The organism is Chryseobacterium arthrosphaerae (assembly GCF_001684965.1).
GTDB lineage: Bacteria > Bacteroidota > Bacteroidia > Flavobacteriales > Weeksellaceae > Chryseobacterium > Chryseobacterium arthrosphaerae.
The window spans coordinates 1-230,686 of the sequence record NZ_MAYG01000031.1 but is presented as its reverse complement, the minus strand read 5'-3'; the positions used below and the strand labels follow the sequence as shown (position 1 = coordinate 230,686).

Genomic DNA, 230,686 nt, shown 5'->3' with positions numbered 1-230,686 from the left:
ATCAAGTCTAGATACTGATTTTAAATACCAGGAAAGCATCAATGATCAGGAAAATTATTTTCCAAGTCCGGCCGTGTTTGTTTACACTTTACCCAATATCTGTGTAGGGGAAATCAGCATCAGACACAAAATGCAGACGGAAAATGCTTTTTTCGTTCTGGACGAATTTGATGAAAAATTTTTAAACGATTATTCCGGGCAGCTCCTTCAGTCCGGGAAAGCAGATAAAGTATTGTGTGGCTGGGTTGAATTATATCAGGAAAATTATAAAGCTTTTGTATATTTGCTAACCTTATAAAAATAGAGCAATCTGGAAATGTAACAATGAAAATCATTAACACATTGGCAAACTGTCAGATTGGTACATTGTTAAATTAAAACTTTTTATGGAAAACTTAAAAACAGAATTGAAACACAAAATTATTGAAGTACTTAATCTTGAAGATGTTTCTGTAGAAGAGATCAAAGATACTGACCCATTATTTGGTGGTGGATTAGGACTTGATTCTATCGATGCATTGGAGCTTATCGTTCTTCTTGATAAAGACTACGGAATAAAATTAGCCGATCCTAAAAAAGGAAAGGAAATCTTCCAGTCTATCGACACTATGGCTAAATTCATCGAAGACAACAGAACAAAATAAAATTAAACGATCCAACGGCGTATCAACATATTGATAATAAATCAATTGCCAGACTGACACCCTGTTGGATTACCGAATACCATGAGTCAGAAAATTGCCATAACAGGAATGGGCATCATTTCCTCCATCGGAAACAATGTGGAGGAAAATTTTATTTCATTACAATCCGGTAAGCACGGAATTTCAGATATTCAGATGTTTGAAACCCGCCATGCCGGAGCCATTAAAACGGGTGAAATAAAGCTAACCAATGAAGAGCTTGTGCAAAAGCTTCAGCTTGCTGAAGACAATAATGTGACGAGAACATCTCTATTGGGAATGGTTGCCGCAAAAGAAGCTGTAGAAAGTGCCGGAATTTCAGATATCAACAGGTACAGAACCGGCCTGATCTCTTCTACCAGCGTGGGAGGAATGGATATTACTGAAAAATATTTCTATTCCTACGAAAACTTTCCTGAAAAGCAAAAATATATTGACGCTCATGATGCCGGTAATTCCTCTTTGGAAATTGCCGCCCATCTGGGATTGAGAGGAATGGTTTCTACCATCAGCACAGCCTGCTCGTCTGCAGCCAATGCAATTATGATGGGAGCCAAACTGATCAAAAACGGTATTCTTGACCGTGTGATTGTGGGAGGAACAGATTCTCTTTCAAAGTTTACCCTGAACGGATTCAATACCCTGATGATCCTTACAGACTCTTACAATACCCCTTTTGATAATGACAGAAAAGGATTGAACCTGGGCGAAGCTGCTGCTTTTTTAGTTCTTGAATCTGAAGAAGTGGTAAAAAAGGAAAACAAACCTGTTCTGGCTTATCTTGCAGGCTATGGAAATGCCAATGATGCCCATCATCAGACAGCATCCTCAGAAAACGGACAGGGCGCTTTTCTAGCCATGCAGCAAGCTTTGAAGATCTCCGGTCTGGCAAAGGAAGATATAGACTATATCAACGTTCATGGTACGGCTACTCCTAATAATGATTTATCCGAAGGAATTGCCATGATCAGGATTTTCGGAGAAAACAATGTCCCTGAATTCAGCTCTACAAAGGCATTTACAGGACACACATTAGCAGCAGCGGCCGGCATTGAAGCTGTATTTTCCATTTTGGCCATGCAGCATGGGCTTATTTTCCCGAACCTGAATTTCAAAACGAAAATGGCAGAGTTTGACCTCACGCCTGTTACCGGATTGAAGAAAAAGGATATCAGCCATGTCCTTTCCAATTCATTTGGATTCGGAGGGAACTGTTCAACCTTAATTTTCTCAAAATTATGAGTGCAGTATACATCAACAGTGCATCCTGTATCTCTGTACAGGATACTTTAAACGAAAATATCCTTCAGAATCTCAGTCCTGAAACTTCAGTACAGATCATCAAAGCCATAGAGCCCAATTATAAAGAATTTATTCCGCCGGCCATGATCCGGAGGATGTCTAAGACCGTAAAAATGAGCTCCGTAGCTTCCCACAATGCATTGAAGGAAGCCGGAATAGAAAAGCCGGACGCCATCATTGTAGGAACGGGAATGGGCTGCTCTCAGGATTCTGAAAAGTTTCTGAAAAATGTGATTGATAATCATGAAGAATTTCTGACGCCTACATTCTTTATTCAGTCTACCCATAATACTGTGGCAGGACAGATTGCACTGGGGCTGCAATGTCATGCTTATAATTTCACCTATGTGAATACCTCTTCATCGCTTGAGTTTTCTTTTCTGGATGCAAAACTCCAGATCAATGACGGGGAAGCCGGAAATGTTCTTGTAGGTTCTACCGATGAGCAGACAGACAGGACCATGGAACTTTATCAACTCAATAATACCATCAAAAAGGAGGAAAATCTTCCTGTAAATTACCTGAACTCTGATACAAAAGGGGTCATTTGGGGGGAAGGAGCCAGTTTCTTTGTTGTAGGAAAGGAAAAAACAGAAAGCTCTTACGCCAAACTTACGGACATTAAGATAACCAATCAATTGGATCTGAATGAAACTCCAGGATTTATTCAGGATTTTTTAACGCAAAACAACCTGTCTGCACAGGATATTGATGCTGTGATTCTTGGTTTCAGCGGAGATGCAGATTCCGATGTATATTATAAGAAAGCTACGTATCTGTTTTCAGATTCATCGTTGTTGTACTATAAGCACCTGAGCGGAGAGTTTAATACAGCCAGTGGTTTTTCAACGTTTATGGCCTGCCATATCCTCAAAGAACAGCATATTCCTGAAGTGATGATGATCAACGCTGAGAAAAAAGAAGAAGTGAAAAATATACTTCTTTACAATCATCTGGCAGGTCATGATCATAGTCTGGTATTATTGGAAAGAGCTTAATCTTTGCAAATTCGCTCAATAAGGCAAATCACAGCGTCTTTTTGTCATTCAGAGCACTGATAAGGTCTGCGAACAAGGTTCTGAAGTGAAGCCTGGAATCTAAACAAAATAAGTTAAATTAACTGTATTTATCCAGACTCCTGCGGATTGATAATGGTATACAGTAAATATTACGACCATGAAACTTATACTGACCAGTTCAAAATAAAAAAAGTAATCAGCAATGAAACACTATTCATTCATACTATTTTATCTTTTCTGTAACGTATTTATCTATGCGTTTCATGGAAGTTTCTGGGTGTACCTGGCTTGTTTTGTGGCTTTTTCTGCAGTCGTAGTCTGGGGATCTTTTGCCATTGAACTGGGGTATTTTGTCAACAGTATTACTCATAAACGAACCAGGACCAAAGAGGTGGCCTTAACGTTTGATGACGGTCCTACAGAATTCACACCGAGGTTTTTAGACCTGCTTAAAGAACACCAGATAAAAGCAACCTTTTTCTGTATCGGAAAACAGATTGAAAAATACCCGGAAACTTTTCAGAGGATTATAGATGAAGGCCATACCATTGGAAATCATACGTTCTCCCATTCTAACTCAACAGGTTTTTTATCCGCTTCTTCAATGCTCAAAGAGATTGAAAGCTGTGACGAAGTGATGAAAAACGTTGGAAATATCAAAACCGATCTGTACAGGCCTCCTTTCGGGGTGACCAATCCGAATATTGCAAAAGCGATCAAAAGAACCCGTAAGATAAGCATCGGATGGAACGTCCGCTCCCTGGATACCATCACTGACGACGAAAATAAAATCTACAAAAGAATTACCAGAACCCTGAAAAAAGGGAGCATTATTCTTCTTCACGACACCTCCGAAAAAACATATCGTGTGCTGGTAGATTTATTAGTATTTTTGGAGGATAAAAAGTATTCGACTTTTACGGTTGATTCAATTACAAATTCAAAGAAAAAATGATTAAAAATATTGCTTTCGGAGCATTTTTACTGGTTTCCGGTTTCTTTTCTGCCCAGAATACCGCCATGTCGGGAGCGGAAGCTAAAGCATTCGTAGCTAAGGTTTCATCGGATACCCGGGAGATCAAAACATTACAGAGCGATTTTACCCAGACTAAAAAAATGGACTTTCTGGATAAGAGTATTGTTACCTACGGAAAAATGTCATTACAGACGCCTAATCTGCTGAGCTGGAAATATACCAAGCCTTACCAGTACAGTATTGTTTTCAAAAGCAACAAGATCTACATCAATGATCAGGGGAAAAAATCTTCTGTAGATGCCAAAAGCAAGACTTTTGAGAAGATCAATAAACTCATTGTGGGAAGTTCCAACGGAACGATGTTCAATGATCCTGAGTTTACGGTAACCTATTTCAAAAACGGAAATTATAACGGGGCTAAGTTCATTCCGAAGACTTCTCAGCTATTGAAATACATCAGACAGATCGAATTGTATTTCCCAAAGAACCAATCTACGGTTTCCCAGGTGAATATGACAGAAGCTTCCGGAGATACCACTACTATTGTTTTCAAAAACACCAAAATCAATGCTTCGATTCCTGCGTCAGAATTTACTTTGTAGCCTGATCCTGGTTCTGGCGGTGTCATGCAAAAGCTTTCAGCTTACAGGTGCAAAACCTGTTTCAACAACAGAAAAAAAAGTTGAAAACCTCTATTTTTCCTCTTCTGAAGACTATGTCTATAAATGTCAGATGGATATTTATACCAATCATGTAAGCGGAATTCTGATCATTAAAAAAATAAGTGAAACAACTCACCGTGTGGCTTTAACCTCCGATTTCGGGAATAAGCTGATTGATTTTGAAGTTTCAGACCATGATTTTAAACTCAACTACGTTCTTCCGGATTTGGATAAAAAAATTGTCATCAATTTTCTGAAAAATGATTTTCAGCAACTTTTAAAAAGACAGTATCCCGTCACTGAAAGTTTTGAGAATGAAAACTCAAAAATATATCTTTCCAAAATTGATAACAAAGGGTATTATCTGTTTTTCAACAAAGAAAACAACCTGCTGAAACAGATCATTTACACGAAAAACAGCAAAGAAAAGATCGATTTTACTTTTGATGCAAAAAAGTCTATCTTCGCAGACAGTTTAAACCTGCAGCACAAGGATTTTAAGATCAATATAAAACTATTTCAAATAACCGAAACGGAATAATCTCCTACAGGGAACAATATATTGCTTACTTTTTGCTACACTTTTAATCTTAAAAAAATAAGATATGCAGACTATTCTTACAGATTTTTATACACTTACATCATACGAAAAGGCAGAAGACGGAAAGTTTACTGCTCATATCCACCTGAACAAAGACCACGATATCTTCAAAGGGCACTTCCCGGGAAATCCTGTGACACCAGGGGTTTGCATGATGCAGATCATCAAAGAACTTACTGAAGAATTTACAGGCTCAAAATTATTTTTAAAAACAGCTTCAAATGTAAAATTCATGGCAATCATCAATCCTTTTGAGACACCTGATCTGGTGCTTCAGCTTGATATCAATGAAGACGGAGAAGATGTTAAAGTAAAAAATACCACTTCTTTTGGCGAGACTATTGCATTGAAACTGTCAGTAAGCTATAAAAAAATATCATCATGAAACTTATTCTATCCTTCGTAGCAGCATTTATTTTTTTCTTTCAGTCTGATTTAGAAACACTGAGAAACAGCTATGCCAAAGCCAATGAGTCTAATGCCAATACGCAGAGTTTCATAGAAGCAGCAGAAAAGCAATCCGGATCCGATGCCGTTACCTCAGGTTACAAAGCAGCAGCAAAGATCATGGAAGCAAAGGTTACTAAGAACAACAGGAAAGCATTGGTAAAATCAGGTGCTACAAGCCTGGAGAGCATCATCAAAAGCAATCCGAATAATGCGGAGCTTCGTCTGATCAGATTAAGCGTTCAGGAAAATATTCCGAAAATCGTAGGATACCGTGGCAGTATGAAAGATGATAAAGCATTTTTGCTGAACAATTACAGCAAGCAGAATGCAGCGTTAAAAAACTATATCAAAAGGTTTGCTATGCAATCCAAAACCATTACAGAAGCCGAAAGAGCTACTTTAAAATAAAACCATGTCCCTTGCTGAAGTACAGAATGCCATTTCTGAAAAGAAGATCTGCATTCTTATACCTACCTACAATAATGAGAAAACCCTGAAAAGGGTTATTGACGGTGTGCTGGATTATACCGGAAGTATTATTGTGGTCAACGACGGTTCCACCGATTCCACACCGCAAATTCTCGCCCAATATCCGCTGATCAAGGTAATCACCCTGTCTGAGAATCAGGGAAAAGGAAACGCGCTGAAAACGGGCTTCAGAAAGGCAAAAGAAATGGGGTATGATTATGCCATCACCATTGATTCTGACGGACAACATTATCCAGACGATATTCCGGTATTTGTAGAGGCGCTTCTTCAGGAAAAAGAAGACATGCTTCTGATCGGAAACAGAAATATGTCTCAGGATGGCATACCAAAGAAAAGCAGTTTCGGGAACAGGTTTTCCAATTTCTGGTTCTGGTTTGAAACCGGGATCAGACTGGAAGATACCCAATCCGGTTACAGACTTTATCCTCTGCATAAAATTCCAAAGAAATACTTTACTCCAAAATTTGAGTTTGAAATTGAGATCATTGTAAGAACTGCTTGGAAGCACGTTCCGGTAAAGAATGTCCCGATAAAGGTACTTTATGATCCGGCAGAACGGGTTTCACATTTCAGACCCTTCAAGGATTTCACAAGGATCAGTATTCTGAACACAATCCTGGTAACGATCACCTTATTATACATTATTCCGAGAAACTTTGTGAATAATTTCAAAAAAAAAAGCTTTAAAAGGTTCATAAAGGAGGATGTGCTGGAAAGTGACGGGAGCAACCGTACAAAAGCATTTTCCATCGCATTGGGAGTCTTCATCGGGCTGTCTCCTTTCTGGGGTTTTCAAACTCTTCTTGTTATCAGCCTGTCTGTTCTTTTCAAGCTGAATAAAGTTCTGTCTTTTGTTGCATCAAACGTAAGTCTTCCACCTTTCATCCCTTTTATCATTGCCGCCTCTTTATTTTTAGGTGCTCCATTTGTGCAGGGTGACAGTAATATCCTGAGCCAGGACCTCAACTTTGAGCTCATCAAGAACAATCTCCTACAATATGTCATCGGGAGTTTTATTTTGAGTACCACAGTATCTGCTCTTTCAGGAGTGGCTACATTTCTGTTTCTGAATAAACTAAGTCCGGAAAACGACTGAATCAAAGATTTATATAAAGAAAACCCCGGGAAATGTATTATTTCCCGGGATTTTTATACTCATGATCTTTACTTTTTATTTAGAAACAATAATTTTCTGTGTATAATCGATCGAATTATTGTTAACCTTTACAACATAGGCTCCATTGATCAGCTTTTCAGCATTGATCGTATTCTGCTTATTAAGGTTAATGCTTTCTTTAGATATAAGCTTACCTGTAAAATCAAAGATAGAAACAGTTGTAATTCCGGACAGATTTATATCTGAAGGAGTCTGTATAGTAAACTCGTTTCTTACAGGATTCGGATAGATGGCGATTCCTTTAGAGTTTTTCACTTCATTTACAGCCAATACTCCACATTCCTCAGGAACAGTAAAGTCTTCAACCTGGTCACTCATTTCCGGTAAAGGCTGGTTGGCCCCGAATGCAAGACCATTAAGCTGCCCTGCTGAAGCATTCACCCCTAACCCTCTTTTAGCAAAAGTTTTCCAGATCATACATTTATTTTCTCCGTTTGTAGAGGCCTGATCAGCAGCAAGGATCGCATTTCTTCCGTCTATGAAGCTTGGGTTACATGGCTGTAATTTCAGTGCATCCATTACCAATTGTAATACTCTTGCGCTACCACTGTTAGGATCTGCTAAAACATTACTGTTATAACCGTATTTTTCTACATATTTCCAGTTAAGATCCCAAAGCATTGAAGCCCAGATAAAGCCAATACTGTGAGAATCAGGCACTGTGATAGGACCTAGTACAGAATTGGTACTAATCTTCATTCCGTTGGTTCTTCCATAAGTATAGTTATTGATCAGGAAATCCGGCGTGTATTTAGCCGGTCTGATTCCTCCGCCTGTCGTTGGCTCGCCTGATGCAAAAGTACCTATTCCCCTGGCAACAGAAGCATTGTCTCCAGGTTTGGTAGTGATCATCAATGCAAAGAAATCAGACCACCCTTCACCCATTTGCTCATTGGATGAAATGAAAGACAGGCAATTACTTCCTGTTCCGGTAAGACGGTTGGAAATTCCATGGCCGTATTCATGGCTTATGATTCCGTTATCCAAACTGGCATCTTTAAAGACTGCATCAGTTCTTAGTGTAGCATTTCCAACAATCCCGTTATTCAGATCATTTACCAGAAACTGACCTTCTGATAAACCTACCATAATCGTAGGAATGGTAATGGTATTGTCTGCCCCTCCCATTCCGACAGGGGTATTCAGAGTTGGGTGATATTGGATCACTCCTACAGCTCCTGCATTCTGAAGATTTTTTGTTTTAACAGCAAAGCCACATCCTGCAGCACTTACTACCGCAATTTTTCCTGTAAGGCTTCCTGCAGCAACTGCAGTACAGGCATCCGCCGGTGTTGAAAGAGCCAGATCACCTGTTACAGCAGGCCCACCTATAAGCTGGGGTCCGAAACTGGCTGTAGTGGCTGCCGGTGTTCTCGCTGTATAATTGGACGGCGCATTATAGTATAGGTATCTTACATTACCGGTAGGTGAAAAAAGGAACATCTGCATTCTTCCGCTGGTTCCATCAGCTCCGGGGTTGAAATTAGCATTACTAAGACCGCTTCCATCTCGGGATTCTGCCAGAACAGGATCATTCTCTACTCCACCATGTCCAAAGTTATTGGTCTGGTAGTTCCTTGCAGACTCCGTAAACCCGAATTTATAGAATACATCATGCATTTTATTGGTTGTATAGAATAAATTGGTCACCGCAGCAGAAGTATAAGTCGTATGCTGTGCTGTTACATCCAAAGGGAAATCAAATGTTCTGCTGGCACCGCCATCAGGAGAAAACTGGGGTAAATCAGTCTTATTCTCATCGGTATAAGCAAATGCGTTATTACCTCGTGTTATGGTATAATGATTGGTTCCGTCAGAATGCCAGCCTTCAGGAGAAGCTGTTAAATCCCATGGATTGGTTAGCAGTGTTCTGCTTCCAAAAGTAGGAGCCTCTACAGGAAATGCAAATACGTTATAAGAAGCGTTGTCCGGAGCTAAAAGAAAATTTGTATTCTTTTTCAGTTCCGAAGCGCCAATAGCAGTTGGTAATGCAGATGGCAGTGCAGTTGTTTCTGATAAAGACTCACCCAAAGAATAATGGTGATCATACGCATCAGAGTGGAAACTGCAGGATAGTGTTGTATTTTCCTGATACAGGATAGAACCATTATCTGCGCTCACAATGACACTCCATACATTGCTTGTTTCTTTTTCTTTTGTATTGAACTGATATCCCAGTATCAGCTCGCCTCCTTTTGCAAAATAAACAAGGTTTGTGGTTATGGGCTCTTCTTTTCCTTCAATATTTTTTACGGTAAGAGACCCGTTTAATTTCTGAACGGCCTCCGCAACAAATGTATCTTTTCTGTTATTTTCCTTTCCCGTTACTGTTGCAGGATAGGCCTTGATAAAGGTATCTGCGAAGCTCAATACTTTCCCCTCCCTGATCAGAACATTGGCAGAACTTCCAAAAACAGGAATTCCATTAATGGTTTGCTGTATTCCTACAACATCACCTTTCAAACTTTTTGAAGCATCTACATTAATGATCTTAAATGACTTCAATTCCGGATTCACTCTTTGAAATCCCTGGCTGGAATTTACATAGTCTTTGATTGTTTGTTCGTATTTCTGAGCTGAGATTACCCCAACGCTGAAAAGTGAACAAAACAACAACAGCTTAACACTGAGTCGAATTTTTTTCATGAATTTACTTTTTAACAAAATTTAATAACTGTCAGTTAGTAGAGAAACAATTAATATTGTTACACATTTTCACAAAAAAAATCTAAAAAAAATCAAATCAGGCAAAAAATACTCCAGTTTAAAGAGAATTATCAAAAATTATTCACTTTCTTTAAATTCTTATTTCACAATGAATTGCAGTAAATCTTTCAGAAACTGATCATCAACATTTCCTTTTACTTCATAATCTTCAGGCGATGGTTTTCCAGAACCTGAAATGAATAAATGGCTTAAAGAAGGATAGAACTTAAATTCTGCTGCCTTATTGTTTTTCAAGGCATCTTTCCAGAGATTAAAATCCTTTTCGGTGACCTGATAGTCTCTACCGCCCTGGGCAAAAAACAGAGGAGCTTTGATTTTTTTTACCTCATTAAGCTGATTGTAATTTTTCAGGTAGCTCCAATAGGCCGCAGACTGTCCCAAAGGGAGTTCCGCAGCCGGTGTATTCAGATTAAATTTTGATGAATTGAGCAGAGCAACCTGTTTTTTCAGATCCTCTACAGCTTCTGCGGGAACTTTAGCAGGATCAAGATTATGAAGATATTCGTATTGCTCAACTAAAAGATTCTGTAATGGCCTGGCATTTCCAGCCATAAATATATATTTTGATACCTGTGCCTTCGCTGCAATTTCCGGCATCATATAAGCCCCCTGGCTGTGTCCCAGGATAATAATCTGATAGCCGGTATAATCTTTATTGTTTTTAAAATAATTGGCCGCATTCACTGCATCTTTTACAGTTTCATCTTCTACAGTAGACTGCCCGGTAAATGTTTCAGGATTGGAATAGGTCCTTTTATCATATCGGTAAGAAGCGATCCCATTACTGAAAAGGTATTCTGCAATGTCTCTGAAAGGTTTATTTTCTCCAATGGCCTCATCCCTGTTGCTTGCTCCCGAGCCATGAACAAAGATGACCAGTTTCTTTTTATTGCCGGAAGTGGGAATCAGTAATGTACCGTTCAGCTCTATGTCATCACTTTTTATTTTCAGTGAAGTTTTTTCATCCCATGTTTCAAAGGTCTTATGAGGTACTAAAAAGAAACCAAGCAGTTTATTGTTTTCATTAAAAGTAAGCTGTACATCCAGCTTAGATTTTCCAAATTCAGAATAATAATAGTAAATATTGCTTTCGTTATTTACTTCAAGGATATTTTTAAGCCCTCCCAGCTGTTCCTGAAGTTGTTCCGTAACAGCTTTAAGCTGTTCGACAGGGATTTGGGAAGCTACTGAAGGATCAAAAAAGGCATGGGCTTTTTCTATATTTTTATCAACAAATAATGTTTTGATAAATGTATTACCGATTTCTTTTTTGTCCTGGGAAAATGACAATAGTGAGCAGATAATACAAAAAACGGTTATAATTTTTTTCATGGTAATGCTATTGATAAACAACGTCTGCAAAAGATAACGGCCCCATAAGGATCGTAACAAATATAGCAAGAATGACCATCACCAACTGCGTAGTATAATAGGTCTTTTCCCTGTCTTCTTCCCTGATTTCAAAAGTAAAATTGATTTTATCAGGTCTGCTGATGATCCGCCAGATAAAAAAAAGAATGATCAGATTGAGGAGTATGGGCAAAAAGAGGAATATTTTATTCCCGTAACTTTCTTTACTATTTCCGAAACTGCGAACCGGTATGGTATCAGGAATTGAGCTGTATACCGTACACAGATACACTGAATAGCCGATGATGATTACAAAAGGAATAATGAACAGCAGTTTAACAGATTTCGGGATCATTTCAGTTTGTTTAAGGTTTTCTTCAGGTATTTCTGAATTTCTTTTCTGTCCGGAACTGTAGTAATTTCTTTCGTCATGGCCGTTTCAAATTCTGTTTTTGCCTTTGAATATTCTTTTTTGCAGAAATAATACTTCCCTGTCGTATAATATACTTTCCAGAAATCAGGATTCAGAGATTTATAATGAATCAGAAAGTCATCTGTAAGATTCTCTTTATTATCAGCAGCATTATTGACCTGCATACTTACCTTTCTGTATTCCTCATAGTTCATGAATTCTTTTGAATCAGCGAAAGGGTCTCTGGCAATATTCAGTTCCTGTTTTGAAAAATCATCGGGTTGTAATCCTTTGTCAGAAAATATCTCATTCAGGTCATAACATACGAATTCGCCCAGCTGGTAAGGATTTGAAGAAACCCAGACTAATCTTTTCTGTGGTGAAAATATTACACCATGATGAGCCAGCAGCTGATTTAATGCTTTTTCGTTACCGTAGCCAATCTTCTCATCCTGCAAACCGGATGTATTTCTTAAAATGGAAGCCATTTTTTCAGGATTCAGCTTTTCTTCTTCCTGCAGAAGTTCCTGAAGCTTCTCATAACGGTATTCCGAATGGCTTTCTTCAATATGTTTCAGGTTTCTTTTATCGTCTTTATAAGCATCAGACTGGAAATGGTTGGTACAAAGTACCCTGCTGCTGTTCTGCACCCTGTAAACTCCGAAGTTTTTAGGTGAAACCTCAATGATCACAGCATTTTTATCTGCAGCACTACCGACCAGAATAGATTCTGAAACGAACACTTTTCTTTTTTTAGCAATCGCAATGGCTTCTTCTATATTTTTAGCATACTGCAGAATTTCTCTTGTAACAAGCGAAATAGGCGTCTTTGCGGTAAGAGGAATCTTTGATTTTCCGGCATTGATTGTCACTGTAATTCCTTCTTTATTCATTCCGGAAACTACTCCTATCATTCCCGGCCAGCTCACCGACATGTAAGGGATCCCGTCTTCGGGGTCTACAAATTCTACCAGCTTATTTTGAGCAAAATCATCACCTACATAAAAATCGAAGTTTCTTCCTATGAGAAGGTCTCCGTCTTCCGTGTTCTCATTCCATACGGCAAGAGAACTGCATCCTACCATGGCAAGATCCTGCATGGCATGCCCAATATCGTGAGCTCCGTGCAGGTAAAGGTTTCTCAGATATTTTGGGGCTATAAAATCGTAACGGTCAGACGAGTACTGTGAGAGTCCGTACAGCTCGGCCTGATAATCTTCTCTTACGTTCAGGTACATTTTTCTGTTGTACCATTTCAAAAAGCCTCTCAAAAGTTTCTGCTTGAATTTTGACGGGACGAATCCCTCTACTTTTGAAAAGAAAATTCCTTCCTGCTTCTGCATAAGGTTCTGTGTCAGTGCTCCGTTATTATATCCAAGCTGCAGAGGATTTCCTTTGATATAAAGTTCCCAGAGCTGCTGTCTGTTTTTGGTAAGATAGTTCTGATTATAGCGGAACGTTGAATCGTTGATACGGGTAATTTTCGGAATCTCCAATGGATATTGACTGACTTGAGGAATATGATGAACAGATTTTGAAATTCCACAAGAAACAAGGTTGATGATAAGGAATAAACAAAACAGTGCTTTAATGGTCCGGAGCCTGTTATTCTGACAACAGAAAGAGCTATTGCTTATATGGCCTGCTTCATTCAAAATGGCAAACTTCCTGCTATTTCCCTTCATTATTAATCATTTGTATTAATCTTCCATCAATAATATCTTTTCCTAACATTTCAGCGCAGGTATTAAACGCACCGATGGTTACGCCCAAAATGCCATGCATGTTCACAGACTGGCCTGTCAGAAACAGGTTATCAATTTTTGTACGGGGAGAAACCATTGTTTTAAGAGGGTTTTCCGAGCTTTTCATATACCCGTACATATTGCCTTCAAAGTTCCCGATATAGTCTCTGTAAGACAACGGAGAGGAAGTGTATATTCTCCTGATCGCATGTCTCAATCCCGGAATTTTCTTTTCCAGGGCTTCAATCATTTTCTCCGTTTTTTCCAATTTAAATTTTTCGTAGGCCTCACCTCTTTCATGCTCATCAGCCACTGTATTGAATGTATTTTCCCATTCTTTCACTTCCTCAAAATCCATATAGGAAATAGCCGTAAGACTTTCTGCAAATTCCGGATGATGTTTTGAAGCCGTGGATGAAAGCATATAGGTTTCCGGCCATGTTTCTTTTCTGTATCGGAATGCATTCCACACCTGTTCTTCTGATGAGTAGTGGTAGATATTGTAATTGAAATTGGGAAGGCTTTGGGATTTTAAAACAATATACACGCTAAAGCATGATGAAACCGGCTTCCAGCTTAAAACCCTGTTCATAAAGGATTTCTTCAGCCTTTCTTCTCCAATCAGCTTCATGGTGGCCCGAATCTCGATATTTGAAATAAACTGTCTGGCACTATATTCCTTTCCTGCTTTTGTCTGTACCGATTTTAAAATATTATTCTCATCAAAAACAAATCCGGAAACTTCGGAATGTTTATGAACTTCAGCTCCGTATTCTCTCAGTTTTCGGATCAGCAGTTTAGAGATCTGGCTTCCGCCTTTCACACATTTATAAGCACTCTGAATATAGGAGTTTACCGTAAGGGCATGTACATAAAAAGGGACATTTTCGGAATCTCCTGCATATAAAAAGTTGGAACCCAGTAAAACCGACTGCAGTTTTTTGTTCTGGGTAACGGATTCTATAAATCTTTTGGTATTGAGATGCAGAATTTCCTCATTGTAATGATCTTTCCCAATCACATGATATCTGGGAAACTGGCTGCATACATACTGGATCTCCTCACAGTAATTTTCAAGATTTTCTTTTTCCTCCGGAAAATATCTGGAAAGCTGTTCAACAAAGTTCTGATAGCCCTGGGCATGAGGATACTGAACAGATTCATTGCCAAAGCTTATTCTGTCATAGCCATCTTCATCCATTTTCTGAAGCTCAAGCCCGTCCATAATTTCCAGATAGGAAAAAAAGCGGTTTAAATTCTGCCCTTCCGACAGCCCGCCGAGATAATGAACCCCGGTATCAAAGATAAGCTTATCTCTTGAAAAAGTCTGCAGGTTGCCTCCATACTGATTGTTTTTCTCCAGCACACAAACCTTCAGGCCTTCTTTCGCCAAAACAAGAGCCGAAACAAGACCTCCCAATCCGCTGCCGATTACAAGTATGTCATATTCTTTTTTCAAAAGTGAATGTGCTTTTAAATTAAGAGTCTGAGAAATTAAGAAATTCAGTTATTACTTTGGTATGTAATGCAAAGAAATACTATTTGGACAATGCTATTGAGTGATCTTAAATTCTCTGCAAATCTTAATGGTTTTGAGTTTTTTATTAGTTTTTAGGAGGTAAAAATAGAAAAATTAATCAACATCATCCCAAAAATCAAAATAATTAAACCATTGAAGCGGATATTTTTTCACCATGGTTTCAAGATTGTGAACATAAGACTGTAAAAGTCCCTGTGAATCACGATTTTTAATATTCTGTGCTACTCTTGCATACAGATGGTAATGAAGATTATTTTCTTTCATTACGTACACATATACAACCGGAACGCCCAGTCTTGAAGCAATAAGAAACGGGCCGGCAGGAAATTTTGCAGTTTTGCCTAACAGATCAGCCTCAAGGTACTTGGATCCTTCAAAATAACGGTCTCCCGTAAAGCAGATGAGCTCATTATTGGATAAGGCCTGATTGATCTCAAAAATATGAGACATATCGTCTTTTACGTAGATAAACTTGATGTTGCTCTTTTTCACGGCAACTGTTTCCAGATATTCCTTGATCACGGTTACTTCCTGGTCTGTAGTCACCAGATTGATCTGACAGTCGAAATCAATATCTGCAAAGAAATGTTCTGCAATTTCAAAATTTCCGATATGGGCACTGATCAGCACTCCTCCTTTTTTTGCAGCCAGAAGGTTTCTGAGGTTTTCAATACCATCAAATTCATAGGTATATTTTTCCCGAAGTCCTGCAGAAATAGCAGTTTTGTCGATAAGCACCTTTCCGAAAGTGAAATAGCTTTTAAATATAGAAGCTTTGGCTTTCCGGTATCCGTAGCCTAATCTTTCCCGGAAATAGTAGAGAATATATTGGTTGCTTTTCTTCTGAAACAGAGCGTAATAAGCGGCTACAAAGTAAAGCACACCGTATGAACTTCTGATCCCGATATTTCTAATACACCAGACGAATATCCTGTACCCCAGTACCGTCCCTTTAGATTTACCTTTCCATTTGTTCATAGCTATAATTTACCAATATAATAAGACTATACCAATGTAACAATATCTTTAGTGCAGCCGGGGCACCGTTACATTATTACATTGGTACTTTTTTATAGAATAAAGATTAACTCAGTAACTAAGCGTTTTTCTCAGCGATCTTATTTTCAATTGTTGTGTAGAAATCATCAAATGTCACCATTTTCTTGAAGTCGGCCTCTCCTAATTTCACTCCGAAATTAGATTCGATCACCACTACCATATCAATATAATCCAGACTGTCTAAGCCCAGTGTATTTTTAAGGTTGGCATCATTACTGATTTCATCTCCGTCTACCTCAAATTCATTTACCAGAAAATCATTAACGATGGCAACAATCTTTTCCCTTTCCATGTTTTTAATCAAATTTTTTAACTATTAGTGCAGAATTGGTTCCCCCAAACCCAAAAGAATTCGACAAAAATACATCAATTTTTTGATTTTTTGTTTTGGAGATTAAATTTATCTTCTGAGCTTCATTATCAGGGTTTTCCAGATTAATATTAGGCGCTACGAAATCATTCTGCATCATCAGAATAGAGTAAATAACTTCACTTGCACCCGCCATCCAGCACTCATGACCTGTCATGGATTTGGTAGAACTTACCGGAACTTCACTTCCGAAGATCTCATAAATAGCTTTGGCTTCATTAGCATCTCCTATAGGGGTAGAAGTAGCGTGAGCATTGATATAATCGATATCTGAAGCTTGTAAGCCCGATTGTTTTAAAGCCCTGTCCATCGCCAGAGCCGGTCCGTCTACATTAGGGGTAGAAATATGTCCTCCGTTGGAAGAAAAACCATAGCCTATGATCTCTGCAATGATCGGTACTCCTCTTCTCTGTGCCGATTCCAGGCTTTCAACGATCAATGTGGCAGCACCTCCGCTTGGGATCAAACCGTCTCTTCCGGCATCGAAAGGTCTTGAAGCCTTGGCAGGCTCCTCTTCTCTTGCTGAAAACACGCCTAGACCATCAAAGCTGGCCATAGAATATTTGTTTGTTTCCTGGGCTCCGCCACAGATAATCATATCCTGAAATCCGTTTTTGATCATCATATAAGCAAGTCCCAGAGAATGCGATCCGCTTGCGCACGCCGCACTGATGGTAAGATTGATTCCTTTCAGTTTAAAAATTGTGGAAAGGTTCATCGTTACTGTTGAATTCATTGATTTGAAGATCGCACCCGATCCCATCAATGTAGTATCTTTCTTTTCCCTTGCGATGTCTATAGATTCCACGACCGCCTGGGAAACACTGTCGTTTCCGTATAAGATCCCGACTTCATGGGAGTCCATAAACGTTTCATCCAGGTTGGCCTGCTTCAATGCATCAAGGGTAGCCAGATACGCATATTCGCTTTCTTCGCCCATACTGATACGCTGGCGTCTGTTCAGAAGGTTTTTAAGATCTGGTTTGGGAACAACGCCTGTAAGGCCTGATCTGAAACCGAACTCTTTTCTTTCCTGGTCTAAAACAATACCGGATTTTCCTTGATATAGGGATTCCCTGACCTCTTCTAAAGACGTCCCGATGCAGGAATAAATTCCCATTCCGGTAATCACAACCCTATTTTCCATGTTATGAATAAATTCCTCCGTTAATATTAATCACTTCTCCTGTGATGTATGAAGCTTTTCTGGATGCTAAAAATGCAACAAGATCAGCCACTTCTTCTGCTTCCCCGAATCTGTTGGCAGGAATCATCGCCTTCAGCTCATCTTCATTAAATTCCTGGGTCATATCTGTTCTGATAAAGCCCGGTGCGACTGCATTTACGGTAACGTTTCTCTTGGCAACTTCCTGGGCAAGGGCTTTTGTAGCGCCTACCAATGCTCCTTTCGCAGCGGAATAGTTGGTCTGCCCGGCAGTTCCTTTTACCCCTGAGACAGACACCATATTGATAATTCTCCCGTATTTGTTACGAAGCAGTTTCTGGATAAAGAAATTCGTCACATTGAAGAACCCGTCAAGACTGGTGTTGATCACATTATTCCAGTCTTCTTTCTGCATCCACATAAAAAGACCGTCTCTTGTGATACCGGCATTATTAACAATCACTTCTACCACAGCCTCAGGATTTTTCTCCTGCCACGCTGTCAAAACCTGCTGTGTTTCTTCGGTATTTCCTACATCAAATTTAAGAATTTCTCCTGTTGATCCCAATTCTTCCACTTTAGCCAGAGTTTCTTTAGCTGCTGCTTCATTGGAAGCATAGTTGATGAGGATGTGATAGCTTTTCTCTTCAGCCAGTTTTATACAGATAGCCCTCCCGATTCCTCTGGAGCCTCCTGTTACAATTGCACATTTCATGCGTTAGTGTTTATTTCGTTTTTAGTTTTTTTTAGTTAGCTTTTATACCTGCGTATATTTACAGACAATTCATGACAGCTAATAATTACATGTCCTTTAAATATTTCTTTACTTCCTCCAGATACGGATACATGACCATATCGTCTGAGAATGCAGGAATAATTTTTCTGATTTCATCATACAGCTCTTTGGTAGATGATGAAATTTTATCCTGGAAACCAAGATATTCAATCGCCTGAATAATGGTAATCGCTTCAATCGCCAGTACTTCAAAGGCATTTTCAATCACTTTTCTGCAGATTACCGCTGCATTGGTTCCCATGCTTACGATATCCTGATTGTCATTATTGTTGGGAATACTGTGTACATACATTGAATTCGACAGCATCTGGCTTTCTGCCGTAGTAGAAGTTGCCGTAAACTGCACACCCTGCATCCCGAAATTGAAACCTAATTTACCTAAATTTACAAAAGGAGGCAAAATTTCATTGATTTTAGCATTCAAAAGATAGTTCAGCTGTCGTTCTGCAAGCATCGTAAGTTTCGTTACAACGATCTTCAGCTTATCCATTTCAAGAGAGATATAATCCCCGTGGAAGTTTCCTCCGTGATAAACATGCTGATCTTCAACATTGATGATCGGGTTATCATTGGCAGAATTGATCTCATTTTCAAGAACCTTTTCCGTATATTCCAAGGTGTCCAGAACAGGGCCTAAAATCTGTGGAACACATCGTAAAGAATAGTATTCCTGTACTTTCTCCTTAAAGACTTTTTCCTGTTCTTCGAAATGGGTATAAAGGTGATCTTCTCTTTTTCTGATCAGTTTACTGTCTGCCAGGTGTGCCCGCATTCTTTTCGCCACTTCCTGCTGGCCGTAGTGTTTTTTGGTTCCGTTCAAAGCTTCTGATAAATGATCATCATACGCCTGAACAATCTCGTTGATGGCACAGGAAAGCCTGATCGAAATATCGGTAAGCTGATTGGCTTTATAAGCATTTACAATACCGATTCCTGACATTACGGAAGTTCCGTTCATCAAAGCAAGACCTTCACGGATCTCTACTTGTATCGGCTCCAGTCCTTCAGCGGCAAAAACTTCTTTTGTAGACTTTCTTTCTCCTTTATAAAAGACTTCTCCTTCTCCTATCAATACCAGAGCGAGATGTGCCAGCTGTACAAGGTCGCCACTTGCGCCTACTCCTCCGTGTTCAAAGATCAATGGAATAATATCTCTGTTAATCAGCTCCTGAAGAAGGTAAATAACAGACTGGTGTACTCCTGAATTTCCTAACGATAAGGTATTCAGCCTTGCCAGCATACAGGCTTTCACTTCCTGAGCAGGCAAAGGATTTCCGATTCCTGAAGAATGGCTTCTGATCAGGTTATACTGAAGCTGATGCGTATCTTCATCACTGATCTTGAACTGGGCCATGGGACCAAAACCGGTATTGACACCGTATATTACTTTATTTTTTGAAAACTCCTTTAAAAACTGAAAACTCGTATCTACTCTTGATAAAAGTGATTCATCCAGTTCTATTTTTTCATTCCCAATGATAATTTTTTGAAAGTCTTTCAGTTCTAAAAAGTTATTTATTTTCATCAATTAAAAGTAATAGTTGATAATTTTATAAAATATTAATTATTTGTCACTAATTTTGCGGCAAAGATAAAAGTTATTATTAAAATAAAAAATCAAAGATGAGCAAAGAATTTGTTGACGTTCTTGTAATCGGGGCTGGACCTTCCGGATGCGTGTCTTCTTCATACTTAAAGAAGAACAACGTCAACGTAAAAGTTGTCGAAAAGACAAAATTCCCCAGACTGGTAGTGGGTGAAAGCTTAATTCCGAGGGTAATGGACCACTTTGACGAGGCGGGTCTTTTCCCTGCATTAGACAAAATGGGCTTTGAAAAAAAGCTGGGAGCCCGTTTCCTTCGTGGAGATGAAGTCTGCATTTTTGATTTCAGCAACAAGTTTGGGGAAGGCTGGGACTGGACCTGGCAGGTTCCAAGGGCTGATTTTGATAATACCCTTGCTCAGGAAGTCATCAATAAAGGGATTGACCTTGAATTTGAAACTGAAGTGACAGCTATCAGGTTTGACGGAACAGATTCTGTGACTACGGTAAGAAATAAAGATGGAGAAACCAAAGAGATCCATGCTAAATTTGTTATTGATTCCAGCGGTTACGGAAGAGTACTGCCCCGTCTGCTGGATCTGGAAAAACCTTCGAGACTTTCTCCTCACTCTGCTATTTTCTCTCACGTCAACGATATCAACAGGGAACCGGGAGAGGAAGGCACTTTAATTTCTTTTGACATTATTGAGACGGAAGTATGGCTATGGGTGATTCCTTTTTCCAACGGAAATACAAGTTTGGGAATTGTAGGCCCTACCGAATATATTGACAGATTATCTGAAAACGGAGATGCAACAGAAGCGTTGAGAAAAGCCATTTCCCTTTCTGATTATTACGTAAAACGTTTTGGGGATGTAGAATTCCTTTTTGAACCAAGACATCTGAAAGACTATTCCTGTTCTGTAAAAAGTCTGTTCGGGGACGGATTTGCTTTAACAGGAAACGCTTCTGAATTCCTTGATCCTGTTTTCTCATCAGGAATGGCTTTTGCTACAGAGTCCGGAATGCTTGCAGCCAAACTGGCTTTAAGACAGCTCAACGGAGAGAAAATTGACTGGCAGACGGAATATTCAGATTATATTTTATACGGTGTAGATGTTTTCACCACGTATGTCAAAGAATGGTATACGGGAAATCTTCAGGAGTTATTTTTCCACCAGCCGGAAAATCCGGACGTAAAGAAAAAGATCTGCGCCGTTCTTGCAGGATATGTATGGAACAAAGACAATCCTTTTGTGAAGAAGCATGATACGGTAATAAAGAATCTTGCGAACCTCATCAAACTGGAAAAACAGGAACAGCAAAATCAACAATAAAAAAACGGTCTGAATATTCAGACCGTTTTTCGTTTTATTTTTTCAAAGCGTCTTTGATTTCTTTTCCCAGCTTCTTTCCTGTTACTTCATAGGCTGCAGCAATTCTGCCATATTCCCAGCCGAATTCCTTATTTCCCTTGTTTCCTTCTACTTTATCTGCATGTAGTTTCATCACTACTTTTGAAGGGTTATCTGTTTCTACAAATGTAAGATCTGCCGTTAATTTTCCAGGCTGAGATCCTATCATTCCGCCATACCATCCTGCATAGATCCATTTTGCATCAACAATCAGGGTATATTTTGTCTGAACATCTGTTTTGAAAGCCACTTTTTTTGATTTTTCATTCAGGCCTTTAAGGAAAAAGTCAGCATATCTCGAAGATTTGAATATCCCCCACTGAGAACTCCACTCAGCCCAGGTAGATGCTCCTTTTTTATTGGTAATGTCTTTTTGTCTGTTTTCCAGATACTGAGCTTCTGTAAGGTTTTTTTCGTGAAACGTGGCATTCTCAAATATGAACTGAACATTCACTTCGGTCTGATCTTTCAGAAAATCAAAATTTCCGGATTCAAAGTTAATTTGATTCTGTGCAAACGTTGCTGTTGCCATGGCCATAAACAACAACAGGAATAATTTTTTCATGGTTTGTTTTATTTAAATTTTACGGGGCAAATATAAACTAAAAGCAATTCAGCAGAAATAGTAAATATTATTTTATTTCATCGTTTAATAGAGGATTATTTTTTATGATAAAAGCAGGGAGTTCCTGCTTATCTTTTTAATTTTATCTTAAATCAATAAATGTAACCGGCTTTCTGCTGTTGGGATTGAAAACCGTTTTAGACAAAATATCAAAATCTATGATCTCAATTTTAGGACTTACTCTCAATTTTGCACGGAAGTGGTCTCTGACTTCGTTTACAAAACTTTCCTGTTCTGCTTCTGTACTCAATTTGATGATAATCTCGTCAAGACCTATCTCATTCGCCTGGATTACGATCTGATAGCATAAAATATTATTGAAATCATTCAGAATATCGTTCATAGCCGGAGGGTACAATGTTGTCCCTTTGTATTTGATCATCTGCTGCTTTCTTCCGACCACCGGTCCTAACCTCATGGTATTTCTTCCGCACTGGCATGGCTCATAATGGGCTTTTACAAGGTCTCCTGTCTTAAATCTCAATAAAGGAATGGCTTCCACTCCCAGTGTAGTAATGGTGAGTTCCCCGCTTTCTCCTTCCTTCACAGGGTTTCCGTCATCATCAAGGATCTCTGTAATGATCAGCTCAGGATGATGGTGCCCTCCAATCTGGAATTCACATTCTGTAAAGGCAGTGCTCATTTCGGTAGAAGCATAGGTGGAAAATAGTTTTATGTCCCATTTTTCTTTGATTTTCTGTGACAGGATATTATCTGTAAAATCCTGGTTTTTTATGCTTTCCCCGATACAAACGGCACCATACACACTCGCATTTTTATAATCCAGGCCATGTTTTTCAGCATAATCGATCATCTTCAGTAAAAATGACGGAACGGTAATGAGGTATTTGGGTTTGTACCTGAAGATTGAGTCCCACTGCAGCTCAGGAATTCCCGGCCCCATCCTCACAACGCTTGCGCCCATCTTTCTAAGTCCTAAAAAGTAAGCAAGTCCTGCCATAAAGCGTTTATCTATGGTGGTGATCATCTGGACGACATCTCCTTTCCGAATGCCTGCACAGGCAAAAGATATGGCTTCGTTGTAAGCCAGCCTTTCAAGATCGCTATCTGACAAACCAAAAGTGACAGGATCTCCTAAAGTTCCGGAAGTAGTACTGTAGTCTACGATTTTATCTGGTGTGATGCAGAAAAAATCATGGTTATGCTGCTGAAGATCATTCTTTGTAGTGGTTGGGATCTTATTAAGATCTTCCAAGGTACGGATATCCCCGATGCTGATATGATGTTCTCTGAACAACTTCTGATAAAAAGGGGAATGGTTTTCAAGATAGGTCAAAAGCTCACGAAGTTTTTCTTCCTGAAATAATTTGATTTCCTGAATCCCTGCTTTCTCGATTGACGGATGAAATTCCAATGATTTTAATTTTTAAAAGGCAAATTTATTTAATTAAAATGAAAAGATTTCAAGATGACCCAAGTATTAAAAGATTATTTACCTATTGAATGTAAAAGTTTGAGTATTCGCATTTCCTGCTGTATTGACTGTCGTTACTTTTAAAGTATGTGAACCGGAACCTTTCGGGCATTTTTCGTCAAAAATATAAACAAAATCATTTTTCACACGGGCAAATCTCAGCCATTTCCCATCAAGTTCAGCCCGGAAGGAAACAATATCACCTACTTTCGTACTACCTTTTAGCCGTAAAGAACTCCCGTTTACCATTGCCCCTTCTTTCCATCCTGAAGAAACGGATGGCCCATTGTTATCCACTATCAATTCTGCGGTTCCCAGCCTGTTGAACTGTGCTTCTGCCTGATCGCCGTTCCATTTTGTTTTTACGGCATCTTTATCACTTCCGTAATTAAATACAACTACTGCCCTCTCTTTCTCTTCTTTGGAAAGCTTTCTGTTGGGTTTTATCTTCAAAGTATAATAATCATGAACGGGAAGGTATGGATTCTGTAAAACAATGGTATTGGAAGCGGCATTTCCATCCGTGCTGGCTTTTTCATCCATATTAAAATTCATGGCATCATACACTGCATTTTTACTGAAGCTGATTTCTGCATTTTCAGTGGTAAGGGTTTTTCCTTCATCAGGTAAAATAGTCTTTCCTGAAGATGTTATCCCACTTCCCGTATTACTCAGCTGAACTTTAGTGGTTAGCCTGCTGGTGTTTCCTTTTACATCTTTTAAGACAATTTCGATATTGTGGATCTCTTCATCCTGAAGGTTGATGATTCCTGACAGATCAGGTACACTGTAGTTTTGCAGTTTCATCCCCGGTAATGAAGACAAGTGCTGAATTCCTGCTTTGTCCCTGATAAACCTGGTATAATCTATACAGCCATTCAGATAACGGGTATCATCATAGCTCACCTTATCTATACTGAAACCATATATCAGTTTTCCATCCATCAATATTTCAGCTTTATAAATACCCAGGTTAAATCCCTGATTGGCTTTGTCTGCGGCTTTAATTCCAAAGCTGATCATGGGAGAATGTACTCTGACCACATCAGCTGTGTAAGCATTTCCAGTTTTTTTAACTGCAATTCCGTTTGCTCCGGGCTCATAGGTACTGAATCTCCGGTCGTACCAATACAGTCCACTGATTATAGGCGCTACAGAATCCGGAATATTAAATCCAAATAGCAGAGGATTGAGACATTCTTCCGTTTTAGTATCCCGAATCTCAAAATGCAGATGGGGTCCTGCTGAACCTCCTGTATTTCCGCTCAAAGCAATCAGCTGTCCTTTTGTTACAGGAAATTGCCCTGGCTGAAAGGTGATATCCTGTTCCCATTTTTCGTCTTTATATTGCTTTTCTTTTACGTATTCATCCAGTGTATCAAAATATTTGTTCAGATGGGCATAAACAGTGGTATATCCATTGGGATGGGTAATATACACTGCATTTCCGAAACCGTACCGTTCCACTTTAATCCGGCTCACATAGCCATCTGCTGCTGCAACCACAGATAAGTTTTCCTTACTGTTGGTTCTCAGATCGAGTCCCATATGAAAGTGATTGGTTCTTACCGCTCCAAAATTGGCAGCAAGCTGCATGGGAATGTTCAAGGGGTTGCGGAAATAATTTTGTGGATAATTATTTTGAGCTTTTGTGATGGTACTATTGATAAAACAAATAATGATCATCAGTTGGGAAAAAACTTTCATACAGCATTTGGGTTTTAGTTCTACCTTAAGGATATAAGATTTCAAGCAATGATCGTGCTATATTACTCTTGTTGATGGAGAGTTTTTTATTTTTAACCCGCAGCTGACAAAAATTTTCACAGATGATTATGATGATCAGTCTGCGAAATCTGCATGAGAAATCAATTAGGTTTTGGCTAAAGCCTATGGAAGGATTTCTTATCATTTAAGCGGGCTAAAGCCCGCTTCTATTGAATAAATGAAAGGGAAAAATCACATTTTATCCATCGTTGTGATTCACTTCCCGGTCTTCTTTTCATTTATATTTCTGAAATTGAACTTTTTAATAGAAATTACCTAAATAAAACATATCTTATAAACCGACAAAATTCACTAAATTTGCAGACTTAATTAATCAACGAATATTGAGATATTTACAATGAGCCAATTTAAAGAATACAAAAACCTCAACCTTATTGACGTAGCAGAGAATGTAGCGGAATTTTGGAAACAAAATAAAACTTTCAATAAGAGTGTTGAGATTCGTCAGGGAAATCCTGAGTTTGTTTTTTATGAAGGTCCGCCTTCAGCAAACGGTATGCCTGGAATTCACCACGTAATGGCAAGAGCATTGAAGGATATTTTCTGCCGTTACCAGACTCAGAACGGGAAACAGGTTTTCCGTAAAGCAGGCTGGGATACGCATGGTCTTCCTGTGGAACTGGGTGTAGAAAAAGAATTAGGAATTACCAAAGAAGATATTGGCAAAAAAATCTCTATTGAAGATTATAATAAAGCTTGTCGTGAAGCTGTAATGCGTTATACCGATGTATGGAATAACCTTACAGAGAAAATCGGATATTGGGTAGACCTTGATGATCCGTACATTACGTACAAGTCAAAATATATGGAAACCGTTTGGTGGTTATTGAAGCAGTTATATGACAAAAGCTTGCTGTATAAAGGCTACACGATCCAGCCTTACTCTCCGAAAGCAGGAACAGGACTTTCTTCTCACGAGCTGAATCAGCCCGGGACATATCGTGATGTTTCAGATACTACGGTTGTGGCTCAGTTTAAGGTGAAAAAAGATTCTTCAGCGTTATTCAATGATGTTGACGGAGATGTACATATCCTTGCATGGACGACAACTCCATGGACGCTGCCTTCCAATACTGCTCTTACAGTAGGCAGAGATATCGAGTATGTTGTAGTTAAAACTTTCAATCAATATACTTTTGAGCCTGTAACGGTTGTTTTGTCAAGTGTTCTTTTACCTAAAGTTTTCGGTAAAAAATATGCAGAATGTTCTGATGAGGATTTTGCCAACTATACTCCTGAAACGAAAGTAATTCCTTTCAGAATTTTAAAAGAATTTACCGGGGAAAAACTTGTTGATACAAGATATGAGCAATTGGTACCATGGTTTACTCCAAATGATCATCCTGAGAATGCTTTCAGGGTAATCTTAGGGGATTTCGTAACCACTGAGGATGGTACAGGTATCGTACACACGGCTCCTACTTTCGGTGCTGATGATGCGAGAGTGGCTAAAATGGCTCAGCCTGAAATTCCACCGATGTTGGTAAAAGATGAGAACGACAACCTTGTACCATTGGTAGATTTACAGGGTAGATTTATCAAAGGAGAAAATGTTCCTGAGGTATTCTCCGGAAAATATATCAAGAATGAATATTATGATGAAGGAACTGCTCCTGAAAAATCATGGGATGTAGAACTTGCCATCCTGCTGAAAACAGAGAACAAAGCCTTCAAAGTAGAAAAATATGTCCACTCGTATCCACACTGCTGGAGAACAGACAAACCGGTATTGTATTATCCGCTGGATTCATGGTTTGTAAAGATGACGGCTGTGAAAGACAGACTGGTTAACCTGAACAAAGAAATCAACTGGAAGCCGAAAGCTACCGGAGAAGGACGTTTTGCCAACTGGTTAGAGAATGTGAACGACTGGAACCTTTCCCGCTCAAGATATTGGGGAATTCCATTGCCGATCTGGAGAACCGATGATCTGAAAGAAGAAAAGATCATCGGTTCCGTAGAAGAGCTTTACAACGAAATCGAGAAATCGATTGCTGCAGGATTGATGACTGAGAACCCGTTCAAAGGATTCATCATCGGAAATATGTCTGAGTCTAATTATGAGCTTGTGGATCTTCATAAGAATGTAGTGGATAAAGTAATTTTAGTTTCTGATTCAGGAAAAGCAATGAAGCGTGAAAGCGATCTGATCGACGTTTGGTTCGACTCTGGATCTATGCCTTATGCCCAGTTGCATTATCCTTTTGAAAACAAAGAATTAATTGACAATAATAAAGCGTTCCCTGCTGATTTCATTGCAGAAGGTGTAGACCAGACCCGTGGATGGTTCTATACGCTTCACGCAATCGGAACTGCTGTGTTTGACTCTGTAGCTTATAAAAATGTAATGAGTAACGGTCTTGTTCTGGATAAGAACGGGCAGAAGATGTCAAAACGTTTGGGAAATGCTGTAGATCCGTTCGAAACGCTTTCAGTATACGGACCGGACGCTACCCGTTGGTATATGATCTCCAATGCCAATCCTTGGGAAAACCTGAAGTTTGATATTGAAGGAATCGACGAAGTAAGAAGAAAGTTCTTCGGAACACTTTATAACACATATTCATTCTTTGCTTTATATGCGAATGTTGACGGATTCAGTTATTCGGAAAAAGAAGTGGAAAACCGTCCTGAAATCGACAGATGGATCCTTTCTGAACTGAACTTACTGATCAAGGACGTCAAAGCGTTCTACGAAGATTATGAACCGACAAGAGTGGCAAGAGCGATCAATACTTTCGTGAATGACAACCTGAGTAACTGGTATGTAAGATTATGCAGGAGACGTTTCTGGAAAGGAGATTATTCTGATGATAAAATCTCTGCTTACCAGACTTTATATACCTGTCTTGAAGTAGTGGCTAAATTATCTGCTCCTATTGCTCCGTTCTTTATGGATCAGTTGTATCAGGACCTGAATAAAGTAACAGGTAAGGAAAACTGTGAATCTGTACACCTTACAGACTTCCCGGTTGCTGATGAAAGTTTAATTGATCAGGATCTGGTTGAGAAAACCCATTTAGCTCAAACCATCACGAGTCTGGTATTGTCTATCAGACGTGCAGAAAGCTTAAAAGTAAGACAGCCGCTTCAAAGAGTATTGATTCCTATTTTAGATAAGAAGACTGAAGAGCAGATTCTTGCTGTGGCAGATCTGATCAAGCAGGAAGTAAACGTGAAAGAGCTGCAGCTGATCAATGCTGAAGAAGCTTCTCACTTAATTATAAAACAGATAAAGCCTAACTTCAAAGCTCTTGGTCCTAAACTGGGAAAAGACATGAAAGTAGTGGGTGCTGAAATCAGCAATCTTACCACAGAACAGATTGCCGCTCTTGAAAAAGAAGGAAAACTTGACGTTCAGGGCTATGAGATCACGGTGGATGATGTGGAAATTTCCACAAAAGATATCCCTGGATGGACGGTAACTTCTGATGGAAAAACAACTGTGGCATTAGATTTGACGTTAACCGATGAGTTAAAGTCTGAAGGTATCGCAAGAGAGTTCATCAACAGAATTCAAAACCTGCGAAAAGAGAAGAATTTTGAACTGACTGACAGGATCAATATCTCCATTGAAGAGAATTCTCCATTTATTGAAGATATTAAGAAAAATGAGGAATATATTTCTTCTGAAGTCTTGTCAAATAAAATAGAAATTGTATCTTCACTTTCAAATTTTAACGAAATCGAAATTGATGAGGTTAATTTTAAGATAAATATTGAAAAAAATTAACATGTAGTTATTGTATTTCAAATTCCATTTCATAATTTTATTAAAAAAGAGAAAGAATATGTCAGACGAAAGAGTTAGATACAGCGATGCTGATTTACAGGAATTTAGAGCGATCATTAAAGAAAAAATAGAAAAAGCAGAAAAAGATCTTCAGCTGATCAGAGAAAGTTTCATCAATGACCAGAATAACGGAACGGATGATACTTCACCTACCTTCAAAGCATTTGAAGAAGGAGCAGAAACGCTGAGCAAAGAGCAGAACTCTATTTTGGCAGGAAGACAGGAAAAATTCGTGCGTGATCTTAAGAATGCCTTAATCAGAATCGAAAACAAAACGTATGGTGTTTGCAGGGTAACAGGGAAGCTGATTCCTAAGGAAAGACTTTTAGCCGTTCCTCACGCTACGCTGAGCATCGAAGCGAAAAATATGCAGAAATAGCCGTAAGGTTTATTCAAATAATATTGGGTTTATATCGTATTCACGGATACTTTATAAACCTAATTTTTAATGTATACCCATGAGCGAAGTATTCATTTTAATCATCATTGTTGCAATAGCTTTGGCATTCTTCAACAGGGAATGGATCAGGAACAGGTTCTTTCCCAGGAAACATACCAACTACACCATCGATGATCAGTTTAATTCTGATAAACGTGAACGGGAGAAAGAAATAGACAGACTTTTGAGTAAGATGGGCAAAAACGGAATCAATGATCTGTCTGCAAAAGACAGAAAGCGACTTGACGAATTGTCCAAAATGTAATTATTAAATATAAGAAATGGAATCTATCATAGTACATCCTAAAAATTCTATGGAGCTTAGTGCACTGAAAAGTGTATTGAAAGAAATGAACATTAAATTTGAAAAGGCTCACGTTAAAAGTTCATACAACGGGCAGAAAGTAGTCAAGAAAGCCAGTGACACCAGAAATGTAAAGCCGGCTTCAAAACCGTCAAAACCTAAAGGACAGTAATGAAAAAGATCTTAGCTATAACCTTTTTGGTATTGTTGATAGACCAGGCTTCAAAAATTTATATTAAAACGCATTTTAACCTGGACGACAGTGTTTCTGTTTTTCCCGGTTTCAAACTTACTTTTGTAGAAAATCCGGGAATGGCCTACGGGTTCCACTTCGGGGGAATCATTGGAAAATATTTCCTTGTCATTCTAAGAATTTTCCTGATCGGAGGAATGGTCTACATGTTTAGAAAATGGTTAAAAGAGGGAGCTTCCAACTATCTTCTGATTCCGATGGCAGTTATTTTTGCCGGAGCAATCGGAAACCTGATAGACGGAATGTTCTATGGGATGATCTTCGACAGCGGAACCATTTATGATCCAAGTATTGACAGGTGGCTTGGTTACGGAGGAACTTCAAAGCTTGTGCCTTTCGGACACGGCTACTCTACCTTCATGAAGGGTTGCGTAGTAGATATGCTTCACTTCCCGCTGGTAGACTGGTATGTTCCTGAAAGCTGGCCTTTAATCGGTGGAAAGCATCTTGAATTCTTCAAGTATATTTTCAACGTTGCCGATTCTGCAATCACTGTAGGGGCTGCATTCTTATTAATATTCAGAAAAAAAGCTTTCCCTAACGGACTGGAGTTTTAAAAGATCTCTTTTCAGATGAAAAAAATAATTAAAAATATTTTTAAATTTTTCCTGCTTCTTCTGGTTGCAGGAATTATTTTTATTGCCTGGACCAACTACAGCATTAAAAAAGAAAGTGCTCCATTTGTATCCTATCATATTGCTGATATTCCGGAAGCCAAAACAGCTTTACTGCTCGGAACCGGCAAAGTACTGAGCAACGGTATGCCCAATGCTTATTTCGACAACAGGATCAGGGCCGCTACAGATTTATACAAAAGCGGAAAAATACAGTACATCATCGTAAGTGGTGACAACAGTACCAAAGACTATAATGAACCTGAAGATATGCAGACAGCATTAGTACAGCAGGGAATCCCAAAGGATAAGATCATTCTGGATCATGCCGGTTTCCGTACACTGGATTCTGTGATACGGGCAAAGGAGATTTTCGGGCAGACCCAGCTGGTTATTATCTCCCAGAAGTTCCATAATGAAAGAGCTGTATTTCTGGCCAGAAAAAAAGGAATGCAGGCCTTTGGCTATAATGCAGAAGATGTAAATAAATATGCAGGTTTAAAGACCAATATGAGAGAGTATCTGGCAAAAGCTAAGGTATATTGGGATCTTCTTTTTGGAGTAGAGCCAAAGTTCGGAGGAGAGAAAATTGTAATTCCATAATTGTTCGAGCTACAGATTTCACAGATTTGCACGAATGATCATGCTGGGAAATGGAACTGCAGCTACTGAATTTTAAATAGAGGGCATTTAATCTTTTGATCTTTTTCATTCATTATTCCCGTTAAACCTCGTAAATTTGCAATTCATTAATTTTTTAAAATAAATTTTAAACCAATGTCAAGAATTCTTACCGGCATTCAAGCCACCGGAACCCCCCATCTTGGAAATTTACTTGGGGCGATTATTCCTGCTATCGAACTATCCAAGCAGGAAGGAAATGAATCATTTTTATTTATTGCGAATCTTCATACGCTTACCCAGATCAAAGATGCGCAGACCTTAAGACAAAATACCTACGAGATTGCTGCGGCTTGGCTTGCTTGTGGGTTAGATACCGAAAAAACATTCTTCTACAGACAAAGTGATATCGCTGAAACCTGTGAACTATCTTGGCATTTATCATGTTTTTTCCCTTATCAAAGATTAACATTAGCGCACTCATTTAAGGATAAAGCTGACCGTCTTCAGGATGTGAATGCAGGGCTGTTTACTTATCCTATTCTGATGGCTGCAGATATTTTATTATACGATGCAGAGATTGTTCCTGTAGGAAAAGACCAGCTTCAGCACCTGGAGTTTGCCAGAGATGTCGCTTCAAGGTTCAATAACCAGATGGGTGAAATTCTGGTATTGCCTCAGTCTGAACTTCAGGAAGACACTAAATATGTTCCCGGAACAGACGGTCAGAAAATGTCAAAATCAAGAGGAAATATCATCAACATTTTCTTACCTGAAAAGGAACTGAAAAAACAGGTGATGAGCATTGAAACAGATTCCAAATCGCTGGAAGAACCTAAAGATCCTGAAACAGATAAAGTTTTTGCCATCTACCAACTGATCGCTACGCCAGAACAGACAGAAGAATTAAGAGCAAAATACCTTGCCGGAAACTTCGGATACGGACATGCTAAAAAGGAACTTCTGGATCTTATTTTGGTACGTTTTGAGAAAGAAAGAGAGATTTTCAATTATTATATGAATAATCTTGAAGAGTTGGAGGCGAAACTACAGCAGGGAGCTGAGAAAACAAGACCAATTGCTCTGGAAACACTTAAAAGAGTAAGAACAAGCTTAGGATTTTAATGCCGGGCTTTATACATAATAGGCGGCTATCTCATTTGAGGTAGCCGTTATTTTTTTGTTACAGATTTAGAATAGAAAATAATTCATGTATTTGGATTGTTTCCATTATACATTATATACGAATTTCTTTACTGATGCGCGTTCTTAGTAAGAATAAAATAATGCATCTGATCTTCAAATTCATAGCTGATTTCCCAGCCAGGATATTGTTTGATGATCGTTTGGATGATAGACAGTCCCAGGCCGGTAGAAGTATGATCCGAACCCTGTTTGTAGAAACGGTTAAAGATCCGGGCTTTATCTAAGGCCACAGACGTCCCGCTGTTCTGAAATGTAAGTCTGTCATTTTCAATCATAATATTTAAAATTCCAGCTTCATTGTTATATTTTACTGCATTTTTCAGAAGGTTAGAAAGCAGAATATCCGCAAGGTCCTGATTAAAATCCGCTATAAAATATCCTTTTTCTATGATGTTGACCTGTATTTTTTTAAACTCTATAAAGTCTTCAAAGTCCTGAACCAGCTTAGTAATCATCACATTGAAATCTACCCCGGAAGTTTTATTAAACTGACTGTTTTCTATTTTGGAAAGCATTAATAAAGACTTGTTCAGTCCTACCATTCTTCGCAGGTCATTTTTGATTTCAGAAAGTAAGTTCATATTCTTTTCATCAGGTTCTTCGTTTTGAATCTGCAGGTCTATCTTATTGATGACGATCGCCAGCGGAGTCTGAAGCTCGTGGGACGCATTTTCAATAAACTGTTTCTGCTGATAGAATACAAGCTCATTACGCTCAATCATTTCATTAATCTCCACGTTCAGTTCATCAAATTCTTTAATCAGATAATTCTGTTCCTGCTCACTGGCAGGGATTCCGAACTGATATTTTTTAAGCTTATCAAGAATTTTATAAAACGGACGCATCGCTTTGTTGAGAAGGTATCCGTTCACCACCACAATACTGATTACCAAAAGAAGATAAAGAACAATGAGTGCTGTGGTAAGGTCATAGATCAACTCATCTTCTTCTACGGTGGAAGTTCTGATGACAAGGCGCTGATGGTTTTTATACTGATCGATAAAATCGGCTTCAAGCACTCTGTAAGGCTGATCCTTATCATCATACTCCATATAATACATCTTATTGTAGAGCCTGCTTTTGTTTTGATATTCTGCAGCCCTGATCGGAATGATCTTAAATTCATTAAATCCGAATTCATTATTCTTCAGCAGCTGAGGATTGAGGTAAACTGCTTTAATGATCTGTATTTTCCGATCCCGTAAGCCGTCATCCACATTATCATGCACCTCATCCAGAATGTAGGCATAAAAGAGACCTGCCCATACTGCAATAATCAGCAGAAGGATCATGATCAGGTATTTGATGGTATAATATTTTAACGAAACTTTCATCAGACAAATTTATATCCTATTCCGTATACTGCCTGAAAGTCAGCTTCAGAATTCAGTGCTTTTAACTTTTTACGGAGGTTTTTGATCTGTGAATAAATAAAATCCAGGCTGTCGGCCTGATCAATATAATCACCCCAGATGGCCTCTGCCAGAGTTGTTTTCTGCAGTGTTTTTTCCGGATGGATCACGAAGTAGTACAGAAGATCATATTCTTTCCGGTTCAGGATCAGTTCTTCCTGTCCTACTTTCACGGTTCTGTTATCCGGATCAATGCTTATGTTTTTATAGGTAAGAATATTTTCCCCGTCCTGTTGATTTCTTCTGATCACAGATTTAATCCTGGCCATAAGCTCTGCGAGGTGAAAAGGTTTTGCAAGATAATCATCTGCTCCTATTTCCAGCCCTTCTACTTTATCATCCACCGAATCTTTGGCAGAAAGGATGATAACAGGATCTTTTTTATGCATTTTTTTGATCTCTTTCAGAAGATCGATACCGTTTCCGTCGGGCAGCATGATATCCAGAAGAATACAGTCATATTCATAGGAAATAATCTTGTCCAGTCCGGAACTGTAATCGGGGGCATATTCTACAATAAAATGCTCACCTTCCAGAAACTTCTGTACAGTATCCTTTAATTCCGGCTCATCTTCTACTATTAAAATCTTCATATCTGCTGTTTATAAGTCTGCCAAGTGAAATTGCGTATATCAAATATATAAAATTACGGAGGAATGCGGAAAGGAAGCCAAGCCGAAGACTTAAGAGAACATGAGCAACAATAAGACGGTATGATACAAAACACACAAAATATCGACTATGCGCAGGTAGCCTTCAGCTTCACTCTTCCAGGTTTCTTTCATAACAATTTATCTGTTTTCACATACCGTCCTTCAGCATCGAAAATAAGGCTTAAGCCATTCATCAGCTGTATCCTGTAAGCGTTATATTTCTTTTCAATAGAGTTGACGATACTGCATGGATGGTGCTTTGTCATAAAAGACACAATACTTTTTCTGATATCGCGGGAAGAAATATTTCCTCCGTTGCTTCTTATTAAATTCCAGTTAACCATAATGCTGATTTTTGTTGTTAAACGATGATGGATTAATCATCAATTCTTTTAAAGTTTCCGTTTCTGTCAAACTCAAGTTCCAGCCCGTTGGAAAGCTCAGCTTTATAAGACCATCTCTTTTTTTCGATCTTGGTGATATACGTATTCGGGAAGTTTCTGGCTGTATAGTTTCTGATCGATGCAGGAATAAAGCCGTAAGGTACTTTCTGATGCTTTCCATCCACTTCTTTCCAGCTTCCGTTACTGTCAAATTCCATTTTCATCCCGTTATTCAGATAGACTTTATATTCATCTATTCCGTAGATTTCCCTGTCTTCTATCGCGGAACTTACAGGGATTCCTTTAAAATGGGCTGCCAGGAAATTTTTAGCTGTTTTAGGCAGTTGATTGGGATGTATAGCCCTGTCCTGAGCGAAGATCAACCCTCCTGCTAACAAGAAAATTAAAATAAATACACCTGTGATTTTCTTTACCTTTTTCATAATATTAAATTTTTCTGTTATGATTATGACGCAAAGTTCAGGATCAATTTGGGAAAGAATTGGGAAAAGCTTAATAGATAGAAAATGAAAAATACAATTGAATGGTGAAGGATAGTATATTGATGATGAACACAGATAATTTTTTAAACAAAAAAGCCATTGAGATAAACTTAATGGCTTTTTGTCAGACTTGGTCTTATATTTTATAAATATTCCTTGATTTGCTGAAGATGAGTAATGGCCTTTAATCCGGCTTCTTTTTTATCTTCTTTATAAACATCAAAAAAGATGGTATCCATTCCGAAATCCCTTCCTCCAAGAGCATCAGCGATCCAGTCATCACCGATCATGATGCTTTCCTCTTTCTTAGCTTCTGATAATCCCAGTGAATATTCAAAAATCCTGGGATCAGGCTTTCTTACCCCTACCGCATCTGCACTGGTAATGGTTTTAAAATAAGGAGCAATGCCGGACAATGTGCATTTTCTCTCCGTTACTTCCTGAAATCCGTTGGAAATAATATGAAGGGTATAGTTTTTGGCTTTTAAATATTCCAGAACGTCTTCAGCTCCTTCTACCAGCTCATTATAACTTACAATATTATCCAGAAAATTCTCTTCAAAATAAAGAGACAGCTCTTTATCATCTACACCGAAATGCATGAACGTATCATAAAAACGGTGTTCCCTCAAATACTCTTTGCCTATAATCCCATCTCTGATCTTTTCCCATAACTCTTCATTGATATCATGGTAAACAGCGTGAAACTCTTCAAAGTCTATATTGTACTTTGAATTGATTTCCTGTTTTTCAAAAAGGTCTTTGATAGTAAGATAGGCATTTCTGCGATGATCCCATAATGTATTATCGAGATCAAAAAAAACATGCTGCATTTTCATACAGCACAAAGTTAGTCATTTTAATTTTTTGAAATAGGATAATTCTTGCTCTTGCTTTTCACAATTTCAAGGCTTTTGGAAAAATTCAGCAAAAAATCAATTGTTTGTTTCTTAGGTTTCAAAGTTTTCACTTTTAAGGAGTCATTTTTTTTCATAAGCGAAGTATGTTTTCCTTAAAACGTGAAATTTCACTAAATATTATTTATCTGGTTAATATTATGTTATTTTCATCCATGATTTTTCTCAGGTTGATGAGCGCATATCTTACCCTTCCTAACGTAGTGTTGATACTCATATCCGTATGATCTGCAATTTCCTTGAAACTTAATCCGTCAAAAAAACGCAGTTTGATCACCTCCTGCTGATTGAGCGGAAGAAACTGAAGCATCTTCAGCAGATCTTCCTGAATCTGATTGGTTACCAGCTGATCTTCAATATTTTCGGAAGGCTCTCTGATCAGATCAAAAATAGAATATTCATCGGTTTCAAATGTTGTTTCTGAAACTTTGATGTTTTTAGCTTTCGATCTGAAATGGTCAATGATTAAATTGTGAGAAATTCTTTTTGCCCAAAGAATAAATTTTCCTTCTTCGTTATAGCGGCCTTCTTTCAGCATTACAATGATTTTCATGAAAGTATCCTGAAAAATATCGTTGGCTAAATCTTCATCATTAATTTTGTAAAAAATGAATGTAAACAGTTCTCTCTGATGGCGGTGAATAAGGGTTGATAACGCTCCCTCGTCACCTTTCTGGTAAAGCGAAATTAGTAAACTATCCGATTTTGATTTCATAACTCTTCTCAATATAAATATTTGCAGACAGGTATTCCTCCAGATATTTCATCTGGCTTTTGCTGTATATACAAAACAGTTCTTCAGAGTAGAGTCTCATCAATAGGCGGTACACTTATATTATGGTGTAAATATAATAATTTTTTAATAACTGTTAACCTATTATTAAATTTTCGCAAGAAAAATTTAAAAAAAATCACTTAAACATATCATGAATGAACACTGTAGGGATATTTAATGTAAAATTAATATTCAGCCCTTTCATTTCTTTTCCGTTCAGACGGGTGTCTCCGATAGGAAAAGCATAGCCTCCTGTAAGGTCAAGCATCCCAAATAAGGTAACCCCTATCTTGGGAGCGATATATTTATTCGTTCCTTCTACCCCTGCTAAGAAATAATAAGAGTGGTAGAAATCTACATTTTTTTGAAAATTAAGAAGCACATCCGCCTGCAGTTTCGGCATAATGGCAAATTTGGAATCCACAGAACCCATCATGGCGGATCCTCCCAATCTGTAAATCACATCATCATTTTTAAGAAAAAGCAATTTACCTCCAACTTCACCAAAACTCTGATTCTGGTAAGTATACCCTACACTGATCATTTTGTGCATTGTATATTGAGCTTTCACCCATGTGCTTAGTAAAAATAGTGACAGGACAGCAACTACAGTTCTAAAATTCATCATCTTTATATATTATTAAGGTGTAAAATTAAAAAAAACTGCCTTACCGGAAGATAAAGCAGTTCATAATATTTATTTGAAGAAAAAATTAAATACCGAAAGCGGCCTTAATTTCGTCTACTTTGTCTAGTTTTTCCCAGGTAAAGAACTCAAGACCCTGTAATGTAATCTCGTTTTTCTGACCTTTGTTGAAGGTTTTATCAGCAACATAATGCTCTTTCCCCATATGTCCGTAAGATGCGGTTTCCTGATAAATAGGGTTTCTCAATTTCAGATTCTGTTCAATAGCATAAGGTCTAAGATCAAAAATTTCAGAAACTTTTTTAGCAATATCGCCATCGTGAAGATCTACTTTAGCCGTTCCGTATGTATTGATATATAAACCACAAGGTTCAGCAACCCCGATAGCATAAGAAACCTGTACCAGAACTTCATCAGCAACACCCGCTGCTACAAGGTTTTTAGCAATGTGTCTTGTTGCGTACGCTGCACTTCTGTCTACTTTAGACGGATCTTTTCCGGAGAATGCACCACCACCGTGAGCTCCTTTTCCTCCGTACGTATCAACGATGATCTTTCTTCCTGTAAGACCGGTATCTCCGTGAGGACCTCCGATTACAAATTTACCCGTTGGATTGATATGGTATTTGATCTGATCATTAAATAAAGCTTTGATCTCTTCAGTCTGCTGTGCAACAACTCTTGGAACCAGGATATTTTTGATATCCTCACGGATCTTGTTCAGCATTTCTTCTTCTGATCCGAAGTCATCATGCTGAGTAGATACTACGATAGAATCAATTCTGATAGGTTTGTGGTCATCGGAGTATTCAATTGTCACCTGGCTTTTTGCATCAGGACGAAGGTAAGTGATCTCTTTATTTTCTCTTCTGATTGCAGAAAGTTCTTTAAGGATCGTGTGGGCAAGATCCAAAGCAAGAGGCATGTAGTTAGCTGTTTCATTGGTTGCGTACCCAAACATCATTCCCTGGTCACCTGCTCCCTGTGCATTAGCTTTTGCTTCAAAAGACTCATCATTCACGGCTCTGTCAACTCCCTGGTTGATATCAGGAGACTGCTCATGAATTGCAGAGATCACTCCACATGAATCTCCATTGAACATATATTCTCCTTTTGTATACCCTATCCCATTGATTACTTCTCTGGCAATCGTCTGTACATCAAGATAAGCATCAGACTTTACTTCTCCTGCCAATACTACCTGTCCTGTAGTTACAAGAGTTTCACATGCTACTTTTGAATCTTTATCATATGCTAAAAAATGGTCAATTAACGCATCTGAGATTTGATCGGCGATTTTATCCGGATGTCCTTCTGAAACTGATTCAGATGTAAATAAATAAGACATATTATTCTTTGTTTGTTAAATTAAAAAAATAGTGATAAGAAAAAATAAGAATAAAATTGCCCAGAAAAAAGAATACTGTTTTAGCATTTTTTTATAGAGGTTGCAATCAGGTCAAATTTTTCCTCGTAATAAACGTCAGCAAATTTAAGTACTATTTTCGTAATACTCAAAAATTTTGTTTATTAATTATAATTTTCTTTAAATTAATGATTTATATCACTTTAAAGACAGTGCACTACTGTGGCTTTATGCTCACAAATTCCTTCGGGCTTTCGTGGTAATTCAGCTTAAGCTCCAGAGAATTTTTGATGGAATGGGACAACTCATCAATAATCTTCTGTTTGAAGGTGGGCTTATAATAAATGATGCTGATCTCTCTGTAAGGGAAAGGCTTTTTGAATCTGAAAACATTTTTCTTCTGTTCTTCTGAAAGCTGACTTAATGCCAACTCAGGAAGAATACTGATTCCGCCTACTTTATCTACCATGTGGACCAAAGTCTGAATATTAGACGCCAGGAAATCCAGATTCTTAGGTTTCAGGGTATTTTCTTTCAGGTGGCAGATATTCTCAAACTGGTTTCTAAGACAGTTTCCTTCTTCAAGCAGCCATACTTTTTCCACATTCAGTTCTTCAGGAATGATATAAGCATTTTTTTTGTTCGCTTCCGTATTGGAGCTGTAGATCATCAGTTCTTCGTTGAAAAGGAAGTCCTGATAGAACTCATCAGCTGTATCATAAGGTGTGGAAATAATACCTGCATCCAGTTCTCCGGCTTTTAAGGCTTTGATTATATTATCCGTAGTCATTTCTTTTACATTCATCTGGATCTTCGGATTTTCTTCAAGGAATTTAAAGATTTCCGTAGGCAGGATAAAAGATGAAACGGTTGGAATGATTCCCAGGTTGATGGTTCCTCCTAAAATATTATTCAAAAGGTTGGCTTTGTTTTTCAGCTCATTGACAGATTCTATGATCACCTTCGCCTGGTCAATAATCTGAAGACCAACATCCGTAGTCCGGATCGGGTGAGTAGTTCTGTCAAAAACTTTCACATCCAGTTCATCCTCAAATTTCTGTATCATGGCACTTAACGTAGGTTGGGTAATGAAGCAGGCCTGAGCCGCTTTTCCAAAATGTTTATACTTATCTACAGCGATAAGATACTCCAGTTGCTGAATGTTCATTTGATTAATATTATCTATTACAAAGATATAACGTTTTTGCTATTAGCAATTAAAAATTCAAGTAAATTTGATATTCATTACCTTTACAGTTGGATTAAAAAAAGAAAACAATTATTCAAATCATCAATTATATGGATTCTAAAAAATTAACGTTAAGTAACGGCGCACCTTATTTTGAGCATCAGGATTCCCAGACGGTAGGACCAAGAGGCCCGGTATTGCTGCAGGACTTTGTACTACAGGAGAATCTTGCACATTTCGTTAGGGAAAGAATTCCTGAAAGAATTGTACATGCCAAAGGAAGCGGAGCCTACGGAACCTTTACCGTAACTCATGATATCAGCCAGTATACGAAGGCAAAACTGTTTTCAAAGGTTGGAAATTCCTGCAGAATGTTTGCGAGATTCTCTACGGTAGGAGGAGAAAAAGGAAGTGCGGATACCGCAAGGGACCCGAGAGGTTTTGCCCTGAAGTTTTACACTGAAGACGGAAACTGGGATCTTGTGGGAAACAATACTCCGGTATTCTTTATCAAGGATGCTAAAAAATTCCCGGATTTTATCCATACCCAGAAAAGAGTTCCGAAGACCAATCTGAAAAGTGCCACCATGATGTGGGATTTCTGGAGCTTAAATCCTGAATCTCTCCACCAGGTTCTTATATTAATGTCAGACAGAGGAACCCCGTATGGCTACAGGCATATGCATGGCTTCGGGTCTCATACTTTCTCTATGATCAATGACAACAATGAAAGAGTATGGGTAAAATTCCATTTCAAAACCAAACAGGGCGTGAAAAACTTCACCGATGAAGAAGCTGTAAAAATGGCAGGCGAAAATCCTGATTTTGCACAGGAAGACCTTTGCAACGCTATTGAAAACGGAGATTTCCCGAAATGGACGATGTACATCCAGGTGATGACGGAAGAACAGGCCAAAGATTTCAGATGGAATCCTTTTGATGTAACCAAAGTATGGTTCCATGATGATTTCCCGTTAATTGAAGTGGGAGAAATGGAGCTGAATGAAGTTCCTGTCAACTATTTTGCCCATGTTGAACAGTCCACTTTCTCACCAAGCAGCCTGATCAACGGAATCAGTTTTTCACCGGACAAAATGCTTCAGGGAAGATTATTCTCTTATCCTGACGCACACCGCTACAGAGTAGGTGTCAATTCGCACCAGCTTGAAGTGAACAGATGCCCTTTTGCAGTCAATAATTATCAGAGAGACGGATACATGGCAGATTCAAGCCATTATCAGGATAAACCGAACTACCATCCTAACAGTTTTGATGATATTACACCGGATTCTGCATACAAAAACTATGAATATGAACTGGACAGCGCCCATGTAGCCAACTACAACAGGAATGAAAATGACAGTGATCATTATACCCAACCCGGACTTCTTTATTCAAAAGCCATGAATGCTGAAGACAGGGACCATCTGATCCAAAATATTGTAGGAAGTATGAAAGGCATTACCGGACCGAAAAAAGACGAAATTATCAACCGCCAGTTATGCCACTTTTTCCGTGCCAACATTGAGCTTGGCATGAAAGTAGCTTCACAACTAAACATCAATATCGATGCAAATATGATGAATCATTCCAAATAATCATATTGAACAATAAATTAAAAAAAAGGAAAAAAAAATAATATTTTTTCCTTTTTTTTGTAAAAAATTCATAATTTGCAAAGGATGATATTTTAAAGTGGAAAAATGAGTTACGAAAATATATTATTAAAAAAAGAAGATAAATTATCTATCATTACAATAAACAGACCTGAGAGTTTAAACGCCTTAAACGCCAAAACAATTCAGGAGATCAGCGCCGCTCTGGATGAGCTTGATTCTGACAGTTCCTGTAGAGTTATTATCCTTACAGGGAGTGGAGAAAAATCTTTTGTAGCAGGAGCTGACATCAAGGAATTCAGTGATTTCGGACAGGAAAAAGCTGAAGAACTTGCAAGAAACGGACAAAACACTTTGTTCAACAAAATTGAAAATATGTCTAAACCAGTCATTGCAGCGGTCAACGGTTTTGCATTGGGCGGAGGTTTAGAGCTTGCCATGGCATGCCACATCAGATATGCATCGGAAAACGCCAGATTAGGACTTCCTGAAGTAACACTGGGACTGATCCCGGGGTACGGAGGAACTCAAAGGCTTCCCAAGCTTGTAGGAAAAGGTATTGCCAACGAAATGATCTTCTCTGCCAAAATGATCCCTGCTCAAAAAGCAAAAGAGATCGGCCTGGTGAATGAAGTATACCCTATTGAAGAATTATTAACCAAAACGAAAGAATTAGCGAGTACTATTGCCTACAATTCACCAATGGCAATATCAAAGGCAATTAATGCCGTAAATTTATCTGACACGGATAAAGGTTTCGAAACTGAGATCAAGTATTTCGGGGAACTTTTTGAAATGGACGATAAGAAAGAAGGAGTAACAGCTTTCCTTGAGAAAAGAAAGCCGAATTTCTGATCTTTCAAAACTTTTAATCCAAATTATTTCGAAAAAAACTGATGCTGCGGTATGAATAAGTTTGACAAAGCTTATCTAAAAATGGCCCAGGAATGGGCAAAATTATCCTACTGTAAGAGAAAACAGGTAGGAGCTCTTATCGTAAAAGATAGGATGATTATTTCAGATGGTTACAACGGGACTCCTATGGGATTCGAAAACTGCTGTGAAGATGAAGAGGGAAAAACACACTGGTACGTATTACATGCGGAAGCCAACGCTATATTGAAACTGGCAGCTTCCACACAATCTGCAAAAGGTGCAACGTTATATCTGACGTTATCACCCTGTAAGGAATGCAGCAAGCTGATCCTTCAGGCAGGTATTACAAGACTGGTGTATATCAATGAGTATTCGGATGACGATGGGATATCGTTCCTGAGAAACCATAATATTGAAATAGAACAAATATCGGACTGTGAACTAAAAAAATAAGCACAAATGACTTGGGATGAAAAGATCAAAGATTTTGAAATATTTCTTCGTTTCGAAAGGAATTTTTCAGAAAACACTCTCGACGCTTACGTTCGGGATATTAGAAAATTAAAAGATTACGCAGAGGAGGATCTGGAAAATGTCGGTCCGGATTCTATAGGTTATGAAAACCTGCAGGAGTATATCTTCAATCTTTCCAAACAGAAATTCAGTGAGCGATCACAGGCAAGATGGATCTCTTCCATCAAAGCCTTCTTCAAATTTCTGCTGGAGGACGAATACCGGGAAGACAACCCTGCAGCGCTACTTGAAGGCCCTAAATTAGGACTCTACTTACCTGATACCTTAAGCCTTCCTGATATCAACAAAATTATTGCAGCCATTGAGGTTAATACGGATCTCGGAAAAAGAAACCAGTGCATTATTGAGGTATTGTACGGTTGCGGCCTTCGTGTGTCTGAGCTTATCGACCTGAAGATATCCAATATCAACTTCAAGGAGCAATTCATAAAGGTACACGGAAAAGGAAACAAAACCCGCTTTGTGCCTTTAGCAGACTATACGGCTGAACTTCTGGACAGCTATATCAAAGAGGTACGCTCCAAAGGTAAAATCAACAAAAAATACGAAGACACCCTGTTCCTGAACAGTCGTGGGACTTCCATGTCCAGAGTGATTGTATTTCTTATTATCAAAGAGCTTACAGACAAAGCAGGGGTCAACAAAAAGATATCTCCGCATACCTTCAGACATTCTTTTGCTACGCATTTGCTGCAGAATGGTGCAGACCTCCGTTACATCCAGGAAATGCTGGGACACTCCAGTATTACGACTACGGAAATCTATACACACCTTAAAACTGAAGAACTGCGGGATGTAATTTTAAATTATCACCCGAGAAATATTAATATTGCTCAATAGGATGAAGTTTCATCTTATCTTTGGGAAATAATTATAAAAGATGAAATTATTGAAATATTGCCCAAGCTGTGGCAAAGAATCTTTACACTGGGACGGTGAAAAAAAATGGAGCTGTCCTGAGTGCGGTTTTACCCTGTACAATAATGTGGCAGGCGCCGTAGCGGTTGTCATCAGATGTGGTGACGAAATGTATCTTACACGCAGAAACAGAGACCCTAAAAAAGGGAAACTCGATCTGGCCGGAGGATTTGTTGACCCTAAAGAAAGTGCGGAAGAAACCTGTAAAAGGGAGCTTTTTGAAGAGCTGCAACTGGACATCGATATTTCGAACCTGAAGTACCTTACAAGCCTTCCTAACATCTATCAGTATAAAGAAATTGATTATAATACGATTGATCTCTTTTATGAGTATAATGTTATGGAAAAGTTTGAAGTTAATCTTGAGCTTTCAGAGATCTCGGAAGCATTGTGGGTCCCTTTGCAGGATCTTAACCTTGAAGATATAGCTTTTGATTCTCAGCAAAGATTTTTTGAAAGGTATATAAAGAAATAATTTCTATAGAATATTGTCCCGCAGAACCTGAAGGTTCTGCGGGATTTTTTTTAGTACGTTTTAGATTTCAGCATTCCGTCGAAATACTGGATCAGTAAAGATCTTTCTGCTTCTGAAAGATTCGCTTCTTTGTGATAAACTATATATCCGGGCATTGGCATCGTTTTATTCTGCAGGGTCTGAACAGATTTATTAAGCATGCTCTCTTTTAGTTCCTTATTATAAGTTCCCCAGACAGAAAAGTTCATATGTTCTCTCCCTTCGTTTACATGGCTTTTTACCGACCATGAAATCGGGGCTATAAATGCATATTTCGGGTAAACGGTTTCATTGGAATGACAGTCATAGCATGCATTTTTAAGCAATGTACTCACCTTTTCCGGAGCTTTTGCATAATCAACAAAATTCACGGCAGAATCAACCGGTTTGTTCACCCTGTCAATAGGAATGAACTGAATCAGGGCAAACGCCACAAGTGTCCAGAATATTACTTTTTTTACCGTCTTCATACGTCTCTACTTCACCGGAGTTAAAACTGCGGTATTGGATTTTATTTCTTTTTTTGCTTCCTGTTTCACTGTGCCTGTTTCCTCAGGAGCCACAGCAGCAGGAACCGGAGCAGGAGCTGTTCCTTTAGGATTATCCAGTGTTCTTGTATCCTTCAGATCCCATTCTTCCCTGGTCTCCCACAATCCTCTTGCTATTACTTTTTTATAGAAAACAAAAGCCTCTTCAGCAAAAGTTTCAGTGGCAAGATCTGCCTCGTCCCAATATTTATTTTCATTGTTGTCTACCAGAATCCTTACAATATATTCGCCAGGTTTCACGATGTCAAACTTCACCTGGTTCCCTTTTGTATATTTCTGATATACTGCTTTCTCAGAAGCATCCAACAGCTGAATCCAATAATGCGTGGTTGGAGCATTGCTCAGTGTAAACTCAAGACTTCCGAATTCGTCTACCTTGGCAATGTCAAAATCAAAACGTTTGGACTGTACATTTCTGGTATAGAATGAAGATACGGTTTCCTTAGGAACGGTAAGCTGATAGGATTTACCACTTATAAAATCTGACTGAACAAGGATCTGATAAGGATTGGTCTCTGAAATTCTGGCCTTGAAAGGTATTGTATTCAAGCTGTCTCCTTTAACGTTCAACGTCCATTTTGAAGGATCAATTTTATCAATATAATATCCTGAGGCTATTTTAAATTCTGCTTTCGGAGGTAACGGAGCACCGTCGTTATCCCCTTCAATATCCATTACATTTTTCTTATTATATCTGTAAAATAAAGAAACACTGTAAGCACTGTCTTTTTTAGCGCCTTTATTGTGGCTAAATACCAGTTTCTCATTGGCAGTCTGCCCAACATCATTTTTCACCGCATCAAACCAGATTCTTACTGAGTCAGACTTAGGATTATGGGTCACCTTGATATCTTTCAGTTTGTCATTCAGAGACTCTACTTTCACTTCATCCGGATGACCTTCAAAAAGCATCAGCACACCCCCTGGAACTTCTTTCATTTCAGAGTACTTAAGTGCTTTTTTGGAAGGGTAAACTTTTAAATTAAGCCCGGATATTGATTTTTCAATATCAACAGTCTCTTTTTGGAATCCTATTTTCTCCTTTCCCGGATCGTAGATAGAGTTTCCATTCTCATCATCGAAGGCGATAATCTTATATTTTCCGGGAGAAAGATAGTTCAGCTCATAATATCCGTCATCATCTACTTTAGTAATATAATACGGCTTTTGTTTATAATTGATCGTATCTTTAAGCTGGTACAATCCTACCACCAGTTTGTTTTCATTACTTCCCTCTTTCTTTTTAATCTGTGCGGCATCCTTTATTTCCCCGCTAACGTACAGATCATCCAGTTTATCTCCTGTAGAAAAAGCAAAATTAAAATACCTCAGTACATTAGCTTCATTATTATCCACAATAGAATTCCCGAAATTGAAATTATAGGTGGTATTGGCCTGGAGCGTATCCGCCCATTGGATCAGTACAAATTTATTGGCAATATTAGACGGAAGAATCCGCTTGATATCTTTAATGGGAGGCGAGATAATCAGGTTTTTACTGATATCCTTCAATGTAATATATTCATCAAAATCCAGACGGAGCTCGTGAATATCTCTTTTGACATTGATCCTGGTGGTATCAATATTGGAACTTAAAAATCTTGGCGCCAATGTATCTTTTGGCCCACCTACAGGCGAACCTACTCTTGCACAGGAATGTACAAGAAAACAGATAACGAATAATAAAAGAAACCTTTTCATGAAAATGTTTAAGCAAAAGTAAACATTATTCTCCAAAAACTTCCTGTCCGGAATTCAAAGTATCTTTATTGTCATTCATCACCGTATGAAGCTTATCTTTCTGTAAAGGGAAATCTTCAAATAATCCGGACAATGCCAATGCTGTATATACTTTGTTTGAATATTTATTCCCGATGGCCACAATGGTCACTTTCGACTTCAGAAGATGGGCAAATACGGAGTTGGTTCCATGCCACCAGCCGTTGTGATACGTCAGCTTTTCACCATTGTCAAATATTTTCATTCGGAATCCTAATCCGTAGTTATTCATTCCCGCCTTTTCGTTGCTGTAAGGCGCAAATACCATCTGCATCAGTTCCGGCTTAAGGAAATCCTTGGAAAACATTGCTTTTGAAAAATTATACAGATCCCTTGGTGTTGTATATACATTTTTATCTCCGTAGATCAGATCAAGCCTGTCCAGCGGATACAATTTGTTTCCACCATAGTAGAAAGACTGTGAAGCGGTAGGAATATCTTTTTCCTGAAAGATATAGGAATTGTTCATTTTTAACGGTGTGAAGACCATTTCTTTCATTGCCTGCGGAAAAGGAGTATTGGTCACCTTTTCAATCAGCAACGCCAGTAAAGCAAAGTTCGTATTGCAATACATGAACCCGGTATCCGTATCTCTTGCCAGATCAGGTTTGTATTTGATGATCATATTCAGCACATCCTGATTGGTAATGAACGGCTTTGAAAGCTCTGCAGGAGCAGGTTGTATCTTAGTAATAAAATATTCATATTTCGGAAGCCCGCTTCTCTGATCCAGCAAAGTCTGAACCGTAACATCAGGATAAGGAAACCCCGGAAAAAACTGGGTAAGATGATCCGTAAGTTTTATTTTTCCGGCTTCCACTAATTTCATCATGGTCATGGCCGTAAGTGTTTTTGAAACCGATGCAACGTGCAGTGGGGTGTTTTTATCGATCGGCATCTGATTGCCTTCTCTTCCGAAACCTCGGTAATTTTCATAGAGAATTTCATCACCTTTAGCAACAAGAATTCCACCGCTAAGGTCTCCTCCTTCCCAGATCTTTTTGTAATACTGGTTGATGTAATTTGCAGTGGAGTATTTGTCTAAAAGCTGGCCGTCAGCCTTAGTGAAAACATTTTCCAGATCCACATTCCCGTAATTGGGAAGATTAGTGGTGTTTTCTTCCGAAACTTTTTGGGCTTCAGATTTTTTTTTGCAGGAAAAGACAGATAAAAAGACAGTTAAAATAAGTACGAAATTACGCATCTTCATGAGATTCAAAAATGAGCGGCAATTTAATAAAACTCGAAAGTAAATGATAGATATGATGGTGACATTATGAATTATTTAACATAAATGGAAGGAAAGATGAAATCATAAAAAGAGACCGGTTAAAATAAAAACCTGAAAAATTAAGAGCTTCACACATAATTTTTCAGGTTTCAGGTATTTTTTTGGCTTGTTTTTCTAACAATACGATGCTACAATCTTATCCACAATAAACTGCGCCAGTTTTTCCTTGCTCTGATGGGTCCAGCCGGCAATATGAGGTGTAACAATAGCTTTTTCAGATTCTAAAAGATATTTCAGATCTTCATTTTCAGATTCTATATTTTCAAAAGAAGATTTTTCATATTCAAGAACATCCAGGCAGACACCTTTTACCTTTCCGGATTTCATTGCTTCTACTAAACTTTTAGTTTCTACGTTTTTACCTCTCGCCGTATTCACAAAATAGAAGTCATTTTTCATTTCAGAAATAAAACTTTCATCAATAAGATAATGAGTTTCTGAAGTCAGAGGAATATGCAGGCTTACAACCTCAGCAGACTCTTTTAATTCGTCTAGGGTAACCTGTGTTGCAAATTCATCAGAAAGGCCGGGAAGAATATCATGGAAGATCACTTTGCACCCGAATCCGGAAAGTCTCTTTGCTGTAGCTTTTCCCATGTTTCCATATCCTATCAGGCCAACTGTTTTGCCCAACAATTCATCTCCCCTGTTTTCTTCACGTTTCCAGATCCCGTTTTCCACTTCCCGGGAAGCGATGAAAAGCCTGTTCATGATGACAAGCAGCATTCCTACCACATGTTCTGCTACAGAATCCCTGTTTCCTTCCGGAGAATTGATCAGCTGAATCCCCAGTTTTTCTGCAACAGGAATATCAATATTCTCCATTCCTGCACCTACTCTTGCAATAAACTTCAGATTCCGTGCTTTTTCAAGAAAGTTTTTATCTAAAGGAATACGGCTTCTGATGATAATTCCGTCATAGTTTTGAATCTCATGCACAACCTCATCATAAGAAGAAGTAAAATCCTCTTCTAAAATAAAATTCTTTGCTAAAAGCTGTTCGGTAATGAGAGGATGGTTTTTATCTAAAAGAAGTATTTTCATTTTTATTTAAACACAAATGACACTAATTGTTTCACAAATAGCACGGTCATTATTTTCACATGAAAGTGCTTTAAATGGATATAAAAAAATAAAATGCTTTTAATTTGGATGTTCCGGCATTAAAAGCATTTCAGGTTTTATTTCTTATCTTTTTTTGAAGTTTGCGGCTCCTGTGGTTCCTGGAAAAGCTTCTTCAGTTCTACAGATTCCAGAGGCTTCATTCTTCCGGAAAGGATCAGTGAAAGTTCCTTTCTGCGGAATGCGGCTGCATATCTTTCTTTTTCCTCTTCAGTTTCGGGAATCATATCAGGAATCGGGATCGGACGGTTGAACTCATCTACCGCAACGAAAGTATAGATCCCGGAATTGGTATGAATTTTTTTCTGATTGATCGGGTCATCAGACCACACATCCACATACACTTCCATAGAAGTAGAGAATGCTCTGGAAACTTTAGACTCCAGCACTACTACTCCTCCTTCCGGAATCGGATGATTGAAGGAAACATGGTTTACGGAAGCTGTTACTACCCTTCTTTCGCAGTGTCTTGCTGCAGAGATAGACGCACATCGGTCCATTTTTGCTAAAAGTTCACCACCAAAAAGGTTTCTTAGAGAATTGGTCTCGTTCGGAAGAACGATATTGGTCATAATGGTCAGGGATTCTGACGCCGTTTTTACTTTTGCCATTTAGTCTTAGTGTTGATTGGAGCAGCCGGAACAGGCTTTGTTCCTTTTCCGACAGGTTTTACCAGTGAGTCTTTTTGTAAGGAATCTGAGGCAGGTACTTTCGGTTTCTGCTTCATTATTTTAGCGGTATCTTTTACGATCCTGTGTGTAGACGTCTTTACAGAAACATTCGTGAAAGATTTCTTTCCGAAGAGAAGTTCCTCCTGAGTGAAGGCAAGGTATACAATTCCCAGTACCGGAATCATGATCAGGAATATCCAGAGAATCGTCTTCCCGAATTTATAATCCTTTTCACGGTTTTCTGTGGTAGTTACTTTTTCCCCGTTGTTGATATCTGAGAACCGGATTTCTTCCAACCCGTAAAAGTCCGGGCGGCCGGCTTCCACTCTTTTTCCCTTAAAATGGGTATCGCCTTCTTCAATAAAAACCGTTCCCAGGTTCTGAATTTCGAGAACCTGCTCTGCCTGCAGTTTTTTCTTCCAGAAATCGGTCTGAATCTTCAGATCACTTCTTGAAGCATCTATAGACATTTGTTTCTGTTCCGCAATATAAGCGGTAAGTTCTTCAGCCTGCACTTCATAATCAATAGCAAATTCAATCTGGCTTGCCGGAGGCAGGATGCTCCCGTTTTCAGAATTGATAATTGCCTTGGAATTTTTCAGGGAAAACACGCCAAAGCCTGGAACCGTGGCAGTTCCAAATTGTTTTAAATATTCTAAAATGTATGCTGAAATATTCATTTGGTGGCAAATTTATAACTTTTTCATGACTTTTGAAGATATTTAACGGATATAAAAAAAGACCGCCGAAACAGTCTTTTGATTATTCTCTATTAAAACAGGAATACTATTATAAAAATAAAGATAAACAGCGAAAACTATTGAATCTTCCAGCTCACACCAAACATAAAATTGGTTCCTGCCTGTGCAAAGTAATACGCCTGGCTTCCGTCAACAGCCCCGTTATTTACATATTTTTTATTGAAAAGGTTATTCACTATTAATTTCAGTGCGATATCATTATTGGCAATTTTAAACTGATACTGGGCATTGAAGTCTGTGAGGAAATAATCTTTAAGTTCAAAGTTTTTATCTTCGGTATTATCAAGATACTGCTTCCCTACATACTGGTTCATCAAAGCAAACTGGAAGTTTTTAGTAGGATTGAATTTCAAACCAACGTTTGCAATGATATTCGGAGAGAATGAAATCTGTGTATTTCCCAGGCTTTTAGGAGCATTTCCTTCTTTGATATTAAAATCCTGATTCCTGTTCTGGCTTAAAGTTAAATTCCCTGAAACTTCCCATTGTTCAGACAATTTTGCCAAAGCACCGATCTCGATTCCTCTTCTGTAGCTCTTTCCTGAATTGGTTCTGATAAATGCACCCACATTACTCAATGCACCATTTAAAACCAGCTGGTTAACGTAATACATATAATACACGTTGGCCGTCACGGATAAAAACCCAAACTGCTTTTCCAACCCGGCTTCAAAATCATGAAGTTTTTCCTGCTTCACATCATTATTCGCCATAATATCCTCTCTATTCGGCTCACGATGGGCATGGGCGTAGGACAGGAATACTTTTCCTCCGTCAATTCTATAGTTTACCCCAGCTTTTGGATTAAAAAACAGCCAGTTTTTATCAAGATCGGCACCTTCCTTATCACCGGCCTGCAGGATTTTGGTGTTATAATTAATACTTCTGAGCTGCAGGTCTCCAAAAAATTCAAAATCATCCATTCTGAACAACGCTTTGGCAAAACCTGAAACTTCGCTTTTCACAGAACGGTTTCTGTAATATTCATGCTCATTGATCTGAGGGAAGAAAACTCCGGTAACATTTCCAAAATGTCTTCCATAATACTGATTGGCTACCGCTCCAAAGTTTAAATCCAGATTTCCGAGCTTCCCGTAAAGGGTGGAAACGACTCCGTAAAAATCATTATCCAGCCATTTCTTTCTTATAAAATCTGAATTTTCCAGAGTCTGTCCGCCTTCAATAATATTAGGTAAATTATATCTTGAGAAGGCATTATCCTGTTTATAGTTTTCATAAAATCCTTTTCCTTTGGTATAATGAAAAGTCGTTTCCAGGTTCCACCGGTCATTGAACTTTTGCTCCCACAGCAACTGATAATGATTCTGTCTGTAGTTATCTGTTTCATTATCATAGAAGCCTACAATATTCTTCCAGTCGGCATCATAGATGGCACCTGAACCGTTAAATTTAGGATCTGTTTCCCATTTTTCTTTGGTAACCCCGCCCCAGGCCTGATATGTTTTTTCCTTTCCGCCAAAAGCCATTAAACGCAATTTTGTATTTCCTTCTTCAAAGAGCGCAGTAAAATTGTAGGAATGCAGGTTTGATGAAGCCCTGTCAATATAACCGTCAGAGTGAATATGCGTATATCTTCCCATCACAGAAAGACGGTTTTTCCAGAATTTTCCGGAACCTATTTCTGCTGAATACTTATAGGTGTTAAAAGAACCGTAACTATCATCGGTTTTAAAGTAAAACTTTTCTTCCGGTTCTCTTGAAATGACATTCACACTGGCTCCAAAAGCGGAAACCCCGTTATTGGATGTACCTACTCCCCTCTGGATGACAATCTGTGAGGCAGAGCTCGTTAAATCCGGAACGTTGACAAAAAATGTTCCCTGGCTCTCGGAATCATTGTACGGAACCCCGTTCATCATGATATTGATTGCCGTCCCGGAAACACCACGAATTCTAAATCCTGTATATCCTACACCGTTTCCGGCATCGGAAGTAGAAATAATGGAAGTCTGATTTTTCAGAAGAATAGGAAGATCCTGCCCCAGGTTTCTCCCGTCAAGGTCTTTCTGAACGTTGATGATTTCTTTTGCGACAGGAAGTCTTTTGGTAAAGCTGACCGCTTCAATTTCCCTGATTTTCAGAGAGTCTGTATTTTGAGCCTGGATAAAGGCTACAGAGCCTACACTAAGCCCTAAAAAAAATAATCCTTTCATTCTATAAATCTTTACATTTAATGAATAAAAGGGGATCGATAAGATATTATACAGTTCCGTTCCTTATGAGCGGACGTCCCTAAACAGCATTACCTGTTCCAGGTTCATCGGGTATAATCTCAGCCTGTAAAAGCACCCCTTTATTTCGGGTGCAAAAGTACAAAAAATATACGAGTTTCTGATTTCGTGGTTTTGAGATTCGTGATTGGCCGATGCGTGTACCTCAGACCTAATAGGTTTTATTATTGGCATCAACATAATAATAGTTTTTGCCGTCTTTTGTAACTTCAAACATTTTTCCAAGCTTCCAGCTGAAATTTCTTTTGATGTTGGAGTATTCAAACGGGATGATCACCTTATTATTGACATCAATCACACCGAATTTATCATTGTTGGAAGCCACAATCATTGGATCTGCAACATCATCACCTTCCAGAATGTACAAATACTGATATTGGGGATAGATCTGATACTGTCTGTAATCTGCAGCGTTGACAAATTTTGATTTTTCAATGATGCCGTAGAAACCATTTAAAATATAAGCCTGGAAAAGCTGCTGTTTATACTCTTCAAATTTACATTTCCCCAGGTCCGCATCCTTAAACTGATACACTCTTTTCCCGGACTGGTCAATGCGATAGGAAATCATATCTTTTTCTACCGTAGCATAATTTCCGCTTCCGAATTTTCTTACTTTCTGATTAGGAGAATTCAGAAGATTGCAGTCTTCATAAAAAAATACAGCAATATGGTATTCCGGCTGAATAATGAATTTTCCGTTCTGATTGACATAGCCGAACTGATCCCCTTTCTTTTTAGGGATCAGAACCGGAAGATCTTTATTGATTACTACAAGATCGGGATTCGGTTTAGCCTTTACCGGCGCTTTCTTTACCGTTGTTCTGACGCCGGTTTTCACCCCGGTTTTCTTCACGGATTTAGTCTGTGAGAAAATAGAAATCGAAATAAAAACGCACAAAATATTCAGGATATTTTTCATATTCATCATTGGGCCGCAAAATTAAGGCCAAAAATAGAAATTATCAAATTCATATTTATAAAGAATCTAAATAATTTCATTCTCATAAAATAGTAAAATTTCGTAATTTTGGGCTGCATTTTGAATTGTTTAATAATTTAAAAAACTTTTAAAAAAGTGTAGATTATGCTGACCTTATTCGGTTAATGTTGCATCCACATGCGAGATCTCAAAATGCCATTAATTGTATTTATACAGACCAGTAAAGAAGCAATAACGTACTCTACCTTTAATATTGAAAGACTTCTATTATGAATATTTATAAGGATTACATCAAAGAGATTGAAGAAAGAAAAACCCAGGGGCTTCATCCAAAGCCAATTGACAGTGCCGAATTGCTGAGCGAAATCATTGCACAGATCAAAGATTCAGGGAATGCAGACCGAACGGACTCTCTTCAATTTTTCATTTACAATACCCTACCGGGAACGACCAGTGCAGCAGGTGTAAAAGCTCAGTTTTTAAAAGAAATCATTCTAGGTGAATCCGTAGTAGAAGAAATTACTCCAGACTTTGCATTTGAATTATTATCCCACATGAAAGGAGGGAAATCAATCGAAGTGTTATTAGACCTTGCCTTAGGCAACGATACTGCCATTGCCCAACAGGCGGCTGATGTTCTTAAAACTCAGGTTTTCCTTTATGAAGCGGATACCAACCGTTTGAAAGATGCCTACAATAGCGGAAATGCAATTGCTAAAGAGATTTTAGAAAGCTATGCAAAAGCTGAATTCTTCACTAAACTTCCTGAAGTGGCTGAAGAAATCAAAGTAGTTACTTATATTGCCGGTGAAGGAGATATTTCTACCGATTTACTTTCTCCTGGTAACCAGGCGCACTCAAGATCAGACCGTGAGCTTCACGGTAAATGTATGATTACTCCTGAAGCTCAGCAGGAAATCAAAGCTTTACAGGCACAACATCCTGATGCAAGCGTTATGCTTATTGCTGAAAAAGGAACAATGGGAGTTGGCTCATCCAGAATGTCCGGGGTAAACAACGTAGCGCTTTGGACAGGTAAACAGGCAAGCCCTTACGTACCATTCGTGAATATCGCTCCGATTGTAGGAGGAACCAACGGTATTTCTCCAATTTTCCTTACCACAGTTGACGTTACCGGAGGTATCGGTATCGACCTTAAGAATTGGGTGAAGAAAGTGGACGAAAATGGAAACCCTGTTCGTAATGAAGCCGGTGAGGTTATTCTTGAAGAGGCCTATTCGGTAGCTACAGGAACTGTTTTAACAATCAATACAAAAGAAAAGAAATTATATAACGGAGATCAGGAACTGATCGACCTTACGAAGTCTTTCACTCCGCAAAAGATGGAATTCATCAAGGCCGGAGGATCTTATGCTATCGTATTCGGTAAGAAACTACAGACGTTTGCAGCCCAGACACTGGGTATTGAAGCTCCTGTTGTTTTTGCTCCATCAAAAGAAATTTCTCACGAAGGACAGGGGCTTACAGCTGTAGAAAAGATCTTCAACAGAAATGCTGTAGGAACAACACCAGGAAAAGTATTACATGCAGGTTCTGATGTACGTGTAAAAGTAAATATCGTTGGTTCACAGGATACAACAGGTCTTATGACCGCTCAGGAGCTTGAATCAATGGCTGCTACTGTAATTTCTCCAACAGTTGACGGTGCTTACCAATCAGGATGTCACACCGCTTCAGTTTGGGATAAAAAAGCTCAGGCCAACATTCCTAAGCTGATGAAATTCATGAACGATTTCGGTCTGATCACAGCCCGTGACCCGAAAGGTGAATACCACTCTATGACAGACGTTATTCACAAGGTTCTTAACGATATCACTGTAGACGAATGGGCGATCATCATTGGTGGTGACTCTCACACGAGAATGTCTAAAGGAGTTGCTTTCGGAGCTGACTCCGGAACAGTTGCTCTTGCATTAGCTACCGGTGAAGCTTCAATGCCAATCCCGGAATCTGTAAAAGTAACTTTCAAAGGTGAAATGAAGCCTCACATGGATTTCCGTGATGTGGTACACGCTACTCAGGCTCAGATGCTGAAGCAATTTGGAGGAGAGAACGTATTCCAGGGCAGAATCATTGAGGTTCACATCGGAACACTTCCTGCTGACCAGGCATTCACATTTACAGACTGGACTGCTGAAATGAAAGCAAAAGCATCCATCAATATTTCTGAAGATAATACTTTAATCGAATCATTGGAAATTGCTAAAGGCAGAATCCAGATCATGATCGACAAAGGAATGGATAACCACAACAAGGTTCTTCAGGGATTAATTGACAAAGCGAATAAGAGAATTGAGGAAATCAGATCAGGTGAAAAGCCAGCTCTTACTCCGGATGCCAACGCTAAATATTATGCAGAAGTTGTTGTTGATCTTGATGTAATCGTAGAACCTATGATTGCTGACCCGGATGTAAACAACGAAGATGTTTCCAAGAGATATACCCACGATACCATCAGAGATCTTTCATACTATGGTGGTGAGAAAAAAGTTGACCTTGGTTTCGTAGGATCCTGTATGGTTCACAAAGGAGACCTTAAGATTGTTTCTCAGATGTTGAGAAACCTTGAAAAACAACAGGGAAAAGTAGAATTTAATGCTCCTCTGGTAGTAGCAGCTCCTACTTACAACATCATTGACGAGTTAAAAGCTGAAGGAGACTGGGAATTGCTGGAAAAATATTCAGGATTTGAATTCAACGACAATGCTCCAAAAGGTGAAGCCCGTACCCAATACGAAAATGTAATGTACCTTGAGCGTCCGGGATGTAACCTTTGTATGGGTAACCAGGAAAAAGCAGCGAAAGGAGATACAGTATTGGCTACTTCAACCCGTCTTTTCCAGGGAAGAGTTGTAGAAGATTCTGAACGCAAAAAAGGAGAATCTTTACTGGCTTCAACTCCGGTAGTGGTTCTTTCAGCCATCATCGGAAGAATCCCAAGCATTGATGAGTATAAAGCTGCAGTTGAGGGTATTGACCTTACTACTTTTGTTCCTTCTATCAAGGAATTGACAAGTACCAGCGCTCATTAACAGAACTGATCAATAAGTCGTAAGACTTTCAAAATTATATAAAACGGAAGATTGCAGTCCTTTGGGATTTAAGATCTTCCGTTTTTTTGTTTAGAATGTTTCTATTTTAAGTGAACTACGATTTTTTTTTCAAAAAACAGGAAAAACAGAATCTATTTTTTCTTAAATTGAAAGTTATAAAATCTCTTGGTTTTATAGTCAAAATTATCCCCATTTATGGATTATAGGAACGTTTTTTGATGTATAAAAAAATCATTTTTCTTTTCAGGATTGAAGAAAAAGAAGCATTAACGGAAAAAGAATAAAACTAAAATACGATATGACTTTTGATATTGATATGATCAAAAAAGTGTATGAGCGTTACCCGGAAAGAATTGCTGCGGCAAGACAGATTGTGGGAAAACCTCTTACCCTTTCAGAAAAAATCCTTTACACCCACCTTTGGGAAGGAAATGCTACACAAGCCTATGAAAGAGGAAACTCTTATGTAGATTTTGCACCGGACAGAGTAGCTATGCAGGATGCCACAGCGCAAATGGCGCTTTTACAGTTCATGCAGGCTGGAAAAGCTAAAGTGGCTGTTCCTTCAACAGCTCACGCGGATCACCTGATCCAGGCGAAAGTAGGTGCTGATAAAGATTTACAGGAAGGGATCAACAAAAACTCTGAGGTATTCAACTTCTTAAGTTCTGTATGTGATAAATACGGAATTGGTTTCTGGAAACCGGGAGCAGGGATCATCCACCAGGTGGTATTAGAAAACTATGCATTCCCCGGAGGAATGATGATCGGTACTGACTCACACACTGTAAACGCCGGCGGACTGGGAATGGTTGCCATTGGTGTAGGAGGTGCTGATGCCGTAGATGTAATGGCCGGAATGGCCTGGGAACTTAAAATGCCTAAACTTATCGGGGTAAAATTGACCGGTAAAATGAACGGATGGACTTCTGCAAAAGATGTTATCTTAAAAGTGGCAGGAATCCTTACCGTAAAGGGAGGAACAGGCTGTATCGTAGAATATTTCGGCGAAGGGGCACAATCTCTTTCTGCAACCGGTAAAGGTACGATCTGTAATATGGGTGCTGAAATCGGAGCTACCACCTCTACCTTCGGATATGACGATTCAATGAGAAGATATCTGTCGGCAACAGGAAGACAGGATGTAGTGGATGCTGCAGATCAAATTGCTGAACATTTAACCGGAGATCCTGAAGTATATGCAAATCCTGAACAGTATTTCGACCAGTTAATAGAAATCAACCTTTCTGAACTGACTCCACACTTAAACGGACCTTTCACTCCGGATTTAGCGACTCCGGTTGCTGAATTCAGAGCTAAAGCGGAAGCTAACGGATGGCCATTAGAGGTAGAATGGGCTCTTATCGGTTCCTGTACCAACTCTTCTTATGAAGATCTGTCAAGAGCGGCTTCTATTGTGGAAGACGCTGTAGCCAAGGGGGTGAAACCAAAAGCAATCTTAGGGATCAACCCGGGTTCTGAGCAGGTAAAATTCACTGCAGAAAGAGACGGATTCTTAAATTCTTTCAGAAAATTTGAAAATGCAAGAATCTTCACCAATGCTTGTGGACCTTGTATCGGACAATGGGACAGAGAGGGTGCTGAAAAAGGAGAGAAAAACTCTATTATTCACTCTTTCAACAGAAACTTTGCCAAAAGAGCTGACGGTAACCCAAATACACATGCATTTGTAGCTTCTCCAGAAATGGTAGCTGCCGTTGCCATCTCCGGGAGATTAGACTTCAACCCGATTACCGATACTTTAACTAACGAAGCCGGCGAACAGGTAAAACTGGACGAGCCAAGAGGTTTCGAACTTCCATCAAAAGGTTTTGCAGTAGATGATAACGGATATCAGGCTCCATCAGAAGACGGATCCAGTGTGGTGGTGAATGTAAGCCCTACTTCAGACAGGCTTCAGCTGTTAGAAGAATTCCCTGCGTGGGATGGTAAGAACATCACGGGAGCCAGAGTATTGATCAAAGCTTTCGGAAAATGTACTACCGACCACATTTCTATGGCCGGGCCATGGCTGAAATACAGAGGTCACCTTGATAATATTTCCAATAACATGTTGATCGGGGCAGTGAATGCTTACAACATGGAAACGAATAAAGTGAAAAACGAACTTACAGGTGAATATGGTGAAGTTCCTGCTGTACAAAGAGCTTACAAAGCTGCAGGCATTCCAACCATTGTAGTGGGAGACCAGAACTATGGTGAAGGTTCTTCAAGAGAGCATGCTGCGATGGAACCAAGACACCTTGGCGTAAAAGCCGTATTGGTAAAATCATTTGCGAGAATCCACGAAACCAACCTTAAAAAACAAGGTATGCTTGGAATCACTTTCGCTAATGAGGCAGATTATGATAAAATCCAGGAAGACGATGTTGTCAATTTCTTAGATCTTGACCAGTTTGCCCCAGGAAAACAACTGACTTTAGAATTCATTCACAAAGACGGAACTAAAGATATCATCATGGCCAACCATACTTACAACGATCAACAGATTGACTGGTTCAAGGCCGGTTCTGCACTGAATCTGATTAAACAACAAGAAAAATAAGATTAATTGTTAGATCGATTAATATAAAGGCGGCTTCATCTGAAGCCGTCTTTTTTGTTTTTAATCAATTAGCTTATAACCGACCCCTCTGACATTTAAAATGGCTACTGACGGATCAAGCGCTAAAAATTTACGTAACCGTGTGATATACACATCCATACTTCTTGCGGCAAAAACACTGTCATCTTCCCATAGTTTAATCAAAGCTGTCTGACGTTCAAGCACATTATTTTTGTGCATCATCAGCAGGTTTAGCAGCTCTGCTTCCCTTTGTGACAAATTGATTACAGTATTTTCATAAGAAAGCTCCAGCCTTTTAAAATTAAAATAAAACTTACCTATTGTATTATCTTCCAATGCCCCTGAGCTGCTGTCGTTGGGCCTTACGGAAGACCTTCTTACCAGTTTCTTTATTCTCAGCATCAGTTCCTCCATGCTGAAAGGTTTTTTCATATAGTCGTCGGCTCCGATCTCCAGGCCTTTCAAAACGTCTCCGGTTTGTACTTTAGCGGTCAAAAAGATAATAGGTACCAGATCATCTATCTTTCTAATATCTTCCACCAGAGAAAAGCCATCTTTACGGGGCATCATTACATCTATAACGCAAATATCAGGTGGGCTGTTTTTAAAACGGGTCCAGCCTTCTACTCCATTACTGGCAACTTCAATTTCAAAGCCATTCATTTCCAGGGTTTCTTTTACAACCATAGCCAGTACAGCTTCATCTTCTACTAATAAAACCTTTGTTTTCATCATACATTCAAAATTTTTATTATAAAAGTAGTTCCTACGTTCAGTTCACTTTTCACAATTACATTACCATTTATGCTTTCTACAAGCTTTTTCACAAAATTCAGGCCCAGTCCATATCCTTTTACATTATGCAGATTTCCTTCGGGAACTCTGAAAAACTTGTCAAAGATATAGGGAAGATATAAAGGGGCAATTCCTTTGCCGTTATCTTCTATATAAAGCTGGAATCCGTTTTCAACAGAAGATAACCGAAGGATTATCTTTACTTCTTCTCCCCGGGAATATTTTATTGAATTATCAAATAAATTAGAAAGAATAGTGTCTATGATATAGGGGTCTGTATAGATTTCATGATCTTTCAGCTGATTGCTGTATTCTATCTTAACATTCCTGTTGACCGTAAACCTACTGATAACAGGTATGATCAGCTCATCCGGAATAACTTTTACCAGGTTAACCGAAGGTTTCTGAATATTAAACTGGGCAATATCCAGTATTCTGTCTACATTGTGGTCCAGCTTATTCAAAATATCATCATTAATTTTAAGGTATCTCTCTGCCTTATCAGGATCATTGATGGCTTTAAAATGTAATAACGCCTCATTTGAAGATTTCAAAATAGAAATAGGAGTACGCAGCTCATGGGTCATATTGTTTATAAAATCATTTTTAAGATCATCAAGCTTCAATTGTCTTCTGATCGTAATGGCCATAAAATAAAGGCTTCCCGCAGACAGGAGAATCAGGATCAGCGAAATAAGCAAAGGAATCAGATTTTGCTTAAAGATGTAAGCATTAAGATTGGTGACCTCTGCCTTTACCCACAAATCTTTTTTTGAAATATGTACAGGGATATAAAATGTATCCTTTAGTGGTACATTCTTATTCACCAGAAAAAGTTTGAAATCAAGATCAAGATTTTTTTTAATCAGTTCTTTCTTTACAATGGAACTCAAGTCTTTTAAATTAACCGTTTTCATCGTTAATGCAAATACTTTGGTAAACACTGCCCTGAGTTCCGGTAATTGTTTTTCAGGTATTTTTATGCTCTTCATCGTCGCAGAATAAGAGCTGTCTTTTGCTATATTTCCCGGATTATTGTATTCTTTCTTAGTCGTATAATATAAAGTAGGATCATTACTCCTTATAATAGGAGGTATATTAAGCTGATCAATCTGTTCCATCTGATAGATTTCAACACTTTTTTCAAGGATATTTTCAATAGTATTTTTTACATTTTTCTCTGCTGTTTTATATGAATTAAAAATCCAGTATAGCTGAAAAACCAATATACATGCAGCTGTGAGTGATGCAATTATAAATACGGATCTAAATTTTTTATTCATTTTAATTTTTATTAAAACAAATATACAGCTTAATCATATGCTGAATTACAGCAGTTAACATTGGTTAACACTAGTTAGAAATCAGTTAACAATTTATTCAGGCAAGCTTCTTTAAGTTTGCATAGTGAATCTGTCTGACGTTAATATCGGGTAGCAAATCAGCAAAACACAAATGATGAAAAAAGTATTTTTAATGAAACAAACGATAAAATTCAGAAATTGGTTTTTATTAATTCTGCTATTTTTGGCAACGGGAATTAACGCACAGATCAAAAATCCCGTAAAGTTTAAATTTACCATCAACGATCTTGGCAACAACCAGTACGAAGCGGTGTTGAATGCAACGATGGAAAGCGGCTGGCATATCTACTCAAAAGACCTGCCCGAAGACACAGGAATCCCAACCGAATACAAAGTAACAGGAAAGAATATTGAGCTGATCGGGAAGTTTACCGAAACAGGGAAAAAACACGAAGAGTTTTCCGAGGCTTTCGGGGGAACGATTGTCTACTATTCCAATTCTGCCGGATTTAAGCAGAAATTCAAATTAAAAGATCCTGCAAAACCGGCGGATGTCACTTCTGAGATCACTTATCAGACGTGTGACGACAGGGTTTGTCTGGCTCCCAATACGTTAGAGTTCAATCAGAAGGTGACCCCGAAAGGGGCAACGGAAGAAACCGCAGAACCTGCAAAAGATTCTGTGAAAGCAGTTGAAACTGTAACTGAGAATCCTGTAAAACAGAAGGTTACTATTTCTGAAGGTCCAAAACTTGATCCTAAACAGCTGAAAATTGAAACGATTGATTTCAAAAATCCGTTAACGGATTGTGGTACGGCTTCAGAAAAGGTGGATGAAAATTACTGGACTTACCTGTTCTTAGGGTTTATCGGGGGATTAATTGCTTTGCTTACGCCATGTGTTTTCCCGATGATCCCGCTGACGGTTTCATTCTTCACCAAGGGAAGCAAGAATAAGGCAAAAGGGAAAAGGGATGCGCTTATCTACGGGTTTTTCATCCTGCTGATCTTTGTGTTATTGAGTATTCCTTTCCACGTTATCGACGGAATTGCAGGGAATATATTCAATGAGATTTCTACGAGTGTATGGCTGAATATTGCCTTCTTTATTATATTCATCTTTTTTGCCGGAAGTTTCTTCGGGTATTATGATATTACTTTACCGAGTTCTATTGCCAATAAATCTTCAAAGGCGGAAGAGGCCGGAGGTATCATCGGTATTTTCTTTATGGCACTCACGCTGGTCATTGTTTCTTTTTCCTGTACAGGTCCTATTTTAGGAAGTTTATTGGGAAGTGCGGTAACGGGCTCCACGAATGTACCAATGCTATTGACATTTGCATTAGCAGGATTCGGGCTGGCATGGGCAATTGTTTTCGGATTGCTGGCTTTATTCCCGCAGGCATTGCAGAGTCTTCCGAAATCCGGAGGTTGGATGAATACGGTGAAGGTTGTTTTAGGTTTCGTAGAACTGGCTCTGGCTTTAAAGTTCTTATCGAAAGCTGATCTTGTTTCTAAAACATTCTTGTTAAAAAGAGAGCTTTTCATCGGAATATGGATCGTTATTGCATTAGGGCTGGCTTTATATTTATTTGGTCTGATCAGGTTCCCGCATGATGATAAAAAGCCTAAGATTTCTATTACAAGAAAGGTTTTAGGGGCGCTGGGTATTGGTTTTGTGATTTATCTGGTTCAGGGGTTAATTCCTGCTGAGCGTCCGAAACTGCAGCTTTTAAGCGGAATTTTACCTCCACTGAATGTAAGTTATTTCCATGATGAAAAGGATGGAATTTTAGGAATGCATCCTGAACACGATTTCTTCAAGGCTGTAGAAATTGCCAAAAAGGAAAATAAACCTATCCTGATCGACTTTACAGGGTACGGATGTGAAAACTGCAGAAAAATGGAAGAGTTTGTATGGAGTGAAGCTGATATTTTACCGATTCTTCAGAATGATGTGGTACTGGCTTCTCTATATGTGGATGACAAGGAAGAGCTTCCTGAAGATCAGAAGACTAAAATTGATCTTGGAGACGGACAGGTCAAAAAGGTAAAAACTATTGGTGACCGGTGGAGCTTGTTCCAGCAAGTGAATTTTAACAATAACTCACAGCCTCACTATGTGCTGATAACTCCGGAAGGTAAGGTGATCAATACTCCTGTTTCAGGGTATATGCCGAAAGAGGATTTTAAAAAGTTCCTCGAATGCGGGGTTAATTTTTATAAGAAAAGTAAATAAATATCCCGGCTTATTCCAATTTAAACAGATTAAAAAAATTACAAATTTAAAATAACGAAAGATGAAACTAAAAAGTAAATTGAAAATCCTGGTGTTGATAATCGGTATGATACCGCTACACTTGATGGCACAGTCAACTCCTGAAGAGGTTCTGAAAGGATTAAAGAAATCAGAAAAAAAATTAGAAAGATTTGACGGAGAATCAGTCCCGGTCTATTTACCGGATGGGAAAAGAGTACGGGGAGGGGAAATGATGGAAGCTGTAATGAAGGGAGATTATGCTCCTGAACAATATGAGGATGAAAAAGGAAACATTAAAGCCATTATGCTGAGACAACTCTCGGAAGAAGAGATTGCAAAGGTAAAAAGTATAAGTAAAAAACGGGCTGAAAGGCACGAAATAAAACCTTCGAAAGACTTTACAGTGGTAGATATGAATGGTAAATCTTACAGTATCAAAGAATTGAAAGGGAAAACAGTCGTGATTAATTTTTGGTATACCCGATGTAAGCCTTGTCTGATGGAAATGCCCGAACTTAATGACCTGGTAGATAAATATTCAGAAAAAGGGGTCGTATTTTTAGGAATTACCTTTGACGATAAAAAAGTTGTAAAAAACTTCCTCTCTAAGAAAACATTCAAATACAATATCGTACCGAATGCCAGAGATATCATTTCCCTATATGAGATTTCCAACTATCCATCCCATATCATCATTGATGAAAATTCAAATATTGTTTTTTCTGCCACCGGTCTGGAGAAAGAAACTGTTGCCAACCTGGATAACTATATCGCTAAACTCACACAAAAACCCTAATTAATAGCCTATCAGGATATTTGAAATACTGTCAACACAATGGTACATCAATAAGAGCGGACTTTGGTCCGCTTTTTAAATACCACACAATTCATCCTGCTCTAGTCAGGATTATATTACTTTAATCTTTCCAAAAGCTTAATCCTGTAGCTGTCCCCTATCGGAACTTCAACATCTCCCAGTATTACTTTTCTTGCACCAATACTTTTCACTTTGTCAAGATTGATAATAAAAGATTTGTGAATGCGTATGAATCTTTCAGGAAGCTGGCTTTCCATTGACTTAAGGGTATCAAGAACGATGTACTCTTCAGTTTCTGTACGGATGTTCACATAATCTTTAATACTTTCAATATAAAAAATTTCATGAAACCCGATACGGTGCTGCCTGCCTGAGGATTTCACGAAGAAATGCGTATTTTCTGTAGGCTGAAAAGAAAACCGTTCCCGGGCTTTTACAATACTTTTCTGAAAACGTTCAAACGAAACAGGCTTCAGAAGATAATCAACAATATGATGTTCATAGCCTTCCAATGCATATTCTGAGTACGCAGTTGTCAGAATATATTTCTGCCTGTCTCCTACGATTTTCATAAAATTGATTCCTGTAAGTTCCGGCATCTGGATGTCTAAAAAGATCAGGTCTGAAGGATGATTCTGGATATATTCCAACGCCAGAATAGGATTCTCGGTAGAAAAAACCAGTTCAAGAAAAGGAATCTGCTCTACATACCTCTCCAGAAGAGAAATCGCCAGCGGCTCGTCATCTACAATAATGCATTTAATCTTATCCATTTCTTAAATCAATTTTTAAATCTACAACAAATTCCGTTTCAGAATCCTTTATACTTAGCTCATAATGGTCCGGATACAAAATCTCCAGTCTTTTTTTCACATTTTCTATCCCTATTCCTGAGACCGTGTCTTTTACTTTTTCCTTTTTAAAATTTGAAAGAGAAAAATGCAGGATTTTATCATGATCGGAAATTTTCATTTCAAAGCCTCTATTCCGGAAATCGCCATGTTTAAAAGCGTTCTCTACAAATGGCACCAACAGCATCGGCGAAATATTAAGATGCGGATATTCAATTTTTTTCTCTGTGATCAGTAATTCAGGATTTTTGATCCTGAGTTTTTCCAGTGCAATCAGGCTGTCAATATACCCCAGTTCTTTTTCAAGAGGAATAGTATCCCTTTCAAGATCTTTTGTGCTGTATCTTAATAGCTGACTAAGCTCCTCAATAGCCGGCAGTGCCTTATCCGAATGCTGATAAACAAGGGAATAGATATTATTCAGTGAATTAAAAATAAAATGAGGATTGATCTGGGTTTTCAAAGCCTGAAGCTCAGCCTGCTTTTTCTCTATTAAAAGTTGCTTTTTATCATTTTCAGCGATACCGTATTTTTCCAGTATCCATAAAATTCCGGCAATAAAAGTTGTAAGAGTACTTTTATTAACATTATCAAAAAAATAGTAAGCGAGTCCCGTATTCTCATTATAATTCCGGAATCCAAATGTCACCGGCAAAATGAGTTCTTCCAATAAATAGCGCAGCCCCGCGAAAGACAAAAGGCCAAACAGAAAAACAAAGACAGCAGTATAAAGCCTATCAGGTCTGAAAATTTTAGGAAAAACAAATAAATACAAAATATAGAAACTAAGTATTCTTACTATAAAATAGGTAATCTTGAGAACACTTATCTGATAGTTAAGCTCCTCCGGAAAAAAATAAAAAGGGGTAATGACCGACCCCAAAAAATCAAATCCCCAATAGAGAATCTGAAGCCATATAATCTGCTTTCTTTTCATATTCAAATATAAACCTCCAGAATATCATATTTCAATATTTTATCGACAAAAGCCTGTTTTTTTCCGACCAAACTATTTTCATCTTCCCAAATCAGCAGTTCATCTAATGGCTATTTCTGAAAAAAGCCCCAACTCATACTTTTGTTCAGGAAATGTAACACACACAACCTCTAAACTGTCATTTATATACTATGAAAAAGCACATTCTCTCCATAGCAATTTTAGCTTGTTCTTTTGCAGCGGGTCAGACTCAAGATACCGCCCGTGTCAATACAATAGATGCTGTTACAGTCAACGGAAAGAAAGCCCTGGTAGAGCGTAAGGTAGACCGTCTGGTTTACAATGTTCAGAATTCAATGCTTTCTCAGGGAAGTTCCGGAATGGAAGTGCTTGCCGGAACACCCTTACTGAAAGTTGACGAAGATAAAGGTCTTATATCTATCGCAGGGAAAAATGGAGTTTCTGTGATGGTAAATGACCGTATGCTTAATCTTTCCGGCATTGAGCTTATCAACTATCTGAGAAACCTCCGTTCAGAAAACATCCTGAAAATAGAGGTAATCACCACCCCGCCGGCAAAATATGATGCCCAGGGAAATAGCGGAATTATCAATATCGTTCTCAAAAAAAACCAGAATCCCGGATGGAATGGCTACCTGAATACCAACTATACTCAGAAAACATACGCAGGGTTCACCAGTGTGGCTGGTGTAAATTATCAAAATGAAAAATGGAAAGCCTCGGTAAAAGTTCTGGGATATGATGCAGATAAACGTTCCGTGGAAAATTATAAGATCATCGGACAGAATTCTTCTATCAGCAGGGATGACAGACGGGATATGAATGACGGCCTTGGATTAAATGCCAATTTCGATTATTCACTTTCTAAAAATGCCAATATCGGGCTGGTATATGATATTTCAAAAGGTCATTCCGATATGGATATCAGGTCAGAGCAGAGCTATTTTACCTATAATGCCGTAACGTTACAAACTGATACGGATTCTAAGCACCGTTCTGTTTTTACATCACAGATGCTGAATTTATATTTTGATCAGAAATTCGGGGAACATAAATTGAGTCTCGGTGCCAATTATTATGGGAACCTGCCTGATAATAACGTCAATTTTACCACCAGAAACCTGGCAGACAATTCGGTGCAGGTGGTTCGGAATCTTTCTACGGTAGATTATAAAATTTATTCGGGGCAGGCCGATCTTGCATTAAATTTTAAAAAGATCCAGCTGGAAACAGGAGCAAAATACAGTCAGTTTTCCAATGATTCGGATATAGGCTATTTTAATCTGATTCAGGACGGTTATATTATAGATCCGGGCAGAAGTAACCTTTTTAATTACAAAGAGAAAAATTATGCCGCATACCTCAGTGCCAGTAAGGATTTCAGTGAAAAATGGTCTGCCAAAGCCGGGCTTCGTTATGAATACACGCAAACCAACGGCTTTTCACCTACCACGCAGACTGAATCTGAAAACAGGTATGGAAAATTCTTTCCTACGGCATATATCTCCTATAAAGCCAATGAGAATAACCAGTTCAGCATTAATTATTCAAGAAGGATCAACCGCCCTTATTTCCGGGCTTTGGACCCGTTCCGATGGTACTCCAATCCGAGAACCTACTATTCCGGAAATCCAGGCTTGCAGCCTTCTTTCAACCATAATATAGAATTCAATTATATTTTTAAAAATAGATTCTCTGCCAATCTTTATTACCAGAGAACCGTCAATAATTTTGACCAGATCACTTTCCTTGACGGAAAAGATATTACCAGTACCTATTACAATTATTATAATCAGGATAAATATGGGATTAACCTCAATTATACGGACACATTTTTTAAGATCTGGGAAAGCAATATTTCCGCTTCATTCAGCTATAATGAAACACAGATCACACAATTTAATGCTGTTCCAAAAAACGGACAATCGTTCTATTATTCCACCAACAATACTTTTCAGCTCAATAAGGCCAAAACCTTCTTCCTGTTTGTGAATTACTGGCATAATCTTCCTTCCCGTGACGGATACTCTTCCATCAGAAACAGAGCCAGCTTGGATGCCGGAATCAAGATGAGCCTTGTGGAGAAAGCGGTCCAGATCAACCTTTCGGTAAGTGATATTTTTAAGCAGTCCGGATATAAAGCAGATGTGTATTTTGCAGATAATACACAGTCTTTCAACAATTATTGGGATGCCAGAAGGCTGGTACTCAGCATCACCTACAGTTTTGGAAATCAAACAATAAAATCAAATAACAGAGCGGTGAATTTCGAAGAAAAAAACCGTGCACAATAATTTAATAGTAACTTTAAAAAAAATAAACTCATGAAAACCTTAATTTATATTTTTCTTGTATGTCTTTCTACATCAGTATTGGCTCAAAAAAAACCTTCAGATTTTTTTACCAGCCCAAAGACAAAAGTTTTGGTGGTAGGTTCATTCCATTTTGATTACCCTAATCTTGATGCCCATAAAACCAGGAAAGAAGATCAGGTGGATGTGCTTTCTCCTGAAACAGCAAAAGAAGTCACTGAACTTGTAGAATATATCAAAAGATTTAAACCTACAAAGATTGCTATAGAAGCCTGGCCAAGCTGGAATGCCAATCAAAAGCTGAAGGAATACAACGAAGGTAAGCACCGTGACAAAAGAGATGAGCGTTATCAGCTTGCAATGAGAATAGCCAGTGAACTTAAAATCAACGAATTGTTCAGTATTGATGCAGAATCTATTCTGGATGATCTTGAAAAACATTTTGGAAAAACTGATTCTGCATTTTTTAAAAACCTCAGCAAAGATTATGATTTCAGGAGTGATGATCCGGTCTCCCAGCAGTTTATTGCTTTCTACAAGAGTTCTGAGCCTAAAAATTTTAAATCTCTTCTGGACACTTTTACTTACATGAATTCCAAAGAAAGCCATCAGTACGGGTACGGAGCCTATCTGAGCGGTGATTTCAAACTGAGAGAACATGATGGTGCTGATATGCTTGCGCTTTATTGGTACAGCAGGAACCTGAGGATGTTCCGAAATATTCAAAACATTCCGCACAACAGTGAAGACAGAATTCTTGTGATTGCCGGAAACGGGCATGCTGCAGTATTACGACAGCTTTTTACCTCTTCTGCAGAATATGATTTTATAGAGTTTTCATCTCTGAAATAAATAAAAATACAAAAGACAGAGAGCGGATCTCTGTCTTTTGTCATCAAAACTTCTAAGCAGTATATATCAGAAACTGAATTCAATTCTTGCAAATAAGAATCTTCCCCCTATCCCGTACTGGGAAACCTGCCTGGAATAGACAAACTGGTTATCTGCTGTTAATGACGGTATATTGGGGCTTTTAGAAGGCAATATATTGAAGATGTTATTGCTGCCTATTGTTGCCGAAATATTTTTATTAAAATTATACCCTACAGACAGATCTGTTACCAAACGGCTGTTAAGGACAAAATGTTCTGTACCTCCCTTTACTCCATCAAAATCAGCATCTACAACATCTGCATCAGTCACTTTACCAAAAAATGAATTGCGCAGTACGAAAGTAAAGCCGGAAGCCCTTACCGTGTTGGCTAATGTAGCTTTTACATGGGGTACAGCTTCTTCAAAATAAATTCTGTTAGGTTCTGAGAAATAATTATTGATCTGGCTTACCAATTTCGGTGATGCATGGATGTCTCCGATTCTTTTCGTCTGATTAAAGTTGATTCCCAGATTATTCTCCAAAGAAACCCCTGATGAGATTTTTGAATTCTGCGAAATAGTAATATCCAGCCCTTTTGTCTGAGAATCTACTGCATTGGCAAAAAAGTTGGCAGCGCTTGCTCTTGCGAGATCAAAAGCATTCTGTAGAACGGCCTGGTCTGAACCAGGAGTAAAACTTCCATCAGGACGGTAGAAAAGATCAGTTAAAACTACTCTGTCCTTAATCTTTATTAAATAAGCATCTGCCGTGAAAGTCAGGCTTAATGCCGGAATCTTCCATGTAATTCCTGTGCTGTAGGACTGTGAAGTCTCCTGTTTCAATTTTGGGATCCCCAATGCCTGTGCAGCTTCAGAATTATTCCTGAAAGTACCTACCTGTGTTGTTACCCCCTGCTGGATCAAAGTAGAAGTGGAACTGTAATAGATCTGGGCCAATGAAGGCGCTCTGAACCCCGTGGAAACAGCACCTCTCCAGTTCAGGTTGGGAGCCACCTTTACATTGGTTGCCACCTTATAATTGAATGTAGACCCGAAGTCTGAATAATTCTCGTATCGTAAAGCTCCTTCCAACAGCCAGCCATCAGTAACTTCCAACTCGGCATCAGCATAAGCTGCAATACTGTTTCTGTTTCCTGACACTGCATTTTCCGGGCTGAACCCTGGGAAAACCTGGGCTCCGGCCGGTCTTATATTCTTAAAAAAGTCAGTTACTTTTTCATTTTCAGGCGTTTGAGCGGTTACCACACGGCCAAAAATATCGTATGAGGCATAAGAATTTTCTTTTCCGGCATTTACTTTATAATTTTCATGCCTGTACTCGCCCCCAAATGCAATGTTCAACCCCTTCAGTACATCATATTTTTTGGAGAAATCAAGATTGACGGTATTTTGTGAAAATTCAGATCCTCCTGCATCAAAAGTTCTTGGAGAATTATCTGTAAGCGATGCATTAAAAGTATTTACGACCCCGAAACCGAAGGTATTTTTTCCAAATGTATTGCTGAAATCTACATTCCAGCCGTTCCATTTTCCTTTGATTCCGGCAGCAAGAGAATAGTCATTTACTGTTGCTTCAATTTGAGGAAGATATCCGTTGGGCGTAATTGAATTTATATTTCTCTCATTGTTCGGAAGCCTGTAAAATCCTCCGGCATTTCCAAGACGGTAGCTGTAGCCTCCAAATGAGTAGACTTTCCATTCATCACTAAGAGGAATTTCAGAATTAAAAAAGAGCTGCCCGGACTGTAATTTAGACTGGCCTGCCCTCAAGCTGAAATCTTTCCTTTCCAATCCTCTGTAATTAAGTTCCTGAGAGGTAAAATCCCTGTCCAATATTTTTTGAAGATCAGCAATACTATTTGCCCCTGAGATTTGAGACTGAAAATCATTCCCAAAATAATCTACCTTCACTGCATATTGCTTGATTGTGTTGATAATTTGCTGGGAATTGGGAGTATTGGTAATATTTTTATACAACCCGTCAATATTAATTCCATCCTGTAAAGCCCTGTAATGAATGGCATTATAAGCATTGAAAATATCTCCGTTTCTTACTCCGGCCCTCGAATAAGGATCCCGGTATTGGGCAGAACCAGTAACGTTAAAGAATCCTGTTTTTCCTATTCTGGCTCCATAATTAAGATCTACAGAAATGGTCTGTCCATCTATTCCACCAGAGAAATTATTGGTAACAGGAGAAGCATACCCTCCTAAAAATACCTGTCCGGAAAGTCCCAATCTTTTTTTCAATCCCAGGTTTACCACTCCGGCAATGGCATCGGACCCATATTGGGCAGAAGCACCGTCCCTTAAAACTTCAATTTTTTCTAAAGCAAAGGCAGGAATAGCATTAAGGTCGGTTCCCACAGAACCTCTTCCCGGAGTAAGGGTAACATTAATAAGCGAAGACTGATATCTTCTTTTTCCGTTTACCAGCACCAGAACCTGATCCGGGCCTAATCCCCTCAGGAGCGCAGGATCTACAAAATCAGTTCCATCATTAACGGTATGTGAAGTTGATGAAAATGAAGGTACAATGTAATTTAAAGCCTGGCTGATATTATTGGCCGGACTTTGTTTTAAGATTTTTGAAATATTAATGATATCTACCGGAACCGGGGTATCTGTTAATGATCTTCCTGAACCTCTTGATCCAAGAATCACCACATCTTCTATTTTCTTAGATTGTAAAGTATCCTTCTGTGCGTAATAAAATGTAGAGATAAGCGTAATGGAAGGAATAAAAATTTTTTTTCTGAAATTATGCATGTTGTTATTTTTTTATTGTCAGGTTTTTTCAGGCAATGCAATTCCTGTAACCTTAAAGTTGTAAGGTTACCAGAGCATTCGAAATGTTTGTATTATTTTTTAGAAATAGAACGGCTAGAAACAACAGCACATGCGCATGTAGAAATGGCATGAGAACATATCAGAGTAATGAAGATTCCCTTCATGATCCGAAGAATAAAAAAGTACTGATGAAATGTGATTTCCCTTCTTTTTAAACATTTGATTTTAGCTTTAAAACAAAAAATTCAAGATGGGAGTAATGATAGAATGATAAACATTTTTTCCGGAAGATCCGGCTTATCGCTTGCAGCACCTTGCTTGTTTTTGCAGGTTGCTATCCCATCTAGAGATTCTTGATAATTACCCGGCAAAGATATAATTATTTCGGAAATAAAAAAATATTCACCCTAAATTTTCGATTTTCAACATTTTACCGTAACAAATGATCTTTTTCTGCGTCTAACCGGATATTAGTAAAAACATTATGAAAAAAACTATATTCGCTTTGTCACTCCTGGGATCTGTGTTTGTCTTTTCTCAGGAAAAAGAGAATGCTGCTTCTAAAGAGAAACAAATTGAAGGGGTGGTGATCACCAAAACTAAAAAAGCCGTTGAACAAAAGGCAGACCGTACTATTTTTGATTTTTCTGAACAACCTCAACTGAATAACGGAAACGTGCTGGAAGGAATCAAAAAGCTTCCGGGACTTGTTGCAACGGATATTGCAGGAATGATGTACCAGGGAAAAATGCTGGATGTTTACCTCAACGGAAGACCTTTGAATATTACTTCCAACGAATTGAATTCTTTCCTCGAAGGAATGCCCGCCAATTCTGTAGAAAGAATCGAAGTAATTACCCAGCCCGGAGCCGAATTCCCGGCAACTTCAGGAGGGGCCATCATGAATATTATTACGAATAAAAATGCCAATAAATATTTAACAGCAACGTATTCCGGAAATTATTCATTTTCGAATTATGATAAATACAGAAGCAGAACAACCAATTCCCTTAATCTGAACGCAAGAAATAAATATTTCGGCTGGCAGCTGAATGTAGGGCAAAACTATCGTGAAAGTATGCTTAACGGAAAACAGGATGAGCTTCTGGACAGCAATACGGACCGACTGGGAAGAGGTTACTTTGCAAAATCAGGAATAACATTCGATTTAGGGCAAGACCGTCTATTATTAAATTACGATATCTATCACAATAATAATGACAATTACACCCTGAGTAAGGGTCATGGAGATTTACCTTTTGATAATAATAAAAATGATCTGAGAGAGGCTTTTTATACTTCTTCAGATGTTGCCCATACGAATAGTTTGAGACAGGAAGCTGTTGTAACCTACCAGAAACGTTTTGCAGATAAATCTCAAAAACTGGATTTTCAGTTTGGTTATACAAGATCAGACAGTAAATTTTCTCAGGACAACTTCTTTCAGGATGGAAATTTTGCTGCGGATCCCCAACCTCCGATCAACAGTGCTATGAGTGGCGTAAAAGATCTTCTGAACAATAAATCCGTGATGAATATTGCCAATTTCAAAGTAGATTACGCTCAGCCTATCAAGCTTCTTGATGGTGGAAAAGTAAGCTTTGGAGGATTGTATGAAAGACAGGATTACGATACTGAAAGTTTTGGCTTAACCAATCTTGAATATCAGAGACAGACCGCCTCTATGTATTTGGAATTTCAGGCTAAACTGAAAAAGTTTGATTTCACCTTGGGTTCAAGGGCTGAAAATTATGATATTTCAGGGATAACAAGGTTTTTCAATAAAGAAGAAAAGCTGACAGAAGCCAGTCTGACTCCTTTCAATAAATTCAAGTTTTTCCCCAATGCAAGTGTGCAGTATAATATGATGAATCAGGTTTCTATTGCTGCCAATTACAACAGAAAAATAAGCCTCCCAAGTATTTCTGCCTTAAACCCGAATAACGTAACTTTCTATGGCCCCAATACGGAAGTAAGCGGTAACCCAAATCTGCAGCCTACTATTTTTGATAATTATGAAATAAAAATCTCAGCTTTCGATTATGCTTTCATCGGGTACAGCGTAAGTTCAGCAAACAACCAGGTAGCACAGATTATCAGAAAGGACGGCAGAAAACTATTCAACCAGCAGATGAATATTTCAAATATGAAAATTCACAATTTCAATGTAGGTCTTCCGGTTCCGTTTCAGATTTTCACCAAATCGATCGGTGAAATTATGAAATCCAACTTCAATCCTGACAAGATGAATTTCATGTACATCTATGCAGGATATCAGAAGCATGAAATTGATAACCTTAACAATAAAGGGTTCTGGATTTTCAATGTGATGACTCAGTTACTTCTTCCAAAAGATATTAAACTGACAGCCAATTACAGCTATCTGACGCCTAAAGCAGGATATTTCTACTTTACAGCAGAGAAGCCGTTCAACAATAATTTAGATATTACATTAACAAAGAAGTTTATGAACAACCGTCTTACTGTATCTGTTTTTGCCAATGATATTTTCAACGGACAGGTTATGCAGGTACGTTCTAATCCTCCATTGGGAGAGAGCGCGATGCTGAGATCCAAGTATGACTCAAGAAACTTCGGAATTTCCATCAATTACAAGATTCCGACAAAGAATAAACTGGCAAAAGAAGATCCTAATATCCTTAATAGCACCAAGAAAGAAGATAATGGTGGTGTTATGCAGCAAGGACAGTAATTTTTCATCGAATAATGATACAGAAGGAGGCAGTACAATTTACTGCCTCTTTTATTTTTATGGATTATAACAAATCCTTCAGAAATCAAAAGCGTAAGTTTTGGCTAAAGCCGATGGAATTTTGTTATAAAATAAACGGGCTAAAGCCCGTTTCTATTGAATAGTTATAGAATGGAGAAATATTTTTAATCTTTTTAAGCTGTTAAAAATCAATCGTCTGAAATCTCCAATTCAGTGTATCTACCCATGTCATCTGATTTAAAATCACAGGAAGATCAGCTATGATTTTTAAGGTCTGAAGTGCCATCATACTTCCTATGATTCCCGGCAAAGCTCCCAGAACGCCTAAACTGTCACAGTCCGGCATATCTCCGTCAGACGGAGGTTCCGGGAACAGGTCTCTCAGGTTTTTGCTTCCCCGATGATTAAATACAGCCACTTGTCCTGAAAACCCAAGGATACTTCCGTACACCAATGTTTTTTTCAGCTTCACACAGGTGTCATTAACCAGATATCTTGTTGAAAAATTATCAGATCCGTCGATGATGATATCAAACCGGGAAAGAATGTCTGCGGCATTGGCTTCATTGATTTTCTGTTCAATGGGAATCAGATTCACCTGGTGATTAAGGTTTTTCACGAATACCTCAGCACTTTTTACTTTAGACATTCCCGTTCTGTCTTCCGTGTGAATGATCTGACGGTTTAGGTTATGCAATTCTACAAGATCAAAATCTGCAATTCCTAAAGTTCCGACACCGGCAGCCGCCAGATATTGGATAACAGGACTTCCGAGGCCACCGGCTCCCACAACAAGTGCTTTTGATGCCATAATCTTTTTTTGCCCTTCCAGTCCTATTTCATCGATGAATATCTGCCGGCTGTACCGGGAAAAAACATCTTCTTTCATATTTTATTTTAATTGAAATCTAAAATCCACTGTAAACAGAATCCCAGTCTTTCATTACGGGATCATATCCTGATTTTCTGATCATCATCCTGATTTCATCCATACTCCTTTCGTCACTGGTTTCAAACTGTTCTAAAGACTCCTTATCCACAGAATAGCCTCCGGGATTGGTTTTGGAACCTGCGCTCATGGCTGTGGCACCAAGCGAAACGATATTATTTCTGAAGATCTCATTTTCTCTGGTAGATATAGAGATTTCCAGGTCTTCATTCCAGATCCGGTAAGCACAGATCAGCTGAAGCAGGTCTTTATCTTCCATAATAAAATTAGGCTCAATAATTCCTTCAGCCGGTCTCAGCCTTGGAAATGAAACCGAAAATCTGCTTTTCCAATACTGTTTCTGGAGAAAATCAATATGTAATGCGTTGAAAAAGCTGTCTACACGCCAATCTTCCAGTCCAAGAAGCACTCCCAGTCCTATTTTGTGGATTCCTGCCCTGCCAATACGGTCAGGCGTATCCAGACGGAAATCAAAATTTGATTTTTTTCCCCTGGGATGATATTCTTTATAAACCTCCTGATGATAAGTTTCCTGGTACACCAATACGGAATGTACACCTTCCTTGTGAAGAAGACTGTACTCCTCTTCTGCCAAAGGCTGCACTTCAATAGAAATATTGGAAAAATGAGGTTTTAACAGGCGTACAGCATTCTGGAAATAAGGAACTCCCACAATCTTATTGGCTTCTCCGCTTACCAGTAATACATGATTTACATCCATTGACTTCAGGACTGAAGCTTCAACAAGCAATTCTGTATCTGAAAGTGTTTTTCTTTTTAACTGATTATCTAAACTGAATCCACAGTAGGTACAGATATTCTGGCATTCATTGCTGAGATACAGCGGCGCATACAACTGAATCGTTTTCCCGAAACGTTTCTGAGTAAGGGAACGGGTCATTTTAGCCATGATCTCAAGCTCCCCTGAGGCCGCCGGGGAAATCAGATTCAGAAAGTCATCCATTGTTTTATTCTTTTTTTGAAGACTGTAGCGGACGTCTGATAAAGTTACCTTTCTGAGCCTGTTTTTTACTTCATCCCAGCCATATTGATCAAATACATTTCTGAAGCTTTTCATGATTTTGTTTATTCGAATAAAAATGAGGTCAGCGGACTTGAAGCTTCGGCATGGTTGGCTATGGCTCCTAATCCTGATTCAAAGGCTTTTCTTCCTGCAATCACTCCTTCTTTAAAGGCTACAGCCATATTGACAGGGTTTCCGGCCACGGCAATCGCTGTATTGACGAGAACGGCGTCAGCTCCCATCTCCATCGCTTTGGCTGCATCTGATGGTGCTCCTATTCCTGCATCTACCACTACCGGCACATTACTTTGGCTGATGATGATTTCTAAAAAGTCTAATGTTCTCAAGCCTTTATTCGTTCCAATGGGTGCTCCCAAAGGCATTACCACAGCTGTTCCCGCATCTTCCAGCCGTTTACACAATACAGGATCTGCGTGAATATAAGGCATTACTACGAAGCCCAGTTTTGCCAGCTCTTCAGTTGCATAAAGGGTTTCAATAGGGTCCGGCAATAAATATTTCGGATCGGGATGAATTTCAAGCTTTACCCAGTTGGTTTCCAGCGCTTCTCTTGCCAGTTGGGCCGCTAATACAGCCTCTTTGGCTGTTCTCGCTCCTGAAGTATTGGGCAAAAGATGCACTTTTGTTTCCCGCAAGGAGTCCAGCAGGTCATCTTCTGCAGACTGGGCATCAATTCTTTTCAGGGCCATTGTCACCATATCTGTTTCTGAAGCCAAAACGGAAGATGCCATCTCTTTCAGACTTCCGAATTTTCCGGTTCCTAAAAACAGTCTGGATTCAAAAGTACGGTCTGCTATTATTAATTTCTGATGATTCATATCATTATTTATTTTTCAAAGGTCATATATAATCACCTGTCCCGTTTACCGGAAAACTTCGTTATGGGTGATTTCTTTTTTAAATTCTGTAATAAGGGACGGTTGTCTGGTTATTTCTCCTGAAACGGAAACTCCGTAAATTCCGATCTGTAGTAAGGGAACAATATCTTCAGGAGTGACACTGCCTATCGCAAATATCTTAGGAAGAGAATGAGATTTTTCTTTCAGATTCTCTACAATCTGACGATATCCCTCAAAGCCCAATACCGGGCTCAGCTTTTCCTTTGTCGCTGTAAATCGTAACGGCCCCAGCCCTATGTAATCACAGGGTTCGTTCATTCTTTGCAGTACATCAGAAAGGGTATTGGCTGTACCGCCGATTATTTTATGGTCTCCTAAAATAGATCTGGCTGTTTTTACAGAACCGTCATCCAGTCCTAAATGAACACCGTCAGCATCAATGCTTCTTGCCAGTTCTACATGATCATTGATGATGCAAACCGACTGATATTCTGAACATAAACGTTTTGAGACCTCACACAGGCTGATCAATTCCTTTTCAGGCGCATTTTTCCAACGGACCTGTACCCAGCCGATACCATGATCTAAAGCTTTCCGGATATTGGTTTCCTGCTCTTCCCTTGTTTTTCCCTGTGATATATATTGTAACTGTTCCATAGTTGTTCTATTTTTTGATGATGAAAGAATTCTCACTGCATTTCATAAAAACCTTAAGAGGGTCTTCGCTTTCCCAAACTGATCCTAGCAAAGCTGCTCCATCTGCTCCGGCTTCAAAAACTTCGCAGATATTTTCAGGAGTAATTCCTCCCAGCGCGATCAGCTTTACCTCTTTGTTGTCTCTATGTTTAACCTCCTCTATAATTGTAGCGTTTTCACCATATCCTTTTTTAGAAATACTTGGAAAAAACGGGCTTATGAAAGCATATTCCCATTCTTTTCCCAATGCATTGTAAGTGTTCATATCATGTACTGAAGTTGAAATGATATGCCTGTCTGCGAAGGATGTGTACTCACCTTCCAGCCGGTCTTTCTCCCTGACATGAAGTCTTGCAATTCCATAATCCTCTCCCAGCTCATAGTGAGTATGAAGAACTAACCGTGAGCGGAATGAGAGATCAACCTCACTGATAAAACCTGACAGTTCCTGACGGGTAATGTGTGGTTTTCTGATATGAAGCAGATCCAACCCTTTCTGAAACATATGATTAATGATCTCCGTTTCATTGGGAACCATTATTTCAGGCGTGATGACAAGGATCATATATAGATCTCTTTTCCTTTTTCAATAAATTCCTGTGATTTATCCAGCATTCCTTTTTCTGCAGATTCACGGATTTCCTGAGTGATTTTCATTGAGCAGAATTTCGGTCCGCACATTGAGCAGAAGTGCGCAATCTTTGCTCCATCGGCAGGAAGGGTTTCATCATGATAGGCCCTTGCCGTATCCGGATCTAATGAAAGATTGAACTGATCTTCCCATCTGAATTCAAACCTGGCTTTACTCAAAGCATTGTCCCTGTACTGTGCTCCGGGATGTCCTTTTGCGAGGTCTGCTGCGTGGGCGGCCAGTTTATAGGTGATTACCCCAACTTTTACATCTTCTTTATTCGGAAGTCCTAAATGTTCCTTTGGAGTTACATAGCAAAGCATGGCACAACCAAACCACCCGATCATTGCCGCTCCAATTCCTGAAGTAATATGGTCATAGCCCGGAGCAATATCCGTTGTCAAAGGCCCTAAAGTGTAGAATGGTGCTTCATGACATTCTTCCAGCTGCTTTTCCATATTTTCTTTGATCATGTGCATCGGAACATGCCCCGGCCCTTCGATCATAACCTGTACATTGTGTTTCCATGCTATTTTGGTCAGTTCGCCTAACGTTTCCAGCTCTGCAAACTGAGCAGCATCATTGGCATCAGCAATTGACCCCGGACGAAGTCCGTCCCCCAGGGAGAAAGCCACATCATATTTCTTCATGATCTCACAAATCTCCTCGAAATGCGTATATAAAAAGTTTTCTTTATGATGGAACAGGCACCATTTGGCCATAATAGATCCTCCCCGGGATACAATTCCTGTTACTCTACTGGCTGTCAGATGAATATAACGCAGCAAAACCCCTGCATGAATGGTAAAATAAGACACTCCCTGCTCTGCCTGCTCAATCAGTGTATCCCTGAAGACTTCCCATGTAAGATCTTCCGGAACCCCTTTTACTTTTTCTAAGGCCTGATAGATCGGAACGGTACCAATAGGAACCGGACTGTTTCTGATAATCCATTCTCTTGTCTCATGAATATTCTTTCCTGTTGAAAGATCCATAATGGTATCAGCTCCCCAGCGGCAGGCCCAGACAGCTTTTTCCACTTCCTCTTCAATACTTGATGTGACAGCGCTGTTGCCAATATTAGCATTGATCTTGACCAGGAAATTTCTTCCGATGATCATCGGTTCGCTTTCCGGGTGATTGATATTATTCGGGATAATAGCTCTTCCGGCAGCAATTTCATCTCTTACAAATTCCGGAGTAATCTTACTTTTTGGAGTATTGGCTCCAAAACTGTTACCGACATGCTGGCAGGCCATCTCTTTGGGAACAGATTCCAGCTGTTCAATTCTTTGATTTTCCCTGATCGCCACATATTCCATCTCCGGAGTGATGATTCCCTGTTTTGCATAATACAACTGGGTTAGCTCTTTTCCTTCCTGTGCTACTTTAGGTTTATGGTCATAGGAAAAACGCAGTTCATCGAGTTTAGGATCTGCAAGGCGGGCTTTCCCATATTCAGAAGTGATTCCTTCCAGAATACTGACATCCTTTCTATCCAGGATCCACTGTTCTCTTATCCTGGGAAGTCCTTTCTGGATATCGATCACAGCATTTTCATCGGTATAAGGACCTGAAGTATCATAAATGGTTACAGGTGCATTATGTTCAAAGCCTCCATTGGTAAGTTTGGTAGGGCTAAGCTGTATTTCACGCATTGCTACATTGACAGGATGAATTTTTCCTTCAACATATATTTTCTTTGAGTTCGGAAATGGCGAACATGTAATGGAGTGAGCCATAAGTATTGGTATTAAAATATGAGAATTAACCGCCCTGAGTGGCAGTAATAATTAAAACTGAATCGTTGTCTTTGAGGAAGGTTTCCGCCCAGGCGGACAGCGGAATGATACGGTTGTTGAGCGCTACAGCAATTCCTTTTCTTTTTCCGGGCAGCTCTATAGCCAGTAATGCTTCCAGATTCTCAGGAAGTACATCAAATGTTTTTCGGGTGTGGTTGATAATAAGTTCCATTCCTAATAATTTAAACATACTTTAGGAATGGCTGTTATTGTACAATGGAATGTACAGCAAAAGTCATCTACTTTTCCCTACGCTGGTATGATCCAGATCAGGTTCAAAGGGTAAAATCTCAGTCTGTCTATAACAGACACCCCTAAAGCATGGGACGAAGTTAGTTATTTTTTCAGAATGAGCAAAATCGTTTTTTCTGAGAATAAAAAAGGCCGGAGATGCTTACATCTCCGGCCTTGCTGATTGAATTACAACAAATTTTTATTTTTTAATCACTTTTTTCTGTTCCACAGAACCGTCTTTCATTTCCAGAATCAATATATACATTCCGTGCGAAAGGTCGTTCAGCATCAAGGCAGCATCCGGATTAGGGATTGTTCTGATCAGTTTTCCTGTAACATCAGTCACTTTAATGGATTTTACCAGTTCAGGTCTGCTGATATTGACATAATCAGAGAAAGGATTCGGATGTACTTTTACAGTTTCCTTCGTTTGCGTTTCTGAAGTTGACATACAACTTATCTCAGCCGTCACCATAGTTCTTGCAGATTCACATGTAGGGGTAAAATTCAGATTATAGAAATAAAAATAATAAGTTGGGTAGCTTGAAAACGTCGTCCCTGTAATTACCAATTCAGGAGTAGAATAGGGAAATACGGCTCCACCGTTATTTCGGTATAATTTTGCAGTTCCTGTTCTTCTCATGGCATAAGTTCCCGGAGGTAATGAAATATTCAACGGAACCGTCTGTGCCGTTGAATTTCCTGCAACAGTGGTTGTAAAGGGAATAGATGCAAGTGACGTTCCTGATGAGGTAAGAATTTCAATAACTCCATCCTGTCCTACCGTCCCGGGGAATATATCTACAGAATTGAGTGCTATATTGGTTCTTACAGTAAACAACAGATCCCAGTTAGTAGATTCGGCACTGTTTGTTCCTACACCTGCCGGAGATGCAGGCCCCACATTAGTTACATTTCCTGTATTGGCTGCTGCAGCCCAGTAATTTGTAGTAGAAGATATAGCGGGTGTGGTAAATGTATTACCTGTCCCCACCTGATTTCCTCCCGTTTGTGCATCATACCATCTGACAGTAGCTCCGGCATCTGCAGTGGCTGTCAATGTTAAAGTAGCTGAACCCGTTGTACAGGTAGTGGCTCCAGTTGTAGAAGTAAGTGCCGGCGGTGTACACTGAGTTGAAATCTGCACAGGCTGAAGAGACCATACACTTGTATTGCCGCCTCCGCAATTTGCCCTTACCCACACATAATAAGTTGTGGACGGAGCCAAGGATCCGATCTGAACTGAATTTCCCGGAACGTTTTGATGAGTGGGTGTCGTAGCAGAAGTTGGAGGAGTACTGGCAGTACTATAATAGACATCATATCCGGAAGGCATTGTTACATGTGGAGTCCAGGATATATTAACACTGTTATTTGTAGTTGTACCACCTGTGATGCCGGATGGGGCAAAACAGGTTGGCGGAGTCCATGTATAAGTAAGTCCGGCAGACGGCATCCCGGGAATTGCGTTTACTGTATTAAAGGCCTGGGTACTGCTATTGGCCGTTCCTGGTGTAGAGTTCACAAATTCTAATGAGGTTCCATTAAGCCTTGTATTAAAATCGGTGGCAGAGGCTCCTCTTAAACCGATTTGAGCTGTTCCGGAAACGCTGGTACTTCCTGCTAAATATGATCCGTTATTATATACCATTTCGATCACATTAGACGTTTCCTTTAGGCGGATTTGAAATGAAAACGTATACACGGCAGTTGTGGAAGTACTACTGTTGGGTCTGAAATTTTTCCATTGAATAACAATCTCCCTATTGGGCGCGGTACCTGTAGTTTCCCAACTGATATCCCCGGTTGCACCACTGATATCAAAAAAACTGCTTATGTCTTTTCCAAACACAGAGACTGCCCCTTCATAAGCCGTTGTTCCGGATACAGGGGTCGTATATGTTGTAGAAGGAGCCGTGCTCCCAAATGTAATAAATCCGTTTGTAGATACATTTAATGAGTTATATGAGACTCCATTAAATACAAAACCAAAAGGCAATGACAGAGGATAAATATTACTATTAAGGTTGGTAGTAGAAGTATTTCCTGTAGCAGTATCCAATACGGTTCCCGTTATTGGAGCATAAGTTCCCGAAGACTGGGAAAAAGTATAACTGCTCACCTGTGCGTAAGCCAGCTCTTTTCCTCCCAGCAGCAATACCGCTGCCGATACAATGCTTTTAAAATTAATTGTTCTTCTTTTCCGGTGAAAAGAAAATGGGTAAAGTTTTTTCATATCTCGCTAAATTTTTAAGTTTCGGCCAAGATATGAATTTTTAAATAATTAAGTAAATTTAATATTCTTTAAAAAATAAACAGAAACAAATCCAAAACATAATAAAATCAACACACAAATGAAAGAATAAAAAGAGAAACAAAAAAGTGTAATATGAAAAATCCCGCCTGCCTGCGGGATTTCCTTTTATTCTTCACAAGCTCTCCAGATCGCATCATTCTGCGGAACAGGTGCTGTAATTTCAATTTTCTCTTTGGTAACCGGATGAATAAACTCCAGTTTTCTTGCATGCAGGTTGATTCCGCCATCCGGATTGGAGCGGGGAGCCCCATATTTAAGATCTCCTTTGATCGGAACACCCGTTTTTGACAGCTGTGCCCGGATCTGATGATGTCTTCCCGTTTCAAGGTCTATTTCCAGAAGCAGATAATTATCAAGTGTTTTGATCACGTTGTAGGTCAGAATTGCTTCTTTTGCGCCTTCTGTAGCTTTCGGAAAAACGATCGCTTTATTATTTTTTTCGTTTTTCTTTAAATAATGAACCAGTCGCTGGCTCTGAGGAATCATTTCTTTTCCTACAACAGCCCAATAGGTTTTTTTGACCTCACGGTTCTTGACCATCTGTGTAAGGCGGGAAAGCGCTTTGGAGGTTTTTGCATAGATCACCAGACCTGAGGTAGGCCGGTCTATACGATGAACCAAGCCGAGAAAAACATTTCCCGGCTTAGCATCTCTTATTTTTATAAAATTCTTTATGGATTCCAGTAGTGATTCATCACCGGTTTTGTCACCCTGTACAAGCTGACCCACCTTTTTGTTGACCACCAGAAGATGATTGTCTTCATATATAATCTGCTCCTTCATATTGCTGCAGTTCTATCTTCTTCTGTTTGATAATGAAAGGATAATCCCGGCCAGAAGGCCAATGGTTTTAATGGCAGACAGATTTGAACCTTCAGGTATAAATGCTCCGAATACACAGATCGCTGCTGCCGCATACATGGCATAGACAAAGTTTTTATTGGTAAGTAAGGGCGCCTGAATAAAAAAACTCGCTCCTATCAGTACATAAAAAACCTTTCTGGAAAGTAAGTGGTTGATTTCCGGGGAAAACAGGTTGAACCATCCCACTGCAAGACAGATCAGTGCTGCAATAGATAAAATTCCCTGGATAGATTGTTGTTGGTTTTGCATGAATTAATAACTTTCGTTTTCGTTTGGAAACTCTACACTTTTCACATCTTTTACGTATTGAGAAACAGCTCCTGTAATTTCTGTGTAAAGGTCAAGGTATCTTCTTAAAAATTTCGGACTGAAGCCTTTGTTCATTCCTACCATATCATGATAAACAAGAACCTGACCGTCACAATCTGCACCGGCACCGATTCCGATCGTTGGGATAGAAATACTTTCTGTCACCTTTTTTGCCAGATCAGCAGGAATTTTCTCTAAAACAACTGAGAAACAGCCTAATTCTTCCAAAAGCATGGCATCATCAATTAATTTCTGAGCTTCAGCTTCTTCTTTGGCTCTTACTTTGTAGGTTCCGAATTTATAGATCGACTGTGGGGTTAATCCCAAATGTCCCATCACCGGAATTCCGGCATTGATGATTTTTTTGATCGATTTGGAAATTTCTTTACCGCCTTCAATCTTTACTGCATGAGCTCCTCCTTCCTTCATCATCCTTACGGCAGACTCCAGGGCTTTTTCCGGATTACTCTGATATGTTCCGAAAGGCAAATCTGCTACTACCAAAGCTCTGTCAGTTCCTCTCACCACACTTTGAGCATGATAGATCATCTGATCCAGGGTAATGGGTAAGGTCGTTTCAAAACCTGCCATTACATTTGCTGCAGAGTCACCAATCAAAATAGCATCTACTCCACCTGCATCTACCATTTTTGCCGTGGTAAAATCGTAGGCTGTAAGCATTGTTATTTTTTCCTTGTCGAATTTCATTTTACGCAAGGTTTCAGTTGTAACTTTTTTAATTTCAGAGTGAACAGACATAATTGATCTATTTTTTAAAAGTTAAAAAGTCGGCCTTTAGCCGACTTAAGTTTTTATGATTTTTATAAAACTACGTGACCGAGTTTCATGAGTTTGTCGTGATTGAGTATCTTGATGTTTCGCCCATCCACTTCAATCAGGCTGTCCTGTTTGAATTCTGAAATCAGACGGATGGCACTTTCTGTAGCGGTACCGATAATATTGGCAATTTCTTCTCTTGTCAATGAAATCTTGATGAATCCCTCCGGATCTACCCCCAGTTTCTGCTCAAGAAGCAGAAGGATTTCAGCCAGTCTTTCTCTCACCGTTTTCTGAGCAAGGAAAGTAATGGTGTTGGAAGATTCTCCTAATTCGTATGATATTTTCTGAAGCATCACGAAAGACAACTGCGGATCTACTTCCAGAAGATACATAAAGATATCAGCTGGTAAGAAAACACACTCAATGTCTGTCATAGCTTCTGCTTTGGCCTGGAAATTTTCCCCGCAAAGCAAAGAACGATAGCCGATGATATCCCCTTCTTTGATAAATCTTAAAATCTGATCTTTCCCGAAGGCTCCTGATTTCGAAAGTTTAGCGGCTCCTTTTTCAAGCACGAATACCCCTTTCGGAGTTTCGCCATCCTCGAAAATCGTATCGTGTTTCTGAAAACTCAATCTTTTTTTACCGTTAATATATTTTTCAAAATCTGCGCTAGAAAGTCTTTCCTTAAATGATTTATCATTAAAAACTCTGGCGAACCTCTCTTCAATTGCTATCTGTTGTTCCTGCGGCATTTTATATGATATTTATCACAAAAATAGAACTTTTTAACACGATAAACAAAAAAATTTGTTATAATTTTGTAGTTCAATATTTTATGGGGTGAGCGAGAACTGTTTTCATTGTGGTCAAGGTATAGAAAAAGAGAGAATTTTATTTGACGAAAAGACTTTCTGTTGCAACGGATGTAAGTCTGTTTATGAAATTCTGAATACGAATAATTTAAGTAATTTTTACGAGCTGAATAAAGGGGCCGGAATTCGCCCGGGTGACGAAAACGCTACTCAGTTTGATTATCTGGACACTCCTGAAATTTTCGAAAAGGTTACTGATTTCTCTGAAGGAAACACCAGCCTTGTCACATTCAAGATCCCTGTAATACACTGTTCTTCCTGTATCTGGCTTCTGGAAAGCCTTCATACTCTGAACGATCATATCAAATATTCCCAGGTCAACTTCACCAGAAAGACCTTACAGATCTCTTTCAACCATAACGACCTGAAATTAAGCCAACTTGCTAATTTTCTGACCAATCTGGGATATAAGCCGGTCATCAACCTTGAGACTGCCGAAAAAAATGTCGATCACCTGGACAAATCCCTTCTGGTAAAATTTGCTATTGCCGGATTTGCCTTTGGGAACGGAATGTTCCTGGCTTTCCCTGAATATGTGGGAGGTGAAGATTACTGGATGGAACATTACAAAGGGCTTTTCAGGGTCCTGATGTTTTTGCTGGCCTGCCCTGTTGTATTTTATTCTGCGTCTGATTACTACAAATCTGCATGGTACGGACTGAAAAATAAAATTGTCAATATTGATGTTCCTATCGTGTTGGGAATCTTCGTTCTTTTCGGAAGAAGTATCTATGAAGTTGCTACCGACTATGGTCCGGGGTATTTTGACACACTTTGTGGCCTTCTGTTTTTCATGCTGATGGGTAAACTTTTCCAGAAAAGAACGTACAGTGCTCTTTCCTATGACAGGGATTACAAATCTTTCTACCCTATTGCCGTTACCAAAGTAGACTTTGAAGGAAAACAGGAAAACATCCTGCTTTCAGAGGTTAAGGTAGGAGACAGAATTTTAGTTAGAAATCAGGAAATCATACCGGTAGACGCCATTCTGATCAACGGAGAAGGGAATATTGACAACAGTTTTATTACCGGAGAAAGTGAAAGCATCAGTAAGCAGCCGGGAGATAAAATTTTTGCAGGAGGCAAGCAAATTGGTTCTTCTCTTGAGCTGGAAGTCATCAAAGATGTGGATCAGAGTTACCTTACCCAACTCTGGAACAAGGAAGCCTTTAAAAAACACGAAACCGGACTTGATACCCTTACAAACAATATCAGTAAATACTTCACATTTGTCATTCTGGGAATCGCTTTGATTTCAGGAATCTACTGGGCATTTATTGATCTTGAAAAAATGTTCCAGGTTATCTCAGCGATCCTGATCATTGCCTGCCCTTGTGCACTTGCTTTATCTGCTCCGTTTACTTTCGGGCACATTATGAGGATTTTAGGCCGTAATAAATTTTATGTAAAAGATACTTTAACGATTGAAAAGATTGCCAAACTTGATACTATTGTTTTTGATAAAACAGGAACGATTACGCATAGAAAAAAGGCCAATATCAAATATGAAGGCACTGAAATCAGTGAGTTCGACTTATTCAATATTAAAACCTTACTGAAAAATTCAAACCACCCGCTTTCCAAGTCATTATATGAATTTATTGAGGTCAATGACGACTATTTTCCGGTAGAAAATTTCCGGGAGATATCAGGAAAAGGATATGAAGCCAGTGTAAGAGGAAATGTGTACAAGATCGGTTCTGCACGATACAACAATCAGGAACCTAAAAACCTTGAAACAGCGGTTTACATTAGCAAAAACGACCAATTCATTGGAAAATTCATCTTTAAAAACGAATACCGTCCGAAACTTAAGGATCTGTTTACCAAACTTACCCAATACAAAATATTCATCCTTAGCGGGGATAATTCTTCAGAGGAAAGCCAGCTTAAAGAACTGATTCCTCATTACAAAGGAATGGCTTTTAACCAGAGCCCTGAGGACAAGCTAAACTACATTAAAAACCTTCAGGATCAGCACATGAAAGTGGCCATGCTGGGGGACGGACTGAATGATGCCGGAGCCCTAAAGCAAAGTAATGTGGGAATCGCTATTGCCGATGATACCAACAGCTTCACACCTTCTTCCGATGTGATCATGAATGGTGAAAAAGTAGTCACTCTTGACAACTACCTGAACGTCTGCAAAGGCTCGATCACCATTGTGAAAATGACATTTATAATCAGTTTTCTTTATAATATCGTTGGGTTAAGTTACGCTGTTACAGGACATATGCATCCGCTTTTTGCGGCGATCATCATGCCGGTAAGTTCAATTACGGTAGTTACCTTTACTACAATTTCAACATGGATACTGGGTCGAAAATACTTCAAAAAACAGGCTTAAACGCTGTTATTTAGACTGATTTTAAATTAGCTGAAATCGGCATTTCGTGATGAATGTCATTATTTTTCACTAAATTTGAACCCCGAAAATAGGTTAATTTTGTTGTCCAATGGATATTCTATATTTAATGATCGTCTGCAGTGTTTCTTTAGCTGCGATCTTCCTGGTCGTATTTATAGTGTATGCCAAAAAAGGGCAGTTTGAAGATGATGAATCTCCGGCTGTCAGAATTCTTTTTGATGACGAGAGAGTCAAAGAAAAAGATGAGACTGGCGACAAGGATAAAGACGAAAAAGAAATAGGAGAAAATAATAAAAATTGAGAAAAATAGTGAATAGTTGATATGGAAACACAAAAGTTTAGTTATGACAATAGTATTGTCCGTGCGTTCCTCTATGCAACCATTATCTTTGGTTTCATAGGATTTACGTTCGGGCTTACGGCGGCATTAATGCTTTTCTACCCGGAATTACCTGAATTCTTATTCGGTACAGATGATACAACCATCAGAAGTTTATCATCAGGTAATATCCAAGGGTTAATAAACACTCATGGTGCATTTGGTTTTGGTAGAATCAGAATGTTGCACACCAATACCGTAATCTTTGCATTCGTATGTAACATCGTTTATGTTGGGGTATATTACTCTACGCAGAGATTATTAAAAACAAGAATGTATAGTGATACATTGTCTTGGATTCATTTCTGGACTTGGCAGTTTATGATCGTTGCTACGTTCATTACGTTCTTTATGGGGATTAATACTTCTAAAGAATATGCTGAACATGAATGGCCGATCGATATCTTAATCGCTATTTCGTGGATCATTTTCGGGGTTAATATGATTATGACTATTGCTAAAAGAAGGGTAAGACACCTTTATGTAGCGATCTGGTTCTATTTAGGTACCTGGGTTGCAGTAGCAATGCTTCATATCTTCAACAACCTTGAAGTTCCGTTATCATTCTCTGGCTGGAAGTCTTATTCTGCATATGCAGGAGCAAAAGATGCCATCGTACAATGGTGGTATGGTCACAATGCAGTAGCATTCGTATTGACGACTCCGGTTTTAGGTTTGATGTATTATTTCTTACCAAAAGCTGCAGACAGACCGGTTTTCTCTTATAAACTGTCTATTATTCACTTCTGGTCATTAATTTTCGTATATATCTGGGCTGGTCCTCACCACCTTCAGTATACCGCTCTTCCGGCATGGGCACAGGCAGTAGGAACAGGTTTCTCTATTATGCTTATCGCACCATCATGGGGGGGAATGTTAAATGGTCTTCTTACCTTAAGAGGAGCCTGGGATAAAGTAAGAGAAAATCCTATCCTTAAGTTCTTCGTAGTGGCTGTTACCTGTTATGGTATGGCAACATTTGAAGGCCCGCTTTTAGCAACAAAAAACATCAACAAAATTGGTCACTTTACAGACTGGGTTATCGGTCACGTACACTTAGGAGCTCTTGGATGGAATGGTTTCATGGCATTCGGGGTTATCTATTACCTGGTACCAATTATGTGGAGAACAAAACTTTGGTCTGTAAAATTAGCTAACTGGCATTTCTGGTTAGGGACTTTAGGAATCATTTTCTATGCAGTACCAATGTATATTTCAGGATTCACACAAGGATTAATGTGGAAACAGTTCAACCCGGACGGAACCTTATTATGGAAAAACTGGTTGGATACTGTAACGGCTATTATCCCTTACTTCAAAATGAGATTCGTAGGAGGGTTATTCTATATTTCAGGAGCTATCCTGATGATCGTAAACGTAATTGCTACCGTAAGAAAAGGATCATTCCAGAAAGAAGTTCCTGCTGAAGCACCTGCATTGGCCAATATCGGAAACAAACGTAAAGAAGGAGAAGGATTCCACCTTTGGCTGGAAAGAATGCCGATGTTACTGACAGTGTTATCATTGTTTACCATTTCAATCGGTAGTATGGTGGAAATCATCCCTACCCTATCCCTTAAGAAAAGTGTTCCTACCATTTCTGCTGTGAAGCCTTATTCACCGCTTGAATTAGAAGGTAGAGATATCTATATCCGTGAAGGATGTAACGCTTGTCACTCTCAGATGGTAAGACCGTTCAGAGATGAGATCGTAAGATTCAACGGTAAAAACGGACAGTACTCCAAAGCTGGAGAATTCGTATACGACAGACCATTCCTATGGGGTTCTAAGAGAACAGGACCGGATTTACATAGAGAAGGAGGTAAAAACCCAAGTTCTTGGCACTACAAGCACATGTACAACCCAAGATCTACTTCTGCAGGTTCCATCATGCCTCGTTACCCTTGGCTGATCGCTAACAACTTAGACAGATCTAAAATGGTAGACAAAATGAAGCTGATGAAGAATACATTTGATGTACCTTATACTAAGGCTCAGATTGATTCTGCAGATAAATGGGCAAACAACCAATCGGCAAAAATTGTAAAAGATATCTTCTCTGAAGCCAATGACCTTAAAGAGGCATATGCTAAAAAACCTCAGGGAGAATTAGAGAAAAAAGAAATCGTAGCTCTTATTTCTTATCTTCAGAGACTGGGAACTGATATCAAAACAACTGAAATCAAAACAGCAAGTAATAACTAAAAAAACATTAAAAGGTTCATATGATTCCTCAGAACTTTAAAGATATATTATCCAATACAGACAATGCTGGTTTTTACCAGACACTGGCTCTGATTTTCTTTATGCTGTTCTTCGTAGCTTTGATTATCTATGTTTTTAGCAAGCCTAAGAAATACTACAAAGAAGAAGAAGAAGCACCTCTGCAGGATGATGAAGATGACGATTTTAATTTAAAAAATTAGACTATTTTATGAAACAAAGAACACCTGTTGTCGTAAACATCTTAATAATAATCGGACTTTTAATCGTTTTTTATTATTTGTTTGTACAAAGTTATGCATTCTTAGGTTCGCCTTACTTCTGGGGAACTGTTGTGATCGCTGGTATTCTGGCTTATATTCACAGTGCCATCGGAGACCTTATTGAAAACAACAAATTCAAAAAATTATCTCCTGAAGAAAAAGCAGCTTACCTGGCTGAAAAGAAAATTCCTTTCTTCAAAAGAATGTATGCAGCAGCTTTCAAAAAGCAATCGGATACAGAAGAAAAAGATATCCTTATCGACCACGGATTCGATGGAATCATGGAGCTGGATAACCAATTACCAAAATGGTGGGTAGGTTTATTCTATTTTGGGACTGCTTTTTGTATTGTATATATCGCAGCATACTCTTTCACAGATTTCGCACACCCGCTAAGCGAGTATGAGAAAGAATATAAAGAGCAGATGGCTGCTATTGATAAGTACATGAAAGAACAGCCTCCAGTAACGATTGAATCTGCAAAATATTCAGCAGATAACATTGCAGCCGGAGAGGAAGTATTCAAAACTAACTGTGTTTCTTGTCACTCTGATGGTGGTAGAGGAGGTATCGGACCCAACCTTACCGATAACTACTGGCACAACCAGCCTGAAAAAACCTTATTCAAAAACGTATTCCACGTTGTAGAAAATGGGGTAACAGGTACGGCAATGCAGGCTTGGGGTAAAAATGGGGTATTAACAGGTGCTGACATCCAAAATGTAGCAGCTTATGTTTACCACATCAACCAGGAGCAACCGCCAATTACTCCTGCTCAAGGAGGAGCGACACCATATGGTGAGGAAGCACATTGGGAAAAAGAGTAATTTAGAAAATTAGAAAACATATGAAAAAAACATAATTTGTTATTAGATTAAAAATAGTAACGAATTATGTTTTTTCTTTTTTAAACACATTACAATATGTCAGACATAGAAGAAATAGAAGTACGAGGCGGACAGGGACAGGTTCTGGACCCTGAAACTTACAGAGATTCTATAGGGACAATGGAGCAATCCGGTAAAAGAAAGTGGGTATTCCCGAGAAAACCAAAAGGAAAATATACCAACTATAGAAACATTGTAAGCTATCTTTTATTAATTATTTATTTTTCATTACCATTCATCAAGATCAATGGAAACCCATTGCTGATGTTTAACGTCATAGACAGGGAGTTCTTCATATTTGGACAGCCTTTCTATCCACAGGACTTTTTTATCCTGACTTTAGGTGCTATCGCCTCTTTGATCTTTATTATTGTTTTTACGATTGCATTCGGAAGAATTTTCTGCGGGTGGATATGCCCTCAGACAATTTTTATGGAATCGATCTTCCGTAAAATCGAATATCTGATCGAAGGAGACCGCAACAAGCAGATGAAACTGGACAGACAGGAGTGGAACAGTGAAAAGATCTGGAAGAGAAGTTTGAAATGGTCTGTTTATATCGTTATTTCACTGATCATTACTCACTTTATGTTCATGTATATCGTGGGCTATGAAGAAGTATTCAGGATTGTCTCTGAAGGGCCGTTTGCCCATCCTACCAATTTTATCGTGATGATCCTTCTTACTGCAGCATTTTACTTTGTATTTGCATGGTTCAGAGAGCAGGTATGTACTTTGGTTTGTCCGTACGGAAGACTCCAGGGAGTACTGATAGACAAAGATACCATCAACGTTTTCTATGATTTCAAAAGAGGAGAAAACCGGGCAAAATGGAGAAAGGGTGAGGATAGAAAAGCAGCAGGTAAAGGAGACTGTATAGACTGTCACCAGTGTGTAGTGGTATGCCCTACCGGAATTGACATCAGAGACGGGCAGCAGCTGGAGTGCATCAACTGTACAGCATGTATCGACGCCTGCGATGAAGTGATGGAAAAAGTAGGTCTTCCGAAAGGCCTGATCAGATATGCTTCTGAAAATGAAATAGAGAAAGAAACCCAGTTCAAGTTTACAGGAAGAATGAAAGGCTTCTCAATATTCCTGCTTCTTTTGGTAGGATTCCTGGGATATCTTCTTTACAGCCGTGGTGAAATGGAAGCGAAATTCATTAAACCTGCGGGAAGCACCTTCTTTGTAAGAGACGGAAAAATTACCAATACCTACAACTATACCTTCCTGAATAAGACAAACGATAAAAAGATCGTTACCATAAAAGTAATAGAACCTACCCACGGTGAGATTACTTATAGTGCATCAAGCAAAATTCAGGTAGACAGAGATAAGATTTCTAAAGGAACCATCAACATCAGCTTCCCGGAAGGAGAGATGAAACTCTCTAAGCAGAACATCACCATTGGGGTTTATGATATGAAAGGCAACCTTGTCGATTCTTACCAGACGTATTTTGAAGGACCGTTTAAATTACAATTTTAATTAAAAAAATAAATGCTTCCATAACAGATGTTTATGGAAGCATTCAACCATAAAAAATAAAAAAATCCGGAAGAAATGAAGAACTTTAGTTGGGGACACGGTGTTGTCATTGCATTGGCTGCATTCATCATTTTTATATTATCAATGTTATTTCTTTTCCCGAACGGGCAGAAAAACTCTGAAATGGTGACAGACAACTACTATGAAGAAGAATTACAGTATCAGGATGTAATTGATGCCAAAAAAAGGGCTGACGAACTGCAGGAAAAACCTGTATACAGCCAGAGTACCGAAGGAATAAAAATCACTTTTCCACAAGATTATAACAGCTCAAACACTACGGTAAAATTTGTTTTAAACAGAACCGACGACCAGAATTTAGATATCAAAAAATCTGTACAGCTTACCGGCCAGTCTTTCGTAATACCTGCACAGGTGTTGAAAATGGGTAATTATACCTTAAGACTGAGCTGGACAAAAGACAAAACAGACTATCGAATGGATTATGATGTGATATGGAAATAGGACTTGTTGTATCGGCTATTGCCTTAGGCTTTGCTTCCGGTTTTCACTGTATCGGAATGTGCGGGCCTATTGCCTTGTCGATGGGATTAACCAAAAAACAGGCTGCCAATTTTTACCTTCAGAACCTTACCTATCAGTTCGGAAGAATCTTTACCTATTCATTATTAGGTGCGCTTCTGGGGATTATAGGACAGGGATTTGAAATGGCCGGCTTTCAGAAGTACCTGACGATCACAGCTGGAGTCCTGCTGATCATCATGGCCGTATTTTCATTTGGAGGAAAAGATTTTGCTTCAAAAATTCCCTTTCTTTCCAAATTTCTGTATTCTGTAAAATCAAATTTAGGAAGACTGCTGCAGAAAGCAGATTACAGATCAAGATTTACAACCGGTATCCTTAATGGTTTCTTACCGTGCGGAATGGTTTATATGGCCCTTACCGCAAGTCTTGCAGGCGGAGGAATATGGCAGGGAGCTTTATATATGGCTTTATTTGGCCTCGGAACCCTTCCGTTCATGTTTGCCATCGTTCTGGCCGGAAATCTTATGAATCAGGCCTTCAGAATAAAAGTATTGAAAGCTGTGCCGGTGATCATGATCATTCTGGGCGGGCTTTTCATCCTGAGGGGCTTAGAGCTCGGAATACCCTATGTTTCTCCAAAAGCTGAAGCTATGACGATTTCAAAGGATCATAACGGAGCCGTCAACTGTCATTAAAAAAGCATTTACCTATAATAAACCATGAAGAAAACAATCGTCTTATTTTTGATAAGCCTTTTTACACTGCAGTCCTGTAATATAAATACTGAAATAGTCTACCATAAGGATTCAGCTTCATCCCTGCTTACGGATATTGATACCCGGGAATTTATGGCAGAAATGCAGGCCATGACACCGGATTCATTACAACAGGAGAAATTTAAGGATATGGACAGATTTCCAACAACGTGGACAAGCATGTATGATCTTATGAAGAAAGAAGGAAAGCTGAAGACTGAAAATCAGGATACCATCAGGGTTCTGAAAAAGTTTTTCCTGAAGTCTGCCAAAGAAGACAATAAACCTGTTCCAGTAGGATTTTCTTTTAAAATGGATCACATCACTCCCAAAGATTATGAATTGATTAAAAATTTCAACAAAGACGAAAAATTACCTTTCGATCAGAATTTATCGAATACCTGGGACGGTAAAACCCTTACCATCAATACAGATGTTTTTAATGTTAAAAATATTGAAGAAGTACTGAAAGCGAAAGGTTCCGAAGAGGAAACCCAGCAAATGGAAGGCATGATGATGATGTTCTTCAAAAATATAGGAACGACGTTGAAGTTTGAAAACAAGATAAAATCGATCACCGGAAAACACGACTGGCTGAAACAGGTTGATGAGTATTCTGTGAGAATCACCTATGATCTGAAAGCCATGTATGACAAGGATGCAAAATTTAAAAATGCTGATAAAAAGATCATCATTGTCACTGAATAAAATAACAAAACCCACCGGAATCCGGTGGGTTTTTATCTGGAATTAAATTATTTAGTTAATAATATCAAATCTTGCATATTCTGCAATCTTCTTAGGAAGCTTTATTCCTTCCGCAGTCTGATTGTTCTCCAGCAATGCAGCCATAATTCTTGGCAATGCCATTGCAGATCCGTTCAGGGTGTGCACCAGCTGAGATTTACCGTCTGCTTTGTAGCGGCACTTCAACCTGTTAGCCTGGAAAGTCTCAAAGTTAGACACAGAGCTTACTTCCAGCCACATTTCCTGAGCGGCACTCCATACTTCAAAATCATAGGTCATTGCAGATGCAAAACCTGTATCTCCGCCACAAAGTCTCAGTACTCTGAAAGGAAGTTCAAGATCAGTAAGGATTTCCTTGATGTGTTCTACCATTTCTTCCAGAACAGCATAAGAATTTTCAGGTTTTTCAATTCTTACAATCTCCACTTTTTCAAACTGGTGAAGACGGTTCAGACCTCTTACATGAGCTCCATAACTTCCCGCTTCTCTTCTGTAACACTGAGAGAAAGCTGTATTTTTAATCGGAAGATCTTTTTCATCTAACAATACATCACGGTAAAGGTTGGTTACAGGAACTTCAGCAGTAGGAATCAGATAGAGTTTATCTTCGTTGATATAATACATCTGCCCCTCTTTATCAGGCAATTGCCCCGTTCCGAAACCGGAAGCTTCATTCACTACGTGAGGCGGATTAACTTCCGTATAGCCCTTCTCTACGTTTTTATCTAAGAAATACTGAACCAAAGCCCTTTGCAGTCTCGCTCCTTTTCCTAAATAAACAGGGAATCCTGCCCCGGCGATCTTTACTCCTAATTCAAAATCGATAAGGTTATATTTTTTAGCCAGTTCCCAGTGAGGAATAGCACCTTCGCCAAGACCTTCTACTGTGTGAGACTGGAAAATAATTTCGTTGTCGTCAGCTGAAGCACCATTTTTCACCAATTCATTCGGAATGTTGGGAAGCTGGTACAGGATATTCAGTAATTCTGTTTCTTTTACTTCCAGCTGAGATTTCAATTCTGAACTCGACTCTTTATATTGTGCTGTTTTAGATTTTGCTGATTCCGCTTCTTCTTTCTTTCCTTCCTTCATCAAAAGACCGATCTCTTTGGAGATTTTATTGATCTCGGAAAGCTGGGAATCTAATTCAAACTGGATTCTTTTTCTTTCGTCGTCAGTAGCAATAGCATCGTCTACCAACTCAAGATTTTTGAATTGTCTTTTCTTAAGACCTTCTAAAACGCGTTCTTTATTGTCGCGCAAAAAATTGACTTGTAACATTTTATTTAGATGTTAAATATTAGATGTTTAGCTTACACTCAAGCTAACAATTGTACAAATGTAAAATTATTTTACGATAGTTACCTCATTTATCGAATTTGCTGCACCGGCTTCTTTTGAAAACATTAATTTTCTATTGTATAAAACCTGAGAAACCTGGAATACCTCCAATGAGTTTCTATAGCGAATTTCAAGGGTATCAAATGTATTTTCAGGGACATTATTAACGTTTCTCGATAAAGTGAGACGCATCCGTGAATAATACATTGTGCCTGCAGAATCAAGCTTTCTTCTCTTGGCTCCTGAAATATATTCCATGTAAAAAGTGGAGTCCGATCTCATTTTCAGAGGAATGCTCACCGGAGAAATATCCCTGTCTCCAAGCATATCATTTACAGAATACGCAGTATAAGATCCGGATTTTTTTGCATTCAGCAGATCCGGATTGGTATTGCTCTTCATGTAAATATTCATAACCTGATCAATTCTCTGTAAAGATTCGTCATCACTTTTACAGCTTATAAGTGTGAAGACAATAATCAGTATACTCCAAAAATATTTCATCATAATACAAAGGTAAAATATTAATCTTTAGGCTGCTTCTTTATTTTTCAAAATATTTCTGATACCATAGCTCAAAAGTCACCAATTGCCATATTTTGACCCAGTCATACTCATTTTCCTGATGCTTCCACCATTCATCAATGACTTCTCCTTTGAAAAAATTCCTCTTTTTTAAACTTTCTAAATTTTCTGCAATAAAATCCCGTACCCGCTGTTCGTTTTTGATGAAATAATGCACCGGAAAAGAAAATCCTCGTTTCGGCATATTCAAAACTTCCTGAGGAAGATATTTCACCGCTACCTTACGCAGAAGCGGTTTATTCTGAACTCCATTGAATCTGATATTCTCCGGTAAAGCAGCCACATAATCAATCAAGGCGTTGCTTAAATAAGGATAACGGAACTCCACCCCATATTTCATAGCACTCAGGTCATCCCGGAATACATGGTGGGACGACAGCGAATATTTCATATCATATTCAAAATAACCTGAATAACTTTTGAGCTCCGATGCATGATAGCTGGAAAGACCGGTATTGATCCTGGTATAAATTTCAGGTTGTAAGACATTTTTAATCTGAAGCGGCCTCATACTGATCTGGCTCTGGCGGAAAAAATCAAACATATTCTCCTGGGAAAAATAATTTTTTACCCTTTGTGAAAACCGATCTTTCGTAAAAATAAGAGGCTTTACAAAATTAAAATTCCTCATCAGAAGCCATCTGTTAAGCTTCAGGGTGTGAGAATAGCCGCCAAAAAGCTCATCTGCCCCATTTCCGCTCAGTACAACCTTGAATTGCTGTTCACGGGCATATTTTGCAGCATTGATCAGCACCTCAAAACTGCTGTAAGGTTCTTCAAAGTGCTGTATATTTTCTTTAAGCTGATCAAGCGCCTCTTCATCACTCACTTCTTTTACTTTATGAGAAACGCCAAAATACCGGGCTGCCAGTGTAGCTTTTTCCACTTCTTCTTCAGAAAACGGATATGAAATCGTGTAGGTATTTACTTTTCCGTTAAACGGCTTTGCTTTTGAAGCGATCAGGGTTGAGTCTATTCCCCCGCTCATCATCACCGCAACCGGAACATCGGCAAAAAGCTGTTCTGATATACTTTCAGACAGCAATTGATCTATTTTTTCTGTCGCTTCAGCCTGTGTAATATTATCATTATGTTTTGAAGGTAAGCTCCAGAACGTTTCTTTTATTATTTTCTGATCTTCCAGGTCAATGGTCATACAAGAGGCCGGTTCCAGAGAAAATATATTCTGAAAACAGGTTTGTGGCGCCAGTGTGGTCTGAAAAAGGAAGTTGGTATATACCCCGTTCCAGTTGATTTCTGTTTTTACAAGTTCATTCTTCAGAATTGCTTTTATTTCTGAAGCCCAGACCAATCCGTTCTCATCCTGATAGTAAAAAAGCGGCTTCATCCCTACCCTGTCCCTGGCCAGAATAATTTTCTGCTGATGAAGATCAACGATACAGATGGCAAACATCCCATCCAGTTTTACAAACATGGCTTTTCCCCACTCCTGATAAGCCTTCAGGATCACTTCAGTATCGGAGGTACTTATAAAAGAATGCCCCAGCGTTTCAAGTTCCGTTTTCAGCTTTCTGAAGTTGTAAATTTCTCCGTTGAATGTAATAATGATCTTTTCATTATCCGAAAGCATTGGCTGATGGCCTCTTTCAGAAAGATCGACGATGGATAATCTTCGGAATCCCAGTGCAATTGGTGTCTGGTTTTCAGACAGAACCGGAAACTGCTCTTTAATTTTTTCTGTAGAATCCGTGCCTGAAAAAGACATTCCCCGTCGGTTGAGATACAGCCAGAAACCTTCATCATCCGGCCCGCGATGGCTGATCGCCTGATTCATTTCCAGAATATTTTTAGTGGAAATATTTTTATGAAATGAATAATAACCGCTGATTCCGCACATAATAAGACTTAATAGAAATGTAAAAATAAGGAAATGACTTTATTCAGCATTAACCGGAACTGTTTTTCATCATTTTTTATTCCCGATGATAAAAAAGAAAATGGCTTTGCTGTTGGAATTATGGATTCTGCAATGAAAATTTATCTCTTAAAAAGTTTATCTTTCAAAAGCTGTAATTCTTCTTTTGAAACCATATAATCTTTAATTCTGAACGGTGTAGCGCTGTAAAATTTTCTGAATAACAGAAAAGCTGAAACCAGATAAGAAGATGTAGTGGCAAGACAGGCTCCCAAAATTCCCCATCTGGGAATAGCAATCAGAGAAAAAACAACCGTAAAGACCAATCCTACTATTGATTTGACATTCAGAATTTTCAATTCTCTGATTCCTGAGAAATAATGCCCTGCCATATCACTTACTGCAATAGCAAAAATTCCCGGAGACAGAAGAAGCATAATTTCCTTGGTATCTTTGAATTCTTTTCCGAAAATCATAATATAAACCTGTGAAGGGATCACCAGGATTCCCAAAACAAAAATCATCATCAGGATAACCGTCAGTTTGATTGAAGATTTGGTTTTTTCAATGGATTCTTCCCTGCTTTTGCTGTTGACCACATCAGAATACAGAACTACCGCAATACTTCGTGTAATCGTCCATATGGCTTCCGAAAAGGTAACCCCGATGGAAAAAATTCCTACGCTTGAAATTCCTTCAAAATATTCCAGAAAATAAAAAGATAGTCTGTAATTCAGGAACTGCACAAATGCACTCAATTGGGTTTTCCAGCCATACTCAAACATATTCCGGGAAACTTCTTTAGAGAAAGAAACCTCTGAAAGATCACATTTCCTGATGATCTGAAAAAAACTTGTGATAAAAAGAAGTGCCAGACACGCGATCTGTGCAAGAAAGTATACGGAAACATCTTTCCGGTTCAATACATACACGAATAATCCTATAAAAATAATATGGACCAGTTGCTGCAAAACAGTATATAGATTAAACCTTTTAATATTCTGTGTACCAACAAACAAGCTTATATTCGTTGACAAAAGGGATGAAAAAACCGAAATTCCGATCAGATCAACAAGATATTCAGTCTGAACAGAAGCAAAACTGAATAGAAAAGGGACCAGAAGGCCTATAAAAAGGGACCAGAGATAAGCATACAGTAAGATCTTCTCTATTCTGAACCTTGATGCAAAATAAGAAGTGCTGCTTCCGGAAAAGATACTGCTGAAAAAGCTTACCGCTGCTGCATTCGCAATCACAATGGAAATAGTTCCTTTCCCTTCGCTTCCCCACATATTCGTAGAATAGATCACCAGTCCGAAGCTGAGAAACAGGATCAGAAAGCGTGAAACGAAGGTTTTAATGATGGTAAGTGGCATAATCAATTATCTGTCAATAGATTTTTTCACAAAATTCACAAAAGAATTGCTGATTGTTCTCCAGTTGTATTTTTCTTTAAATGCTTTACCGGCATTCATTGCATGCAGGTGATACAGCTCCGGGTCTTTTACATAATTAACAATAATTTCCGAAATAGCTTCTGCATCCTGTGGATCTGCCAGGCTACCAAATGAGAGTGTTCCCATATGTTTCCGGATGCCTTTCAGATCTGAGTAGATCACAGGTTTTCCCGCTCCCATAAAGTAAAACAGCTTTATCGGCAGGGAATGATTATTTTCAAAATTGATTTCCCGAAGGTCAAAACATACATCTGCATCAGCCAAAGCTTCAGTAAACTTCTCAAAGGAGGTGGGCTTTCTGATTTCAATATGTTCAAAAGCATACTTATTCAATAAATCAGAAAAGTAAGCTTCATCACTTTCCTGTCTTGTGGCGCCAATGATAAGAATCTTAACTTTATGGGTGGAAATTTTCTGACGAACTTTATCTGCTGCTTTTAAGAAATTGCCAATTCCTTTGTCTTTTGAAATCTGCCCGGTATAGCAAAGAGTAATGCTGCCAGGATCCAGTGCTTTTATACTTTCCCGGATATAGTCCGGATCCGGATAATAAGGAAGGATGATCTGTTTTTTAAATCCAAAGAAATAAGCTAAAGGAAATTTTTTGGTGGTTTCCCCAAAAATAAAATGAGTACTTACATAGCCGGCATACAACTGAATGAGAAAAAACTTTAATGCCTGAAAAATCTTAACCGGAAATCTGTATTTCTCCAGCATTGACATGGAAGGATACCATTCGGTAACATCATAGATACAGCTGATTTTATTTGCTTTCACAAACTTGTTTGCTGCCACAACTGCCAGTGGTTCGGAACAGATGACCGTATCAGGATGAAAAGCTTCGCAAACCGTTTGAAATGTAGCAGTTTTCTTTTCCACACTTTCTTCCAGAACGGCATAGGATTCTATCTCAATACCATCGATCACACCTTTGTAGTCTGCATATAAACTGCATATTTTTACTGCATACCCGTTATCTCTAAGAGCTTTCGCCTGATGGTAAAAAATACGGTCATCATTATAGCTGTGGGATGTGGTTAAAAAAAGTACTTTAGGCATTAGTTCTTTACTCGAATCTCTGCAAAGATACATTAAAACAAAAAAGTGGAAAACACGTTTCCACTTTATGAATGATAAGCCTTATCAGCTTAATGCGTTTATTTTACAGATGCTGCCCAGCTCTTCTCCAAAGGAAGAAGAAAGTGGCTTAAAAAATCAAGGTAGGTGTTTTTAGAGAAATCAAAAACCTGGATATCATTTGAAATTTCTCCATTTCTCAGCTTTGCTTTAAAGTCCGTCAGCTTTAATGTTTTCACTTCCCCGTTTTCAACAAAGCTCGCCTTCATTCTGTCGAACAGTCCCAGCTGATATTCTTCATCAATTTCTTTCATGATCTTCCCTAAAGCATCAATGCTGCATCCTGAAGCCATTTCTTTTTCTTCATCAACACAAACGATGATAAACTGATTCTTTTCGATTTTAAATGAAGAGGAAAGCGGTTTCCCGTGAGCGGCCCATGTGGCCAGGAAATCAAATAATTTCTCAGTAATGGCTTTTGCCTCTTTGGTTTCAAAAGGTCTTGAAGCCGGATATATAATAACTCTGTAGTCGTTAGTTTCTACAATGTTAGATTCTTCGATTTTCATAATGTAAACAGTATTTAAAAAAGTATGCCATCACCATTTCCACATTTGAATCTGATGATCTCATATCCTATCAATTCAGATTACAAAATTACGCAATTTTCCTGAGTTTAAGATCATTGTATTTTCTGCTTAAAACATAGAGCATCATAATAAACAGCGGAAAAATAAACGGAAAAAAGAACCTTAATGCAGCAGATTGAGGGAAAAAGAAAAATTTAATATAGACATTGACCAGGAAAAGGACCGAAATCATTCTTACCCAAACATCCTTTGACTTCCAGAAAATAACGCCTATCATGATGACTACCGATAAGGTGACCTTTTTAAAATAGATGATTTTAATGTAAATAATCTGCAGATAATCCATTAAGCTCAGCTCAACCGGATGTGTGGAAATAATAGGTCTTCTGTCAATAAAGGTATCATAGAAAACATCTTTCCATCCCGGATACTCATAAAATTTAATAATGGCCAGATACATCAGCAAAAGAATTACTCCCTGAACAATATAGGAAGCATCAATTTTCTTTTCCTGATAATAGCTGAAAAAGAAAACAGCCATTATATAGGTCAGTGTAAAAGTAATATAATCCGGACGGATGAAAGTGATTGCAAAAAGAAGTGCAAACATTCCCCATTTGCTCCAGTTTTTAATTAATCCGATAATAAAGATCAGAATAAACTGAAAAATGAACATATCCGGTGTTGAAACCCTGGACATGTAGGTCATCGGAGGCAACAGCATCGCTGCAACTGTCAGCAAAACGGCAAGCCAGTATTGTTTCGGGAACAGAAGCTTCAGGATATAAAAGAACAATAGTCCTGAGATAAAATAGGAAATAAGACTGGTCCCCAGCACTGCCATTGGCGGGCTTACTCCGAGTTTATAAAAAAGGGTAATAACCCAAATATACCCTATTTTGATCTGAAAATAGGGTAACTGTTCTGTAAAAGACTGGGTATTTTTTGTAAAGTATTGGCGGGGTATATCCCACGGTTTCAAACCAATAACATCAGCATAATGTTCTGCAGGAGCTTCTTTTTTTATTTCTTCATAAGTAATGATACGCACTTTATCCGGTGAATCCGGAAATTCGGAAGTGTACATACACCCCAGATATCCGGGCATATCCCAATCATAAACCCTGTTGTTGTAGTTCCAGAAGGTCAGAAAAGCAAGTACCGATATTGTAAATAAAAAGGAGATCCCCCATTTTAATTTCATGGTCTGAAGATTATATCTATAAATCGTCTGCTTCTGCAAGAAGTTCAACAATATCCTTTACAGCAACTTCAGTATTTTTATTAAAATGTTTTACCCCATCCGTCATCATCGTATTACAGAAAGGACATCCTGTTGCGATCACTTTAGGTTCAAAAGATAAAGCTTCCTCCGTTCTTTCAATATTGATGTCTTTATTTCCTTTTTCAGGTTCTTTGAACATCTGTGCTCCTCCTGCTCCACAACAAAGTCCGTTGGTTTTGCAACGTTTCATTTCTACAAGCTCTGCATCAAGCTTTTCAAGCAGCATTCTCGGTGCTTCATATTCGTCATTGGCACGTCCCAGATAACATGGATCGTGGAAGGTGATTTTCTTTCCTTTGAATGCACCGCCTTCAATCTTCAGACGGCCTTCTTCCATTAAAGTTTTAAGGAATTGGGTATGGTGTACCACTTCAAAGTGGCCTCCTAAGCTTGGATATTCATTTTTAAGAGTATTGAAGCAGTGCGGGCAGGCCGTTACAATCTTCTTTACTTCGTAAGCATTCAGAACTTCAATATTGGTAAGGGCCATCATCTGGAATACGAATTCATTTCCGGCTCTTTTTGCAGGATCTCCGGTACAGCTTTCTTCCTGTCCCAGAACAGCAAATTCAACACCTATTTTGTTGAGTATTTTACAAAATGCTTTTGTAATTTTTTTCGCACGGTCATCAAAACTTCCCGCACATCCAACCCAAAATAAAACTTCCGGGGCTTTTCCTTCGGCAGCATATTCTGCCATTGTTTTTATGTTGAAATCCATTTCTTTTCAATTTGAAAATGTGAGAATTTGGAAATTTGAAAGTGATATAGACGGTAATCAATTTCAAATTTTCAAATTGATTAATTATCTAGTTTTCCGATGCCCAGTTCAGACGGTCAGCCTGATTGTACTGCCAAGGCGCAGCGTTATTTTCCACGTTTGTCATCATCAGATTAAGTTCCTGCGGAGCAGCAGACTGTTCCATTACCAGGAATCTTCTCATTTCAAAAATAATGGAAAGCGGATCAAGCAATACCGGGCAGGCTTCTGTACAGGCATTACACGTTGTACAGGCCCAAAGTTCTTCTTTTGTGATATAATCATTCAACAGCTTTTTGCCGTCGTCAACAAATTTTCCGTTCTTATCGATATTTCTTCCCACTTCTTCCAGTCTGTCTCTGGTCTTCATCAAAATCAGCCTCGGAGAAAGTTTTTTACCGGTAATATTAGCCGGACAAACGGAAGTACAACGTCCGCATTCTGTACAGGAGTATGCATTCAATAATTGAACCTGATTCAGATCGAAAATATCTTCAGCCCCGAATTTGGACGGAACATCAGCCTCTGCCCCCTCAGCAGGAGCAGCATATGGATCTGCATTAGGATCCATCATCAGCTTGATCTCTTTTGTTACTGAATCAAGATTGTTGAATTTTCCTTTTTTATCAAGGTTGGCGTACCATGTACTTGGAAAAGCAAGGATAATATGTAAGTGTTTTGAATAATACAGATAATTCATAAAGAACAGAATCCCCACAAAGTGAAACCACCATGCTCCTTTTTCTGTGAACATCAAAAATCCGCTGTCAAAATTGAAAATTTCCAAAAAAGGGACCAATGTCATTTCACTGATCGGAAAGCTTCCATGTTCCGGTAAAACACCTCTTGACTGTAAAATAAAATCTGAGGCATTCATCATAAAGAAAGCTGCCATTAAGGCAAATTCAATGATCAAAATCCAGTTTGCATCATTTTTCGGCCAACCGAAAAGTTCTTTCATTGTCAATCTTTTCACGCCGTAAAAGTTTCTGCGAATAAAGAAAATAACAACTCCAATCACCACCAAAAGTGCCAGAACTTCTAATGTTGCCGTAAAGAAATTATAAAATGTATGTCCGAAGATGCCTGACAAAAAACGGTGGGTCCCGAATATTCCATCAACAACTATTTCTATTAATTCAATATTAATAATCACAAAACCAACATATACAAAAAGGTGCAGAACTCCTGCTACAGGACGTGCTGTCATTTTACTCTGTCCCATAGCCACTCTTGCCATGGTACTCCAACGTTCTCCTTTTCTGTCGTTTCTATTGATTTCGTGACCCAGCCTGATATTTCTGTATATCTTCATCAGGCTTTTAGCGAACAGCCCAAATCCGGCCACTAATAAAATCAGGAAAATAATGTTATCGATGTACTGCATAAGGCGTATTAGTCTTTGTTATTTTTACCGAAAACCGAGAAATTGATATATCTCTTCGGGTTCGCTTTCATATCTTCGATTAATGAATTCAGGTTGGAAGATGCTGAATTCAGGTTGTTGTAAAGTTGCTCATCCTTCATCAGTTTACCTAAACTTCCCTGTCCGTTATCTATTCCTCCGATCACCTGATTAAGTTTACCTACGGTAGCATCTAAACTTGCAATGGTGGCATTGAGTTTCTTTGTATCGATACTTTCCGCAAGATTTCCGTATTTATCCAGCGTTACTTTTCCACTCTGCATGGTAAGACTTGCATCATCCAATACTTTCTGCAGTTTAGGATCATTGTGCCCCACCAGGTTGTTTACACTTCCTGCCGTAGTCTGCAATGCGCCTACTGTTTTATTAAGATTGGACAATAAGGCTTTGATCTCAGCTCTGTTTTGTGCATCTACAAGCATATTGGCATTAGTCATCAGAGAATCTACTCTATGCAGCACAACCTGTAGCTGGTCTTTTACCGGACCCACCTGAGAAGAAAGGCTTCCCAGCGTTCCAAGTTTGAAAGCACCTTTCAGGGTATCGCCGTCCTTTGCAGTAGGGCCTCCGTACATAAGGTTTACTCTCATTTCTTTTCCAGACATCAGTCCCGGTTCAAAGATTTCCAGAGAGGAGTTTTTTGAAAATTCGAATTTGTTGTCTACTGTAATTTTTACTACAAAATTGATCTTACCGTCTTTTGAGGTCAGGGGAATAATCTTATCCACCTGTCCTACTTTCAGACCATTGATAGAAACTGCCGCTGACTGCGCCAGACCTTCTACATTGTCGTATTTTGCGTAAAATATATTATCCGTAGTAAAAAGGCTTTTCCCTTTCATAAACTGAAACAACACCACAAAGCCTACGATAGCCAGAAGTGTGATCACACCAGCTTTTAATTCTTTACTGAACTTCACTTGCTAATTTTTTTCTAATAAGCAAATATAATACATTTTAAATAAATCTTTTCCTTTATTATTCTGCGTTAAATACAAAAAAAAGCGACAAAAAAAATTGTCGCTTTTTATATCTGTAAAATGTTTTTTCTTATTGCTGCTGATTTCCGATTTTGTTCCAGATTTCAATTCTGTAATCATCGATATCCGCATTGTCCTGAAGGCTCTTCATCCAGGCCTGTCCGAACATTCCTGCATTTCTCTGAGTAATAGACTCAGTAAACTGCTTAAGGTCACCAGGCTGTTTATTTACCGTTTCTGATTTTTTGATCAGAACGTATACTCCTGTACCACCTTCAACCGGATTGGAAAGTTTTCCTTTTGCTACACCGAATGCTGCTCCGGCCACTTTAGGTTCCATTGATCCTGCTACTGAAGGATTCAACAGATTAACCTGAGCTGACTGTTTTGATGTTGCAAACAATTTAGCAATCTGATCCAGGTTTGAAGCTTTTGCGCCTGCAATTTTATCAGAAATTTGTTTTGCTGCCAGTTTATTTTTAACGATCACTTCAATCTGATCTCTTACAGATTCTGGATCAGCAAGACCTGCTTCCTGTTTTCCGTTTAGGTATACTACAATTTTATCACCTGTTCCGTCTACTGTGAAAAGTTCAGTATCTCCTTTAGATCTTTTCTTATCGAAAGCCCATGTAAGAATCTCTGCATCTTTCTCAGTACCTAGGCCCTGAAGCTGACCTTCAAATCTTTTAGCGGCTTTAGGATTGGTGAACTGATAATTGCCTTTTTTAGCAATGTTCACGAAATCGTTGAAAGATTTCCCCTGAACCTGCTGAATGAATTTTCTTGATTTTTTGTCTGTTTCGGCCTCAGTAGCATCTGAAGGTTTGATTGCTTTCACAAGGTTAGCAACTTTATACCCCATTGATCCTGATTTTTTATCTTCAATATTGATGATATGGTAACCGAACTGTGTTTCTACTACACCTGTAGCACCTTTAGGGTTATTGGCAAGATAAGTAAGGAATTCCGGTACGAAAGGAGTTTCCGGAGTTGTCCAACCTAAGCTACCTCCCTGAGCTGCTGAATTCGGATCGTTAGAAAGTTTAAGGAATTCTGTAAACTTAGCCGGTGTTGCTTTTACAATAGCACCGATAGAGTCTGCCAGTTTTTTTGCCTGTTCTTTAGATCTTGTCACTCCTTCACCTGCAGGGCTTCCCTTGAAAGCGATAAGGATGTGTCTTGATAAAGTGGAATCAGAAGTCTTTTTACCAACCAGTTTAGAAACTACATAGAAATCCTGCTCTTTGTACGGACCGAAAGTCTGCCCTACCGCTGCAGAAGGAATCTGTGCCTGAATAGTAGCCGGCAACTGAGCCGGTGTTACATACTGAGGGTTGAAAGGCATATCAGAATTAGCCATTACAAACATTGAATCGTTTTTCGTATTCTGGAAGTTTTCTGTACCTCCGCTTGCATCTGTACCTCCTGAATATAATTTTGTAATTTCTTTCAAAGCGGCTGCATCATCTGCTGCACTAGGCTTAGACGGGAAAAATACGATACCGATATTTCTGCTAGGCTCTGCTTTGAACATTACAGGGTGGTTTTTGATATAATCAGCAAGATCCTGTGTAGTCACATTGATCTTTGTTTTCTGAAGATAAGCGGCATAATCTACTTTTACGAAGTCGATATCTGCAAGCTGATCTCTCTGCTTCATCAATTCTTCAGCTTCTTTCTTACCGGTAGTGATCCCTGCTGAAAGATTGGTAAACACCTGTCTTGCCATCAGTCTGTACTCAATTGTTTTTCTTGTTTTTAACCATTGAGCATATCCCTGAGGGTTGGTGTTTTGTAATGTTTCAATTTCTTTTTTAAGCTCTTGAGTTTTAAAGTTACCCTTCTCATCAAAGAACTGCTGATTCTGAGCAAACATCTGATCATACTGGATCTGATTCCAGAAATAATCGTCTGTCATTTCAAAGCCCAATTTCTCAAATTGCTGCTTGATAAGTTTGGATTGTACAAGTAACTGCCATGCCTGCTCCTCAAGACCGTTTTTCGGACGACCCTGCTGCTCAGCCTGCTGCTGCAACACGAAAAGCTGATCATTAAACTCTTCGCGGGTGATTTTCTCACCATTTACTTTTCCTAAAACGTCAGGATTTTTACCAAAAACCTTATCGATACTATCGGGGTTCACCAGGAACGCCAAAAGCGCTAAGGCTATTACTCCCATTAAAAGCCAAGGCTTACTCCTAATCTGTCCTAAAATTGCCATTTTATAAATTATAGTTTTTTATCAGTTTGCGAAAATACACATTTTTAAGAAATTACAGAAACAGAAGTTCTTTATTTTGATTTTTAATCCAAAGATTATTTAAAAAAGGAAATTTTGGCCGTATTTTTTAGCAAAAAACAAATGGCATAAGTATTGTGCATTTTAAAACATTATAAATATGATACAGGTTTTCAGTACATATTATAAAAAATCCTTTTAACGATAAAAAACGAAAATGACAATTTGTCATTCGATTGACTATGACAGAATTTGAAGATATTAGTTTAGAAGAAATGATCAGCGACGGATTTGATATCGTAGCTGAAGAGATCAATCTTTCCGACTTTTCGGAGACTGATCAGAATTCCGAACAGAAAATATTCCCTATACTTCCTGTAAGAAATATGGTAATGTTCCCTAACGTGGTAATTCCTATTACCGCAGGGAGAAAAGCCTCGATACAACTTCTTGAAGAAGCTCAGAAAAACGGAGATTTCATCGGAATTGTAAGCCAGAAAAATTCGGATCTTGAACAGCCTGCAGAGAAAGATATCTATACTACGGGAACTCTGGCCAAGATCATCAAGATCATCAAACTTCCTGAAGGAAATATTACAGCAATTACCAAAGGTTTCCACAGGTTCAAAATCAAAAAGATCATTGAAACCCAACCTTATTTCAAGGCTGAAATTGCAAAATTAAAAGATACGAGACCCAAAAACCAGGAGGAATACGAAGCCCTGCTGGAAAATATTAAAGATCTTGCTTTAAAAATCATTGAACTGGACCCGAATATTCCCAATGCAGCTAATTTTGCCATCAAGAATATCAACAACAATGATGACCTTCTGAATTTCATCTGCACGAATGCCAATTTCACTTCAATCGCCAAACAAAAGCTTCTTGAAGAGAAAAGCCTTATGGAAAGGGCCAAAAAATGCTATGAAATGATGCATGAGGATTTCAGAAAGCTTGAACTCAGAAACCAGATCCACCAGAAGACTTCCAAAGATCTTGACAAACAGCAGAGAGAATATTTTCTGAATCAGCAGATCAGAACGATCCAGGAGGAACTGGGCGGCGGACCTGAAGGCGATGTTGAAGATTTCATCAATAAAGCAAAGGCTAAAAAATGGAGTCAGGAAGTGGAAGAACACTTCCAGAAGGAGATCAGCAGACTGCAACGCCAGAATCCTAATTCTCCGGATTATAATGTTCAGAGAAATTATCTGGATTTCTTTACCGATCTTCCATGGGAAACCTATACCAAAGATATTTTTGATATTGCAAAGGCAGAAAAAGTACTGGATAAAGCACATTTCGGGCTGGAAGATATCAAGAAAAGAATTTTAGAGCACATGGCTGTTTTGAAATTAAAGAACAATATGAAGTCTCCGATTCTCCTGCTGGTAGGACCTCCGGGAGTTGGTAAAACATCATTAGGGAAATCTATTGCTGATGCTTTAGGGAGAAAATATGTAAGATTATCTCTGGGTGGTCTTCATGATGAGAGTGAAATCCGCGGGCACAGAAAAACATATATCGGTGCCATGGCCGGAAGAATTCTTCAGTCTATCAAAAAATCCGGCACATCAAATCCGGTAATTGTTCTTGATGAGATTGATAAAATCGGCCAGGGTCTCCATGGTGATCCAAGTTCCGCATTGCTTGAGGTTCTTGATCCGGAACAGAATAAATCATTCTACGACAACTTCCTTGAAATGGGTTATGATTTATCAAAAGTGATGTTTATTGCAACAGCCAATTCACTTTCAACGATACAGACACCTCTTTTAGACAGAACGGAGATTATCCAGATTGCCGGCTATACATTAGAGGAAAAAATTGAAATTGCCAAAAGACACCTTATTAAGAAGCAGCAGGAAGAGAATGGTTTGGATACCAAATCATTTAAACTTGGAAATGCGGAACTTAAGCATATCATAGAAGCCCATACTTCTGAAAGCGGTGTAAGAACACTCGAAAAGAGAATTGCTGCCATTGCAAGATGGGTGGCACTTCAGACGGCTTTGGTAAAAGAATATGATCCAAAGATTTCACTTGAAAAAGTAGATGAAATTCTGGGGGTACCGAGACCGAAAAGCCTGTCTGAAATAACAGGAGTACCCGGAGTAGTAACAGGTCTTGCCTGGACAAGCGTAGGGGGAGACATCCTTTATATTGAAAGTATTTTAAGCAACGGAAAAGGTGCTCTTACCATGACCGGAAACTTAGGAACCGTAATGAAGGAATCTGCCACAATTGCTCTGGAATATATCAAAGCAAGGCATGATGAACTGGGAATTCCGCAGGAGGAACTGGATAAAAAGAACATCCACGTACACGTTCCTGAAGGAGCAACTCCCAAAGACGGACCTTCTGCAGGTATTGCCATGCTGACATCAATGGTTTCTTCTTTTAAAAATAAAAAGGTAAAACCGCACCTTGCCATGACGGGTGAAATTACTTTAAGAGGAAAAGTTCTTCCTGTAGGAGGAATCAAGGAAAAACTCCTTGCTGCCACTAGAGCAGGAATCAAAGATGTGATTCTTTGTGAAGCCAACAGAAAAGATGTGGAAGAGATCAAAAAAGATTATTTAAAGAATCTGAAGGTGCACTACGTCAGCAGAATGGAAGAAGTCATTGACATCGCCATTGAAAAATAACATTATAACATATTAACTTCTCAATAAGGAAACACGTTCTGATCACCGGAACGTGTTTCTGTTTTATTATGGGAAATATTTCTCACTTCACTCCGGATGGAATAAAATTTGATAATTGAAAGAAAAACCACAGTGATTGATTAAAAAATTTTTCAATTCGAAGGGTTTTCTTATTTTTAGTTCCACACTGCAGATTTTAAATTATGAATTTTCTTCGACTTCCTTTCCTTGTCAAGCTTACCCTGGTGGTAGTTTCCGTTATCGGTCTCGGCTACCTTCTGGCATTAGGACAAAGTATATTAGCGCCTTTTTTTCTGGCTTTCCTTATGGCCATGCTGTTTTTACCGGCAGCCACCTTTATGGAAAAAAAGCTAAGGTTTCCAAGGTCTATGTCTACCATGACCTCGGTTTTTATTATGCTGATCATTTTAAGCGGATTAATTTATTTTTTCAGCTCACAGCTGTCTGATTTCAGCAAAGATCTGCCTCATCTCAGGGAGCAATTCACGACCGTGTTCAATGGTCTACAGCACTGGGTTTCCAAAACATTCAATGTAAAAGTTGATGAACAGGTAGATTATATAAATCAGGGGTTGAATAAACTCTTATCTTCTTCCGGTGCAATTTTAGGATTTACCTTTGGTATTTTTTCAACCGGGTTTGGTTTTATTGTATTCTTTATCCTGTTTTTCATCTTTATTTTAAATTACAGAAGACTTCTGAACAATTTCATCGTTACTGTTTTTAATGAAAGACACAAAGCCAGTGTACAGGAAGCTGTGAGTGAAATCAGGGTGATGACCAAAAAATATATCTTCGGACTTTGCCTTCAGGTAATTATCGTATCCATTCTGACCTCAATTGTCCTTACTGTTTTAGGAGTAAAATATGCTATTCTTCTGGCGGTACTCACGGGTCTGTTAAACGTTATACCCTATCTGGGAATTTTTATGTCTCTTGTGATTTCATGCTTTATTGCTTTTGCTACGGCAAGTCCGTCAACCTGCATTTATGTAGCCATCGGGTATATCGCAATTCATGCAGTGGACGGAAACATTGTCCTGCCATTTGTAGTAGGTTCAAGGGTAAAGATCAATGCTTTATTTTCTTTTGTGGGAATCCTTTTAGGGGAACACCTTTGGGGTATTGCAGGAATGTTCCTGTGTATTCCGGCTATTGCCATTATCAAGATTATTTGTGAGAGAGTAGATGACCTGAGGCCTTGGGGAAAATTGCTGGGTGAAGAAGAAAAACCCAATAAAAAGAAAAAGAGCTACAAGATCTCCAAGAATATTACCCTGAAAGAAATGGACTAAAGATGAGTAATGAGTAATAAATAATGAGCAATGAATTGATTCTAAATTTCGTTCCGCTTAAGCCCATCTCAACTTTTACTTTTTGAACTTAAAATAAAAAGACTGCCTTTTTCAAGACAGTCTTTTATTATTTATGCAGGCAGAGCACAATAAGGGCTCATACCGTTCGGGCAGGTTTCCGTACAAAGAATATACGATTGAGAATCCGGGCAATAGCCTACATCAGGTGGGCCTCCTCCTCCAGGTCCCCCTCCTAGACACGGATCTCCAGGCGGAATTTTACATGGGCATCCTACAGGACCGATATCACATTTTCCGATCCCTCCTCCTCCCTGAATTTCTTTCAGGTTTGTGCGATCTAGTTTTTTAAGATTTTTCAACATAAATATTATTAGTTTTAGTTTGTATCTCAAAGATAGAATTTAAATTAAAACAAAAACAACATTAACACATCATTAAAACTACACATCACATTATTTACTAAAAATAAATAGAGTGATTTTATTTTTATAGTACATTTGATATAAAATATTCAATTATGAAAATCATAAAATTCATCATCTGCCTTTTGTTTGCCCTTACCTTTATCAATGCAGGCGTAAACAAATTTTTCCCTTACGCACCAGTCCCTAAAATGACGGACGAACAGATCAAAATATATGCTGCCTTCACCGAAATCGGATGGCTGATGCCATTAGTGGGCGTTGTAGAAATTGTCGGCGGGATCCTTTTCATCTTTCCAAAAACCAGAGCATTGGGAGCCATTATCATTCTCCCAGTGATGGCCGGAATATTTCTGCAAAATGTATACAGGGACCCGTCTCAGGTGGGAATAGCGATGTCTGTTATTCTGATTCTGATCAATATCTGGATTCTAATTGATAACAGAGAGAAGTACAGGAATCTGGTTGGATAGCTGTATAAGGTGACAGGTCCTAGGTGGTAGGTAACAGTGCTGGTGTTTTCATCCGGAAACTGTTGTTAACCGCTATAAAAACCCGGATCTTAAACCTTTCAGCACCATTTAATCTATCACACAAATGCACTGAATCCTGTAATCGACCGTCCTACGATGAGCGAGTTGATTTCTTTTGTTCCTTCATAAGAGTAGATGGCTTCAGCATCCGCTACGAATCTTGCTACATCATATTCGAGCAGGATACCGTTTCCGCCCATTACCTCCCTTGCTCTGGAAACAATATCCCTTGTTCTCAGGGTACAGAAGACTTTGGCCAGTGAGGCATGTTCGTCTTTCAAAATGCCTTCATCCTGCATTTCTGATAACCTGAACACCATAGTCTGCATTGCGGTAAGGTTAGAAAGCATTTCCACCAGATGCCCCTGGATCATCTGAAAAGAGGCTATCGGTCTTCCAAACTGCTCTCTTTTTCGGGTATAATCCAAAGCGCTTTCGTAAGCACCTCTTGCACAACCTGTAGCCATCCATGCTACTCCTGCCCGTGTCATCCGGAGGACTTTTCCGGTATCTTTAAATGAGTTGGCATTCTGCAAGCGGTTTTCTTCTGTGACCAGACAGTCCTTTAAAGTGATGAGCCCGTTCTGAACTATTCTCAGGGCCATTTTTCCTTTAATTTTTTCCACAGAATAGCCGGGATTATCTTTTTCTACGATAAATCCTTTCACCTCTCCACTATCCAGATCTCTTGCCCAGATAATCACTAGGTCTGCGAAAGTGGCATTTCCGATCCATTTTTTCTGTCCGTTCAGTATCCAGCCTTCAGGTGTTTTTTTACAGGTTACCGTAAGCCCGCCTGCAGCACCGGATCCTACTTCAGGCTCTGTAAGTCCGAAAGCTCCTATTTTTTCAAATTTCTGCATCTGGGGAAGCCACTTCTGTTTCTGCTCTTCAGATCCGCAGATATAAATGGAACCCATCGCCAGTCCGGACTGCACCCCAAAAAACGTAGCGATAGATGCATCAATTCTTGCCATTTCCATCGCAATAACTCCTTCCATCAGAAAAGGCATTCCCGGGCAGCCGTAGCCTTCATACGTCACCCCGCAGATATTCAGTTTCTGAAATTTCGGGATCAGCTCAAACGGAAATTCGTCTCTCAGCCAATAATGATTGACGAGGGGCTTAACTTCTTTTTCCATGAAGTCTCTTACTTTAAGCTGAATTTCTCTTTGTTCAGGGCTCAGGGTGTGATAGATATCGTAAAAATCACCATCAATTGGAGGCAGCTCTTTCTTTTTCTTTTCCGGATCAAGCATTTTCATGAGTCCGGACAGCTGTTTATCGTCCAGCTTTGAAAAATTCTGCATGAGTTTAGGTAAATCTACTTTTTCAGATATGGAGCTTAACTGATCGAAATCAATGGATCTGAATAATTCTATTGCGTTTCTGATTTTGGAAAATGTATTTGACATAATGATAAATTGAAGTTTGGTTTGTAAAAGATAAGCAAAAATTACTCCGAAAGCAAACGGAAAACATCAGCAGTATTTTACAAAACACTCATTTACAATTCATTAAAACAGAATATTCCGTTTACAAGTTTTTTACTTTCAATTTTCAAGCATTACAAAAGATCCTGCCGGAACTTTGAATAAAGCAAAACATTTAAATATTTATACTATGAAAACTACTTACATTAAATTATCTCTGGCAGCTGTTATTTTATCAGGCATTTACTCCTGTAAAAAAGGAGAAGTGGCGTCCACTGATTTTAATGCTTATGCAACGTCCGACTCTACAGTTACCGTATCAGACAGCATCTCATCAGTTGCAGGCATGAGCGTAAAAGATAAGCAGTTCATCAAAACAGCCGATGTAAACATGGAAGTAAAAGATGTGTATAATGCTACAATCGCTATTGAAAAATCAGTGAAGGAACTTGGAGGGTTTGTTACCAACAGCAATCTTCAAAGCAATGTTGTGGCTCAGGATACTTACAATACCTCCGATGAAGAAGCCATGCTGGTGAAAAAATACCAGACGGAAAACAGGATGCAGGTACGTGTTCCCACAGAAAAACTGGATGATCTCTTAATGGCAATCAACAGTAACAAATTATTTCTGAATTCAAGATCCATCAATGCTGAAGATGTAACCGCCAATATTAAATATTCTGAGCTGGAAGGAAAAAGAACAGAGAAAATCTCTGAAGAAATCAGTAAACTGAAGACCAACAAAGACAAAGTAACCCTGAATAATGATAATATTGCTGAAGGAAATCTTCAGAAACTGTCCAGTATGAATATGACCGATCATCTGAAATACAGTACTGTTGACATCTTCATCAAAGAACCTAAGCTACGTATTGCAGAAATTGCCATCACCAATACCAGCAGCATTGACAGTAAATACAGATACAATTTCATCTACGATGCCAAGGATGGCTTTGTCTACGGGTTTTACCTGATCCAGAGGATCATTGTTGCCCTGATCAATATCTGGCCGCTGGTATTAATTGCTTCCGTCATTATTTATTTCCTAAGAAAAAGAAAATCCTCAAAAAATAACCGTCCGGTTATCAAAGAATAAAAGGCTATCCTGACCCATTGGTCATCATCATAATTTTAGATTTTACAACCTCCTGTTTTCAGGAGGTTTTTACTTTTTTTCAAAAAAACTGTAACGATTATACTGTCTGTTTTACCTACTGTTTAAAAGAACAGAAATCAAAAAAATCAATACTATGAAAAATGTAATAAAATTAGGCCTCGCAGCATTATTATCAGTGAACTTTATGACTGCACAAGCACAAAATACGAATACCGGTAATGACAACAGCCTGCTTTGGGAGGTGTCAGGTAACGGTCTTTCTAAACCGTCTTATATTGCCGGAACTTTTCATATCTTATGCAATAGGGATTTCGATATTAAACCTAAAGTATGGAACGCCCTTAATCAGTCTGAGAATTTTGTAACGGAAATCAATTATACGGATCAAAACGAGATGGCTTCAATTCAAAAAATGATGAATGCAGATAAAAAAATATCTGAACAATTAACTCCCGAAGAGGCAAAAGATTTAGATAAAATACTGGCTGAATATGGAACTACCCTTAAAAATGTTGACTCCCACAGTTCAGCAGCCCTTTATTCCCTCGTTGCCACCAAAGCAGTCCCATGCCCTCAGAATGAGGTGAAAATGTATGAAATAGAGTTGCTTAAAACAGCTTTAAAGAACAAAAAAACGATAAGCGGCCTGGAGAAAGTGGATGATCAGACTTATGCAATAAGCCAGGCCTACAACCTTAAGGAAGCAATACTTCAGTTGAAACAGGGAAATCAATATGCTGTTGCCGTTCAAAAAATGGCTGAAGCTTTTAAAAACGAAGATCTGAAACAACTGGACAAACTGATTAAAGATCCTAAGTTCATGAATAAAAGGCAGGAAAAACTGGTTCTGACAGACAGAAACAGAAACTGGGCAGAAAAAATGCCGGAAATAATGAAAAAACAAAGTTCATTTTTTGCCGTAGGAAGTGGTCACCTCTGGGGAGACAATGGCCTGATCAATCTTCTGAAATCAAAAGGCTACACCGTAAAACCTGTATCCAATTTATAACGATAACCCAACCGTGAAACGATCGTGAGCAACCCAACTGAAGCCGCCTTTTTAAAGCTTGTCAACCAGCACAAAGGCATTTTATATAAAGCTTCCCGCATCTATGCAGATTCCATGGAAGACAGGGAAGACCTGCAGCAGGAGATTCTGATCCAGCTGTGGAAATCCTATCAGAACTTCAAAGGAAACAGTGAATTCTCCACATGGATGTACCGTGTCGCCATCAATACGGCGATTACTTATCTGAAAAAAGAAAAAAAGCGAACCGGCAACCATACCGATGCTTCACACCATTTTGAAGTACAGCAAGAGGACTATAATCCTGCCAGAGACCAGCAGCTGAAAATTTTTTACAGCGCCGTGCAGGAGCTGAATGCCCTGGAGAAGGCAGTCATCTTTTACTTCATGGAAGGAATGTCTCATAAAGAAATCGGAAGCAATCTTGGGCTCAGTGAAGGCAATGCCCGGGTAAAACTTAACAGAACAAAAGAAAAAATACAACAAATCATAAAAAAATCAGGCTATGAATTTTGATCAGTTAAAAGAACAATGGAATAAAGAGGGCAGCAATGTTCAGATTCCGGACAGCATACAGCAGTTAAAAGAGAGCAAACATCCTATTGAAAAGATACAGAAAAGCATGAAAAAAGAATTCCCGGCTCAGGTTTTCGCAATCATCCTGATCGCATTTTTTCCTTTTATATTAAAATTTCCACCTTCACAATATATTATTTACTATGTCTCTTATATTGTAATGGTCGTAATATCCTGTTATTATCTGTATGGATTTTATAAATTTTACAAACAGACTGAACTTTATACGGGAAATACTAAAAACAGCCTTTGGAAAATATATCATGAATTATGCCTGAATATGGAAAGGTACCAATCATTCGGGTTTCTTCTCCTTCCTCATCTTATGGTAACCAGCGGTCTGCAGATCTTTAATATTTTAGAAAAAAAAGGAAAATCCCTGTCTGAGCTCAGCCATTTTCATCAGGAAGCAGTCATCCTGGTTGTATTATCAGGAACAATAACCTTTGTAGCCAGTATTGTTTTATGGACAAAATATATTTACGGGCGAAATGCACAGCAATTGGAAACCATCCTGAATGATATGGATGAATAATTCTTCAAACCGTTTACATGAATATTTCAAATAAACCCCGGATTGTACGTATCCGGGATTTTTATTTAAAAAATTGTTATTTATCACTTTCAAATTTATCAGAGGTTTTATTTTTCCTTAAATTTGCACATCAGAAATAAATCGTTATGGATTTAAAAATATTTTAATCCAGCTTATGATACTCTGAGCCATACAAATTCCTGAAATATGCTAGCAAAAATAAATCCTATACACACTAACAGCTGGAAAGCTCTTGATGAACACTTTGCCGGAAATGACTTTGATCTGAGAAGCCTTTTCCAGTATAATCCGAACCGTTTTAATGAATTTTCCCTGCAAAAGGACAACTATCTTTTTGATTATTCTAAAAACTTAATCGATTCAAGAACAAAAGGACTTTTATTGGAGCTGGCTGAAGAATGCCGGTTAAAAGATGCCATTTCCAGAATGTTCTCCGGTGACAAGATCAATGAAACGGAAGGAAGAGCTGTTTTGCATACGGCATTGAGGGATTTTTCCGATAAAGAGATCCTTGTGGATGGTGAAAATATCAAACCACAGATCAAAAAGGTTCTGGACCATATGAAAGCTTTTTCCGAAAAAATTATTTCCGGAGCGCACAAAGGTTTCAGCGGAAAAGAAATCACTGATGTGGTGAACATCGGAATCGGAGGATCAGACCTGGGACCTGTGATGGTCTGTTCAGCTTTAAAGCATTTCAAAACAAGATTAAATGTACATTTCGTTTCCAACGTAGACGGAAATCACATTGCAGAAGTGGTGAAAAACTTAAATCCTGAAACCACATTATTCATCATTGCTTCCAAAACGTTTACAACACAGGAAACCATGACGAATGCAAATTCTGCCAAAGACTGGTTCCTGAAAGCAGGAAAGCAGGAAGATGTGGAAAAACATTTCGTAGCTTTATCCACTAATATTCAGGAAGTTAAAAAGTTCGGAATTGCAGAGGAAAATATTTTCGAATTCTGGGACTGGGTAGGCGGAAGATACTCTCTGTGGAGTGCTATCGGATTAAGTATTGTACTGGCCGTAGGATATGAAAACTTTGAGCAGCTTTTAAGAGGAGCTTATGATACCGACCAACATTTCCAGACCGCTGACTTCTCTGAAAATGTTCCTGTATTGATGGGACTTCTGGGCATATGGTACCGGAATTTCTATGCGGCAACAAGCTATGCGATCTTACCTTATTCTCAGTATCTTGACAGGTTTGCAGCCTATCTTCAGCAGGGAGATATGGAAAGCAATGGAAAATGTGTAGACAGAAACGGTGAATTTGTAGAATATGAAACAGGCCCGATCATCTGGGGTGAACCTGGTACAAATGGTCAACATGCATTCTATCAGTTGATCCACCAGGGTACGGAATTGATCCCGGCCGATTTTATAGCCTATGCAAAAAGCTGTAATAAAGTTTCTGACCACCAGGATAAATTACTGGCTAATTTCTTTGCACAGACCGAGGCCCTTGCTTTCGGAAAACTGGAAGAGGAAGTAGTGGAAGAACTTAAAAATGCAGGAAAATCTGACGAAGAAACTGACAGGCTGGTCAACTTTAAGGTCTTCCACGGAAATACACCTACCAACTCTATATTATTCAAGGAATTAACTCCTTTTTCACTGGGACAGCTAATTGCCATGTACGAACACAAAATTTTTGTACAGGGAGTGATCTGGAATATTTTCAGCTTCGACCAGTTTGGGGTAGAATTAGGAAAAGTATTGGCCAATAAGATTCTTCCGGAACTTGAAAACAATGAAGAGATCAGCTCTCATGACAGTTCTACCAACGGATTGATTGCTTACTACAAACAATTCAAATAGTAAGAGATAAAAAGAAAGTAAAAGTAAAAATAAATCTAAATAAAGTAAAAAGTAAAAATGGCAGAAATTCTTGACGGGCTTAAAGTGTCCAAAGAAATAAAAGCAGAGATCAAAGCTGAAGTAGAAAAGATTCTTGCAGGAAAAAGAAGAGCTCCTCATCTGGTAGCTATTCTTGTTGGAAACAACGGAGCAAGTAAAGCTTATGTAAACGCTAAGGTAAAAGACTGCGAAGAAGTAGGATTTCAATCCAGCTTAATTAAATTTCCAAGCACGGTTTCAGAATCTGAACTGTTGGAAAAAATTGATGAATTAAACAAGTCTAAGGCTGTTGACGGATTTATCGTTCAGCTTCCTCTACCGGATCAGGTTGACCAGGAGAAAATCATCAACGCTATTGACCCTAGAAAAGATGTAGATGGATTCCATCCTGAAAACTTTGGGAAAATGGCATTGGAAATGGATACTTTCCTGCCTGCCACTCCTTTCGGTATTTTAACTCTATTGGAAAGATACAATATCGAAACCAAAGGAAAAGACTGTGTAATCATCGGAAGAAGTAAAATTGTAGGAAGACCGATGAGTATCCTTATGGGAAGAAAAGATTTCCCTGGAAACTCTACCGTAACCCTTACACACTCATATACAAAAGACATCGAAGAATACACGAAAAAGGCCGATATCGTTATCACCGCTTTAGGAGACCCTCATTTCTTAAAAGGAGATATGATCAAAGATGGCGCTGTAATCGTTGACGTGGGAATTACAAGAGTAGATGATGACTCTCCGAAAGGATATCACCTTGCCGGTGACGTAGATTTCGACAGTTGTGCTGCCAAAGCAAGCTGGATCACACCGGTACCCGGAGGAGTAGGCCCAATGACGAGAGCAATGTTGATGAAAAACACCATCATTGCCTACAAAACTTCGGTCTATAACGACTAATTTTAAAATGAATAAAGAACAAGATATTTTATTAAAAGAAGGTAAAATGCTCCCTGTCATGGAGCATTTTTACACTTTACAGGGAGAAGGGGCACACACAGGAAAAGCAGCTTATTTTATCAGATTGGGAGGCTGTGATGTGGGCTGCCACTGGTGTGATGTAAAGGAAAGCTGGGATCCTGAGCTTCATCCGCTGATGGATGCTGCGGAAATTGCAGAAACTGCAGCAAGCCACTGTAAAACCATCGTTTTGACAGGTGGGGAACCTCTGATGTGGAATCTGGATATCCTGACATCCAGGCTGAAAGAACTGGGATGTACCATCCATATCGAAACATCAGGTGCTTATCCTATGAGCGGACATCTGGACTGGATCACCCTGTCTCCAAAGAAAACAGGGCTTCCTAAAGAAGAAATTTATCAGCAGGCCAATGAACTTAAGGTCATCATTTTCAATCAGCATGACTTCACATTTGCACAGGAGCAGGCAGCAAAAGTTTCTGACCACTGCAGGCTATATCTTCAGAGTGAATGGAGCAAAAGAAATGACATGTATCCTAAAATTACAGATTTTATTCTGGAACATCCTGAATGGCAGGCTTCAGTTCAGACTCATAAATATCTGAATATCCCGTAAAAATATGTACCTTAGCTAGCTGTTCGTTATAATACCGATAGATGCAGAGAATTCGATACTCTAGATACCTGAAATCGATCATCATTTTGCTTGACCTCATGGTTATTGCATCTATCTTTATATTCTTTTTTATAAGCAGGAACGAAAGTTTAAAATACCATAAGGAAACCTGGTATCAGAATATTTTCTCGTTGATTCTGTTGTTTTTGTTCTGGGTGCTTCTCAGCGGTAGGACAAAAATCTACAATATCCCGAGGAACCTGACGTATACTTTGTTTCTTGAACGCCTTTTAATTCATTTCCTATTTTTTATACTTGGCGTTCTGCTTATAGGAAAGGTAAGTAACAATGTATTTTTCAATTCGGATATTTACTGGCTTTCATTTTATCTTTTTGCATTTATTTTTCTTGCAAAATCATTGATTTACTTTGCCATAAAGTACTTCCGTTCCTTAGGGATCAACTACAGAAACGTAATGTTTTTAGGAAACAGTGATTCCACTGAAATCCTGAAAAACATATTTGAAGACCGGAGAGATTACGGATACAGGATATTTGAATATAAAAATGCGGAGATCAGAACGGATGAATTAGTGAGTTTCTGGAAAAAGAACGGAATACATACCCTGTTTCTGTCCACAGAAAACTCATACGATGAAAACACGGAAACTGAGATTTTCAAACTGGCAGAAGACAGCAAGGTTCATATTTCATTAATTCCGAGTATCACGCAAAGTGATTTCTTCCTTTATGATCTCGGATATATACAGACACAGCCCATTCTCAACCAGGCAAGATATCCGTTGGATTACTATTCTAATTTCCTGATGAAAAGAACTTTTGATCTCTTTTTTTCATTGATTGTCCTGGTTTTCATCTGTTCGTGGGCATTCCCGATTATTGCACTGCTGATCAAGACTACTTCTAAAGGCCCTGTCTTCTTCTTACAGAAAAGATATGGCTTTCATGAAGAGGTATTCAGCTGTTTTAAATTCAGGACCATGGTAGTGAATGATGAATCTGCTACTAAAACCACATCAGCCAACGATTCCAGGATTACGAAAGTGGGTAAATTCTTAAGAAAAACAAGCCTTGATGAGCTTCCACAGTTCATCAATGTATTAAAAGGCGAAATGTCTGTAGTAGGACCACGCCCTCATATGCTGGCGGTAGATAATTATTATAAACCCAAAATCGGAAGATACAGCTTAAGGAGTATGGTAAGTCCCGGTATCACAGGGCTGGCACAGGTGAGCGGACTGAGAGGTGATTTTGGGGATGTGGAAGTGGAAATGAAAAAACGGGTTCTTGCCGATGCTTTCTATGTAAGAAACTGGAGCTTTGTGCTCGATCTGGTTATTGTTTTAAAAACCGTTCTGCTGGTCATTGTAGGAGATAAAAACGCAAAATAAAGTTCAGGTTTTGGGAAAGACTCAGATAATTTTAACATTTTTCTATGTCTCAGTCTTGGTTTTGACCTTAGCCTAATTCAATAAAAAAGTCTAATTTAGCAGTATGTTAAAAAAGTTTTTCACAGCAGTAGGGGAATATATTATGCTTTTGGGCAAATCCCTGCAGAAACCTCAGAAAATGAGGGTTTTCTGGAAGCTGTTCATGAGAGAAATTAATGATTTGGGAGTAAATTCTTTCGGACTTGTCGTCTTCACTTCTATATTTGTGGGGGCCGTAGTGGCTATCCAGATGTTCAACAACTTTGATGCATCTTCGTTTCCTATTCCTCCTTCATTTGTGGGATATGCTACGAAAGCCGTATTGGTGCTGGAGTTTGCCCCTACCATTATCAGTCTGATTCTGGCGGGTAAGGTAGGCTCTTATATTGCTTCCAGTATCGGGACCATGAGAGTTTCCGAGCAGATTGATGCATTGGACATTATGGGGGTTAATTCACCCAACTTTCTGATATTTCCAAAGATTATCGCCTGTATGCTTTTTAATCCTCTTCTTATTGCCATCAGTATTGTGTTTGGTATCGGTGGTGGTTATATTGCCGGGATTCTGACCGGAAACTGGACGGAGAACGATTATATTGTAGGGATTCAGATGTATATGCCTAACCTGTTTATCTATTATGCATTTACCAAAACCATAGTTTTTGCATTCATTATTGCTACAGTACCTTCTTACTTCGGATATTTTGTTAAAGGAGGATCCCTGGAAGTAGGTAGAGCCAGTACGCAGGCGGTGGTATGGACAATGGTATTCATTATCATTTCTGAATTAATTTTAACCCAATTAATATTAAGCTGATGATTGAGGTAAAAGATCTTAAGAAAAGTTTTGGAGATGTTGAAGTACTTAAGGGAATTTCAACTTCATTTGATAAAGGAAAAGTAAACTTAATCATCGGGCAGAGTGGATCAGGAAAAACCGTTTTTCTCAAAAGTCTTCTGAATGTGTATATGCCTTCATCCGGAGAGATTCTCTTTGATGGCAAGGATATCAATACGATGAACAGGGATGAAAAACAGCACCTGCGTTCAGAAATCGGAACGGTATTTCAGGGAAGCGCCTTGTTTGACTCACTGACGGTAGAAGAAAACATTATGTTTCCTCTGGATATGTTTACCAATCTTACCTACAGAGAAAAAAAGAAAAGAGTATTCGAGGTAATAGGAAGGGTACACCTTGATAAAGCCGATAAAAAATATCCTTCAGAAATCTCAGGGGGAATGCAGAAAAGGGTTGCCATTGCAAGAGCTATTGTGAACAATCCCAAATATCTGTTCTGTGATGAGCCCAACTCAGGGCTTGATCCTTATACCTCAAAGATCATTGACGATCTTCTTTATGAGATCACAAAAGAATACAATACCACAACCATCATCAACACGCACGATATGAACTCTGTAATGACGATTGGTGAGAAAATTGTATACCTTAGATTAGGACTCAAGGAATGGGAAGGTAACAAAGATATTCTGATTACGGCAGGCAATAAAAATCTGATTGATTTCGTTTATTCTTCAGAACTGTTTAAGGAACTGAGAGAATATTTACTTGAGAATAATAAAACGATTGAAAATACAAAAATAGACGATAATGAAAAAGGTACTTAGTATAGCGTTAGTAGGGTTTTCAATGTGGGCTTCTGCACAGATCTCACTGGCAGGTAAAGCCAATTTAATATTTCCTACAGGCTCACCTTCATGGTCCAATATTAAAGGAACAGTGAATGATGCTATTGAAGGAACGGGAAAAAACAATGTAGGTTTCAATGTTGGACTTTCAATGAAAGTAGGACTTCCGACTTCATTATTCTTAATGCCGGAGGTATATTATACCCACTTCAAAAATGAGTTCACTACAGAGAATACTACATTTGATGTGAAAAGTAACCGTATTGATGTACCGGTGCTTTTAGGATATAATCTTTTGGGGAATATGCTTGGAGTCTTTGTTGGTCCTGTGGGAAGCTTCAATTTAAGCAAAGACAATACCTATAATGATTTTAAAGAAAATGCTAAAAACAATTTCACTGTAGGATATCAGTTCGGAGCCCAGCTTGAAATTAAAAAGCTTATTGTGAATGCAAGATATGAAGGAGCTTTCAGCAAAGACGAAAGAAACTTCATCAACAGGGTTTCCGGTTCGGAAATCAGATATGACAACAGACCTAACTTGTTTATGGTAGGTTTAGGATATAAATTCTAACGAATATTTGAAAATAACAACTTGTTAAAACCCCCGGATATCTATATCTGAGGGTTTTTATTTTGATTTTCAAGCTCAGCCTGACGCTTGGCAATATCTGCAGCCTGTTTTTCCAGTTCTTCTTTTTCTTTTTGCAGCTGCCTGAATTCTTTTTTCTTCTGTTCCGCTTTTATAGCACTTCCTTTGCTCAGATAACCTACCATTCCTCCAATGATAAGCCCTATCCCAACTCCAGCCATCATTCCCATGATGTGGGAAATCTTAATTTGTTCTACGGCAAAATCTGTAGTCAGATAGAAAAGTAAAGCAGATACTGCTAAAAGAATAAGTCCGGTAATTGATAAACTCTTCATAATATTGTGTTTAGGTGGTTACATTAAAAAAGCCCTATCAAATTTACTAAAAATTTAATAAGGCCTTACTCAAGATTAAAATTCTAATTATATTTTTCCTCCGGCAGCCTTATAATATTCCAAAGCTTTTGGAAGGTCCTTATTAATATCTGAAATTCTTGTTTCAGGACTTGGGTGGGTAGATAAGAATTCCGGCTGTCTTGCTCCTGAAGATGCAGATTCCATCCTGTTCCAGAAAGGGATTGCCGCTCTAGGATCATATCCTGCCATAGACATCAGGTAAAGCCCCATTTCGTCAGCTTCAGACTCCTGTCCTCTTCCGTATTTCAGAAGAGCAACCTGTGAACCGATAGGATATACCTTCTGGAAGATATTTGCCCATTGTGAGTTGGAGATTGTTCCTCCAAGAATAGCTCCTCCATACTGAGCCACCATCGCCTGGGAAATTCTTTCGTTTCCGTGACCAGCGAGTGCGTGGGAAACTTCGTGTCCCATTACTACGGCAAGTCCGTTATCATCTTTTGTTATCGGCAGAATTCCGGTATAAACCGCAACTTTACCTCCGGGCATACACCATGCATTCAGCTCATTGCTTTGCAGAAGATTAAACTCCCAGCTATAGTTGGCAAGATCTGCAGACCTTCCAATATTCTGATAATATCTTTCTGCCGCATTCTTGATTCTGTTTCCTACGCTTACCACTCTCTTTGCATCTGCTGTCCCGGTAATCACTTTACCTTTAGACAATGTCGTTCTGTATTCCTGCGAAGACATTGTTAATATTTCCGAATTATTGGCCAGCTGTAACGAAGACCTTCCCGTAATGGGATTTGTAGTACAGGCAGCGGCCGACAGAGCAATAGCTCCTATTCCTAATAGATGTGTAACTTTCATAGTTTGAGTGTTAATAATTCAACCTTAACAATTTTTATTCCAAAATATTTCATAATGAATAAATTTGCATACATTTTGCTGTTTAAAATTAATAATTATATCAGTCATGAAAAAGTATATTTCACTTCTTATGGTTTTCGGGTTCCTGTTCTTTTTTCAGAGCTGTGCATCCCAGGGCTCTGCAGATTCACAGGTAGTCAGTACCTTAGTAGATTCTGAAGAGTTTACCTTCCATGCACAGAGAGCCAATCCTACGAATTATGATGTTATTAATGTGATGAGCTCAATGCCCAATTCAACCATGACCAGAATGTTGAATCTGGACGGAAGCTATACAATTGAACTCAGTAAGAATACCCTTGATGTGGCATTGCCTTATTTCGGTAGACTGTTCAACCCTACCTATGGCAATACCAGCAGCAACAGCTATAGATTCACTTCAAAAGATTTCACGGTAAGCAAATCTCAAAATAAAAAAGGTACCTGGGCTTTCATCATCAAGCCTAATGATGTAAAAAGTGTACAAACGATCAATATTGAGATCTTCAAAAACGGTAAGGCTTTTGTATCGATGAGAAGTAATGACAGACAGCCGATTACCTATGACGGGTATGTTTCAAAAAATGAGGAAAAACAGGAAAAAGAAAAGCTTTAGTCCTTATTCTGACCGGATAAAAATTTTTCAACAAATAATTTTGCTTCAGTGCTTGGGTTTGAAACCATCTCTGAAGCATTTTTTTTATGCATCAGATACGCTTCCTCCACCGCATTGCTTTTTTTCATAAGAGATAAAATATATTCCTGAACCCAATATTCAAAACGCTTTTCAGCCTGCTGTATACGGACTTCTTCAAACCGGCCGCTTTCCTTTTTCAGATCGATAAAACCGGAAATGGTATCATAAATTTCTTTAAGACCCTCATTGTGTAAAGCTGAACCCAGCAAAACAGGAATTTTCCATCCTTTTTCTTTTGGCGGAATAAAATCCAGCGCTCTTTTCAGCTCCAGTCGTGTATTTTTTGCTTTCTGAAGGTTATCCTGATCTACTTTATTGATGAAAATAAGATCCACCATTTCCATGATTCCGCGTTTTATTCCCTGAAGTTCGTCACCGCCTCCGATAATTTTAAGAAACAGAAAAACATCGGTAATATCTGCAACAAGTACTTCAGACTGCCCTACTCCTACTGTTTCTATAAGGATGTAGTCATAGCCGGCCGCTTCACAGATCATCATGGTTTCAAAGGTGGTATTGGCCACCCCGCCTAAGAATCCTGAACTTGGGGAAGGCCGTATAAAGGCATTTTCTTCTTTGGCCAGCTCTTCCATTCTGGTTTTATCACCCAAAATACTGCCCTTATTGATTGAGGAACTGGGATCAATAGCCAGAACAGCTACTTTTTTACCTTGCGCAATAGCCAGCCTTCCGAAACTTTCTATAAAAGTAGATTTACCGGCACCGGGAACTCCCGTCACCCCTACCCGCACAGAATGACCTGTAAAAGGCATGATTTTTTTCAAAAGTTCTTCTGCCTGCACCCTATGCTCGGCTTTTTTACTTTCAACCAATGTAATAGCTTTTGCGATCAGGCGTTTGTTTCCCGATCGTATTCCCTCTATTAGCTCTTCTGTAGAAAATTTCATTGATTCAAAATTAATAATTAAAATGGGAATGATCAATAGTCCGCTATCAATGACAGGACAAAATATTGCTTTTAGCATTGATATTATCGTCGTTTAACACTGACTCAATTTTTATTTCTTCTAAATTAAAACTATATATCCCCTGTATCAACCGCCTGAGGAATTTATTACATTTGTTATCTATCAAAATAAGAAACATGAAAAAACTCATCGCTGCAGCATCGTTTACTGCCATTCTATTAGTTTCCTGTACACCTAAAGCATCTACATCTGCTACGGCAGCCGGAACATCTACGTCGACTGCTGAAGAGATTGCCCAGGGGAAAACTATTTTTGAAAATTCATGCGGTAAATGCCATAAGCTACCGGATCCTGCCTCACACAACCCTGTACAATGGGTAGGCATCATGAATTCTATGGCACCTAAAGCGAAACTGAATGACGACCAGCACAAATGGGTTTACGATTATATTGTTTCTGCAAAAAAATAATCATCAACAAACAAAAATATAGGTATGAAAAAATTAATCTTAAGCGGTATCGCAGCATCAGCATTGATGGTTTCTTGCGGACCAAAGAGTGTGGCAGTAACAGGGCCTAAGTATACCTCATCCGAGCAACTGGCCCAGGGAAAAACCATTTTTGAAAACTCCTGTGCAAAGTGTCACAAACTGCCGGAGCCTACCAAACATGACGACCAGGGATGGATCAAAACGTTAAGCAGAATGGCGCCTAAAGCCAAGCTTAATGACGATCAGCATCAGATGGTTTATGATTATCTGATCTCTGTAAATAAAAAATAAGCTTTCATTAGAAAGCTTATTTTTTTATCTCTATCAGTATAGGAATTATCTTACAATCAGTTTTTCTACCTGCGTTTTATCTCCCTGCTGGATGTGAACCATATAAACTCCTTTCTGAAAACTTTTCGTAGAAACAGCTTTTCTGGAAGATGAATCCCTGGAGTCTGAGAAAACAAGTTTTCCGGACATATCAAACATCCTGATTTTCACTTCTTTTGATGATTTATCTATATTCCCTACAAAAAACTCATCATAAGTAGGATTAGGAAATACAATAAATTTCTGATCTTCTGCTTTTACTTCCTGAGTGGCCAATGCCGTGTTACAATCTTGCGGTACGGTGAAGTCTTCTACCTGATCATTGGCTACATTGCTGGCTCCGGCAGAAGCATTTACTCCTAATCCCCTTTTGGCGAAAGCGTTCCAGATCATACATTTATCCTGACCTGCATTCCCGACCATATCTGCCTTAAGAATGGCATCCCTGCCATCGATGAAAGAAGGATTACAGGATTGCAGTTTAAGCCCATCCATTACAAGTTGCAGTACTTTTGCATTTCCTGACGTTGAACTTGCCAATACATCACTGTTATAACCATATTTTTCAATATATTTCCATGTAAGATCCCATAACATTGTCGCCCAGATAAATCCTATGGCATGAGGACCTGAAACGGTATTGGTCTTCACATAAGTATAGTTGTTTATCTGAAAATCCGGAGAATATTTTGCCGGCCTGATCCCATCACCTGTAATAGGTTCATTGCTGGTATAAGTTCCAATCCCTCTTGCCATAGCGGATGTATCACCAGGCTTTGTGGTAAGCATTAAAGCGAAGAAATCAGACCAGCCTTCGCCCATTTGTTCAGCACTCTGAAGACAGTTATATCCCTGCCCTGTCAGCCTGTTTGAAATACCGTGTCCATATTCATGGGCAACGATACCATTATCGAGACTTGAGTGCTTAAAGCCGTTATAATCAAATTGCAGAGAAACATTTACGTTTGTACCTCCATTCACCTGAGCCACCAGATACTCCCCTTCAGTTTTTCCCATCATGATGGAAGGAATACTGATTCCTGTTACAGTATCATCTTTTCCCATAGAAATCGGGTTCGCATTTACCGGATCATAGATAATAGCACCTATCGCTCCTGCAACCTGCATATTCTTAACTTTAGTTGCAAAGCTGCAGCTTCCTCTTTCTGCCACGCCGATCTTTCCGGTCATACTTCCTGCCGCCAGTCCGGAGCAGGCTGAAACAGGTGAAGCAACAGCAAGATCCGCTGTCACAGCCTGTCCTCCAAGCAGTAAAGACCCAAATGCGGCTCCGCCAGTCATTACTTTAGGACGGCTTACAATAGAAGCCGGTGCATTATATTGATATCTTACAACAAAATCATCCGTTGTCTGTACCCTATCCCAAAGATACATCTGCATTCTCGGTGCCAGAAGATAAGAAGTTCCGTTGATCACCGTTTCATAGCCTGAACTAAAGTTGGCATTGTTTAGCCCGCTTCCGTCAAAAGCCTCTGCTCTTACGGCATCTCCCTGCATTCCGCCTTTTCCGAAGTTATTGGTCTGATAATTTCTGGCTGTTTCTGTAAATCCGAATTTATAGAAGATATCATGCATCTTGTTATTCATATAAAACAGATTGGTAATCGCAGCATCCCTATAGGTAAGAGGGTTATCATACCTTCCATCTGCAAAGGGGAAATTGAATGAAAGGCCGCTTCCACCATCCGGAGAATATCCTGGATTATTGGTATTATCCTGATCTGAATAGGCATACACATTATTTCCTCTTGTATTGGTGTAATTATTGGTTCCGTCAGAATGCCAGCCTTCAGGAGAAGCAATCAGATCCCAGGGATTACTGACTATTGAACGTGAACCGAATGTAGGCGCTTCTACCGGCAGAGGAAAAACATTATAAGAAGCATTCGTAGGAGCAAATGTATTGTTCTGTACTGTTTTATTTTCGCTCTGATGAATATTTACCGTCTGCTGTTCAGCTTCAGAATCATGAGAATGAGAAGTATGATCAAAACTACAGTTAAGGGTCATATTGTTTTTACTCAATATTTCTCCAGTTGCCGCATCTGCAATCAGGTGCCATACATCTGAAGAATTTTTATCTGAAATAAATAATTCTTTGGCAAGAATATACATTCCGTTTTTCTCAAAGTATACATCCGGAAGGTAGCTGATATCCGTTACATCCTGTAATCCTAATTTTTGCTTAAGGGCATCTTCCTGAAATTTAACCGGGGATGTTTTCTGCTTGGCAGTTACAATATTTCTCCTGAAATCATTTTCTTCTGAGATGATCTGCCCTTCTTTAATCAACACTTTCCCAAGGGCGTTATAGACTCTCAACCCATCATATGTTTGTTGTACATTGACAATATTGGCGCCTAAACTTCTTGAAAGGTCTTCATTCAAAACAATAACCCCCACTTTATCACCGGTACTGTTTTTCTGGTTTAATTTCCCGGTCTTCTGATAATAATCCTGGATAAGTTTTGCAGAACTCTGCCCATTCATTTTACCAAAACAAAAAAATACGGCTACAGATATGGGCAATAAAAATAATTTTCTATTCATATAATAATTTTTAAAAGCGAAAATTATGAATTATCAACATTAAAAACACAAAATATTTGTCAAAATATAAAACAAATCACTATTTCTATTAATTATTTATTTTTAAGTTTTATTATTTAATAAAATTTGATTATTTAATGAATAAATTTAACCACAACAAGAAAAAACAATTGATACAGGCAGGATGTATCAAAAAAAGGAGACTTACCCGGTCTCCTTTTTCTTTTTCGTTGTTTTTTTCTTTTGTTTTTTGGGCATTTTTGCTTTAACAAATTTTTCCCTGTTTTTCAGGAAATCGATCATAGCCTGATCATAAGCAAAGGTTCTGGCTTCTTTTAAAGGGGCCAGTGCTTTTGTATACTCCAGTCTGATCTCAAAAAGCAGGGATTTCTGAATAAGAATTCTGCATTTATCTATTCCTTTTATTTTCAGAGAATATTCAATCATCTTTTCCGCTTCTTCCAGGTCTTCATTATCCAGCAGACATCTGATATAATATTGCGGGGTATTCAGATTGGTGACATTGCATTGTACTGCCTCTTCAAAGTAGAGTTTGGCTTTCTCATAATCTATAAGCATTTCACTGTATATCCGGCCCATCAGGCAAAGGCTGTCTGCATCTTCCGGATCGTAAGACAAAGCATAGTTGAGTGCTTCCAGACAGTTCGGAAGGCTATATGGATAATTATCCAAAGCTTCAAAATAATATTTACTTTTAGTTAAGGTCATTTTTGTAGTTTTTTAATTCATTTTTCAAGACATTCCTCTGTTTTTTGAAAGATTTGTCTACATAGTTTCTTTTAAAATCTGTTCCGGAAAATGTACGGACCGGATTTCCACGCTGCACCTGCATATGAAGATTCCAGGTTTCTTTCATTTTATTTTCAAGGTTCCGGATGTACACTGCCATCACCTTTTCTTTCAGCCTGATGACGGAAAGTTTTTTATTTTCCAGTTGTGACCGTGAATCCTGTACGAATACGGATTCTCCTGTCGGAAGGTGTGTGGCACGAACGGCAGTGTTCACTTTATTTACGTTTTGCCCTCCGCTTCCCTGGCTTCTGGTGGTCTGGAATTTTATATCTTTTTCGTTGAAATCTGTTTTGTCAAGGTTTTCCAGTTCAAAGATCCCAATAAACCAGTTGCTCCTTTTATGCAGCTTTCTGAAGGTACTTTTTCCTGTCCAGCAGACACTTCCCAGCCAGTTCTTTAAAAATACTGTTATCTCTTTTCCTTTTAAAAGAAGGGTAACGGATTTTAAGGTAAGATTTTCATCTCCGTTTTCACGATGAATAATCTCACAGTCTATTCTATTTTCTTTTGCCTCTTCAAGAAAGGTTTTCAGCACTCTGGCAACTACCCACTGGCATTCCAAAGGACCTCTTCCTGAAGTGATCTGTATTAATTTTTCCATGTTATTCCGGCATTTTGCTTAACAGGGGATGTCCTGACGGATCTATTCCCTTTTCCAATAAATTTTTAGCAGCCATTACCGCCCAGCATTTATCACTGGAGTGGATATTTCTGTAGAATGAAAGCAGAACGTCAGGTTTCACTACGGTAAATCCATTCGCTTCAATGGTTTCAAGGTCATTCCTTTCGAAGAAGTCTATGGTAATCCTGTGAAATTTATCATTTTCCAGTTCTGCCGTTTTTTCATATCTGCGGAAGTTTTCCTTACTTGGCAGATGATCATAGCGGGTCCAGACTTTCTGAAATCCTTCCTGCTGCAGGATCATTACTACCTCAGCTACATTCTCCTTTCTGACAAAAACATCAATATCCTTATGATCATGGGCATGTTTGTATTCTGTATGTCCTTTCTCTGACATAAAGTGCCAGGCCCATCCTCCTGATATAATGACTTTTTCTTTTAATTTTTCTAAAATTTCGAGACCGAACCGGATTCTGAATTCCGGCCAGACCTCTCCGTATCTCTTTATATTGTGGGGTGCTCCCATTTTTCTGTTTTTTTAATTTGTTTTTAATAAACCTTACAGGCATATGAAACCTGTAAGGTTATCTCTTAGCCCCGATTGCAGCAATTGTCTGAGCTCATTTTTCTTTTGCAAAAAGAAAAATAGCGAGTGCGGAAAGCGGGATCAGGCTCCTGAATATTCCATTGACTATTTGTCCATCCTTACAATTCTCGGCTGAAATGTCCCCAGGATATCTACCAGCTCGCTTTGTGCGTTCATCACTTCATTGATGTCTTTGTACGCCATAGGTGCCTCTTCTGCATTCCCGCCCATCAGAGTGACATTCTTCAGCTTAAGCTCTTTTTTGATGTCATGCTGTGTAAAAAGGCTCCTACATTCTCCTCTTGAATGGGCTCTCCCCGCACCATGTGACGCAGAGTTCAGAGCATCCGGATTTCCTTTTCCACGGACGATGAATCCTTTAGCTGTCATAGAGCCCGGGATCATTCCCAGTTCATTCTCATTGGCAGGAGTAGCTCCTTTTCTGTGAACAATCACTTCTTTTCCGTTGTGAATTTCCTTCCAGGCAAAGTTGTGATGGTTCTCTATTCTGGCTTTTACTCTTCCGCCAACAGCTTTTACAAGTCTTCTGTGGATATCATCATGACATGCTGAGGCATAGTCTCCGGCAAGGTTCATGGCCGTCCAGTATTCCAGACCAAGATGGGTGCTCAGATCCAGCCATGCAAAGCTCTGCGCTTCTTTGGGCAGCGGACACTGCTCTGCAGCCACTCTTGAATAATACTGGGCAATTTCGGCTCCTAGTCCTCTGGATCCGCTGTGCGACAGTATTCCCAGGTATTTTCCTTTCGGTAAGCCAATCTGCTCATCTTCTTCGGTGATTTCCACTTCCCCGAATTCTACAAAATGATTTCCTCCTCCTGAAGATCCCATCTGTTTGATTGCTTTTCCTTTTAATCTTCTCAGGACAGGAATCAGATCGAAGGTATCCCTATCGAAGATTTCGTGATCAATATGAGATTTATGGGTCTCATACATCCCGAATTTTGTGTGTTCTGCAAGCGCTTTTTCATATTTATCTCTTGCACCGTCAAGATATGAAACCGGTGTATCCAAAATACTGAGGCTCATTCTGCATCCGATATCCATTCCCACGCCGTAAGGAATTACCGCATTCTCTACAGCAAGCACTCCTCCGATCGGAAGTCCGTAGCCGCTATGGGCATCAGGCATTAATGCTCCCTGTGTGGAAATTGGCAATTTCAAAGCGGTGTACAGCTGGTTTTTTGCTTCTTCTGAAATATTGCTTCCAAAAATCTGAAATGAAGCACGCTGTGAATTCAGCATTCTCTTTTCTGTTTTTTTGGATGAAAGCAGGGTTTCTGCAATTTGCCCGAAGGTGAGATCTTTTTCAAAATCTTCCGGATTCAGCAGAATTTCCTTTAAAAGAGATTTTACGTGATGAATATTCTTGGTTGCAAAATTTCTTTTCATGACTTCCAGTGCTACGTTTACGCTTTGGTTATTGGGATAGCCCAGTTTTAATATATCTTTTCCTTTTAGTTTTAAATTTCCCATTGTTTTTGTTTTAAATTATATGGACTCATCGTCCAGAAAGTTTTCTGCAATCTCTGTTGCAGACATTGTGTAATGAAAGTATTTTATACTTCCTTTCTGATCAGATTGGTATTTCGCTTTCCATGGATTGGATTTCCCGTGAATTGTTTTCTGAAGAATTCCCACCACTTTGTGCTGTCCCAAATAGGATTCAAGCTGTGCATATTCTTTTTCCAGTTCCAGATCCAGGGGTTTGTAATGGGTAATCATATTAGGTTTTACCCTCAGCCTAAATCTCCATGGTTCGATAAATTTGTAGTAGGTTCCAAATATCCTACGGATAGGACAATATTCATCTTTCTTTTCGAAGTACTGCCTTTCCCGGTCGGTAAGTCCCAATTTCGGATCATTCCAGGAAAATGAAGTAATATACTTGAGCTTCTGCTCTCTTTGTACATATATCTTTCTTCCGAACTTTCTTTTCTTTTTCAGAAATTTTCGGTTTTCAGAATACATATAAGTATTGATTTTCCTTAAAATTTCTTCGAAAAAATCTCCATCTTTGGACCGTTTTACGTCATCCCTTACGACAAAAAATCTTACGAATCCTTTTTGATAAGGCTTTTCTAATGGAATCAATGGAAGATCTCTTCTTATTTTCCAAAGTTCCCTACTACGTTCATGCTTTTTTCTGATCTGTTTTTCTACATCTTTTCTAATTGTTCTTTTTCTGCTTCTGACACTTCTCAAGCGGGAAAACAGAAGGTTATCATTTTCCATATAAGACATAAGATATCAGGTACAGAATCCTAAAACGGAAGCTGTCTTCTATCTATTCCTTTATTCAACTAATATTTTAGTTGATAGATTTAACAATGACGGCCAATAATAATTCTGAGATTATATTCTCATCTTATTTTGTCCTTAATGACACTAAAAAAGATTTCGGGGAAACTAAATTTGAGTTTGAAATATTGCGCAATAAAAAACCCGAAATCTCTACGACTTCGGGTTTTGATATTTCATTGTACTGTTATTCTATGAGTGTACCAAACCACGAAGCCTTACCACCATAAGGGGTAATCCAACTGTAGAATTCTGATTTGTTCTGAACATTGCTTCGTTGTTTTTAATTGGTTAAACTTGATTTTCAGGTGCAAATATAAAATTATTTTTTTAATCTCCAATTCTTTTTAAATCTTATTTTTGTGAAAAAGAATGTATGCGTAAACTTTTATTAGGTTTACTTCCTTTGGTATTGATAGCATGTAAGAAGGAAGCTCCAGTAAAAAAAGAAGAGGTAAAAACAACTGTCAACACCTGTAATTCGTCTCATTTTATGAAAAAGATTCTTGAATTGGATGAAATGAAAGCTCAGGCCAAATTCCTGGATTCACTGACAAAAGGAAAAGGCGGGATTGCTTTTCTGACGGACAGTACAAAAGTGAAAGATGGCTGGGAATATTCGATTTCTGCCGGTTATAATGGGCCTGATCGTTTTGAAACTTATCATATTTTTTATGCTTCAAGCAAGGATTGTAATATGTTGAAGATTGCAGAACCGGTTTCCGGAGAAACCCTTACTATCAAGGAATGGAGAAAACGTAAAGACCAGCCTGTAGAAACAGGATCTTACCTGAAAAAGGGAATATATAACTTACCTGTTGAAAGTCTTCCCCAGGTGGATGTAAAGTGGCTGGAAACAGATTTTTTTGTGGAAGGTTCAGAACAGTACAGTTGCGGAAATCCTATGTTCAGGTATTTTCCGCTAACCCGATATAAAAATATGGACCTGATCCTTGTTCCGATGGATTGTGGTGATTTTGATTATCGTTATTCTCTTCTTACAGTACTCAATAACAAAATCATCGGGGAGCTTTATGTGGAAGGTCTTTGGTATGATCCCGGAAAAGATGATAAAATTGAGGAGTTCAGCAGCTATGAGATCAGCAAAACCGGAAAGATTACGGTGACAATGGAACAAAAGCTTGATGGAAATACGCAAAAAACCACCAATACGTATTATCAGATCATGGATGACGGTAATATTAAGCCGTTGAAAAAGTAATATATAAAGGATTGGCAATAAATAAGGCTGTTTCCTATCTTGAGAAACAGCCTTTATTTTTTATTATTGATTTACGATTCAGATTTTAGCCAGCAGTCTTTCCAGAATTTCCACGGCACATTTTGGAAGGTTGGTTCCGGGACCGAAAATAAAGTCTGCTCCATTGGCGTACAGGAATTCATAATCCTGTTGCGGAATTACACCACCTACCACAATAGTAATATCGTCTGCTCCTAGTTTTGACAGCTCTTCTACAACCTGTGGCACCAATGTTTTGTGTCCTGCTGCCAGTGAAGACACGCCCAGGATATGAATATCGTTTTCAATAGCCTGTTTGGCCACCTCTTCCGGGGTCTGGAACAACGGGGCTACATCGACGTCAAATCCCATATCTGCGAATGCTGTTGCTACTACTTTGGCCCCTCTGTCATGTCCATCCTGCCCCATTTTGGCAACCATTATTCTCGGGCGACGTCCTTCTTCTTCTTCAAATTTCTGGGTCAGATGAAGGGCTTTTTCAAAGTATTCGTTTTTTCCGGCGTTCATAGCATATACTCCAGATATTGTTTTAATGTTGGCTTTGTATCTTCCAAAGGTTTCTTCCATGGCATCACTCATTTCGCCAAGGGTAACTCTTCTTCTTGCTGCTTCGATGCATAATGCCAGAAGGTTTCCTTTTCCGGTTTTTGCACTTTCACGGATATCATTGAGTATCTGTGTAACGGCTTCCGAATTTCTTTCTGCCTTTATATTGTTCAGTCTTTCGATCTGCTTTCTGCGTACTTCCGTATTATCAATGTCCAGGATCTCTATTGCATCCTGTTTTAATGATGATTTGAATGAATTGACTCCAATAATGAATTCTTCTCCGCTATCAATTTTTGCCTGTTTTTTGGCAGCTGCCTCTTCAATTCTCATTTTAGGAATTCCAGCTTCGATTGCTTTGGTCATTCCGCCTTCCTGCTCAACCTCATCAATATACCGCATGGCTTCTTCGATCATCTGCTGGGTAAGGCTTTCTACAAGATTGCTTCCGCCCATCGGATCTACAACATCGCATATGCCGCTTTCCTGCTGAAGGATGATCTGGGTATTTCTTGCAATCTTTGCCGAATAGTCTGTAGGAAGGGCAATAGCCTCATCCAGAGCATTGGTGTGCAATGACTGCGTTCCTCCTAATGCGGAAGATAATGCTTCAATGGCTGTTCTTGTGATATTATTGAAAGGCTCCTGTTCCGTCAGAGACCATCCGGAGGTCTGTGAGTGGGTTCTTAAGGCCAGGGATTTGGGATTCTGGGGGTTAAACTGTTTTAAAAGGTTAGCCCAGATGTATCTTGCCGCACGCATTTTTGCAATTTCCATGAAGTGATTCATCCCGATTGCCCAGAAGAAAGATAATCTTGGGGCAAAATCATCTACATTCATCCCTGCCTTGATTCCTGTTCTTACATATTCAAGGCCATCCGCCAAGGTATAAGCCATTTCCAGTACAGGAGTAGCTCCCGCTTCCTGCATATGGTATCCGGATATGGAAATAGAGTTGAATTTCGGAATATTCTGTGAAGTATATTCAAAGATGTCTGCAATAATCTTCATAGAAGGGGCAGGCGGATAAATATAGGTATTTCTTACCATGAATTCTTTCAGGATATCATTCTGGATGGTTCCTGAAAGCTGCTCCTGTTTTACGCCCTGTTCTTCAGCAGCAACGATATAGAAAGACAAAATAGGAAGTACAGCTCCGTTCATTGTCATGGAAACTGATATCTGATCCAACGGGATCTCGTTGAAAAGGATCTTCATATCCTCAACAGAATCGATGGCTACTCCTGCTTTTCCTACATCTCCTACCACTCTTGAGTGGTCAGAATCATATCCTCTGTGGGTAGCAAGATCAAAAGCCACTGAAAGCCCTTTCTGCCCTGCAGCAAGGTTTCTCCTGTAAAAAGCATTGGATTCTTCTGCAGTAGAGAAACCGGCATACTGGCGGATCGTCCAGGGTTTCTGTACATACATGGTGGAATACGGTCCTCTCAGATAGGGTTCAATTCCTGGAGAAGTCTGTGTTAATGATTCATCTTTTACATCTTTTTTTTCATAAGATGATTTAAGTTCAAGTCCGTCTTTTTCAAAGTTATAGATTTCTCTCTCCTGAGGTAACACTTTAAAATCCGGCTTTTTCACAGAAATAGTCTTTCGCATTCCAATTATTTTTGTCCCCGTAAAGTTAATTTTTTTGAGCGAAACATGAAACATCTGTTAACATTCAGTTTTTCTGAAGTTTACCCCAAGAAAAAAGCCGGACAAATGCCCGGCCTTCATCTAGTTGTATATGGTTTGCTTATTTTTTGATAAGCTTCGTATTGTAAGTATCTTTCTCATCTTTGATCGTTACAACATACATCCCTTTAAGCAATGAAGCAACATTGATTCTCTGCCCGTCAATCTTACCTTCCTGAACTAATCTTCCGTCTGCAGAATAGATTTTGTAATCTGCTTTGCCTTTTAGGTTTTTCACTTCTACGAAAGTATCTGCAGGGTTAGGATAGATAGAAACTTCAGATGCTTTTGTACTGTTTGTTTCGGTTACGCCCAAAGTTTCAGAAATTTTTACAGTGAAGTCTCTGAATCCTCCTGTAGAAATTACACCACCTCCTTGTACAGGAACCGATGAAACTCCACATGGTCCTGTGGCAGCATTAAAGAATGTACTTGCAACTCTCATTCTCAATGTTTTATCACCAGCGTATGCAGTAGTAGGAACCGTAAATGTTATTGTTCCATCATGGAAGCTAAGTTGATTTGCTGCACTATATACAGGTACAGCTGCATGAGACCCAACCTTTTCTGTAGATTCAAAAACTCCATTTCTATTGTAATCGATCCAGATTTCCAAAAAGTCACTATATGTACCTAAATCATGACCTAAGTTTCTAAATGAAGCTGTGTACTGTGTTCCTTTTGTCAGGTTAACTATTTTTGTTGGATCATCACTGAAATCAAGATAAGTTTTTGCAGCGTTTCCTAAATTACCTGAAAAATAAGCAAGGTTAGATAAGTCAAGTTGAATAAGCCCACTATAATAAGGTGCATTAAGGTTATTTCCTCCTGTAGTCATCAGACAGTAATCTACACCCGTAGTTAATCCTTTTGTTTTAAATGCATAGTTTGCTGAGAAAGCTCCCGGAACATTGTTCATAACAGTTGCTACCTGAGCTTCATAATTAGTTTCATCATCTAAACCACTTAATAAAACAGAGCTTGTTGAGCTTGTTGTATTTTGCCAGTTTGTTTCCCCTACTTTTCTATAGTTGATAGAATAGGTAGCTCCCGGAACGCTATTCCAAGACAATCTTGCTGTAGTTCTCAGGATTTCAGATGGCAAAGCAAACACCCCAGTAGGTGCTGCTGTAGCAGATGTAGGTGCTGTTCCTACAGTTACTTGTGGAGATACTGCATAGAATATATTTCCTATGGCTGAAATTTTTAATTTAACTGCACCAGTTAAATTAGCTGGCATTTGTCCGGTATAAGACCCTGTATTGGGAGTAGACGCTACCAATTCTGTCCAGGTAGATCCGTTAACAAGATCTGTAGTATACTCAATCTTTACATTACTTGCATTATATGGTGCGGTATTCGTATTGGCAACATTCCAGGTAATTGTATTGGATGCATTGTTATAAAGAGTTGTAGAAGATGTGATTCCATTAAATTTGAATGGTCCATCATTTCCTACAGTAACTGTTGTTTCTAAAGAAGCAAGCATCGGTCTCAAAGCATTTTCATCTCTAGCCGTTACCGCATAATGTAGAACTCTTGGTATATAAGAAACAGTTTCCCAAGTCGCCTTATTAGTAAGTTTACCAGCCATTACAAGAGGTAAGCTAGGAAAATATCTTCTTCCACTTGCTGTTCCGAAGAAAGACCTTGCTATAGATCCTTCTGCATTATATCCCCATCCACTATCTCCAGAAATAGAAGTAAGATTATTTACACTATCATATTGTTCCCATGTATATTTAATTGCATCCCCCTGAGCATCAGTAGCAGATGCATCTAAATAATAGGGAGTCCCTTTCGGAATTGTATATGCAGTAAGGGCTGCAATCACCGGTGCGGTATTATCTGTAATATTTTCAGAAGTACCACAAGTAGTTTTAAGATCCAAGCTATTCAGAATCTGATTAATTGAGGAATAGTGGAAATAAGCATCAGAATTAGCCTGTACATTGTCCTGCGTAATTCCTGCATATCCCATAATAGTTGTTCCTCCACCTGGCTCAACATTTACACCAGAACCTTCAGTAGCATGTGAAAAAGTATGATTTCCTCCCAACTGATGCCCCATCTCATGGGCTACATAATCAATATCGAAAAGATCTCCTGTTGGATTGGTATTCTGTGTAAAAGCAGATCCTTTTGCCAATGACGTTGTTGTAGCAGGGTCCACGCATGTAGATCCAATGGATCCGGCATTACCGTTTCCTCCTGCCGCATTGAATACGTGCCCCATATCATAATTAGCATTTCCCACCTGTTGAGTCAGCGTCTGCTGAAGCTGGAGATTTAGATTACCTGTGTAAGGATCTGAAGTAGGGTCAGTAAAGATTATATTGGGAAAGTCCTGAATAATAAGCTTGATTGCAAAATCTTTCTGAAAAACGCCGTTTACACGTGTCATTGTTGCGTTCATCTGAGTAACTGTATTGACTATTCCTCCTGCCGGGTCAAATTTCTTTGTATATTCTCCTGTGGTGGAAAGTGCCAATCTATAAGTTCTGAATTTTGTACTTGCAGGCCTGCTGGTATTCCCAGCATTGAGATTAGAAAGGTTTTTTTTCCCGAATGCTTCTAATGACTTTATATCCTTAGAACCTTTTTCTTCAGTACTACATTCAAATCCATGATCAGCCTCTGTTCTTTTTGTTTTGTAGAAAACACCGTAAACCTGTTTATCTGTAGTAATAGGTTCTATGAACTGGAATTTTCCATCTTTAATAATCATCGACTGCATTTCTGTAGGAGCAGTACTGAATCTTAAATACTTACCGGGATCATCTATCCCTACTCCTACATATGATCCTAACTCATATCTGTCTGCCATAGATTTTTCCATAACAGGATCACTGTATACAGCAAATTTTTCAATCTTTCCTTCCGCTGTAGGTAAGGAAACAATCACAGCCTGGGCTCCTTTTCCTGTTTCTACTGCATTTTTCAAAGCATTCCTAAGAGACTGCAAATCTAATCTGTAAGAATGCTGCACCTCTACTTCTTTTCTGATCTGAGACGTTCTTTGTGAGGCCGGCTCCCACCTCTGTGCATTAAAGCTAGACAGCCCGGCTGCCAATGCACAAACTAGTAAAATTTTCTTTTTCATAATTACCTAATTAAATAAAAATTAGTAAACTTTAAATATCCGAGCTAAAAATACGAATTATAAACAACCCACCCTAAAAAAAACGGCCAATTTTATTGAAAATTGGCCGTTTTTTTAAACTTATTATTATTTAAATATTATTTCTTTATTCCCATCTCATACAAAGCAAATGATATAAGATCTGCATTTTCACTGATAATTTGGTCTGTTGCTCTTCCGGCACCATGCCCTGCATTTTTTTCAATTCGCAATAAAACAGGATTCTTACATCCTTGTTTTTCCTGAAGCTCTGCCCCGAATTTGAATGAATGCGCAGGTACTACCCTGTCATCATGATCACTCGTAATAATCATTGTAGATGGATAGCAGGTTCCTGCTTTTACATTGTGTACCGGAGAATAGGATTTAAGGTACTCAAACATCTCCTTACTGTCTTCTGCAGTTCCATAATCATAGGCCCACCCTGCTCCGGCAGTGAATTTATTATATCTCAGCATATCCAGAACTCCAACTCCCGGGAATGCAACTCTGGCCAGATCCGGACGGATAGTCATGGTTGCCCCTACTAAAAGGCCACCATTTGATCGTCCTGAAATTGCCATATAGTCTTTAGAAGTATATCCTTTGCTCTGCAGATATTCTCCGGCAGCAATAAAATCATCAAAAACATTTTTTTTCTGCTGTTTTGTTCCTGCATCATGCCATTTTTTACCATATTCACCCCCTCCACGGATGTTGGGAACAGCATAGATACCACCATTTTCCATCCAGATTGCATTCACTGGAGAGAATGTAGGCTGCAGGCTGATGTTGAAACCACCATAAGAATAAAGAATTGCAGGATTCTTACCGTCAAGCTTGATCCCTTTTTTATAGTTGATCATCATAGGAATCTTTGTTCCGTCTTTGGAAGTATAGAATACCTGTTCAGAAACATAATCATCCGGATTGAATTTCACTTTTGGCTTCTGATACACTTCTGATTTACCTGAATCTACATTAAATTTATAGGTAGTTGCCGGAGTAATATAGTTGCTGAAAGAGTAGTAAAGATCTTTTTCTTTTTCCTTTCCTCCAAAACCGGAAATATTTCCTTTCCCCGGAAGGGTAATCTCTCTGATCAGTTTTCCTGTTTTATCAAATTGTTTTATCTGATCAATAGCATCGATCATATAGGTGGCAAAGAAATATCCTCCCCCGGAAGAAATTCCCAATACATTTTCGGTCTGTGGAATTACGTCCTTCCAGGTTTGAGGAGCGGGATTGGCAATGGTAGTTTTTACCAGACGCATGTTAGGCGCATCTTTATCTGTAGAAATGAAAAGATTGTCTCCATCCGTATCCACAACATAGGCATTGATGTCAAACCCTTTTGTAATCTGTACAAAGTCTCCTCCTTTTTTAAGATCTTTTATATACAGTTCATTTCCGTTGGTTGCATTGGCAGCAGAAATGATCAGGTATCTCTGGTCTTCTGAAACGCTCGCTCTTAAATATCTTCTCGGCGTTTTTTCCCCACCAAAGATCAGCTTATCTTCAGATTGCTTGGTTCCAAGTTTATGAAAATACACTTTATGTTTATCCGTCATCCCGGAAAGTACAGTTCCTTCTTTCGGTTTATCATAGCTTGAATAATAGAATCCTTCATCATTCTGCCATGCTATACCACTGAATTTCACATCCAGGATGGTTTCATCAATCTGTTTCCTGGTAACGGCGTCAATGATAATGATTTTGTTCCAGTCACTTCCCCCTTCAGAAATAGCATAAGCTGCAAGATTTCCTTTTTCGTTAAAAGATATGGTAGCAAGTGAGGTTGTTCCTTTTTCTGAAAATTTATTCGGATCTAAAAATACTTCTGTAGCTTTCGTCTTTTTATTTGTTCTGTAAAAAACAGACTGTGCCTGTAAGCCGTCGTTTTTTGTATAGTAAGTGTAGTCGCCTCTCTCAAAAGGAGCTGAAATTTTTTCATAATTCCAGATATCTTTCAGCTGGTTTTTAATTTTATCCCTGAATGGAATTTTTGAAAGGTAATTCTGGCTGTAGGCCACTTCTTCATCCACCCATTTTTTTGTAGCATCGGAGTCATTTTCAAGATCTCTGTACGGGTCTGAAACAGCTTTTCCGAAATAAGTATCTGTCTGGTTTCCTTTTATGGCTTTAGGATAGTTCATTTTTTGGGAATAAAAAGATGCTGAAAATAAAACTCCAGCGGTTAATAACATCGGTTTAAAATTCATAGTGAACGGTTTTCTCAAAAATACGCAAAGTATGTGAAATAAAAAAAGCCCTGAAATCCAGGGCTTTTTAACTGTTAATTAGCGGTTATCGGTTATTCATCGGATCCGAAGCTTTCAAAGTAGAAATCGGTCAGATTGCTTACGATCTGATCCGGGCTTCCGTTCCAATAGTATATTTTACCCCCTTCTTTCAGTTCATACAAACTGAAGGTCTGATCCGTTGTTACTGTTTTGTCGGCATTTTTAAAATCCTGAGCCGCCTGAATCAGATATTTTTTCAAATCCTCTGCTTTTACTTTTTTTACATCACCGGTTGGCCCGTGAGTCAGTTTTGACGGCACTTTAAAGCTTACGGAATAGGTAACCTCAGCGATTTTATCTCCTTCCATATATTCATTAGGAACAACTTTAACGTCTTTAACGGTCAGTTTTCCGGTTTTAAAATTCGTAAGCATCGCAGTGAAATATTCTTCTGCCTCTTTTTTACAGGCAGCAGCCGCAGCCTTAGGGAATGCAGCAAGAAAATTCTCTACACTGCCATTCTTCATTTCTTCTGAAGTTTCTTTGAAATTGACCTGATATGCATTCTGCCCTTCTACGGTAGGTCTTAAATAATCGTTAAGCTTATTTAAAGCAGCCTCGTCGTTATTTACGAAAGTTCCGAAGAACAATTCAAAGGCTTCTTTAGGTTTCTTTACTTCCGTCTGGGCTGATACATACTGCCCCATCATGGTAAGTATGACAAAGAAAATAATTTTGTAGTTTTTCATAGTTGATATTGTAATAGGTCATCTGAATAGAAAAGCCTCTGAAAAATCAGAGGCTCTTTTTTTATTTTTTAACTTTTTAATAGTTCTCTTCTTCTCCCTTCATCTTCTCTGCATTCTCTGCCATGATTACTGCGTCTATCATCTCAGAAATATCTCCGTTCATGTAAGCATCCAGATTGTACATTGATTTATTGATTCTGTGATCTGTTACTCTCCCTTGAGGGTAATTGTATGTTTTGATTTTTGCAGAACGGTCCCCTGTAGAAACCATAGATTTACGCTGTGCTGCAATATCTCCCTGTACTTTCTGTAACTCGATATCGTAAAGCTTTGTTCTCAGCATTTCCATTGCCAGCTCACGGTTAGCCAGCTGAGAACGGGCTTGCTGACAAACCACTACAAGTCCTGAAGGCTTGTGGGTAAGCTGTACTTTGGTTTCAACCTTGTTGACGTTCTGACCTCCGGCACCTCCTGAACGGGAAGTCTGCATTTCAATATCTGCAGGATTCAGCTCAAAGTCCACTTCTTCTGCTTCCGGCAAAACAGCCACAGTAATGGCAGAGGTATGAACTCTTCCCTGAGATTCTGTTTCAGGGACACGCTGTACACGGTGAACTCCAGACTCGAACTTCATGATTCCGTAAACGCCTTCTCCTTCCACCTTCATGATCAATTCTTTGTACCCTTTTGCAGCTTCATTGGAATCTGTCACTTCATGTCTCCATCCTTTAGCCTTAAAGTACATGGTGTACATTCTGTAGACATCTTCTACGAAAATCGCAGCTTCATCACCTCCGGTACCGGCACGTAATTCTACGATAACGTTTTTGTCATCTGCAGGGTCTTTTGGAATCAACAGTACTTTTAACTCTTCTTCCAGACCAGGAATTCTGGATTGGGCTTCGAGTTTTTCTTCTTTGGCAAGATCTACAAGATCCCTGTCTGAACCGTCAGCAATGATCTCATCAGATTCTGCAATAGAATCCAAAGCTCCTTTATATTGATCGTAAACTCTTACAATTTTCCCCAAATCACTATATTCTTTGTTCAAAGAAGAATATCTTTTTTGGTCTGAAATGACATCAGGCTGTATAATAAGGTCTGCCACCTCATTATATCTTTGTTTTATAGCTTCTAATTTTGGAATTAATGATTTAGACATTATGGAATTTTTGTGGGTGCAAAGATAAGAATTATTAATTCAAAATTAAAGTATAAATTTTTGAACGCTAGGCAGAACTGTAAAACCGGATCTGTAGATTCAACTTTTAAGCTTTTAAAGATCTTCAGCCTTCTTTACGTATCTTCTGTCAATTAAATATAAAACAATTCCCACCGCTACAATTCCCAGCCCGATCACACTTTCTCGGGGATTATGAATCAGTGTAAAATAGAGGATATACCCACTGAACAGCAAAAAGACGGTTGGAAAAATGTAAAAGGCATTGGATCTGAATATTCTCCGGTCTTCTTTTTTAAGAAAATACACGGTAGAAATCGCAAGGCTGGCAAACAGCTGAAGGATAAAAGCGGTATAAACAAATATTTCCTTAAAGCTTCCTGTTAAAATAATGATCGCAGCAATGACAGCATGAGCGAAGATCGCTCTTACAGGAATTCCTTTTTCATTTCCTTTCGAAAGAGGTTTCCACAGATAACTATCCCTGGCAAAAGCCTGAGTCAGCCGTGATCCTACCCATAAGTATCCGCTGATGGTTGCAATCAGCTGTAAAGCAATAAAAATATTGACAATCTTTCCAAAAGACAGTCCCAGCATATTGACCGCTGCTTCTCCCATAACGTCTTCTTTTCCTGCCAACTGGCTTACCGGAGCATGCTTCAGCATTATATAATTGACCAGAACATAGCTTACCGTGACAAAAACAGTCCCTATAATCAGAGATTTGGGGAGATTTTTCTGTACATCTTTTATTTCTCCGGCAATATAGGAGGCAGAATTCCAACCGGTATAAGAATAAGTGACAAATACGAGAGAGGTAGCAAAAGCAGGAAGCATTATCTCATGTTGCCAGCCGTCACCAAAATTAAGGCTGTTCCCTGTATGAGAAGATCCCGAAAGCCCAACTCCCAGCACAATGAGGACAATAATAAATGCTACTTTGATAAAGGTAAAAAAATTGTGGAACCTGCCGGAAGCCTTTAAACTGAAAGACAGCATGAATGCAATCAGAAAAATGGCAGCAATGGCAAAACCATTACCAAAGGTATAATCAAATACTGAAAGATATTTTGACATGGCCAGCGCTGCCAGTGCAACAGGTGATGAAAATCCGATAATTAAAGAGATCCAGCTGATCAGGTACCCGAACAGGGGATGATAAGTTTCTTTAAGATAGATAAAATCACCACCGTTTCCTTTAAAGTGGGACCCTAATTCAGCATAACAGAATGCTCCGAACAGTGCCAGGATTCCTCCGATTGCCCATAACAGAAAAATACTGTATGTATTGGTAATATCTGATAACTGAAATCCCAGGGTTGTAAAAATCCCCGTTCCTATCATATTGGAAACTACAATGGCTGCAGCTGTTTTCCAGCCGATCTGATGTGAAGAAGTACTCATTTACTCTTTAAAAATTAAAATTAAGCCTTCCGAAGAAATAGTTTCCCAATGTACCCATCTGAACAGGCGCATATTTGAACACTCCATAATACGAATTTTTATAGATCTGAAGATCCGGAAAAACATCAAATACATTGTTCGCTCCTACCGTAAAATTGATATTCTTTGTAATATCATACCCTACACTGATATCGGTAACCACTTTTGGAGAAAACTCCTGAACTTCTCCGAAAGGAAAGCCGTCTCTAATTACTTTACCAAAATAGGTATTTCTCACGAGAAAACTGAATTTCCCTATTCCGTACGTAAGGCCCAAAGATGCTTTTGTTTTTGGGGACAGGGTTTCAATAATATTGATCTGATCCGGGCCAAAGAATTCATTTTGGGGAGTTCCCAGGTTTTCAGGAAAATGGAAATCTGTAATTTTGGTTTCGGTGTAATTTCCTGCAAGATTAATATTTAAACTGCCACCGGCCAGCTTCCAGTCATAGGAAACCACTATATCCACTCCTTTGGTTTCGGTATCAATTGCATTGGCAAAGAATCTTCCGCTTTTCACTGAATTTCCTTCTCCTACCACCTGAGGATCAGCCAGCCTTGAGTCTGTGATATTGCTGGTAATTACAATCCTGTCTTTCACTTTAATGATATAGCCGTCTACCGTAATAAACAGGCCTTTAGCCGGTTGCAGGGTAAACCCGGCACTGCCATTAATGGATGTTTCCTGCTTTAATTTATCAAATCCCAGAACCTGTGCTGCCTGGCTGTCATTATTAAAAATTCCTTTCCTCACAATCCCGGAACCGGAAGTAGAAATATCAGCATATGAATTATTGAAATACTGCTGCTGAAGTGATGGTGCCCTGAATCCTGTTCCTACCGCTGCCCTTACTGCATAATTTTTTATAAACTCGTATCTTACTGCCAGCTTTCCGTTTAAAGTATTCCCAAAATCTGAATAGTTTTCAAATCTGGCCGCTGCATCAATATTCAGTTTTTTATACAGATCATAGGAAACCTCTGCGTATACTGCTGTTGAGTGTCTGTCTTTTTTCAAAGCATTGTCCGGTGAGAAGCCTATAAAAGACTGTGAACCTCCTGCTCCGATTACTTTAGAATCTTTTGTTGCAATATTTCCATTTTCATCATATTGGGTATAGGAAGCTTCATCTCCTGCTTTAATCTGGTATTGCTCAAACCTGAATTCTCCACCGAATGCGATATTGACGTTTTTTATCTTTTTTGAAACATCAAGGTTAACAGTATTTTGCAGAAAACTGTGGGCTCCTGCATAAAAACGGGTTGGTGATTTGATACCTAAGGATGCATTATTGGTATTGTTTACGTTATAATTGAAGGTGTTACTGCCAAAAGTATTGCTCAGGTCAATCTGCCAATCATTTACATTATATTTTGCGCCTGCAGCATAGGAGATATCATAGATCTGGGAATTTAAGACTGCCTGGAAACCATTGGGATAGATTTCTTTTACAATATTAAAGCCTTCACTCGGAAGTCTTCTGAAGCCATATCCTTTTCCTTCTTTAATACTGAATCCTCCAAAGGAATAGAATTTAAAATGATCGTTTAAAGGATATTCTGAATTGAAAAACAACTGCCCCTGTCTGATCTGGGCGTCTCCGATCTGGAAATTAAAGTCGTCTCTCGTGAGTCCCCTTTCTTTAATTTTTGCATCATCTGCAGCTCTGGCAGCTTTTACAGCCTCAGCATCACCTGCAAATTCATACGCGAAATTATTTCCGAAAATATCAAGATCATGATTCTGGGTTCTTGTTGTTTTTCCTCTATGACTTAATTGCAATGAAAGGTTGATAAAACCGTCATTTTTTCCCAGAGAAGTTCCATAGTTCACGCCTGCCTGGTAAGTATCACCATCATTTCTTCCACTTAATCCGTAGGTTAAGCTTGCGGAAGCCCCTGCATTCTTTTTCAGGATAATATTGATAACCCCAGCAATAGCATCAGAACCATACTGTGCGGCAGCACCGTCTCTTAGCACTTCAATTTTTTCTATAGCGATGACAGGGATGGTACTTAAATCTGTTCCTACAGATCCGTTCCCTACTGTATTCTGATAGTTTACCAAAGATGTTGTATGTCTTCTTTTTCCATTCAGCAATACCAAAACCTGATCCGGCCCCATTCCCCTTAAAGTTACGGGATCAATATGCTCTGTTCCGTCAGAAGCAGACTGTCTAACGGAATTAAATGAGGGGATAACATAGTTTAAAAGATCCTGAGCCGTCATTTGCGGAGACGACCTTTGCACTTTGCTGATATTGATAACGTCTACAGGAACCGGCGTCTCCAGCTTTGTTCTTTTAACGCTGCGGTTTCCAACAATGATAATATCTTCGATTTGTTTTCCTTTTTCCTCCTGCTCCTGGGCAGCCACTAAAACTGTCCCCAGTAATACAACAACTGTACTTAATTTTTTCATCTTTGTTCTTGCCATTAAATAATATTCTTCTGCAGATCAATCTGCAGATACACAAGACTTCAAGAAATGGAATTCATATAAGAATATTGACTTCACTTATCTCCCCCATTGGGTTGGAATTAGCACCTTTACACTTCTGGAATTGTGTTGGTTGCTAAGGTTTCATTGGGCCAAATCCCTCCACCTTTCTTGATAACTCTAGTGCAAAGGTAGACTAATTTTTCAAATATGCAAAAACAGACTCATTCCGAGAAAGAAAAAAGGCAAATCAGCTGTTTCGCCAATTTGCCTTTGTATTACTTTATGATCATTTTTTGAATAGCCATTCCGGTTTCTGATTTCAGCTGTACCAGGTAAGTTCCTGCCGGATAATTTACTTTCAGCTCGTAGCTTCCGCTTTCATTATTCAGTTTGAAGGTATCCAGTTTTTTACCACTCATTTCTGAAATGATAATTTCGCCGTTTTTAGCTTTATTATAAATCAATTTGACATGACCATTTTTTACCGGATTATCAGCGATCTGAAGAGATAGTTTATGTTCTGCGTTCACATCTGCAGCTGATAACGATCCGGTGTAGTTTCCAAAGATCCTGAATTCTCCGGGCTGTAATGTAACCGGAGCTGTTGTAGATGTCATATTCAGGACGGTATCATCCATCAGATTCTGCCATTGTCCTGTGTAAGGTAAATAAGGAATTACATTTTGCACGGAAGTACTGTAATTTGCCAGTACTACTACATTCTTCATTCCACTGATCGTATTATCATACACATAAATTCTAGTAATAAGCCCATCCGGATCATTGGCGAGGTTATTAGATTCTATAGTATAGGTTTTGGATTTAAAAACCTGGTGGCTGTTCCTGATATTGATAATCTTCGCCCAGGTATCATATACTGATTTTCTGGCCGCATCCGTATCATAGCCTAATGTGAATGCAACAGGTTTTTCATCTGTCCTGCATCCGCTGTCGATTGTACCGTTCGTACATCTGTTGATACTGAATTCATACCCTAATTCCCCAAACTGCCAGATCATTTTCGGACCGGGAATGGTAAAGAATGTGGCTCCGAATGCTTTCATTCTTTCCAGAGCGGTATTAAGATTTTTCACAGAATAACTTCCGTTTACAGCTCCATAGGCAAGATTTTTAAACATCAGCCTTTCTTCATCATGGCTTTCGCCATAGCCTACAGCACGCATTTCATTAAAACCGTGAAGACTGTGATTCATCCGGTCATAATTGCTGTTTTCTTTATAGCCCATCGTATTTTGGTTGTAAGGGTCTGTCTGTTTATTCCAAAGCATTACTCCTTTTCCTTCCGCAGCTCTGTAATTGGCCCACTGCTGCTCTTCGGCGTCTGTTCCCAGATGTTCAAAGATCATATATGAATTCGGGTCTATAGCCCACTGTCTGTCGGCATAGTGTTTCATGATATCCACTCTGTCCTGCTGATAAGCATTGGTACAGGCTTCATCATTTTCAGAACAGCTTTGGGTAAATCCTTTGGTAAGATCCCAACGGAAACCGTCGATACGATATTCGGTGAGCCACTGCTGAAGGCATCTTTCAACGTAATATTGCGTTGAAGGACTGGTATGGTTAAAGTCATTAAACACATTGTAGGAATGTTTCGGAACCTGGTTGAAGTAAGGGTTGTCTGAAGCAACATCACCGTAGCCGTCTCCATCAGGATCAATATTCCAGAGCCTTACCAAAGGTGAACGGCCTGTTGCGTGGTTAAATGCAACATCGAGAATGACCGCAATTCCGTTCTGATGGCACAGGTCTACAAATTCTTTAAATTTTTCAGGAGTTCCGTACGCTTTATCCAGCGCATAATGGAAAGAGGTATTGTATCCCCATGAAAGGTTGCCATCAAATTCCATGACAGGAAGCAGTTCTATAGCATTGATTTTTAAATTCTTCAGGTAAGAAATTTTGTTGATCAGTGATTGCCAGTTTTTTTCCTGGGTAAAGTCTCTTAATAGTAATTCATAAACAATAAGATCTTCCTTGGCCGGTCTCTGGAAATTGGTTACCTGCCAGTTGTAAGGAGTCTGCCCTGTTTTAAAAGTCGAAACTTCAAAGCCCTGTCCGGCCGGAAATGCAGGTAAATTCGGATAAGTAGAAGATGAGATCCACTGATCATCATAGGAAGATAGGATTTGTGGAGAATAAGGATCCGCCACTTTTTTCAGATCGTTTGTTCTGTATTGGAAGGTATATAACTGCTTCGGGGTCAGACCGTTAAGCTCAATCCAGTAGAGATCAGGATTTGCGGTATCTCTTTTCATTAAATACGTATCGTTTACCGCCCAGCTATTGAAACTTCCGATCACATGTACAAAATTTTTCCCGGGAGCATACAAAGCAAGACCTATGATTGTCTGATCGGTAGGATGATAATTGATCCCCTGTCTGATCCAGTTCGGAATAGCTTCGGAAACTACATTCCTGGGAGTCTGTAGAATAAACTTCGCTGTTTTGGAGCTGCTTCCCTGCGTGGCAACCAGTTCCATATCAGCATCCTGAGAAACAGTATAATTATAAGAAAAAGACTGTGACGGAGAAGTAGTAGAATTCACTACCATTCCGTTAGCCTTTAACTGAAATGTTGCATTTACATTCGTGGAAGCAGTGATATTGATAGAACTTCCTGCCGGAACTGAAGTAAGACTGTTAGCAAGCGGATTGGTCAGATTAAGATTTAAAATGCCCACATTCACAAAGATATCCGGTGAGGTCTGATGACTTCCGGTTTTATCTTTTAATAAAAATCCAAATCTTCCGATTCCTGTTCTTCCGAAAAATGCGGTGGGTGTGAATGTTAAGGAATAAGTATCGGTTCCTGCATTATAACTCAGTTTATTCAGGTCATTGGAGTTATTCCAGCTTCCGTTCGTTGGACAATCCTGGCTGTTCTGATAATTGGTATCAAAAGACCATGACCATATATAAACCGAATTATTGGAAACACCCCAGGCCGTTTCATCAATCTGATCTCCCGGTACGGTCAGGGTAATAGCATCGGTTTCATTAAAAGGATTGGGGGTAATGGTATAATTGATCTGTCCGGAGGCAAGAGCTGCAATGAACAGAAAAATAACAGAATATAACTTTTCCATATCTTTATTTTTATCGAATATAGGATTAATTTTCTTTTTCATGTTCTATTTTTGATCTGTTATCAACAAATCCTTATATGATCCATAAAAAAAGACCCATGAAAATTTCATGAGCCTTCCAATAAAAGTAATTGTAATGAACTATATTTTTATACGAACGGAAAATCGTCCGAAATATTGATTCCAACCCGGCAAAGGATCAGTTTTTTATAATCTTTTCAGAAATTATTTCTCCATTTTTAAGTTTGATTTCTACCCAATACAATCCGGCATTCAGCCCGCTCATATTGATGCTGTTGTTTGAAAGCTCAACTTTCATTTTCTGTCCTGCTGCATTCACAACATTCACTGTTTCGATATAAAATCCTGCTGTAACGCCAAGAATATCTTTTACAGGATTAGGATACAGTTCTGCAACCTGTTTTTTCAATCTGATTTCTGAAGTACTTAATGAAGCTGCCGGCTTAATGCATCTTACTGATGCACCCTGTCCTTTTGGAGCTCCTGCTGCTGCATTTGAAATGGTAGCACCAATATAAAGATACTTTGCTCCAATTCCAGTAGGATCTGAGCTCCAGTAATATCCTCTTTTTCCTACAAATGAAAATGTTCCGTCTACATGGCTCCGGCTTCCTGCTGCCGGAAGTTTTAAACTGCTTCCGTATGCTTTTGACGGACTGGTAATGCTTTCAACACTGACAATCGTTTTCCATTCCACCTGGGACGGCATTCTCCAATCCGGACCTATTGCCTTGCACGGATCTATCCCTGTTGTATTCGTAATTTCGGTTACGTCTTTTCCTGTCCAGGCATCTGTAGTGGCATTCACCTCCCACCATGCCGGTGAACCCGTGATGAATGACGGTGTACCTGCCAGCCCATCCGGAGCATTCACCTGTGGGGCTGATGTGAGAGGAGAGTTTCTCAACTGATGCCCGTCATCCCATCTTCCCCACTGGAAAAAATCGCCATATGCCTTTTCATCGTCTGCCATACCGGCCACCTGTAAGCTTCCCAGGTTCTGCTGCAACCATATATTTCCATCTCCTGCTCTTACTGTTGTATATGTTACAGGCTGTCCCCGGTAAGTAAAATTCACACAGCCCGTATCACCGGTATTATTTCCCGGATCTACATTATTACAACCTGATCCCTGGGCCTGTAAAGCATTTCCTGCTATAAGGGCCAGCATTATTCCTGCCCCCAGTTTTCGTATGGTAAAATATAAATCTTCAATCATAGGAATATTATTTTTATTTATTCTAAATTTAATTTAATTTTGCGCAAAAGTACCGCTCCTGATCAGTCCGGGGTTATCATTTCCCACCTTTTAGTTATCCTGGTTGGTCAGAAGGCGCTTTTGAATTGTACCTGATATCGTAAAAAATGTGTTGTATGAGAGAGCATCCCAATAACAGAATGATCTTCAGTTCAGAGGATATTGAGATTGTAATGCAGAATGATCAGAATGGTGAATATCTTTTAAAATCTTTCAGAATTGAAAGAAAGTCCGGGTTTACACTCCTCTTTTTGCTAAGCCATGATATTCATATGGAAACCGGGGATCGCAGTACAACACTTTTGTTCAGAAAAAATCAATACATTTTACATTTTTCTCCTGAAAAAACTACTGCGGAATTATGGACAGCCAGTCAGTCTCCGCTTAAATACTTACAGATCCACCTCAGCTATTCTTTTGTCTTAAAACTGATTAATCCGGAACTCAGCTATGAAAATGCAGAAATCCTGAAAAATATGGTCCAGAACAATTACATATTTCTTCATCAGGGAACTCCACCGGATATGACCGTTGAAATGCATTTGATTCTGAATGAAATTCTGAACTCTGCCAAGAAAGGAATTTTGCAGAAATTATTGATAGAAGCCAAAATCATCAAGCTGCTCATCCTTATTTTTGAGCAATTCAATGACAAAAATCCACTGGAGGCAAGTCCGGGAACTCCTGAGATGATCAGAAAATTCATTGATGAAAACTACCACAGAAATATAAAAGCAGAAGAGATCGGAAGGCGGCTGGGGATGAATGGAAATAGTATAAGGAAGGCATTTAAAGCTCAGTACCAAACTACTATTGCTCATTATATATCAGAACTACGAATGATGAAAGCTAAAAAAATGATAACAGATAGAGATATTATGATCAAGGAAATCGCTATTGAATGCGGATATGAATATGTCCAGAATTTTACCCGTGCTTTTAAAAAGAAATTCGGGATATCCCCGGAAAACCTCAGGAATAATAAATAGCCTGGGTCCTTTTGGAAATCTGGCTGGGATCAGGTACAAAAGTTCGGGGGATAGTGTTTGTATTGATGGAATTGAATTAACGTAAAGATTCTATTTCTGAAACTGCTTTTTTTTAAGGAGGCAAAGAATTTATTCAGCAAAAATATACTGCTTCCAGGTTTCTGAATCTGATCCAATTTAAAAATGTCTTTCCAGAGGGATCTTCATTTATATAAGAAAAACCGCCTAATTGCTCAGGCGGTTTTATATATGTTGTTTTGCTTTGATATTACTTTTTCAGAATTCAGGTGAAAAAGCAATGACAATCAATTAATGATGATGTCCGTGATCGTGAATGAAAGGTCCGTTCCCTTTAGGCTGGCTGTAGATTGTTTCTACACCTTCCTGCTCCGTAATAAGCTTTCTTCTGATATCTTCTGGATCGAAAGGTTTTACTTTTCCGAAATATTCTTTCAAACCTTCAGTTAACCACATTGGGATTACTAATCCGAAGAACATGAAAATACACCAGAATCCCACTAAGAACATAGTGATGAAGAAAACAGTCCATAGGAACTGGTAGAACGGCCAAAATGCTGATAATATCGTTATCATTCTCTTAAAGATTTTAGGCAAAAATAAAGCTTTTTTCCTTTTTACACAAAAGATCAGTGCTCTATTTTATTATTTATTTTAATTTTAAACTAATCAATGCGCAAGATCTGCGAAGAAATCGTTGCCTTTATCATCGGTAATGATGAATGCCGGGAAGTCTTTTACTTCAATTTTTCTTACAGCTTCCATTCCTAATTCCGGGAAGTCTACCACATCTACAGACACAATATTGTCTTTTGCAAGAATTGCTGCAGGCCCTCCGATGGATCCCAGGTAGAAACCTCCGTATTTGTTGCAGGCATTGGTCACATCTTTACTTCTGTTTCCTTTTGCCAGCATGATCATACTTCCTCCATGGCTCTGGAATTCATCTACGTATACATCCATTCTTCCGGCAGTAGTAGGCCCGAAACTTCCTGAAGCCATTCCTTCCGGGGTTTTTGCAGGTCCTGCATAGTAGATCGGATGGTTTTTGAAGTATTCCGGCATTGGCTGACCGCTGTCAATGATCTCTTTGATCTTAGCATGAGCAATATCTCTGGCAACGATCAGTGTTCCGTTCAGTTTTAATCTTGTTTTGATCGGATATTTTGAAAGCTCCGTCAGAATTTCAGGCATTGGCTTATTCAGGTTTATTTCTACAGCTTCTTCCAAATGCGGAGGGGTAGCCGGTAAGAATCTCTTAGGATCCTGCTCCAGCTGTTCAAGAAAGATTCCTTCTTTTGTAATTTTCCCTTTGATATTTCTGTCAGCAGAACAGGATACTCCCATTCCTACAGGACATGAGGCAGCATGTCTCGGAAGTCTGATCACTCTTACGTCATGGGTAAGGTATTTCCCTCCGAACTGTGCTCCGATAGCACTTTCCTGGCAGATCTTCTGCACTTTCGCTTCCCATTCAAGGTCTCTGAATGCCTGGCCGGCTTCGTTTCCTTCTGTCGGAAGATTATCATAATATTTTGCGGAAGCTTTCTTTACAGCGGCAAGGTTGGCCTCTGCAGAAGTTCCCCCGATCACCAAAGCTAAGTGGTAAGGCGGGCAGGCTGCCGTTCCAAGATCTGATATCTTTTCTTTGATGAATTCTTCAAGAGATTTTTCGTTCAGTAAAGACTTGGTCTTCTGGTATAAGAATGTTTTATTCGCAGAACCTCCACCCTTCGTTAAAAATAAGAATTCATAGTAATCTCCTTTTTTAGCATAGATATCGATCTGTGCCGGAAGGTTTGACCCTGAATTCTTCTCATCAAACATGGTTAAAGGAACCACCTGTGAATATCTCAGGTTTCTTTTTTGATAGGTATTGTATATTCCTTTGCTCAGGTACTCCCCGTCATCTACTCCGGTATAAACGTTTTCACCTTTTTTACCCATTACAATTGCAGTTCCTGTATCCTGGCAGGAAGGAAGTGCTCCTTCAGCAGCTACCGCAGCATTCTGTAAAAGGTTATAAGCAACGAATCTGTCATTATCCGTAGCTTCCGGATCATCAATGATTCTTTTAAGACTCTCCAGATGAGAGGAACGTAACATGAATGAAACGTCTGCCATAGCTTCCTCAGCCAATAATTCCAATCCTTTTGGGTCAACAGTTAAAATTTCCCTGTCTCCAAGTTTTTCAACCTTTACATAATCTGATGTAAGCTTTTTGTACACCGTATCATCTTTCTGAATTGGATACGGATCCTGATATCTAAATTCCATTCAATTTTTTGTTTGTACAAAAATACGGCTTCCATTAAAAAAATATGAGTAAAATCAGTCATTTCAATTGATATTTATAATGATTATAAATTGTGAAATTCTTCGGTTATCAGTAACTTTATAAAAATTTCAATCACAATGAATTACAGAATAGAAAAAGACACCATGGGAGAAGTGCAGGTTCCTGCAGACAAGCTTTGGGGTGCACAGACGGAACGTTCCAGAAATAATTTCAAAATCGGACCGGAAGGTTCAATGCCGCACGAGATTATTGAGGCTTTTGCTTATCTGAAAAAAGCAGCAGCATTTACCAACACCGACCTGGGCGTGCTTCCGGCAGAGAAAAGGGATATGATCGCCAAAGTTTGTGAAGAAATCCTTGAAGGTAAACTCAATGATCAGTTTCCTCTGGTAATCTGGCAGACCGGCTCGGGAACGCAATCGAACATGAATGTCAATGAAGTAATTTCAAACAGAGCCCATGTGAATAACGGCGGAACTTTAGGAGAAAAATCTGAGATTCACCCCAATGATGATGTGAATAAATCTCAGTCATCCAACGACACCTATCCTACTGCTATGCACATTGCTGCTTATAAAAAAGTGGTGGAAGTTACCATCCCTGCCGTAGAAAAGCTTAAAAATACCCTTGCTGAAAAGTCTCAGGCATTCAAAGATGTGGTAAAGATCGGAAGAACCCACCTGATGGATGCTACACCACTTACTCTTGGACAGGAATTTTCAGGATATGTAGCCCAGCTGGAGTTTGGCCTGAGGGCTTTAAAAAATACTTTACCTCACCTTTCCGAACTTGCATTAGGAGGAACAGCTGTAGGTACAGGATTGAACACTCCTAACGGTTACGATGTAAAAGTAGCTGAATATATTGCCCGGTTTACAAACCTTCCTTTCATTACCGCAGAAAATAAATTTGAGGCACTGGCTGCTCATGACGCCATTGTTGAAAGTCACGGTGCTTTAAAACAGCTTGCTGTTTCATTATTCAAAATCGCTCAGGATATCAGATTGCTTGCTTCAGGACCACGTTCAGGAATCGGGGAAATCTTTATCCCTGAAAACGAACCGGGATCTTCTATTATGCCGGGGAAAGTAAATCCTACTCAGAACGAAGCATTAACTATGGTTTGTGCCCAGGTTCTGGGAAATGATACGACGATTTCTTTTGCAGGAACCCAGGGTAACTATGAGCTGAATGTGTTTAAACCGGTAATGGCTTACAATTTCTTACAGTCTGCCCAACTGATCGCTGATGCATGTATTTCATTCAATGATCACTGTGCAGTCGGTATTGAGCCTAATCATGAGAGAATTAAAGAACTGGTAGATAAATCTTTAATGCTTGTTACAGCCCTGAATACTCATATCGGGTATGAAAATGCAGCAAAAATTGCCAAAACAGCTCATAAGAACGGTACAACACTTAAGGAAGAAGCGATCAATCTGGGCCTTGTTACAGCAGAACAGTTTGATGAGTGGGTAAAACCCGAAGATATGGTGGGAAGCCTGAAATAAGAACATCCAATTTTATTCATAGATTTATAATAAAACTCCGGAGTCCAAAATGTCTCCGGAGTTTTGAGTTAATATGAATGCTATTATTTAATCTAATCCGATAGCTAACCCAAAGATCAGTGCTTTATCATTCTTAAAATAGCTGTCTTTAAAGTAATTACTGAAATCTTTTTTCACAAAAAGGCTGAAACCGTTATAAGAGAATGTCAGCTGTCCTCCGTATACAAAAGGATTTACCTGATAATTTCCCCTGTCTCTGATTTCCCCGTCATTTCCTTTTACAATATTGTTGGTAGACATTTTTACCCCACCATATACATTAGCAGCTATTTTGAATCCTCTGCCGTAGCTGCGGTACTGGATGTCCATTCCTGCATTTTTAAGCTTTGAGAAATTGTACTGCATTCCGAGGGGAACCATGATATAACCTGTTCTCAATTTACTTTTATCCAGGTTCCCGTTATATTGGCTAAGGGCAACTCCATATCCGGGATCTTTTGTAAAAAACATATTATTATCCGCTCTGATGGTTCTCCATGAAAATCCCAATCCGGAAATAACAGCCCATGGACTTGTTCTGCTAAGCTGATAATTCAGTTTCAGCCCAAATTCAAGATTGTTGGCATAGCCGATATTTTTATCCAGTTCATTGTCTGAAAGATTATTCGTCAACGTCATGATCCCATAAGAAAAGTACCCTGTAAAGCTTCTAGTAGGACGGAATTTCTTCAAAAGCTTTTCTTTAAGTTCTTCGTTAGAAGTAACATCTGTATTTAAAAGTGAGTATCTTACCTGCTTCTGAATAACATCATCCAGGTCAAATCCCAGTTCTTCAATTCTTTTATCCATTTTTTCAGAATAACGGTCAGCAACCTGAGCTTTTTCTCTGTCGAAATCGGCTTTATCAAGATTTCTGGCTTTCAGGACCTCAAGTTCAGCCTCCATCAGCTTTTTTTCTTCCTGAATGATCGCATTGATCTTAGCTGCATATTCCTCTACCTTCTCTTTCACAATCGGGCTTACTTCAGTATCCTTTTTAGAAGACAGATTGATATTCAATGTCTTTTGTGCATGGAATGATGCTGAGAAAAAGCACACCAATCCCATCAGGATTAATTTCTTGATCATAGTATTAAGTTTTAATTATTTTACGGATAAATTATTTGGCATTCAGCTCTATTGTGGCAACATTGCTCCCGTCTTTTGTTTTTTCGATGACGTCTTTATGTTCTACTGAAAAGAGCAGTGTAGAAGGGTCTACATATTTTTTCTTTTTGCCCGGAATTTTCGCAGAATCGGCTTTGGCGATAATTTTCGGGTTAGAAATCTGAATAGGAACAAGCTTTTTATCGGAAGCGGCGTCTTTAAGGATCACTTTCTTTTCGTCAACAGCCAGTGCGGAAATGGTTTCCGTTTCCTGTGGAGAAGCTATTTTTTTCACTTCTTTTTTTCCGTTTTCCCGGGTCGCCAGAGCAACGTTATTCTGAGCAGGTTCTTTTACAATATGCTGCTGATCACTAGAATGTACAGCTGTTTCTACGATCTGCGGCTGGGTTTCAGAAGATCCGCTAAGGAAATACAGAACGGTTCCGAGGCTGAAAGCTAATATCAGGCACGCTGCCATCAGCAACCGGTTTATTTTGAATTTAGATTGGGCATTCATTGTATTCTGAAGCTCAATTTCAGACCAAAGATCCCGTGAAGGGGCAATTTCCCGTTCATCGATCTGCTTTTTGATCTGGAACTCAAGGTTATCTTTAGACGTGTTCATTTTTCATTTTTTTTTGTTGTTGAAAGTAAATCTTTCTTAATTTTTCCTTTGCCCGGAACAATTGTGTTTTGCTCACCGCCGTTGAGATCTGCAAAGTATCGGCAATTTCCTGATGGGAATACTCTTCCAGCACATAAAGATTGAAAACCATCCTGTACGCATCCGGCAGCTGATCCAGCAAATCCTGCGCATTAAAATCAAAATCAATGTCCGGCTCGTGAAAATCCTCATGAAAAGACTGATTGATCTCATCCAGATAGAATACCGTTTTATGGCTTTTGATAAAATTCAGGCATTCGTTTACAACAATCCGTCTTGCCCAACTCTCCAGGTTTGATTCCCCTCTGAAGCTCTCTATATGTTTAAAGATTTTACAGAATGCTTTAATGAGACAATCTTCAGCCTGATACCCATCACTGACATAGCTTTTGCTTATACTCAGAAATTTTTTCACATTCTGATCATAGAAAAGTTTCTGTGCTGCCGGATCCTGTTTCTTCAGGCGGCTTAGCAGATCATCCTTTTTATTTCCGAACAAAAGTTTCATTCTAATGCTGTTTCTAATCTAAAGACAATAAAAATTGAAAAAGGTTACACAAAAAAATATTTTTTTACTCTAAAGCTGTTCTATTCATTAAAAAAGGCAGAAAAAACAAGCTTTCCTACCTCTCTATACTTTTATTTATCTGATTTCTGATCCGGAAACCTGATCTGCAAAGTACTGTTCCAGATCTTTCAGCGTTTCAGGGTTGGTCCGGATATCCTTTACCATCTGTCCTTTGTTTACCACTACAATTCTGTTACAAACCTCTGTGGTATGAGACAGGTCGTGGCTCGAGATCAGAAAGGTCACTCCATCCTGCTTAGACAATTCCCGGATCAGATTTTTAAGTTTGATCTGGGTAGACGGGTCGAGATTGGCAAAAGGCTCATCGAGAATAATGATTTCCGGGTTTCCGATGATAGCCCCTACAATACCTACTTTTTTCTGATTTCCTTTTGAAAGGTCACGGATATATTTCCCTGATTTAAGGATCTCTCCGTTGAAAAAATCGTAAAAAGGTTTCAGAAATTCGTCTACGGAAGCTTTGTTCTGACCTCTGAGCTCCCCAATAAAATAAAAATATTCCTCCGGAGTCAGATAGCCGATGAGAAAGGTATCATCTACAAAAGCTGAAACTTTATTTTTCCAGGCTTCCGATTCATTTACTTTTATTCCGTCAATACTTACAAAACCTGTTGTAGCCTGAATCAGGTCCAGCATCAGGCTGAAAAGAGTGGTCTTTCCTGCCCCGTTATTTCCTACGAGGCCAAAAGTTTCGCCGTTTGGAATCTCAAGATGTTCAATACTCAGAACCGTTGCCGTTCCGTATGTTTTGGATAGATTATTTATACTGATCATGGCTTATTCTTTATTTTTAAAAGCATCCAATGTGCTGTATTTTTCTTTTTTATAATGTTTGACGATAATATCGAAGATCTTTTCTCTCAATAAAAAACCTGCAAGTCCTATAACCGCAATACTCACCACCCCTGCTGTAATTCCGAAGAAATACTTTGCCAAAGCAAAAACACCCATCGGGAGTATCATTTTGGGAATAAGCAGAAGCAAGGCAACCATATTGAAACTTCCCTTCTGACCGACTCTTTTTTCTTTTGAATTAAGATCGATCTGGGTTTTATTGAATGCTCCCGACCATAATGTAAATTGAGAATTTACTCCGATATTATATATTCCTGCCGCCAGGAAGGTAATATACAATTCCCAGCCAAAGTAAGTATAGAACAGGGCAATGATCATGGAAACCCCTGTTATGATATTCATCAGCCACCATTTGGCCTTCAGATATTCTTTGTAGGGGACATTCAGCGTCATCATCAGCGGATAATAGGAACTATCGAAGGCCGGAACTCTCTGTCCGAATAAAAACTGAAATCCTCCCGTTACAAAAAGTCCCATCACCATAATCATGGCCGGTGTTTTATACAGTGATGATGTGAGCATTAAAAGTCCGTAAAACAGAAACATAAAACTCCCCAGCAAAATGCCTTTTGTCACTTTATTACGTTTCAACATTTTAATATCATTGTTGATAAATGTCCCAATAGCGCCATACTTATTTAAAAAAGCAATATTTTCTGTTTTCCCTACGGTTTTTTTGGCTTCAAGCCCCTGATCCAGGTAGAATTCTTTCCGGAGATACCTGAAACACAAAGCCCATAAGCCGACAAATAAAGCAACCGGAATCAAAGCATAATAAGGCTTATCATAAAAGCTATAGAAAACGGATTCGGAATAATACAGAACGGGAACAATACTGTAATAAGCCAGGGCTCCGATGCCCAAAAAGCATATTCCGACTACAGTGGCCAGAATTTCTTTCCCGTTAAAGAAAATATTGATAAAGTTATTCAGGTAAAGCAGCGAGATAATTCCGATCAGCCACACCAATACGCCAGCAATGCTATATCCGTTGAATAATGCAATGGCAGAAAAGGTAATAAAGAAAAGTGAACTGAGCCAGCTGAATGCTGAAAGAAAAGTTTTGATCAGCATATAATTGACCAGCGTATTTTTTCTGATATTCAGCGTAAGAAATGGTTTTATATTCTGTGTGGGGATTTCCTGCCAGAGGTATTTCAGCACAAGATCAATAATCCAGGCCACGATCATGAATTTTGATACCAGCTTCAAAGGATCCTGATGCAATTCTTCCTGTACATAGAAAAAAACAAGAAAAGCACCACCTACAAGACATCCCATGAAATAAAGAATTCCTATAAAACGGAAAATTTTCATGGCGAGATTGATCCCTAAAGAGCTGCCACGGAAAAAGCTTTTGATTTCAAGCCTGAGGAACTTCAGAAACATATGTTAGTTTTCTACATTAGTAAGTATAATACAGAAAACGTTACAAATTTCCCACGAATATCATTCTATCATCAAAGAATAGACACAGGAATCATTAAAAGTTTGCGGTTCAGGCTCTACCCTATAAGCTCTTTCGCCTGCGCCAAAGCTGCTTCAGTGATTTTACTTCCGGAAAGAAGCTGTGCAATTTCATTCAGTTTTTCATCATCGTTCAGAGGGATGATGGTAGATTGTGTTCTTCCCGCAATGTCCTGCTTCACTACTTTATAGTTGTCATTTCCTTTTGCAGCCACCTGTGCCAGGTGAGAAATCACGATCAATTGCATATCGGCAGACATTTCACGCATCAGATTTCCGATCTCTTCGGCTACTTTACCGGAAACTCCGGTGTCAATTTCATCTAAAATAAGGGTAGGAAGCTCATCACTTTCTGCAATGATTTTCTTTACGGCAAGCATTACTCTTGATCTTTCACCTCCTGAAATAGCAGTCTGAATCGGCTTTAACGGGAAACCGGAATTGGCCTGGAATAGCAGTTGGATATTCTCTTTTCCAAATGGATTGAACTCCTGAACATCCTGCAATTCTATATCTACTTTTGCTTTTTCAAGTCCCAGTTTTTTTAGAAGGTTTTCTGCTTTTTTTATAAAGACAGGAATATTTTTTTTGCGGTTTTTTGACAGTTTTTCAGCAAGAACCTGTAACTGCTTTTCTTTTTCAGCAATACTTTCTTCTGTTTCTGTAATCTGTAATTCCAGCTCGGATGCTCCTTTCTGATCACCGGCCAGCTGGTTTCTGATTTCTATCAGTTCTTCAGGATCCGAAACATTATGCTTCAGGAACAAAGCATTGATTTTATTATTAAGATCTGTAAGATACAGTAAATTTTCAGGATTGATCTCAACCCGCTCGGCCTCATGTTCCAGCTCGGAAATGATATCTTTTAATTCCACAAAAGAGGTTTCCAGCCTTTGATCAAGCTCTGCAAAGCTGGCAGAAACCCCGGAAATCTTCGAAAGCTTGGCTTTAGCTTCATTAAAGAAAGAAAGAATTCCGATTTCCTCCTGATGAAAGCGGGACAAGATCTGCCCAACATTTTCTGAGATCATGCCTGCATTTTCCTGAATGGAAAGCTGGTTCTTAATATCCTCAAAATCTATATCATCAAGCTTCAGCTCTTCCAGCTCATTGAGTAGAAATTCTTTATAATCACTTTCTTTATTGGCTTCTGAAAGCTGTACCTTCAACTTTTTAAGGAGGACCTTCAGGTTCTGAAAGTCAGAAAATTGCTGCTGATATTCTTCGATGATCTTTTTATTTTCGGAAAGTCCGTCAATAATTTTAAACTGATATTCTGAGGTAAAAAGATTGGAGGTTTCAAACTGGGAGTGGATATCGATCAGCTGGGAAGAAAGTTCCCGGAGAACATCCAGCGTCACAGGAACATCGTTGATAAATGCCCTGGATTTCCCTGAAGGAAGGATCTCTCTTCTGATAATAGTCTGATGCTCGTAATCCAGGTCATTTTCGATGAAGAATTTCTTAAACTGGTTGTTAAGATTAAACTCAGTTTCCACCACGCTTTTTTCTTCCGCTTTGGCAATGGATTTTACATCAGCTCTTTCGCCCAAAATCAGGCGAAGGGCTCCTAAAATGATAGATTTTCCTGCTCCTGTTTCACCGGTAATGACCTGTAAACCATTTTTCAATGATACATCAAGGGTATCAATCAGAGCAAAATTTTTAATGTAAATTCTCGAAAGCATTGATAAATGACGGATTACTTTAAATGCAAATATAGAACTTTAGAAATCAGTATTCAATAGTCAGGGTATGGCAATCCTATTAAATTTTTTAAATCCCTTTATTGAAAGAGAAATTCCCCTTCACAGATCCCTAAATGACAATCTCTTTTACCGCGAAATCATTCATGTTATCTTAATACTGATCCAAAAAATAACCCTTACAGCTATTGAAGGCTTTAAGGGTTACTTTAAAATTATAGCCGTAACCGGAAATTTTTCCTTTCTTCATACGGCTTTATCATTATGTTTCAATACAGATTATTAAACCATGCATGTACAATCCCTGTTAGGAGGATAATATCCTATACATGTTCTTACGCCATCCTGATTTGACCACAGGCAGCAGCCACTGCATCCGTAAGAAATCGGGCCACTTCCTAAAATATTTTTTTGCTGGTCTCTGGTAAGCTTTTGTGCTTTGATTTTTGTTTTCATACTAATTATTATTTAAAATTTGGTGCTAATTAATGAATCCTATTATAACAAATATAGAAAATAATATGAAATACATATAAAAAAATCAAAATCCTGCAGCAGGAATGGTGATCATTTTATTTATAAAAACAAAGAACCTCTGTGCGAAAGATCATAGACAGATGCCTAGACCTTCCATTTATTCCACTTATTATCAATATTTTTTGGAGAAAGGATGATCATGGTCTGCTTTAAATCGTTAAGCATCAGGCCTCCATTATTTCCGGAATTGAAAATATTGAAGATCTCATCACTTTTGGTATCCATGAAAAGATTGAAAAAGAATGCCTGCTGAAAGGAGTTTTCATACATTTTCAACTGCATCAGGGCATCAAAGATCACTTTTTTCCCGGCAGTCTGATCCTGGTTGAAAAGATTATCCAGCCCGGCTCTGTGATAAGTATAAATTGTAGAGCGTAACTGGCTCCAGTTCGGGTTGATAATTTCATTGATCAGGATGGTACGGCTTCTCGGTTCGTTGATGGTATTCCAACCTTCATAGTTTCTGTTCTGTGAATTCTGAGCGATCTGCTGGGCTTTTGCAAACCACTGTGTTCCTCCCATTGACTGAAAACTGTCTGCATCATAACCCAGAATAAGGTAAATATAGAAGCTGATCACATCGGTAAGGTTTTTACCTGAAAACTGTCTTTCGTTGAAGATAAGGTTTTCATTTTCAATATATTCAAAAGCAAATCTCTGATCCTGAAGATTCAGCAGAGGGGTTTCATAGTTTGTATTATAAACCGGACGTACTGCCTGAACAACAATGGACCCCTTGAATTTGTTCACGTCTCTTTCTGAAATAACAATGGCAAATCCACATTTGATTTTTTCAAAATTCTGAAGTTTTTTCCCGGTCCAGCTCGTGTTATTGATGAAATCCCTGAGACTTTTCTCCAGTGCTTTAAAAGCCTGCTGGTTACTCCCTCCTATCTGCTGGGAGTTTACCTGAACTGTAGCAAGCAATTCCTGGGAAAAACTTTGAGTATACAGAAAAAACAGAAAAAATAAACTTATAATTTTTTTCATATGGAGACTTATTGTTTTTTAAATGACGTGTGTAATCGTAATTTATTCATAGATATCTGTCTTTCTCACGATTTCATTGTCTATTAAAAATTGAGAACGGAAATTTATTAAAATTATTTTAAAAGTTGAGACTCAACAAAATTGAGAATATCACGGGCAACATCATCTTTAGATTTCAGGTCGAATTCTTTTTTTTCTGTTTTGGTAAATATCTTGATTTTATTGGTATCATTTTTAAATCCGGCTCCTTCATCCCGCAGGGAATTCAGGACAATCATATCCAGATTTTTCTTTTCCAGTTTTCCTTTTGCATTTTCTTCTTCATTCTGGGTTTCCAGGGCAAATCCTACCAGAAACTGATGGGTTTTCTTTTCGCCCATTGTTTTAAGGATATCCGGATTTTTTACCAGTTCAATGGTAAGGTTATCATCATTTTTTTTGATCTTTTCTTTGGCCACTTCTTTCGGGGCATAATCTGCTACGGCTGCACTTGCAATTCCGATATCGACTCTGTCGTAAAACTCAAATACTTTCGCCAGCATTTCTTTAGCGGAAGTCACTTTATGCAATTCCACATTGGGATCGTTTAAAGTCTGAACGCTTGGTCCTGAAATAAGAATCACCTTTGCACCTCTCTTTGAAGCTTCCTCAGCAAGGGAAAAGCCCATTTTTCCGGAAGAATGATTCCCGATAAACCTTACAGGATCAATCGCTTCATAAGTGGGCCCTGCTGTAATTAAAACAGTTTTTCCTTCAAGGCTTCTGGTCTGTACACCTTCAGCAAAAAATCGTTCAACAGTAGTAAAAATAGTGGCAGGCTCTGCCATCCTTCCCTGTCCGGTCAGACCGCTTGCCAACTCCCCGCTTTCTGCCGGGATTACGGTATGGCCGAAGCTTTCTGCAAGCTCCAGGTTCTTTTTTGTAGAGGGATGCACGTACATATCCAAATCCATTGCCGGTGCGATGAAAACCGGACATTTTGCAGACATATAAGTAGCAATAACCAGATTATCGCAGGCACCGTGAACCATTTTAGACAGGGTGTTTGCTGTACAGGGCGCTATAATCATCACATCAGCCCATAATGCCAGTTCCACATGACTGTTCCACGTCCCGTTATCGCCATAAAAGTCTGAGTAAACAGGCTTTTTAGACAAGGTAGACAAGCTCAGTTTTGTTACAAAATGTTCTGAATCGGGTGTCATTATCACCTGTACTTCTGCTCCTTTTTTCACAAAATCCCTTATCAGAAAATGAATTTTGTAGGCTGCAATTCCTCCGGAAACGGCGATCAGTATTTTTTTACCGGAAACACTCATTTAGTTTTAATTTTTTGAAATACTAAAATACTTATTTTTTCGCACAATCAGGCTTTAAAACAGCAAAGGTCATAAAAGAACTTCATTCCTTTATGACCTTTGTTTATAAAAAACACAGATGATTACTTTCTGTCTTCTGTTTTTCTGAAATAGATATCTTCGTTTAACCATTCTTCAATAGCAATTGAAGTTGGCTTTGGAAGCTTTTCGTAATGTTTAGAGATCTCAATCTGCTCTCTGTTTTCGAAAACCTCTTCTAATGTAGAATTGTGAACGGCAAATTCATCCAATTTGTTGTGAAGTTCCGTACGGATCTCCGCATTGATCTGCTCTGCTCTCTTTCCCATGATAACAATAGCTTCATAGATTGAACCTACTTTATCTTCAATCTTATCTTTGTCGTAAGTAATAGTATTTACTTCTGCTTTTGTATCTTTTACACTCATTTTGAGAAAATTATTTTTATTTTAAGATGGCAAATTTACGAATTATCTTTGAATTTTGAAAGTCGCTGCAGGAGGAGGGGTCTTAAGTGCTGCACTGTCCCTCTGCATCTGCTTTGCCTGCTTTTCATGACTGATCTGATCTTTGATCTGCTGTTCGGTTTTATTGGCTTCAGCTAATTTTTCGGCCTGTTTTTTCTGTTTTGCATTTAATGCAGCCATTCTTTCTTCTGTCTGCTTCTTCACCACAGCGAAACTCTGTTTTTCTTTCTCCAGTTTTCCTCTGAGATCTACAGCAGATTTTGAATATTCTGTATTTGGCAGTTCTTTCTCTACCAGTTTTGTATAAGTTAAGGCACTTTCAATACGCTCTTCCTTAAGATTATAAACAGATTTCATCGCCAGCTCGTAACGGGATTTCATGATATAATCATAGATCTTCGGACGAAGTTTTGTACTTGGGAAGTCTTCCAGTACATTTTCCAATGCTACGCCTGCAGCTTTGTAGTCCCCCATTTTAAAGTACTGACGTCCGTTTTCGTATGCTTTAAATTCTAGTTTATAAGCCAGCTCATCAATAAGCTGGGAGATATTTTTAGATCTTTCAGAATTCGGATAATTGGTCAGGAAATCCTGAAGTTCATTAATAGCCAATTCGGTACTGGACTGATCCAGGTTATAATCCATAGATCCTTCATAGTAGCACAACGCAGACATATAAGCTGCTTCTTCTGCTCTCGGATCTTTTGGGAAATTCACTGCAAAATTCTTAAACTGATGACCGGCCAGCTTATAACTTTTGTCATAATAGTTGGCATATGCGGTATTGAAGCCTACATTAGGAAAATCATCTGTTCCTGCTACAAGATTAGCAAGTCTGTCATAAAGCGCCAATGCATTTTTCCATTTTTTCTTAGCAAAGTTTTCATTAGCCGCTTTTAAGATAAAATCTTTGTCTGCACTTCTCATTGCTCTTTCCTGCTGGCTTACACAAGATGCAATCACTGCTACAGCAAAAAGACCTAAAATATATTTTTTCATATAAAAAATTCAACAGTTTTCGGATTATACAGCCGATTTACTAATTTGCAAAAATATAACTTTTTTGTCAATAGATTTTTTTTTATGAATATTTAACGTAATTTTAGTCTGCAGCGTATCCCAAAATGGCAAAAACGCTTAATAAAAGATTCATTCTCACCTTTTTTTCGGCTTCTTTGTTGTAAGTCTCTTCATTTTTACTGGGAACATACAGTTCATAAAAGTTTTTATTCCTGATCACAAATAATGTGGAACCGATAATCATGGTCAGAATATCTTCAGGCTTCGGAGTGAAGGTGAAAACTCCGGAGGCAACCCCTTTTTTAATGACTTCATCCAGTTTCTTCACAAATAGCTGATAAAAATCCAGCAGTTCATCTTTCAGATTTTCTGTATGGCGGAGTTCCTGGGTCACAAATCCGTGGAAATAATTGTACTTGAACAGCTGGGAAACGATATACTTGATCATTTCACGCATCTGCATTTCAGGTTTTCCTTCTTTAATGGTGTCGGCAAATTCTGAAAAGTTTTCTCTGGTCTTCAGAACCCTGTACTGATAAAGGTAAGACATCATTTTCTCTTTAGAACCGAAGTAATAAGAGATCATGGCGACATTAATGTTTGCCTTGGAACAGATATCCCTTACAGAAGTTCCTTCATATCCTTTTTTTGCGATCAGCTCTTCCGCAATATCCAATATGTGAATCTGTTTTTCCGTAAATTTTTTTTTCATAAAGTGCAGTTTGAGTAAAGTTAAGAAATTTTTAACAGATTTATAAACGATCGTTTAATAATTTTTACATTATTTCCGGAAAAGATTATTTTTGAAAATGGAATTTTTTGATTTTCATCACCATAAGAAATACATCAGAAACGGAATTTACAATCTGGATACCGAAGGAATTCCACCGGATTTTCCGTATTCTATAGGAATTCACCCCAAAGATATTGCGGCAGATGATCTGGAAACGCAGTTTTCGTGGATGAAAGGTATGATGTTTAACAACTGCTTTGCTATAGGAGAATGTGGGCTGGACTCTCTTGTTCCTGTGGACCAGAAAATTCAGGAGGAGGTCTTTTTAAGACAGATCAACATCGCAAATGAGGTAAAAAAACCCATCATCGTACATTGTGTCAGAAAATTCTATGAAGTTATTTCTTTTAGGAAAAAAGCCAGCCAGCCGATGATTATCCACGGTTTTAACAAGAAGCAGCGGATTGCATCAGATCTTTTAGCCAATAATTTTTACCTGAGTTTTGGAAAAGCTGTTTTGTATAATTTATCTTTGCAGGATATTTTAAAAAACACCCCCCTGAATCAATTCTTTTTAGAGACTGACAATGAAGATTTTAACATCGAAGAACTGTATGTAAAGGTTTCGGAAATAAAAGGAATTACTTTGGAACAACTGAACGAACAAATTTTAGACAATTTACACACGATAAAAAATGGATAAATACTGGCTGGAGAGAACGGAACTTCTGATAAAGGAAGATGGATTGGAAAAGCTGATCAGGGCCAATGTGCTTGTAGTTGGCCTGGGCGGGGTAGGTTCTTTTGCCGCAGAATTCCTTGCCAGAGCCGGAGTAGGCAATATGACGATTGTGGACGGTGATACGGTAGACATCACCAATATCAACAGACAGCTTCCTGCTTTACATTCCACGGTTGGAAAACATAAGGTGGAAGTAGTCGCAGAAAGACTGCTGGACATCAATCCCCAGCTGAACCTCATCAAAATCAATGAATTCCTGAATCCTGAAAGGATGGATGAAGTTCTTGATTCCGGAAAGTTTGATTATGTTCTTGACTGTATCGACAGTGTAACTCCAAAGATCTGCCTGATAAAATCTGCCAGAAGGAGAAAAATCAAAATTGTAAGTTCAATGGGTGCCGGGGGAAAAACCGACCCGAGCATGGTGATGGTAAGAGATATCAGCAAAACCCACAACTGTTTCCTTGCCAAACAGGTCCGAAAAAGGCTGAAGAAGGAAAAGATCAATAAAGGTTTCCGATGTGTATTTTCTAATGAAATTCAAAAGGAGGAAAGCCTGAAAATGACTGACGGAAGCAACTTCAAAAAATCATTTTACGGTACTATCAGCTTTATTCCTGCTATTTTCGGATTGTATGCTGCTGCTGAAGTGATCAATTATTTAGTGAAAAAAGATTAATGCAGAATTCCAAATATCCCAGAGCGGAAAAGCTTAAAAAAAATACAGAGATCAGTTTACTTTTTGATAAAGGTAAATGGAGAACTTCCGGAAATCTGAGAATCATTATACTGAAGGATAAACCTACTGCTCCTGTAGAGGCTACCAAGTTCGGGGTTTCAGTTTCTAAAAGATATTTTAAAAGAGCGGTACACAGAAACCGCATCAAAAGGCTGCTGAGAGAATGCTATCGGCTGAATAAGGATTTATTTCATGAAGCTTTTGGGAAAAAGACTCTTGCAATGCTGTTTTGGGTTTCTTCAGAGATGCCTCCCAGGCTTCAGGATGTGGAAGCTCAGTTTATCAGGCTTTGTGAGACCCAGAAAAAATAGGCTTTCAACAATTTTCATTTTCCAATCACGGATGAGACAGATCAATCTGTAATGCGCAACCAAGACACTTATGTAATTAATTGAAAACCAATAAATAAACTGATTTTTCATTAATTTTACCGACTCAAAGGTTTTTATTCTTCAGAAAATATAATTCTGTTGAAATTAAGCACTATACCTTGTAAATCTATTCTGTTCTCATATACTTTTTGTACTTTTAGGGAAAACAATAAATCTGAAAATTAAAATGTTAGACAATATTCCCTATCTTTCTTATGTACTGAGTGCATTTATAGGCATCGGATTAGCTGCTGCAACAGGCTTCCGGGTTTTTCTGCCCATGTTTATCGTAAGTCTTGCTTCTTATTTCCATTGGATTCCGATGAATGAGCATTTTGAATGGCTTTCAGGCCTGCCTGCCCTTATAACGACAGGAATTGCAACGGTGGCTGAAATTCTTGCCTATTATATTCCTTTTATAGATCATTTACTGGATACGGTTTCTATTCCTATGGCTACTGTGGCGGGTTCTATCCTGTTTGCAAGTCAGTTTGCAGACCTGGGTACTTTTCCTCAGTGGGCTTTAGCATTAATTGCGGGCGGAGGAACTGCGGCTACCATCAGCTCTGGTTTTGCAGGAATACGGGCTGCTTCTACCGCAACCACGGGAGGTCTTGGAAATTCTGTAGTGGGAACCACTGAAACAGCCGGTGCAGGTATGATGACTGTTCTTGCAATGGCAGCACCGATAATAGCAGCGATTGCAGCCATTATTTTACTTATCCTGGTTATTGTCTACGGACGGAAAGCATGGAGGAAACTGCGAAAAAGAAGTACGGGACATTAGTTTTTACACTTCAGGTCTGCCCCGGGATCATCCCTGGAAATCAGCAGACGCACTCTTTCAGCATTTTCAGGGGATTTCAGCTGGCAATAGTAATTGAATAACAGATTGAAAAGTTTTCTGTTCTGTTCAGGAATCAGCGCTTCATATTTTTTCAGGGCAATCAGAGCTTCTCTATTTCTATTGAGCATCTGAAGATATCCGACGCATTTTAACAGCAATCCTGTTTTTTCCGAAGGTTTTAGCAATAGCTCTCCATTCTCATCTTCATCTGCTTCAAAAGCTTTTTCCGGGGTAATACTTTCAGCATACTGGAGTGCTTTGTTGATTTCTGCTATTGCTCTGTCATTCTGTTTTGTGAGAAGCAGCACCTGAATTTTCATGCTTTTATACGTACTGATATCAAAATCTGATATACCTTTTCCTTTTTCTGCCCTCAGAATGACATTAAGGGTTTCTGTATATTTTTTTAAAGAGAATAAAATCTGGGCTTTATTGAAAAGAGCCAATGGGTTGTCCGGGTCTGTAGCTAAGACTTTATTATATATCTTTAAGGCTTCCAAACTCTTTCCTTCAGCGGTAAGATTGGCCGCTTTATCAAGCATTTCATTGTGATTTTCCTGTATGGCAGGTTTTCCGGAAAGATATTCTGTAATCAGAGGAATAAATTCCCTCATCGTTTCCTGATAATATTTCAAACAATCTGCATCCCTTTGAGAGCCGGGCTTTCCACCGGATAAAAATTTATCAAAAGAGTGTGCTTCAATTTCAACTTCAAAAATTCCTTTGCTATAGTTTACCAATACGGAACCGAAGAAGCTACAATATTTATCTTTCGTATTAATTTTTTCAAAAGATGCCGATGCAACTATTCCGGGAAGCGAATTATAAGATGATCCTACCGAATTCCACCCGTTATGCATCAATAGTTTTGACTGAGGCAGTTCATGCAGTCTGCTTATTGAAGTCTCTTCACTTAAATGCTTTACAGAAATTGTGGTTTCATATTTAAATATATTGACCGGAAATTCTTCATCAAGCCTTATCTGAGCTGATGAAAGCGATAAAAAACCCAACAGAAACAGATATGTCAGGTATATTCTCATCTATTTACCGCTTTTGCTATCATTGACATCTTTGATCTTCGCATTGAAATAGTCTGCTTTTTCAGGATATTTTTTCTTTAAGATCTCAAATGCTTTAACTGCCTTACTGTATAATTTCTGCTCAAAATAAAGGTTAGCCAGCGTTTCTGTCATCAGGTGGGAAATGTCATCATTCTTTTCTTTCACCACATAGGTACTTTCTTCTTTTAACTGACTTATTTTAGGATTGTTCTCAATGAAGTTTTCAATCGCTTTTTCTTTAATGACTTCTTTTTCCTTTTCAATTTCTTCTGTCCTGTCGATCTTCAGCCAGCTTTGCCATGTATTGATAAATCCTAGAACGTTACTGTCAGCCAAAGGTTGGGAAGGATTTTTCATTGTAATCTCCTGAGCCGGATTTTCTGCCGCAGGTTCTTTTTTATTTTCCTTCTGCTTTTCTTCAACACTTAAACTTGAAATATCTGTTCCAAAGAATGAGACATTCATTACAGGAACTTCTTCATCTTTTACAACAGGTATTTCACTTTCTGTAAGATGGTCTGTATTCTGAGCCTTATCTGCAGTGTCAGAAACTTCTTCTGCAGCTGGTATCATTTCTTCCTCAGAAGCCTCTTCTGATATTTCAGCTACTTTATCTTCAGTTGGTATGACAGGTTTTTCATCAGCAGCGGGAATTTCTTTCGCCGTCTCCCCTGATACAGAAGACTGACTTTCAACTGTTTTACTGATTAAAGAATCAGGCATATTAGACTCAACGCTCATTGGCTTCCAGGTTGTAGTCTGAGTTTCCGGAATCTCTTCTGTGATAATTTCTTCTTTCGGTTCTTCAGCTGCCGCCGGTTCCGGTTTCTGAGCCTGAACTTCAGACTGTTCTTCCTGTACCGTTTCTTCTGTTTTTACTTCTTCCGACGCCGGAGATTCTTCACTGTTGGACCAGAAATGGAAGCTCTGGGTTTCTGCAAAGCTGATTTCATGATCCGGCACTGATTCTGTTTCTTCTTCTTTCTGAGGAGCAGATTTCGTTTCCTTCATCTTTTTTTCAACTTCTTCGATCAGGCGTCTCATTTCCTCCTCATGTTTATTTATACCAGGGGTAGGCTGAGAAATTTTAGCTGATTGGGAGATTTCGTCGCTGGAAGTCTGTATTTTAACATCCGGAAGGAAAGTTTCCGTTCCATGGAAGCTTATTTCAGCGTCAGATTCTTCTGCCTGCAGTGCTGTTTCCGAAGCGGAAATTTCTTTATTTCCAGTAACGGGTTCAGCATCTGACGGCTCTTCACTTGTATTGTCTTCAATTGTTACTTCGGGAAGTATAGATTCTATCTCCTGAAAGCTGGTATTGTCTTCCTGTTCTACTTTTGTTTCTTCCGGCCCGGATGAAATTTCATCTTCGTTAATAACGATTTCCGGAGTAAAGTTTTCACCTGCATTTTCTTCAGCATCCACTTCCGGCAGTGTAGATTTCGCTTCGTGAAGGGTTACATTCTCTGTTTTTTCCTCCCCGGATTCAGACGAAACCTCATCTTCGTTATCAGCATTTTCCGTATGAGTATTTTCTCCTGCATTGTCTTCAATTTCCACTTCCGGCAATAAAGGTTCTACTTCCTGGAAGCTAACATTTTCTTCCTCTTCTACTTTTGCTCTTTCAGATTCAGATAAAATTTCATCTTCATTGATAACCGTTTCCGGGCTAAAGTTTTCGCCGGTATTTTCATTTGTTTCGGCCTGAATTTGCTCTGTATTTTGAACAGGTTCTGCTTTTTGGGTTACCAGTGTTCCTGATTCCAAAGTGGATTCAATATCTATTGTTTCAGAATTTTCTTCATCCAGGAAGTTTTCTTCTCCTTCAAACAGAATTCTGTTTCGCTCTCCGTTCACAAAGACAGGCTTTACATCGTGCGATATTGGCAATATGCAAGCATTTACCTCTTCTTTAGCTTTCTCTTCAGCGGTAATCTCCTCTTCTCTTTTGATAGGGAATGCTTTGCTCTTATATGCAAACTGAGTTGTTTTTTCAACTGTTTTGGAAGGTTGGGCTTCCACAGCAGGTTCCTTTTTGGTTTCCTGCCTGATCTTTCCGTTGATCAGCTGGTAAAGAATCTTTTTATCTGTGGTATAGGCCGCCGTGACAGAAAGTTCTTTCTGATAGTTTTCTTTTTCATACAGGTGCACTCCATACAGGTGAAGCGCCCTGATATTTTGAATATAAGGAAAAGCGTGAATCTCTTCTTTCAAAAGCCCCAGGTCTTCTGACTGAATATTTTTCGGATTTTTTATTAATTCTAAAACTCTTGGATTCATCTTACCAATTCGCTACAATGTCGTTAAAAATTTTATTAATTATCCTTTCAGTAACGATTTTCACCTGTGACGTTTCGATATCATTCTGTGATAAATTGCTGTTGAAAGCTGCTTCATCAGTATAGGTTCTGTCAAAACTGGCATCAGGGCGTACTTTATTTTCATAATGCACTTTTACCGTAATTGTAAGTTTATTCTGAGCCTGCTGAATAACTCCTCCGGCAGAATTGGTCTGCGTATTGGAGCTGATCGTAGTAGGAGTGATGGAATAATCTGTAATCTCACCTTCTATCAGCATATCAGGATTTTCTTTGGTTCCCTTCAGTGTTGTTCTCTGTAAAAATCTGTTCTGAATATCTGTAGAGAACTGTTGGGATAATGTTGGGTTTACAAGGGGTGCATTATTGGGAAACTCATTGATCTGAACGGTTTGCTCGCCTTTCAGGGATGACCCGCTAAAGGAATAGCATGAATGTAAAGTTCCCAGCAGTGCAAAAAGAACTCCTGTAAGGATTGTTTGTCTGAGATTAATATTTTTGATCTTACTCCTCATTTTTCTTATTTATTTTTCCTCTTAATTAATTTCCGGGCTTTTAAAAGTCAGCCTATTAATCTTCCAGATTATACTGTTTTATCTTTCTGTATAAAGTTCTCTGCGAAATCCCCAACTCATCTGCAGCTCTGTTTCTACGGCCTTTATGCTTCTCTAAAGCTTTAATGATCAGGTCTTTTTCATTATTCTGAAGGGAAAGAGATTCCGGTCTGTTTTCTTCCACCTCAATATCTTCTATATCTTCGTAGCTGTCTTCAGGTGTTGAAATGATCGTAGGGGTCTGAACTGCCGGCGTATCATTATTATTATTTTCAAAATACAGCAAAGATCCTGAGTTTACCTGCGACTGGCTTTCCGGGGTATAAATCCTGTTGATCAGGTTTTTCTCATGATTACTCAGATCACCTGTTCCCCTGTTTTTGATCAATTCCGAAGTTAAGGATTTTAAATCATTAATATCGCTTCTCATATCAAAGAGAATTTTATACATAATTTCTCTTTCACTGCCAAAATCGTTCTGCTTTGGAGTATTTGGTGTATTCACCACCATAGGAAGGTGGGTTTCCATCGGGATATACTCTGCAAGCTTTTCTGCCGTAATATTTCTGTTTCTTTCCACAACGGTCATCTGCTCTACCAGGTTTCTCAACTGACGGACGTTGCCGGGGAAAGAATAACTTTCAATGTAATGAACTGCACTGGGCTCCAGCTCCAGCTCAGGCATTCTGTATTTTTCTGCGAAATCTATCGCAAATTTCCGGAATAATAAATGGATGTCTCCTTTTCTCTCTCTTAACGGCGGCATATCAATCTGAACGGTATTCAGACGGTAGTACAGATCCTCCCGGAATCTTCCGTCATGAATTGCTTTCATCATATTGACGTTGGTAGCCGCTACGATTCTCACATTGGTTTTCTGTACCTGTGAAGATCCTACTTTCATAAATTCCCCGCTTTCCAGAACTCTTAAAAGACGAACCTGTGTCTGTAAAGGAAGTTCTCCTACTTCATCCAGGAAAATAGTTCCGCCGTCTGCCACTTCAAAATATCCTTTTCTGGTTGCTGTAGCTCCCGTGAAGGCTCCTTTTTCATGCCCGAATAATTCGGAATCTATTGTTCCTTCGGGAATTGCTCCACAGTTTACAACAATATAAGGCTGATGTTTTCTTCTGGATTCTGAATGAATGATTTTCGGAATAAACTCTTTTCCCACCCCACTTTCTCCAATAACTAAGACGGAGATATCCGTAGGGGCAACCTGGATAGATTTTTCCAAAGCCCTGTTGAGTGCCGGAAAATTCCCGATAATTCCGAAACGGTTTTTTATGTTTTGTAACTCGTTGCTCATAAGTAAATTTTTGATTATTGATTTAATGTTAATCTTCTACAGTTCTGCAATCTGCTTTCTGTAGATTTTGTTAAAATGATGCGTATCAACATCCTTCATGACTTTTCCTTCATCATAAGGTTTTAATGCCAACATTTTCAAATCCAAATAATCTTTGTTTCTGATCTTAGAAACTTTACTTTTAAAGTATATGTTCTCAGCAAAGTCATATTCTTTGCTTTGTTTTTCAAAATTTTCGAGGGTTTTATCATATCTTCCCTGCTCAAAATAGATCACCCCAAGCTGATCATGATCAAACAGCCCTTTCACATGGCCTCTTGTAGCCAGAAGCTTTTCAATAATTCCTGTCGCTTTTTCCTTCTGTCCTAAAGCACTATAAGACATACGCTTTACGACCTCCAGACGATAATCTCCATTCAGGGATCTTCCTAAATCTTCCGGGTAATATTGCTTAAGGGTTTCAAGATCCTGAACAGCACCGCTATAATCCCGCAAAAACTGGAACCTGCACCAACCTCTGTATCCAAGATGCATTTTAGGGTCTAAGGCGACAGCCTTATCAATCAGAATCTTCCAGGTGGAAAAATCCCCGTTTTTAAGGTAAGGGGCCGCTTTCTCCATATAAGCACCGGAGAAATCCGGACAGAGTCCAATCGCCTTATCAAAGCCTTCCTCCGACTCCCCGGAACCTTGTAAATTTGAAGCCCAGTTGTATAACTCACAAGCTTTCTTGCAGTTCTCCCCCTCTACTGCATTACAGTTGACCTGTGCAATAGTATTGGTGTAAACGATAAGCAGCAAAAAGCTAAGGTAATACCTCTGAAACTTTTCCATTTTCAATTTTATAGGTTAAATACTGATAATAGCCTATTTTTAAACCTTTTATCTCTTTGGGGATTCAGACATCCGGCGATTTTGTAAAACGCAAAAGCTTATCTCCCTGTTTTTTATCCAAAACGGCTTCTTTCAGACCGGCATTCATCTGCTGAAGTCTGAAGTGCCCTGTTTTCCTTCACAATTTACTAAAAATCTAACGGTAATAACCGTTTATTTTACTTTCGGAAGATAATTTTCTCCTGTATCACAAAGCTTACAGTTATTCAGCTATTCTTCCTAAAAGTGTGCCCTGAGTGTTGTCATAAACAAAAACGTCCACAATGTCACCTATTTTCTGTCCTTCCAGTTTATCGAAGACACATACGGCATTCTGGGAATTTCTTCCTTTCCACTGGTTTTCGTTCTTTTTAGATGTTCCTTCAATCAGAATCTGGTGTACTCTTCCCACATAAGATTTCATTCTCATCCTGGAAAGCTCGCCCTGCAGGGCAATTACTTCAGCAAGACGTCTCTGCTTCACATCAGCAGGAATATTGTCCTCCATTTTTTTGTGAGCCGGAGTTCCCGGTCTTTCTGAATACGCAAACATATAACCGTAGTCATATTCCACTTCTCTCATCAGGCTCAGTGTATCCTGGTGGTCTTCTTCGGTTTCATTACAGAATCCAACGATCATATCCTGAGAGAACGCAACTTCCGGAACAATTTCCTTCGCCTTTTTGATCAGGTCAAGATATTCTTCACGGGTATGCTGTCTGTTCATGGCTGCAAGCATATTATTGCTTCCGCTCTGTACAGGTAAGTGTACATATTTACAGATATTATCATGTTTTGCCATCATTCTGAAGACCTCCAGACTCATATCCTGAGGATTGGATGTTGAGAATCTGATTCTCATTTCAGGAACCGCTTTGGCTACCAGATCAAGCAACTGTGCGAAATTCACTGCAGTGGCTTTCTGCATTTCAGAAGCTTTTGCAAAATCTTTTTTGGGACCACCTCCATACCACAGGTAAGAGTCAACGTTCTGTCCCAAAAGGGTAATTTCTTTATATCCGTTATTGGCAAGATCTTTACATTCGTCAATAATTGAATGCGGATCACGGCTTCTCTCTCTTCCTCTGGTAAACGGAACAACACAGAAAGTACACATGTTATCACAACCTCTTGTAATGGTTACAAAGGCTGTTACTCCGTTTCCTCCTAAACGAACCGGGTTAATATCGGCATAAGTCTCTTCTTTGGAAAGGATTACATTGATCGCATCTCTTCCATCATCCGTTTCTTTCAGAAGGTTCGGCAGGTCTCTGTAAGCATCAGGCCCCACTACAAGGTCTACCAATTGCTCTTCTTCCAGGAATTTTGTTTTCAATCTTTCCGCCATACATCCAAGAACCCCCACCGTCATATTCGGTTTTTCTTTTTTAAGGTTTTTAAACTGGGAAAGACGCATTCTTACGGTCTGCTCAGCTTTCTCACGAATGGAGCAGGTATTTAACAGGATAAGATCGGCTTCTTCGGCCTTCATTGTTGTATTATATCCCTGTTCGTTAAGAATGGATGCAACAATCTCAGAGTCAGAGAAATTCATCTGACAGCCATAGCTTTCTAAAAACAGTTTTTTAGAATTCTCAGGTCTTTCTGCAATGGCAAAAGCTTCGCCCTGTTTTGTTTCGTCTATATATTTTTCCTGCACGATAATCAATTTAGGGTTCGTAATTTGAAATTACGAACAAATGAGTCTGCAAAGATACAAAATATTGTGACAGAATGGCAGGAGATTATTTTAACAAAATGATAAACTCAACACTGTCTTTTTGAAGAATTAATATTGAATTGTAAAAAACTATTTTTAGTTAAATTAAATCGATCAACTGCAGTATTTTTTTAATCATGATCATAGGTATTATTACTAAACCTGATTTTCATAATAGCTTTGGAATCAACCGGAACACCGCTTTTGGTAGCAGGACTCCATTTTCCTTTTACCTTTTTAAGGGCATACTTCATATCATCTACAAACATTTCATTGTTTCTGAACTTAGGAAGTACATCCAACTTATCAATTTTTCCTTTTGAATTGATATTAAATATAAAAGTGACTTCGCCCTGAATTGCATATAAAGCAACATCTACATAAGCATAGACCATATTCAGGAACTCTTTTCTGAAAGCCTCTTCTCCACCCGGAAATTCTGCTTTCTGAAAATCGGAGCTATTCTGATATTGGTACTCAGCAGCAGCTTGCTGCGAAAATCCTTTACCGCTTAACAGCAATAAAGGTAAAATTAAAAGAAGTTTTTTCATGGTTATAGTTTAGTTTTACATCTCTACTGATACGGAAGAGAAGTTCATTTTCACTTTGATCTGCGAAGGTACGGGATTTCCACCACATGATGCAGGAGTCCAGTTTTTCTTGATTCTTCTTACCACATACTGCATGTCATCGAAGAAGACTTCGCTATTGGCCACTTTAGGCATTCCTTTCACATCCACCACTTTTCCTTTGGCATCAAGGAACAGCGTGAATGTAAAATCTCCTGCCAATGCATAAAAATCTGAATTCAGATAGGCATACATATATTTGTTCAGTATAGTTTTGTAAGCTTCTACGCCGCCTTCATATGCTGCCGGCTTAAAGTCATTACATTTAACAGCAACCTGCATAAACGGTTCTTTAATGTCTATTTTTAAAATATTTTTATTGTTTTCAGCAATAAAAGTGTCGTTCCTTTCTTCCTGATCCTGTGCAAATGAAAAATTTGCGATACAAAGAGCCAGGAATAAAAATATCGTTTTCATAATATATGCTATTTATAAGTTCAATATTAAGCAAAGGTAAATATTTACGGGATTTCCCGAAAAGAAAAACTTCACACAAAAGTGTGAAGTCGAGCCGGTATCTAAAAAAAACAATCTTATTGGATCTTTACCCCTTGTTTATAAAAGACCTTTAATATGTTTATAGTTACTTTTTACTGTTTCAAAGACCTCATCCATCTTTCCGCCAAGCATGAGCTGTGCCATGGATTTTGTCATTCCCATTACCTGATCAAACTCAATTTTAGGAGGCAGAGCCAATGCATTAGGATTCGTAAAAATATTCAAAAGATAAGGCCCGTTATGCTGCAGACATTCTTTTATAGCATCTTCCACTTCTTCGGGTAAATGAACGTTTCTTCCCGGATATCCCATAGCCTTTGCTACCATCGCAAAATCAGGATTGATCATATCTGTTTCGTTATCCGGCATTCCTCCCACTTCCATTTCCAGCTTTACCATCCCGAGGGTCCTGTTATTGAAAACAATCAGCTTCACAGGTAATTTATACTGAAAAATAGTAGCCATATCTCCCAGAAGCATAGACAACCCTCCATCTCCGCACATCGCAATCACCTGCTTTTCCGGATGTGAAAGTGCTGCTCCGATGGCCATTGGCATCGCATTGGCCATAGATCCGTGATTAAATGACCCCAGCATTTTCCTTTTACCGGTTCCTGTAATGAACCGGGCTCCCCAGACGCAGCACATTCCGGTATCTACAGTAAATATGGCATCTTTTTCAGCAAGACGATCCAGTGTATGGGCGACATATTCCGGCTGAATAGCATTTTCCTTACCCGAATCTTTAACATATTCCAGCTGATTTTCTTTTACCTTTTCATAAAATGCCAGCTGTTCATTAAGAAAGTGAACATCAGTCTTCTCTTCGAGCAAAGGAAGGAGTGCTTTGATGGTTTCCCTGACATCGCCTGCCAGTCCCATTTCAAGTTTCGCCCTTCTTCCCAGCCTTTCCGCGCTTTCATCAATTTGTACGATCTTATTTTTTACCGGCATGAATTTCTGATACGGAAAATCTGTTCCGAGAAGAACAACCACATCTGCTTCATGCATTGCATGATAGGCGGAAGGAAAACCCAACAGCCCCGTAAGCCCCACTTCATTCGGATTATTGGGCTGAATGTCCATTTTTCCACGGAATGAATAGCCCACAGGAGCTTTTAAATGTTTAGATAATGCTATCACTTCTGCGCTTGCTGCTGAAGCACCAATTCCACAGTACAGCGTTACCTTTTTATTTCCATTGATAAGCTCTGCAAGGCTCTTCAGTTCACCATCCGAAGGCCGTATCACCGGATTGGTTTTAAAAATCTGGGCAGAGGTTGATCCCTCTTCAGCTTCCAGCTCAGAAACATCTCCCGGAAGCCCGATCACAGCAACTCCTTTTTTTGAAATGGCGTGCTGAAGAGCTGTCTGAACGGTACGCTGTACCTGCTCCGGTCTTGTGATCATCTGATTGTAATAGCTGCAATCGTCGAACAGTTTTATAGTATTGGTTTCCTGAAAGTAATCCATTCCCATTTCGTCACTGGGAATGGTAGAAGCAATGACCAGCATAGGAACATGGGAACGGTGTGCTTCATACACTCCGTTAATCAAGTGAACATGCCCAGGACCACAGCTTCCTGCACATACCGCCAGACCGTCCAGTTCCGCTTCTGCGGCGGCTGCATAAGCCCCTACCTCCTCATGCCGAACATGAATCCATTGGATGCTGCTATTCTTCACAGCAATATTCAGATGATTGAGACTGTCTCCTGTAACGGCATAAATTCTTTTCACATTGGCATTTTCGAGCATTTCAACAATCTGCTCCGCTATATTTTTGGCCATAATAATAATAGATTTGGTGGTTATATTTCTGAAATAACTACAGCTTCAAGCTGTATTCCTATCAAATTTAACTATTTAAAATGAACCTTCCCTAGCGTTTCTATGTTAAAAAATCTGTAATTTTATGATCTGTCAAACCTAACAGGTTTTGAAAACATTAGGTTTGGTTACAAACAATCCTACTACTAAAAGTATTATATAAAACAAAACAGCCACCTGAAAAGGCGGCTGTTCATATGATTATCTCTTAAATTTACATCACGATTTCGATCTGATTTCTCAATAGATCTTCAAACTCATCTCTTTTTCGGATCAGGTGAGCTTTTCCATCCAGAAATAAAACTTCTGCAGGCTTCAGTCTTGAATTGAAATTGGAACTCATTTCGAAACCGTAGGCTCCTGCATTATGGAAGGCAAGGATATCACCTTCTCTTACTTCATTCAGTTTTCTGTCCCATGCAAATGTATCGGTCTCACAGATATTTCCGACCACGGTATAAATCCTTTCTGCTCCTTTTGGATTGGACAGGTTTTCAATCATATGGTAAGAATCATAGAACATAGGACGGATCAGGTGATTAAATCCTGAATTTACGCCTACAAAAACAGTGGCTGTAGTCTGCTTGATCACATTAGCTTTCACCAGCAGGTAACCGCTTTTCCCTACAAGGAATTTTCCAGGCTCAAACCATAATTCAAATTTTCTTCCTGTCATTTTAGAGAATTCTCCCAATACTTTTTCTACTTTCTTACCTAAAGTTCTGACGTCTGTTTCTTCTTCACTGTCCTGGTAAGGAATTTTGAATCCGCTTCCCATATCCAGATATTTCAGGTTAGGGAAATGCTCAGACAGTTCCAGCATGATATCCAAGGCCTGAAGGAATACCTCCGGGTCTTTGATTTCACTTCCTGTATGCATGTGAAGGCCTTCAACATTAAGATTGGTACTCTTCATCACCCTTTCGATGTGGCGAAGCTGATGAATGGAGATCCCGAATTTACTGTCGATATGCCCTGTTGAGATTTTATAATTTCCACCTGCAAAGATATGCGGATTGATTCTCACAAATATCGGGTAAGAGTTTCCGAATTTATTCCCGAACTGCTCAAGAATAGAAATGTTATCAATGTTAATATGAACTCCGAAAGTCATTGCTTCTTCTATTTCAGCCAGGTCAACACAGTTGGGAGTAAAAAGTATTTTTTCTTTCGGAAATCCTGCTTTTAATCCAAGTTTCACCTCATTGATAGATACACAATCTAAAGAAGCCCCCAGGTTCTTGACATACTTCAGGATATTGATATTCGTCAACGCCTTCGCTGCATAGAAAAACTTTGTGTGTTTCAGGAAAGAAGATGTAAGTTTCTCATATTGAACTTTGATGGACTCAGCATCGTAAACATACACGGGGGTGCCAAACTCATTGGCAATCTTTAATAATTCTTTTGAATTCATAATTTCATTTTAACATAAAAAAAGGCAGATTCTTAGAAAAAGAGCCTGCCACATTAATTATTTTTTATGCAAGACAAGTCTTTTAAATATTCCAAACCTTAGAGAACTTTACAGCTCCCTTTTTACCAGTTTTATTTTGTTTAAAATTTTGCATTGCTTCTATTTATTTTTTGCAAAAATACTATTTATTTTTTTATTGTAAGACAATTGATTTGAAAAGCCGCTTTTTCAGTACTCAATTGGTGAGGGATAATCTTCCTGTTATTTTGGTAATGGTAAGGTCTCAAAATCACCACGAAGTAACGCCAGCTGCAATTCATTGTTCAGATCAGCAGAGAATAGGGGAAGATCAATTTTGAGCTTAGCCAGCTTACTCAAAGTCTGAATCTGGGTAAACAATTCGTAAAAACCAAAGGATATCACTTTTCCGTTTTCAATGATCAGGAATAATTTTTCACCCAGTTTTCTTCCAGGCCCCAGCCAAAGCTCATTTCTTTTTCTGAATTCAATCTTTTGTCTCAGGACAGCAAAATCATTATATTCTTCCAGTGCTCCTATAAACTGAACTGCTTTTGTTCCCTGGGTGAATGATCTGAATTTCAAGGCCGGTTTCTCCGTTTTATTGAGTGTATTTTTCTCAACAACATATTTATTGTTCCTGAAGTAAAGCCCGAATGGTAAAATCTCTTTCTTTTTAATATTTTTAGAATTCAGGATCAGCTTGGCAATAATATCTGTTCCCGTAAGTTCATAGTTAATCTGCTCGACCCCTTTTTGAATCTGTTCCCATTTTTTTGATTTGGAATTGAAAACTTTTTTTGAGAATTTATTGATATCCTGCACATAATCAGAAAACATAATTCTTCCCACCTCATCCTGAAAATAGACAAATCCTTTTTCATTGGGCAGATCCTGGGTAAGTTCTTTGATCTTATTGATGTAGGTTTTCGCATTAGACTCTTCGTGCTGCTTCTGAATAATCTCATTTTCGGTATCCTTTGAGATCAGAAGTTTGAAAAGTTCCAGTGTAGCCCTGGCATCCCCTTCGGCCCTGTGATGGTTAGTCAAAGGGATCCCCAAAGATTTCACCAGTTTCCCGAGAGAATAGCTTACTTCATCAGGAATTAATTTTTTAGCTAACGGAATTGTATCTAAAGTATTGATTTTAAACTCATAACCAAGCCTACTGAAGGATTGGCGCAGCATTCTGTAATCGAAATCAATATTGTGTCCTACCAGGGTAGTATTCTCCGTAATCTCAATGACTCTTTTGGCAATTTCATGAAATTTCGGAGCTGTTTTGACCATTTTCGGGGTAATGCTGGTCAGTTTCTGTACAAAAGGAGTAATATCACTTTCAGGATTCACCAGCGATATAAACTGGTCTGTAATTTTCTGACCATCATATCTGTAGATGGCAATATCTATAATGCATTCATTTCTATAACCTGCACCATTACTTTCTATGTCTATAATTGAATACATTTATTTTCTGTTAACTGCTGTTTTCTTATTTATTATTTCAAACCGGCATTTATTCCCCAATATAATCCGGTGCTGCTCTCCTTAAGTGAAGATAACCTGCTAAAATAACAAAAAATATGTCAAAACACAGCAGGTCATCCCGGATTGTGCCTCAAAATTATCTTCTTCGGCCTCCTAAACCTAACATTCCGAGAATAGCCTTTGCCCCTTCTCTCATTAATGTACTGGTAAAAGTTCTTCCCGCCTTGCTCTGTAAAACCTGCTCAAACATTCCCGGCTCTTCTTTTACCGGTTTTGACCTTTGATTGGGAGCAGGGTTCTGGGCTGCCTGTTCCATTCTGCTGGTCAGCATTTCGTAAGCAGATTCACCGTCAATAGCCTGCTCATATTTCGCTACCATAGGAGATTTTGCTGTAAGTTCTGTAATTTCCGCTTCATTCAGAACATCCATTCTAGATTCCGGAGAAATCAGATAGGTATGTACCAATGGTGTAGGAATCCCTTTTTCATCCAGGGCAGTCACAAATGCTTCTCCGATTCCGAGACTCTGGATCAGACTTGAAGCATTGTAATATTCTGTTGTAGGATAGTTTTCAACTGCTTTGGAAATTTCTTTTTTATCTTTAGCTGTAAAGCCTCTTAAGGCATGCTGTATTTTCAATCCTAACTGTGATAATACATTTTCAGGAACATCTCCCGGAATCTGTGTGATAAAATAGATTCCGACTCCTTTGGAACGGATCAGTTTTACCATGGTTTCGATCTGTGAAAGAAGGGCTTTTGAAGCTTCATCAAAAATAAGGTGGGCCTCGTCAATAAACAGTACAAGTTTGGGTTTCCCGCTGTCTCCTTCTTCCGGGAAGGTCATATAAATTTCGGCAAAAAGCGACAGCATGAATGTTGAAAACAATTGTGGCTTATTCTGAATTTCTGCCACTCTTAAAATATTGACCACCCCTTTTCCGTCTCTTGTTTCGAGCAGATCCTGTACATCAAAGCTCAGCTCTCCGAAGAAATCTGCCGCTCCCTGCTGTTCCAAAGCAACAATAGACCGTAAAATTGCTCCTAAGGAAGCCGGAGCAATAGATCCGTAGTTGGCCGCAAGCTCTGCTTTTCCCTGAGCATTATCCGTTACATATTGTAAAACTTTTTTCAGATCTTTCAGATCGATCAGCGGAAGTCCTTTATCATCACAATATTTAAAGACAATGGACATTATGCTTTGCTGGGTATCATTCAGTTCCAGGATTTTACTCAGTAAAACCGGCCCAAATTCCGTAACAGTAGCCCTCAATTTCACTCCTTTTCCTCCGGAAATCGTCATCAATTCTACCGGAAATCCTTGTGGGGTATAAGGAAGCTGTGTTTTTGCATATCGTTCTTCAATGATTGCGTTCATATTTCCGGGTTCTGCAATTCCGGAGAAATCTCCTTTAATATCCAGAACAAGCGAGGGAATTCCCGCATGGGAAAGCTGCTCTGCAAATACCTGCAGTGTTTTGGTTTTACCTGTTCCGGTAGCTCCGGCAATAAGACCGTGACGGTTTATAGTTTTCAGGGGAATCGTTACATTCACCTCAGGAACCACTTCGCCATCCAGCATTCCTTTTCCTAATATAATATGTTCTCCTTTTGGAGTGTATCTCGCATTTAATTCTTCAATAAATTGTGCTTTGTCTGCCATCTGATCACTTTTTAAACTTATAAATATAAAAGTTTTTGTAAAATATATAAAGATATTTTTTCTGATGAATAGCTAATAATCCATCAAAAAAATATATCGGTACGAGCCTAAGCAAATTTTAAACCACGTGTATTGATATCTTTAATAGTAGATTTATTTCTATAGCCTCAACATGATAAAAAACAGTATTTGCCCGTCAGCATTAGGTAAGGCATTCTTTTTGCTCAAAAAATAAAGAACATTAAACGTACGTTTAACATAGTATTGAAAGAAACTATCAATGGGATTTAACATTTCATTTAGAATTTATCTAATACTTTGTATCTTTAACTCATTAAAAAAAAGACCCCAATGAAAATTGAACAAATATATACGGGCTGTCTGGCTCAGGGCGCCTATTATATTGTATCAGAGAATGAAGCGGCAATTATTGATCCGTTGAGAGAAGTAAAACCTTACCTGGATCGTCTGGAAAAAGACAATGTCACTTTACAATATATTTTTGAAACTCACTTTCATGCAGATTTCGTTTCCGGACACCTGGATCTAAGTAAGAAAACCGGAGCTCCAATTGTATACGGGCCCACTGCAGCACCTGAATTTGAGGCTATCATTGCGGAAGATGATCAGATTTTTGAGATTGGAAAGATCAAAATAAAGGTAATGCACACTCCGGGGCATACAATGGAAAGTACCACTTATCTTTTAATTGATGAAAACGGTGTTGAAACTGCAATTTTTACAGGAGACACTTTGTTTTTAGGAGACGTGGGAAGACCTGACCTTGCACAAAAAGCAACCAACCTTACCCAGGAAGACCTTGCAGGTATTTTGTATGACAGTCTTCAGAACAAAATCATGCCGCTGGATGACAGCATTACGGTGTATCCTGCTCATGGCGCCGGTTCTGCCTGTGGAAAAAATATGCAGAAAGAAACAGTAGATATTCTGGGAAATCAAAAAAAGACTAATTACGCACTTAATCAGCCGGATAAAGCCTCTTTTATTAAAGAAGTTCTGGATGGTCTGACTGCTCCGCCTAAATATTTTGGTATGAACGTAGCCCTGAACAAAGGCGGCTACGAAAGTCTGGACGTGGTAATGAATAAAGGACTTCAGCCCGTTGCTCCGGAAGATTTCGAAGCGTTGGCAGAAGAAACAGGAGCACTGATCTTAGATACCAGAGGTGCTGCTGATTTCCATAAAGGTTTTGTTCCGAATTCTATCAATATTGGCCTGAAAGGAGATTTTGCGCCATGGGTAGGGGCAATGATTGTAGATGTGAAACATCCTTTGTTACTGGTAACAGACCCGGGGACCGAAGAGGAGGTCATCACCAGATTAAGCCGTGTAGGTTTTGATAACGTGATAGGATATTTACAGGGCAGCTTTGAAGCATGGAAAAATGCAGGGAAAGAAACAGACGAAATCAAAAGAATTTCTCCTGCTGAATTTGCAGAGCAATTTACAGAAGATGCTACAGTAATTGACGTAAGAAAGCTTACCGAATATTCTGCAGAGCACATTGACAATGCTTATAACAAACCTCTGGATGCCATCAACGACTGGGTTCGTCATATAGATGATTCCAAGCATTTCTTCCTTCATTGTGCAGGCGGATACAGAAGTATGATTGCAGCAAGCATCCTTAATTCGCACGGAATCAGAAACTTTACAGAAATTGAAGGGGGATTCAACGGAATAAAAAAAACAGAGAAATTTCCTACAACAGATTTTGTCTGCCAGTCGAAAACATCATAAGCTATGAAAATTCCATTCTACGGGCTTATTTTAGCTCTGACATGTACAGTAAGCGCCTGCAAAACAGCTCATGTAGCAGATGTTCCGAAAGCCAATATCAGGGAAGTTGTAAACAGCTCTGATGTAATGCTGGTAGATGTCAGAATCCCGGAACAGTATGCAGCCGGAACTGCAAAGAATGCAACCAACATTCCTTTGGCAGAGCTTCAGAATAATATAGAGAATCTTAAAGGCAAAAAGGTTGTTGTTTTCTGCAACAAAGGAATTCAGGCAGACCAGGCTATGGAAATCCTGAAAAAGAATGGTGTAGAAGCCTATGACGGTACAACCTGGAAGAATGTAAAAGCCATTCAGGACGAAGCCGGTAAAAAATAACTCATCAAAAACCAAAACTATGTCACAAAAATTTCAGGAAATCATCAATTCCGACAGGCCGGTACTTATTGACTTTTTCGCAACCTGGTGCCAACCCTGTAAAGTACAGTCGTCGGTTTTAAATACAGTGAAAGAAAACATTGGCGAAGGAGCCAGAATCATAAAAGTAGACGTGGATCAATATCCTGCCTTAGCCGCTCAATACGGCGTTCGTGGGGTACCCACTCTGGCTGTTTTCAAAAACGGAGAACTGCTATGGAAGGAAAGCGGCGTACACGATGTCAATACATTGACGCAGCTTTTACAGCAATACATTTAAATAAAAAAACCAAGGCTGAGAATGATCTCAGCCTTGGTTTTTTTATAATTCAATAGAAAACTGATCCCTGTCATTCAAAAACTGAAAATGGCTCCTGAAATCCTTTAGCTCATCCCTGTTCAATTCTGCAGATACAATGTTGTTCTCTTTTACAGAAATTTCTTTTCCATCTGCGAAGAAGCAATGAGAGCTTTCCTGATAGAACAGGCTGTTATCATCCGTTCCTATCCTGTTTAAACCAAAAACAAAAGAAAGATTTTCGATTGCTCTTGCTTTCAAAAGATGTTCCCAGGCCCCTACTCTTTTTTCAGGCCAGTTGGCCACATACAGCACCGCATCATAATCGTCGTTATTTCTCGCAAAAACCGGAAATCTGAGATCATAGCAAACCTGAAGCAGAAACCTCATGCCTTTATATTCAACGATGACTCTTTTTTTTCCCGGTGTATACACTTTATCTTCTCCCGAGAACGAAAACAGATGTCTCTTGTCATAAAAAACGGTTTCAGCATCCGGTAGTACAAAGTACATTCTGTTGTAAAAGCTGCCGTTTTCTTCCACCGGTGCACTTCCGCACACAGCAGCATTTTTCTCTTTTGAAAGTTTTTTCAAAAACTCCAGTGATTCTTCATTTCTGTCTGAGACTTCAGAGGCATCCATGCAAAAGCCTGTTGAAAACATTTCAGGAAGAAGAAACAGATCTGCTTCCACATTCTGAAATTCATTTTCTATGATTTTAAAATTTTCAGTCTTATTTTTCCAGATGATATCTAAATTAAGTCCAGCAATTTTCATTTTCTTCTTTTTAATGTTATTTCAATATTCAATTATAAAAATACGGCTTTTATATTTACCGGAGAAAAAGCCTGTCAAATGATTTACAGCGTTCAGTGATTAAATTTCTTAAAAATTATTAAAGTCTAAGAAGTGGTCTCCTTTCGGTTTCATTTTTGATGCAGATAATTTTTATTACAATCGTTAAAAATTAAAAAATTTATGAAGAAATTGGTTTTTATGGTGATGATATTCTTTTTCGGTACAATGGCCAATGCTCAGGCTTACACCGGAAAAGGAGATCATAAAGTACAGCTGGGACTGAGTGCCTGGGGCTATGGAACAGGTATAACGGGAACCTATGATTACGGTATCAACAAGCTTATCTCAGTAGGAGCCGGTATCAACGGTTATTTTGACAATTATAAAGACAATGATAAGGATAATCGTGTTTTTGTTTTTGGAAGACTTAATTTTCATTTGCAGGATGCACTGAATCTTCCCTCAAAATGGGATATTTACCCTGGTGTAGACCTTGGAGTCCTGGGTAAAGACTTCGGAATAGGAGCCCATATCGGAGCCCGTTACTTTTTCACAGAGAAAATAGGGGTTTTCGCAGAGGTGGGTAATAACGGAAGTCTTGGGGTTTCTTTCAATTTATAATCAAAACGTCTTTAAATATGACAAAGCTTCTCGTTTCGGGGGGCTTTTTTATTTGGCATAGTTTTGATAATTGTTACCTTTGCAAATTAAAATCTAAAATTTATTAATGGAAATAGCAATCAAACTCTTTCAGTTCATTCTGAGTATCTCTATACTAGTGCTTCTTCATGAGCTTGGGCATTTTTTGCCGGCAATATGGTTTAAGACCAGAGCAGAGAAATTTTTCCTGTTTTTTGATCCTTACTTCTCCATATTCTCTATGAAGAAAATCAACGGAAAGTGGCAGTATAAGTTTTTATCAAAAAATCTGCCTGATTCTGAAGTGATAGAGGTAAACGGAAAGAAGGAAGAAGTGCCTATCGATATATCAAAACTTCCTGATAATGACTGGAGAAAACATCCTGAACAGACCAAATACGGAATCGGATGGCTTCCTTTCGGAGGATATGTAAAAATTGCCGGAATGGTAGACGAAAGTATGGATACTGCGCAGATGAAAAAACCGGCAGAGCCATGGGAGTTCAGATCTAAACCGGCATGGCAGAGACTTATTATTATGCTGGGCGGGGTTACCGTAAACTTTTTCCTTGCATGGATCATCTATGGATGTCTTTCTTATTTCAACGGTGAGACTTCTTTTGATACATCAAAGGTAGACGCTCCTATGCACTATACTAAGGTGGCAAAGGCAATGGGCTTCGAAGATGGTGATAAGATCTTAAAAGTGGACGGAAAGGTTCAGAACAGTTTAGATAAGCTTTCATTGGACATATTACTGAGTGACAAGATCACTGTTTTAAGAAACGGAAAAGAAGTAACCTTCAATACCAATGATGACGGAAAAGCGCTTGCATTCAGAGATGAGAATCCGAAGGCATTCCTTACCCCAAGATATGCACCGGTAATAGACACGATCGTGAACCCTAAAACAGCTGCTGCAGGACTAAAAGTTGGGGATCAGGTAGTTTCTGTGAACGGACAGAAGATCAGTTATTATGATGAATTCCAGGGTATCGTTACTAAAAATGCAGGAAAAACCCTGAATGTAGATGTTTTAAGATCCGGAGCCGTACAACCGCTTACCCTTGAAGTTTCCAAGGAAGGAACCTTAGGTATTGCGTCTTATAAGCAACTGGAAAAATATGCAGCGACAAAGCATTTTACATTTGCTGAGTCTATCGGCAGAGGATTTACAAGAAGTATTGAAAGTTTAACTTACCAGATTAAACAGTTCAAACTTGTATTCAACAAGAAAGTACAGGGATACAAAAAGGTAGGAGGACCTCTTGCGATCATCAAGAATATGCCTGTGGAAAAATCGAAAAGCGGGGCTGTTTCTATTAACTGGACAATGTTCTGGAGCTTTACAGCAATGTTCTCTGTTTGGTTGGCATTCCTTAACCTGATTCCTATTCCGGGACTTGATGGCGGGCATGTTATATTTACATTATATGAAATGATTGTAGGAAAACCTGTTCCTCAGAAAGTATTGGAAAATGCTCAGATGGTGGGAGTTATATTCCTTCTTGGTCTGATGCTGTTGATTTTTGGAAGTGATATTTTTAAAGCGATTACAGGAAATCTGTAATTTTTTGAAAATTTTTCTAAAAATATTTGTAGGGTATAAATATTCGTCCTATATTTGCACCACTTAAAACAAAGGACATTCCTCCTTAGCTCAGTTGGTTAGAGCATCTGACTGTTAATCAGAGGGTCGCTGGTTCGAGCCCAGCAGGAGGAGCAAAAAAGACTTACAGAAATGTAGGTCTTTTTTTATTTCTGATTTTTCAGCTGTACAAATTACAGGGAAAGCCTCCGATATTTTCAAAAAAATTAGATATTTGCAGTCGTTGAGTTATTATGAGAACAGCTTTTAGACCGTTGATTTATTGTTAAAGAGAAAAAATTGTCTTTTTTAGCCGTTCACATATAACTTATATCCTAAAAAGCAATCCAATTAGCTTTATAGTATTGCATAAATATCAAATTATTCCATGAAAAAAACCTTTATTTCATTATTCTCTGCCTTTGCTCTTATGCAGATATCAGCGCAGGAAAAATCATATTTCTTATCAACCCCTTCACTGAGTCCCGATGGAAAGACCGCTTATTTTGCCTATGACGGGGACCTCTGGAAAGTAGATTCCAATGGCGGGAACGCATCTAGGATCACAGCTTTAGATGGTGAAGAAATCAACCCACGTATTTCTCCTGACGGAAAATGGCTGGCATTCAGTTCTAATCAATATGGCAATTATGACGTTTATGTAATGCCCGCAGACGGAGGAACTATCAAGCAGCTGACCTTCCACACCGGAAAGGACGAAATGGAAAGCTGGGGATGGGACAGTAAAACGATTTATTTTACTTCCAACAGAAACAATAATTTCGGGAGTTTTAAAACCACCATTGAAGGAAAAACCCCGCAAAAGCTTTTCAATAATTACTTTAATAATACCAATGGTCTGGCAGAAACGCCTGCCGGAGAATATCTTTTCACAAGTTCTTCGGAAAGTGCCAACCAGGTACACCGTAAACGTTACAAGGGGGAAAACAATCCTGAGATCCTGGGATACAACCCAAAAAATAATTCTTTCAGACAATACACCAGCTATGAAGGAAAGGATTTCAATCCAAGCGTAGATAAAAACGGCATTATTTATTTTATTTCCGATGAAAATAACAATGAATACAATCTCTATAAAATTGAAAATGGGACAAAAACAGCCTTAACTCAGCTTGACACGTCTATAAAGAAGCCTTTTGTTGCCGCCAACGGCTCTAAAGTCATATTTGAAAAAGACTATCAGCTTTACATTTACGATGTTGCCGGCAAAAGCACAAAACTCCTGAACATCAGTCTGAACACCAATAAAACACTGGAAAAGGATCAGAATTTCAATGTAGAAAACAATATTTCCTATTATGATGTTTCTCCGGATGGTAAAAAAATGGCCTTTGTAAGCCGAGGCGTTCTGTTTGTTTCTGATATCGAAGGAAAGTTTGCCCAGCAGGTTTCTGACGGAAAGGAAAGAGTAATGGAGGTAAAATGGCTGAAGGATAACCGTACTTTACTCTACAGCCAGACTGATAAAGGCTACCAGAACTGGTTCAGCATTTCTGCCGACGGAAAAGGACAGCCCAGACAGCTCACTCATGACTTGAGAAATAACCGAAGCATCACTCTTAACAAAGATCTTACAAAAGCTGTATATCTAAGCGGCAGAGATGAAGTAAGATTAATGGATTTAAGCAGCTTCAGCTCCACCACAATTGTAAAGGATGAAATCTGGGCATTCCAGAACTCAAAACCTTCTTTTTCTCCTAATAATGAATATGTACTGTTCTCTGCAAAAAGAAATTTTGAACTGGATATTTTCATTCACAATATCAAAAAAGGACAAACGATCAATCTTACCAACACCGGTGTTTCTGAAGAGGATCCTTACTGGTCACCTAACGGGAAATACATTTATTTTGCCAGTGACAGAATCAATCCGTCTTACCCTTTAGGCATGCAGAAATCCAATATTTACCGCATGGCCCTGGATTGGTTTGATGAGCCTTATAAGTCTGAAAGATTTGATAAGCTGTTTATTGAGGAGGAAAAAGATAAAAAAACGACTGACACCCAAAAAGACAGTAAAGAGAAAAAAAATAAAAAAGAAGAAAGTACAGATAAGGAGGAGAAAAAGGAAGAGAAAGAACCTGTTATCAAAGAGCTTAAAGTAAATCCTGAAAATACTCTGGAAAGAATTGAACTGGTTACCGACAGGTATGGATACCAGGATGACCCGGCAGTTTTTGCTGATGATAAGAAAGAAATACTGTTCTTTAACTCTAATCAGGATAATGGCAAGAGACAACTTTTCAAAAAAGTCTTCACTGACTTTGAGCCGGCCAAGTCTGAAAAGGTATTTGACAAAGCAGCATATTACATCACGAAAAACAATAAAAATCTCTTTGCCTTAATCGAAGGGAATATTTATAAAATGACGCTGGCAGCAGGAAAGCCTGAGAAAGTGAATATTCAGTATAATTTTGATAAGAATTTAGCTTCAGAATTTACCCAGATGTACAACGAAGCATGGACAGGTGTGGAGGAAAATTTCTATGATGAAAACTTCCACGGAGTAAACTGGAAAGCCAAAAAGGAGCAATATGCAAAGTATCTTCCGTATGTGAATAACAGAAATGACCTGCGGATTTTACTGAATGATCTTTTAGGTGAGCTTAATTCTTCACACATAGGATTTTCTTCGTCCGGAAAGGAGGAAAGTACCTACCTGAACTATATCACCAACGAAAGCGGCATTATCTTTAAAAAAGACCAGCCTTATATGGTAGAAAGTATTGTACGGAAATCTCCGGCATTCCGTTCCGGTGTAGACATTAAGCCGGGAGACCAGCTGGTTTCTGTAAACGGGAAAAATATTGATCCCAACGAAAACCGTGAAGCTTATTTTACTAGTCCCAAGAAACAGGATGAGCTTATTCTCACTTTCAGCCGCAATGGTAAAAATGTAACAACAAAAGTACACCCGGTTTCGAATGCAGAACTGAAAGGGCTTCTCTATGACGACTGGATCTTCAACAATCGACAGCGTGTCAACCAGTTAAGCAACAACCGTATCGCCTATTCATATATGAAAAATATGTCTACCGATGAGCTGGACCGCTTCCTGTTGGATATGGTAGAACAGGAAATCCAGAAAGATGCGGTAATTCTTGATTTACGTTATAATACGGGCGGAAATGTCCACGATAAAGTTTTAAACTTCCTTGCACAGAAACCTTATTTACAATGGAAATACCGCGAAGGAAAAATGACAGCACAACCCAATTTTGCTCCATCCGGAAAACCTATCGTCCTGCTGATCAATGAGGGTTCGTTAAGTGATGCCGAAATGACCGCTGCCGGATTTAAGGCTTTGAAATTAGGAAAAATTATAGGGCAGGAAACGTACCGGTGGATCATCTTCACCTCTGGAAAAAGCCTTGTAGACGGTTCTTATTACAGGCTTCCTGCCTGGGGAACCTACACCCTGGACGGACAAAATCTCGAAAAAACAGGAGTAAAACCTGATATCTACGTGAAGAATACCTTTTTAGACAGGCAACAGGGCAATGACCCTCAGCTGGAAAGAGCCATTCAGGAAATCATGAAAGATTTAAAGAAATAATAAAGAAAGACCTGCAGAAATGCAGGTTTTGTTTTTTACATGAATATTTAATCTCCTATCATTTCTGATATTTACATGAAAATCCATAGAATCGAATAAAAAGAATTAAAATATTTCTTATTGAATTTCAATACATTTAGTTAAAAACCTTTTAAAATAAGGGATAAAACTTGCTTCGAATGAATATTCATATTATATTTGCACCACTTAAAACAAAGGACATTCCTCCTTAGCTCAGTTGGTTAGAGCATCTGACTGTTAATCAGAGGGTCGCTGGTTCGAGCCCAGCAGGAGGAGCAAAAAAAGACTTACATTTCTGTAAGTCTTTTTTATTTTTATTCATTTTCCGTAGCACTAAAACTGCGATTTGCAAAGCTGCTGTCAGCCGTTCACTGTTATTTCAATTTTGTTGTAAGCAATCCAGCGTTTTAAATTTCCGACCATCCTTTTCAAATGATCTTCATTCAGGAAAATATTTGTCCAGTATTCAAATCTGTCGCACTGAACACTTATGTAATAGATCATAATGGTTAAACAGGCAAATGGCAAAAACCTTTTTTCCTCATCATTAATTTCTGTTACAGTTTCATAACCTTTTAAAAAGCTGTCAGCCTTTGCCCGATAATCCCCTTCGTTCAAATTTGTTGCCAGTAACTGAAACAGGAAATAAGAAATATCAAAAGATAAATACCCGTTACCGCAAAAATCAAAATCGAAAAACGTTACGTCTTTTTCATTGTCAATATGCAAATTGTCAAACCAAACATCCAGATGCACACTTCCGGTTCTCATTTTCTGTGGATCAATTTCATTCATTTTCAAAATCAAAAAAGCAGATAGCTGTTCTAAAAACTCAACTTCACTGTTATTTTCATTAAAGAATCTTTTTATTCTTAAAACAGGGTCAGAGAGTAAGTTCTGAGCATTATAAGAGATTCTCTTAAGTTCAAAATTTTCTGCAGATTGATGCATTTTTGCTAATGTCTGACCAATTAAAAAACTTGTCTGGGCTGTAAATTTTGCAGTTTTTGTTCCTTTTGCGTATGAAAATAAGACGCCAAATCTTGTTCCTTCCGCTGCTTCAATTTCTTGTAGGTATCCGTCTGACTGGTCAGCAATCGGATAGGCAACCTGGTTCCCGTTTTCTTTTAAATGAAGTAATAATTTTAATTCTTCTTCAATTTCTGATTTTGTTCTCCAGTTATGTGTATATACCCGAAAAACATATTTCTGTTCGCCATCCTGAACAATGTACAAATGGTTCATTGCAAGCCGGAAAATGCTGCATTGGGCTTTGTCGCTTAGACTATATTTTTGTTGAATAAGTTTACTCAGCTGATCCGGTGAAAGCGTACTGTTTATAGTTGGAAATTTTCTGGTCATTAGTTCTCTTCGTTTTATTTGATTATCCTGTTTTTACAATGGCTGCCGGCTTACAGGCTTGTTTTTTTTAATTGATTTCTCAGTTTTTAGCTTCTTCTAGAGTGCTCTCTTTACAAGCTACGGAACAGTGTCAATACCGGAATTATCCGTATTATTCCTGTTCATTCAGAAGAAACAAAAACGGTAAATATAGCCGTTTTCTAAAAATATATCTTGAATTCCGTCTTCTGTTCCAAAATATTTTACGGTTTGTATTTTTTAGTGAATTAAGTTTATAACGTACCCTTTATTTTTCACCCAAAATAATTACCTGACGGTGTACTTTTCATCCTTTGTTTAATCCTCTGATCCTTTATATTTTAAGTCTGAAAATTTCCGGTTTATTTTAACCGGCTCTTATATTATTTTCGCTACATTTGCCGTTTTATATGATAGAATAAAATTATTTTATTTTTTTATGTTTTTTTTAAATAAACTGCATACTTTTTGTTTGTGCTAATTGCCTGAAGAAACGAATGATGTTAAACAATAACTCCAAAAAACACTATTTTTTATTTTTTCTCCTGATACTTACCGGTTCGATCTATGCTCAAAACCGTGTCAGCGGTAAGATTGTCGATGAAAAAACAAATAAGGAACTCAGCAATGTTGATATTTTCATCAACAATAATTCTGTTCCTTCCCTTACCACAACATCCGGCAGCTTTAGTGTTCAGTCGGACAGCATTATTCATCAGCTAAAATTTTCCAGAAAAAGCTATACTAGCCAAACGTTAGATATCACTCCTGAAAATGCTGAGAATATTTTCGTTCAGCTCTCACAGGCCAAAGTGAGCAATATTGAAGAAGTAGTTCTGAAAGCCGGAAAAACCAAATACAAGAATAAAAAAGAAAATCCCGCTTATGCCATCATGCAAAAAGTATGGGGGCACAAAAGGAATAACGGACTGGAAAAGTTCGATACCTACTCTTTTAAGGAGTATGAGAAGACCCAATTCGATCTCAACAATCTGGACAGTACTTTCATGAAGAAAAAAATCTTCAAAAAGCTTGATTTTATCTTTGATTATGCCGATTCTACTGCCAGCGGCAGACTGGGACTTCCCATTTTCCTGAACGAGGCCGTTTATGAAAATTACGGTAAAAACAAACCTGACAAGGACAGCAAAAGAACATTGGTAGCCCAAAAAACCTCCGGATTTCAGGACAATCAGGTCATCACGGTTTCTGCGAAAAACCTGTACAGGGACATCAATATTTACGACAACACCCTTAATTATTTTGACATAGGGTTTCAGAGCCCTGTAGGATCTGACGGGTTCAGTACTTATGACTATGATCTGGTAGATACCATTTCTATTCGTGGCGAAAAAGCTTTCCAAATAAGGTATCAGCCTAAAAGAAAAGATGTTCTTGCTTTCCAGGGAAATCTTTATATTGATACCGACACGTATGCGGTTTTAGGGGCAACCCTGAAATCTACTCAGAAGATTAATGTCAACTTCGTCAACAGTGTATATACGCAGCTGGAATATGATAATCCGGATGAAACAACATTTCTTCCCAAAAAACTTGTAACTGAGTTTGAAATGAGCCCTTTTTCAAAAAAGAAAGGCTCTAAAAGCATTATAGCAAAGCGATCGGTAGATTACTCCGATTATCAGTTCAACAAGCCTCTTGATCCTAAAGTATTCAAACGAACGGAAGAAGAATACGAAGATAAGTTTACCAATAAAGATGACGCTTACTGGACAAAAGCCAGACCTGATACACTGTCCAAAGCTGAACAAGGTGTCTATAATATGCTGGATCAGCTTCAGCAGACCCCGAAATTCAACCGTATGGTCAAATTGTTTGAAACACTCGGCTCCCGCTATTATAATGCCTTCAAAGGAATAGATATCGGCCCTATATTTTCAATTTACGGAAGAAATGAAGTGGAAGGCGACAGAATAAGATTAGGGGCAAGAACGTATTTCGGATTGAATGATACCTGGAGAGCCCAATTTTATACGGCCTATGGTTTCAAAGATCAACAGATTAAATATGGAGTTGAGGCAAGATATATGTTCAATAAGCTTAACCGCTTTATGATTGGGGCAGGAACCAGCAGAGATATTGTTCAGCTTGGAGGCCAGCTTACCTCCGGTGATGGAGTTACCCCACAATCTTCATCTACCAGCACCTTTTTTGCAAGAGGAGAAAACATATCATTAAGTTCTGTAAACAAAACAAGTGTTTTTGCAGCTATTGAGCCCTGGAAAAACTTCCAGATAAGGGTAGATGGAGTGATGCAGAGTATAAAATCCGCTATTCCTGAGAAATTCAACCTTATGTATTATCAGGACGGAAACCTGAGAAAGACCGTAAATGACTCCCATGTTACCATCAGTTTAATTGCAAAACCGGGAGCAAAATTCTCACAGACGGGGATTGACCGCTATCAGGCAAGAAATCTTGCACCAACCATTGTTTTAAGATATACCAGAGGAATTGAAGGACTCTTTAATGCTGACTTCAACTATGACAAACTGCAGTTTATGCTGTACAAACCGTTCCTGATCGGAAGTCTTGGAAAATTGGTCGTTAATTTTGAAGCAGGGAAAAATTTCAATACCGTACCTTTGGCATTACAGAATATTATTCCGGCCAATTTATCATATGGTCTGGTTCCTAATACTTTTTCCCAGCTTAATTACTATGAATTTGTTGCTGATACCTACACCACTCTTCATCTGGAACACCATTTCAATGGAAAGATCCTTTCTTACATCCCTTTAATTAAGAAACTGAAACTTAGAGAGGTAGCATTTATAAGAGGTGCTTACGGAACTTTAAGCGATGCTTCCAAAGCAATCAACGTAGAAGGGTTCAAGTATTCTGCACCAAGTGAACAGATCTATTTTGAATACGGATTTGGTATTGAAAATATAGGAATCGGGAATCTTAGAATTTTCAGGGTCGACTTCAACTGGAGAGGAAATTACCTGGACAGACCTGATATCTCAAAATTTGGTATTAAAGCCGGTTTCCAGGTAGGATTTTAAATATAAAGATAGTATACAATATTTCGGGCGGCTTCTTCGAAGCCGCCCGAACTTATTTTAAAGGATTAATTAGAGCAGTTACAAGACATAGGATCTTCTACTGTATGTAAGCAATACTCTTTCTGCCAGGGGCTTAGTGTGCACCATTCCGCACAGGTTGCAGCAATGAAGTCGGGACATATATAATCATTACCGCCATCAATTGATTTCAACTGTTTTTTAGTCATTTTTTTCAGGTTTTTCATAATGATTCTGTTTTGATTTGTTGCCTACTCTCTTTTGCTTTTCGGCTACCGCAATAATCTTTTTGTCAGATCATTACAAATATATCAATATTTCACATCTTTAAGATATTTAATATACTTCTTATATATGAACAAAAAAAACCTCAGCAATGCTGAGGTTTTAATTTTTATAAAACGCTTAAATATTATGCGTTTGGTTCTACAGATACGAAAGATCTGTTGTTTGCTTTCTTTCTGAAAACTACTTTACCATCTACTAATGCAAACAAAGTGTGGTCTTTACCGATTCCCACGTTATCACCTGGGTGGTGTTGAGTACCTCTTTGTCTAACAATAATATTTCCGGCAATAGCTGCTTGTCCTCCGAAAATCTTCACACCTAATCTTTTAGAGTGAGACTCTCTACCGTTCTTGGAACTACCGACTCCTTTCTTGTGTGCCATTTTATTACTGGATTATTTATTAAGTGCTTTAAATTGATCGATATTCTTAATGATAGCAGCATCTACTTCTTCATGAGTAAGAATATTCTTTTCTAATTCAACTTTAACTGCTTTACCTAAAGTAATTAAAGTTTCTCTGTTCTCTTTAGACTGAGACAAGTTGTTTTTCTTTAAGTGATAGTTCAGCTCGTGATCTTCACTAAAGTTAACAGTTGCGTTGTCAGAAAGAACTTCACCTTTCACAGTTTCTTTTTTAGCAGCAGCTTTTTTAGCTCCACCTTCAAAACCTGTAATACCAGTGATTACGATTTGAGTTAAAGATTGTCTGTGACCGTTTTTCACTTTGTAACCTTTTCTTCTTTTCTTTTTGAAAACGATTACTTTATCAGCTTTAACGTGGTCAAGGATCTCTGCTTCTACAGTGATTCCGTTTACAGCTGGGGCGCCTACAGTGATTGCACCGTTTACAGTAAGAAGAACTTTATCGAAAGAAACTTTTCCTCCTTTATCTCCTTTTAAACGGTTTACAAACAACTTCTGGTCTTGCTCAACTTTGTATTGAAGCCCTGCTATTTCTACAATTGCAAACATTGTTTATAAATTTTTAGTTATTTCGAGGTGCAAATATACAAATAAAAATCTAAATAGCTTACAATCAAAGCAATGTTTTTTTCATGCAAAACATATTCACTATGTTTTGAATAATTTTTTTAAATAATGTATTCACACTTATGAGATTATTTCATACCTTCGTTTTACCAAATTGAATTTAATATATGAAAAGAAACTTTAATCTCTGCTTTTTAGCAGGCGCCATCGCTGTAAGTTCATTAACAGCATGTAGTGATGACTCTATGAACGAAACCGTTCAGCCTCAACAGGAAACGCTTAACGCAAAACCTGAACAACCCGGAGACCTTGAAAAAATCTGCTATTATGTAGACAATAACTGGAGTAGCAATTCAGTACTATTAACCGGACTTCAGAATTCTACAGACACCAATTTTATGAATTCCCAAATGACTAAAATTGCCGGCCTGTGGGGAAGAAGCAATCCTACGCTTCGATTTGTAAATGATCCTTCCAATTTTAACGCTACCTACAATGCCATTTCCTATTCTACAGGAAAAATCTATTACGGGTATGCTATCTATTACGATGCAAAAGCAAAAGGAGGAGATATTGTCAATGCCATGATCCTGGCTCACGAATACGGGCATCAGCTGCAGTATATCTTCGGGCTTCCTTCAGTAAGTGAAAGCACAGCAAGGCCAAATGAGCTTGAAGCAGACGGATTTGCAGGATATTACCTGAGAAGACCTAACGGTTATAACAAAACCAATTTCTCAGAGATCGCTGCCGCCTACGAGTTTGCACAAAGCATCGGAGATTACCAGACTTCAAGCCCTAATCACCACGGAACACCTGCCCAAAGAAGATCTGCAGTCCGTCTGGGCTTCCTTTTAGGACAGTATGATCTTAATGCCGCTAATTTTGATTATAATTTCTTCTATTATTATCAGGGAGTTCTGAACGGAACTTACAAAATGGCTAAGAACACTGTAAATCCGGAGATTGATGCTTACATGAGCCAATATATTGACGAATTGAGAAAAATTCAGTCCGGAGAAATTTCTGCAGAAGAATTTAAGCAGCTTAAATAAACGTAAACATTCATTTTTAGCATATTTTAAGAAAGGAGGCGGACTATTTTGTTCCGCCTCTTTTATGATGACTTGAAAGATAACAGAAGTTTAAGTACTTTTGAACCATATCCTATAAGAATGAACAGAGATCTCTACATCGACTTTGCCAAAGGACTGGCAACATTATCGATCATATTTATCCATACGGCTTTTTGGTCCGGGCAGTTCTATATTCCTGCAGAAGTAAGAGTTTTCTCTCTCGTCTTTGACGTAGCTCTTTTCTATGCACTCAGCGGTATAACCTCAGGAGCCAACATTGAGAAAACGTTGTACAGGTTGCTGAAGCTGCAGATCACTTATATGATCTTTGTAACGTTTCTGTTCTTTTCAGACTACTTTTTCAAAGTCTTTGGACTGACCTTTTTTTCTTTAGAATGGCTTCAGAATTTTTATTCCACATTTGGTTCCAAATATGCCACAACCGGTATTTCCGGCTATCCCCAATGGCAGAACCTCGGAAACTGGTATCTTCACCAATATACCAATGCAGACACATTCCCGGTCGTCATGGGAAGCTTCTGGTATCTGAAGGTTTATTTTATTCTCACCGTTTTCGGAGTATTGATTTTAAAGTTTTTCCCTAAACATATCAATTGGTTCATTGGGCTCTGCGTGGCTTTAACACTTTTGTTCTACTTCTTTCCTGAGTATTATCCGACAGGGCAGGTGGGGTATATGGCATTTTACCTTGCCGTATTTTTAACAGGTCACAAAATGCGTGGAAAAAAGATTCCAAACAAAATGATCCCGGTACTATATGCACTTGTTGCAGGTACTTTGGCATGGATGTTCTGGTATTACGGGACTGAAATATTTTACAGGATCAACAAAAATAAGTTCCCGCCACAGATTCCTTATATTATATGGGCCCAGTTTTCGCTGGTCACATTATTTGTGCTTTACAACAGACTGAAAATTACCCGGGACAACTTGATTACGTATATCGGTAAAAATGCCATTTTCTTTTATTTTGCGCAGGGAATAAGCTCATCTTTAGTTTATTTTCTCGTAGTTCCGCTTAAGGAAAACATGCCATGGTGGCTTTTGATGATCCTCATTTATATTATTAATATTCTTCTGGCTTTTGTGATTTCAACCGGACTGAAGAAGGTTGATACTTTAGGATGGAACATTTTGGAATTCTTAAGAAGAAAGACCGCTTCTTGATACTTTAGAGACCAAAGTGAAATAAAGTCGCATTTCTTGCGGCAATTTGCTTAAATTTACAAAAAATTTACAACATGTTTAAGTTGAAACTTCCCACTGATCCAAGGTGGGCAAATATTGCAGAAGGAAACATCGGCGAAATTTTAACGGATCATGCCTGGTGCGAGCAAAAAGCTGCGACCAATGCCATCGGGCTGATTACCATGCTTCCGGAATACCCTGAAATTGTCACTGAGCTTCTGGCCATAGCACAGGAAGAGCTTGATCATTTTAATCAGGTTCACGAGATTATCAAAAAGAGAGGCTTTGCTTTTGGACGGGCCAGAAAAGATGATTATGTAAATGAGCTGGCAAAATTTATCATCCAGGGGAGCAGAGAAGACCTCATCGTAGACAAAATGCTTTTTGCAGCGATGATTGAAGCCAGAAGCTGTGAAAGGTTTAAGGTTCTTACAGAAAACATTAAAGATGAAGAACTCAAAGTTTTCTACAGGGAACTTATGATTTCAGAAGCTAATCATTATACTACATTCATAGGTTTTGCCAGACAGCTTGGAGATCCTGAAAAGGTAAACCAGCGCTGGGAACAATGGCTGGAATACGAAGCCGGCATCATCAAATCCTACGGAAATAAAGAAACCATTCACGGCTAAAATATAAACAGTAAATAACAGACATTGAAGAAACCAAGCTTTGAAAGTATTGCCAATCTGTTCCTGAAAAACTTTTTTCAGGGGCTGGTTATTATCGGGCCGATCGGACTTACCATTTTCGTGATCTGGTATATCGTAAGCGCCATAGACAATCTTATCCCGTCTCTTGCCAAGCAGGTTCCGGGGCTTGTTTTCGTATCCATTATCCTGCTTACTGCCATTTTAGGATATCTGGGAAATAAATTTGTGGTTGGAAGATTCTTCTTTGACACCATGGACAGTTTACTGGAGAAAACCCCAGGAGTAAAACACATTTACACTCCTACGAAAGATGTCATGTCTTCATTCGTAGGCGACAAGAAAAAATTCAACGATCCTGTATGGGTAAAGACCAACGAAAATCCGGAGATCTGGAGAATCGGTTTTTTAACTCAGAAAGAAATGTCAGACGTTGACAAGCATAATTACGTAGCGGTATACCTTCCCCATTCCTATGCTATTTCAGGATGGGTAATTGTTACTGAAGAAAAAAACATCAAACCTGTAGTGGGAATGACAGCAGCTTCTGCCATGAAGTTTGCAGTAAGCGGCGGTGTGGCCGGATTCCATTCTGATGAAAATATATTCAAGGCTCCGGAATAATTTTTCCGCCTTTAATATACATTGATGAATTTGAAAATTATTTTCAAACCCATTTTCTTTACAAACAATTTAAAAAACATATTTTAACTCATGAATTTACCGTACGCAGAACCTTTCCGCATTAAAATGGTGGAAGAGATCTACCAATCTACAAAAGAAGAGAGAGAGCAATGGCTGAAAGAAGCCAATTATAACCTATTCAATCTGAAATCCTCTCAGGTATACATCGACCTTCTGACAGATTCCGGAACCGGAGCGATGTCTGACAAACAGTGGGCTGCGCTGATGACCGGAGACGAAAGCTATGCCGGATCCCGTTCTTTTGAACAATTACAGAACACGGTTGAAAGAATTACCGGATTCAGATATTTATTACCAACCCACCAGGGAAGAGCTGCAGAAAACGTTCTTTTCTCGGTATTGGTGAAAGAAGGAGATGTAGTTCCGGGGAACTCCCACTTCGATACCACCAAGGGACATATCGAATTCAGAAAAGCGCATGCAATCGACTGTACGATAGATGAAGCCTTTGATATTAACGACCTTCACCCTTTCAAAGGAAATATCAATCTGGAAAAGCTGGAGGAAGTTTATAAAAGCCACCCAAAAGAGAACATTCCTTTCTGTTTAATTACCATTACTTGTAACTCTTCAGGAGGACAACCTGTATCATTAGAAAACATGAAAGCCGTAAAAGCACTTTCCGACCAATACGGCATCCCGGTATTCTTCGACTCGGCAAGATTTGCAGAGAACGCTTACTTCATCAAAAAAAGAGAAGCAGGACAGGAAAACAGAAGCATCAAAGAAATCTGTAAAGAGATTTTCTCATACGGGGACGGAATGACAATGAGTTCCAAGAAAGACGGTCTGGTAAATATCGGCGGGTTCATTGCGCTGAATAATGAGGAAGTTTTCAGAAAGGCATCTAATTTTACCATTATCTACGAAGGATTTATTACGTATGGAGGAATGGCCGGAAGAGATATGGCAGCATTGGATGTAGGTCTTGATGAAGCTACCGAATTTGCTTATCTGGAAAGCAGAATTTCTCAGGTTGAATATCTTGGAAACAAGCTTATAGAATATGGAATTCCGGTTCAGAAACCCATCGGGGGACATGCTGTTTTCATTGATTCTTTAAATTTCCTTCCCAATGTGTCCCGTGAAGAATATCCGGCACAGACCTTAGGCCTTGAGATTTACAAGGAAGCAGGAATCAGAACAGTGGAAATAGGAACTTTACTGGCAGACAGAGATCCTGCAACCAGAGAAAACCGCTATCCTAAACTGGAGCTTGTACGTCTGGCAATTCCGAGAAGAACGTATACCAACAATCACATGGATTATATTGCCGCTGCAATCAAAAATGTGTATGAAAGACGTGAGGAAATAGCAAAAGGATACAGGATCACCTGGGAACCGGAAATCTTACGACACTTTACAGTACAGCTTGAAAAAGCATAAATATAAAACCGGAAACTTTTCCGGTTTTTTTATGACTGCACCTCAATCATTTGTTAGAGTTTAAAAAAAAGAAAATGTTTTTAGCTGTGAAGGCATGAGTTTCTTCTATAAAGGCATTTGTGGCCATAAGAAAAAAGGTTTTCTATACTTTATCCAAAGCACCAATTCCTCAGAAAGCCAGCGTATTAAAATGTAATAAATTTTATGCTTTTCATTTTATCTTTCAGAAATTCAGAATCAAATTAATTTATTTTTTAAAAATATTGAATGTTTTTACTTTAATTTTGCACGATCTAACAACCCGGTTCAAAACATTTAAACACTAACCTGAAAAAATCCGTTATTCCGAAAATGAACAAAATTGCTGTCGTGGGCGCCGGTGTTTCCGGCTTAAGCATGGCGAACTACTTAGAAAAGCACAAGATTGATTATCATATTTATGAAAGAAGGAAGAAAGAAGATCTGGCAGGCCACGGCTTTCTTATCCCCGAAGAAGGAATAGAATACCTTACACAGATTATAGACCGTTCCCAGCTTTTTAAACAGGGCCGTTTCCTGAAAAAATACATACAGTATTCCCATACAGGAACCAGGCTTGCAGAAAAAGACCTTCACAATGTATTTGCCATCTCAAGGCATTCGCTGATCAATCTTCTGGTTCAGAATATTTCCCCTGAAAAAATCACTTATGAAGAAACAGTTACTCCTTGTGATACAGAAAAAGGAAAGCTGAAAAAATCGGACGGAAGCTATATGGATGCAGATATTGCCATTATTTCTGATGGTTCTAAAAGCCGCATCAGAAGAAGCCTGTTTAAGGAAGAAAAAATGAGGCAGGTACGGGAAAACGAAGTTGTCAATATTATAAAAAATAAAGAGATTGCTGATTCCGTTGAAAATGACTTTATAAAATTTCACCATGAGGAAGGAGGCCTTACCTTTGGGATCCTCAAGCTTTCTGAAGATACAATCCTCTGGTATTCCCAGTTTGACAACGAAAAATACAGGATCCATGAATATACCGCTGAGCATTTAAAGAATTACATGCTCGAAGTTTTTGATAACTGGTTCCCTTTGATACCCTCTGTTATCAGAAAATCGGATTATAAAAATGTCCATGTATGGTGCGTTTATGAACTGGAGGAACTGAATCCTTTTTATAAGGACAACATCGTATTCGTAGGTGATGCAGCCCATCCTTTAATTCCTTTTACAAGCCAGGGAGTCACCTCTGCACTGAAGGATTCATATACTCTGACTAAATATTTAGTTGAAGAAGAAAATCATGTAAAAGCCTTCAACAGATATGAATCAGAAAGAAGACCTGAAATAGATATACATATCAATAACGGAAGGGCTTTACTGAACCAGTTTCTGCTCCCTGTCAGTCAATACTCAGAAAATATTTTACCCATATCTTATAAATAAAAAAATGTTTACCAATAACGATATCAATTTTGAAGCTTTAAAAAGAAAGGCCTACAACGGAAGATGGGCTACCCTTGACGATGGGATTATCCCTCTTACTGCCGCCGATCCGGACTTCAGAACCGCTCCCGAAATAGAACAGGGAATCATTGAATATATTAAAGACGGCTATCTGAGTTACGGCCCGTTTTCGGGGCTTCCGGAATTTAAGAAAAGTGTAGCTGAACATTTTAACAGGCAGAAAAACGGCAGCTTTTCTCCTGAAAATGTCCTTGCCGTTAACAGTGCTGCCCAGGGAATGTTTCTGATTGCATCCTATGTATTGCAACCGGGTGATGAAGCCATCATCCTGGATCCGGTAGATTTTCTGTTTAAAAAATCCGTAGAAACTGTTGGAGGAAAAGTAATGCTTTGCCCTGTAGATACCAGCACCGGAGAAATTGATTTTGAAAAAATGCTTTCCTTAATCAGTCCTAAAACCAGGCTTATCAGCATTTGCAATCCGCACAATCCTCTGGGAAAAGTTTATTCAATGGAAACGCTGAAACGGATTTCCGAAATTGCCTCTGCCCATCATCTGTGGGTAATGAGCGATGAGATCTGGAGTGATATTGTTTATGATCATAAGAACTTTCACACCTATTCTTCTGTATCTGAAGAAGCCAGGACAAAGAGCTTTACGGTATACGGATTTTCAAAATCGTTTGGGATTGCCGGTTTGAGGATCGGAGCTGTCTTGTGTAATGATCAGGAAGCCCTTGATGATTTTACGGAAAAATCTAATTTCAACTCTACCATAGAAGGCGTTTCTACTTTATCACAGATTGCAGGAAGTGTTGCACTGGAAAAAGCCGGGCCTTGGTTTAAAGAATTTTTATCTCACCTTCAGCAGAACCGGGATCTTGCGTTTCATCTTTTAAAAAATTCTGAAGTTCTTGAACCAGGTTTACCGGAAGCAACCTTTGTCCTGTTTCCAAAAATAAAAAACGGAATGTCAAGTGATGAATTTGCCCAACATGTTCTTCAGCAAGGCAAAGTTGCTATAGTTCCCGGCTCGGAAAGATGGTTTGGAAAAGGAGCCGAAGGCCATATCAGGATTTGCTTCTCCACATCCCAGGAAATTCTGGAAGAAGGGATTAACAGAATAATAAACAGCTTTTGAAATTAAAATTTTTCGTTAATTATCAAATATTAACGATTATTTTACTTTGATTTATAAAATTAAATAATAAATTAAGACATTCATAACAAATAATCTATTTTAATATTGATTTAAAAATAAATATTGATAATTTTGAGTGAATCACTACCCAAAATTATCAATATGAAGATAAAATACATCAGCATCATCTTTCTTGGTGCCACTACTCTATCCTATGCCCAGCAGGTAAAGGATACCCTTGTGAAAGAGTCCAGAATAGATGAGGTTGCCATTACCGGGAGCCGGAATAAAAAAAGAACGGTTACCAATACGCCTGTTCCTATTGACATCATAGACATCAAGCAGGTAAGCCAGGCTACAGGACAGGTTGAAGTTAACCAGTTGCTGCAGTTTGCTGCCCCGTCTTTCAATTCCAATAAACAGTCGGGATCGGATGGCGCCGATGCAGTAGATCCGGCTACTTTAAGAGGCTTAGGTCCTGATCAGACGCTTCTTCTACTGAACGGGAAAAGGTACCATCAGTCTTCCCTGATCAACCTTTTCGGTACCAAAGGAAGGGGAAATACCGGCTATGATATGAATACCATTCCCATAGGGGCGATTAAGAGGGTGGAAGTTCTCCGTGACGGAGCTTCAGCACAATATGGTTCAGATGCGATAGCCGGAGTGATCAATGTTATTCTCAACGACCGGGATCATGGTTTCGAAGGAAATTTATTTTCCGGGATGAATCTTTTTAAAAGTCCTGGAAATAATGATATTGTATCTGATCATAAAATTGACGGAACTACTTTCGATTTTAGCGGAAATCTTGGAACCAAAATAGGAAACAAAGGAGGTTTCGGGAACTTTACCGCTGAGTTTATCAATAAAGACTATGCCATCAGGAATGCCAATCCTGACATTTATAATGATCCTTCCCCTGCTCCCAGACAGCGTTTCGGAGATGCCAAAGCCCAGAATGTCTATTTCTTCGGGAATATTGAGCTTCCTTTAACCGACGGGCTGAAGTTCTATTCCCGGCAAGGATTTTCCCACAGAAATACCAAAGCCTACGCATGGACCAGAACCCCTGATGCGGATGGAAATATTCCGGAAGTTTACCCTGCAGGCTTTAACCCGATCGAGGATACGAGTATTACAGATTTTACATTCGACAATGGCTTAAAATTTAAAGTAGCCGATTGGGAGGTTGATTTTTACAATGCCTTCGGAAACAACAGGTTTACTTATGATATCACCAATACCATCAATGCTACTTTAGGAGTGAAATCTCCCACCAGATTTGATGCCGGAGGACATTCTTTATTACAGAACACAACCGGATTCAATGCCACAAAGCAGTTTAAGGTACTGGAAGGTTTAAACATTGCTTTCGGATCGGAATTCCGCTATGAGAAATTCAATATCATTAAAGGAGAAGAAGCTTCTTATGCCATGTATGATGTCAATGGGAATCTTGTTACCCGTGATACACCGGAAAGTCTGCTGGTAACCAACCCGATAAGCGGAGCAGTAAGGCCCGGAGGATCACAGGGATTCCCCGGCTATTCTACTGATATCGGAAAAAGCAGAAATAACTTTGCTGCTTATCTGGATACAGAACTGGATGTTACAAAAAACTGGATGATCAGCTTAGCCGGAAGATTCGAGAATTATAATGATTTCGGAAGTACCCTTAACGGTAAATTCGCTACACGCTATGCCTTCACTCCTCAATTTGCTTTCCGGGGATCTGTTTCTACAGGATTCAGGGCCCCTTCCCTGGCACAGAAATATTACGGGCAGCAGTTTACCAATTTCCAGGGCGGCAAACTGGTGACGATTCAGCTGGCTTCCAATGACAGTGATCTGGCCAACAGAGTCGGGATTGCCCAACTGAAACAGGAAACCTCAGTGAACGCAAGTGCCGGATTTACTTTTAATACAGGTAAATTCACAGCAACTGTTGATGGATATTATATCAGCGTAAAAAACAGGATTGTTCTGACCGGAAACTTTTCAAGAGATGACCTGCCCACTGATGTTCAGACAGATTATCCCTATATTGATCAGGTCCAGTTCTTCTCCAATGCTATAGATACCCGGACAAAAGGTGTTGATATCATATTAAGTTATAATGAAAACATTGGTTCAGGAAAGCTTACTGCAACTTTAGCCGGAAATTATAATGATATGGAGATCACCAATGTCAATACTTCAGAACACCTGAAAGGGAAAGAAGATATCTACCTGAGCCCGAGGGAAAGAGGCTTTATCCTGGCTTCTGCTCCTAAGACAAAAATTAATTTAAATCTGAACTATAAGCTCAACAGATTCAACGCCAACCTCCAATTGGTAAGATTTGACAAGGTAACACTGATCGGCTATGATGATGCGGAACAGGTCTACAATCCAAAAGTGACCACCGATCTTTCGTTTGGATATGAATTTTCAAAAAATATTAACCTGACGCTGGGCAGTAAAAATCTATTCAACAGATATCCTACATTGCAGACCACTCAGGTTACTACCGGAAATACGGAATCAGGAGGAATCTTTGATCCGGTACAGATGGGGTTTGCCGGAAGACAGGTTTTTGCAAGGCTTAATTTCAAATTCTGATGGAGTGTAAATTGGGAAGCTGGAAGTTATCGCCGGTTGCTTTATACCTGATGATGATTTGATACTAACGATTCAATCTATCTTAAGTTCCACAACTTTAGAATTCATGCAAAATAGGCTGTCAGAAAGTAAAGTATTTAGCTTTTTCTGACAGTCTCTTTCATTTATTTCTTTGAGATCTTATAAAGTTTACCGCTGTCCGTTACAGCATACAGATTTCCATCCATGCCGTTCAGTACATCCCGGAAGCGTTCTTTCTGATCTGCCAGAAGACGCTCTTCTCCTACTACTTTTTTATCTTTCATAACAATTCTTGCAATGTGTTCGCCGCTCAGACACCCGATCAGCAGATTTCCTTTCCACTCTTCGATATTCCCGGTATAAAACGTAATGCCACTCGGCGAAATAACAGGATCCCAATAATACACAGGCTGCTCCGTTCCCTGTTTCTGGGTAATTCCCTGCCCCACCTTATCTCCTGAATATTCAATACCGTAAGTAACGTCGCCCCATCCATAGTTTTTACCAGGCTGTATAAGATTGATCTCATCTCCTCCTCTCGGTCCCATTTCCACATCCCAAAGGTTTCCGTCCGGATCAATAGCCATTCCCTGAGGATTACGGACTCCATAGGCATAAATCTCCGGTTTATAGCCCTGTTTTCCTATAAACGGATTTCCGGGAGCGGGCATTCCGTCTTTTGTAATTTTGAGGATCTTGCCTAAATAATTATCCGTTTTCTGGGCATAGGCACGGGTTACTTTATCTGACCTTTCTCCGGTACTTACAAATAAGTTCCCATCTTTATCAAATGCCAGCCTGCTTCCATAATGCTTGTCGCCATCATAGGAAGGTTCTGCCCGGAAGATTACTTTGACTTCAGAAATATTTTTAAGATCGCCTGAAAGCTTTCCCTTTGCTACAGAAGTTAAGTTTCCTTTTCCGAAAGGTTCTGAAAAACTGAAATAAATAATGGTATTGGTTTTAAAGTCAGGATCCAGTGCCACATCCAGCATACCGCCCTGTCCTTTTGAATCTACTTCAGGAAAGCCTTCCACTTTTGAAATCTGTTTTCCATCCTTTGAAACAACATTCATGTGCCCTCTTTTATCGGTAATAAGAAACCTTCCGTCCGGCAGGTTGATAATTCCCCAGGGTCTTCCCAGGTCTTTATTCAAAACCTCTACACTGTATGGAGTTTTTGTCTTTACAGCCTTAATTCTGGTCTGCCCTTTAAAAGCAGGTTTGTATTCTGAATTAGGCTTTTCTGTCTCTACACTGCCATCACTTCCGGTCTTCTGTGCATTTACATGATTCTTCTTACATGACGACAGCGTAAGGAAAACACTCAGGATCGGAATATAAAATTGATTGATTTTCATAACATTAGGATTAGGTGATATGAAATGAATGGAAAAATAATGCCATAAAGTTTGGTCGTTTAAATTTTTATTCTACATTTGTAGAACAAATTACAACATTGTAGAATGAAAGATATAAAATTAACTGATTCTGAAAAAGTTCTGATGGATATTCTTTGGGAGAAAAAAAAGATTTTCATGAAAGATATCCTGGAAGCATACCCGGATCCTAAACCTGCAGCCACAACCATTGCAACCCTGCTGAAGAGAATGCAGAATAAAGACCTCGTAGGCTATACATTGTATGGAAATTCCCGTGAATACTATCCTAAAGTAGAGAAAGGGGAATATTTCAAGGAAGAAATGACCTCCATGATTGACCGTTTTTTCAACAGCTCTGTGACGCAGTTTGCCTCTTTTTTTACGTCTAATGCCAAACTAAGCCAGAAACAGCTGAAAGAACTCCGTGATATTATTGATGAACAGATAAAGGAATAGCTATGTCTACAATAATCTTTAAAATCATTGTATGTTCTTCTATCTTCATTGCGGTATATTATCTTTTTCTGGAGAAAGAGAAAATGTACAGGTTCAACCGGTTTTACTTACTGTCCTCACTTGTGCTTTCTTATGTAATTCCCTTTATAACCATTACCATAGAGGCTCCGGAGACAAAAGCAGAAACAAATCCGCCACTGATAATTGAAGAAGCCGCTCAGCAGATCAATTTCATCCAACCTGTACAGGAAAGTTTCAACTGGATGAATATACTATGGGCTGTATACATTCTGATCACACTTTTCTTGCTGATTAAAAGCATTTTAGCTCTTCTTAAAATCAACAGAACAAAAGGGGAAAAGCGTATATATCAGAATTACAATATGGTACTGACAAAAGATGATGTATCGCCGTTCAGTTTTTGGAATACCATCTACCTGGGAGAAAGCTATATCAAAAATGGAACGGTTGATCCGAGGATTTTCCTGCATGAAAAAAGCCATCTTGATCAAAAACACAGCATCGATCTGATCATTATAGACCTTTTCAGGATATTCACATGGTTTAATCCCATTATTTTCCTGTATAAAAAGGCAATTATCAGCAATCATGAATTTCTGGCAGATGAGTCTGTATTAAACGGAAAGATCAATATCAAAGAGTACCAGAATTTAATTCTTGATGAGATTCTGAGCCACCAGAATCCAAGCCTGACACACTCATTTAATTTTAATAACACCAAAAAAAGATTTATTATGATGAAAGCAAAAAAATCAAAATTCAGTTTTCTTAAAAAAACAACCGGAATAGCTGCCCTTATTGCTGCTGCTGCAATATTTTCAGAAAGAACCTACGCAGAAAGTCGCGTCATTGAAACGGTTTCTGACAATCCGGTAAAAAGCTTTTCCGAAGCTACAGACCAGGATTCTTACAAAGAATTTAAGGATATTTTATCTAAATATTCAGCTCTCCTAAGTCAGGGAAAATATGCTGAATTTTCAAAGAAAGTCTCTGAAAGCGATAAAAAAAGACTTGAAGAGCTTTATCCACAGCTTACCGATGCCCAGAGAAATGAGCAGAAGATCATTTTCTTCGCGACTCCCGAATTCAAAAGAAGAACGCTTACAGAAAAGGAAATGCAATCATTTCTAAACAAGAACAATTATGCGGTCTGGATTGATTCAAAAAAAGTGAATAACAGTGTTTTGAAAAACTACAAAACTTCAGATTTTTCCAATGTGAATATAAGTAAGGTAGGACTGAATGCCAGAACAGAAAAAAATCCACAACCTTACCAGGTGAGCCTAATGACGCATTCTTATTTTGATCAGGTGAAAAAGGAAAGAGCATCTACGGTAATGGGATTTAAGAAAGAGATGCCAAAGCCTGTTGCAGATACGATCTCTCCAAGGAAAACAGCCCCGGAAAGCGATGAAGGTAAAAACACAAATATCAACACAGCGCAGAATAGAGATTACACCGAAGCACAGTATCCTGAAGGATTGAAAGGTCTTAGAGCGCAGATAGGCAAACGCATGGATGTAAGCTCACTTGGAGATTTTAAAGGGTCTACAATAACCGCTATGGCTTACGTGCATATTGATGAAGCAGGAAAAGCAACCCAGGTGACCACTTCAGGAGATAATGAAACCTTCAATAAGGAATTCCTTAAGACGATGACCGCCATAAGCGATGAGACAACATGGAAACCTGCAATAAAAGACGGAAAAGCAATAGCATCTGTTTTAAAAGTTCCGGCAACCATGACCTTTACACGACCGTAAAGACGTTTCATCAGTTTTTACTAAGTTAGTTCTACTCTGCCACGGATATGTGAATCCTTATTTATTCGCATATCCGTGGTATTATCATTATTAAGAGCAGAAATCCTGAGCAGGAATATGATCTGAGCTTTGTGGCAACTGATCCGCTGTCATGAACCAAAATATTCATCTTCAAAAGATTATCCAGCCTGAAAATTCTTTCGTATTTTTGTTGTATACATTCTTTTCTATGGATTTTAAGCTTCACTCAGAATATAAACCCACCGGAGATCAACCCCAGGCTATTGACAAACTGACAGCAGGAATAGAGATCGGTGAAAAATACCAGACTCTTCTTGGGGTAACAGGCTCGGGGAAAACATTTACGGTTGCAAATGTTGTACAGAATGTTCAGCGCCCAACGTTGGTTCTGGCACACAACAAGACACTGGCAGCACAGCTTTTCATGGAGTTTAAAGAGTTTTTCCCGGATAATGCTGTGGAATACTTTGTAAGCTACTATGACTATTACCAACCTGAAGCATATATTGCCACTACCGGAACGTATATTGAAAAAGACCTGAGCATCAATGAAGAGGTTGAGAAATTACGTCTTTCTGCAACGGCAAGCCTTCTTTCCGGAAGAAGGGATGTACTTATTGTAGCTTCTGTTTCCTGTATCTATGGTATCGGAAATCCTACGGAATTTCATAAGTCGTTAATTTCTATCGCTATTGGTGAAAAGGTGACAAGAACAGCACTTCTTCATTCGTTAGTTAGCGCACTGTATGCCAGAACATTAAATGAGTTCCAAAGAGGTACGTTCCGGGTAAAGGGAGATGTGATTGACGTTTTCCCGGCTTATGCTGACAACGCCATCAGAATTCAGTTTTTCGGTGATGAGATTGAAAAGATTCAAAGTTTTGATCCTGTAACCGGAAATGTAGATTCCAATTTTGATCAGATCCAGATATATCCGGCCAATCTTTTCGTGACTTCGAAGGAAACCTTAAATGGTGCCATCAAAGATATTCAGGATGATATGGTAAAACAGGTTGATTTTTTCAGTTCTGTAGGAAAACCGCTTGAAGCAAAAAGGTTGCAGGAAAGAACTGAACTTGACCTTGAAATGATCAAAGAGCTTGGATATTGTTCAGGAATTGAGAACTATTCAAGATATCTGGATGGAAGGCTTCCGGGAACAAGACCTTTCTGCCTGATCGATTATTTCCCTAAAGACTTTTTAATGGTCATTGATGAAAGCCACGTAACGGTTCCCCAGGTTCACGCCATGTACGGCGGAGACCGAAGCAGAAAAGAAGCTTTGGTGGAATACGGATTCAGGCTTCCGGCAGCCATGGATAACAGACCTTTAAAGTTTGAGGAATTTGAAGCCATGCAGAATCAGGTGATCTACGTTTCTGCAACGCCTGCAGATTATGAACTGGAAAAAACAGGAGGAGCCTATATTGAGCAGATCATCAGACCTACAGGACTTCTTGATCCGGTCATCGAAGTAAGGCCTACTTTAAATCAGATTGATGATCTGATGGAAGAAATCCAGAAACGATCAGATGCTGACGAAAGGGTTCTGGTAACGACCCTGACTAAGAAAATGGCTGAAGAACTTACCAAATATTTTACAAAATTCGGGATCAGAACAAGATACATCCACTCCGATGTTGAAACCCTGGAAAGAATTCAGATTATGCAGGATTTGCGTCTGGGACTTTTTGACGTTCTGATCGGAGTCAATTTATTAAGAGAGGGATTAGATTTACCGGAAGTTTCACTTGTTGCTATTCTGGATGCTGATAAAGAGGGAATGCTGAGAAGCAGAAGGTCAATGATCCAGACTGTAGGCCGTGCTGCAAGGAACATCAACGGAAAAGCCATTATGTATGCAGACAAGATTACAAAATCAATGCAGGCAACCCTGGATGAAACAGAATATCGCCGTGCCAAACAGATGCAGTATAATGAAGAGCATGGACTGAAACCCATGGCTTTAAATAAAAAGATATCCGAAAGTCTTGTAGGAAGAAGCAAAGACTTCCCGGATGAGAAATACACCCAAAAGGAGATCCTTCAAAAGGTTGCTGAAACAAAAGCCAGCTACGCCAGTGAAGATATTGAAAAAATGATTGCACAAAAGCAGAAAGAGATGGAAGCCGCCGCTAAAAACCTTGATTTTATTAAGGCTGCCAAGCTGAGGGATGAAATTGCTGCTTTGAAAGCGTAATTATTTTTTATCAGGATTAAACAGTTTCGGCGGCATCTTCGATGCCGCCGAAACTGTTTAATTTTATTATTATATGATTTACAATCCGTTTCTTACAGATGCTCTGATGGGAGTAAGCAGATCCATCAGCCCGTTTAATTTAATCTCATACACCGTTGCAAGCTGCATCCCCAGTTTTCCTTTGGGCATCCCTCCATTACGGCGAAACCATTCCAGGTAACTTACCGGCAGATCGGCCAGAATTATACCTTCATACTTCCCGAACGGCATTTTAACAACGCATATTTCCTTTAATATTTCCGGATTCAGTCCTTCCACTTTTTATATAATTAAATTAATTTTTCATCTAAATCATTCTGCACGGGCAATTCCAGATCCGGAGGTGTATTTTCATCAGAAAACTCATTTCTGTATACCTGGATCAGAAGAAGGGTAAGCGAGATCAGAATCGGCCCGAAAATAAGCCCCATAAAGCCAAACAGGTTCATTCCCATAATGATCCCGAATACGGTATTTAGCGGGTGGATATTTTCCAGTTTTTTCAAAAGGGTAAAGCGGAGAAGATTATCCGTAAGCCCTACCACAACTACACAGTAAATTGCCAGTCCAAGACCTTGAGCCGTATTCCCTTCTGCAATCATAAAGATACATACGGGAACATAGATGATTGCAGTTCCCACTACAGGAATCACAGAAGATACTGCTGTAAGGGCAAAAAGCAAAATAGCTCCCGGAGCACCGAATATCAGATAACCGATAAGGGCAACTATCCCCTGACCTACCGCCACAACAGGAATTCCAATGGCGTTGGCCATGATCAGCTTTCTCATCTTATCTCCGATCAAAGAAATGTTTGATCTCTTCAGCGGAGCGGAAGAAGTCAGGATTCTTTCAAATAACCTTGGCTTTTCCAGCATAAAATAAAGAATGAAATACATGGACATGATCACCGTAAGCGTATTGAACGTCCCGCTGAGTGCCGAAGTTGAAATTTTCCCTACGGAATCTTTCAATTTATTCATATTATCTTGACTGAGGATATCAAATCCCGTTTTATTCTGAATATAATTGTGGATCTTATCCAGAAATATATTGAATTTGGCCATATAAGCCTGGGCATTCCCAAGCTTATCAATAATAAGATCTGCAATAAAATAAATCGGTAGTATTAAAACAATAAGACTCGCAAACATTAAAACAAATGCTGCCAGCGAGGGTTTCCATTTCTTTTCTTCCTGCAGATAGAAATTGTATTTCCTACAGACCACATAAATGGTAATGGCACCTAAAACCGATGGAATGAACAGCGCTAGATTAAAGCAGATTAATCCTGCCAGTACCAGAATAATAACCAGCAAAGAGACTTGCTTGATCGCAACACTGCTTATCTGTTTGTCTTTGTTCATCATCTGTTATTTATTTTTTTATTTATTGTTTGTTATACATAATTTGTCTCGGTTTCCCTAAAAATGCACAATAGGTAGAATACATCACAATCATCATGAAAGGTGCTGTAAGAATAACTCCTATCCCGCAAAGTACCACCCCTGCCACAGAGATCAGCATTCCCAGAATACCTGTTAAAAGGAATGTTCCATAATTTTCTTTTGCAATATTGAATGATTTTGAAATGGCATCTGTAGCCGAAGCATTTTCAAACAAAAGAATAGGATACCCTATCAGAAGCAAAGGATATACAAAAATAAGAGGGAAAAAGCACAGCATGGCTGCCACTGCAGAAATTATCCCTGAAAGGAAGCTGTACAGTAAAATATTGACAAAATTCTGACGGTATCCAATGAAAAGATCAGAAAACTCAATCGGGCTCTTGGTATTGTATTTATTCACCATATAGATCAACCCAACATACAATGGAGACAGCAACAGCCCGAAAAGACCCGAAAACGTCATATACAGCGGAACTCCAGGTGCAGCCCAGTAATTGAAGTCTCCTCCTGAAGACTGCATTTCCTCCATCATGGCAGTAGAGTTGAAACCTGTAACCAACTGGATAAGATAACCTCCAAGCATATAAATGATCATAGCCACCACTCCGTAGCCAAAGACCCCCTTATACATTTCGAAAGCGTGAGAAATAATTGATCCGGTCTCCCTGTTGGGTACAGACCCCTGCTGATCAAATTCGTTAAATTCAGACATAGTTTAAATATTTAATGATTTTACCAAAATTAACTTTTTTTAGCAAAAAAACATATTAAACCTCGTTGAAATTTAACCTTTCTCTGAAAAAACCGTTTTGTATAGTGAATAGATCATAGCATTCCAGAAAGGAAAAGTAAAAAGGCCTCCAATAAAAAACAGTGTGAATCCCAGGTATTTAAACAGAACGGCAACAAGCATACAGACCATAATTTCTACAAAATACATTTTCAGGGCTTTAAAATTCAAAGAAATTGCTTCGAAAATCCTTTTGTTGGTAAAAAACATCAGAGGAGCCACAAAAATGGTCACTGCAACCCATAAGACTGCCAGTATTACAGTAGGAACGGTAAATCTGTAAATAAAGAACCAGAAAAGAAAATACCCCAGGTACTTAAAAAAGTTGAGTCCGCTATATCCCACAAACAAATCTCCCAACTCGGGCTTTTCATTGAGGTCCAGCTTTCTGAAGAGCTGAAACATCCCAATATTCAGCGGATACAGAAATGCGGTTGTGGCCCATATCGCCAGTGTGAACATCTGATAGCCTTCCGTTGCACTGAGCTCTGCAATCTTTTCCATATACGCTTTTGTGCCTTCCTTAAGGGCTTCTGTCAACACCTGATTCTGTTCCCAGATTCCATACTTCTCTCCAAAGAAAAACAGTGAGGTAAGAAAGATTCCAAAAAACACCATTGAAAACATCAACTGATAGACCAGTGTTTTATTCCAGTAAAAAAAAGCCTGCTTCAATATAAAATCTATTCCCGGTTTCTGAGGATATTTGCTCTGCATCATAAAAATTTTATGCAAAAGTAAACATCAATAATTATTTTTGCGGAATGTTTTCAGTGAATCATCAAAAATTTATGGAAATGGACGAACTTTCTCTCCGGAAGGTTCCCTATTTTTTTGTCATCGACTTTCTTTCAGAGAATGTAGAAGTCTATAAAGAAAATGAAATAGAAAAATCAGGTTTAAAAATTGATTTTCAGGAATTTTCAACTTTAAAAAACAAACACACATTCGATAAAAAAGTAGAATGGAAATCATTTCCCGAAACACTGGAAAGCTTTCAGACCGGTTTTGATAAGGTGCAGAAAAATATTCGTCTTGGAAATTCATACCTGGTAAACTATACCAGAAAAACCCGGCTAGAAACCAATTTAACATTGGAAGAAATTTTTCATCACTCAAATGCGAAATACAAGGTTTTTTATAAAGATTTTTTTGTATTTTTTTCTCCTGAAACTTTTGTGAAGATCATAGACGGTAAAATTCTGACCTATCCGATGAAAGGAACTATTGATGCCTCTCTTGAAAATGCAGCTGAACTCCTGAAGAATGACAGGAAGGAAAAAGCAGAACATTATACTGTTGTGGATCTGCTCCGGAATGACCTGAGTATGGTTGCAGATGAAGTAAAGGTAGAGCAGTTTCAACGCATTGATTTCATTAAAACCCATCAAAAGGATCTGTATGCGATGAGTTCTGAAATTTCCGGGAAATTAAAGCCTGAGTTTGATGGCAAAATAGGAAGTATTATGCAGAAGCTTCTTCCGGCGGGTTCTATTTTAGGAGCTCCCAAGCCCAAAACACTGGAAATTATCCTGGAAGCGGAAGGATATGACAGAGGATATTATACAGGAGTCTGTGGCTGGTTCGACGGGCAGAATGTCGACAGCTGTGTAATGATACGCTTTATTGAAAAAGAGGGAGATCAGCTCTATTTCAAAAGCGGAGGCGGTATAACGCACATGAGTAAATTAGAAGACGAATATCAGGAAATGAAAAATAAAATCTATGTCCCAATTCATTGAAAGCATTAAAGTAGAAGATCAGGAGGTTTTTCTATTGGATCTACATCAGAAACGTGTCAATCAAACCTTTTCCCATTTCGGAAAGGAAGACTCTATTGATCTGGCCAAAATTTACAAAAATCTGCAGCATGACGAAGACGGACTTTTCAAATTAAGAATTTCATATGATCTGGATAAAAGAATCCGGACCCAGATGATCCCTTACGCTATTCCTGAAATACAGGATTTTAAGCTGATGGAAAACAACAGTTTTGATTATTCCTTCAAATTTGAAGACCGTAAAGAACTGGATAAAATGAAAATGAAATCTAAGGCAGAAGAGATCATCATCGTTAAGAATAACCATATTACCGATACCTCATTTTCAAATCTTTTGTTTTTAAAAGGTAAAGACTGGTATACGCCCAATACTTACCTGCTCAACGGTGTACAGAGACAGCACCTTCTGAAACAGAAAAAGATCAAAGAAACGGAAATCACATTACAGAATATAAAGCAGTTTTCCCATTTCCAGCTCATCAATGCCTTAAATGACTTCGATGATATGTTTATTTATCCTATCGACAGAATTATCAATCTGCCGGGCAATGAAGAATATCTTGATCTTTAGTTTTCTTTCATAAAATTAAAGTAAGCCTTCTGTACATCCGCACTGTTCTTCCCGTAAGTATTCACTTCCAGGATTTTAGGCTGTGCATCAGGTTTGAAGAAATTCTCCAGCACCCGGTCTAATGTAAGCTCATCTTCTACCCTGATATAAGAGAACCCGAAATGCTTAGCGAGATGCTCTGCATTTTTACGGTGTTTGGTAGCGATGAATTCATCCAGTGTATTCGGATTGGCATTTCCGGGCCCCGGGATGATTTTAAAGATATTTCCTTCCCCGTTATTAAAGATCATGATCCTTACAAACGGCGGGATGTACTGGTTCCAGAGACCATTAATGTCATAAAAGAAGCTCAGATCTCCGGTAATCAGTAACGTAGGGTTTTCATTTTTGATGGCAAACCCCATTGCAGTTGACGTTGAGCCGTCAATTCCGCTCGTTCCCCTGTTACAGTATATCTTTCTTTTACCGAAATCAAACAGCTGTGCATATCTGATTCCCGAAGAATTGCTGAAATGGATATTATAATTTTCAGGTACGGTCTGCGAAGCTTTATTGAAGAAATAAAAATCCGAAAACTCAACCGTATTTAAAAACTGCTCATGTCTGGCATCCTTCTTATCCCTTAATACATCCCAGAGGTTGTAATAAGGCCTTGGTTCCAGATTGATATATTTTAATAATTTTGAAAAGAAAACCTCAGGTTTCACTTCAATTTTTTCTGTAAGGGCAAAATACGTATCCGGCTGCCATACTTCATCCAGATGCCAGTGCTGCTTGGGTCTTGCACTTCTCAGGAACTGTTTTACTTTCTTGGAAACTACGTTCTGTCCTACTGTAATCAGAAGATCCGGAGCATAGGTCTTATAATCTTCTTCTGTAAAGTTGAAAATATAACGGTCGATATGCCTGAAGAACTTCTCATGGTACAAATTGGAATTCGCTTCGCTCAGTACCACTACCGAATGATTTTTTACAAGCTGCGTCAGTTGATTTTCCAGTTCCGGACTGTAATCTCTTGTTCCCACCAAAAGCATAATCCTTTGAGAGGTATGCCAGTCTGCAATCAGATTGGCCGGAATCTCATACTCTTTATGTTTGATCGTCTTCTCAACCGTAGGGAAGGTTGGAAGTTCTGAAACCAACTCATATAAAGGTTCCTCCAAAGGGATATTGATATGCACAGGGCCCTGCTTTTCAAAGCACAGCTCTATTGCCTTTTTAATAATATCAAAATTAATATCTTCCGCATTCTCTTTGCTGTCTTCCAGCAATTGGAAATCGCCGTAAGAATGCTGATGAAAAACATCCTTCTGCCTGATCGTCTGCCCATCGAAAATATCTACAAAATCCGTGGGTCTGTCAGCTGTCAGTATCAGAAGAGGAATATTCTGGTAAAAAGCTTCCGTCACTGCAGGATAATAGTTAACTACCGCAGAACCGCTTGTACAGGTAACAGCCACAGGTTTCTTCTCACTTTTAGCCATTCCCATTGCTACGAAAGCAGCACTTCTCTCGTCTACAATACTGTAACAGTTGAAACTATCCACTTCTGAAAAGTGAATCGCCAAAGGAGCATTCCTTGATCCCGGAGAAATTACGATGTCTGCAATTCCGTACTGCTGAAGAAGATGTGCAAGTATTTGGATACTTCTCTTGGAAGAATATTTTTTCATACAGCAAATTTAACTTATAAATAATGATTTTAAAATCATTTAATTCAAAAAAAATGTAATTTTGCTATTCGTAAATTTCTAAAAATGGACAAAATACCTAGTGTAGACCTGCGTGATTTCCTTTCGGACAACCCGGAACGCAAACAGAAATTTGTAAATGAAATCGGAAAAGCTTATGAAGAAATTGGTTTTGTTGCCTTAAAAGGCCACTTTCTTGATGACAACCTGGTAGAGGATTTGTATGGAGAGGTAAAAAACTTTTTTGACCAACCTGTGGAAACGAAACAAAAGTATGAGATCCCAGGAATCGGAGGCCAGAGAGGTTATGTAGGATTCGGTAAAGAAACTGCTAAAGGTTTCAAAAAAGGAGACTTAAAAGAATTTTGGCATTTCGGACAGTATCTGTCTGATGATTCAAAATACAAAGCTGAGTATCCTGACAACGTCATCGTTGAGGAACTTCCAAAATTCAACGAAGTAGGTAAGGAAGCATTTCAGATGCTTGAAAAAACCGGGCAGTATGTGTTGAGAGCCTTAGCACTTCACCTTGGTTTGGATGAGTTTTATTTTGACGACAAAATCGCTGAAGGAAACTCTATTCTAAGACCTATCCACTACCCGCCGATCACTGAAGAACCGGATGATGCGGTAAGAGCGGCAGCACACGGAGATATTAACCTTATTACTCTTCTTATGGGAGCACAGGGAAAAGGTCTTCAGGTTCAGAACCACAACGGAGAATGGATCGATGCGATTGCAGAACCGGATGAGCTGATGATCAATGTTGGAGATATGCTTTCAAGACATACCAACAACAAATTGAAATCTACTATCCACAGAGTGGTAAACCCGCCAAGAGAACTGTGGAGTACTTCAAGATATTCAATCCCTTTCTTTATGCACCCTGTCAGTGCAATGTCTTTAAATGCTCTTGACAATTGTGTGGACGAAAATAATCCAAAATTATATGAGGACACCACCGCAGGAGAATTCTTACATGAAAGACTTATAGAATTAGGCTTGATTAAGAAATAATCATAATAATAGTCAGTAATTAGATTACTGACTATTTTTTTTATAATTTATCCTGTTATACAATAAAATTCCGGGCACGGTGTAGATTGCGTAAAAGTTCCCCACGGACAGATACAGGTATATGTATTTCCTCCACCGCCTCCAGGATTTCCACCACCGCCGGGATCTCCGCCATAAGGAACACATTTACCTTCTGAACAAATAGTACCCGGTGAACAGCCTCCTTCACCCGGTCCACCTCCTTCAATACAATAGGATGGAAAATCTATTCCGGCAATAATCACTTTTCGGTCTTCTCTTGAAAGTTTTTTCAGATTTTTCATAGTTTTTTGTTTTTGATATTTCCTACTCTGTAAGCTTTTCGGATACCGCTTGCTTAAAATTAATATTTATTCATCTAATAGTCAAATATTTAACCATAAAAAAACATCATTAATAAAAATTATTTCTCAAATTATGATTAATAATTGATTTTTATTTAGAAACATAGTATTTTATTAAGAATATTTTATTTAATTTTACTATACTATCAAACTTTCAATTAAAACGATATGAAAAATTTAAAAAAACTAAAAAAAGACCAGTTAAAAAGTATTTCAGGAGGTACTGATCTTCCTGGAGGAGATTTCTGCATGTATTATTGCAACGGAACCATCATCTGCGCAGGCTGTAGTGATGATTTTAAATGTCCTGAAACCAGCAGCGATATGTAAGATTGAAAATCAGAATGCCATACAAGTGAACCGTTTCTTTTGAAGCGGTTTTTCTTTTGCTGTCACATCTATATTGAATGGGGAAGTAGTATCATCTGCAAGAACTCTCTTAGAGCTAAAATAAAGCTGTTACTATTAATTTGCTTGTCTGTACACACATTTTAAAAGAAAGACCATTTTTGCAACCCAGATAAAGCTAAATAAAAAGATACTGCCACAATCTATTGATCTTTATATTTTCAGGAGCTTAATCCCGCTATCCGCTCATACTCCTCACGCCTGTACGCTGCCACACTTCAGATCCTCTGCTCTCCCACCTGTGCTGCGGGGTAACCGCTGCTATCGGGGCTAGGGTATGGGGGATTAGTAATGAGTAATGAGTAATGAGTAATGAGTAATGAGCAATCCGGAATTAAAAAAAGAACAGGATCAGGATTGGAATTGGGATAAAAGAGAGTAAGGGATAATAGGAGTATTAAGCCACAAAGTATTCAATAGGGACGGGCTTTAGCCCGTTCTCATCAAAAAGAATAAATTCCATTAAAAATAAAGAAGTCCGCTGAGAGCTTCTTTGGATATAAAACAAAAAAAATCCTTTATCGTTATGATAAAGGATTTTTAAAAATAAAATAAAAACTGGCGGCGGCCTACTCTCCCGCGTTAGCAGTACCATCGGCGCTGGTGGGCTTAACTTCTGTGTTCGGAATGGGA

General features: G+C 38.8%; 201 protein-coding genes, 2 tRNA genes, 1 rRNA gene and 3 riboswitches (1 of these 207 cut by a window edge). Of the genes, 87 read left to right on the top strand and 117 right to left on the bottom strand.

Translation table 11 applies throughout. From position 1 onward, the window contains the following. From BBI00_RS22015 to BBI00_RS21970, 10 genes are all read left to right on the top strand, one after another. Positions 1–298, top strand: partial view of a 3-oxoacyl-ACP synthase gene (locus tag BBI00_RS22015; RefSeq protein ID WP_228394816.1) — the 3' portion only. It extends 245 nt beyond the left edge of the window; only the last 298 of its 543 coding nucleotides appear in the window; its start codon lies beyond the left edge, outside the window; the stop codon is at positions 296–298. Positions 299–386: 88 nt separating this feature from the next. Then, positions 387–644, top strand: a complete 258-nt coding sequence (locus BBI00_RS22010; protein WP_034692439.1) for a phosphopantetheine-binding protein — start codon at positions 387–389, stop codon at positions 642–644. 81 nt (positions 645–725) lie between these two features. Beyond that, positions 726–1,925, top strand: coding sequence for a beta-ketoacyl-[acyl-carrier-protein] synthase family protein (locus BBI00_RS22005; protein ID WP_065400978.1), 1,200 nt, complete (start codon positions 726–728; stop codon positions 1,923–1,925). After that, positions 1,922–2,983: a beta-ketoacyl synthase N-terminal-like domain-containing protein gene (locus BBI00_RS22000; protein ID WP_065400977.1), complete on the top strand. Its 1,062-nt coding sequence runs from the start codon at positions 1,922–1,924 to the stop codon at positions 2,981–2,983. Before BBI00_RS22005 ends, BBI00_RS22000 begins: the two co-directional genes overlap by 4 nt. A 223-nt stretch (positions 2,984–3,206) precedes the next feature. Beyond that, positions 3,207–3,959, top strand: coding sequence for a polysaccharide deacetylase family protein (locus BBI00_RS21995; RefSeq protein WP_065400976.1), 753 nt, complete (start codon positions 3,207–3,209; stop codon positions 3,957–3,959). Then, complete coding sequence (locus BBI00_RS21990; RefSeq protein WP_065400975.1) at positions 3,956–4,582, top strand: LolA family protein; 627 nt, start codon at positions 3,956–3,958, stop codon at positions 4,580–4,582. Before BBI00_RS21995 ends, BBI00_RS21990 begins: the two co-directional genes overlap by 4 nt. Beyond that, positions 4,548–5,183, top strand: a complete 636-nt coding sequence (locus tag BBI00_RS21985) for a hypothetical protein (RefSeq protein WP_065400974.1) — start codon at positions 4,548–4,550, stop codon at positions 5,181–5,183. The genes BBI00_RS21990 and BBI00_RS21985 overlap by 35 nt, the downstream gene beginning before the upstream one ends. A gap of 64 nt (positions 5,184–5,247) precedes the next feature. Continuing rightward, entirely contained in the window at positions 5,248–5,628 is a 381-nt protein-coding gene (locus BBI00_RS21980; RefSeq protein WP_083988617.1) for a 3-hydroxyacyl-ACP dehydratase, read from the top strand. Continuing rightward, positions 5,625–6,101 (top strand): hypothetical protein, encoded by a 477-nt coding sequence (locus tag BBI00_RS21975; RefSeq protein WP_065400973.1) that lies wholly within the window; start codon positions 5,625–5,627, stop codon positions 6,099–6,101. Before BBI00_RS21980 ends, BBI00_RS21975 begins: the two co-directional genes overlap by 4 nt. Before the next feature lie 4 nt (positions 6,102–6,105). Then, complete coding sequence (locus BBI00_RS21970) at positions 6,106–7,278, top strand: DUF2062 domain-containing protein (protein WP_065400972.1); 1,173 nt, start codon at positions 6,106–6,108, stop codon at positions 7,276–7,278. A gap of 75 nt (positions 7,279–7,353) precedes the next feature. Here BBI00_RS21970 and BBI00_RS21965 read toward each other — a convergent pair whose 3' ends face one another. The 10 genes from BBI00_RS21965 to BBI00_RS21920 all read right to left on the bottom strand — a co-directional run bounded on the left by BBI00_RS21965 (position 7,354) and on the right by BBI00_RS21920 (position 20,048). After that, positions 7,354–10,005 (bottom strand): T9SS-dependent M36 family metallopeptidase, encoded by a 2,652-nt coding sequence (locus tag BBI00_RS21965; RefSeq protein WP_065400971.1) that lies wholly within the window; start codon positions 10,003–10,005, stop codon positions 7,354–7,356. A 159-nt stretch (positions 10,006–10,164) separates the two neighbouring features. After that, a complete protein-coding gene (locus tag BBI00_RS21960) occupies positions 10,165–11,418 on the bottom strand; it encodes an alpha/beta hydrolase (protein ID WP_228394815.1) in 1,254 nt (417 codons plus the stop codon). A 7-nt stretch (positions 11,419–11,425) separates the two neighbouring features. Then, entirely contained in the window at positions 11,426–11,791 is a 366-nt protein-coding gene (locus BBI00_RS21955; protein WP_065400970.1) for a hypothetical protein, read from the bottom strand. Further along, entirely contained in the window at positions 11,788–13,533 is a 1,746-nt protein-coding gene (locus BBI00_RS21950) for a C45 family autoproteolytic acyltransferase/hydolase (protein ID WP_083988616.1), read from the bottom strand. Before BBI00_RS21950 ends, BBI00_RS21955 begins: the two co-directional genes overlap by 4 nt. After that, complete coding sequence (locus tag BBI00_RS21945; RefSeq protein WP_065400969.1) at positions 13,520–15,052, bottom strand: phytoene desaturase family protein; 1,533 nt, start codon at positions 15,050–15,052, stop codon at positions 13,520–13,522. The genes BBI00_RS21950 and BBI00_RS21945 overlap by 14 nt, the downstream gene beginning before the upstream one ends. Positions 15,053–15,226: 174 nt before the next feature. Further along, positions 15,227–16,111 carry an LpxL/LpxP family acyltransferase gene (locus BBI00_RS21940; protein WP_065400968.1) on the bottom strand — a complete coding sequence of 295 codons (885 nt, stop codon included), beginning with the start codon at positions 16,109–16,111 and terminating at the stop codon, positions 15,227–15,229. 118 nt (positions 16,112–16,229) lie between these two features. Continuing rightward, positions 16,230–16,484, bottom strand: coding sequence for an acyl carrier protein (locus BBI00_RS21935; protein WP_047377388.1), 255 nt, complete (start codon positions 16,482–16,484; stop codon positions 16,230–16,232). Positions 16,485–16,488: 4 nt separating this feature from the next. Next, positions 16,489–17,709, bottom strand: coding sequence for a beta-ketoacyl-[acyl-carrier-protein] synthase family protein (locus BBI00_RS21930; protein WP_065400967.1), 1,221 nt, complete (start codon positions 17,707–17,709; stop codon positions 16,489–16,491). Between the two features lies 1 nt (position 17,710). Next, the gene (gene fabG / locus BBI00_RS21925) at positions 17,711–18,442 is read right to left on the bottom strand and encodes a 3-oxoacyl-ACP reductase FabG (protein ID WP_065400966.1); all 732 of its coding nucleotides are present in this window, start codon (positions 18,440–18,442) and stop codon (positions 17,711–17,713) included. A gap of 85 nt (positions 18,443–18,527) precedes the next feature. After that, positions 18,528–20,048 (bottom strand): HAL/PAL/TAL family ammonia-lyase, encoded by a 1,521-nt coding sequence (locus BBI00_RS21920; RefSeq protein WP_065400965.1) that lies wholly within the window; start codon positions 20,046–20,048, stop codon positions 18,528–18,530. Between the two features lie 98 nt (positions 20,049–20,146). Between BBI00_RS21920 and BBI00_RS21915 the strand changes: the two genes are divergently transcribed. Then, entirely contained in the window at positions 20,147–21,403 is a 1,257-nt protein-coding gene (locus BBI00_RS21915) for an NAD(P)/FAD-dependent oxidoreductase (RefSeq protein WP_065400964.1), read from the top strand. A gap of 34 nt (positions 21,404–21,437) precedes the next feature. Here the strand turns inward: BBI00_RS21915 and BBI00_RS21910 are convergent, their stop codons facing one another. From BBI00_RS21910 to BBI00_RS21900, 3 genes are all read right to left on the bottom strand, one after another. Then, positions 21,438–22,046 (bottom strand): hypothetical protein, encoded by a 609-nt coding sequence (locus tag BBI00_RS21910; protein WP_065400963.1) that lies wholly within the window; start codon positions 22,044–22,046, stop codon positions 21,438–21,440. A gap of 142 nt (positions 22,047–22,188) precedes the next feature. Continuing rightward, positions 22,189–23,481 carry a phenylacetate--CoA ligase family protein gene (locus tag BBI00_RS21905; protein ID WP_065400962.1) on the bottom strand — a complete coding sequence of 431 codons (1,293 nt, stop codon included), beginning with the start codon at positions 23,479–23,481 and terminating at the stop codon, positions 22,189–22,191. Positions 23,482–23,559: 78 nt separating this feature from the next. Beyond that, complete coding sequence (locus tag BBI00_RS21900) at positions 23,560–25,248, bottom strand: M23 family metallopeptidase (RefSeq protein WP_065400961.1); 1,689 nt, start codon at positions 25,246–25,248, stop codon at positions 23,560–23,562. A gap of 418 nt (positions 25,249–25,666) precedes the next feature. Between BBI00_RS21900 and ileS the strand changes: the two genes are divergently transcribed. From ileS to trpS, 7 genes are all read left to right on the top strand, one after another. Continuing rightward, on the top strand, positions 25,667–29,062 hold the full coding sequence (gene ileS, locus BBI00_RS21895; protein WP_065400960.1) for an isoleucine--tRNA ligase: 3,396 nt from the start codon (positions 25,667–25,669) through the stop codon (positions 29,060–29,062). 58 nt (positions 29,063–29,120) lie between these two features. Next, a complete protein-coding gene (locus BBI00_RS21890) occupies positions 29,121–29,501 on the top strand; it encodes a TraR/DksA family transcriptional regulator (RefSeq protein WP_045501318.1) in 381 nt (126 codons plus the stop codon). A gap of 79 nt (positions 29,502–29,580) precedes the next feature. Further along, positions 29,581–29,826: a DUF6576 domain-containing protein gene (locus BBI00_RS21885; RefSeq protein WP_065400959.1), complete on the top strand. Its 246-nt coding sequence runs from the start codon at positions 29,581–29,583 to the stop codon at positions 29,824–29,826. 16 nt (positions 29,827–29,842) lie between these two features. Then, positions 29,843–30,037 carry a DUF2683 family protein gene (locus BBI00_RS21880; protein WP_065400958.1) on the top strand — a complete coding sequence of 65 codons (195 nt, stop codon included), beginning with the start codon at positions 29,843–29,845 and terminating at the stop codon, positions 30,035–30,037. Next, entirely contained in the window at positions 30,037–30,675 is a 639-nt protein-coding gene (locus BBI00_RS21875) for a lipoprotein signal peptidase (protein WP_065400957.1), read from the top strand. The genes BBI00_RS21880 and BBI00_RS21875 overlap by 1 nt, the downstream gene beginning before the upstream one ends. Before the next feature lie 15 nt (positions 30,676–30,690). Next, positions 30,691–31,335, top strand: coding sequence for a SanA/YdcF family protein (locus BBI00_RS21870; protein ID WP_065400956.1), 645 nt, complete (start codon positions 30,691–30,693; stop codon positions 31,333–31,335). A 174-nt stretch (positions 31,336–31,509) separates the two neighbouring features. Next, a complete protein-coding gene (trpS, locus tag BBI00_RS21865) occupies positions 31,510–32,478 on the top strand; it encodes a tryptophan--tRNA ligase (protein ID WP_065400955.1) in 969 nt (322 codons plus the stop codon). 128 nt (positions 32,479–32,606) lie between these two features. Here the strand turns inward: trpS and BBI00_RS21860 are convergent, their stop codons facing one another. From BBI00_RS21860 to BBI00_RS21820, 9 genes are all read right to left on the bottom strand, one after another. Continuing rightward, positions 32,607–33,893 carry a sensor histidine kinase gene (locus tag BBI00_RS21860; protein WP_065400954.1) on the bottom strand — a complete coding sequence of 429 codons (1,287 nt, stop codon included), beginning with the start codon at positions 33,891–33,893 and terminating at the stop codon, positions 32,607–32,609. Continuing rightward, positions 33,893–34,564 (bottom strand): response regulator transcription factor, encoded by a 672-nt coding sequence (locus BBI00_RS21855; RefSeq protein WP_065400953.1) that lies wholly within the window; start codon positions 34,562–34,564, stop codon positions 33,893–33,895. The genes BBI00_RS21860 and BBI00_RS21855 overlap by 1 nt, the downstream gene beginning before the upstream one ends. A gap of 188 nt (positions 34,565–34,752) precedes the next feature. Further along, the gene (locus BBI00_RS21850; protein ID WP_065400952.1) at positions 34,753–34,968 is read right to left on the bottom strand and encodes a PepSY-like domain-containing protein; all 216 of its coding nucleotides are present in this window, start codon (positions 34,966–34,968) and stop codon (positions 34,753–34,755) included. 32 nt (positions 34,969–35,000) lie between these two features. Then, entirely contained in the window at positions 35,001–35,450 is a 450-nt protein-coding gene (locus tag BBI00_RS21845) for a PepSY-like domain-containing protein (protein ID WP_065400951.1), read from the bottom strand. Between the two features lie 203 nt (positions 35,451–35,653). Continuing rightward, a complete protein-coding gene (locus BBI00_RS21840) occupies positions 35,654–36,349 on the bottom strand; it encodes a YjjG family noncanonical pyrimidine nucleotidase (RefSeq protein WP_065400950.1) in 696 nt (231 codons plus the stop codon). Between the two features lie 202 nt (positions 36,350–36,551). Then, positions 36,552–37,142, bottom strand: coding sequence for an RNA polymerase sigma factor (locus BBI00_RS21835; protein WP_065400949.1), 591 nt, complete (start codon positions 37,140–37,142; stop codon positions 36,552–36,554). Between the two features lie 196 nt (positions 37,143–37,338). Further along, the gene (locus tag BBI00_RS21830) at positions 37,339–37,830 is read right to left on the bottom strand and encodes a hypothetical protein (RefSeq protein WP_065400948.1); all 492 of its coding nucleotides are present in this window, start codon (positions 37,828–37,830) and stop codon (positions 37,339–37,341) included. An 85-nt stretch (positions 37,831–37,915) separates the two neighbouring features. After that, complete coding sequence (gene metK / locus BBI00_RS21825; protein WP_065400947.1) at positions 37,916–39,196, bottom strand: methionine adenosyltransferase; 1,281 nt, start codon at positions 39,194–39,196, stop codon at positions 37,916–37,918. A 235-nt stretch (positions 39,197–39,431) separates the two neighbouring features. Further along, positions 39,432–40,382, bottom strand: coding sequence for a LysR substrate-binding domain-containing protein (locus BBI00_RS21820; protein WP_065400946.1), 951 nt, complete (start codon positions 40,380–40,382; stop codon positions 39,432–39,434). A 131-nt stretch (positions 40,383–40,513) separates the two neighbouring features. Between BBI00_RS21820 and BBI00_RS21815 the strand changes: the two genes are divergently transcribed. The 5 genes from BBI00_RS21815 (at position 40,514) to BBI00_RS21795 (ending at position 44,822) form a co-directional block, all read left to right on the top strand. Next, positions 40,514–42,001 carry a catalase gene (locus tag BBI00_RS21815; protein WP_065400945.1) on the top strand — a complete coding sequence of 496 codons (1,488 nt, stop codon included), beginning with the start codon at positions 40,514–40,516 and terminating at the stop codon, positions 41,999–42,001. Between the two features lie 105 nt (positions 42,002–42,106). Then, positions 42,107–42,874 (top strand): enoyl-CoA hydratase/isomerase family protein, encoded by a 768-nt coding sequence (locus tag BBI00_RS21810; RefSeq protein WP_065400944.1) that lies wholly within the window; start codon positions 42,107–42,109, stop codon positions 42,872–42,874. A 51-nt stretch (positions 42,875–42,925) separates the two neighbouring features. Then, positions 42,926–43,348: a deoxycytidylate deaminase gene (locus tag BBI00_RS21805; protein ID WP_065400943.1), complete on the top strand. Its 423-nt coding sequence runs from the start codon at positions 42,926–42,928 to the stop codon at positions 43,346–43,348. Between the two features lie 6 nt (positions 43,349–43,354). Then, complete coding sequence (gene xerD / locus BBI00_RS21800) at positions 43,355–44,269, top strand: site-specific tyrosine recombinase XerD (protein WP_065400942.1); 915 nt, start codon at positions 43,355–43,357, stop codon at positions 44,267–44,269. 40 nt (positions 44,270–44,309) lie between these two features. Next, the gene (locus BBI00_RS21795) at positions 44,310–44,822 is read left to right on the top strand and encodes an NUDIX hydrolase (protein ID WP_065400941.1); all 513 of its coding nucleotides are present in this window, start codon (positions 44,310–44,312) and stop codon (positions 44,820–44,822) included. Positions 44,823–44,872: 50 nt separating this feature from the next. Here BBI00_RS21795 and BBI00_RS21790 read toward each other — a convergent pair whose 3' ends face one another. From BBI00_RS21790 to BBI00_RS21755, 8 genes are all read right to left on the bottom strand, one after another. Beyond that, entirely contained in the window at positions 44,873–45,331 is a 459-nt protein-coding gene (locus tag BBI00_RS21790) for a heme-binding domain-containing protein (RefSeq protein ID WP_065400940.1), read from the bottom strand. Between the two features lie 6 nt (positions 45,332–45,337). Beyond that, the gene (locus tag BBI00_RS21785) at positions 45,338–47,110 is read right to left on the bottom strand and encodes an Ig-like domain-containing protein (protein ID WP_065400939.1); all 1,773 of its coding nucleotides are present in this window, start codon (positions 47,108–47,110) and stop codon (positions 45,338–45,340) included. Positions 47,111–47,135: 25 nt separating this feature from the next. Next, on the bottom strand, positions 47,136–48,398 hold the full coding sequence (locus tag BBI00_RS21780; RefSeq protein WP_065400938.1) for a serine hydrolase domain-containing protein: 1,263 nt from the start codon (positions 48,396–48,398) through the stop codon (positions 47,136–47,138). A gap of 195 nt (positions 48,399–48,593) precedes the next feature. Further along, a complete protein-coding gene (locus tag BBI00_RS21775) occupies positions 48,594–49,523 on the bottom strand; it encodes a 2-hydroxyacid dehydrogenase (protein WP_065400937.1) in 930 nt (309 codons plus the stop codon). A gap of 137 nt (positions 49,524–49,660) precedes the next feature. After that, positions 49,661–50,212 carry an acyl-CoA thioesterase gene (locus tag BBI00_RS21770; protein ID WP_065400936.1) on the bottom strand — a complete coding sequence of 184 codons (552 nt, stop codon included), beginning with the start codon at positions 50,210–50,212 and terminating at the stop codon, positions 49,661–49,663. Further along, on the bottom strand, positions 50,200–50,952 hold the full coding sequence (locus tag BBI00_RS21765) for a hypothetical protein (protein ID WP_065400935.1): 753 nt from the start codon (positions 50,950–50,952) through the stop codon (positions 50,200–50,202). Before BBI00_RS21765 ends, BBI00_RS21770 begins: the two co-directional genes overlap by 13 nt. A 137-nt stretch (positions 50,953–51,089) precedes the next feature. Further along, entirely contained in the window at positions 51,090–53,207 is a 2,118-nt protein-coding gene (locus BBI00_RS21760) for a TonB-dependent receptor (RefSeq protein ID WP_065400934.1), read from the bottom strand. A gap of 229 nt (positions 53,208–53,436) precedes the next feature. Continuing rightward, the gene (locus BBI00_RS21755; RefSeq protein ID WP_083988615.1) at positions 53,437–54,216 is read right to left on the bottom strand and encodes a WG repeat-containing protein; all 780 of its coding nucleotides are present in this window, start codon (positions 54,214–54,216) and stop codon (positions 53,437–53,439) included. A 281-nt stretch (positions 54,217–54,497) separates the two neighbouring features. Here BBI00_RS21755 and BBI00_RS21750 point away from each other — a divergent pair, with 281 nt between their 5' ends. Then, the gene (locus tag BBI00_RS21750; RefSeq protein ID WP_065400933.1) at positions 54,498–57,281 is read left to right on the top strand and encodes a bifunctional aconitate hydratase 2/2-methylisocitrate dehydratase; all 2,784 of its coding nucleotides are present in this window, start codon (positions 54,498–54,500) and stop codon (positions 57,279–57,281) included. Positions 57,282–57,600: 319 nt separating this feature from the next. Continuing rightward, positions 57,601–59,868, top strand: coding sequence for an aconitate hydratase (locus BBI00_RS21745; protein ID WP_065400932.1), 2,268 nt, complete (start codon positions 57,601–57,603; stop codon positions 59,866–59,868). Between the two features lie 60 nt (positions 59,869–59,928). Here BBI00_RS21745 and BBI00_RS21740 read toward each other — a convergent pair whose 3' ends face one another. Together BBI00_RS21740 and BBI00_RS21735 are read right to left on the bottom strand one after the other, a co-directional pair. Then, the gene (locus tag BBI00_RS21740; RefSeq protein WP_065400931.1) at positions 59,929–60,624 is read right to left on the bottom strand and encodes a response regulator transcription factor; all 696 of its coding nucleotides are present in this window, start codon (positions 60,622–60,624) and stop codon (positions 59,929–59,931) included. Further along, positions 60,621–61,967 carry a sensor histidine kinase gene (locus tag BBI00_RS21735; protein WP_065400930.1) on the bottom strand — a complete coding sequence of 449 codons (1,347 nt, stop codon included), beginning with the start codon at positions 61,965–61,967 and terminating at the stop codon, positions 60,621–60,623. Before BBI00_RS21735 ends, BBI00_RS21740 begins: the two co-directional genes overlap by 4 nt. Before the next feature lie 193 nt (positions 61,968–62,160). Between BBI00_RS21735 and BBI00_RS21730 the strand changes: the two genes are divergently transcribed. Both BBI00_RS21730 and BBI00_RS21725 read left to right on the top strand, forming a co-directional pair. Further along, entirely contained in the window at positions 62,161–64,227 is a 2,067-nt protein-coding gene (locus BBI00_RS21730; RefSeq protein WP_228394814.1) for a protein-disulfide reductase DsbD family protein, read from the top strand. Between the two features lie 61 nt (positions 64,228–64,288). After that, positions 64,289–65,044 carry a TlpA family protein disulfide reductase gene (locus tag BBI00_RS21725; protein ID WP_083988614.1) on the top strand — a complete coding sequence of 252 codons (756 nt, stop codon included), beginning with the start codon at positions 64,289–64,291 and terminating at the stop codon, positions 65,042–65,044. Positions 65,045–65,160: 116 nt separating this feature from the next. On the opposite strand, the gene BBI00_RS21720 is transcribed toward BBI00_RS21725, so the two are convergent. Then, entirely contained in the window at positions 65,161–65,838 is a 678-nt protein-coding gene (locus BBI00_RS21720) for a LytR/AlgR family response regulator transcription factor (protein WP_065400928.1), read from the bottom strand. Next, entirely contained in the window at positions 65,831–66,853 is a 1,023-nt protein-coding gene (locus BBI00_RS21715) for a sensor histidine kinase (protein ID WP_065400927.1), read from the bottom strand. The genes BBI00_RS21720 and BBI00_RS21715 overlap by 8 nt, the downstream gene beginning before the upstream one ends. Before the next feature lie 191 nt (positions 66,854–67,044). Between BBI00_RS21715 and BBI00_RS21710 the strand changes: the two genes are divergently transcribed. Together BBI00_RS21710 and BBI00_RS21705 are read left to right on the top strand one after the other, a co-directional pair. Continuing rightward, on the top strand, positions 67,045–69,168 hold the full coding sequence (locus tag BBI00_RS21710; protein WP_065400926.1) for an outer membrane beta-barrel family protein: 2,124 nt from the start codon (positions 67,045–67,047) through the stop codon (positions 69,166–69,168). 30 nt (positions 69,169–69,198) lie between these two features. Next, positions 69,199–70,038, top strand: a complete 840-nt coding sequence (locus BBI00_RS21705; protein WP_065400925.1) for a DUF5694 domain-containing protein — start codon at positions 69,199–69,201, stop codon at positions 70,036–70,038. A 66-nt stretch (positions 70,039–70,104) separates the two neighbouring features. Here the strand turns inward: BBI00_RS21705 and BBI00_RS21700 are convergent, their stop codons facing one another. Next, positions 70,105–72,849 carry a TonB-dependent receptor plug domain-containing protein gene (locus BBI00_RS21700; protein ID WP_065400924.1) on the bottom strand — a complete coding sequence of 915 codons (2,745 nt, stop codon included), beginning with the start codon at positions 72,847–72,849 and terminating at the stop codon, positions 70,105–70,107. Positions 72,850–73,137: 288 nt separating this feature from the next. Then, positions 73,138–73,235, bottom strand: a riboswitch (SAM-I-IV-variant riboswitch). A 119-nt stretch (positions 73,236–73,354) separates the two neighbouring features. Between BBI00_RS21700 and BBI00_RS21695 the strand changes: the two genes are divergently transcribed. After that, entirely contained in the window at positions 73,355–75,583 is a 2,229-nt protein-coding gene (locus BBI00_RS21695; protein WP_065400923.1) for a TonB-dependent receptor domain-containing protein, read from the top strand. A gap of 202 nt (positions 75,584–75,785) precedes the next feature. Here BBI00_RS21695 and BBI00_RS21690 read toward each other — a convergent pair whose 3' ends face one another. The 12 genes from BBI00_RS21690 to BBI00_RS21635 form a co-directional block, all read right to left on the bottom strand. After that, positions 75,786–76,493 carry a HesA/MoeB/ThiF family protein gene (locus BBI00_RS21690; RefSeq protein ID WP_065400922.1) on the bottom strand — a complete coding sequence of 236 codons (708 nt, stop codon included), beginning with the start codon at positions 76,491–76,493 and terminating at the stop codon, positions 75,786–75,788. 19 nt (positions 76,494–76,512) lie between these two features. Beyond that, positions 76,513–77,631 (bottom strand): 2-iminoacetate synthase ThiH, encoded by a 1,119-nt coding sequence (gene thiH / locus BBI00_RS21685; protein WP_065400921.1) that lies wholly within the window; start codon positions 77,629–77,631, stop codon positions 76,513–76,515. An 8-nt stretch (positions 77,632–77,639) separates the two neighbouring features. Next, positions 77,640–78,416 carry a thiazole synthase gene (locus tag BBI00_RS21680; RefSeq protein ID WP_065400920.1) on the bottom strand — a complete coding sequence of 259 codons (777 nt, stop codon included), beginning with the start codon at positions 78,414–78,416 and terminating at the stop codon, positions 77,640–77,642. Positions 78,417–78,461: 45 nt separating this feature from the next. Beyond that, positions 78,462–79,094, bottom strand: coding sequence for a thiamine phosphate synthase (locus tag BBI00_RS21675; protein ID WP_065400919.1), 633 nt, complete (start codon positions 79,092–79,094; stop codon positions 78,462–78,464). A gap of 7 nt (positions 79,095–79,101) precedes the next feature. Then, positions 79,102–79,698, bottom strand: coding sequence for a thiamine phosphate synthase (locus BBI00_RS21670; protein ID WP_065400918.1), 597 nt, complete (start codon positions 79,696–79,698; stop codon positions 79,102–79,104). Beyond that, positions 79,695–81,506 carry a phosphomethylpyrimidine synthase ThiC gene (gene thiC / locus BBI00_RS21665; protein ID WP_065400917.1) on the bottom strand — a complete coding sequence of 604 codons (1,812 nt, stop codon included), beginning with the start codon at positions 81,504–81,506 and terminating at the stop codon, positions 79,695–79,697. The genes BBI00_RS21670 and thiC overlap by 4 nt, the downstream gene beginning before the upstream one ends. Positions 81,507–81,531: 25 nt before the next feature. After that, positions 81,532–81,756: a sulfur carrier protein ThiS gene (thiS, locus tag BBI00_RS21660; protein ID WP_228394813.1), complete on the bottom strand. Its 225-nt coding sequence runs from the start codon at positions 81,754–81,756 to the stop codon at positions 81,532–81,534. A gap of 39 nt (positions 81,757–81,795) precedes the next feature. After that, positions 81,796–81,892: riboswitch (TPP riboswitch) on the bottom strand. Positions 81,893–81,999: 107 nt separating this feature from the next. Then, positions 82,000–84,036, bottom strand: coding sequence for an Ig-like domain-containing protein (locus BBI00_RS21655; protein ID WP_065400916.1), 2,037 nt, complete (start codon positions 84,034–84,036; stop codon positions 82,000–82,002). 186 nt (positions 84,037–84,222) lie between these two features. After that, positions 84,223–84,900 (bottom strand): RluA family pseudouridine synthase, encoded by a 678-nt coding sequence (locus BBI00_RS21650; protein ID WP_065400915.1) that lies wholly within the window; start codon positions 84,898–84,900, stop codon positions 84,223–84,225. Between the two features lie 12 nt (positions 84,901–84,912). After that, positions 84,913–85,230: a hypothetical protein gene (locus BBI00_RS21645; protein ID WP_065400914.1), complete on the bottom strand. Its 318-nt coding sequence runs from the start codon at positions 85,228–85,230 to the stop codon at positions 84,913–84,915. A 3-nt stretch (positions 85,231–85,233) separates the two neighbouring features. Further along, complete coding sequence (panB, locus tag BBI00_RS21640; RefSeq protein ID WP_065400913.1) at positions 85,234–86,049, bottom strand: 3-methyl-2-oxobutanoate hydroxymethyltransferase; 816 nt, start codon at positions 86,047–86,049, stop codon at positions 85,234–85,236. A gap of 62 nt (positions 86,050–86,111) precedes the next feature. Next, a complete protein-coding gene (locus BBI00_RS21635) occupies positions 86,112–86,825 on the bottom strand; it encodes a Crp/Fnr family transcriptional regulator (RefSeq protein WP_065400912.1) in 714 nt (237 codons plus the stop codon). A gap of 88 nt (positions 86,826–86,913) precedes the next feature. Here BBI00_RS21635 and BBI00_RS21630 point away from each other — a divergent pair, with 88 nt between their 5' ends. The 9 genes from BBI00_RS21630 to BBI00_RS21590 all read left to right on the top strand — a co-directional run bounded on the left by BBI00_RS21630 (position 86,914) and on the right by BBI00_RS21590 (position 96,565). Further along, positions 86,914–89,292 carry a heavy metal translocating P-type ATPase gene (locus BBI00_RS21630; RefSeq protein ID WP_065400911.1) on the top strand — a complete coding sequence of 793 codons (2,379 nt, stop codon included), beginning with the start codon at positions 86,914–86,916 and terminating at the stop codon, positions 89,290–89,292. Between the two features lie 109 nt (positions 89,293–89,401). Then, positions 89,402–89,614 (top strand): cbb3-type cytochrome oxidase assembly protein CcoS, encoded by a 213-nt coding sequence (ccoS, locus tag BBI00_RS21625; RefSeq protein ID WP_065400910.1) that lies wholly within the window; start codon positions 89,402–89,404, stop codon positions 89,612–89,614. A gap of 21 nt (positions 89,615–89,635) precedes the next feature. Continuing rightward, positions 89,636–91,897 (top strand): cytochrome-c oxidase, cbb3-type subunit I, encoded by a 2,262-nt coding sequence (ccoN, locus tag BBI00_RS21620; protein WP_065400909.1) that lies wholly within the window; start codon positions 89,636–89,638, stop codon positions 91,895–91,897. 20 nt (positions 91,898–91,917) lie between these two features. Next, the gene (locus BBI00_RS21615) at positions 91,918–92,118 is read left to right on the top strand and encodes a cbb3-type cytochrome oxidase subunit 3 (RefSeq protein WP_065400908.1); all 201 of its coding nucleotides are present in this window, start codon (positions 91,918–91,920) and stop codon (positions 92,116–92,118) included. Between the two features lie 8 nt (positions 92,119–92,126). Then, complete coding sequence (locus tag BBI00_RS21610) at positions 92,127–93,005, top strand: c-type cytochrome (RefSeq protein ID WP_065400907.1); 879 nt, start codon at positions 92,127–92,129, stop codon at positions 93,003–93,005. Positions 93,006–93,101: 96 nt separating this feature from the next. After that, on the top strand, positions 93,102–94,556 hold the full coding sequence (ccoG, locus tag BBI00_RS21605) for a cytochrome c oxidase accessory protein CcoG (RefSeq protein ID WP_065400906.1): 1,455 nt from the start codon (positions 93,102–93,104) through the stop codon (positions 94,554–94,556). Between the two features lie 75 nt (positions 94,557–94,631). Continuing rightward, a complete protein-coding gene (locus BBI00_RS21600; protein ID WP_065400905.1) occupies positions 94,632–95,081 on the top strand; it encodes a FixH family protein in 450 nt (149 codons plus the stop codon). Further along, on the top strand, positions 95,072–95,797 hold the full coding sequence (locus BBI00_RS21595) for a sulfite exporter TauE/SafE family protein (RefSeq protein ID WP_065400904.1): 726 nt from the start codon (positions 95,072–95,074) through the stop codon (positions 95,795–95,797). The genes BBI00_RS21600 and BBI00_RS21595 overlap by 10 nt, the downstream gene beginning before the upstream one ends. Positions 95,798–95,821: 24 nt before the next feature. Beyond that, on the top strand, positions 95,822–96,565 hold the full coding sequence (locus tag BBI00_RS21590) for a hypothetical protein (protein WP_065400903.1): 744 nt from the start codon (positions 95,822–95,824) through the stop codon (positions 96,563–96,565). Positions 96,566–96,616: 51 nt separating this feature from the next. Here BBI00_RS21590 and serS read toward each other — a convergent pair whose 3' ends face one another. From serS to BBI00_RS21535, 11 genes are all read right to left on the bottom strand, one after another. Then, a complete protein-coding gene (serS, locus tag BBI00_RS21585; protein ID WP_065400902.1) occupies positions 96,617–97,885 on the bottom strand; it encodes a serine--tRNA ligase in 1,269 nt (422 codons plus the stop codon). Between the two features lie 66 nt (positions 97,886–97,951). Beyond that, complete coding sequence (locus BBI00_RS21580) at positions 97,952–98,452, bottom strand: hypothetical protein (RefSeq protein WP_065400901.1); 501 nt, start codon at positions 98,450–98,452, stop codon at positions 97,952–97,954. Positions 98,453–98,489: 37 nt separating this feature from the next. Beyond that, positions 98,490–100,388: an asparagine synthase (glutamine-hydrolyzing) gene (gene asnB, locus BBI00_RS21575; protein WP_065400900.1), complete on the bottom strand. Its 1,899-nt coding sequence runs from the start codon at positions 100,386–100,388 to the stop codon at positions 98,490–98,492. Positions 100,389–100,528: 140 nt separating this feature from the next. Next, complete coding sequence (locus tag BBI00_RS21570) at positions 100,529–101,782, bottom strand: oligosaccharide flippase family protein (RefSeq protein WP_065400899.1); 1,254 nt, start codon at positions 101,780–101,782, stop codon at positions 100,529–100,531. Between the two features lie 6 nt (positions 101,783–101,788). Further along, entirely contained in the window at positions 101,789–102,922 is a 1,134-nt protein-coding gene (locus BBI00_RS21565) for a glycosyltransferase (RefSeq protein ID WP_065400898.1), read from the bottom strand. A 98-nt stretch (positions 102,923–103,020) separates the two neighbouring features. After that, entirely contained in the window at positions 103,021–103,509 is a 489-nt protein-coding gene (locus tag BBI00_RS21560) for a hypothetical protein (protein WP_065400897.1), read from the bottom strand. Between the two features lie 88 nt (positions 103,510–103,597). Further along, complete coding sequence (locus BBI00_RS21555; protein WP_065400896.1) at positions 103,598–104,734, bottom strand: hypothetical protein; 1,137 nt, start codon at positions 104,732–104,734, stop codon at positions 103,598–103,600. A 16-nt stretch (positions 104,735–104,750) separates the two neighbouring features. Further along, the gene (locus tag BBI00_RS21550; RefSeq protein ID WP_065400895.1) at positions 104,751–105,536 is read right to left on the bottom strand and encodes a (Fe-S)-binding protein; all 786 of its coding nucleotides are present in this window, start codon (positions 105,534–105,536) and stop codon (positions 104,751–104,753) included. An 88-nt stretch (positions 105,537–105,624) separates the two neighbouring features. Next, positions 105,625–106,962, bottom strand: coding sequence for a (Fe-S)-binding protein (locus BBI00_RS21545; protein ID WP_065400894.1), 1,338 nt, complete (start codon positions 106,960–106,962; stop codon positions 105,625–105,627). A gap of 8 nt (positions 106,963–106,970) precedes the next feature. Next, positions 106,971–107,921: an MlaD family protein gene (locus BBI00_RS21540; protein ID WP_065400893.1), complete on the bottom strand. Its 951-nt coding sequence runs from the start codon at positions 107,919–107,921 to the stop codon at positions 106,971–106,973. A 130-nt stretch (positions 107,922–108,051) separates the two neighbouring features. Next, positions 108,052–110,205, bottom strand: coding sequence for a peptidylprolyl isomerase (locus tag BBI00_RS21535; protein WP_065400892.1), 2,154 nt, complete (start codon positions 110,203–110,205; stop codon positions 108,052–108,054). Positions 110,206–110,465: 260 nt separating this feature from the next. Between BBI00_RS21535 and lon the strand changes: the two genes are divergently transcribed. Together lon and BBI00_RS21525 are read left to right on the top strand one after the other, a co-directional pair. Next, positions 110,466–112,871: an endopeptidase La gene (lon, locus tag BBI00_RS21530; RefSeq protein ID WP_065400891.1), complete on the top strand. Its 2,406-nt coding sequence runs from the start codon at positions 110,466–110,468 to the stop codon at positions 112,869–112,871. Between the two features lie 203 nt (positions 112,872–113,074). Beyond that, complete coding sequence (locus BBI00_RS21525) at positions 113,075–114,187, top strand: AI-2E family transporter (protein ID WP_065400890.1); 1,113 nt, start codon at positions 113,075–113,077, stop codon at positions 114,185–114,187. Between the two features lie 131 nt (positions 114,188–114,318). Here BBI00_RS21525 and BBI00_RS21520 read toward each other — a convergent pair whose 3' ends face one another. Next, positions 114,319–114,570 (bottom strand): bacteriocin-like protein, encoded by a 252-nt coding sequence (locus BBI00_RS21520; RefSeq protein ID WP_065400889.1) that lies wholly within the window; start codon positions 114,568–114,570, stop codon positions 114,319–114,321. Positions 114,571–114,725: 155 nt separating this feature from the next. Here BBI00_RS21520 and BBI00_RS21515 point away from each other — a divergent pair, with 155 nt between their 5' ends. Next, positions 114,726–115,103 (top strand): MauE/DoxX family redox-associated membrane protein, encoded by a 378-nt coding sequence (locus tag BBI00_RS21515; protein ID WP_065400888.1) that lies wholly within the window; start codon positions 114,726–114,728, stop codon positions 115,101–115,103. Positions 115,104–115,219: 116 nt separating this feature from the next. Here BBI00_RS21515 and BBI00_RS21510 read toward each other — a convergent pair whose 3' ends face one another. Continuing rightward, positions 115,220–116,578 (bottom strand): acyl-CoA dehydrogenase family protein, encoded by a 1,359-nt coding sequence (locus BBI00_RS21510; protein ID WP_065400887.1) that lies wholly within the window; start codon positions 116,576–116,578, stop codon positions 115,220–115,222. Between the two features lie 208 nt (positions 116,579–116,786). On the opposite strand from BBI00_RS21510, the gene BBI00_RS21505 reads away from it, so the two are divergent. The 11 genes from BBI00_RS21505 (at position 116,787) to BBI00_RS21455 (ending at position 126,953) form a co-directional block, all read left to right on the top strand. Next, the gene (locus BBI00_RS21505) at positions 116,787–117,695 is read left to right on the top strand and encodes a DUF4349 domain-containing protein (protein ID WP_065400886.1); all 909 of its coding nucleotides are present in this window, start codon (positions 116,787–116,789) and stop codon (positions 117,693–117,695) included. A gap of 154 nt (positions 117,696–117,849) precedes the next feature. Beyond that, positions 117,850–118,725 carry a TraB/GumN family protein gene (locus tag BBI00_RS21500; RefSeq protein ID WP_065400885.1) on the top strand — a complete coding sequence of 292 codons (876 nt, stop codon included), beginning with the start codon at positions 117,850–117,852 and terminating at the stop codon, positions 118,723–118,725. Positions 118,726–118,824: 99 nt separating this feature from the next. Next, a complete protein-coding gene (locus BBI00_RS21495) occupies positions 118,825–119,259 on the top strand; it encodes an RNA polymerase sigma factor (RefSeq protein WP_394363638.1) in 435 nt (144 codons plus the stop codon). Continuing rightward, positions 119,249–119,854, top strand: a complete 606-nt coding sequence (locus BBI00_RS23465; protein ID WP_065400883.1) for a hypothetical protein — start codon at positions 119,249–119,251, stop codon at positions 119,852–119,854. The genes BBI00_RS21495 and BBI00_RS23465 overlap by 11 nt, the downstream gene beginning before the upstream one ends. Before the next feature lie 207 nt (positions 119,855–120,061). After that, positions 120,062–121,702, top strand: a complete 1,641-nt coding sequence (gene pgi / locus BBI00_RS21485) for a glucose-6-phosphate isomerase (RefSeq protein WP_065400882.1) — start codon at positions 120,062–120,064, stop codon at positions 121,700–121,702. A 57-nt stretch (positions 121,703–121,759) separates the two neighbouring features. Beyond that, positions 121,760–122,644 (top strand): bifunctional 5,10-methylenetetrahydrofolate dehydrogenase/5,10-methenyltetrahydrofolate cyclohydrolase, encoded by an 885-nt coding sequence (locus BBI00_RS21480; protein WP_065400881.1) that lies wholly within the window; start codon positions 121,760–121,762, stop codon positions 122,642–122,644. 7 nt (positions 122,645–122,651) lie between these two features. Continuing rightward, positions 122,652–123,281, top strand: a complete 630-nt coding sequence (locus tag BBI00_RS21475) for a 7-carboxy-7-deazaguanine synthase QueE (protein ID WP_065400880.1) — start codon at positions 122,652–122,654, stop codon at positions 123,279–123,281. A 41-nt stretch (positions 123,282–123,322) separates the two neighbouring features. After that, entirely contained in the window at positions 123,323–124,693 is a 1,371-nt protein-coding gene (locus tag BBI00_RS21470; protein WP_065400879.1) for an exopolysaccharide biosynthesis polyprenyl glycosylphosphotransferase, read from the top strand. Between the two features lie 103 nt (positions 124,694–124,796). Beyond that, entirely contained in the window at positions 124,797–125,549 is a 753-nt protein-coding gene (locus BBI00_RS21465; protein WP_065400878.1) for an MlaE family ABC transporter permease, read from the top strand. After that, entirely contained in the window at positions 125,549–126,358 is an 810-nt protein-coding gene (locus BBI00_RS21460) for an ABC transporter ATP-binding protein (protein ID WP_065400877.1), read from the top strand. Before BBI00_RS21465 ends, BBI00_RS21460 begins: the two co-directional genes overlap by 1 nt. Continuing rightward, positions 126,342–126,953 carry an outer membrane beta-barrel protein gene (locus tag BBI00_RS21455; RefSeq protein WP_065400876.1) on the top strand — a complete coding sequence of 204 codons (612 nt, stop codon included), beginning with the start codon at positions 126,342–126,344 and terminating at the stop codon, positions 126,951–126,953. Before BBI00_RS21460 ends, BBI00_RS21455 begins: the two co-directional genes overlap by 17 nt. 41 nt (positions 126,954–126,994) lie before the next feature. Here BBI00_RS21455 and BBI00_RS21450 read toward each other — a convergent pair whose 3' ends face one another. After that, positions 126,995–127,306 (bottom strand): hypothetical protein, encoded by a 312-nt coding sequence (locus tag BBI00_RS21450; RefSeq protein ID WP_065400875.1) that lies wholly within the window; start codon positions 127,304–127,306, stop codon positions 126,995–126,997. Positions 127,307–127,393: 87 nt separating this feature from the next. After that, entirely contained in the window at positions 127,394–128,200 is an 807-nt protein-coding gene (locus tag BBI00_RS21445) for a M48 family metallopeptidase (RefSeq protein ID WP_065400874.1), read from the bottom strand. A gap of 106 nt (positions 128,201–128,306) precedes the next feature. Between BBI00_RS21445 and BBI00_RS21440 the strand changes: the two genes are divergently transcribed. Beyond that, on the top strand, positions 128,307–128,855 hold the full coding sequence (locus tag BBI00_RS21440) for a DUF4251 domain-containing protein (protein WP_065400873.1): 549 nt from the start codon (positions 128,307–128,309) through the stop codon (positions 128,853–128,855). Here BBI00_RS21440 and meaB read toward each other — a convergent pair. Next, entirely contained in the window at positions 128,852–129,844 is a 993-nt protein-coding gene (gene meaB, locus BBI00_RS21435) for a methylmalonyl Co-A mutase-associated GTPase MeaB (RefSeq protein ID WP_065400872.1), read from the bottom strand. The two genes, BBI00_RS21440 and meaB, sit on opposite strands and share 4 nt — an antisense overlap. A 197-nt stretch (positions 129,845–130,041) precedes the next feature. Between meaB and BBI00_RS21430 the strand changes: the two genes are divergently transcribed. Next, positions 130,042–130,335: a c-type cytochrome gene (locus BBI00_RS21430; protein ID WP_065400871.1), complete on the top strand. Its 294-nt coding sequence runs from the start codon at positions 130,042–130,044 to the stop codon at positions 130,333–130,335. A gap of 24 nt (positions 130,336–130,359) precedes the next feature. Next, complete coding sequence (locus BBI00_RS21425) at positions 130,360–130,647, top strand: c-type cytochrome (protein WP_065400870.1); 288 nt, start codon at positions 130,360–130,362, stop codon at positions 130,645–130,647. A gap of 45 nt (positions 130,648–130,692) precedes the next feature. Here the strand turns inward: BBI00_RS21425 and BBI00_RS21420 are convergent, their stop codons facing one another. From BBI00_RS21420 to BBI00_RS21395, 6 genes are all read right to left on the bottom strand, one after another. Further along, on the bottom strand, positions 130,693–133,257 hold the full coding sequence (locus BBI00_RS21420; RefSeq protein ID WP_065400869.1) for a T9SS-dependent M36 family metallopeptidase: 2,565 nt from the start codon (positions 133,255–133,257) through the stop codon (positions 130,693–130,695). A 204-nt stretch (positions 133,258–133,461) separates the two neighbouring features. Next, the gene (locus BBI00_RS21415; RefSeq protein WP_065400868.1) at positions 133,462–133,986 is read right to left on the bottom strand and encodes a tetratricopeptide repeat protein; all 525 of its coding nucleotides are present in this window, start codon (positions 133,984–133,986) and stop codon (positions 133,462–133,464) included. Continuing rightward, on the bottom strand, positions 133,973–134,671 hold the full coding sequence (gene prfH, locus BBI00_RS21410; RefSeq protein WP_065400867.1) for a peptide chain release factor H: 699 nt from the start codon (positions 134,669–134,671) through the stop codon (positions 133,973–133,975). Before prfH ends, BBI00_RS21415 begins: the two co-directional genes overlap by 14 nt. Position 134,672: 1 nt before the next feature. Further along, positions 134,673–135,218 carry a nucleotidyltransferase domain-containing protein gene (locus BBI00_RS21405; protein ID WP_065400866.1) on the bottom strand — a complete coding sequence of 182 codons (546 nt, stop codon included), beginning with the start codon at positions 135,216–135,218 and terminating at the stop codon, positions 134,673–134,675. 165 nt (positions 135,219–135,383) lie between these two features. Further along, positions 135,384–136,775 (bottom strand): RtcB family protein, encoded by a 1,392-nt coding sequence (locus tag BBI00_RS21400; protein WP_065400865.1) that lies wholly within the window; start codon positions 136,773–136,775, stop codon positions 135,384–135,386. Between the two features lie 15 nt (positions 136,776–136,790). Next, complete coding sequence (locus tag BBI00_RS21395; RefSeq protein ID WP_228394812.1) at positions 136,791–137,543, bottom strand: hypothetical protein; 753 nt, start codon at positions 137,541–137,543, stop codon at positions 136,791–136,793. 433 nt (positions 137,544–137,976) lie between these two features. Between BBI00_RS21395 and BBI00_RS23020 the strand changes: the two genes are divergently transcribed. Continuing rightward, on the top strand, positions 137,977–138,822 hold the full coding sequence (locus BBI00_RS23020; protein WP_083988613.1) for a hypothetical protein: 846 nt from the start codon (positions 137,977–137,979) through the stop codon (positions 138,820–138,822). 78 nt (positions 138,823–138,900) lie between these two features. Here the strand turns inward: BBI00_RS23020 and scpA are convergent, their stop codons facing one another. The 9 genes from scpA to BBI00_RS21345 form a co-directional block, all read right to left on the bottom strand. Further along, entirely contained in the window at positions 138,901–141,024 is a 2,124-nt protein-coding gene (gene scpA / locus BBI00_RS21385; RefSeq protein WP_065401015.1) for a methylmalonyl-CoA mutase, read from the bottom strand. 139 nt (positions 141,025–141,163) lie between these two features. Further along, positions 141,164–144,205, bottom strand: a complete 3,042-nt coding sequence (locus tag BBI00_RS21380) for a zinc-dependent metalloprotease (RefSeq protein WP_065400863.1) — start codon at positions 144,203–144,205, stop codon at positions 141,164–141,166. A gap of 137 nt (positions 144,206–144,342) precedes the next feature. Beyond that, the gene (locus BBI00_RS21375) at positions 144,343–146,445 is read right to left on the bottom strand and encodes a prolyl oligopeptidase family serine peptidase (RefSeq protein ID WP_065400862.1); all 2,103 of its coding nucleotides are present in this window, start codon (positions 146,443–146,445) and stop codon (positions 144,343–144,345) included. Positions 146,446–146,537: 92 nt separating this feature from the next. Beyond that, entirely contained in the window at positions 146,538–147,215 is a 678-nt protein-coding gene (locus tag BBI00_RS21370; RefSeq protein WP_065400861.1) for a hypothetical protein, read from the bottom strand. A 76-nt stretch (positions 147,216–147,291) separates the two neighbouring features. Beyond that, on the bottom strand, positions 147,292–148,377 hold the full coding sequence (prfA, locus tag BBI00_RS21365) for a peptide chain release factor 1 (RefSeq protein ID WP_065400860.1): 1,086 nt from the start codon (positions 148,375–148,377) through the stop codon (positions 147,292–147,294). Between the two features lie 114 nt (positions 148,378–148,491). After that, positions 148,492–149,799 (bottom strand): APC family permease, encoded by a 1,308-nt coding sequence (locus tag BBI00_RS21360; RefSeq protein WP_065400859.1) that lies wholly within the window; start codon positions 149,797–149,799, stop codon positions 148,492–148,494. 7 nt (positions 149,800–149,806) lie between these two features. Continuing rightward, on the bottom strand, positions 149,807–152,260 hold the full coding sequence (locus BBI00_RS21355; RefSeq protein WP_065401014.1) for a TonB-dependent receptor plug domain-containing protein: 2,454 nt from the start codon (positions 152,258–152,260) through the stop codon (positions 149,807–149,809). Between the two features lie 93 nt (positions 152,261–152,353). After that, a riboswitch (SAM riboswitch) is annotated at positions 152,354–152,459 on the bottom strand. Positions 152,460–152,556: 97 nt separating this feature from the next. Next, on the bottom strand, positions 152,557–155,433 hold the full coding sequence (locus BBI00_RS21350) for an alpha-amylase family glycosyl hydrolase (RefSeq protein ID WP_228394811.1): 2,877 nt from the start codon (positions 155,431–155,433) through the stop codon (positions 152,557–152,559). A 157-nt stretch (positions 155,434–155,590) separates the two neighbouring features. Continuing rightward, positions 155,591–156,631 (bottom strand): T9SS type A sorting domain-containing protein, encoded by a 1,041-nt coding sequence (locus tag BBI00_RS21345; RefSeq protein WP_065400858.1) that lies wholly within the window; start codon positions 156,629–156,631, stop codon positions 155,591–155,593. Positions 156,632–156,786: 155 nt separating this feature from the next. Here BBI00_RS21345 and BBI00_RS21340 point away from each other — a divergent pair, with 155 nt between their 5' ends. Further along, complete coding sequence (locus BBI00_RS21340) at positions 156,787–157,659, top strand: helix-turn-helix transcriptional regulator (RefSeq protein WP_065400857.1); 873 nt, start codon at positions 156,787–156,789, stop codon at positions 157,657–157,659. Between the two features lie 309 nt (positions 157,660–157,968). Here BBI00_RS21340 and BBI00_RS21335 read toward each other — a convergent pair whose 3' ends face one another. Both BBI00_RS21335 and BBI00_RS21330 read right to left on the bottom strand, forming a co-directional pair. Beyond that, entirely contained in the window at positions 157,969–158,253 is a 285-nt protein-coding gene (locus BBI00_RS21335) for a hypothetical protein (RefSeq protein WP_174715423.1), read from the bottom strand. A 93-nt stretch (positions 158,254–158,346) separates the two neighbouring features. Beyond that, entirely contained in the window at positions 158,347–159,954 is a 1,608-nt protein-coding gene (locus tag BBI00_RS21330; RefSeq protein WP_065400856.1) for a fumarate hydratase, read from the bottom strand. A gap of 138 nt (positions 159,955–160,092) precedes the next feature. On the opposite strand from BBI00_RS21330, the gene fumC reads away from it, so the two are divergent. After that, positions 160,093–161,487, top strand: a complete 1,395-nt coding sequence (fumC, locus tag BBI00_RS21325; RefSeq protein ID WP_065400855.1) for a class II fumarate hydratase — start codon at positions 160,093–160,095, stop codon at positions 161,485–161,487. An 87-nt stretch (positions 161,488–161,574) separates the two neighbouring features. Here the strand turns inward: fumC and BBI00_RS21320 are convergent, their stop codons facing one another. The 12 genes from BBI00_RS21320 to BBI00_RS21265 form a co-directional block, all read right to left on the bottom strand. Beyond that, positions 161,575–162,615 carry an outer membrane beta-barrel protein gene (locus tag BBI00_RS21320; protein WP_065400854.1) on the bottom strand — a complete coding sequence of 347 codons (1,041 nt, stop codon included), beginning with the start codon at positions 162,613–162,615 and terminating at the stop codon, positions 161,575–161,577. Positions 162,616–162,646: 31 nt separating this feature from the next. Beyond that, positions 162,647–163,258 (bottom strand): hypothetical protein, encoded by a 612-nt coding sequence (locus BBI00_RS21315; RefSeq protein ID WP_065400853.1) that lies wholly within the window; start codon positions 163,256–163,258, stop codon positions 162,647–162,649. Beyond that, positions 163,245–163,805 (bottom strand): RNA polymerase sigma factor, encoded by a 561-nt coding sequence (locus BBI00_RS21310; protein WP_065400852.1) that lies wholly within the window; start codon positions 163,803–163,805, stop codon positions 163,245–163,247. The genes BBI00_RS21315 and BBI00_RS21310 overlap by 14 nt, the downstream gene beginning before the upstream one ends. A gap of 135 nt (positions 163,806–163,940) precedes the next feature. After that, positions 163,941–164,660 (bottom strand): ABC transporter ATP-binding protein, encoded by a 720-nt coding sequence (locus tag BBI00_RS21305; RefSeq protein WP_065400851.1) that lies wholly within the window; start codon positions 164,658–164,660, stop codon positions 163,941–163,943. Positions 164,661–164,663: 3 nt separating this feature from the next. Then, positions 164,664–166,130 (bottom strand): DUF5687 family protein, encoded by a 1,467-nt coding sequence (locus tag BBI00_RS21300; protein ID WP_065400850.1) that lies wholly within the window; start codon positions 166,128–166,130, stop codon positions 164,664–164,666. 116 nt (positions 166,131–166,246) lie between these two features. Then, positions 166,247–167,896, bottom strand: coding sequence for a DNA repair protein RecN (locus BBI00_RS21295; RefSeq protein ID WP_065400849.1), 1,650 nt, complete (start codon positions 167,894–167,896; stop codon positions 166,247–166,249). A gap of 300 nt (positions 167,897–168,196) precedes the next feature. Further along, complete coding sequence (locus tag BBI00_RS23460) at positions 168,197–168,370, bottom strand: hypothetical protein (protein ID WP_165602573.1); 174 nt, start codon at positions 168,368–168,370, stop codon at positions 168,197–168,199. Positions 168,371–168,535: 165 nt separating this feature from the next. Beyond that, entirely contained in the window at positions 168,536–169,441 is a 906-nt protein-coding gene (gene porD, locus BBI00_RS21285; protein ID WP_065400847.1) for a type IX secretion system protein PorD, read from the bottom strand. 113 nt (positions 169,442–169,554) lie between these two features. Beyond that, the gene (gene coaBC, locus BBI00_RS21280; RefSeq protein ID WP_065400846.1) at positions 169,555–170,760 is read right to left on the bottom strand and encodes a bifunctional phosphopantothenoylcysteine decarboxylase/phosphopantothenate--cysteine ligase CoaBC; all 1,206 of its coding nucleotides are present in this window, start codon (positions 170,758–170,760) and stop codon (positions 169,555–169,557) included. 122 nt (positions 170,761–170,882) lie between these two features. Next, the gene (locus BBI00_RS21275) at positions 170,883–171,206 is read right to left on the bottom strand and encodes a DNA-directed RNA polymerase subunit omega (RefSeq protein WP_027372958.1); all 324 of its coding nucleotides are present in this window, start codon (positions 171,204–171,206) and stop codon (positions 170,883–170,885) included. A 42-nt stretch (positions 171,207–171,248) separates the two neighbouring features. Further along, positions 171,249–172,244 (bottom strand): outer membrane protein assembly factor BamD, encoded by a 996-nt coding sequence (locus BBI00_RS21270; protein WP_065400845.1) that lies wholly within the window; start codon positions 172,242–172,244, stop codon positions 171,249–171,251. A gap of 103 nt (positions 172,245–172,347) precedes the next feature. After that, the gene (locus BBI00_RS21265; RefSeq protein ID WP_065400844.1) at positions 172,348–172,977 is read right to left on the bottom strand and encodes a TetR/AcrR family transcriptional regulator; all 630 of its coding nucleotides are present in this window, start codon (positions 172,975–172,977) and stop codon (positions 172,348–172,350) included. A gap of 97 nt (positions 172,978–173,074) precedes the next feature. Between BBI00_RS21265 and BBI00_RS21260 the strand changes: the two genes are divergently transcribed. From BBI00_RS21260 to BBI00_RS21245, 4 genes are all read left to right on the top strand, one after another. Next, positions 173,075–173,701, top strand: a complete 627-nt coding sequence (locus BBI00_RS21260) for a TatD family hydrolase (protein ID WP_065400843.1) — start codon at positions 173,075–173,077, stop codon at positions 173,699–173,701. Continuing rightward, positions 173,694–174,419, top strand: coding sequence for a tRNA threonylcarbamoyladenosine dehydratase (locus BBI00_RS21255; RefSeq protein ID WP_065400842.1), 726 nt, complete (start codon positions 173,694–173,696; stop codon positions 174,417–174,419). Before BBI00_RS21260 ends, BBI00_RS21255 begins: the two co-directional genes overlap by 8 nt. After that, a complete protein-coding gene (gene rnpA, locus BBI00_RS21250; protein WP_065400841.1) occupies positions 174,419–174,790 on the top strand; it encodes a ribonuclease P protein component in 372 nt (123 codons plus the stop codon). Before BBI00_RS21255 ends, rnpA begins: the two co-directional genes overlap by 1 nt. A 247-nt stretch (positions 174,791–175,037) precedes the next feature. Continuing rightward, positions 175,038–175,637 (top strand): DUF4126 domain-containing protein, encoded by a 600-nt coding sequence (locus BBI00_RS21245; RefSeq protein WP_065400840.1) that lies wholly within the window; start codon positions 175,038–175,040, stop codon positions 175,635–175,637. Here the strand turns inward: BBI00_RS21245 and BBI00_RS21240 are convergent. The 12 genes from BBI00_RS21240 to BBI00_RS21185 form a co-directional block, all read right to left on the bottom strand. Next, the gene (locus tag BBI00_RS21240; RefSeq protein ID WP_065400839.1) at positions 175,634–176,740 is read right to left on the bottom strand and encodes a tetratricopeptide repeat protein; all 1,107 of its coding nucleotides are present in this window, start codon (positions 176,738–176,740) and stop codon (positions 175,634–175,636) included. The genes BBI00_RS21245 and BBI00_RS21240 overlap by 4 nt on opposite strands. Then, entirely contained in the window at positions 176,741–179,041 is a 2,301-nt protein-coding gene (locus BBI00_RS21235; protein WP_065400838.1) for a hypothetical protein, read from the bottom strand. Position 179,042: 1 nt separating this feature from the next. Continuing rightward, positions 179,043–179,594, bottom strand: coding sequence for an LptE family protein (locus BBI00_RS21230; protein ID WP_065400837.1), 552 nt, complete (start codon positions 179,592–179,594; stop codon positions 179,043–179,045). Between the two features lie 55 nt (positions 179,595–179,649). Then, the gene (locus BBI00_RS21225; protein ID WP_065400836.1) at positions 179,650–180,942 is read right to left on the bottom strand and encodes a sigma-54 interaction domain-containing protein; all 1,293 of its coding nucleotides are present in this window, start codon (positions 180,940–180,942) and stop codon (positions 179,650–179,652) included. Between the two features lie 36 nt (positions 180,943–180,978). Then, on the bottom strand, positions 180,979–181,776 hold the full coding sequence (locus tag BBI00_RS21220; protein ID WP_065400835.1) for a tetratricopeptide repeat protein: 798 nt from the start codon (positions 181,774–181,776) through the stop codon (positions 180,979–180,981). Between the two features lie 262 nt (positions 181,777–182,038). Then, entirely contained in the window at positions 182,039–183,475 is a 1,437-nt protein-coding gene (gene miaB / locus BBI00_RS21215; protein WP_065401011.1) for a tRNA (N6-isopentenyl adenosine(37)-C2)-methylthiotransferase MiaB, read from the bottom strand. Between the two features lie 191 nt (positions 183,476–183,666). After that, positions 183,667–184,086 carry an energy transducer TonB gene (locus BBI00_RS21210; protein WP_065400834.1) on the bottom strand — a complete coding sequence of 140 codons (420 nt, stop codon included), beginning with the start codon at positions 184,084–184,086 and terminating at the stop codon, positions 183,667–183,669. A gap of 15 nt (positions 184,087–184,101) precedes the next feature. After that, the gene (locus tag BBI00_RS21205; RefSeq protein ID WP_065400833.1) at positions 184,102–184,581 is read right to left on the bottom strand and encodes a hypothetical protein; all 480 of its coding nucleotides are present in this window, start codon (positions 184,579–184,581) and stop codon (positions 184,102–184,104) included. Positions 184,582–184,719: 138 nt separating this feature from the next. After that, entirely contained in the window at positions 184,720–186,453 is a 1,734-nt protein-coding gene (locus BBI00_RS21200) for a thiamine pyrophosphate-dependent enzyme (RefSeq protein WP_065400832.1), read from the bottom strand. 253 nt (positions 186,454–186,706) lie between these two features. Next, positions 186,707–187,909 carry a diaminopimelate decarboxylase gene (lysA, locus tag BBI00_RS21195; RefSeq protein ID WP_185116330.1) on the bottom strand — a complete coding sequence of 401 codons (1,203 nt, stop codon included), beginning with the start codon at positions 187,907–187,909 and terminating at the stop codon, positions 186,707–186,709. Between the two features lie 261 nt (positions 187,910–188,170). Next, complete coding sequence (locus tag BBI00_RS21190) at positions 188,171–189,394, bottom strand: 3'-5' exonuclease (RefSeq protein ID WP_065400830.1); 1,224 nt, start codon at positions 189,392–189,394, stop codon at positions 188,171–188,173. A gap of 157 nt (positions 189,395–189,551) precedes the next feature. Further along, positions 189,552–191,078, bottom strand: a complete 1,527-nt coding sequence (locus tag BBI00_RS21185; RefSeq protein WP_065400829.1) for a helicase HerA-like domain-containing protein — start codon at positions 191,076–191,078, stop codon at positions 189,552–189,554. 351 nt (positions 191,079–191,429) lie between these two features. Here BBI00_RS21185 and BBI00_RS21180 point away from each other — a divergent pair, with 351 nt between their 5' ends. Genes BBI00_RS21180 through BBI00_RS21170 form a run of 3 tightly spaced genes read left to right on the top strand, consistent with a single transcriptional unit; the run spans position 191,430 to position 193,533 of the window. Next, the gene (locus tag BBI00_RS21180; RefSeq protein ID WP_065400828.1) at positions 191,430–192,839 is read left to right on the top strand and encodes an MBL fold metallo-hydrolase; all 1,410 of its coding nucleotides are present in this window, start codon (positions 191,430–191,432) and stop codon (positions 192,837–192,839) included. A gap of 3 nt (positions 192,840–192,842) precedes the next feature. After that, a complete protein-coding gene (locus BBI00_RS21175; RefSeq protein WP_065400827.1) occupies positions 192,843–193,214 on the top strand; it encodes a rhodanese-like domain-containing protein in 372 nt (123 codons plus the stop codon). 19 nt (positions 193,215–193,233) lie between these two features. After that, entirely contained in the window at positions 193,234–193,533 is a 300-nt protein-coding gene (locus BBI00_RS21170; protein ID WP_065400826.1) for a thioredoxin family protein, read from the top strand. 42 nt (positions 193,534–193,575) lie between these two features. Here the strand turns inward: BBI00_RS21170 and BBI00_RS21165 are convergent, their stop codons facing one another. Next, the gene (locus BBI00_RS21165) at positions 193,576–194,328 is read right to left on the bottom strand and encodes a nitrilase-related carbon-nitrogen hydrolase (protein ID WP_065400825.1); all 753 of its coding nucleotides are present in this window, start codon (positions 194,326–194,328) and stop codon (positions 193,576–193,578) included. Between the two features lie 201 nt (positions 194,329–194,529). On the opposite strand from BBI00_RS21165, the gene BBI00_RS21160 reads away from it, so the two are divergent. From BBI00_RS21160 to BBI00_RS21140, 5 genes are all read left to right on the top strand, one after another. Next, on the top strand, positions 194,530–194,970 hold the full coding sequence (locus tag BBI00_RS21160; protein WP_065400824.1) for a DUF6646 family protein: 441 nt from the start codon (positions 194,530–194,532) through the stop codon (positions 194,968–194,970). Between the two features lie 106 nt (positions 194,971–195,076). After that, entirely contained in the window at positions 195,077–196,558 is a 1,482-nt protein-coding gene (gene rseP, locus BBI00_RS21155; RefSeq protein WP_065400823.1) for an RIP metalloprotease RseP, read from the top strand. Positions 196,559–196,637: 79 nt separating this feature from the next. Continuing rightward, a tRNA-Asn gene (locus BBI00_RS21150) sits at positions 196,638–196,711 on the top strand. Positions 196,712–196,964: 253 nt separating this feature from the next. Further along, positions 196,965–200,153: a S41 family peptidase gene (locus tag BBI00_RS21145; RefSeq protein ID WP_065400822.1), complete on the top strand. Its 3,189-nt coding sequence runs from the start codon at positions 196,965–196,967 to the stop codon at positions 200,151–200,153. A gap of 223 nt (positions 200,154–200,376) precedes the next feature. Then, positions 200,377–200,450 (top strand) — tRNA-Asn (locus tag BBI00_RS21140). Between the two features lie 84 nt (positions 200,451–200,534). Here the strand turns inward: BBI00_RS21140 and BBI00_RS21135 are convergent. Further along, positions 200,535–201,536 (bottom strand): phosphotransferase, encoded by a 1,002-nt coding sequence (locus BBI00_RS21135; RefSeq protein WP_065400821.1) that lies wholly within the window; start codon positions 201,534–201,536, stop codon positions 200,535–200,537. 515 nt (positions 201,537–202,051) lie between these two features. Here BBI00_RS21135 and BBI00_RS21130 point away from each other — a divergent pair. Further along, positions 202,052–204,583: a DUF5686 family protein gene (locus tag BBI00_RS21130; RefSeq protein WP_228394810.1), complete on the top strand. Its 2,532-nt coding sequence runs from the start codon at positions 202,052–202,054 to the stop codon at positions 204,581–204,583. Positions 204,584–204,648: 65 nt separating this feature from the next. Here BBI00_RS21130 and BBI00_RS23805 read toward each other — a convergent pair whose 3' ends face one another. From BBI00_RS23805 to rplU, 3 genes are all read right to left on the bottom strand, one after another. Further along, a complete protein-coding gene (locus BBI00_RS23805; protein ID WP_455737517.1) occupies positions 204,649–204,828 on the bottom strand; it encodes a bacteriocin-like protein in 180 nt (59 codons plus the stop codon). 185 nt (positions 204,829–205,013) lie between these two features. Further along, complete coding sequence (rpmA, locus tag BBI00_RS21125; RefSeq protein WP_027372929.1) at positions 205,014–205,271, bottom strand: 50S ribosomal protein L27; 258 nt, start codon at positions 205,269–205,271, stop codon at positions 205,014–205,016. A gap of 12 nt (positions 205,272–205,283) precedes the next feature. Next, positions 205,284–205,862 (bottom strand): 50S ribosomal protein L21, encoded by a 579-nt coding sequence (gene rplU, locus BBI00_RS23015; RefSeq protein WP_081995486.1) that lies wholly within the window; start codon positions 205,860–205,862, stop codon positions 205,284–205,286. Between the two features lie 185 nt (positions 205,863–206,047). On the opposite strand from rplU, the gene BBI00_RS21115 reads away from it, so the two are divergent. From BBI00_RS21115 to BBI00_RS21080, 8 genes are all read left to right on the top strand, one after another. Continuing rightward, on the top strand, positions 206,048–206,935 hold the full coding sequence (locus BBI00_RS21115; protein ID WP_065400820.1) for a neutral zinc metallopeptidase: 888 nt from the start codon (positions 206,048–206,050) through the stop codon (positions 206,933–206,935). Between the two features lie 120 nt (positions 206,936–207,055). Beyond that, positions 207,056–208,144 (top strand): acyltransferase family protein, encoded by a 1,089-nt coding sequence (locus tag BBI00_RS21110; protein WP_065400819.1) that lies wholly within the window; start codon positions 207,056–207,058, stop codon positions 208,142–208,144. 74 nt (positions 208,145–208,218) lie between these two features. Next, complete coding sequence (gene miaE / locus BBI00_RS21105) at positions 208,219–208,797, top strand: tRNA-(ms[2]io[6]A)-hydroxylase (protein WP_065400818.1); 579 nt, start codon at positions 208,219–208,221, stop codon at positions 208,795–208,797. Positions 208,798–208,821: 24 nt separating this feature from the next. Further along, a complete protein-coding gene (locus BBI00_RS21100) occupies positions 208,822–209,439 on the top strand; it encodes a DUF502 domain-containing protein (RefSeq protein WP_065400817.1) in 618 nt (205 codons plus the stop codon). 90 nt (positions 209,440–209,529) lie between these two features. Further along, on the top strand, positions 209,530–210,906 hold the full coding sequence (locus tag BBI00_RS21095; RefSeq protein ID WP_065400816.1) for a tryptophanase: 1,377 nt from the start codon (positions 209,530–209,532) through the stop codon (positions 210,904–210,906). 351 nt (positions 210,907–211,257) lie between these two features. Further along, positions 211,258–212,334: an FAD-dependent monooxygenase gene (locus tag BBI00_RS21090; RefSeq protein WP_065400815.1), complete on the top strand. Its 1,077-nt coding sequence runs from the start codon at positions 211,258–211,260 to the stop codon at positions 212,332–212,334. Between the two features lie 4 nt (positions 212,335–212,338). Then, a complete protein-coding gene (locus BBI00_RS21085) occupies positions 212,339–213,496 on the top strand; it encodes a pyridoxal phosphate-dependent aminotransferase (RefSeq protein ID WP_065400814.1) in 1,158 nt (385 codons plus the stop codon). 162 nt (positions 213,497–213,658) lie between these two features. Then, positions 213,659–216,100, top strand: coding sequence for a TonB-dependent receptor plug domain-containing protein (locus tag BBI00_RS21080; RefSeq protein WP_065400813.1), 2,442 nt, complete (start codon positions 213,659–213,661; stop codon positions 216,098–216,100). 164 nt (positions 216,101–216,264) lie between these two features. On the opposite strand, the gene BBI00_RS21075 is transcribed toward BBI00_RS21080, so the two are convergent. Then, entirely contained in the window at positions 216,265–217,482 is a 1,218-nt protein-coding gene (locus BBI00_RS21075) for a PQQ-dependent sugar dehydrogenase (RefSeq protein WP_065400812.1), read from the bottom strand. Between the two features lie 105 nt (positions 217,483–217,587). Here BBI00_RS21075 and BBI00_RS21070 point away from each other — a divergent pair, with 105 nt between their 5' ends. The 3 genes from BBI00_RS21070 to uvrB all read left to right on the top strand — a co-directional run bounded on the left by BBI00_RS21070 (position 217,588) and on the right by uvrB (position 221,964). Beyond that, the gene (locus BBI00_RS21070) at positions 217,588–217,959 is read left to right on the top strand and encodes a BlaI/MecI/CopY family transcriptional regulator (RefSeq protein ID WP_065400811.1); all 372 of its coding nucleotides are present in this window, start codon (positions 217,588–217,590) and stop codon (positions 217,957–217,959) included. A gap of 2 nt (positions 217,960–217,961) precedes the next feature. Next, positions 217,962–219,743: a M56 family metallopeptidase gene (locus BBI00_RS21065; RefSeq protein ID WP_065400810.1), complete on the top strand. Its 1,782-nt coding sequence runs from the start codon at positions 217,962–217,964 to the stop codon at positions 219,741–219,743. Between the two features lie 229 nt (positions 219,744–219,972). Further along, entirely contained in the window at positions 219,973–221,964 is a 1,992-nt protein-coding gene (gene uvrB / locus BBI00_RS21060) for an excinuclease ABC subunit UvrB (RefSeq protein ID WP_065401009.1), read from the top strand. Between the two features lie 78 nt (positions 221,965–222,042). Here uvrB and BBI00_RS21055 read toward each other — a convergent pair whose 3' ends face one another. The 4 genes from BBI00_RS21055 to BBI00_RS21040 all read right to left on the bottom strand — a co-directional run bounded on the left by BBI00_RS21055 (position 222,043) and on the right by BBI00_RS21040 (position 224,922). Then, positions 222,043–222,273, bottom strand: coding sequence for a DUF3820 family protein (locus tag BBI00_RS21055; RefSeq protein ID WP_065401008.1), 231 nt, complete (start codon positions 222,271–222,273; stop codon positions 222,043–222,045). Positions 222,274–222,293: 20 nt separating this feature from the next. Then, on the bottom strand, positions 222,294–223,373 hold the full coding sequence (locus BBI00_RS21050) for an AI-2E family transporter (protein WP_065400809.1): 1,080 nt from the start codon (positions 223,371–223,373) through the stop codon (positions 222,294–222,296). Positions 223,374–223,392: 19 nt separating this feature from the next. Beyond that, positions 223,393–224,124, bottom strand: a complete 732-nt coding sequence (locus BBI00_RS21045; RefSeq protein WP_065400808.1) for a beta-carotene 15,15'-monooxygenase — start codon at positions 224,122–224,124, stop codon at positions 223,393–223,395. Positions 224,125–224,196: 72 nt separating this feature from the next. Beyond that, positions 224,197–224,922 (bottom strand): hypothetical protein, encoded by a 726-nt coding sequence (locus BBI00_RS21040; protein ID WP_083988610.1) that lies wholly within the window; start codon positions 224,920–224,922, stop codon positions 224,197–224,199. Between the two features lie 44 nt (positions 224,923–224,966). Between BBI00_RS21040 and BBI00_RS21035 the strand changes: the two genes are divergently transcribed. Beyond that, positions 224,967–225,944 (top strand): aminodeoxychorismate synthase component I, encoded by a 978-nt coding sequence (locus BBI00_RS21035; protein ID WP_065400806.1) that lies wholly within the window; start codon positions 224,967–224,969, stop codon positions 225,942–225,944. Next, the gene (locus BBI00_RS21030) at positions 225,928–226,554 is read left to right on the top strand and encodes an aminotransferase class IV (protein ID WP_065400805.1); all 627 of its coding nucleotides are present in this window, start codon (positions 225,928–225,930) and stop codon (positions 226,552–226,554) included. Before BBI00_RS21035 ends, BBI00_RS21030 begins: the two co-directional genes overlap by 17 nt. On the opposite strand, the gene menD is transcribed toward BBI00_RS21030, so the two are convergent. Next, positions 226,551–228,227 carry a 2-succinyl-5-enolpyruvyl-6-hydroxy-3-cyclohexene-1-carboxylic-acid synthase gene (menD, locus tag BBI00_RS21025; RefSeq protein ID WP_065400804.1) on the bottom strand — a complete coding sequence of 559 codons (1,677 nt, stop codon included), beginning with the start codon at positions 228,225–228,227 and terminating at the stop codon, positions 226,551–226,553. The genes BBI00_RS21030 and menD overlap by 4 nt on opposite strands. 84 nt (positions 228,228–228,311) lie before the next feature. Between menD and BBI00_RS21020 the strand changes: the two genes are divergently transcribed. Continuing rightward, positions 228,312–229,262: an isopenicillin N synthase family dioxygenase gene (locus BBI00_RS21020; protein WP_065400803.1), complete on the top strand. Its 951-nt coding sequence runs from the start codon at positions 228,312–228,314 to the stop codon at positions 229,260–229,262. A gap of 47 nt (positions 229,263–229,309) precedes the next feature. Here BBI00_RS21020 and BBI00_RS21015 read toward each other — a convergent pair whose 3' ends face one another. Next, complete coding sequence (locus tag BBI00_RS21015; protein WP_065400802.1) at positions 229,310–229,585, bottom strand: hypothetical protein; 276 nt, start codon at positions 229,583–229,585, stop codon at positions 229,310–229,312. A gap of 228 nt (positions 229,586–229,813) precedes the next feature. Between BBI00_RS21015 and BBI00_RS23455 the strand changes: the two genes are divergently transcribed. Then, positions 229,814–229,975: a bacteriocin-like protein gene (locus tag BBI00_RS23455; RefSeq protein WP_165602572.1), complete on the top strand. Its 162-nt coding sequence runs from the start codon at positions 229,814–229,816 to the stop codon at positions 229,973–229,975. A 634-nt stretch (positions 229,976–230,609) separates the two neighbouring features. Here the strand turns inward: BBI00_RS23455 and rrf are convergent. Next, positions 230,610–230,686: ribosomal RNA gene (gene rrf / locus BBI00_RS23800) — 5S ribosomal RNA — on the bottom strand; the annotation flags it as partial.

Bases quoted from the DNA above. Each gene is read 5' to 3' on its own strand.
- BBI00_RS22010 (WP_034692439.1), top strand. From the start codon at position 387: ATGGAAAACTTAAAAACAGAATTGAAACACAAAATTATTGAAGTACTT.
- BBI00_RS22005 (WP_065400978.1), top strand. From the start codon at position 726: ATGAGTCAGAAAATTGCCATAACAGGAATGGGCATCATTTCCTCCATC.
- BBI00_RS22000 (WP_065400977.1), top strand. From the start codon at position 1,922: ATGAGTGCAGTATACATCAACAGTGCATCCTGTATCTCTGTACAGGAT.
- BBI00_RS21995 (WP_065400976.1), top strand. From the start codon at position 3,207: ATGAAACACTATTCATTCATACTATTTTATCTTTTCTGTAACGTATTT.
- BBI00_RS21990 (WP_065400975.1), top strand. From the start codon at position 3,956: ATGATTAAAAATATTGCTTTCGGAGCATTTTTACTGGTTTCCGGTTTC.
- BBI00_RS21985 (WP_065400974.1), top strand. From the start codon at position 4,548: ATGCTTCGATTCCTGCGTCAGAATTTACTTTGTAGCCTGATCCTGGTT.
- BBI00_RS21980 (WP_083988617.1), top strand. From the start codon at position 5,248: ATGCAGACTATTCTTACAGATTTTTATACACTTACATCATACGAAAAG.
- BBI00_RS21975 (WP_065400973.1), top strand. From the start codon at position 5,625: ATGAAACTTATTCTATCCTTCGTAGCAGCATTTATTTTTTTCTTTCAG.
- BBI00_RS21970 (WP_065400972.1), top strand. From the start codon at position 6,106: ATGTCCCTTGCTGAAGTACAGAATGCCATTTCTGAAAAGAAGATCTGC.
- BBI00_RS21965 (WP_065400971.1), bottom strand. From the start codon at position 10,005: ATGAAAAAAATTCGACTCAGTGTTAAGCTGTTGTTGTTTTGTTCACTT.
- BBI00_RS21960 (WP_228394815.1), bottom strand. From the start codon at position 11,418: ATGAAAAAAATTATAACCGTTTTTTGTATTATCTGCTCACTATTGTCA.
- BBI00_RS21955 (WP_065400970.1), bottom strand. From the start codon at position 11,791: ATGATCCCGAAATCTGTTAAACTGCTGTTCATTATTCCTTTTGTAATC.
- BBI00_RS21950 (WP_083988616.1), bottom strand. From the start codon at position 13,533: ATGAAGGGAAATAGCAGGAAGTTTGCCATTTTGAATGAAGCAGGCCAT.
- BBI00_RS21940 (WP_065400968.1), bottom strand. From the start codon at position 16,111: ATGAACAAATGGAAAGGTAAATCTAAAGGGACGGTACTGGGGTACAGG.
- BBI00_RS21935 (WP_047377388.1), bottom strand. From the start codon at position 16,484: ATGGAAAGGGAAAAGATTGTTGCCATCGTTAATGATTTTCTGGTAAAT.
- BBI00_RS21930 (WP_065400967.1), bottom strand. From the start codon at position 17,709: ATGGAAAATAGGGTTGTGATTACCGGAATGGGAATTTATTCCTGCATC.
- fabG (WP_065400966.1), bottom strand. From the start codon at position 18,442: ATGAAATGTGCAATTGTAACAGGAGGCTCCAGAGGAATCGGGAGGGCT.
- BBI00_RS21920 (WP_065400965.1), bottom strand. From the start codon at position 20,048: ATGAAAATAAATAACTTTTTAGAACTGAAAGACTTTCAAAAAATTATC.
- BBI00_RS21915 (WP_065400964.1), top strand. From the start codon at position 20,147: ATGAGCAAAGAATTTGTTGACGTTCTTGTAATCGGGGCTGGACCTTCC.
- BBI00_RS21910 (WP_065400963.1), bottom strand. From the start codon at position 22,046: ATGAAAAAATTATTCCTGTTGTTGTTTATGGCCATGGCAACAGCAACG.
- BBI00_RS21900 (WP_065400961.1), bottom strand. From the start codon at position 25,248: ATGAAAGTTTTTTCCCAACTGATGATCATTATTTGTTTTATCAATAGT.
- ileS (WP_065400960.1), top strand. From the start codon at position 25,667: ATGAGCCAATTTAAAGAATACAAAAACCTCAACCTTATTGACGTAGCA.
- BBI00_RS21890 (WP_045501318.1), top strand. From the start codon at position 29,121: ATGTCAGACGAAAGAGTTAGATACAGCGATGCTGATTTACAGGAATTT.
- BBI00_RS21885 (WP_065400959.1), top strand. From the start codon at position 29,581: ATGAGCGAAGTATTCATTTTAATCATCATTGTTGCAATAGCTTTGGCA.
- BBI00_RS21880 (WP_065400958.1), top strand. From the start codon at position 29,843: ATGGAATCTATCATAGTACATCCTAAAAATTCTATGGAGCTTAGTGCA.
- BBI00_RS21875 (WP_065400957.1), top strand. From the start codon at position 30,037: ATGAAAAAGATCTTAGCTATAACCTTTTTGGTATTGTTGATAGACCAG.
- BBI00_RS21870 (WP_065400956.1), top strand. From the start codon at position 30,691: ATGAAAAAAATAATTAAAAATATTTTTAAATTTTTCCTGCTTCTTCTG.
- trpS (WP_065400955.1), top strand. From the start codon at position 31,510: ATGTCAAGAATTCTTACCGGCATTCAAGCCACCGGAACCCCCCATCTT.
- BBI00_RS21860 (WP_065400954.1), bottom strand. From the start codon at position 33,893: ATGAAAGTTTCGTTAAAATATTATACCATCAAATACCTGATCATGATC.
- BBI00_RS21855 (WP_065400953.1), bottom strand. From the start codon at position 34,564: ATGAAGATTTTAATAGTAGAAGATGAGCCGGAATTAAAGGATACTGTA.
- BBI00_RS21850 (WP_065400952.1), bottom strand. From the start codon at position 34,968: ATGGTTAACTGGAATTTAATAAGAAGCAACGGAGGAAATATTTCTTCC.
- BBI00_RS21845 (WP_065400951.1), bottom strand. From the start codon at position 35,450: ATGAAAAAGGTAAAGAAAATCACAGGTGTATTTATTTTAATTTTCTTG.
- BBI00_RS21840 (WP_065400950.1), bottom strand. From the start codon at position 36,349: ATGAAAATGCAGCATGTTTTTTTTGATCTCGATAATACATTATGGGAT.
- BBI00_RS21835 (WP_065400949.1), bottom strand. From the start codon at position 37,142: ATGAAATCAAAATCGGATAGTTTACTAATTTCGCTTTACCAGAAAGGT.
- BBI00_RS21830 (WP_065400948.1), bottom strand. From the start codon at position 37,830: ATGATGAATTTTAGAACTGTAGTTGCTGTCCTGTCACTATTTTTACTA.
- metK (WP_065400947.1), bottom strand. From the start codon at position 39,196: ATGTCTTATTTATTTACATCTGAATCAGTTTCAGAAGGACATCCGGAT.
- BBI00_RS21820 (WP_065400946.1), bottom strand. From the start codon at position 40,382: ATGAACATTCAGCAACTGGAGTATCTTATCGCTGTAGATAAGTATAAA.
- BBI00_RS21815 (WP_065400945.1), top strand. From the start codon at position 40,514: ATGGATTCTAAAAAATTAACGTTAAGTAACGGCGCACCTTATTTTGAG.
- BBI00_RS21810 (WP_065400944.1), top strand. From the start codon at position 42,107: ATGAGTTACGAAAATATATTATTAAAAAAAGAAGATAAATTATCTATC.
- BBI00_RS21805 (WP_065400943.1), top strand. From the start codon at position 42,926: ATGAATAAGTTTGACAAAGCTTATCTAAAAATGGCCCAGGAATGGGCA.
- xerD (WP_065400942.1), top strand. From the start codon at position 43,355: ATGACTTGGGATGAAAAGATCAAAGATTTTGAAATATTTCTTCGTTTC.
- BBI00_RS21795 (WP_065400941.1), top strand. From the start codon at position 44,310: ATGAAATTATTGAAATATTGCCCAAGCTGTGGCAAAGAATCTTTACAC.
- BBI00_RS21790 (WP_065400940.1), bottom strand. From the start codon at position 45,331: ATGAAGACGGTAAAAAAAGTAATATTCTGGACACTTGTGGCGTTTGCC.
- BBI00_RS21785 (WP_065400939.1), bottom strand. From the start codon at position 47,110: ATGAAAAGGTTTCTTTTATTATTCGTTATCTGTTTTCTTGTACATTCC.
- BBI00_RS21780 (WP_065400938.1), bottom strand. From the start codon at position 48,398: ATGAAGATGCGTAATTTCGTACTTATTTTAACTGTCTTTTTATCTGTC.
- BBI00_RS21775 (WP_065400937.1), bottom strand. From the start codon at position 49,523: ATGAAAATACTTCTTTTAGATAAAAACCATCCTCTCATTACCGAACAG.
- BBI00_RS21770 (WP_065400936.1), bottom strand. From the start codon at position 50,212: ATGGCAAAAGTAAAAACGGCGTCAGAATCCCTGACCATTATGACCAAT.
- BBI00_RS21765 (WP_065400935.1), bottom strand. From the start codon at position 50,952: ATGAATATTTCAGCATACATTTTAGAATATTTAAAACAATTTGGAACT.
- BBI00_RS21760 (WP_065400934.1), bottom strand. From the start codon at position 53,207: ATGAAAGGATTATTTTTTTTAGGGCTTAGTGTAGGCTCTGTAGCCTTT.
- BBI00_RS21755 (WP_083988615.1), bottom strand. From the start codon at position 54,216: ATGATGAATATGAAAAATATCCTGAATATTTTGTGCGTTTTTATTTCG.
- BBI00_RS21750 (WP_065400933.1), top strand. From the start codon at position 54,498: ATGAATATTTATAAGGATTACATCAAAGAGATTGAAGAAAGAAAAACC.
- BBI00_RS21745 (WP_065400932.1), top strand. From the start codon at position 57,601: ATGACTTTTGATATTGATATGATCAAAAAAGTGTATGAGCGTTACCCG.
- BBI00_RS21740 (WP_065400931.1), bottom strand. From the start codon at position 60,624: ATGATGAAAACAAAGGTTTTATTAGTAGAAGATGAAGCTGTACTGGCT.
- BBI00_RS21735 (WP_065400930.1), bottom strand. From the start codon at position 61,967: ATGAATAAAAAATTTAGATCCGTATTTATAATTGCATCACTCACAGCT.
- BBI00_RS21730 (WP_228394814.1), top strand. From the start codon at position 62,161: ATGAAACAAACGATAAAATTCAGAAATTGGTTTTTATTAATTCTGCTA.
- BBI00_RS21725 (WP_083988614.1), top strand. From the start codon at position 64,289: ATGAAACTAAAAAGTAAATTGAAAATCCTGGTGTTGATAATCGGTATG.
- BBI00_RS21720 (WP_065400928.1), bottom strand. From the start codon at position 65,838: ATGGATAAGATTAAATGCATTATTGTAGATGACGAGCCGCTGGCGATT.
- BBI00_RS21715 (WP_065400927.1), bottom strand. From the start codon at position 66,853: ATGAAAAGAAAGCAGATTATATGGCTTCAGATTCTCTATTGGGGATTT.
- BBI00_RS21710 (WP_065400926.1), top strand. From the start codon at position 67,045: ATGAAAAAGCACATTCTCTCCATAGCAATTTTAGCTTGTTCTTTTGCA.
- BBI00_RS21705 (WP_065400925.1), top strand. From the start codon at position 69,199: ATGAAAACCTTAATTTATATTTTTCTTGTATGTCTTTCTACATCAGTA.
- BBI00_RS21700 (WP_065400924.1), bottom strand. From the start codon at position 72,849: ATGCATAATTTCAGAAAAAAAATTTTTATTCCTTCCATTACGCTTATC.
- BBI00_RS21695 (WP_065400923.1), top strand. From the start codon at position 73,355: ATGAAAAAAACTATATTCGCTTTGTCACTCCTGGGATCTGTGTTTGTC.
- BBI00_RS21690 (WP_065400922.1), bottom strand. From the start codon at position 76,493: ATGAAAGAAGATGTTTTTTCCCGGTACAGCCGGCAGATATTCATCGAT.
- thiH (WP_065400921.1), bottom strand. From the start codon at position 77,631: ATGAAAAGCTTCAGAAATGTATTTGATCAATATGGCTGGGATGAAGTA.
- BBI00_RS21680 (WP_065400920.1), bottom strand. From the start codon at position 78,416: ATGAATCATCAGAAATTAATAATAGCAGACCGTACTTTTGAATCCAGA.
- BBI00_RS21675 (WP_065400919.1), bottom strand. From the start codon at position 79,094: ATGGAACAGTTACAATATATATCACAGGGAAAAACAAGGGAAGAGCAG.
- BBI00_RS21670 (WP_065400918.1), bottom strand. From the start codon at position 79,698: ATGATCCTTGTCATCACGCCTGAAATAATGGTTCCCAATGAAACGGAG.
- thiC (WP_065400917.1), bottom strand. From the start codon at position 81,506: ATGGCTCACTCCATTACATGTTCGCCATTTCCGAACTCAAAGAAAATA.
- thiS (WP_228394813.1), bottom strand. From the start codon at position 81,756: ATGTTTAAATTATTAGGAATGGAACTTATTATCAACCACACCCGAAAA.
- BBI00_RS21655 (WP_065400916.1), bottom strand. From the start codon at position 84,036: ATGAAAAAACTTTACCCATTTTCTTTTCACCGGAAAAGAAGAACAATT.
- BBI00_RS21650 (WP_065400915.1), bottom strand. From the start codon at position 84,900: ATGAAGGAGCAGATTATATATGAAGACAATCATCTTCTGGTGGTCAAC.
- BBI00_RS21645 (WP_065400914.1), bottom strand. From the start codon at position 85,230: ATGCAAAACCAACAACAATCTATCCAGGGAATTTTATCTATTGCAGCA.
- panB (WP_065400913.1), bottom strand. From the start codon at position 86,049: ATGTCTGTTCACTCTGAAATTAAAAAAGTTACAACTGAAACCTTGCGT.
- BBI00_RS21635 (WP_065400912.1), bottom strand. From the start codon at position 86,825: ATGCCGCAGGAACAACAGATAGCAATTGAAGAGAGGTTCGCCAGAGTT.
- ccoS (WP_065400910.1), top strand. From the start codon at position 89,402: ATGGATATTCTATATTTAATGATCGTCTGCAGTGTTTCTTTAGCTGCG.
- ccoN (WP_065400909.1), top strand. From the start codon at position 89,636: ATGGAAACACAAAAGTTTAGTTATGACAATAGTATTGTCCGTGCGTTC.
- BBI00_RS21615 (WP_065400908.1), top strand. From the start codon at position 91,918: ATGATTCCTCAGAACTTTAAAGATATATTATCCAATACAGACAATGCT.
- BBI00_RS21610 (WP_065400907.1), top strand. From the start codon at position 92,127: ATGAAACAAAGAACACCTGTTGTCGTAAACATCTTAATAATAATCGGA.
- ccoG (WP_065400906.1), top strand. From the start codon at position 93,102: ATGTCAGACATAGAAGAAATAGAAGTACGAGGCGGACAGGGACAGGTT.
- BBI00_RS21600 (WP_065400905.1), top strand. From the start codon at position 94,632: ATGAAGAACTTTAGTTGGGGACACGGTGTTGTCATTGCATTGGCTGCA.
- BBI00_RS21595 (WP_065400904.1), top strand. From the start codon at position 95,072: ATGGAAATAGGACTTGTTGTATCGGCTATTGCCTTAGGCTTTGCTTCC.
- BBI00_RS21590 (WP_065400903.1), top strand. From the start codon at position 95,822: ATGAAGAAAACAATCGTCTTATTTTTGATAAGCCTTTTTACACTGCAG.
- serS (WP_065400902.1), bottom strand. From the start codon at position 97,885: ATGTTACAAGTCAATTTTTTGCGCGACAATAAAGAACGCGTTTTAGAA.
- BBI00_RS21580 (WP_065400901.1), bottom strand. From the start codon at position 98,452: ATGATGAAATATTTTTGGAGTATACTGATTATTGTCTTCACACTTATA.
- asnB (WP_065400900.1), bottom strand. From the start codon at position 100,388: ATGTGCGGAATCAGCGGTTATTATTCATTTCATAAAAATATTTCCACT.
- BBI00_RS21570 (WP_065400899.1), bottom strand. From the start codon at position 101,782: ATGCCACTTACCATCATTAAAACCTTCGTTTCACGCTTTCTGATCCTG.
- BBI00_RS21565 (WP_065400898.1), bottom strand. From the start codon at position 102,922: ATGCCTAAAGTACTTTTTTTAACCACATCCCACAGCTATAATGATGAC.
- BBI00_RS21560 (WP_065400897.1), bottom strand. From the start codon at position 103,509: ATGAAAATCGAAGAATCTAACATTGTAGAAACTAACGACTACAGAGTT.
- BBI00_RS21555 (WP_065400896.1), bottom strand. From the start codon at position 104,734: ATGAAATTAAAATGGGGGATCTCCTTTTTATTTACAATATCGGTACTT.
- BBI00_RS21550 (WP_065400895.1), bottom strand. From the start codon at position 105,536: ATGGATTTCAACATAAAAACAATGGCAGAATATGCTGCCGAAGGAAAA.
- BBI00_RS21545 (WP_065400894.1), bottom strand. From the start codon at position 106,962: ATGCAGTACATCGATAACATTATTTTCCTGATTTTATTAGTGGCCGGA.
- BBI00_RS21535 (WP_065400892.1), bottom strand. From the start codon at position 110,205: ATGGCAATTTTAGGACAGATTAGGAGTAAGCCTTGGCTTTTAATGGGA.
- lon (WP_065400891.1), top strand. From the start codon at position 110,466: ATGACAGAATTTGAAGATATTAGTTTAGAAGAAATGATCAGCGACGGA.
- BBI00_RS21525 (WP_065400890.1), top strand. From the start codon at position 113,075: ATGAATTTTCTTCGACTTCCTTTCCTTGTCAAGCTTACCCTGGTGGTA.
- BBI00_RS21520 (WP_065400889.1), bottom strand. From the start codon at position 114,570: ATGTTGAAAAATCTTAAAAAACTAGATCGCACAAACCTGAAAGAAATT.
- BBI00_RS21515 (WP_065400888.1), top strand. From the start codon at position 114,726: ATGAAAATCATAAAATTCATCATCTGCCTTTTGTTTGCCCTTACCTTT.
- BBI00_RS21510 (WP_065400887.1), bottom strand. From the start codon at position 116,578: ATGTCAAATACATTTTCCAAAATCAGAAACGCAATAGAATTATTCAGA.
- BBI00_RS21505 (WP_065400886.1), top strand. From the start codon at position 116,787: ATGAAAACTACTTACATTAAATTATCTCTGGCAGCTGTTATTTTATCA.
- BBI00_RS21500 (WP_065400885.1), top strand. From the start codon at position 117,850: ATGAAAAATGTAATAAAATTAGGCCTCGCAGCATTATTATCAGTGAAC.
- BBI00_RS23465 (WP_065400883.1), top strand. From the start codon at position 119,249: ATGAATTTTGATCAGTTAAAAGAACAATGGAATAAAGAGGGCAGCAAT.
- pgi (WP_065400882.1), top strand. From the start codon at position 120,062: ATGCTAGCAAAAATAAATCCTATACACACTAACAGCTGGAAAGCTCTT.
- BBI00_RS21480 (WP_065400881.1), top strand. From the start codon at position 121,760: ATGGCAGAAATTCTTGACGGGCTTAAAGTGTCCAAAGAAATAAAAGCA.
- BBI00_RS21475 (WP_065400880.1), top strand. From the start codon at position 122,652: ATGAATAAAGAACAAGATATTTTATTAAAAGAAGGTAAAATGCTCCCT.
- BBI00_RS21470 (WP_065400879.1), top strand. From the start codon at position 123,323: ATGCAGAGAATTCGATACTCTAGATACCTGAAATCGATCATCATTTTG.
- BBI00_RS21465 (WP_065400878.1), top strand. From the start codon at position 124,797: ATGTTAAAAAAGTTTTTCACAGCAGTAGGGGAATATATTATGCTTTTG.
- BBI00_RS21460 (WP_065400877.1), top strand. From the start codon at position 125,549: ATGATTGAGGTAAAAGATCTTAAGAAAAGTTTTGGAGATGTTGAAGTA.
- BBI00_RS21455 (WP_065400876.1), top strand. From the start codon at position 126,342: ATGAAAAAGGTACTTAGTATAGCGTTAGTAGGGTTTTCAATGTGGGCT.
- BBI00_RS21450 (WP_065400875.1), bottom strand. From the start codon at position 127,306: ATGAAGAGTTTATCAATTACCGGACTTATTCTTTTAGCAGTATCTGCT.
- BBI00_RS21445 (WP_065400874.1), bottom strand. From the start codon at position 128,200: ATGAAAGTTACACATCTATTAGGAATAGGAGCTATTGCTCTGTCGGCC.
- BBI00_RS21440 (WP_065400873.1), top strand. From the start codon at position 128,307: ATGAAAAAGTATATTTCACTTCTTATGGTTTTCGGGTTCCTGTTCTTT.
- meaB (WP_065400872.1), bottom strand. From the start codon at position 129,844: ATGAAATTTTCTACAGAAGAGCTAATAGAGGGAATACGATCGGGAAAC.
- BBI00_RS21430 (WP_065400871.1), top strand. From the start codon at position 130,042: ATGAAAAAACTCATCGCTGCAGCATCGTTTACTGCCATTCTATTAGTT.
- BBI00_RS21425 (WP_065400870.1), top strand. From the start codon at position 130,360: ATGAAAAAATTAATCTTAAGCGGTATCGCAGCATCAGCATTGATGGTT.
- BBI00_RS21420 (WP_065400869.1), bottom strand. From the start codon at position 133,257: ATGAATAGAAAATTATTTTTATTGCCCATATCTGTAGCCGTATTTTTT.
- BBI00_RS21415 (WP_065400868.1), bottom strand. From the start codon at position 133,986: ATGACCTTAACTAAAAGTAAATATTATTTTGAAGCTTTGGATAATTAT.
- prfH (WP_065400867.1), bottom strand. From the start codon at position 134,671: ATGGAAAAATTAATACAGATCACTTCAGGAAGAGGTCCTTTGGAATGC.
- BBI00_RS21405 (WP_065400866.1), bottom strand. From the start codon at position 135,218: ATGGGAGCACCCCACAATATAAAGAGATACGGAGAGGTCTGGCCGGAA.
- BBI00_RS21400 (WP_065400865.1), bottom strand. From the start codon at position 136,775: ATGGGAAATTTAAAACTAAAAGGAAAAGATATATTAAAACTGGGCTAT.
- BBI00_RS21395 (WP_228394812.1), bottom strand. From the start codon at position 137,543: ATGTCTTATATGGAAAATGATAACCTTCTGTTTTCCCGCTTGAGAAGT.
- BBI00_RS23020 (WP_083988613.1), top strand. From the start codon at position 137,977: ATGCGTAAACTTTTATTAGGTTTACTTCCTTTGGTATTGATAGCATGT.
- scpA (WP_065401015.1), bottom strand. From the start codon at position 141,024: ATGCGAAAGACTATTTCTGTGAAAAAGCCGGATTTTAAAGTGTTACCT.
- BBI00_RS21380 (WP_065400863.1), bottom strand. From the start codon at position 144,205: ATGAAAAAGAAAATTTTACTAGTTTGTGCATTGGCAGCCGGGCTGTCT.
- BBI00_RS21375 (WP_065400862.1), bottom strand. From the start codon at position 146,445: ATGAATTTTAAACCGATGTTATTAACCGCTGGAGTTTTATTTTCAGCA.
- BBI00_RS21370 (WP_065400861.1), bottom strand. From the start codon at position 147,215: ATGAAAAACTACAAAATTATTTTCTTTGTCATACTTACCATGATGGGG.
- prfA (WP_065400860.1), bottom strand. From the start codon at position 148,377: ATGTCTAAATCATTAATTCCAAAATTAGAAGCTATAAAACAAAGATAT.
- BBI00_RS21360 (WP_065400859.1), bottom strand. From the start codon at position 149,799: ATGAGTACTTCTTCACATCAGATCGGCTGGAAAACAGCTGCAGCCATT.
- BBI00_RS21355 (WP_065401014.1), bottom strand. From the start codon at position 152,260: ATGAAAAAATTAAGTACAGTTGTTGTATTACTGGGGACAGTTTTAGTG.
- BBI00_RS21350 (WP_228394811.1), bottom strand. From the start codon at position 155,433: ATGAAAAAGAAAATTAATCCTATATTCGATAAAAATAAAGATATGGAA.
- BBI00_RS21345 (WP_065400858.1), bottom strand. From the start codon at position 156,631: ATGATTGAAGATTTATATTTTACCATACGAAAACTGGGGGCAGGAATA.
- BBI00_RS21340 (WP_065400857.1), top strand. From the start codon at position 156,787: ATGAGAGAGCATCCCAATAACAGAATGATCTTCAGTTCAGAGGATATT.
- BBI00_RS21335 (WP_174715423.1), bottom strand. From the start codon at position 158,253: ATGATAACGATATTATCAGCATTTTGGCCGTTCTACCAGTTCCTATGG.
- BBI00_RS21330 (WP_065400856.1), bottom strand. From the start codon at position 159,954: ATGGAATTTAGATATCAGGATCCGTATCCAATTCAGAAAGATGATACG.
- fumC (WP_065400855.1), top strand. From the start codon at position 160,093: ATGAATTACAGAATAGAAAAAGACACCATGGGAGAAGTGCAGGTTCCT.
- BBI00_RS21320 (WP_065400854.1), bottom strand. From the start codon at position 162,615: ATGATCAAGAAATTAATCCTGATGGGATTGGTGTGCTTTTTCTCAGCA.
- BBI00_RS21315 (WP_065400853.1), bottom strand. From the start codon at position 163,258: ATGAACACGTCTAAAGATAACCTTGAGTTCCAGATCAAAAAGCAGATC.
- BBI00_RS21310 (WP_065400852.1), bottom strand. From the start codon at position 163,805: ATGAAACTTTTGTTCGGAAATAAAAAGGATGATCTGCTAAGCCGCCTG.
- BBI00_RS21305 (WP_065400851.1), bottom strand. From the start codon at position 164,660: ATGATCAGTATAAATAATCTATCCAAAACATACGGAACGGCAACGGTT.
- BBI00_RS21300 (WP_065400850.1), bottom strand. From the start codon at position 166,130: ATGTTTCTGAAGTTCCTCAGGCTTGAAATCAAAAGCTTTTTCCGTGGC.
- BBI00_RS21295 (WP_065400849.1), bottom strand. From the start codon at position 167,896: ATGCTTTCGAGAATTTACATTAAAAATTTTGCTCTGATTGATACCCTT.
- BBI00_RS23460 (WP_165602573.1), bottom strand. From the start codon at position 168,370: ATGAAAACAAAAATCAAAGCACAAAAGCTTACCAGAGACCAGCAAAAA.
- porD (WP_065400847.1), bottom strand. From the start codon at position 169,441: ATGAAAAAAATTATAAGTTTATTTTTTCTGTTTTTTCTGTATACTCAA.
- coaBC (WP_065400846.1), bottom strand. From the start codon at position 170,760: ATGAGTGTTTCCGGTAAAAAAATACTGATCGCCGTTTCCGGAGGAATT.
- BBI00_RS21275 (WP_027372958.1), bottom strand. From the start codon at position 171,206: ATGAGTGTAAAAGATACAAAAGCAGAAGTAAATACTATTACTTACGAC.
- BBI00_RS21270 (WP_065400845.1), bottom strand. From the start codon at position 172,244: ATGAAAAAATATATTTTAGGTCTTTTTGCTGTAGCAGTGATTGCATCT.
- BBI00_RS21265 (WP_065400844.1), bottom strand. From the start codon at position 172,977: ATGAAAAAAAAATTTACGGAAAAACAGATTCACATATTGGATATTGCG.
- BBI00_RS21260 (WP_065400843.1), top strand. From the start codon at position 173,075: ATGGAATTTTTTGATTTTCATCACCATAAGAAATACATCAGAAACGGA.
- BBI00_RS21255 (WP_065400842.1), top strand. From the start codon at position 173,694: ATGGATAAATACTGGCTGGAGAGAACGGAACTTCTGATAAAGGAAGAT.
- rnpA (WP_065400841.1), top strand. From the start codon at position 174,419: ATGCAGAATTCCAAATATCCCAGAGCGGAAAAGCTTAAAAAAAATACA.
- BBI00_RS21245 (WP_065400840.1), top strand. From the start codon at position 175,038: ATGTTAGACAATATTCCCTATCTTTCTTATGTACTGAGTGCATTTATA.
- BBI00_RS21240 (WP_065400839.1), bottom strand. From the start codon at position 176,740: ATGAGAATATACCTGACATATCTGTTTCTGTTGGGTTTTTTATCGCTT.
- BBI00_RS21235 (WP_065400838.1), bottom strand. From the start codon at position 179,041: ATGAATCCAAGAGTTTTAGAATTAATAAAAAATCCGAAAAATATTCAG.
- BBI00_RS21230 (WP_065400837.1), bottom strand. From the start codon at position 179,594: ATGAGGAGTAAGATCAAAAATATTAATCTCAGACAAACAATCCTTACA.
- BBI00_RS21225 (WP_065400836.1), bottom strand. From the start codon at position 180,942: ATGAGCAACGAGTTACAAAACATAAAAAACCGTTTCGGAATTATCGGG.
- BBI00_RS21220 (WP_065400835.1), bottom strand. From the start codon at position 181,776: ATGGAAAAGTTTCAGAGGTATTACCTTAGCTTTTTGCTGCTTATCGTT.
- BBI00_RS21210 (WP_065400834.1), bottom strand. From the start codon at position 184,086: ATGAAAAAACTTCTTTTAATTTTACCTTTATTGCTGTTAAGCGGTAAA.
- BBI00_RS21205 (WP_065400833.1), bottom strand. From the start codon at position 184,581: ATGAAAACGATATTTTTATTCCTGGCTCTTTGTATCGCAAATTTTTCA.
- BBI00_RS21200 (WP_065400832.1), bottom strand. From the start codon at position 186,453: ATGGCCAAAAATATAGCGGAGCAGATTGTTGAAATGCTCGAAAATGCC.
- lysA (WP_185116330.1), bottom strand. From the start codon at position 187,909: ATGAATTCAAAAGAATTATTAAAGATTGCCAATGAGTTTGGCACCCCC.
- BBI00_RS21190 (WP_065400830.1), bottom strand. From the start codon at position 189,394: ATGTATTCAATTATAGACATAGAAAGTAATGGTGCAGGTTATAGAAAT.
- BBI00_RS21185 (WP_065400829.1), bottom strand. From the start codon at position 191,078: ATGGCAGACAAAGCACAATTTATTGAAGAATTAAATGCGAGATACACT.
- BBI00_RS21180 (WP_065400828.1), top strand. From the start codon at position 191,430: ATGAAAATTGAACAAATATATACGGGCTGTCTGGCTCAGGGCGCCTAT.
- BBI00_RS21175 (WP_065400827.1), top strand. From the start codon at position 192,843: ATGAAAATTCCATTCTACGGGCTTATTTTAGCTCTGACATGTACAGTA.
- BBI00_RS21170 (WP_065400826.1), top strand. From the start codon at position 193,234: ATGTCACAAAAATTTCAGGAAATCATCAATTCCGACAGGCCGGTACTT.
- BBI00_RS21165 (WP_065400825.1), bottom strand. From the start codon at position 194,328: ATGAAAATTGCTGGACTTAATTTAGATATCATCTGGAAAAATAAGACT.
- BBI00_RS21160 (WP_065400824.1), top strand. From the start codon at position 194,530: ATGAAGAAATTGGTTTTTATGGTGATGATATTCTTTTTCGGTACAATG.
- rseP (WP_065400823.1), top strand. From the start codon at position 195,077: ATGGAAATAGCAATCAAACTCTTTCAGTTCATTCTGAGTATCTCTATA.
- BBI00_RS21145 (WP_065400822.1), top strand. From the start codon at position 196,965: ATGAAAAAAACCTTTATTTCATTATTCTCTGCCTTTGCTCTTATGCAG.
- BBI00_RS21135 (WP_065400821.1), bottom strand. From the start codon at position 201,536: ATGACCAGAAAATTTCCAACTATAAACAGTACGCTTTCACCGGATCAG.
- BBI00_RS21130 (WP_228394810.1), top strand. From the start codon at position 202,052: ATGATGTTAAACAATAACTCCAAAAAACACTATTTTTTATTTTTTCTC.
- BBI00_RS23805 (WP_455737517.1), bottom strand. From the start codon at position 204,828: ATGAAAAACCTGAAAAAAATGACTAAAAAACAGTTGAAATCAATTGAT.
- rpmA (WP_027372929.1), bottom strand. From the start codon at position 205,271: ATGGCACACAAGAAAGGAGTCGGTAGTTCCAAGAACGGTAGAGAGTCT.
- rplU (WP_081995486.1), bottom strand. From the start codon at position 205,862: ATGTTTGCAATTGTAGAAATAGCAGGGCTTCAATACAAAGTTGAGCAA.
- BBI00_RS21115 (WP_065400820.1), top strand. From the start codon at position 206,048: ATGAAAAGAAACTTTAATCTCTGCTTTTTAGCAGGCGCCATCGCTGTA.
- BBI00_RS21110 (WP_065400819.1), top strand. From the start codon at position 207,056: ATGAACAGAGATCTCTACATCGACTTTGCCAAAGGACTGGCAACATTA.
- miaE (WP_065400818.1), top strand. From the start codon at position 208,219: ATGTTTAAGTTGAAACTTCCCACTGATCCAAGGTGGGCAAATATTGCA.
- BBI00_RS21095 (WP_065400816.1), top strand. From the start codon at position 209,530: ATGAATTTACCGTACGCAGAACCTTTCCGCATTAAAATGGTGGAAGAG.
- BBI00_RS21090 (WP_065400815.1), top strand. From the start codon at position 211,258: ATGAACAAAATTGCTGTCGTGGGCGCCGGTGTTTCCGGCTTAAGCATG.
- BBI00_RS21085 (WP_065400814.1), top strand. From the start codon at position 212,339: ATGTTTACCAATAACGATATCAATTTTGAAGCTTTAAAAAGAAAGGCC.
- BBI00_RS21080 (WP_065400813.1), top strand. From the start codon at position 213,659: ATGAAGATAAAATACATCAGCATCATCTTTCTTGGTGCCACTACTCTA.
- BBI00_RS21075 (WP_065400812.1), bottom strand. From the start codon at position 217,482: ATGAAAATCAATCAATTTTATATTCCGATCCTGAGTGTTTTCCTTACG.
- BBI00_RS21070 (WP_065400811.1), top strand. From the start codon at position 217,588: ATGAAAGATATAAAATTAACTGATTCTGAAAAAGTTCTGATGGATATT.
- BBI00_RS21065 (WP_065400810.1), top strand. From the start codon at position 217,962: ATGTCTACAATAATCTTTAAAATCATTGTATGTTCTTCTATCTTCATT.
- uvrB (WP_065401009.1), top strand. From the start codon at position 219,973: ATGGATTTTAAGCTTCACTCAGAATATAAACCCACCGGAGATCAACCC.
- BBI00_RS21050 (WP_065400809.1), bottom strand. From the start codon at position 223,373: ATGATGAACAAAGACAAACAGATAAGCAGTGTTGCGATCAAGCAAGTC.
- BBI00_RS21045 (WP_065400808.1), bottom strand. From the start codon at position 224,124: ATGTCTGAATTTAACGAATTTGATCAGCAGGGGTCTGTACCCAACAGG.
- BBI00_RS21040 (WP_083988610.1), bottom strand. From the start codon at position 224,922: ATGATGCAGAGCAAATATCCTCAGAAACCGGGAATAGATTTTATATTG.
- BBI00_RS21035 (WP_065400806.1), top strand. From the start codon at position 224,967: ATGTTTTCAGTGAATCATCAAAAATTTATGGAAATGGACGAACTTTCT.
- BBI00_RS21030 (WP_065400805.1), top strand. From the start codon at position 225,928: ATGTCCCAATTCATTGAAAGCATTAAAGTAGAAGATCAGGAGGTTTTT.
- menD (WP_065400804.1), bottom strand. From the start codon at position 228,227: ATGAAAAAATATTCTTCCAAGAGAAGTATCCAAATACTTGCACATCTT.
- BBI00_RS21020 (WP_065400803.1), top strand. From the start codon at position 228,312: ATGGACAAAATACCTAGTGTAGACCTGCGTGATTTCCTTTCGGACAAC.
- BBI00_RS21015 (WP_065400802.1), bottom strand. From the start codon at position 229,585: ATGAAAAATCTGAAAAAACTTTCAAGAGAAGACCGAAAAGTGATTATT.
- BBI00_RS23455 (WP_165602572.1), top strand. From the start codon at position 229,814: ATGAAAAATTTAAAAAAACTAAAAAAAGACCAGTTAAAAAGTATTTCA.